At 60.0% G+C, this 229,974-nt stretch carries 199 protein-coding genes, 1 tRNA gene and 2 pseudogenes (2 of these 202 only partly in view); 96 read left to right on the forward strand and 106 right to left on the reverse strand.

All coding sequences use genetic code 11. The features are described 5' to 3' along the window. The 7 genes from AC3ITA_RS11330 to AC3ITA_RS11360 all read left to right on the forward strand — a co-directional run. On the forward strand, window positions 1–1,492 hold the 3' portion of the coding sequence (locus AC3ITA_RS11330) for a DUF1302 domain-containing protein (protein WP_489280311.1). Its footprint begins 341 nt before the window's first position; 1,492 of the gene's 1,833 nt are visible here — the last part of the coding sequence; its start codon lies beyond the left edge, outside the window; it ends in the stop codon at window positions 1,490–1,492. Window positions 1,493–1,518: 26 nt separating this feature from the next. Continuing rightward, window positions 1,519–2,886 carry a DUF1329 domain-containing protein gene (locus AC3ITA_RS11335; protein ID WP_489280312.1) on the forward strand — a complete coding sequence of 456 codons (1,368 nt, stop codon included), beginning with the start codon at window positions 1,519–1,521 and terminating at the stop codon, window positions 2,884–2,886. A 138-nt stretch (window positions 2,887–3,024) separates the two neighbouring features. Beyond that, window positions 3,025–5,235, forward strand: coding sequence for a helix-turn-helix transcriptional regulator (locus tag AC3ITA_RS11340; protein ID WP_489280313.1), 2,211 nt, complete (start codon window positions 3,025–3,027; stop codon window positions 5,233–5,235). Between the two features lie 53 nt (window positions 5,236–5,288). Further along, on the forward strand, window positions 5,289–6,719 hold the full coding sequence (locus tag AC3ITA_RS11345) for a coniferyl aldehyde dehydrogenase (protein ID WP_256588917.1): 1,431 nt from the start codon (window positions 5,289–5,291) through the stop codon (window positions 6,717–6,719). Between the two features lie 28 nt (window positions 6,720–6,747). After that, window positions 6,748–7,830, forward strand: a complete 1,083-nt coding sequence (locus tag AC3ITA_RS11350) for a Zn-dependent alcohol dehydrogenase (RefSeq protein WP_046040422.1) — start codon at window positions 6,748–6,750, stop codon at window positions 7,828–7,830. Between the two features lie 56 nt (window positions 7,831–7,886). After that, on the forward strand, window positions 7,887–9,080 hold the full coding sequence (locus AC3ITA_RS11355) for an acyl-CoA dehydrogenase family protein (protein WP_095941732.1): 1,194 nt from the start codon (window positions 7,887–7,889) through the stop codon (window positions 9,078–9,080). A 12-nt stretch (window positions 9,081–9,092) separates the two neighbouring features. Beyond that, a complete protein-coding gene (locus tag AC3ITA_RS11360) occupies window positions 9,093–10,235 on the forward strand; it encodes an acyl-CoA dehydrogenase family protein (protein ID WP_489280315.1) in 1,143 nt (380 codons plus the stop codon). A 27-nt stretch (window positions 10,236–10,262) separates the two neighbouring features. On the opposite strand, the gene AC3ITA_RS11365 is transcribed toward AC3ITA_RS11360, so the two are convergent. Further along, complete coding sequence (locus AC3ITA_RS11365; RefSeq protein WP_489280316.1) at window positions 10,263–10,889, reverse strand: dihydrofolate reductase family protein; 627 nt, start codon at window positions 10,887–10,889, stop codon at window positions 10,263–10,265. 273 nt (window positions 10,890–11,162) lie between these two features. Here AC3ITA_RS11365 and AC3ITA_RS11370 point away from each other — a divergent pair, with 273 nt between their 5' ends. The 5 genes from AC3ITA_RS11370 (at window position 11,163) to AC3ITA_RS11390 (ending at window position 16,030) form a co-directional block, all read left to right on the forward strand. Then, window positions 11,163–11,735 (forward strand): DUF2214 family protein, encoded by a 573-nt coding sequence (locus tag AC3ITA_RS11370; protein WP_150673830.1) that lies wholly within the window; start codon window positions 11,163–11,165, stop codon window positions 11,733–11,735. A 305-nt stretch (window positions 11,736–12,040) separates the two neighbouring features. Further along, a complete protein-coding gene (locus AC3ITA_RS11375; RefSeq protein WP_489280318.1) occupies window positions 12,041–12,598 on the forward strand; it encodes a hypothetical protein in 558 nt (185 codons plus the stop codon). A 129-nt stretch (window positions 12,599–12,727) separates the two neighbouring features. After that, window positions 12,728–13,570 (forward strand): DUF6502 family protein, encoded by an 843-nt coding sequence (locus tag AC3ITA_RS11380; protein ID WP_150673829.1) that lies wholly within the window; start codon window positions 12,728–12,730, stop codon window positions 13,568–13,570. Next, the gene (locus AC3ITA_RS11385) at window positions 13,567–15,177 is read left to right on the forward strand and encodes a DUF5666 domain-containing protein (RefSeq protein WP_489280319.1); all 1,611 of its coding nucleotides are present in this window, start codon (window positions 13,567–13,569) and stop codon (window positions 15,175–15,177) included. Before AC3ITA_RS11380 ends, AC3ITA_RS11385 begins: the two co-directional genes overlap by 4 nt. Before the next feature lie 103 nt (window positions 15,178–15,280). Further along, entirely contained in the window at window positions 15,281–16,030 is a 750-nt protein-coding gene (locus tag AC3ITA_RS11390; RefSeq protein ID WP_095941920.1) for a hypothetical protein, read from the forward strand. A gap of 93 nt (window positions 16,031–16,123) precedes the next feature. On the opposite strand, the gene AC3ITA_RS11395 is transcribed toward AC3ITA_RS11390, so the two are convergent. The 3 genes from AC3ITA_RS11395 to AC3ITA_RS11405 all read right to left on the reverse strand — a co-directional run bounded on the left by AC3ITA_RS11395 (window position 16,124) and on the right by AC3ITA_RS11405 (window position 18,639). Next, window positions 16,124–16,927, reverse strand: a complete 804-nt coding sequence (locus tag AC3ITA_RS11395; protein WP_095941738.1) for a 2OG-Fe(II) oxygenase — start codon at window positions 16,925–16,927, stop codon at window positions 16,124–16,126. Between the two features lie 83 nt (window positions 16,928–17,010). Further along, window positions 17,011–17,820 (reverse strand): glycosyltransferase, encoded by an 810-nt coding sequence (locus AC3ITA_RS11400; RefSeq protein ID WP_095941739.1) that lies wholly within the window; start codon window positions 17,818–17,820, stop codon window positions 17,011–17,013. Between the two features lie 333 nt (window positions 17,821–18,153). Then, the gene (locus AC3ITA_RS11405) at window positions 18,154–18,639 is read right to left on the reverse strand and encodes an adenosine-specific kinase (protein ID WP_095941740.1); all 486 of its coding nucleotides are present in this window, start codon (window positions 18,637–18,639) and stop codon (window positions 18,154–18,156) included. A 359-nt stretch (window positions 18,640–18,998) separates the two neighbouring features. Between AC3ITA_RS11405 and AC3ITA_RS11410 the strand changes: the two genes are divergently transcribed. After that, window positions 18,999–20,204: a hypothetical protein gene (locus AC3ITA_RS11410; protein WP_489280321.1), complete on the forward strand. Its 1,206-nt coding sequence runs from the start codon at window positions 18,999–19,001 to the stop codon at window positions 20,202–20,204. A 221-nt stretch (window positions 20,205–20,425) separates the two neighbouring features. Here the strand turns inward: AC3ITA_RS11410 and AC3ITA_RS11415 are convergent, their stop codons facing one another. From AC3ITA_RS11415 to AC3ITA_RS11485, 15 genes are all read right to left on the reverse strand, one after another. Continuing rightward, window positions 20,426–20,776: a copper-binding protein gene (locus tag AC3ITA_RS11415; protein WP_095941742.1), complete on the reverse strand. Its 351-nt coding sequence runs from the start codon at window positions 20,774–20,776 to the stop codon at window positions 20,426–20,428. After that, a complete protein-coding gene (locus AC3ITA_RS11420) occupies window positions 20,773–23,931 on the reverse strand; it encodes an efflux RND transporter permease subunit (RefSeq protein ID WP_489280323.1) in 3,159 nt (1,052 codons plus the stop codon). The genes AC3ITA_RS11415 and AC3ITA_RS11420 overlap by 4 nt, the downstream gene beginning before the upstream one ends. Then, window positions 23,928–25,412 carry an efflux RND transporter periplasmic adaptor subunit gene (locus AC3ITA_RS11425; protein WP_489280324.1) on the reverse strand — a complete coding sequence of 495 codons (1,485 nt, stop codon included), beginning with the start codon at window positions 25,410–25,412 and terminating at the stop codon, window positions 23,928–23,930. The genes AC3ITA_RS11420 and AC3ITA_RS11425 overlap by 4 nt, the downstream gene beginning before the upstream one ends. After that, window positions 25,409–26,665 carry a TolC family protein gene (locus AC3ITA_RS11430; RefSeq protein WP_489280326.1) on the reverse strand — a complete coding sequence of 419 codons (1,257 nt, stop codon included), beginning with the start codon at window positions 26,663–26,665 and terminating at the stop codon, window positions 25,409–25,411. Before AC3ITA_RS11430 ends, AC3ITA_RS11425 begins: the two co-directional genes overlap by 4 nt. Window positions 26,666–26,765: 100 nt before the next feature. Further along, window positions 26,766–27,107, reverse strand: a complete 342-nt coding sequence (locus AC3ITA_RS11435; protein ID WP_095941746.1) for a hypothetical protein — start codon at window positions 27,105–27,107, stop codon at window positions 26,766–26,768. A 220-nt stretch (window positions 27,108–27,327) separates the two neighbouring features. Continuing rightward, window positions 27,328–28,236: a MurR/RpiR family transcriptional regulator gene (locus AC3ITA_RS11440; RefSeq protein ID WP_095941747.1), complete on the reverse strand. Its 909-nt coding sequence runs from the start codon at window positions 28,234–28,236 to the stop codon at window positions 27,328–27,330. A gap of 119 nt (window positions 28,237–28,355) precedes the next feature. Further along, complete coding sequence (locus AC3ITA_RS11445) at window positions 28,356–29,120, reverse strand: ABC transporter ATP-binding protein (protein WP_095941748.1); 765 nt, start codon at window positions 29,118–29,120, stop codon at window positions 28,356–28,358. Between the two features lie 18 nt (window positions 29,121–29,138). Further along, entirely contained in the window at window positions 29,139–30,251 is a 1,113-nt protein-coding gene (locus AC3ITA_RS11450) for a succinylglutamate desuccinylase/aspartoacylase family protein (protein ID WP_095941749.1), read from the reverse strand. Between the two features lie 9 nt (window positions 30,252–30,260). After that, window positions 30,261–30,959, reverse strand: a complete 699-nt coding sequence (locus AC3ITA_RS11455; protein WP_095941750.1) for an ABC transporter permease — start codon at window positions 30,957–30,959, stop codon at window positions 30,261–30,263. 13 nt (window positions 30,960–30,972) lie between these two features. Then, a complete protein-coding gene (locus AC3ITA_RS11460) occupies window positions 30,973–31,662 on the reverse strand; it encodes an ABC transporter permease (protein WP_095941751.1) in 690 nt (229 codons plus the stop codon). A 105-nt stretch (window positions 31,663–31,767) separates the two neighbouring features. After that, window positions 31,768–32,544, reverse strand: a complete 777-nt coding sequence (locus AC3ITA_RS11465; protein ID WP_095941752.1) for an ABC transporter substrate-binding protein — start codon at window positions 32,542–32,544, stop codon at window positions 31,768–31,770. A 449-nt stretch (window positions 32,545–32,993) separates the two neighbouring features. Further along, the gene (arsH, locus tag AC3ITA_RS11470; RefSeq protein WP_489280329.1) at window positions 32,994–33,689 is read right to left on the reverse strand and encodes an arsenical resistance protein ArsH; all 696 of its coding nucleotides are present in this window, start codon (window positions 33,687–33,689) and stop codon (window positions 32,994–32,996) included. Window positions 33,690–33,700: 11 nt separating this feature from the next. Next, a complete protein-coding gene (locus AC3ITA_RS11475; RefSeq protein ID WP_095941754.1) occupies window positions 33,701–34,171 on the reverse strand; it encodes an arsenate reductase ArsC in 471 nt (156 codons plus the stop codon). Window positions 34,172–34,200: 29 nt separating this feature from the next. Next, the gene (locus tag AC3ITA_RS11480) at window positions 34,201–35,484 is read right to left on the reverse strand and encodes an arsenic transporter (RefSeq protein ID WP_095941755.1); all 1,284 of its coding nucleotides are present in this window, start codon (window positions 35,482–35,484) and stop codon (window positions 34,201–34,203) included. Between the two features lie 23 nt (window positions 35,485–35,507). After that, window positions 35,508–35,855 carry a metalloregulator ArsR/SmtB family transcription factor gene (locus tag AC3ITA_RS11485; protein WP_095941756.1) on the reverse strand — a complete coding sequence of 116 codons (348 nt, stop codon included), beginning with the start codon at window positions 35,853–35,855 and terminating at the stop codon, window positions 35,508–35,510. Window positions 35,856–36,009: 154 nt separating this feature from the next. Here AC3ITA_RS11485 and AC3ITA_RS11490 point away from each other — a divergent pair, with 154 nt between their 5' ends. Beyond that, on the forward strand, window positions 36,010–36,513 hold the full coding sequence (locus AC3ITA_RS11490; protein WP_095941757.1) for a GNAT family N-acetyltransferase: 504 nt from the start codon (window positions 36,010–36,012) through the stop codon (window positions 36,511–36,513). Between the two features lie 42 nt (window positions 36,514–36,555). Here AC3ITA_RS11490 and AC3ITA_RS11495 read toward each other — a convergent pair whose 3' ends face one another. The 5 genes from AC3ITA_RS11495 to AC3ITA_RS11515 form a co-directional block, all read right to left on the reverse strand. Continuing rightward, window positions 36,556–37,389 (reverse strand): DUF2950 domain-containing protein, encoded by an 834-nt coding sequence (locus AC3ITA_RS11495; protein WP_095941758.1) that lies wholly within the window; start codon window positions 37,387–37,389, stop codon window positions 36,556–36,558. A gap of 80 nt (window positions 37,390–37,469) precedes the next feature. Continuing rightward, window positions 37,470–39,011: a DUF3300 domain-containing protein gene (locus AC3ITA_RS11500; protein WP_489280332.1), complete on the reverse strand. Its 1,542-nt coding sequence runs from the start codon at window positions 39,009–39,011 to the stop codon at window positions 37,470–37,472. A gap of 156 nt (window positions 39,012–39,167) precedes the next feature. Continuing rightward, on the reverse strand, window positions 39,168–40,445 hold the full coding sequence (locus tag AC3ITA_RS11505) for a peptidase MATCAP family protein (RefSeq protein ID WP_414927674.1): 1,278 nt from the start codon (window positions 40,443–40,445) through the stop codon (window positions 39,168–39,170). An 88-nt stretch (window positions 40,446–40,533) separates the two neighbouring features. Beyond that, the gene (locus tag AC3ITA_RS11510; protein ID WP_489280334.1) at window positions 40,534–42,660 is read right to left on the reverse strand and encodes a TonB-dependent receptor family protein; all 2,127 of its coding nucleotides are present in this window, start codon (window positions 42,658–42,660) and stop codon (window positions 40,534–40,536) included. A 109-nt stretch (window positions 42,661–42,769) separates the two neighbouring features. Next, window positions 42,770–43,510: a Mut7-C RNAse domain-containing protein gene (locus tag AC3ITA_RS11515; RefSeq protein WP_414927672.1), complete on the reverse strand. Its 741-nt coding sequence runs from the start codon at window positions 43,508–43,510 to the stop codon at window positions 42,770–42,772. Window positions 43,511–43,664: 154 nt separating this feature from the next. Here AC3ITA_RS11515 and AC3ITA_RS11520 point away from each other — a divergent pair, with 154 nt between their 5' ends. Further along, the gene (locus AC3ITA_RS11520; protein WP_489280336.1) at window positions 43,665–44,171 is read left to right on the forward strand and encodes a GNAT family N-acetyltransferase; all 507 of its coding nucleotides are present in this window, start codon (window positions 43,665–43,667) and stop codon (window positions 44,169–44,171) included. A gap of 492 nt (window positions 44,172–44,663) precedes the next feature. Here the strand turns inward: AC3ITA_RS11520 and AC3ITA_RS11525 are convergent, their stop codons facing one another. After that, entirely contained in the window at window positions 44,664–45,797 is a 1,134-nt protein-coding gene (locus AC3ITA_RS11525; protein ID WP_095941764.1) for an ATP-binding response regulator, read from the reverse strand. A gap of 49 nt (window positions 45,798–45,846) precedes the next feature. Beyond that, on the reverse strand, window positions 45,847–50,709 hold the full coding sequence (locus AC3ITA_RS11530; RefSeq protein WP_150673821.1) for a HAMP domain-containing protein: 4,863 nt from the start codon (window positions 50,707–50,709) through the stop codon (window positions 45,847–45,849). Window positions 50,710–51,007: 298 nt separating this feature from the next. On the opposite strand from AC3ITA_RS11530, the gene AC3ITA_RS11535 reads away from it, so the two are divergent. The 3 genes from AC3ITA_RS11535 (at window position 51,008) to AC3ITA_RS11545 (ending at window position 52,784) form a co-directional block, all read left to right on the forward strand. Further along, on the forward strand, window positions 51,008–51,649 hold the full coding sequence (locus AC3ITA_RS11535) for a response regulator (protein ID WP_150673820.1): 642 nt from the start codon (window positions 51,008–51,010) through the stop codon (window positions 51,647–51,649). A gap of 270 nt (window positions 51,650–51,919) precedes the next feature. Continuing rightward, window positions 51,920–52,375, forward strand: a complete 456-nt coding sequence (locus AC3ITA_RS11540; protein ID WP_150673819.1) for a response regulator — start codon at window positions 51,920–51,922, stop codon at window positions 52,373–52,375. 109 nt (window positions 52,376–52,484) lie between these two features. Beyond that, window positions 52,485–52,784 carry a hypothetical protein gene (locus tag AC3ITA_RS11545; RefSeq protein ID WP_150673818.1) on the forward strand — a complete coding sequence of 100 codons (300 nt, stop codon included), beginning with the start codon at window positions 52,485–52,487 and terminating at the stop codon, window positions 52,782–52,784. A gap of 185 nt (window positions 52,785–52,969) precedes the next feature. On the opposite strand, the gene AC3ITA_RS11550 is transcribed toward AC3ITA_RS11545, so the two are convergent. From AC3ITA_RS11550 to AC3ITA_RS11560, 3 genes are all read right to left on the reverse strand, one after another. After that, window positions 52,970–53,176 (reverse strand): co-regulatory protein PtrA N-terminal domain-containing protein, encoded by a 207-nt coding sequence (locus AC3ITA_RS11550; protein ID WP_489280337.1) that lies wholly within the window; start codon window positions 53,174–53,176, stop codon window positions 52,970–52,972. An 84-nt stretch (window positions 53,177–53,260) separates the two neighbouring features. Beyond that, complete coding sequence (locus AC3ITA_RS11555; protein WP_150673890.1) at window positions 53,261–53,914, reverse strand: hypothetical protein; 654 nt, start codon at window positions 53,912–53,914, stop codon at window positions 53,261–53,263. A gap of 275 nt (window positions 53,915–54,189) precedes the next feature. After that, window positions 54,190–54,468, reverse strand: a complete 279-nt coding sequence (locus tag AC3ITA_RS11560; protein WP_057715339.1) for a DUF2790 domain-containing protein — start codon at window positions 54,466–54,468, stop codon at window positions 54,190–54,192. 369 nt (window positions 54,469–54,837) lie between these two features. On the opposite strand from AC3ITA_RS11560, the gene AC3ITA_RS11565 reads away from it, so the two are divergent. Beyond that, window positions 54,838–55,812 carry a quinone oxidoreductase family protein gene (locus AC3ITA_RS11565; RefSeq protein ID WP_489280772.1) on the forward strand — a complete coding sequence of 325 codons (975 nt, stop codon included), beginning with the start codon at window positions 54,838–54,840 and terminating at the stop codon, window positions 55,810–55,812. Continuing rightward, entirely contained in the window at window positions 55,809–56,735 is a 927-nt protein-coding gene (locus tag AC3ITA_RS11570; protein ID WP_095941770.1) for a LysR family transcriptional regulator, read from the forward strand. Before AC3ITA_RS11565 ends, AC3ITA_RS11570 begins: the two co-directional genes overlap by 4 nt. 289 nt (window positions 56,736–57,024) lie before the next feature. On the opposite strand, the gene AC3ITA_RS11575 is transcribed toward AC3ITA_RS11570, so the two are convergent. After that, a complete protein-coding gene (locus tag AC3ITA_RS11575) occupies window positions 57,025–57,180 on the reverse strand; it encodes a hypothetical protein (RefSeq protein ID WP_172435283.1) in 156 nt (51 codons plus the stop codon). Between the two features lie 543 nt (window positions 57,181–57,723). Further along, window positions 57,724–58,062 carry a hypothetical protein gene (locus AC3ITA_RS11580; RefSeq protein ID WP_095941771.1) on the reverse strand — a complete coding sequence of 113 codons (339 nt, stop codon included), beginning with the start codon at window positions 58,060–58,062 and terminating at the stop codon, window positions 57,724–57,726. A 315-nt stretch (window positions 58,063–58,377) separates the two neighbouring features. Between AC3ITA_RS11580 and AC3ITA_RS11585 the strand changes: the two genes are divergently transcribed. Genes AC3ITA_RS11585 through AC3ITA_RS11605 form a run of 5 tightly spaced genes read left to right on the forward strand, consistent with a single transcriptional unit; the run spans window position 58,378 to window position 63,411 of the window. Beyond that, window positions 58,378–59,850 carry a c-type cytochrome gene (locus tag AC3ITA_RS11585; protein WP_489280338.1) on the forward strand — a complete coding sequence of 491 codons (1,473 nt, stop codon included), beginning with the start codon at window positions 58,378–58,380 and terminating at the stop codon, window positions 59,848–59,850. 49 nt (window positions 59,851–59,899) lie between these two features. Further along, window positions 59,900–61,672: a cytochrome c oxidase subunit I gene (gene ctaD / locus AC3ITA_RS11590; RefSeq protein WP_150673888.1), complete on the forward strand. Its 1,773-nt coding sequence runs from the start codon at window positions 59,900–59,902 to the stop codon at window positions 61,670–61,672. Further along, a complete protein-coding gene (locus AC3ITA_RS11595; protein WP_489280340.1) occupies window positions 61,669–62,361 on the forward strand; it encodes a cytochrome c oxidase subunit 3 in 693 nt (230 codons plus the stop codon). Before ctaD ends, AC3ITA_RS11595 begins: the two co-directional genes overlap by 4 nt. Window positions 62,362–62,366: 5 nt before the next feature. After that, the gene (locus AC3ITA_RS11600) at window positions 62,367–63,080 is read left to right on the forward strand and encodes a heme-copper oxidase subunit III family protein (protein ID WP_095941775.1); all 714 of its coding nucleotides are present in this window, start codon (window positions 62,367–62,369) and stop codon (window positions 63,078–63,080) included. A gap of 13 nt (window positions 63,081–63,093) precedes the next feature. After that, entirely contained in the window at window positions 63,094–63,411 is a 318-nt protein-coding gene (locus AC3ITA_RS11605) for a cytochrome C oxidase subunit IV family protein (RefSeq protein WP_008053359.1), read from the forward strand. 30 nt (window positions 63,412–63,441) lie between these two features. On the opposite strand, the gene AC3ITA_RS11610 is transcribed toward AC3ITA_RS11605, so the two are convergent. Both AC3ITA_RS11610 and AC3ITA_RS11615 read right to left on the reverse strand, forming a co-directional pair. After that, a complete protein-coding gene (locus tag AC3ITA_RS11610; protein ID WP_095941776.1) occupies window positions 63,442–64,002 on the reverse strand; it encodes a hypothetical protein in 561 nt (186 codons plus the stop codon). Window positions 64,003–64,134: 132 nt separating this feature from the next. Beyond that, entirely contained in the window at window positions 64,135–64,425 is a 291-nt protein-coding gene (locus tag AC3ITA_RS11615) for a hypothetical protein (RefSeq protein ID WP_095941777.1), read from the reverse strand. A gap of 298 nt (window positions 64,426–64,723) precedes the next feature. Between AC3ITA_RS11615 and AC3ITA_RS11620 the strand changes: the two genes are divergently transcribed. Beyond that, window positions 64,724–65,263: a hypothetical protein gene (locus AC3ITA_RS11620; protein WP_095941778.1), complete on the forward strand. Its 540-nt coding sequence runs from the start codon at window positions 64,724–64,726 to the stop codon at window positions 65,261–65,263. A gap of 300 nt (window positions 65,264–65,563) precedes the next feature. On the opposite strand, the gene AC3ITA_RS11625 is transcribed toward AC3ITA_RS11620, so the two are convergent. Continuing rightward, a complete protein-coding gene (locus tag AC3ITA_RS11625; RefSeq protein WP_414927666.1) occupies window positions 65,564–66,109 on the reverse strand; it encodes a carboxymuconolactone decarboxylase family protein in 546 nt (181 codons plus the stop codon). Between the two features lie 34 nt (window positions 66,110–66,143). Further along, window positions 66,144–66,761, reverse strand: coding sequence for a nitroreductase family protein (locus AC3ITA_RS11630; protein WP_095941780.1), 618 nt, complete (start codon window positions 66,759–66,761; stop codon window positions 66,144–66,146). Window positions 66,762–66,874: 113 nt separating this feature from the next. On the opposite strand from AC3ITA_RS11630, the gene pdxR reads away from it, so the two are divergent. Then, a complete protein-coding gene (gene pdxR / locus AC3ITA_RS11635; protein ID WP_489280342.1) occupies window positions 66,875–68,305 on the forward strand; it encodes a MocR-like pyridoxine biosynthesis transcription factor PdxR in 1,431 nt (476 codons plus the stop codon). 141 nt (window positions 68,306–68,446) lie between these two features. On the opposite strand, the gene msrA is transcribed toward pdxR, so the two are convergent. The 5 genes from msrA to phnA all read right to left on the reverse strand — a co-directional run bounded on the left by msrA (window position 68,447) and on the right by phnA (window position 75,074). Further along, on the reverse strand, window positions 68,447–68,953 hold the full coding sequence (gene msrA / locus AC3ITA_RS11640) for a peptide-methionine (S)-S-oxide reductase MsrA (protein ID WP_095941782.1): 507 nt from the start codon (window positions 68,951–68,953) through the stop codon (window positions 68,447–68,449). Between the two features lie 313 nt (window positions 68,954–69,266). Then, the gene (locus AC3ITA_RS11645) at window positions 69,267–70,703 is read right to left on the reverse strand and encodes an IS1182 family transposase (protein WP_489277636.1); all 1,437 of its coding nucleotides are present in this window, start codon (window positions 70,701–70,703) and stop codon (window positions 69,267–69,269) included. A gap of 246 nt (window positions 70,704–70,949) precedes the next feature. Further along, on the reverse strand, window positions 70,950–72,053 hold the full coding sequence (locus tag AC3ITA_RS11650; protein WP_095941783.1) for a polyamine ABC transporter substrate-binding protein: 1,104 nt from the start codon (window positions 72,051–72,053) through the stop codon (window positions 70,950–70,952). A gap of 414 nt (window positions 72,054–72,467) precedes the next feature. Further along, window positions 72,468–73,754, reverse strand: coding sequence for an MFS transporter (locus tag AC3ITA_RS11655; protein ID WP_489280344.1), 1,287 nt, complete (start codon window positions 73,752–73,754; stop codon window positions 72,468–72,470). 96 nt (window positions 73,755–73,850) lie between these two features. Further along, window positions 73,851–75,074, reverse strand: coding sequence for a phosphonoacetate hydrolase (gene phnA, locus AC3ITA_RS11660; protein WP_489280346.1), 1,224 nt, complete (start codon window positions 75,072–75,074; stop codon window positions 73,851–73,853). Between the two features lie 140 nt (window positions 75,075–75,214). Between phnA and AC3ITA_RS11665 the strand changes: the two genes are divergently transcribed. After that, window positions 75,215–76,114, forward strand: coding sequence for a LysR substrate-binding domain-containing protein (locus AC3ITA_RS11665; protein WP_489280347.1), 900 nt, complete (start codon window positions 75,215–75,217; stop codon window positions 76,112–76,114). Window positions 76,115–76,537: 423 nt separating this feature from the next. On the opposite strand, the gene mhpT is transcribed toward AC3ITA_RS11665, so the two are convergent. Then, window positions 76,538–77,755, reverse strand: coding sequence for a 3-(3-hydroxy-phenyl)propionate transporter MhpT (gene mhpT, locus AC3ITA_RS11670; protein ID WP_489280349.1), 1,218 nt, complete (start codon window positions 77,753–77,755; stop codon window positions 76,538–76,540). Between the two features lie 331 nt (window positions 77,756–78,086). On the opposite strand from mhpT, the gene AC3ITA_RS11675 reads away from it, so the two are divergent. Next, a complete protein-coding gene (locus AC3ITA_RS11675) occupies window positions 78,087–79,409 on the forward strand; it encodes an OprD family porin (RefSeq protein WP_489280351.1) in 1,323 nt (440 codons plus the stop codon). A 61-nt stretch (window positions 79,410–79,470) separates the two neighbouring features. Here the strand turns inward: AC3ITA_RS11675 and AC3ITA_RS11680 are convergent, their stop codons facing one another. Next, complete coding sequence (locus AC3ITA_RS11680) at window positions 79,471–79,959, reverse strand: MarR family winged helix-turn-helix transcriptional regulator (RefSeq protein WP_150673326.1); 489 nt, start codon at window positions 79,957–79,959, stop codon at window positions 79,471–79,473. Between the two features lie 213 nt (window positions 79,960–80,172). On the opposite strand from AC3ITA_RS11680, the gene AC3ITA_RS11685 reads away from it, so the two are divergent. The 8 genes from AC3ITA_RS11685 to AC3ITA_RS11720 all read left to right on the forward strand — a co-directional run bounded on the left by AC3ITA_RS11685 (window position 80,173) and on the right by AC3ITA_RS11720 (window position 89,682). Beyond that, complete coding sequence (locus tag AC3ITA_RS11685; protein ID WP_046038330.1) at window positions 80,173–81,003, forward strand: p-hydroxycinnamoyl CoA hydratase/lyase; 831 nt, start codon at window positions 80,173–80,175, stop codon at window positions 81,001–81,003. 83 nt (window positions 81,004–81,086) lie between these two features. After that, window positions 81,087–82,535 carry an aldehyde dehydrogenase gene (locus tag AC3ITA_RS11690; protein ID WP_095941790.1) on the forward strand — a complete coding sequence of 483 codons (1,449 nt, stop codon included), beginning with the start codon at window positions 81,087–81,089 and terminating at the stop codon, window positions 82,533–82,535. Between the two features lie 89 nt (window positions 82,536–82,624). After that, the gene (locus AC3ITA_RS11695) at window positions 82,625–84,508 is read left to right on the forward strand and encodes a feruloyl-CoA synthase (RefSeq protein WP_095941791.1); all 1,884 of its coding nucleotides are present in this window, start codon (window positions 82,625–82,627) and stop codon (window positions 84,506–84,508) included. Further along, window positions 84,505–85,746, forward strand: a complete 1,242-nt coding sequence (locus tag AC3ITA_RS11700) for a thiolase family protein (RefSeq protein WP_095941792.1) — start codon at window positions 84,505–84,507, stop codon at window positions 85,744–85,746. Before AC3ITA_RS11695 ends, AC3ITA_RS11700 begins: the two co-directional genes overlap by 4 nt. Before the next feature lie 122 nt (window positions 85,747–85,868). After that, window positions 85,869–86,321, forward strand: a complete 453-nt coding sequence (locus AC3ITA_RS11705; protein ID WP_095941793.1) for a VOC family protein — start codon at window positions 85,869–85,871, stop codon at window positions 86,319–86,321. A 265-nt stretch (window positions 86,322–86,586) separates the two neighbouring features. Further along, window positions 86,587–87,408, forward strand: a complete 822-nt coding sequence (locus AC3ITA_RS11710) for a transporter substrate-binding domain-containing protein (protein ID WP_095941794.1) — start codon at window positions 86,587–86,589, stop codon at window positions 87,406–87,408. Beyond that, on the forward strand, window positions 87,405–88,250 hold the full coding sequence (locus tag AC3ITA_RS11715; RefSeq protein ID WP_095941795.1) for an amino acid ABC transporter permease: 846 nt from the start codon (window positions 87,405–87,407) through the stop codon (window positions 88,248–88,250). Before AC3ITA_RS11710 ends, AC3ITA_RS11715 begins: the two co-directional genes overlap by 4 nt. Before the next feature lie 34 nt (window positions 88,251–88,284). Beyond that, on the forward strand, window positions 88,285–89,682 hold the full coding sequence (locus AC3ITA_RS11720; RefSeq protein ID WP_489280352.1) for an LLM class flavin-dependent oxidoreductase: 1,398 nt from the start codon (window positions 88,285–88,287) through the stop codon (window positions 89,680–89,682). Window positions 89,683–89,895: 213 nt separating this feature from the next. Here the strand turns inward: AC3ITA_RS11720 and AC3ITA_RS11725 are convergent, their stop codons facing one another. The 7 genes from AC3ITA_RS11725 to AC3ITA_RS11755 form a co-directional block, all read right to left on the reverse strand. Continuing rightward, on the reverse strand, window positions 89,896–91,068 hold the full coding sequence (locus AC3ITA_RS11725; RefSeq protein WP_489280354.1) for an acetyltransferase domain-containing protein: 1,173 nt from the start codon (window positions 91,066–91,068) through the stop codon (window positions 89,896–89,898). 238 nt (window positions 91,069–91,306) lie between these two features. After that, the gene (locus tag AC3ITA_RS11730; RefSeq protein WP_150673333.1) at window positions 91,307–91,705 is read right to left on the reverse strand and encodes a hypothetical protein; all 399 of its coding nucleotides are present in this window, start codon (window positions 91,703–91,705) and stop codon (window positions 91,307–91,309) included. 411 nt (window positions 91,706–92,116) lie between these two features. Further along, window positions 92,117–93,553 (reverse strand): IS1182 family transposase, encoded by a 1,437-nt coding sequence (locus AC3ITA_RS11735; RefSeq protein WP_489277636.1) that lies wholly within the window; start codon window positions 93,551–93,553, stop codon window positions 92,117–92,119. Between the two features lie 468 nt (window positions 93,554–94,021). Beyond that, on the reverse strand, window positions 94,022–94,387 hold the full coding sequence (locus tag AC3ITA_RS11740; protein WP_489280357.1) for a hypothetical protein: 366 nt from the start codon (window positions 94,385–94,387) through the stop codon (window positions 94,022–94,024). Beyond that, complete coding sequence (locus AC3ITA_RS11745; protein WP_489280358.1) at window positions 94,384–95,361, reverse strand: hypothetical protein; 978 nt, start codon at window positions 95,359–95,361, stop codon at window positions 94,384–94,386. The genes AC3ITA_RS11740 and AC3ITA_RS11745 overlap by 4 nt, the downstream gene beginning before the upstream one ends. 9 nt (window positions 95,362–95,370) lie before the next feature. Then, window positions 95,371–95,859 (reverse strand): Hcp family type VI secretion system effector, encoded by a 489-nt coding sequence (locus tag AC3ITA_RS11750; RefSeq protein WP_095941800.1) that lies wholly within the window; start codon window positions 95,857–95,859, stop codon window positions 95,371–95,373. Between the two features lie 542 nt (window positions 95,860–96,401). After that, a complete protein-coding gene (locus AC3ITA_RS11755) occupies window positions 96,402–97,067 on the reverse strand; it encodes a LuxR C-terminal-related transcriptional regulator (protein ID WP_095941801.1) in 666 nt (221 codons plus the stop codon). Window positions 97,068–97,270: 203 nt separating this feature from the next. On the opposite strand from AC3ITA_RS11755, the gene AC3ITA_RS11760 reads away from it, so the two are divergent. From AC3ITA_RS11760 to AC3ITA_RS11770, 3 genes are all read left to right on the forward strand, one after another. Continuing rightward, window positions 97,271–97,558 (forward strand): PilZ domain-containing protein, encoded by a 288-nt coding sequence (locus AC3ITA_RS11760; RefSeq protein ID WP_489280360.1) that lies wholly within the window; start codon window positions 97,271–97,273, stop codon window positions 97,556–97,558. Window positions 97,559–97,646: 88 nt separating this feature from the next. Beyond that, window positions 97,647–103,256, forward strand: coding sequence for a beta strand repeat-containing protein (locus AC3ITA_RS11765; RefSeq protein ID WP_489280362.1), 5,610 nt, complete (start codon window positions 97,647–97,649; stop codon window positions 103,254–103,256). Window positions 103,257–103,478: 222 nt separating this feature from the next. Continuing rightward, window positions 103,479–104,243 carry a tetratricopeptide repeat protein gene (locus AC3ITA_RS11770; protein ID WP_095941804.1) on the forward strand — a complete coding sequence of 255 codons (765 nt, stop codon included), beginning with the start codon at window positions 103,479–103,481 and terminating at the stop codon, window positions 104,241–104,243. Between the two features lie 305 nt (window positions 104,244–104,548). Here the strand turns inward: AC3ITA_RS11770 and AC3ITA_RS11775 are convergent, their stop codons facing one another. Further along, on the reverse strand, window positions 104,549–104,773 hold the full coding sequence (locus AC3ITA_RS11775) for a GDCCVxC domain-containing (seleno)protein (protein ID WP_095941805.1): 225 nt from the start codon (window positions 104,771–104,773) through the stop codon (window positions 104,549–104,551). A gap of 201 nt (window positions 104,774–104,974) precedes the next feature. Between AC3ITA_RS11775 and merR the strand changes: the two genes are divergently transcribed. Then, the gene (merR, locus tag AC3ITA_RS11780; RefSeq protein ID WP_095941806.1) at window positions 104,975–105,373 is read left to right on the forward strand and encodes a mercury resistance transcriptional regulator MerR; all 399 of its coding nucleotides are present in this window, start codon (window positions 104,975–104,977) and stop codon (window positions 105,371–105,373) included. Between the two features lie 142 nt (window positions 105,374–105,515). Here merR and AC3ITA_RS11785 read toward each other — a convergent pair whose 3' ends face one another. The 4 genes and pseudogenes from AC3ITA_RS11785 to AC3ITA_RS11800 all read right to left on the reverse strand — a co-directional run bounded on the left by AC3ITA_RS11785 (window position 105,516) and on the right by AC3ITA_RS11800 (window position 109,315). Continuing rightward, window positions 105,516–106,418, reverse strand: a complete 903-nt coding sequence (locus AC3ITA_RS11785; protein WP_489280365.1) for a universal stress protein — start codon at window positions 106,416–106,418, stop codon at window positions 105,516–105,518. Between the two features lie 252 nt (window positions 106,419–106,670). Further along, window positions 106,671–107,249, reverse strand: a complete 579-nt coding sequence (gfa, locus tag AC3ITA_RS11790) for an S-(hydroxymethyl)glutathione synthase (RefSeq protein ID WP_095941808.1) — start codon at window positions 107,247–107,249, stop codon at window positions 106,671–106,673. A gap of 300 nt (window positions 107,250–107,549) precedes the next feature. Then, a pseudogene (locus AC3ITA_RS11795) lies at window positions 107,550–108,443 on the reverse strand (polysaccharide deacetylase family protein). Then, window positions 108,443–109,315: a GNAT family N-acetyltransferase gene (locus tag AC3ITA_RS11800; RefSeq protein ID WP_150673340.1), complete on the reverse strand. Its 873-nt coding sequence runs from the start codon at window positions 109,313–109,315 to the stop codon at window positions 108,443–108,445. The pseudogene AC3ITA_RS11795 and the gene AC3ITA_RS11800 overlap by 1 nt, the downstream one beginning before the upstream one ends. A 460-nt stretch (window positions 109,316–109,775) precedes the next feature. On the opposite strand from AC3ITA_RS11800, the gene AC3ITA_RS11805 reads away from it, so the two are divergent. Beyond that, window positions 109,776–111,107, forward strand: a complete 1,332-nt coding sequence (locus AC3ITA_RS11805; RefSeq protein ID WP_414927758.1) for an MFS transporter — start codon at window positions 109,776–109,778, stop codon at window positions 111,105–111,107. A gap of 84 nt (window positions 111,108–111,191) precedes the next feature. Here AC3ITA_RS11805 and AC3ITA_RS11810 read toward each other — a convergent pair whose 3' ends face one another. Then, a complete protein-coding gene (locus AC3ITA_RS11810; protein ID WP_095941811.1) occupies window positions 111,192–112,226 on the reverse strand; it encodes an AraC family transcriptional regulator in 1,035 nt (344 codons plus the stop codon). Window positions 112,227–112,671: 445 nt separating this feature from the next. Further along, entirely contained in the window at window positions 112,672–113,709 is a 1,038-nt protein-coding gene (locus AC3ITA_RS11815) for an AraC family transcriptional regulator (protein ID WP_414927759.1), read from the reverse strand. Window positions 113,710–113,820: 111 nt separating this feature from the next. On the opposite strand from AC3ITA_RS11815, the gene AC3ITA_RS11820 reads away from it, so the two are divergent. Then, window positions 113,821–114,864 carry an alpha/beta fold hydrolase gene (locus AC3ITA_RS11820; protein WP_414927760.1) on the forward strand — a complete coding sequence of 348 codons (1,044 nt, stop codon included), beginning with the start codon at window positions 113,821–113,823 and terminating at the stop codon, window positions 114,862–114,864. A gap of 60 nt (window positions 114,865–114,924) precedes the next feature. Here the strand turns inward: AC3ITA_RS11820 and AC3ITA_RS11825 are convergent, their stop codons facing one another. The 3 genes from AC3ITA_RS11825 to AC3ITA_RS11835 all read right to left on the reverse strand — a co-directional run bounded on the left by AC3ITA_RS11825 (window position 114,925) and on the right by AC3ITA_RS11835 (window position 118,208). Next, the gene (locus AC3ITA_RS11825) at window positions 114,925–116,574 is read right to left on the reverse strand and encodes a 3-(methylthio)propionyl-CoA ligase (protein ID WP_489280367.1); all 1,650 of its coding nucleotides are present in this window, start codon (window positions 116,572–116,574) and stop codon (window positions 114,925–114,927) included. 173 nt (window positions 116,575–116,747) lie between these two features. Next, complete coding sequence (locus AC3ITA_RS11830) at window positions 116,748–117,227, reverse strand: 2,4'-dihydroxyacetophenone dioxygenase family protein (RefSeq protein ID WP_095941814.1); 480 nt, start codon at window positions 117,225–117,227, stop codon at window positions 116,748–116,750. 108 nt (window positions 117,228–117,335) lie between these two features. Continuing rightward, complete coding sequence (locus AC3ITA_RS11835) at window positions 117,336–118,208, reverse strand: TauD/TfdA dioxygenase family protein (RefSeq protein ID WP_218194539.1); 873 nt, start codon at window positions 118,206–118,208, stop codon at window positions 117,336–117,338. Between the two features lie 773 nt (window positions 118,209–118,981). On the opposite strand from AC3ITA_RS11835, the gene AC3ITA_RS11840 reads away from it, so the two are divergent. From AC3ITA_RS11840 to AC3ITA_RS11860, 5 genes are all read left to right on the forward strand, one after another. Beyond that, window positions 118,982–120,232 carry an OprD family outer membrane porin gene (locus tag AC3ITA_RS11840; RefSeq protein WP_095941816.1) on the forward strand — a complete coding sequence of 417 codons (1,251 nt, stop codon included), beginning with the start codon at window positions 118,982–118,984 and terminating at the stop codon, window positions 120,230–120,232. A 159-nt stretch (window positions 120,233–120,391) separates the two neighbouring features. Next, window positions 120,392–121,753 (forward strand): spinster family MFS transporter, encoded by a 1,362-nt coding sequence (locus AC3ITA_RS11845; protein ID WP_414927762.1) that lies wholly within the window; start codon window positions 120,392–120,394, stop codon window positions 121,751–121,753. 84 nt (window positions 121,754–121,837) lie between these two features. Beyond that, entirely contained in the window at window positions 121,838–122,812 is a 975-nt protein-coding gene (locus tag AC3ITA_RS11850) for an AraC family transcriptional regulator (protein WP_414927763.1), read from the forward strand. Between the two features lie 95 nt (window positions 122,813–122,907). Then, entirely contained in the window at window positions 122,908–124,014 is a 1,107-nt protein-coding gene (locus AC3ITA_RS11855; protein ID WP_489280369.1) for an NAD/NADP octopine/nopaline dehydrogenase family protein, read from the forward strand. Beyond that, a complete protein-coding gene (locus tag AC3ITA_RS11860) occupies window positions 124,014–125,012 on the forward strand; it encodes a 3-hydroxybutyryl-CoA dehydrogenase (protein WP_150673343.1) in 999 nt (332 codons plus the stop codon). The genes AC3ITA_RS11855 and AC3ITA_RS11860 overlap by 1 nt, the downstream gene beginning before the upstream one ends. Before the next feature lie 57 nt (window positions 125,013–125,069). On the opposite strand, the gene AC3ITA_RS11865 is transcribed toward AC3ITA_RS11860, so the two are convergent. From AC3ITA_RS11865 to AC3ITA_RS11875, 3 genes are all read right to left on the reverse strand, one after another. Next, on the reverse strand, window positions 125,070–125,771 hold the full coding sequence (locus AC3ITA_RS11865) for an EthD domain-containing protein (RefSeq protein WP_489280371.1): 702 nt from the start codon (window positions 125,769–125,771) through the stop codon (window positions 125,070–125,072). A 315-nt stretch (window positions 125,772–126,086) separates the two neighbouring features. Then, the gene (locus AC3ITA_RS11870; RefSeq protein WP_150673345.1) at window positions 126,087–126,722 is read right to left on the reverse strand and encodes a response regulator transcription factor; all 636 of its coding nucleotides are present in this window, start codon (window positions 126,720–126,722) and stop codon (window positions 126,087–126,089) included. Between the two features lie 10 nt (window positions 126,723–126,732). Further along, on the reverse strand, window positions 126,733–129,003 hold the full coding sequence (locus AC3ITA_RS11875; protein ID WP_489280373.1) for a PAS domain-containing sensor histidine kinase: 2,271 nt from the start codon (window positions 129,001–129,003) through the stop codon (window positions 126,733–126,735). 219 nt (window positions 129,004–129,222) lie between these two features. On the opposite strand from AC3ITA_RS11875, the gene AC3ITA_RS11880 reads away from it, so the two are divergent. From AC3ITA_RS11880 to AC3ITA_RS11890, 3 genes are all read left to right on the forward strand, one after another. Next, the gene (locus AC3ITA_RS11880; RefSeq protein ID WP_150673347.1) at window positions 129,223–130,845 is read left to right on the forward strand and encodes an acyl-CoA synthetase; all 1,623 of its coding nucleotides are present in this window, start codon (window positions 129,223–129,225) and stop codon (window positions 130,843–130,845) included. A 118-nt stretch (window positions 130,846–130,963) separates the two neighbouring features. Continuing rightward, entirely contained in the window at window positions 130,964–132,736 is a 1,773-nt protein-coding gene (locus tag AC3ITA_RS11885; RefSeq protein ID WP_150673348.1) for an acyl-CoA dehydrogenase C-terminal domain-containing protein, read from the forward strand. Window positions 132,737–132,821: 85 nt separating this feature from the next. Next, a complete protein-coding gene (locus AC3ITA_RS11890; RefSeq protein WP_150673349.1) occupies window positions 132,822–133,778 on the forward strand; it encodes a LysR family transcriptional regulator in 957 nt (318 codons plus the stop codon). Here the strand turns inward: AC3ITA_RS11890 and AC3ITA_RS11895 are convergent. The 10 genes from AC3ITA_RS11895 to AC3ITA_RS11940 form a co-directional block, all read right to left on the reverse strand. After that, window positions 133,760–134,410 (reverse strand): TetR/AcrR family transcriptional regulator, encoded by a 651-nt coding sequence (locus tag AC3ITA_RS11895; protein ID WP_414927766.1) that lies wholly within the window; start codon window positions 134,408–134,410, stop codon window positions 133,760–133,762. The genes AC3ITA_RS11890 and AC3ITA_RS11895 overlap by 19 nt on opposite strands. Next, window positions 134,407–136,035, reverse strand: a complete 1,629-nt coding sequence (locus AC3ITA_RS11900) for a methyl-accepting chemotaxis protein (RefSeq protein WP_150673351.1) — start codon at window positions 136,033–136,035, stop codon at window positions 134,407–134,409. The genes AC3ITA_RS11895 and AC3ITA_RS11900 overlap by 4 nt, the downstream gene beginning before the upstream one ends. A gap of 66 nt (window positions 136,036–136,101) precedes the next feature. Continuing rightward, on the reverse strand, window positions 136,102–137,253 hold the full coding sequence (locus AC3ITA_RS11905; protein ID WP_414927767.1) for an acyl-CoA dehydrogenase family protein: 1,152 nt from the start codon (window positions 137,251–137,253) through the stop codon (window positions 136,102–136,104). An 18-nt stretch (window positions 137,254–137,271) separates the two neighbouring features. Further along, window positions 137,272–138,360 carry an enoyl-CoA hydratase/isomerase family protein gene (locus AC3ITA_RS11910; protein ID WP_414927768.1) on the reverse strand — a complete coding sequence of 363 codons (1,089 nt, stop codon included), beginning with the start codon at window positions 138,358–138,360 and terminating at the stop codon, window positions 137,272–137,274. Window positions 138,361–138,362: 2 nt separating this feature from the next. Next, a complete protein-coding gene (mmsB, locus tag AC3ITA_RS11915) occupies window positions 138,363–139,253 on the reverse strand; it encodes a 3-hydroxyisobutyrate dehydrogenase (RefSeq protein ID WP_489280377.1) in 891 nt (296 codons plus the stop codon). 89 nt (window positions 139,254–139,342) lie between these two features. Next, window positions 139,343–140,851: a CoA-acylating methylmalonate-semialdehyde dehydrogenase gene (locus AC3ITA_RS11920; RefSeq protein ID WP_489280378.1), complete on the reverse strand. Its 1,509-nt coding sequence runs from the start codon at window positions 140,849–140,851 to the stop codon at window positions 139,343–139,345. A gap of 103 nt (window positions 140,852–140,954) precedes the next feature. Further along, a complete protein-coding gene (locus AC3ITA_RS11925; RefSeq protein ID WP_150673356.1) occupies window positions 140,955–142,658 on the reverse strand; it encodes an AMP-binding protein in 1,704 nt (567 codons plus the stop codon). A gap of 288 nt (window positions 142,659–142,946) precedes the next feature. Beyond that, on the reverse strand, window positions 142,947–144,197 hold the full coding sequence (locus AC3ITA_RS11930) for an OprD family porin (protein ID WP_414927769.1): 1,251 nt from the start codon (window positions 144,195–144,197) through the stop codon (window positions 142,947–142,949). Window positions 144,198–144,370: 173 nt separating this feature from the next. Then, the gene (locus AC3ITA_RS11935; protein WP_489280380.1) at window positions 144,371–146,020 is read right to left on the reverse strand and encodes a cation acetate symporter; all 1,650 of its coding nucleotides are present in this window, start codon (window positions 146,018–146,020) and stop codon (window positions 144,371–144,373) included. Beyond that, window positions 146,017–146,346, reverse strand: coding sequence for a DUF485 domain-containing protein (locus AC3ITA_RS11940; protein WP_150673359.1), 330 nt, complete (start codon window positions 146,344–146,346; stop codon window positions 146,017–146,019). The genes AC3ITA_RS11935 and AC3ITA_RS11940 overlap by 4 nt, the downstream gene beginning before the upstream one ends. A 387-nt stretch (window positions 146,347–146,733) precedes the next feature. Here AC3ITA_RS11940 and AC3ITA_RS11945 point away from each other — a divergent pair, with 387 nt between their 5' ends. Beyond that, window positions 146,734–147,684, forward strand: coding sequence for a LysR family transcriptional regulator (locus AC3ITA_RS11945; RefSeq protein ID WP_191628406.1), 951 nt, complete (start codon window positions 146,734–146,736; stop codon window positions 147,682–147,684). 135 nt (window positions 147,685–147,819) lie between these two features. On the opposite strand, the gene AC3ITA_RS11950 is transcribed toward AC3ITA_RS11945, so the two are convergent. Further along, window positions 147,820–148,305: a DUF6130 family protein gene (locus tag AC3ITA_RS11950; RefSeq protein WP_489280381.1), complete on the reverse strand. Its 486-nt coding sequence runs from the start codon at window positions 148,303–148,305 to the stop codon at window positions 147,820–147,822. A gap of 123 nt (window positions 148,306–148,428) precedes the next feature. Continuing rightward, window positions 148,429–148,521, reverse strand: a pseudogene (locus tag AC3ITA_RS11955) (LysR family transcriptional regulator); the annotation flags it as partial. A 352-nt stretch (window positions 148,522–148,873) separates the two neighbouring features. Here AC3ITA_RS11955 and AC3ITA_RS11960 point away from each other — a divergent pair. After that, a complete protein-coding gene (locus tag AC3ITA_RS11960) occupies window positions 148,874–149,218 on the forward strand; it encodes a DUF6124 family protein (protein ID WP_414927771.1) in 345 nt (114 codons plus the stop codon). A 160-nt stretch (window positions 149,219–149,378) separates the two neighbouring features. Here AC3ITA_RS11960 and AC3ITA_RS11965 read toward each other — a convergent pair whose 3' ends face one another. From AC3ITA_RS11965 to AC3ITA_RS11980, 4 genes are all read right to left on the reverse strand, one after another. Beyond that, window positions 149,379–151,118 carry a dipeptidase gene (locus AC3ITA_RS11965; RefSeq protein WP_489280383.1) on the reverse strand — a complete coding sequence of 580 codons (1,740 nt, stop codon included), beginning with the start codon at window positions 151,116–151,118 and terminating at the stop codon, window positions 149,379–149,381. Window positions 151,119–151,278: 160 nt separating this feature from the next. Next, window positions 151,279–151,578 (reverse strand): hypothetical protein, encoded by a 300-nt coding sequence (locus AC3ITA_RS11970; protein WP_489280384.1) that lies wholly within the window; start codon window positions 151,576–151,578, stop codon window positions 151,279–151,281. Between the two features lie 167 nt (window positions 151,579–151,745). Then, a complete protein-coding gene (gltS, locus tag AC3ITA_RS11975; protein WP_489280386.1) occupies window positions 151,746–152,960 on the reverse strand; it encodes a sodium/glutamate symporter in 1,215 nt (404 codons plus the stop codon). 225 nt (window positions 152,961–153,185) lie between these two features. Further along, complete coding sequence (locus AC3ITA_RS11980; protein WP_095941827.1) at window positions 153,186–153,746, reverse strand: lipid-binding SYLF domain-containing protein; 561 nt, start codon at window positions 153,744–153,746, stop codon at window positions 153,186–153,188. 935 nt (window positions 153,747–154,681) lie between these two features. On the opposite strand from AC3ITA_RS11980, the gene nirB reads away from it, so the two are divergent. The 3 genes from nirB to AC3ITA_RS11995 all read left to right on the forward strand — a co-directional run bounded on the left by nirB (window position 154,682) and on the right by AC3ITA_RS11995 (window position 158,163). Beyond that, window positions 154,682–157,243: a nitrite reductase large subunit NirB gene (gene nirB, locus AC3ITA_RS11985; RefSeq protein ID WP_489280387.1), complete on the forward strand. Its 2,562-nt coding sequence runs from the start codon at window positions 154,682–154,684 to the stop codon at window positions 157,241–157,243. Then, entirely contained in the window at window positions 157,243–157,629 is a 387-nt protein-coding gene (gene nirD, locus AC3ITA_RS11990) for a nitrite reductase small subunit NirD (RefSeq protein ID WP_095941829.1), read from the forward strand. Before nirB ends, nirD begins: the two co-directional genes overlap by 1 nt. A 93-nt stretch (window positions 157,630–157,722) precedes the next feature. Beyond that, entirely contained in the window at window positions 157,723–158,163 is a 441-nt protein-coding gene (locus tag AC3ITA_RS11995; protein WP_414874855.1) for a CBS domain-containing protein, read from the forward strand. A gap of 26 nt (window positions 158,164–158,189) precedes the next feature. On the opposite strand, the gene AC3ITA_RS12000 is transcribed toward AC3ITA_RS11995, so the two are convergent. From AC3ITA_RS12000 to AC3ITA_RS12010, 3 genes are all read right to left on the reverse strand, one after another. Next, a complete protein-coding gene (locus tag AC3ITA_RS12000; RefSeq protein ID WP_172435280.1) occupies window positions 158,190–158,339 on the reverse strand; it encodes a hypothetical protein in 150 nt (49 codons plus the stop codon). 92 nt (window positions 158,340–158,431) lie between these two features. Beyond that, window positions 158,432–159,403, reverse strand: coding sequence for an alpha/beta fold hydrolase (locus tag AC3ITA_RS12005; protein WP_095941831.1), 972 nt, complete (start codon window positions 159,401–159,403; stop codon window positions 158,432–158,434). A gap of 16 nt (window positions 159,404–159,419) precedes the next feature. Next, complete coding sequence (locus AC3ITA_RS12010) at window positions 159,420–160,832, reverse strand: FAD/NAD(P)-binding protein (protein ID WP_095941832.1); 1,413 nt, start codon at window positions 160,830–160,832, stop codon at window positions 159,420–159,422. Between the two features lie 307 nt (window positions 160,833–161,139). On the opposite strand from AC3ITA_RS12010, the gene AC3ITA_RS12015 reads away from it, so the two are divergent. Continuing rightward, window positions 161,140–162,594 carry a TrkH family potassium uptake protein gene (locus tag AC3ITA_RS12015; protein WP_489280390.1) on the forward strand — a complete coding sequence of 485 codons (1,455 nt, stop codon included), beginning with the start codon at window positions 161,140–161,142 and terminating at the stop codon, window positions 162,592–162,594. Between the two features lie 227 nt (window positions 162,595–162,821). Here AC3ITA_RS12015 and AC3ITA_RS12020 read toward each other — a convergent pair whose 3' ends face one another. The 3 genes from AC3ITA_RS12020 to AC3ITA_RS12030 form a co-directional block, all read right to left on the reverse strand. Next, window positions 162,822–163,628: a lytic transglycosylase domain-containing protein gene (locus AC3ITA_RS12020; protein WP_489280392.1), complete on the reverse strand. Its 807-nt coding sequence runs from the start codon at window positions 163,626–163,628 to the stop codon at window positions 162,822–162,824. Window positions 163,629–163,974: 346 nt separating this feature from the next. Continuing rightward, window positions 163,975–164,556, reverse strand: coding sequence for a TetR/AcrR family transcriptional regulator (locus AC3ITA_RS12025; protein WP_414927847.1), 582 nt, complete (start codon window positions 164,554–164,556; stop codon window positions 163,975–163,977). Window positions 164,557–164,558: 2 nt separating this feature from the next. Further along, window positions 164,559–164,855, reverse strand: a complete 297-nt coding sequence (locus AC3ITA_RS12030; protein WP_414927777.1) for a hypothetical protein — start codon at window positions 164,853–164,855, stop codon at window positions 164,559–164,561. 148 nt (window positions 164,856–165,003) lie between these two features. Between AC3ITA_RS12030 and AC3ITA_RS12035 the strand changes: the two genes are divergently transcribed. The 14 genes from AC3ITA_RS12035 to AC3ITA_RS12100 all read left to right on the forward strand — a co-directional run bounded on the left by AC3ITA_RS12035 (window position 165,004) and on the right by AC3ITA_RS12100 (window position 182,748). Beyond that, the gene (locus AC3ITA_RS12035) at window positions 165,004–166,428 is read left to right on the forward strand and encodes a DUF1329 domain-containing protein (RefSeq protein ID WP_414927778.1); all 1,425 of its coding nucleotides are present in this window, start codon (window positions 165,004–165,006) and stop codon (window positions 166,426–166,428) included. A 23-nt stretch (window positions 166,429–166,451) separates the two neighbouring features. Further along, on the forward strand, window positions 166,452–168,098 hold the full coding sequence (locus AC3ITA_RS12040; RefSeq protein ID WP_489280394.1) for a DUF1302 domain-containing protein: 1,647 nt from the start codon (window positions 166,452–166,454) through the stop codon (window positions 168,096–168,098). 8 nt (window positions 168,099–168,106) lie between these two features. Beyond that, on the forward strand, window positions 168,107–170,521 hold the full coding sequence (locus AC3ITA_RS12045; protein ID WP_489280396.1) for an efflux RND transporter permease subunit: 2,415 nt from the start codon (window positions 168,107–168,109) through the stop codon (window positions 170,519–170,521). Between the two features lie 13 nt (window positions 170,522–170,534). Beyond that, on the forward strand, window positions 170,535–171,500 hold the full coding sequence (locus AC3ITA_RS12050) for a WD40/YVTN/BNR-like repeat-containing protein (protein ID WP_489280398.1): 966 nt from the start codon (window positions 170,535–170,537) through the stop codon (window positions 171,498–171,500). A 165-nt stretch (window positions 171,501–171,665) separates the two neighbouring features. Beyond that, window positions 171,666–172,649 carry a methyl-accepting chemotaxis protein gene (locus tag AC3ITA_RS12055; RefSeq protein WP_489280400.1) on the forward strand — a complete coding sequence of 328 codons (984 nt, stop codon included), beginning with the start codon at window positions 171,666–171,668 and terminating at the stop codon, window positions 172,647–172,649. Between the two features lie 308 nt (window positions 172,650–172,957). After that, window positions 172,958–173,116, forward strand: a complete 159-nt coding sequence (locus AC3ITA_RS12060; protein ID WP_489280402.1) for a hypothetical protein — start codon at window positions 172,958–172,960, stop codon at window positions 173,114–173,116. Then, window positions 173,116–174,399: an acyl-CoA dehydrogenase family protein gene (locus tag AC3ITA_RS12065; RefSeq protein WP_489280404.1), complete on the forward strand. Its 1,284-nt coding sequence runs from the start codon at window positions 173,116–173,118 to the stop codon at window positions 174,397–174,399. The genes AC3ITA_RS12060 and AC3ITA_RS12065 overlap by 1 nt, the downstream gene beginning before the upstream one ends. A 53-nt stretch (window positions 174,400–174,452) precedes the next feature. After that, entirely contained in the window at window positions 174,453–175,586 is a 1,134-nt protein-coding gene (locus AC3ITA_RS12070; protein WP_218429064.1) for a saccharopine dehydrogenase family protein, read from the forward strand. Window positions 175,587–175,596: 10 nt separating this feature from the next. Continuing rightward, entirely contained in the window at window positions 175,597–177,156 is a 1,560-nt protein-coding gene (locus AC3ITA_RS12075) for an AMP-binding protein (RefSeq protein WP_489280405.1), read from the forward strand. Window positions 177,157–177,173: 17 nt separating this feature from the next. Continuing rightward, on the forward strand, window positions 177,174–178,412 hold the full coding sequence (locus AC3ITA_RS12080) for a thiolase family protein (RefSeq protein ID WP_489280407.1): 1,239 nt from the start codon (window positions 177,174–177,176) through the stop codon (window positions 178,410–178,412). A gap of 11 nt (window positions 178,413–178,423) precedes the next feature. After that, window positions 178,424–179,791, forward strand: a complete 1,368-nt coding sequence (locus AC3ITA_RS12085; protein ID WP_489280409.1) for an NAD(P)/FAD-dependent oxidoreductase — start codon at window positions 178,424–178,426, stop codon at window positions 179,789–179,791. Window positions 179,792–179,905: 114 nt separating this feature from the next. Then, a complete protein-coding gene (locus AC3ITA_RS12090; protein WP_489280411.1) occupies window positions 179,906–181,384 on the forward strand; it encodes a flavin monoamine oxidase family protein in 1,479 nt (492 codons plus the stop codon). A gap of 9 nt (window positions 181,385–181,393) precedes the next feature. Next, window positions 181,394–182,050, forward strand: a complete 657-nt coding sequence (locus AC3ITA_RS12095) for a c-type cytochrome (RefSeq protein ID WP_414927789.1) — start codon at window positions 181,394–181,396, stop codon at window positions 182,048–182,050. A gap of 35 nt (window positions 182,051–182,085) precedes the next feature. After that, complete coding sequence (locus AC3ITA_RS12100; RefSeq protein ID WP_489280414.1) at window positions 182,086–182,748, forward strand: hypothetical protein; 663 nt, start codon at window positions 182,086–182,088, stop codon at window positions 182,746–182,748. Window positions 182,749–182,896: 148 nt separating this feature from the next. Here the strand turns inward: AC3ITA_RS12100 and AC3ITA_RS12105 are convergent, their stop codons facing one another. The 7 genes from AC3ITA_RS12105 to AC3ITA_RS12135 form a co-directional block, all read right to left on the reverse strand. Then, a complete protein-coding gene (locus tag AC3ITA_RS12105) occupies window positions 182,897–183,574 on the reverse strand; it encodes a c-type cytochrome (RefSeq protein ID WP_414927791.1) in 678 nt (225 codons plus the stop codon). After that, complete coding sequence (locus tag AC3ITA_RS12110; protein WP_489280416.1) at window positions 183,574–185,061, reverse strand: flavin monoamine oxidase family protein; 1,488 nt, start codon at window positions 185,059–185,061, stop codon at window positions 183,574–183,576. Before AC3ITA_RS12110 ends, AC3ITA_RS12105 begins: the two co-directional genes overlap by 1 nt. Before the next feature lie 315 nt (window positions 185,062–185,376). Next, window positions 185,377–186,084 (reverse strand): TetR/AcrR family transcriptional regulator, encoded by a 708-nt coding sequence (locus AC3ITA_RS12115; RefSeq protein ID WP_414927793.1) that lies wholly within the window; start codon window positions 186,082–186,084, stop codon window positions 185,377–185,379. 179 nt (window positions 186,085–186,263) lie between these two features. Beyond that, window positions 186,264–186,560 carry an EthD family reductase gene (locus tag AC3ITA_RS12120; RefSeq protein ID WP_223531333.1) on the reverse strand — a complete coding sequence of 99 codons (297 nt, stop codon included), beginning with the start codon at window positions 186,558–186,560 and terminating at the stop codon, window positions 186,264–186,266. An 83-nt stretch (window positions 186,561–186,643) separates the two neighbouring features. Further along, window positions 186,644–187,060 carry a RidA family protein gene (locus tag AC3ITA_RS12125; RefSeq protein WP_414927795.1) on the reverse strand — a complete coding sequence of 139 codons (417 nt, stop codon included), beginning with the start codon at window positions 187,058–187,060 and terminating at the stop codon, window positions 186,644–186,646. A 14-nt stretch (window positions 187,061–187,074) separates the two neighbouring features. Continuing rightward, a complete protein-coding gene (locus AC3ITA_RS12130; RefSeq protein WP_414927796.1) occupies window positions 187,075–187,908 on the reverse strand; it encodes a phytanoyl-CoA dioxygenase family protein in 834 nt (277 codons plus the stop codon). 360 nt (window positions 187,909–188,268) lie between these two features. Next, window positions 188,269–188,356 (reverse strand) — tRNA-Ser (locus AC3ITA_RS12135). Window positions 188,357–188,479: 123 nt separating this feature from the next. On the opposite strand from AC3ITA_RS12135, the gene AC3ITA_RS12140 reads away from it, so the two are divergent. Beyond that, entirely contained in the window at window positions 188,480–189,151 is a 672-nt protein-coding gene (locus tag AC3ITA_RS12140) for a Bax inhibitor-1/YccA family protein (RefSeq protein ID WP_056724337.1), read from the forward strand. A gap of 59 nt (window positions 189,152–189,210) precedes the next feature. Here the strand turns inward: AC3ITA_RS12140 and AC3ITA_RS12145 are convergent, their stop codons facing one another. Both AC3ITA_RS12145 and AC3ITA_RS12150 read right to left on the reverse strand, forming a co-directional pair. Then, entirely contained in the window at window positions 189,211–189,540 is a 330-nt protein-coding gene (locus AC3ITA_RS12145; RefSeq protein ID WP_095941835.1) for a YceK/YidQ family lipoprotein, read from the reverse strand. Window positions 189,541–189,596: 56 nt separating this feature from the next. Then, window positions 189,597–190,034, reverse strand: a complete 438-nt coding sequence (locus AC3ITA_RS12150) for an Lrp/AsnC family transcriptional regulator (RefSeq protein WP_007987480.1) — start codon at window positions 190,032–190,034, stop codon at window positions 189,597–189,599. 136 nt (window positions 190,035–190,170) lie between these two features. Here AC3ITA_RS12150 and AC3ITA_RS12155 point away from each other — a divergent pair, with 136 nt between their 5' ends. Continuing rightward, window positions 190,171–191,064: a DMT family transporter gene (locus AC3ITA_RS12155; protein WP_489280420.1), complete on the forward strand. Its 894-nt coding sequence runs from the start codon at window positions 190,171–190,173 to the stop codon at window positions 191,062–191,064. Window positions 191,065–191,132: 68 nt separating this feature from the next. On the opposite strand, the gene AC3ITA_RS12160 is transcribed toward AC3ITA_RS12155, so the two are convergent. Continuing rightward, window positions 191,133–192,758 (reverse strand): NADP-dependent glyceraldehyde-3-phosphate dehydrogenase, encoded by a 1,626-nt coding sequence (locus AC3ITA_RS12160; protein WP_489280422.1) that lies wholly within the window; start codon window positions 192,756–192,758, stop codon window positions 191,133–191,135. Window positions 192,759–193,022: 264 nt separating this feature from the next. Here AC3ITA_RS12160 and AC3ITA_RS12165 point away from each other — a divergent pair, with 264 nt between their 5' ends. The 3 genes from AC3ITA_RS12165 (at window position 193,023) to AC3ITA_RS12175 (ending at window position 196,109) form a co-directional block, all read left to right on the forward strand. After that, window positions 193,023–193,409, forward strand: a complete 387-nt coding sequence (locus AC3ITA_RS12165) for a c-type cytochrome (protein WP_095941838.1) — start codon at window positions 193,023–193,025, stop codon at window positions 193,407–193,409. Between the two features lie 22 nt (window positions 193,410–193,431). After that, window positions 193,432–194,826: a D-arabinono-1,4-lactone oxidase gene (locus AC3ITA_RS12170; RefSeq protein WP_489280424.1), complete on the forward strand. Its 1,395-nt coding sequence runs from the start codon at window positions 193,432–193,434 to the stop codon at window positions 194,824–194,826. 74 nt (window positions 194,827–194,900) lie between these two features. After that, window positions 194,901–196,109, forward strand: coding sequence for a DSD1 family PLP-dependent enzyme (locus AC3ITA_RS12175; protein WP_489280774.1), 1,209 nt, complete (start codon window positions 194,901–194,903; stop codon window positions 196,107–196,109). Between the two features lie 105 nt (window positions 196,110–196,214). Here the strand turns inward: AC3ITA_RS12175 and AC3ITA_RS12180 are convergent, their stop codons facing one another. Then, window positions 196,215–197,132, reverse strand: a complete 918-nt coding sequence (locus AC3ITA_RS12180) for a SphA family protein (RefSeq protein WP_371918206.1) — start codon at window positions 197,130–197,132, stop codon at window positions 196,215–196,217. A gap of 238 nt (window positions 197,133–197,370) precedes the next feature. Here AC3ITA_RS12180 and AC3ITA_RS12185 point away from each other — a divergent pair, with 238 nt between their 5' ends. The 17 genes from AC3ITA_RS12185 to AC3ITA_RS12265 all read left to right on the forward strand — a co-directional run bounded on the left by AC3ITA_RS12185 (window position 197,371) and on the right by AC3ITA_RS12265 (window position 215,102). Continuing rightward, on the forward strand, window positions 197,371–198,411 hold the full coding sequence (locus tag AC3ITA_RS12185; protein WP_489280426.1) for an AraC family transcriptional regulator: 1,041 nt from the start codon (window positions 197,371–197,373) through the stop codon (window positions 198,409–198,411). A 90-nt stretch (window positions 198,412–198,501) separates the two neighbouring features. Continuing rightward, window positions 198,502–199,389, forward strand: coding sequence for a Dyp-type peroxidase (locus AC3ITA_RS12190; protein WP_095941843.1), 888 nt, complete (start codon window positions 198,502–198,504; stop codon window positions 199,387–199,389). A 16-nt stretch (window positions 199,390–199,405) separates the two neighbouring features. Beyond that, entirely contained in the window at window positions 199,406–200,374 is a 969-nt protein-coding gene (locus AC3ITA_RS12195) for a Gfo/Idh/MocA family protein (RefSeq protein WP_095941844.1), read from the forward strand. Between the two features lie 220 nt (window positions 200,375–200,594). After that, window positions 200,595–201,347, forward strand: coding sequence for a GntR family transcriptional regulator (locus tag AC3ITA_RS12200; RefSeq protein WP_095941845.1), 753 nt, complete (start codon window positions 200,595–200,597; stop codon window positions 201,345–201,347). Further along, the gene (locus tag AC3ITA_RS12205; RefSeq protein ID WP_095941846.1) at window positions 201,344–203,074 is read left to right on the forward strand and encodes a fumarate reductase/succinate dehydrogenase flavoprotein subunit; all 1,731 of its coding nucleotides are present in this window, start codon (window positions 201,344–201,346) and stop codon (window positions 203,072–203,074) included. Before AC3ITA_RS12200 ends, AC3ITA_RS12205 begins: the two co-directional genes overlap by 4 nt. Before the next feature lie 26 nt (window positions 203,075–203,100). After that, window positions 203,101–203,346, forward strand: a complete 246-nt coding sequence (locus AC3ITA_RS12210) for a 4Fe-4S dicluster domain-containing protein (protein WP_008050632.1) — start codon at window positions 203,101–203,103, stop codon at window positions 203,344–203,346. 241 nt (window positions 203,347–203,587) lie between these two features. Beyond that, complete coding sequence (locus AC3ITA_RS12215) at window positions 203,588–204,994, forward strand: ABC transporter substrate-binding protein (protein WP_489280430.1); 1,407 nt, start codon at window positions 203,588–203,590, stop codon at window positions 204,992–204,994. Between the two features lie 101 nt (window positions 204,995–205,095). Next, a complete protein-coding gene (locus AC3ITA_RS12220; RefSeq protein WP_008047186.1) occupies window positions 205,096–205,401 on the forward strand; it encodes an IS3 family transposase in 306 nt (101 codons plus the stop codon). Next, entirely contained in the window at window positions 205,398–206,234 is an 837-nt protein-coding gene (locus AC3ITA_RS12225) for an IS3 family transposase (protein ID WP_489277972.1), read from the forward strand. Before AC3ITA_RS12220 ends, AC3ITA_RS12225 begins: the two co-directional genes overlap by 4 nt. Before the next feature lie 151 nt (window positions 206,235–206,385). Beyond that, entirely contained in the window at window positions 206,386–207,168 is a 783-nt protein-coding gene (locus tag AC3ITA_RS12230; protein ID WP_126045567.1) for an ABC transporter permease, read from the forward strand. Beyond that, window positions 207,168–208,016, forward strand: coding sequence for an ABC transporter ATP-binding protein (locus tag AC3ITA_RS12235; RefSeq protein ID WP_150673364.1), 849 nt, complete (start codon window positions 207,168–207,170; stop codon window positions 208,014–208,016). Before AC3ITA_RS12230 ends, AC3ITA_RS12235 begins: the two co-directional genes overlap by 1 nt. Continuing rightward, on the forward strand, window positions 208,013–208,975 hold the full coding sequence (locus AC3ITA_RS12240) for a HEAT repeat domain-containing protein (protein WP_489280432.1): 963 nt from the start codon (window positions 208,013–208,015) through the stop codon (window positions 208,973–208,975). Before AC3ITA_RS12235 ends, AC3ITA_RS12240 begins: the two co-directional genes overlap by 4 nt. Further along, window positions 208,972–209,280 carry a DUF971 domain-containing protein gene (locus AC3ITA_RS12245; RefSeq protein WP_489280434.1) on the forward strand — a complete coding sequence of 103 codons (309 nt, stop codon included), beginning with the start codon at window positions 208,972–208,974 and terminating at the stop codon, window positions 209,278–209,280. The genes AC3ITA_RS12240 and AC3ITA_RS12245 overlap by 4 nt, the downstream gene beginning before the upstream one ends. Window positions 209,281–209,370: 90 nt before the next feature. Further along, a complete protein-coding gene (gene lexA / locus AC3ITA_RS12250) occupies window positions 209,371–209,988 on the forward strand; it encodes a transcriptional repressor LexA (protein ID WP_489280436.1) in 618 nt (205 codons plus the stop codon). After that, entirely contained in the window at window positions 209,988–210,605 is a 618-nt protein-coding gene (imuA, locus tag AC3ITA_RS12255) for a translesion DNA synthesis-associated protein ImuA (RefSeq protein ID WP_489280438.1), read from the forward strand. Before lexA ends, imuA begins: the two co-directional genes overlap by 1 nt. Window positions 210,606–210,612: 7 nt before the next feature. Beyond that, window positions 210,613–212,028: a Y-family DNA polymerase gene (locus AC3ITA_RS12260; RefSeq protein ID WP_489280440.1), complete on the forward strand. Its 1,416-nt coding sequence runs from the start codon at window positions 210,613–210,615 to the stop codon at window positions 212,026–212,028. Further along, a complete protein-coding gene (locus AC3ITA_RS12265) occupies window positions 212,004–215,102 on the forward strand; it encodes an error-prone DNA polymerase (protein WP_489280442.1) in 3,099 nt (1,032 codons plus the stop codon). Before AC3ITA_RS12260 ends, AC3ITA_RS12265 begins: the two co-directional genes overlap by 25 nt. Before the next feature lies 1 nt (window position 215,103). Here the strand turns inward: AC3ITA_RS12265 and AC3ITA_RS12270 are convergent, their stop codons facing one another. From AC3ITA_RS12270 to AC3ITA_RS12305, 8 genes are all read right to left on the reverse strand, one after another. After that, window positions 215,104–216,090, reverse strand: a complete 987-nt coding sequence (locus AC3ITA_RS12270) for an alpha/beta fold hydrolase (protein ID WP_489280443.1) — start codon at window positions 216,088–216,090, stop codon at window positions 215,104–215,106. Window positions 216,091–216,434: 344 nt separating this feature from the next. Continuing rightward, window positions 216,435–217,097, reverse strand: a complete 663-nt coding sequence (locus AC3ITA_RS12275) for a flavin reductase family protein (protein WP_489280444.1) — start codon at window positions 217,095–217,097, stop codon at window positions 216,435–216,437. A gap of 12 nt (window positions 217,098–217,109) precedes the next feature. Beyond that, window positions 217,110–218,597 carry an amidohydrolase family protein gene (locus tag AC3ITA_RS12280; RefSeq protein WP_489280446.1) on the reverse strand — a complete coding sequence of 496 codons (1,488 nt, stop codon included), beginning with the start codon at window positions 218,595–218,597 and terminating at the stop codon, window positions 217,110–217,112. Continuing rightward, window positions 218,594–219,790, reverse strand: coding sequence for an amidohydrolase family protein (locus tag AC3ITA_RS12285; RefSeq protein WP_489280447.1), 1,197 nt, complete (start codon window positions 219,788–219,790; stop codon window positions 218,594–218,596). The genes AC3ITA_RS12280 and AC3ITA_RS12285 overlap by 4 nt, the downstream gene beginning before the upstream one ends. A gap of 140 nt (window positions 219,791–219,930) precedes the next feature. Next, window positions 219,931–220,983, reverse strand: a complete 1,053-nt coding sequence (locus AC3ITA_RS12290; RefSeq protein WP_150673378.1) for an extracellular solute-binding protein — start codon at window positions 220,981–220,983, stop codon at window positions 219,931–219,933. Between the two features lie 14 nt (window positions 220,984–220,997). Further along, entirely contained in the window at window positions 220,998–221,786 is a 789-nt protein-coding gene (locus tag AC3ITA_RS12295; protein WP_008050662.1) for an ABC transporter permease, read from the reverse strand. Continuing rightward, window positions 221,783–222,700, reverse strand: a complete 918-nt coding sequence (locus AC3ITA_RS12300; protein ID WP_095941868.1) for an ABC transporter permease — start codon at window positions 222,698–222,700, stop codon at window positions 221,783–221,785. Before AC3ITA_RS12300 ends, AC3ITA_RS12295 begins: the two co-directional genes overlap by 4 nt. Before the next feature lies 1 nt (window position 222,701). Continuing rightward, window positions 222,702–223,787: an ABC transporter ATP-binding protein gene (locus AC3ITA_RS12305; protein ID WP_095941869.1), complete on the reverse strand. Its 1,086-nt coding sequence runs from the start codon at window positions 223,785–223,787 to the stop codon at window positions 222,702–222,704. Between the two features lie 140 nt (window positions 223,788–223,927). On the opposite strand from AC3ITA_RS12305, the gene AC3ITA_RS12310 reads away from it, so the two are divergent. The 3 genes from AC3ITA_RS12310 to AC3ITA_RS12320 all read left to right on the forward strand — a co-directional run bounded on the left by AC3ITA_RS12310 (window position 223,928) and on the right by AC3ITA_RS12320 (window position 227,340). Continuing rightward, window positions 223,928–224,617: a GntR family transcriptional regulator gene (locus tag AC3ITA_RS12310; RefSeq protein ID WP_007973313.1), complete on the forward strand. Its 690-nt coding sequence runs from the start codon at window positions 223,928–223,930 to the stop codon at window positions 224,615–224,617. Window positions 224,618–224,830: 213 nt separating this feature from the next. Beyond that, entirely contained in the window at window positions 224,831–226,942 is a 2,112-nt protein-coding gene (locus AC3ITA_RS12315; protein WP_489280448.1) for a hybrid sensor histidine kinase/response regulator, read from the forward strand. Between the two features lie 164 nt (window positions 226,943–227,106). Next, the gene (locus AC3ITA_RS12320; RefSeq protein ID WP_095941871.1) at window positions 227,107–227,340 is read left to right on the forward strand and encodes a DUF465 domain-containing protein; all 234 of its coding nucleotides are present in this window, start codon (window positions 227,107–227,109) and stop codon (window positions 227,338–227,340) included. A 271-nt stretch (window positions 227,341–227,611) separates the two neighbouring features. Here AC3ITA_RS12320 and AC3ITA_RS12325 read toward each other — a convergent pair whose 3' ends face one another. The 3 genes from AC3ITA_RS12325 to AC3ITA_RS12335 all read right to left on the reverse strand — a co-directional run. Then, window positions 227,612–228,691, reverse strand: a complete 1,080-nt coding sequence (locus AC3ITA_RS12325; protein ID WP_489280450.1) for an SMP-30/gluconolactonase/LRE family protein — start codon at window positions 228,689–228,691, stop codon at window positions 227,612–227,614. Beyond that, window positions 228,688–229,833, reverse strand: a complete 1,146-nt coding sequence (locus tag AC3ITA_RS12330; RefSeq protein ID WP_489280452.1) for a sterol desaturase/SRPBCC family protein — start codon at window positions 229,831–229,833, stop codon at window positions 228,688–228,690. Before AC3ITA_RS12330 ends, AC3ITA_RS12325 begins: the two co-directional genes overlap by 4 nt. 106 nt (window positions 229,834–229,939) lie before the next feature. Continuing rightward, on the reverse strand, window positions 229,940–229,974 hold the 3' portion of the coding sequence (locus AC3ITA_RS12335; RefSeq protein WP_151213699.1) for a LysR family transcriptional regulator. It continues 829 nt past the right edge of the window; the window shows 35 of its 864 coding nt (coding positions 830–864); its start codon lies beyond the right edge, outside the window; it ends in the stop codon at window positions 229,940–229,942.

A 229,974-nucleotide genomic window follows, 5' to 3' on the forward strand; every position in this document is an offset into this window, starting at 1 on the left:
CGTGCGCGGCAAGTACTGGTACGACTTCGAGCTGATGGACGAGAGCCGTCCGTTCTATGACATCGATGACTCGGGACGTGACCGTGCGGCCAAGTCGTCCGGCGCAATGTTCCTCGACAGCTTCGTCTACCACAACTATTCGATTGGCGATCAGGTCGGCAACGTGCGCCTGGGTAAGCAAGTGGTGAGCTGGGGCGAGAGCACTTTCATCGGTAACTCGATCAACAGCATCAACCCGATCGACGTCGCCGCCTTGCGTCGCCCGGGTGCGGAAGTGAAGGAGGGCCTGATCCCGGTCAACCTGCTCTATGTGTCCCAGGGCCTGGCCGACAACATCACCGCCGAAGGGTTTTACCAGCTGCAATGGGACAAGTCGGTGGTCGATAACTGTGGCACGTTCTTCGGCAATGACGGCGTGCCACAAGGCTGTGACGACCGCCTGGTGATCGCCGGTCTCGACCTGCCACCGGGTGTCGCGAAGAACACCGGCGGTCTGGCTGCCATTGCTGCCGGCACCGACGACGCGTTCATCCCGCGCCTGAAGGACAATGATGCCCGCGACGGTGGCCAGTATGGCCTGGCGCTGCGCTGGTATGTGCCGGAAGCCAACGACACCGAGTTCGGCGCCTATGCGATGAACTACCACAGCCGCAACCCGCTCCTGAGCATCAATCAGATGAGCAACCCGGCCGGTGGCGTGGCCTCGGCGCGCAGTGCGCGTTACTTCATCGATTATCCGGAAGACATTCGTCTGTATGGCTTGAGCTTCCAGACCAATGTCGCCGGCGTATCGCTCGGTGGCGAACTCAGCTACCGGCCAAACATGCCGCTGCAACTGAACACCGCCGACCTGTTGTCCGCCGCGACCTTCGGCGCCACATCGCCGCTGATCACCACCGGTTTCGCCGGACGTACCTTGGGGGCCGAGGTCAACGGCTACAAGCGCATGCCGGTGACCCAGGCGCAGGTGACCGCCACGCAGTTCTTCGATCAAGTCTTCGGCGCCAGTCGCCTGACCCTGGTGGGCGAGGTGGGTTACAACAAGATCAACGGCCTGGGCAAGGCGGACGGTACGGATCTGCGCTTCGGTCGCAGCCCGGCCTTCGGTTCCGGCGAACTGCCGGGCGCAGCGGGGGCGGCTACTTGCCGTGGGACCGCAGCGGGCCTGCCCAACGCCAGCAACCCGGCGCAGGAGTGCAACAACGATGGCTTCTACACTAGCAGCAGCTGGGGTTATCGCCTGCGCGGCAAGCTCGATTACCCGAACGTGGTCGCCGGTATCAACCTGTCGCCGAACATCGCCTGGTCCCACGACGTGCAGGGTTACGGCCCGAACTTCGATGAAGGCTCCAAGGCCGTGAGCCTCGGTGTCGACGCCGACTACCAGAACACCTACACCGCCAGCCTGAGTTACACCAACTACTTCGGTGGCGATTTCAATACCAACGTCGACCGCGACTACGCCGCGCTGAGCTTCGGCGTGAATTTCTGATGCAACCCTGCCAGAGGAAACTGAACATGAACGCACGTTTAATTCTGCGCGCTGGCGCACTGAGTCTGTCGTTGCTGGCCAGCGGTGTGATGGCCGCGGTCTCCCCGCAGGAGGCGGCGCAACTGGGGACTACGCTGACGCCGTTGGGGGCGCAGAAAGAGGGCAATGCCAACGGCAGCATTCCGGCCTGGGCCGGTGGCCTCAAACCCGGTGCGGCGGCACTCGACAATGGTTTTCTCGGCGACCCGTTTGCCGGTGAAAAACCGCTGTTCGTGATCACGGCAGCCAACGTCGACCAGTACAAGGACAAGCTGACCCCGGGCCAGCTGGCGATGTTCAAGCGCTATCCGGACAGCTACAAGATCCCGGTGTACAAGACCCAGCGCACCGCGGCGTCACCGCAGAACGTCTATGACATCGCGAAAAAGAGTGCGGTGACCACCGAGCTGACGCCCGATGGCAACGGCTTGGTGAACTTCACCCAGACTCGCTACTACCCGTTCCCGATTCCAAAGAACGGCGTGGAAGTCTACTGGAACCACACCAACCGTTATCGCGGCGGCAACATGGAACGTATAGCGGCCCAGGCGGCTCCGCAAACCAACGGTTCCTATTCCATCGTCGAATACGAAGACAAACTGGCCTTCCCGCAATTGATGGAGGGCGTCGATGCCGGGCAGGCCGATAACGTCCTGTACTACTACAAACAGGAAATCACCGCGCCGTCGCGCATGGCCGGCAGCGTGATCCTGATCCACGAGACCATCGACCAGGTCAAGGAACCGCGCCTGGCGTGGGTCTACAACGCCGGCCAGCGCCGCGTACGGCGTGCACCGCAAGTGGCTTACGACGGCCCGGGCAACGGCTCCGACGGCATGCGCACCGCCGACAACACCGACATGATGAATGGTGCTCCGGATCGTTATGACTGGAAGTTGGTGGGCAAACAGGAGCTGTACATTCCGTACAACAACTACAAGTTGCAGTCGCCGAAGGTCAAGTACGACGACATCATCAAGCCGGGGCATATCAACCAGGACCTGACGCGCTACGAATTGCACCGCGTCTGGCACGTGCAGGCCACGCTCAAGCCCGGTCAGCGTCACGTGTATGCCAAACGTGACATGTACTTTGACGAGGACACCTGGCAACTGGCCGAGGTCGATCACTACGACGGTCGTGGCCAGCTGTGGCGGGTGGCGGAAGGTTATGCGATCAACGATTACGAGCGTGGCGCGCCGAACTTCGCGATGCTCGGCATCTACGACCTGATCGCCGGCCGCTACAACGTGCTGGCCATGACCAACCAGTCCAGGCATGCCACCACCTATGGCTTGACCGCGAAGATGACCGACTTCACCCCGGCTGCGCTGCGCAACGACGGCATTCGCTGACCGTTCGCCGCTGCCTCAAGCAACGCCCTGTTCGCAGGGCGTTGTACATTGCGGGCCTTGCACCCACCTGATGCGGGTGGCGCGCAAACCGGTGTCCGGCTCAATGATGGAGTCCACTTCCCATCAGCGAGGTCCGCCATGTTTGTGCCACGGCTGCATCTGATCGATGCACTTGAGGGCAAGCAGTGCCGCTTGCAACTGCTTTGCGCGCCTGCCGGATATGGCAAGACGTCATTGTTGCAGCAGTATTTGCAGGGCGTTGCGCCGCCGGGGCAAGTGGTCTGGATGTCTTTGGGCGCACGGCCGCGGACGCTGGAGCACTTCATTTCAGGATTGGCGGGTGAATTGGGGTTGGCGGCTGATACTGCGCCGGATGCGGTATTGGCGTTTTTCGATTCAAGAGCTGTGGTGCCTGAGCTATTGCTATCGCGAGCAGGCTCGCTCCTACAGGGGAACGCGGTTAACTGTAGGAGCGAGTGTGCTCGCGATGAGGCTCTTGAGGTAGCCCCAATCCACCTGGTATTCGACGATCTTCCCGTCGATATGCCCGCAGACCTGAACCACTGGTTCGACCAACTCCTGTCCCTCAAAACCCCACGACTGCAAGTGTTGGTCACCTGCCGCCAGCGCCCAGACTGGAATCTGCCGCGCTTGATGCTGACCGGGCAGTTGCAGGAGCTGGGCACCGGGCAGCTGGCCCTGCACCCCGATGAGTTCGAATCGCTGATCGATGCCCTAGCGCCGCACACCGATGCAGCGGCCAGAGAAAAACTCTGGCATGAGACAGGCGGGTGGTGCGCCGGTATTCGCCTGTCGCTTTCTCTGGAACAGGCACAGTCCTCACCCTTGCTCGGCCAATACCTTGAGCGCGAACTGTTGTCGCGGCTGAGCCAGGAACAGCGCGAGGTCCTGTGTGGGCTCGCGCATTTGTCCCGATTCAGCGCGGACTTCTGCGAGCAGTTATGGGAAGGCCAGCAGGGTGGTCGGGTATTTCACAGCCTGCTGGACTGCCGGGCATTTCTGTTCCCGGTCGAGCAACAGCCCGGTTGGTATCGCCTGCTGCCCGCCGTGGCACAGTCCCTGCAAAACCAGTTGAACGCAGCACCGTTGAATCGGCTGCGCCTGCGGGCCTGTCAGTTGCTCAGCGTGCTGGGGCATGTCGATGAGGCGGTGGAGCAGGCGTTGTGCGCTGATCAGCCGGAGGTGGCTGCCAATTACATGGAGCGCTTGTGGCTGAGCTGGATCCTCGGCGAACGTCATCTGAGCAAGCTGATGGACTGGCGTGAGCGTATCGAACCGCAGTTGCTGCACAGCAGCCCGCGCCTGATCTATCTGTGCGCCAAGGCCTTGCTGTTCAGCGGGCGACTGGACGAAGCCGCCGAGTGCCTGGCGCGGCTCGGGCATTTTCTGCCGTTGCCTGATGCCCGGCGCAATAAGCGTCTGCTGGTGAACTGGCAGGCGCTGTACGGCACCTTGCAGGCATTGCGCGGCCATGCCGATTCGGCGCGCCTGCATTGTCGGGCGGCCCTTGACGAGCTGACGGCGGAGGATTGGCTGTCGGTGTTGTTGTGTCATTGCATCCTGGCGCGGATCGCGATGGAGGGCGGCGACCTTGTCAAGGCCCAGTCGCTGCTGGATCACTCACTGGAACTGGCCCGGCGCCAGGGCAGTCATGAGTCGGAAGTGTTGGTCAACGTCGACCGGGCGCGCCTGCTGATGCTTCAGGGGCAATGGGGGCAGGCGCAATCGCTGGTGCGAAGCGAGCTCAACCGACTGACCGTGAAGGGCGCGCAACCTTACCCGTTGCTCGGGCGGCTGCTGTTCACGCAAGGCGAGTTGCTGTTGCAACAGGGCCACACCCACGAAGCCGAAGTGGTGGTGCAGGCAGGGCTGTTGCAGGTCCGCGACTGCTGCGCCCCCTTTGTGCTCAACGCCTACCTGCTGTTGTCGGAAATCGCTTCGCGCAGCCGTGACCCGGAAAAGGCCCGCTGGCATTTGCACGAAGCCGAGCGGCGCATGCATTGGGGCAAGATCCACGCGGCGTGTTACCAAGGGCCGATCGCACGGCAGAACGCCCGGATCGCTGCCCACGAGCAACCGGCCAACGACGACAAGGTTTCACCGGTTCGCCTGACCGGCGTGGCGGATTACCAGGATGACCTGACGCCCCGCGAGGTGTCGGTACTCAAGTTGCTGGCCGAGGGGATGTCGGTGCGGGAGGTGGGCAGCCGCTTGTTCATCTCGGAAAACACCGTGAAAACCCACGCCAAGAACATCAACGTCAAGCTTGGCGCGTGCCGTCGCACTCAGGCCATCAACAGCGCCAAGGCCATGGGCATCCTCGCTTGAATCCATCGACGTGACGCCACCCACCTGATCCGGGTGGCGGCGTCGCGCCGGCGATGATCAACCATGCAGCCAGACCCTGTGCATTGCAGCCCGACCGTGGCCGCGTCCTGAAAAAAACAAGAGAGGTAGTGATGAGTGCCATCGAGAGTTCGACGAGCTGTGACATCCGCACGATCCTGGAAAAACAACGCGCGGCCTTTCAGGCCCGCGAACCCTATACCCTTGAAGAGCGCTGCGAGTTGCTCGACCGGGCGATCGGTTTGCTGGTCAATCATGAGCAGGAAATCATCGAGGCCCTGAGCGCCGATTTCGGCCATCGCAGCCCCGGTTTCTCCAAGGGCAGTGAAGTGCTGTCGCCACTGGCGACGCTCAAGCAGACCAAAGCCGAACTGGCGCAATGGATGCGCCCGGAACAGCGCCAGGCCCGGGCCGGTGAAGCCTGGGTGCAATTCCAGCCCCTGGGGGTCGTGGGCATCGTCACGGCCTGGAACGTGCCTGGCTACATGGTGTTCAGCGGGCTTGCCGGCGCGTTGGCAGCGGGCAACCGGGTGATGATCAAACCGTCGGAATTCAATCCGCATACCTCTGAGTTGATCGCTCGGTTGATCCGCTCTGTGTACGCAGAAGATGAGGTAGCGGTGGTTCTGGGCGGTGCGCAGGTCGGCCAGGCGTTCTGTGGCCAGCCGTTCGACCATCTGCTGTTCACCGGCGCCACCAGCATCGGCAAACATGTGTTGCGGGCGGCGGCGGAGAACCTGGTGCCGGTGACCCTGGAGCTGGGCGGCAAGTCGCCGACGATCATCTCGCGCTCGGCGGACTTCAACGACGCGGTGGCCAAGGTCGTGATCGGCAAGCTGCTCAACGCCGGCCAGTTGTGCGTGGCACCGGACTACGTGTTTGTCCCGCAAGAGTCGGTGGACGCCTTCATCGGCGTGGCGAAAGCCGTAGTGGCGAAGTTCTTCCCGACGCTCAGGGACAACCCCGACTACACCTCGATCATCAACGCCCGGCATTTCGAGCGCTTGCAGGATTACCTGAGCGAGGCCCGCGCCGCCGGTGTCGAGCTGATCGAACTGAATGCCGGTGCTGAAGATTTCAGCCAATCGACACTGAACAAGATCGTGCCGACGTTGCTGCGCAACCCCGGTGACGATTTGCAGGTCATGCAGGACGAAATCTTCGGCCCGCTGCTGCCGATCAAACCTTACGAAACCATCAGCGAGGTCATCGCCCAGATCAACGCGCGGCCGCATCCGCTGGCCTTGTACTACTTCGGCAACGATGCCGTCGAAGAGGCCCAGGTACTCAGCCGCACCTGCTCCGGTGGCGTGACCCTCAACGGTGTGATGAGCCACGCCAGCACCGAAGGCTTGCCGTTCGGCGGCGTCGGCCAGAGCGGCATGGGGGCCTACCACGGCATCGACGGTTTCCGCACTTTCAGTCATGCCAAGGCCGTTTTGCGTACAGCGGCCAACCCGGCCTGAACCCCACATCATTGTTGAGAGAACTGCCATGAAAGCTGCCGTATTCCATCAGGTTGGAGCCCCGCTGGTCATCGAAGAGGTGGGCATCAGCAAACCGGGTCCGCGCGAAGTGTTGATCCGCACTAAAGCGGTGGGTGTGTGCCACTCGGACCTGCACGTCATCGACGGCTCGTTTCCCTATCCCGGCCCGATGGTGTTGGGTCATGAAGCCGCCGGTGTGGTCGAGCAGGTCGGCTCCGAAGTGCGTTCGGTCAAGCCCGGCGATCATGTGGTCACCTGCCTGACGGTGTTCTGTGGCCACTGCGATCACTGCGTGACCGGCCATCTGGCGCGCTGCGTGTCGCCGGAAACCAAACGTGGTAAGGACGAAGAGCCGCGCCTGACCTACGTGCACAAACCGATGCCGCAATTCGTCAACCTGTCCGGGTTCGCCGAGCAGATGCTGGTGCACGAAAACGCCTGCGTGGCGATCCGCCGCGACATGCCGCTGGACCGCGCCGCCTTGCTCGGTTGCGCGGTCACCACCGGCACCGGCGCGGTGTTCAACACCGCCAAGGTGCGGCCGGGCGAGACCGTGGCCGTGATCGGTTGCGGCGGTATCGGCCTGGCCGCGATCAACGGCGCGGCGCTGGCCGGAGCAGGGCGGATCATCGCCATCGACATGCTCGACTCGAAGCTGGAGCTGGCCAGGCAGTTCGGCGCCACCGATGTGATCAACGGCCGCGACGGTGATGCCGCCAAGCAGGTGATGGAGCTGACCCGTGGCGGTGTGCACCACGCGTTCGAATGCATCGGCCTCAAGCAAACCGCCGAGCAGGCGTTCGCCATGTTGGCCCGTGGCGGTACCGCCACGGTGATCGGCATGCTCAAGCCGGGCCTGAAGATCGAACTCGACCCGCTGCAATTGCTCCACGAACGGCGCATTCAGGGTTCGCTGATGGGCTCCAACCGCTTCCCGGTCGACATGCCGCGCCTGGTGGATTTCTACATGTCCGGCAAGCTCAAGCTCGACGAGATGATTTCCCAGCGCATCCGCCTGGACCAGATCAACGAGGCATTCGATGAACTGCGTCGCGGTGAGCTGGCGCGCTCGGTGATCGTTTTCGAATAAACACCGCAGTTCCCCTGTGGGAGCGGGTAAGCCCCAATGCTTTTTGGAGTGGATGGATGGACATTGAATTTTCCCCACAGGAACAGGCCTTTCGCCAGGAAGTCCGGGCCTTCTTGCGCGACAATTTGCCTGGCGAACTGTCCGAGCGGATTTCGTTGGGCAAACGCCTGAGCAAAACGCATCAGGTGCAATGGATGCAGATCCTCGACCGGCAAGGCTGGCTCGCGCCGGGGTGGCCGGTCGAGTTCGGCGGTACCGGCTGGAGTGCCGTGCAAAAGCATATTTTCGACGAGGAATGCTTTGCCGCGGGCGCACCGAAGGTGGTGTCGTTCGGCCTGAAAATGGTCGCGCCAGTGATCATCAAGTTCGGCACCGCCGAGCAGAAAGCACACTTCCTTCCCCGAATTCTTTCCAGTGAGGACTGGTGGTGCCAGGGCTACTCCGAGCCGGGTGCCGGTTCTGATTTGTCGTCGTTGAAAACCCGCGCAGTGCGCGAGGGCGATCACTACGTGGTCAACGGCCAGAAAACCTGGACCACCTTGGCGCACTTTGCCGACTGGATGTTCTGCCTGGTGCGCACCGACCCCGAGGCCCGTCAGCAACGCGGCATTTCGTTCCTGCTGATCGATATGAAAACCCCGGGCATCACGGTGCGGCCGATCATCACCCTCGACGGCGAGCATGAAGTCAACGAGGTGTTCTTCGACAACGTGCGGGTGCCGGTGGCGAATCTGGTGGGGCAAGAGAATGAGGGCTGGACCTGCGCCAAGTACTTGCTGACCCACGAGCGCACCAGCATCGGCGGGATCGCGCAGAACAAGGCATTGCTCACCCGGCTCAAGCGCATTGCCAGCCAGGAAGTCCGTGACGGTCGAACGCTGATCGAAGATCCGTTGTTCCGCGCGCAGATCGCCGAAGTCGACATGCAATTGATGGCGGCCGAAATGAGCAACCTGCGCACGTTGGCGGCGACACAAAACGGCGATGTACCCGGTGCCGAAAGCTCGTTCCTGAAGATCAGGGGCACCGAGATTCGGCAGGCCATTACCTACCTGATCAGTAAGGCCGTGGGGCCGTACGCGTTGCCGTTCATTGAAGATGAACTGGGTTATGGCAGCGAACCGTTGCTCTACACCGACTACAGCAGCGCGGCCACCTACCAGTACCTGGATGCGCGCAAGGCCTCGATCTATGGCGGCGCCAATGAAATCCAGAAGAACATCATCGCGAAAATGATCCTCGAACTCTAAGGCGCCACGACCATGGATTTCAAACTGACAGAAGAGCAGCTGATGCTGCAGGAAACCGCCGCGCGCCTGGTGCGTGACGTTTACGGTTTTGAGCATCGCGAGCAATACCGCCGGAGCAGGCAGGGTTTCAGTGGCCCGTTCATGCAGCAACTGGGTGAACTCGGACTGTGCGCCGTGCCCTTTGCCGAAGCCTATGGCGGCTATGGTGGCAGCGGTGTGGAGAACATGCTGATCATGACCGAACTGGGCCGGGAGCTGTGCCTGGAGCCTTACCTGCACTCGGTGATTTTCGCTGGCGGCCTGGTTGAGCAGTTGGGCTGCGCAGCCCAGAAAGACACGCTGTTGCCGCAAGTCGGCAGCGCCAGCCTGCAACTGGCTGTGGCCCTCGATGAGCCGCAGAGTCACTACCAGTTGCACGACGTTCAGACCATCGCCGAGCCAGTCAGCGGCGGCTGGAAACTTAGTGGCCGCAAGTCGGTGATTATCGGTGGCCAGAGCGCCGGGCTGATTCTGGTGTCGGCGCGCACCAGCGGCAGTGTTCGGGACGAAAAGGGCATCACTCTGTTCCTGGTCGACCCGCAAGACAACGGCGTCAGTCGACGCTCCTTCGATACCCAGGACGGGCGAATGGCCTGCGAGCTGTACCTTGAGGACGTGTTCGTCAAAAGCACTGCGGTACTCGGTGAAGTGGGGCAGGCCTTGCCAGCGCTGCGTTATCAGCAAGGCCGCTGCATCGCCGCGCAATGCGCTGAGGCTGTCGGCAGCATGGAAGCGGCGTGCGCGTTGACCCTCGATTACCTGAAAACGCGGCAGCAGTTCGGTCAGCCCATCGGCAAGTTCCAGGTGCTGCAACACCGCATGGTGGATATGCGCATCGAGCTGGACCAGGCCACTTCGATGACCCTGCTCGCCGCCTGCGTGGCGGATCAGGCCGACAGTGACGAGCGCAGCCGCGTCCTGGCAGCGGCCAAGTTCATCGTCAGCCGCGCCAGCCGCTTTGTCGCGGACCAAAGCATCCAGTTGCACGGCGGTATCGGCCTGACCTGGGAATACATGCTGTCGCACCATGCCAAGCATCTGCTGATGGTGGCGCGCCAGTTCGGCGATGACGATCACCACTTGCAGGTTTACGCGAAGTTGATGCCGGTGGCGTGAGGCGCGGGGCGGTGGCGCCGGCTATCGCTACCTCACGCCTTCGAACGAACCTGTGCGCACCTCGCCGCTGCGGGTGTAGCGGGTGATCAGCACACCCCCGGGTGAGCTGATCGAATTCACCAGGGTGAAGGCCGACGCTTGTGCGTTGTCGTCGAACAGGCGCTTGCCGCGTCCCAGCAGGATGGGATGAATCATCAGCCGCAACTCGTCCACCAGGCCGGCGGCTAGTAGTTGCCGCACCAGATCACCGCTGCCTTGGGTCAGTAGCCGGGGACCGTCCTGGCGTTTAAGCGCGTTGATCGCGTCGACCAGATTGCCCTCCAGCGCATGACTGTTGTGCCAGGCCAGCGAGTCGGCGCAATGGGTGGCCACATGCTTGGGGACGGCGTTGAACAGGTCGGCGATGGTGTGGTGAGTTGAGTCGGCCTGAATGTTCGGCCAATAGGCGGCGAAGATGTCGTAGGTACGACGCCCCAGCAGCAGCTCGAATGGCTGTGAGAACAGGTCCATGACGGCCTGGCCGGTGGTTTTGTCAGCGTAGGGCACGATCCAGCCACCGAAGCGGAATCCGCCACTGCAATCCTCTTCAGGCCCGCCGGGCGCCTGCATGACGCCGTCCAGACTTACGAACGCGGCAACAGTCAGTGTGCGCATGGTCTTCTCCTGGTTGATCCTGGTTGATCCTGGTTGATCCTGGTTGATCCTGGTTGATCCTGGTTTAAGCGTTTAGACAGGGAAGTCTGCGATCTCTTGAGACCGTTCCTTGAAAGATAGTCGCTTGCATGCTCGACGAAAGTCGTATGGCGGTCTGTTCCGTTGAGTGTTAGTGAGTATTTGTCTTGAAAGTGCAATTGCTAATTTGTATCATTCGTTTTCAATTCAGCGAAGCAGGGAACGCAGCGCCAAAACAATAAAAAGGTCAAGGCAATGCTCAAGATGCTTCTCGTGTACGGTCATCTGCTCGCTACGTGTATTGCCCTGGGGAGGGTGTTGCAGGCAGATCACAAGCTTTGGAGTTGGCGCAAGGAAATACTGGACCAGGCGAGGCTTGAGTACCTCGATGAGACCCAGAAGATTGTCAGCCTCGCGCTGCTGGCCCTTTGGGCAAGTGGGCTGTTGCTGGTGCTTCAGGGTTATCTCGATGAAGGTGACGCGTATCTGCTCAATCAGAAGCTCTGGGCCAAGGTGACGGTCGTCGCGCTGCTAAGCCTCAACGGCGCACTTTTGCATCGAATCGGCTTCCCGCTGCTGCAAAAGGCTCCCTTCGTCGCACTGCGCAGTGCAGGCCGCTCACGGCTCGCCTTGTTGGGTGCGCTTTCCATGAGCGGTTGGCTGTTCGCCGCTTTCCTGGGGGTGGCTCGAGCCTGGAATCACGTGTTGCCTTATCTGCATGTGATGGGCGCATTCGCTGCATTCTCGTTGCTGGCCTGTTGCGTGGCACTGGCAGTCGCCGGCAGGGCGGGCAGTGTCGGTGCGCAAAAATCCTCGGTTCCGGGGTAGCGATCAACAGACCGTGTTTCGTACCTGTAAACCTCCGGTTTAAAACGTAAAGTACCACCGCCCATACGTCTCCCGCATGGGCAACCCCCTCCCATCCCCATCTGTGTTCCCAGTCCGTCGGTCGGCTTTCTCCTGCGCCAGTTGACCCTGAGCCAGAAAGGGCTAACTTCTGTACGTGGGAAAAATTCCCACACGAAAGAATTCAGAAGAAGCTGTAGATTTGACAGTCTGCTCCCATGCCGCTCCCGGATTGCAACGCGTATGGCGTTGACACTGCTCGCGGTAAATCACCAGGAGAATGCACGATGAACAATTACCTGCTTTTCAAGAGAGGATTGCTGGCGCTGGCAATTGGCGGTGTCCTTTCGGCTTCCATCGTTCTGGTACCAGATTCCATCTCCCATGACTCCAGTGCCTATGCCAAGGATGGTGGTGGTGGTGGTGGTGGTGGTGGTGGAAGCGGCGGTGGCGGCAATGGCGGTAGCGGTGGCGGTCACGGCGGCAACAGTGGGAGCGGTGGCCATGGTGGCAATAGCGGAAGCGGCGGCAACAGTGGCCATGGTGGCAACAGTGGTCACAGCGGCAGCGACCATGGGAATTCAGGCCATGCCGGTTCTGGAGGCGCGAACTCCGGTCGCGGTGGTACCCATGCTGAAGCGGGGGATGATCACGGCAATCATGTCGGCGGCGAGCCGGGTGATGACCACGGCGTCCACGTCGGCGGCGAGCCAGGTGATGACCACGGTGTCCACGTTGGCGGCGAGCCGGGTGATGACCACGGTGTCCACGTTGGCGGTGAGCCAGGTGATGACCGCGGTGTCCATGTCGGCGGCGAACCCGGCGACGACAACAGCCGGATCTGAGGCGTTTTGTGATTCATGCAAAACCCCGGGGACCGGTTTTGCATGAGTCGTGGCAAAAATACGTGCGTGGTTTCATGGGATTATTTCCCACATGGCTATACTGGGGTTATCTATCCAGGAATTCGCTGAATGCAATCGTCCACGCTGCCCACCTCGCTCCTCAAAGCCTTGCGGCATGTCATGCAGCCGCTGGTGCGCCTGATGCTGCGCAAAGGCGTCACCTACCTGGTGTTTGCCGACCTGCTCAAGGAGGTTTTCGTCGAAGTGGCGGACCGTGAGTTCCGCCTGGGCGAGAAGGCACCAACCGACAGCCGCATCAGCCTGCTCACCGGCGTGCACCGCAAGGATGTACGGCGCTTGCGCAATACCGGCGACCCGGCTGCCTCCACGCTTCCGGAAAACATCACGTTCGGTGCGCAATTGGTCAACGCCTGGGCCAAGGCGCCCTTTTGCAACGACGCCGGCCAGCCACTGCCGTTGCCTCGATTGGCCAGTGTCGGCGGCGATCGTTCCTTCGACGCCTTGGTGGCGAAGGTCAGTACCGATATCAGGGCGCGGGTGGTGTTGGACGAGTGGCTGCGTCTGGGGGTCGTGCGCCTTGACGAGCAAGAACGCGTGCATCTCGAAGCGCAGGCCTTCGTGCCACAAAAGGGCTTCGATGAGAAAACCGCTTACCTGGGGCATAACCTGCACGATCATGCCTGCGCTGCAGTTCACAACCTGAGCAGCGACGCCCCGGCCTTTTTTGAACGCAGCGTCCACTATGACGCACTGACCCCGATGAGCGTCGAGGCGTTGCGCCAGGCCGTGGCCAGCGAAGGAATGCAGGCCCTGTTGAGCTTCAACCGACTCGCCGCCGAACTGGAGTTCCGGGACCTGCCCAGCCTTGAACCACGCCAACGCATCACGGTCGGCTTGTACTTCTACACTGAAGCTACCGATACCCATTCGCCAAAAGCCCCTGAACCATGACCGTCAAATTGCGCCTGATTCGTGCAGTCGCCCTCGTTCTGGGCCTCGCGCTTCCGATTGTGTTGCAAGCCGCTCCGGCCTGTGTCAGCCAGAATGACGCGGGCACCAGCGAAGTGCCGGTCATCCAGGCACCGGGAGGCACCGGCGGCACGGGCGTAGCGCCTGGCGGCATGGGCGGTACCGGCATCGATACCGACAACGGTGGAGTCGGTGGTACCGGCGCGCCACTGAAAAAACGCCCGGGCGGTATTGGCGGCACCGGGGCCGTTGCAGGCGGCGTGGGTGGTACGGGTATCAGCAACGATAACGGTGGGATCGGAGGTACCGGCATTGTCGGCACCATCACCGGGTTCGCCTCGATCTGCGTCAATGGCGTGGAAGTGCACTTCAACCAAAACGTTCCTGTCAGCGAGAACGGCATTGCCACCTCCAGTACCCGCCTGGCGATAGGCCAGGTGGTTGCCGTGGAAGCGTTCAACTCCCAGCGCGGTCTGGAAGCCGGACGCATTTCTATCCTGCACGCCTACGAAGGTCCTTTGACAGCCCTGCCGCGCGATTCCATGCCCATGCGCGTCATGGGACAACCGGTACGCCTGGCCAAGGGTGCCCAAGTCGCTGCCGACCTGCGCCCGGGCGATCCCGTGCGGGTCAGTGGGTTGCGCGATGCTCGAGGCGAAGTGGTGGCCAGCCGCATCGACCGGGCACTCGGCCTCAAGGAGGCCAGTGCCATCGGCCCGGTGGATCGCAGCGGCTATCTCCACGGGCTCAAACTCAGCAACCACTCGGGCCCGGCGCAGGAAATGCTGGTGCGCGGCCACTGGTCCGGTCGCGAGCTGGACGTGAGCCAAAGCCGTCCCGACCCGAGCCTGCCTTTCATTGGTCGGGCACACAATGCAGTGATCGAGGGCCTGGTACAGGTCCGGCAGGAGCGCCATTTGGTGGTGGGCGGCTTTAATGTGAAGCTGGCGCGCGACACCGTGTTTGTCGGTGTGCAGGCTTCTCAGCTGACGCTGGATCGACGTGTGCGGATCAATGGCGTGTTCACCGGCGCGCGGGAGGTGCAGGCAACGCGTATCGAATTGCCCCGCGAGGGCTCCGATTCCCCAGCCAACAACCGACACGGACGACTCGGCAGCAATGAGCAAGACACCGACGATTCAAGCGGCTCAGGCAATTCGAGCGGCTCCGGCAACTCTGGCAACTCTGGCAGTTCGGGGAACTCCGGGAGCTCCGGGAGCTCGGGCAGTGACAGGAGCGGCCGCTCCGAGAGCGCAGGCAGTGTCATCGACGATACTCGCCACGGGGGCAGTGACAGTCATGGCGGTGGCGACAATATAGAACGCGTGGACGTGAACGTGGACAAGTCTGGCAAATCAGAGCGAGTCGAAAGGGTCGAGCAATCCGGCAAAGGCGAGAATGTGGAAAGGGTAGAGCGGGTAGAGAAAGTAGAGAAGGTAGAACGTACGGAGAAAGTCGATCGACCTGAAAAGATCGAAAAAATTGATCGGCCGGAAAAAGTCGAGAAGGTTGAAAAGGTTGATCGGCCAGAAAAAGTCGAGAAGGTTGAACCAGTTGAAAAAATCGATCACTCCGGCAGGTCGGGTTAAAACAGTGCAGCCATGATGCACTTTCGTCATAAGTAACTAGGCTGGGTAAGTCACGCAACAAAACATGCGTGTGAACTTCGATGACGCCAGACACGAGGTGAACATGGACCCCAAGCGCATCCTGCTCGTCGGTTGGCTTGCCAGCCTGTCCTTGCCGGCCTTGGCCGATACCTTCACGACCTCGATCGGAACCGACTACTCTCGGGGCGACTATGGCACCGGTACCATGTCCGAAACCTGGTACGTCCCGCTGGTGGGCAGATACGAAACCGGTCCCATGACCTACAAGCTCACCGTGCCCTGGCTACGCATCACCAATCCTTCGGTCGGCCCTGACGGCGAGCCGCTGCCCGGCGGTTGCGGCAAGGTGGAAAGCGGTCTGGGCGACACCGTTGCCGGTGCCGACTATGCGGTGCTGGACGGCAGCGTTGGCGGGCTGTTCGTGGACCTGATCGGCAAGGTCAAATTGCCCACCGCCGACGAAGACGAGTGTCTGGGCACCGGCAAAACCGACTATTCCGCCCAGGTCGATGTCGCCAAAGCCTTCGGTCGTGTGACCGGGTTCGCGACCCTGGGCTGGAAAAAGTTCGGCGACCCGTCGGGCTCCGACTTCGACAACCCGATATTCGCCGGCCTGGGCTTTGCCATGCCCGTGTTTGCGCGCACCACAGCGGGCGTGTCTTACGACTGGCGGCAGAAGGTCGTTTCCACCGGCGACGAGATCGAGGAGCTCACGCTCTTTCTCACGCACAAGCTCAATCAGGAGTGGAAGTTTCAGTTGTACGCCGTCAAGGGCTTTTCCGACGCCAGCCCGGACGGCGAGGCCGGACTGTTGCTCAGCCACGCTTTCTGATTCCTGGCCGTTGCCTGTCTGGTTGCCTCCAGCATTGATGGGCTTCACCGCATCGACTCAGGCCCTTTGCCTTGCTCCCGGGCGTTTTGCAGGTCAGTTTTTCTTCTTGATCAGCTTATTAATGTAGTACTTCAGGCTTAAACGATCCTTGGGCCTTGGTTTGTAGTGGGTTTTGTTTCGTTGTGCCGGATCGATCGCCATGGTTCCCGCAGTGTAGTAATAAAGCGCGATAGACCTGCGGGTGATGTGTTCCGGAGTCGTTAAAGGCTCCGGGTGCCCATGATTGCTGTCCTTGTCTGTGTTGAAAATGACACAGCGATTGTAAATGGGCAGGACTTTTTTAAGGCAGGTCTTCATGCCGACGTCCCAAAGCTCCAGGTTGCCGCCGTATTCCTCTTGCCAGTCTTCATTTAGATAAATGATGATGTTCAGTCTGCGCTCAACATTAAGTTTTTTGTTGAGCCTGAAGTCCGAGTGCACCCCCAGGAAACCACCGCTTTTCGTTTCATGCAGGCCGCCGCCGCTAAAGTAGGGGTCGGGTATCAATCCTTCGATGCCAGTGAGCTTTTCAAGAAACTGCAACATGGGGGCCGAGTTAAAGGCGTTGAAAACGGTCTTCAAATAGGGGTCGCATTCGTTGGGGCTGATTTGACGTTTGCGTTGACCTTTATAGCCGCGCTCGTAGAGCATTTCATTGTTGGTTGGCTCGACCGGGAAGTGCGAACAGATGCTCGCAATCAGGTCTTCGTGCAAGAAGTTGTCGAGGACTATGTGCGGAAATGGCGTAGCCTGAACATAGCTGCCGGTCAACGAAGCACCAAAGGCGCTGGCGGCATTCTGGTCGAAATCAAGCTCCGGGGACAGGGTGATAGGTAGTGCTTGAGTGATGGGTGCCATTACCGCTCCAATGACCTGATATAAAAATGTATGGGTGACTTCACGCAGGGTTGAATGCCCTGCTCGTTGCGTCTATTTGCCGTTCACTTGGTCCTGTCGTCCTTGTTCAGACGCTTGAGGATGTTGTTGTACATTTTGGTTCGCCTATGGGTTTCACCATAGCCGCCAACCGCTGCAACAGTGCCGGACTGAATGTGATCCAGATAGCTGAAGATTTTACGTGGTGATAACATTTCAATGACATAACCAAGTTCGGTCATGCGGTCCTGAAGCGTATAGCCAGGCACGCGATCATCCATCGAAAAGTGCATGTTGTGCTGTTTGACAAGTTTGCAGTTCCACAAGGTGCAGAAACTTTTCAAATAGACTTCTTTGTACGGTTTTGGCTCTCTGGAACGCAAACCCATGGAGATTTTCAGGCGTCTGAAGTGGTGTTTGAATAGTCGTGAGCTAAAGCGCCAGGCGGATCTCATGGTGCCGCGGTTAATTTGCTCGACACAACCGACGGCCGCGACCTTCGGGTTTTTCAAGCATTTATTCAACATCATCGAAAAAACATTCTTGTCGAAAACAAATGTATCGGTGTGCATCAGGAATAAATAATCGGTGTCAATTCGCTCCAGAACCAGGTCAAGTGCCTTGCCATGGGCAATATGGCCCGCTTCAGGTTCGGAAATAGAGCGCTCGATCAAATTGATCCAGTCAAGCGTTCGTAAGTACTCAGTGCTCTCGTCGGCGGAATAGTTGTCAACCACCCATACCGGAACGCTGTTACTGCCAAAATGCTGGTGCAATAAGTCCAGGCATATCTTGGTGATTTCTGGTGTTTTGTAATTTACTATAACTATGCTGAAGGCTTTGGAGCTTTCGGCCTGTAAATCAGGGTTGTTCATCGTTCAGGTGCTCAATGTTATTTTAATTAATTGTATGAATGAACTTGTATACAATTTTTGCTTGTTCGCCGCGCAAAATCTTGCATGGCCAGAGAGCACAATTTGTTAATTCGCTTTGTCATGCATAATAACCACGGATTGCTCAGGCCCGATGGAGAGCAGTAGAAGCGGACTTCATCGTATAAGGATATGCCCTGCAGGTAAACATTTTGACTTGATTCGTTACATCAGGAGGCTGATCAGGTCACCACCTGCAGTACCGCCCCAAACAGGGCGTCACGCGCCGCGTATCATGCACCGGTTGAGCGTGTTTGGGAGGGAACGCCCTGCAACTCACAGCTTGTAGCCAATCTGCCGCAACAAGTTCTTGCGCCACAGAATGTCTTCATCGCCTTCGATGTCATGGGCACAAAAGCCATCCACTACGCCCAGGATCGCTCGCCCTTGCTGCGTCTCGGCGAGAATCACTTCGGTCGGATTGGCTGTTGCACAAAAGATACGGCATACCTCTGGAACCGTTTTGATGGTGTTCAACACGTTCAGCGGATAGAAACCTTCGCCCAGGAAAATGATGAAGCTATGGCCTGCTGCGATGGCTTTCGCATTTTTCTGTGCAAGTTCAATCATTGAGCTATCGGTGCCAGACCATCGCACCAGGCATTTGCCGGAGGCTTCACAAAAGGCCACGCCAAACTGGATGCCTGGCACGGTATTGACCAGCGCTTCGTGGATGTCCTCGACGGACTTGATGAAATGCGTCTGACCCAGAATGAAGTTCGTCTCATCCGGTTTTTCGATTTTCAACGTGATGAGTTGCATCTCAAACGCCTCCTTTCACGATGTTGCCAAGAGAGCCAGGCAACAAACCAAGCATAGCTACTCATTTGCCATTGCTGCGTCTTCTGTCTGCTGTTGGCCGATTGCTCAACGCGTGCCGCGGACCTGATATCCGGTCGTTGACACTTGTGCTGACAGTACTAATCTAAGTGGTGTGGGAATATTTCCCACGCTAAGATGCCAGCTGGCTCTGAAGGATCGTACGGATACCGCAGTGGCTCGTTGCTGCTGCCTATTCATGGCCGTGCCGGTTGGGTGGCCGCTCCAGTGGGCGGCCGGGAACTCACTGGACATTGCGTTCGATACGGAGGTGACAACGCAACTCCAAGCGGAGGTGCATCATGCTGCTCAAGAAATGTTTGTTGGCTCTGGCAATAGGCGGGGTCCTGTCGGCATCGACTGTTCTGGTGCCCGATTACATCAGTAGTTTCTCCAGCGTGTATGCCAAAGATGGTGGCAGCGGCGGTGGTGGTGGTAGCGGCGGAGGCGGTGGCGGTCACGGCGGTGGCGGCGGTTCCGGAGGCGGTGGTCACGGTGGTGGCGGCGGTTCCGGGGGCGGTGGTAACGGCGGTGGCGGCGGCTCCGGAGGCGGCGGTCACGGTGGTGACGGCGGTGGCGGAGGCGGCCACGGTGGCGGCAGCGGCGGCGGTGGTCACGGTGGCGGTGGTGGCTCCGGCAGTGGAGGCTCCGGAGGCGGTGGTCATGGTGGTGACGGCGGTGGCGGTCATGGTGCAACAGGCCATGGCGGTGACGGTCGCGGCGATGCTGACCATGGTGGTATGGCCGGGAACAGAGGCCCGGGCAATGCGCGTGACAACGACGATGACAATGGTGCCATGGCCGGGAATAGAGGCCCAAATAGAGGCCCAGGCAAAGCGCAAGACAACGATGATGACAACGACGCGGATAACGCCGCCGATGCAGCCAGGGAAGCCGCAGAAGATGCCGGTGACGCTGCAAGGGAAGCGGCAGAAGACGCCGATGACGCTGCAAGGGAAGCCGCGGAAAACGTTGGTGACGTCGCAAGGGAAGCCGCGGAAGACGTTGGTGACGCTGCAAGGGAAGCTGCAGAAGACGCTGCTGACGCTGCCCGTGAAGCCGCGGAAGACAGAGGCGTTGCCAGAAATGACGCTGATGTAGCCAGAGACGCAGCCAAGGCTGATGCAGACGCAGCCCGGGATGCGGCAAAAGCCGCTGCTGATGCAGCCCGGGACGCCGCCAGAGCTGAGGCGGATGCAGCACGGGATGCCGCAAGAGCTGCTGGCGTACCGCGCGCAGAGGCCGATGCAGCCAGAGACGCTGCCCGGGCCGCCGCGGATGCAGCCAGAGACGCCGCCAAGGCCGACGCAGATGCTGCCAGGGATGCAGCCAAGGCTGATGCGGATGCTGCCAGGGACGCAGCCAAAGCCAAGGCGAACGTAGCCAGAGAGGCTGACAAAGCCAAGGCGCGGGCGGCCAGAGAGGATGTGGCTGACGCCCCGGATGCACCAGATGCCCCAGACGCACCTGACGCACCGGATTTCGATACGGTTGAGATAGAGAACTAGGCCCGCACGTTCGGCAATGAACACGGCAGGCTCTACCCGTCGATGACGTCCCGGGGGTTTGAAGGACGTATCGGCAATGAGTCGCAAGCCCTGAAGAATCGCGGGGCTTGCGACTTTTTTTCGACATCTGTCGCAGGTCTGAAACACTGACGTGAATGACGCAAGGGGAGACGGAACTGGACGGCACGAAAAAATGTGCCGGACACTTCCAACACCGGAATTTACTTCTTAATGGACACAATCGAGGCGCTGTTACCCTCTAGCCGGAAGGAAAACGATACCCGGTCTCCGGGCGCCAACCCCGACAACTGATCTTGCGTCACGGAAAAGGCCATCGTCATCGGCGGCCATTGCAGGGCGGGAACGGCGCCGTGGGAGATCGTCACCGTGCCCTTCGAAATATCGATAGCCTTGATCGTACCTTCGGCATTCGAGACCGGAGCCTGTTTAGTTTCCTGCTTCATCTGCATACCTTCCATGCCGTCCATTTTCATGCCCGGCATGTCCTGCGCGCGGGCAGAAAGTGATAGCGCGAATACGGTGCTTGCGACTGCAATCAGGGTCAGTTTCATACGACTTTTCCTTGAGGGGTGTTGGTTTTAACTTGGAGGTGCCGGCGACGCATCAGGCGATACGCTGCCGGAATGACAAACAGGGACAGCAAGGGTGCAGTGACCATACCGCCGACCATGGGCGCGGCGATGCGGCTCATCACTTCGCTGCCGGTGCCGCTGCCCAACAGGATGGGTAACAGACCGGCAATGATCACGGCCACGGTCATGGCCTTGGGCCGAACGCGCTGCACAGCGCCTTCACGAATCGCCGCCACCAGACCGCGCTCAGTGCTGTCGCTGAGGTCTTCACGTTCGGCCCACGCGTTTTTCAGGTAGAGCAGCATGATCACACCAAATTCGGCGGAAACCCCGGCCAAGGCTATGAAACCGACCCCGGTGGCAACCGACAGGTTGAACCCCAACAGATAGAGAAACCATGCCCCCCCAGTCAGTGCGAACGGCAGAGTGGCCATGATCAGCAAGGCCTCATCGAAGCGGGCAAAAGTCAGGTAGAGCAACACGAAGATGATCAACAGCGTGGCCGGCACCACCAGCTTGAGTCGAGCGTTGGCTCTTTCAAGAAATTCGAACTGCCCTGAGTAGCTCAGGCTCATACCGGGCTGCAACTTGACCAGCTCGTTGACGACCCGGCGTAGATCGGCGACCACCGAGGCAATGTCCCGGCCCCGCACGTCGATGTATACCCAACCAGAGGGCCGTGCGTTCTCGCTTTTGAGCATCGGCGGGCCATCGCTGACCTTGACCTTCGCCACCGTGCCAAGGGTGATCTGACTACCCAGCGGGGTATAGATCGGCAGTTGCTCCAGAGCGCCGAGCGAGTCACGCCATTCCCTTGGGTAACGCACGTTAATCGGGAAACGTGCGAGACCTTCAATGGTCTCGCCGACGTTTTCACCGCCGATAGCACCGGCCACGATGGACTGCACATCGGCGATGTTCAGCCCATAGCGGGCGGCGGCCTTGCGGTCGATATCGACATCGATATAGCGGCCGCCAGTCAGCCGCTCGGCCAGAGCCGAACTGACACCGGGCACGTCCTTGGCTACTCGCTCGACCACTTGGGTGACCGCATCGATTTCCGCCAGATGGGTGCCAGCAACCTTCACACCGATCGGGCTCTTTATACCCGTCGCCAGCATGTCAATACGGTTGCGAATCGGCGGTATCCAGATGTTGGTCAAACCGGGTACGCGCACCACGCGATCCAGTTCCTCTACCAACTTTTCCTGAGTCATGCCTGGACGCCATTGCTCGTGTGGCTTGAACTGGATGGTGGTTTCGAACATTTCCAGCGGTGCGGGGTCGGTGGCGGTTTCGGCACGACCGGCTTTACCGAAGACATGTTCGACCTCTGGCACGGTCTTGATCAGGCGGTCAGTCTGTTGCAGCAGTTGCGCCGCCTTCTGCGCAGACAATCCCGGCAGAGCTGAAGGCATATAGAGCAGGTCGCCCTCGTCCAACGGCGGGAGAAACTCGCCACCCAAACGCGACATTGGCCACAACGCACTGACAAAAACCAACAGCGCGACCACCAGCGTGATCTTCGGACGACGCAAGACCGCGTCCAGGGCCGGCTGATAGATCCGGATCAACCACCGGTTCAACGGGTTCTGTTGCTCACTGGGGATTCGTCCTCGAATCCAGTAGCCCATCAGCACCGGCACCAGGGTCACTGACAATCCCGCCGCTGCGGCCATGGCGTAGGTCTTGGTGAAAGCCAAAGGACCGAACAGCCGTCCCTCCTGAGCCTCCAGGGTGAACACCGGAATAAACGACAGGGTGATGATCAGCAAACAGAAGAACAGCGCCGGGCCTACCTCTGCCGCCGCTTTGGTCATGACATGCCAATGACGCTCGCCCTTTAGTTCCTCCCCTGGATTGGCTACGTGCCAGGCCTCAATCTTCTTGTGGGCGTTCTCGATCATCACCACGGCGGCATCGACCATGGCGCCGATGGCGATGGCGATTCCGCCCAAGGACATGATGTTGGCGTTGATGCCTTGGTAGCGCATGACGATGAAGGCAATCAGCACCCCCACCGGCAGTGAAATGATCGCCACCAGCGATGAGCGCAAGTGCCAGAGAAAGATCCCGCAGACCAACGCGACGACGATGAACTCTTCGATGAGCTTGTGGCTGAGGTTTTCCACCGCGCGGTCGATCAGCTTGCTGCGATCGTAGGTGGTGACGATTTCCACGCCGGCCGGCAGGCTGCTTTTCAGTTCGTCGAGTTTGGTCTTGACCGCCGCAATGGTCTCGCGAGCGTTCTTGCCGCTGCGCAAAATCACCACGCCACCGACGGTCTCGCCCTCGCCGTCGAGTTCAGTGATGCCACGGCGCATTTCCGGGCCCAACTGAATCGTGGCGACATCGCCAAGGGTCACCGGCACGCCGCCCGCACCCAACTTGAGTGGGATCGAGCGGAAGTCATTGAGCGTCTTCAGGTAGCCGGACGCGCGCACGATGAACTCGGTCTCTGCCATCTCCAGCACGGCGCCACCTGTTTCCTGATTGGCCTTGCCGATCGCCTCGGTCACCTCGGCCTGAGTGATACCGAGGCTGGCGAGTTTCAGCGGATCCAGTTGCACCTGGTACTGCTTGACCATCCCGCCGACTGTCGCCACCTCTGCGACGTTGGGCAGCGTCTTGAGCTCAAACTTGAGAAACCAGTCCTGAAGTGCGCGCAGTTGCGCCAAATCGTGTCCACCGCTGCGATCCACCAGTGCGTACTGATAGATCCAACCCACCCCCGTCGCATCCGGCCCCAACGCTGGCTTGGCGCTGGCCGGCAACCGACTCTGTACTTGGCTCAGGTACTCCAACACCCGCGAGCGAGCCCAATACAAGTCAGTGCCGTCTTCAAACAGCACGTAGACAAAGCTGTCACCGAAGAAGGAATAACCACGCACGGTCTTGGCGCCAGGCACCGAGAGCATGGTGGTGGCCAACGGATAGGTCACCTGATTCTCGACAATCTGCGGCGCTTGTCCTGCATAAGGGGTGCGGATAATCACCTGCACATCGGAAAGGTCTGGCAGCGCATCAATGGGCGTGCTCTGCACCGACCAGATACCCCAAGCCGTGACGAACAACGTCGCCAGTAGCACCAGGAATCGGTTGGCCACCGACCAACGAATCAGGGTAGCAATCATGGCTGCCCCCCCGATTTATCCAGGCGCTCGACACGCAAGCCATCGTCGGTCTGGCTCACCGCGACCCGAACCTTGTCACCAGCCTTGAGGCCCTGCATCAGCGCCGGACTGGCGAGTGGGAACGTCATCGTCATGCCAGGCATGCCCAGCGTCTTGAAGGGACCGTGGGCGAGCGTGACGTCTTTATCGTTGATCTCAACGATCTGCCCATCCGCTTCATGAAAACTGGCGGCGGCCGCACTGGGTGGTGACACTTCCTCCGAGCTTGCAACGATGCCCTTGAGACTGGCCTCCGAGTCGAGCAGGAACTGACCAGACGTAACCACCTTCTGACCTTCGCCCAGACCTTTCAAAATCGCCGTCTTGCCATCGCTTTCCTGCCCGAGTTGCACCTCCACTGGGCGGTAGCGGCCCGCATCTTCGGCGAGCATCACCAAGGCACGTCGGCCAGTGCGAATCACCGCTTCGCTCGGCACCCACAATACACTGTGCTCAACTGTACGATTCAGGCGGACCTGTGCCGTCAAACCGGGTCTCAGGCGCCCGTCCGGATTGGGCAGTTCCACCCGCACGCGAAGGGTGCGACTGTCCGGATTGGTTTCAGGCAAAATCGCGCTGACCTTGCCACTGAGCGTTGCCTCTGGAAAGGCTGGCAATCGCGCTTCGACTGACTGCCCCACGGTGATAGCTCCGGCATCCGATTCCGGTACGGCCACGGCGAGCCAGACACTGCTCAAGCCATTGACGCGTGCCAGGGTATCGCCAGTCGCCACGGTCATACCCGCACGTACGTTCAACTCTTGCAGCACGCCGCTGATGGGGCTGGTGAGGGTCAGGTTCGGTTGGACTTTGCTACTGCGCTCTAGCTGAGTGATTAACGCAACCGGCATCCCTGTGAGCCTCAGTCGCTGGCGGGCCGCAGCCAACAGATCGGTATCACCGTTGCGCTTGAGGGCAAGAAACTCTGTCTGGGCGGCCGCCCACTCCGGCACCAGGATATCCGCCAATGCCGCGTTGGCCTTGAGCACATCACCGGGTGCATGGGCATAGACCCGCTCCACAAAGCCAGGGGTGCGTGCCTGAATCACAGCGACATCACGTTCGTTGAACGCCAAGACACCGGTTACTTCGAGGCTGGACTCAAAGACGCCACGAGTGACAGTCGCAAAACGCAGACCAAGATTCTGGGTCAGGCTCGGATCGATACTGACGGCCGCACGATCCCCGACGCCGCTGGCGTACTGGGGGACCAGTTGCATGTCCATAAAGGGGGACTTACCCGGGTTATCGAACTTTTGCTGCGGGTACATGGGGTCATACCAGTACAGAGCCTTGCGTTCATCCAGTGAATTGAGGCTCTGCTCCGGGGCGGTACTTGGTACTCCGCTCATGCGCTGGGGAGCGAACCAGTAGCCACCGGCGACACCCAATGCCAGCGAGATGCCAACCAGCAACGCCCCGTTCCATTTTTTATGGTTCATTGGCTGGACTCCCCATAAGCAAAAAACAGACGCGCGCTGGTCAGTGCTCGCTGTTCTTCCACGTCGATCTGTTTGAGTCGGGCTTCGATGAGTTCACGTCGGGCGGCCACAACGGCGTTTAAATCGCCTTTGCCGGCACGGTAGCTGGCCATGCTGAGTTCGACCTTTTCCCTGGCCAGCGGCAACAGGCTTTCCTGGTTGCGGCTTACCGCACGATTCAGACGCTCATAGTCGGCCAGTTCGTTTTCCAGTTGCTGTGTGTGCTCGCGTGACAGGGCTTCGCGCTCAGCCTCAAGCTGGCTGAGTTCAGCCTGTTTGGCTGCGATTTTGGGGTTTTGCCGGGAGTCAGGAAACAGCGGCAAGTCCCAGGACAATTGCACGCTGACCATGTCGCCGAACTGGCGATCGCGATGTTGATAGTCAAGCTCCCAGCTCCAGTCTGACTTTTTCTCCGACTCGGCTTCACGAACCTTGGCTTGCGCTTCGCGGGTCATCGGCGCAAACGCTGCCAACTCGGGGTGGTGTTGCAGTTTATGGGCGTAGCTTGAGGAATCGACAGGCCACTGCGGCAAGGTGCCCACAGGCTTGTCGTTGGCGGCGGAGCCAATCCAGCGTTTGAGGGCCGCTCGGGCCTGCGTTCTCTGGAGCACAAGATCGTCCTGTTGCTGCGCCAGTTGAGCCGCTTCTTGCTTGGGTGTCACCGCATCGGCGGGCTGAGCGCGGCCACCGGCAATCTGGGCCCGGACGGTATCGGTCAGCAGGCGGTTTTCTTTGTAGAAGTCCTGGAACAGCGCATCTTTTCGCTCGACCGAGTAGCTACTGATCCAGGCCAGTGCCGTGGATTGGCGTACCTTCAAACGTTCGACCCGACGCTCTGCCGCAGCGCGATCAACGGCCGCATCGGCGACCTCAATGCGTGCTTTGCGCTTGTCGCTGTTGGGCATCTCTTGTCTGACCCCGACCATTTGCATGGTCATGAAGTCGTCGTTGATGCTCCAGCGATCCGGGCCGCCGATGGGGTAGTTCTGCACACCTGCCAGCAACTTGGGGTCAGGTAATTCACCCGCTGGAATAGCCGCACTGCTGGCAGCCTGAATCTTTGCATCTTGTGCAGTCAGCGACGGCGCATTGTTTTCGGCCAGCCGCAGCGCTTCATCAAGAGTCAGTGCGGCAGCGACGCCCGGCAATGCCAGTACGCTTGCCGCCAGACCGGCCACGAGGGACCAGCCTGTGCAATAGCACTTGGAGTTCATGTTTTGGATTCCTGTGATCATCCACTGCACGCGTCAAAAAGACAGGCGCGCAGCCAGTCCATCCCGCTAGTGCGGAATGAGGCTCAATGTTGGACAGGAATCAAACGCGAGGCGGTCGCCATACCCCGGACGGGGTTTGTACGGGCAGGGAATCACTGAAGAAGGAAACCACTACGGGGCTGAACACGGTGACAGGAGGCTTGAGGATCGAGACTTGCAGCATACCGCCTGTCTTGCACTCCTGGCCCGGCTTGCAGGGCTTGCCATGCTCCGTCGGGCTTTTCATGTCATTGCAGCAGTCCATTGCCATGTCATCCATCATCGCCATGCCCATCGTCTTCGTCGGGCAAGGTTCTGTGGGCGCCTGAACACCCGCCATCCCGCTGAGGGGAAGCACCAGGCTAATCACGAAAATGAGGCAAAACCGCAGGTAGCGTTTCATGGGCTGGAGTGTAGTGGTTGAAATGGGCTCTTACAATTGGAGGACTGTTCTCACCGCGTGCCGAAGGCGTTGATTCAGGCGATATCACCGTATCTGAATTAAGCCAGCATTATCGCTGACAGAGGATTTGCTCACCTTCGGGACCTTCGAGTACGGGTTCTCGACCACCATGATCGGCGCGACTGTCGGCTTCGTCATCCTGGCGGTGTATTTCCATCACTCACTTTTTTGCCGGTTTACCGCTGGCAGGGATGTGCAGGTACGACATCACGCTTTCCGTCAGTTCGGTTGCCAGTTTGACCGCTTCTTTATTGCGCGCCATCACGCCGGCGACCAAGCCTTCGATCAAGGCCAGTACGGCGATGTTGGAGCTGGTCAGCACGGGGTGATCGCAAGGCGCAAACAGCGTGTGCCGGGCTATGCCGGTGAGTGGCGAGGCGGGTGAGTCGGTAATGGCGAGCACCGATGCGCCGCGTTCATTGGCGAAGCGTGCCAGTTGCAGGGTGTCGAGGGAGTAGCGCGGCAGGGTGATCGCCAGCAGCACGTCCTGATCGGTGATCGCAGCCAGACGGTAAGCGGCGTTTTCGTTTCCGCCCTCCATGCTGATGGCCGTGGCGTCCGCACAGAAGGGCATCAGGGTCGAGGCGGCGAGACCGGCGAAGTAGACACTGTTGCCAAAGCCCAGGATGTAGATCTTGCGCGCTTTGGTCAGGCGAGTGACGAATGCTTCAAAGGTGTCGGCGTGGTTGTTGCTCGCCGCGGTGGCCAGGTTGCTACTGGCGCTCTGGAGTTGCTCATGCAGGCCGAACGCGCCGCCGGGTCGATGGGCAAGTTCGTTGCGCAGTTTGTCGACCGGCGACACCATCTGCTGCAACGTTGCGACCAGCTCGGCCTTCATGCCGCTGTAGCCACCGAGGTCCAGTGCTTTGGCCAGGCGGTTGACGGCGGCGGGTGAGGTCAATGTTTCGTGAGCCATCTCCTCGATGGTCAGTGTCGCGGCCTTGAGCGGGTGACGCAGGATAAAGTCCGCGACCTTGCGCAGTGACGGCGGCAGATCGGAAACGATTTCCGTGAGTTTGCGCATGACCGGCGCGGCATAGACGGTGGTGTCTTTCGATGGGGTTGGCATATCCAGCTCAACATTTCCTGAGGGTGAGAGAAGGGCTGTGCCTGATGCCCTGACAAGGTTGGCTGGAGTGTATCCGAAGCCAACCTTGTCGGGCAGCGCCGTGCAATGGATGGAGGCGCTTACTTCAGGCTTCCGGCCAGAAACTGCTGGAGGCGTTCGGACTGTGGGTTGACCAGCACTTGACGCGGGTCGCCGCGTTCCTCGACAACGCCCTTGTGCAGGAACACCAGTTGGTTCGAAACCTCACGGGCAAAGCCCATTTCGTGAGTCACCACCACCATGGTGCGGCCTTCCTGCGCCAGATCCTGCATGACTTTAAGCACTTCGCCGACCAGTTCGGGGTCGAGCGCCGACGTCGGCTCATCGAACAGCATCACTTGCGGCTCCATCGCCAGTGCGCGGGCAATGGCCACGCGCTGCTGCTCGCCACCGGACATATGCGCCGGCCAGGCGTTCATGCGGTGCGCCACACCGACTTTGTTCAGGTAGTGCTCGGCCTTCTCCCGTGCCTCTTTCTTGCCCAGGCCCAGCACATGCACCGGGGCTTCCATGACGTTTTCCAGAGCGCTCATGTGGGACCAGAGGTTGAAGTGTTGAAACACCATCGATAGCTGCGAACGCATGCGTTGCAACTGTTTGGGTTCGGCCGCCTTCATCCCGTCGGAATTGTTGGCCACCAGCTTGAGCGGTTCGCCATTGAGCACGATATTGCCCGCATTGGGTTGCTCCAGCAGGTTGATGCAGCGCAGGAACGTACTTTTGCCAGAGCCGCTGGAGCCGATGAGGCTGATCACGTCACCGGCCTTTGCCTGCAGGGACACGCCCTTGAGCACCTGGTGCGCTCCGTAGCTTTTATGCAGGTCTCGAACTTCAAGTTTGTACATGGTTTGAACTCTCTGGAATCAGTCGCTGAGCAAGCGACCCTGGCGAATGGGGGTGACGCCTGCCACTTTGGCCAACCACAATCCCGGCTGGGCAAAGCGCAGCCGTTCGCGGGCATAGAGAATGCCGTCGGTGCTGGCACTTACCACGCTATGGCGGTCGGTTAGCGGGTCGATGACTTCGAATAGCGGATCGCCGACCTTGACCTGGGCACCCAACGGTTGCAGAAAACTCACCACACCCGGGTGGGGTGCACAGGCGTACTGCGCGCCGGCGAATGGCATGGCCTGGCAATGGCTCGGTGGTGCCGCTGGCCAGTCACCGCTGATCAGGCCTTGCTCGGCGAGATACCCGAGAATGGCCTGTGCACTGTCGAGGCATTGCTCGCGTTCGGTGTCTGCCATGCCACGCAATTCGATGGTGGTGGCCGCGCACGCCAGGGGAATATTGGCTTCGGGAAACCGCTCGGCCAGGTGTAGCCATGCAATGGCGCAGGCTTCGTCGAAGGCACTGCCGCCCGCATCTTCGGCCAGTAACGTGACCCCGGCGCCAAGGCGTGCGGCCAGTGACTGCAGGCGCGGCCAGATTTGCGGCATCGCATACATCAACATGATCGATTCGAAATCGCAGTGCAGGTCCAGCACCACATCGGCGTCACAGGCATGCTGCAGCAACAGGCGGCGCAGACCGTCGAGCTCCGAGGTCGGTGCCGGCATGGCGGCCAGGGCCTCACCCATGGCGCGGCGGATGAGTGCGATGTTGGCGTCGGCATCGTCGCCCAATCGGCCTTCCAGCAGCGGTGCAATGGCATCGACCAACTCGGGGAAGTCGCGATTGAAGTTCTTGCCGCTGGAGAACTCGAAGCGCCCCTGATGGGTGGCCTGGAACATCTGGGCGATCCCGATCGGGTTGGCCATGGGCACCAACTCGATCACCCCGGTCAGGCGGCCTTGTGTTTCCAGCTCCAGAAGACGGCGCTTGAGCTCGACGGCGACGCGCATCCCCGGCAATTCGTCGGCATGCAGTGACGCCTGGATGTAGGCCTTGCGTGGTCCGCGGCCAAAACGAAACAGCGACAGCGTTCGTTCGGTGCCCGAGGCACTCCACGGCAACCGGTATTGAATGTGCTCCATAGCAGCTCCTTAGTGCTTGCGCGGTGCCAGATACGCCAGCCAGCGGCGCTCGGCCAGCTTGAACAGGCGCACCAGAATGAAGGTCAGGGCGAGGTAGATGAGGCCGGCGGTGATAAACGCCTCGAATGGCAGATAGAAGCGTGAGCTCACCGTACGTGCGGCCCCGGTGATGTCGACGAGGGTGACGATGGAGGCCAGGCTGGTGGTTTGCAGCATCATCAGCACTTCGTTGCTGTATTGCGGCAGTGCCCGGCGCAAGGCCGACGGCATGAGAATGCGGCGATACAGGGTCAGGCGTGACATGCCCATGGCCCTGGCGGCTTCGATCTCGCCAGGGTGGGTGGATTTCAGACTGCCGGCCAGCAGCTCTGCGCTATAGGCACTGGTGTTGATCGCGAAGGCCAGGCAGGCGCAAAAGGTGGCGCTGGAGAGGTAAGGCCAGAGCACGCTTTGGCGCACCGCTTCGAACTGCGCCAGGCCGTAATAGATCAGGAACAATTGCACCAGCATCGGCGTACCGCGAATCACGTAGGTATAGAGCCAGGCCGGGAAGTTGATCAGCGGCGATCGCGACACCCGCATCAGTGCCAGTGGAATCGCCAATACCAGACCCAGGGCCAGGGAAATGAGCAGGACTTTGAGGGTCAACAGGGCGCCATTGAAGTACAGCGGCAGGTTTTCCCAGATCAGGTTGTAGTCGAGAATCATGGGCGGCTCCCCCTCACAATTCGGCGGCTTTGATGCCGACCGAGTAGTGTTTTTCCAGATAGCGCAGCACCAGCAAGGACAGGCTGGTGAGCATCAGGTACAGCGCTGCCACTGCGAGGAAAAACGTGAATGGCTCGTGTGTGGCATCCGCTGCGTTCTTGGCTTTGAACATCATGTCCTGCAAGCCGATCACCGAGATCAGCGCGGTGGATTTGGTCAGCACCAGCCAGTTGTTGGTGAACCCGGGGATGGCGAAACGAATCATCTGCGGGACCAGGATTCGCCAGAACACCTGAGTACCGCCCATGCCATAAGCCACACCGGCCTCGGCCTGACCCTTGGGGATCGCCATGAAGGCGCCGCGAAAGGTTTCCGAGAGGTAGGCGCCAAAAATGAAGCCCATGGTGCAGACGCCGGCGATAAAGGGGTTGATGTCGAGATAGCGGGTGTAACCGAGCGCCAGGGCGATGCGGTTTACCAGATCCTGGCCGCCGTAGAAGATCAGCAGGATCAGCACCAGGTCTGGAATACCGCGAATCAGGGTGGTGTAGCTTTCCCCGAGCATGGCCAGCCATTTGAGCGGTGACAGGCGAAAGGCCGCGCCGACCAGGCCCAGGGCAATCGCTAGGGACATGGATGTCAGGGCCAGGTTTATGGTCAGCCAGGCGCCATCGAGAATGCTCGATCCGTAGCCGTGAAGCATGATGAAGTTCCTCAAGCGAGCGCCGCGAGGCGCGCATGACAAGTCCCGACAGACGCCTGCAACGGGCCGTCGCCGGGTCTTGGATCGGGGGGGCAGGAGTAAGGCTTACTCGCCGTAGATATCGAACGCGAAGTACCTGGCCATCACTTGCTGGTACTTGCCATTGGCGCGAATGGCGTCAATCGCGGCACTCAGGCGCGCAACGTTGGCACTGTCGCCTTTGCGCACGGCGATCCCGGCGCCCCGGCCGAAATATTTCGGGTCGTTGATGTCGGGGCCTGTGAGCGCGAAGCCTTGGCCGGCGGGTGTCTTGATGAAGCTCTCATCGGTGTTGACGATGTCGGCGAGGGTGGCGTCCAGGCGACCCGAGGCGAGATCGAGGAAGGCTTCATTCTGCGAGCCGTAGCGCACCACGGCGACGCCGGCTTTTTCCAGTTGCTCGGTGGCAAAACGATCGTAAGTCGAGGAGCGTTGCACGCCGAGTTTCTTGCCCTTGAGGTCCACCAACGGGTCATTGATCACGTTGCCGGCCTTCATCGCGAACTTGCCCGGCGTGTGGTAGTACTTTTTGCTGAAGTCCACGGACTTCATCCGGTCTTCGGTAATCGACATCGACGACAGCACGGCATCGATCTTGCGCACTTTGAGCGACGGGATCATGCCGTCGAACTCCTGAATGACCCACTCGCACTTGACCTGCATTTCTTCGCACAAGGCGTTGCCGATGTCGTAGTCGAACCCGCTGACGTTGCCTTCGGGTGTCTTGAAGGAGAAGGGCGGGTAGGCGGCTTCGATACCGATACGCAGGCTGTCTTCGTCGGCATGTGCCAGGAAGCTGAAAGCGCACAGCGCCAGAGCACCTAGAAGTTCTGTCTTGTTCATATTGTTGACTCCCTGGAGGGCATTGGGGGGAAGCGGGTGTCCGCCATCCGGGTTGGCGTGGTGGATCAGTCCTGTGATCGGCGAGCTATAAATGACACAATAAAATTCCATATGCAAGATGTCTGAAAATAAACATATCAGCCTGGGGCGAAACGATGCTCCGGGACGCGGCCAGAGAGACTGCGGATGCAGCCCGTGACGCCGCCAAAGTTGAGGCGAAGGACGCCAGAGAGGATGTGGCGGACGCCCCGGATGCTCCGGACGAACCGGATTTCGACGCAGTTGAGGTAGAGAACTAAGCCTGCACGTTCGGCAATGAATACGGCAGGCATGCCGTAGAAAACGTCCCGGGAGCTTGAGGGACGTATCGGCAAAGAGTCGCAAGCCCTGAAGCGTTGTGGGGTTTGCGACTTTTTTCGGCTATCGAGCCTGGGGGAGCATTTCTACAGTCAAATCGACCGCTGATTTACGCGCTGACTCAGTTCCTCTGCGGATTCTTTTCGCTCCGAGTAGCGATCAACCAGATCGGGGCGATCCCGTAGCAGCAGGGTGAATTTCACCAGCTCCTCCATGACGTCCACCACCCTGTCGTACAGCGACGAGGGTTTCATGCGATTGGCCTCGTCAAATTCCAGAAAAGCCTTTGGCACGGAAGATTGATTGGGGATGGTGAACATGCGCATCCAGCGCCCCAGCACACGAAGCTGATTCACCACATTGAAAGACTGGGAGCCGCCGCAGACCTGCATGACCGCGAGGGTTTTCCCCTGGGTCGGACGAACGGCCCCCAACGCCAACGGCACCCAGTCGATTTGCGCCTTGAACACCGCGGACATGGAACCGTGGCGCTCTGGCGAACACCAGACCTGGCCTTCGGACCACTGCATCAGCTCGAGCAGTTCCTGGACTTTCGGGTGATCGGAGGGCGCGTCGTCCGGTAGCGGCAGGCCTGATGGGTTGAAGATCCGGGTCTCGGCGCCGAAGTGTTCGAGCAACCGGGCTGCTTCCTCGACCAGCAGGCGACTGAACGAGCGCGCACGAGTCGAGCCGTATAGCAACAGGATGCGCGGCTTGTGCTGGTCGTCGCGTCCGCTGGCGATGGGCTGGGTCAGTGAGGTGTCGAGATTGGGCAGGGGATGGGTCATGGGGGCTCCGGTCAAAGCGTGCCGATGCGGTCGAGTTCCCGCTTCAGCGCATCGCGGTCAAGTTGTGCAAAAGGCAGGTCGAGCAATGCCCGGCAGCGTGTTTCGATGCGCGCCAGGGTTGAGTGGAACGCAGCCGATACCATCGCTTCATCTCCCTGTATGTCCGATGGGTCTTCCAGGCCCCAATGAGCTTTCAGTGCCGGCCCGAAATACACGGGGCACGCCTCACCGGCGGCCTTGTCGCAGACCGTAATGACGATGTCCGGCGGGTTGGCTTCGAAAGCCTCATTGCCTTTGCTGCTCAAGCCGTCGATGGCGATACCGGCTTCTTGCAACGTGCTCAGGCTGCGGGGCAGCACCTGGCCCTTGGGGAAGCTGCCGGCACTGATCGCCTCGAAACCTTCGGGGGCGAGATGGTTGAACATGGCTTCGGACAGGATGCTGCGACAGCTATTGGCGGTACACATAAACAGAACGCGCATGGTGACTCCTCTTTGCAGTCGCACAGGGGCTAAACGCTCAGGCGCAGGGCCAGGGCAGACAGGGTGATGAACAGAATCGGCAGCGTCAGGACCACGCCGACCTTGAAGTAGTAACCCCAGGTAATGCGGATGCCCTTGCGCTCCAGGACATGCAGCCAGAGCAGGGTGGCCAGGCTGCCGATGGGGGTGATCTTGGGGCCCAGGTCAGAGCCGATGACATTGGCGTAGATCATGGCTTCACGCACCACACCGGTGGCGTCGCTGGCCTGGATCGACAGGGCACCCACCAGCACCGTCGGCATGTTGTTCATGCCCGATGACAGCAAGGCCGTGAGCAGCCCAGTGCCCAGCGCGGCGCCCCAGATGCCGAATTCGGCCGTGCGGTTCAGGGCCATGGTCATGTAGGTGGTCAGTCCGGCGTTTTTCAGCCCGTACACCACCAGGTACATGCCCAGCGAAAAGATCACGACCTGCCAGGGCGCCTCACGCAGCACCCGTCGCGTTGAAATCACATGCCCACGCGCCGCCACGGCGAACAGCATCGCGGCACAGACCGCTGAGATGGCGCTGATGGGAATGCCCAAGGGTTCCAGGGCAAACAGCCCGATCAGCAGCAGAGCCAGGACCATCCAGCCGACGCGGAAGGTCAGGGGATCACGCACGGCGCGTCGCGGATCCATCACGTCATCGAGAGCGTAGTGCCTGGGAATGTCGCGCCGGAAAAACCAATACAGCACCACGAGGGTGGTCGCCACGGCAACGAAGTTGACCGGCACCATGATGGCGGCGTACTCGCTGAAGCCCAGGTCGAAGTAGTCGGCCGAAACGATATTGACGAGGTTGGACACCACCAGGGGCAGGCTCGCCGTGTCGGCAATGAAACCGGCCGCCATGACGAACGCCAGGGTAGAGGCTGGCGAAAAACGCAGTGCGAGCAGAATTGAAACGACGATGGGGGTCAGGATCAGGGCTGCACCGTCGTTGGCAAACAGGGCGGATACACCGGCCCCCAGCAGTATCGTGAATACGAACAGGCGCCGCCCGTCACCCTTGGCCCAGCGTGCCACATGCAATGCGGCCCACTGGAAAAACCCGGCCTCGTCGAGCAGCAGACTGATGATGATCAGCGAGATGAAGGTCGCGGTGGCGTTCCAGACAATGGCCCACACCAGCGGAATATCGTGCAGTGTAACGACGCCTGCCAGCAGGGCCAGGATGGCGCCCAGGGAAGCGCTCCAGCCGACGCCCAGGCCCTTGGGTTGCCAGATGACCAATACCATGGTCAGCAGGAAAATGGTAAATGCAGTAAACATGAACAGTCTCGATGAATGAAAGGTCAGCAGCAGGCGGAAGTGTTCAGCGGACGGTCGCCCATCGCGGCAAGGCGAGTGCTGTCGTTCGCAAGCCAGTCGGCGTTTGCCAGCAAGGTCGTTTCGAGAACGTCGCGAACCCACGCGGGCAGATCGGGGTTGAGCCGGTAATACACCCACTGTCCCTGACGGCGGTCGAGAAGCAGGCCGCAGCCGCGTAGCTGTGCAAGATGGCGGGAAATTTTAGGCTGACTGTCGTCAAGGGCGCAGACCAGTTCACACACGCATAACTCGCCTTCACGAGTGATGAGCAAAGTGGCCCGGGCGCGGGTTTCGTCGGACAGGCATTTGAATACGGCGGCAGGATTGAGCATTGGCGCGGCTCTGTACATATGGTTATTCGAATATACGTTTTTCCATATGTACTGTGCAAGCCGCTCGCGTTCGAGAGGAGGAAGGCCCGGCCAGGTTGTTCAGGTATGAGATAGACTCGAGCCAATTCGGCGCAAGACACAGCAGAGGTGATGAATGGAATCATTTAGCGTTCGCGAGCTGAAAAAGACTGACGCTCAAGCGTTGCTGGCGTTCGAAATCGAGAACCGTGAATGGTTCGAATCCCATATCGATGCGCGCGACCCTTCTTTTTACTCGTTGCAGGGTGTCGCCGATCATATCGAAAGCTATTTGTCCGATTTCGCCATCGGTGCCTGGCACCCCTTTGTCATTGAGGATTCCAGTCAGAGAATCGTCGGTCGAGCCAATTTGAAAAGCATCGACTCATCGACCCGTTCCGCTGAAGTCGGCTATCGGATTGCCGAGTGCGCATGCGGCCAGGGGCTGGCGACACTGGCGCTGAGGCATTTGATCCAGGAATCGCGGATGCGCTGGGGGCTTGCGCAACTGGTTGCCTATGCCTTCAAGGAAAACCTGGGCTCGCGAAAAGTACTTGAACGGTGCGGATTCAAGCTTGAGCAACCCTCCTGCAACGACAGCACGGGGGGCGAAGACCGATTTGTCCTGTCGATCAGATAACGGCTTTCAACCGTTCTGAAGGCTGGTAGCAGGTCACGCCTGCTACTCCTGATCTTCAGGCACCTCTTTCCAGCTGTCATCCGGATCGAAGCGCTTCATCGCCAGCGCCAGTTTTTCACTCTCGGGCCCCAGGTCTTTCTCGAACACCTGGCCTTCATGACTGATCATGAAACTCATCACGCCAGTGTCGTTGTACTTCGCCGGCCAGGCGATCAGCGCAAAGCCGCGGCTCATCTTGTCACCGATGAGGTAGCTGTAGGCACCACCCGGTGCCGAAGGACCCTGGCCATGAAGGATGCGGAAGCGGTAGCCATGCCATTCTTCGTCGGCAATGGCTTTGCCGAACGAAGGCCCCAGCGGGCTGATCTGGCCGCTGTCGTCTTCGGCCCAATAGAGTCCGTCGTGTTTGCCGGGGGTGCTGAAGATTTTCTGCGCATACTCGAGTGCGCCATCATCGTCACGATCCACCGACGCATAGTCCATCTGGGCATCGTGATAGGCCAGCACCGATTGCACCGCGGCAAGTTCATCGCGGCCGATTTGACGTGCACGGATCTCGGCACTGCCGGCCTTCATGTCGAAGCGCCAACCGTTCTCGTTTTTTGTCAGGGGGATAGGCAGTGTCCAGTTCTCACTGCCGACCGCCAGGACAGCCTGACGGTCACTGGTGTTTTCAAAGTGGTGTTGCTCGCGATATTGCTGCAAGAACGCATCCACATCTTTGCGCTGCACGCCTTCACGGGGGATGTAAATGTGCCAGTCATTGCCCAGCAGTTCGGTCAGGCGTGCCTGGTCGGCGTGCTCCGTGCCCAGTGCTTCGACAAAGGCTTCTGCAGCCTTTTCCGGGGTTGGAAAGGCCTGCTGGGCCGTCGCCATGCACGACCACGACAAGCCGGCGGCTATAACCAGTACATGAAGGAGCAAGCCCGTGAGTCCCTTCAATCGAGGATGGTTTTTCAACGACGGCTCCCCCTTTGACGCGCTGGTGGATTGGACGGCCGGCTGACCTGGTGACCGCCCGATCGCGAAGCACTGGGGCGTTGGGCGGATGCCTGGCTGGCCCGGCCACGATTGGCCTGGAGGTTGGCCTGGGACGGTGAGCGTGCGCCGGCGAACGCATTGTTGCGGGCACTGCCGGCACTGGCGGCGGGCCGTTTGTTCGTCGTTTGCCGCGTCTGCGCGGAGCCTTCTCTGCGCTGATCCAACTGGGCGCTCTGGTTCCTGGCCTGCTGGGTCTCCCTCCTGGGCTGCTGATTCTCTCGGGTGTTTCTGGCCGTGTCCTGGCTTCTGTCCGCCGCCCTCGGCCTGTCCGCACCGGCCTGCAGCCGATCGCCGCCTGCGCTTGCGGACTGGAGTTTGCGCGTTTGATCACGGGCTTCGAGATTGCTGGTGGCGGGTCGTTCGATACCGTGCTTGTCCATTGAGCTGCGGGCATTTTCACGGGCCTGGGCGCGCTGGGCATTCTCTCCGCGATAGGCTTGACGCTGATTGGCGCCGTTCAGTTGCCGGCCGTACTGTGCGCGGCTCGCATTGTCTCGATAGGGCACGCCATTGCGATGCACCGGATTGTGCTGCCATTTGTTGTTGGTGATCCGGTTGTTGGCGTTGATGTTGTTGTAGCGATTGACGTCGATGTCGACGTCGTTATTGCCCCAGTCGCATTCACCCCACAACGATCCAATGATCGCCACACCGGCACCGAACGCGAGTCCGGCCATCAGGGCCTGACCAGGGTAATAGGCCGGTGGCGGCGGATAGTACGCGGGCGGCGATGCCGGGTAGGGCCAGGTGCCGTAGGTGGTTGTGGGGTTATAGGTGGGGACGTACACCACCTGCGGATCGGCAGGCTGGATGATGATGGTCGAGTTGCCGGCCGGGGCCGGTTCAGGGGTTGGAGCCGGTGCCGCAGTCGTGGTTGCCGGTGCCGGCGCCGCGACATTCTGGATCGTCACGTTCTGATACTGGTTGCTCTGCAGATTGCCGGCTGCCTGGGCCTGGCGCCGCAAGCGTTGCGCGCTTTCCATGAGATCGTCGGGCTGCGCCAGGAAGGCATCACCCAGGCGCTGAACCCAGACGGGGTCCTGTCCCAGCATTGCCAGCACCTGCGGGAAGGCGACCAGTGCCTGCACGCTCGGATCCCAAGGCTGATTCGCCACCTGTTTGACCGCATCGTCACCCTTGGCGTCCGGGTGAGCTTTGGACCAGCTGACTGCCTCGCCGACTTCTCCGGGGTAGGTGGTGGCCATCAGCACCTGTGCAAACAGTGGGTCCGGGTAAAGCGCAATGGGCGCCAGCATCTGATCCAGCTGTTCCTGGCTAAACACCGGATCCTTGGTCACCGGCGCGGCGGGCGCTGTCGTGGCTGCGCTTGCCGGTGTAGCGGCGGCGGCGGGTGCCGGGGCCGGTGCTGTAGCGGTTCCATCCGTACCCAGTGCCAGGCAGGGCGATCCGCTCAAGAGCAGTACAGCCGACAACGCGTAAAGCAATGGATTGTGCATTGCAACCCCCATGGGGTCAGGCAGGCTTGAAATGAGTGGATCAATCCCTGGCGGTGAAAGCCGTTTTTGAAAGCCACAGAGCCCGGCCTTGGCACCGCTTCCTAATGGTAGCAGTTGATTCGAAGAGTCAAGGCCGGCTGAAAAACTCGGCGCCGATCACAGCGCACTGGCATCGCTTTCGTGTTCTTCGGCGAATGCCATGAACACATCAAGGTCCAGCACATCCAGCTTGATCCGGGCGATGAACGCCGAAAAGGCCAGGTTGGCGGCCAGCAGGCGCAGGTCGCTGGCCCAGGCGGGAAGATAGACCGGCCCCTTCAGCCAGCCGGACTCGAACAGGGGCGCCAGGCGCACGGTGTCGGCCAGGCTGAGTCGCCCGGCAAACAAATGCCCCACCAGATCCGGTCGGTTATCGCGGATCGCAATGCGCAGCAGGGTGTGGACGCCGAGCAACCCGGTCAGGTAAGCGGCGTCCTTGGTGAATGCCGAACCGCCCCGCAGGTCGGCGCCGCGGAATACCCGTTGAGTCGAGCGGAAGGATTCCTCTTCTGTCTGCCCGGCCGTCAGAAAACCTTCGAACACCTGGATGAAGTCGGCACCCTCCAGCGCCTGCTGGACGGCGAGCACGCGCAGGGCCAGGCGACGCAGGCGGTTGATGTCCATGCTGCCGGTGAACAGTTCGGCCAGGGTGGCAATGCCTTCCTGGGTCTGGGTCGTGCGGGGCGCTCCCAGGCCCAGGCTTGTGAGGTTGGGCTGGCGCGCGCCGTTCTGTGCGGTGGCGACATGCACGAAGGCCTCGTGTTGCAACAGCTGATGCTTGTCCAGCTCGGAGAACAGCGCGCTGGCCCGCAGGCGAATGCGGCTCGATCCGGCGATGGCCTTGGCGGCCAGGTTCGGATCGAGCACGACCGTGATCTGTCCGGCGCCAAAGAAGCGGTCCAGTTCCGGTTGAATCCAGGCGGCGAACGCCTTGGCCGGGATCTCGGCCGGGCAGGGTGGAATCCGCGCACCGCCCAGCAGGGCGTCGGTGGTCTTGAGAAAGAAACGGGCCGCGTCGAGCATGCTCAGTTGCAAGCGCGTGTAGTAGAAGTCCGGACGGCGGTACAGCGCTGACGAATATTGGGTAAAGGCGGGAGTGCCGATGGCCCCCAGCATGTGTCCGGCCGTGGCATAGCTACGGGCGGTCATGGCAAGGAAATTTCCGGCCGGATGCCCCACATCGCAATGGCTGATAAAGCTTTCCAGGGCGGCGATGTCGGCGCTGTGGTCGCGAGGCTGCAACTCGACCCTGGGTAACTCGACCCGCCCGCCGCGCCATTTGGCCAGGAAGTCTTCCTCGACGCCGTCCGGCCAGGACAGGGCATCCAGCACGCGGATCTTGCGGGTCAGGTCGGGCAGGGCGGCATCGAGTTCGGATAGGGCGGCGGCACTCATGGATATCTCCTTGAGGGACGAGGTGGCGTTACAAAAGCTTAGTCGTCGCGGCGCGGTTGCGTGCGTTTGCGAAGTCGGGCCAGTGACCTCAGAGCAGGCTCCACGACACCCCGACGTACATCGCCATGCCTTCGCCGGGGGTGGAGCGTGCCGCGTCCAGCCCCTTGTCGTCGTAGCCCGGCGTGACCGTGGCGGCATAGTGCTTGTCGGTCAGGTTGCGCATGTCCAGCCAGGTCTGCCAGTCGCCCTTGGGCGCGTTGTAGCCCAGTGTGGCGCCGAATAGGGCGTAGGGATCGGCGTAGTAACTGTTGGCGTAATCGACCGCCACTTTGGACACCCATTGCGTGTTGACCGCGGCGAAAAAGCCTTGTGGCCAGTCGTAGCGCAGTTCGCCCTGGTAATAGTGCATCGGCAGGCCCGGCAAGCGGTTGTCGCCGAAGCGCTCATCGTCGCGGTAGTGGAAGTCACTGAAGGTATAGCTCTGGCGCAGGCTCAATTGGCCGCCATCCTCCGGCGACCAGAGGGGGCTCAGCAGGCTGGCTTCCACGCCCTGGTGCACGGTGGGGCTGGCGTTGAGCTCGTAGGGCGTGGTGGCGTTGGCGTCCGGCAACACCGACAGCAGTTCGTGGCGCACCTGGGCGTAGTACCAGGCCAGGCTCCATTGCCCCAGCGTGCTGTCACCGCGACCGCCGATTTCCAGGGTGGTGGCGGTCTGGTTTTGCAGTGTGACCGGTTCGCGCTGGGCGCCCGTGGCAACGCCGCTGCCCTTGGGAAAGCGGATGTTCGAGCTATAGATCAGCGACCACGGGTGCGGCGCCTCGACCGAGCGGCTGAGATTGCCGAACAGTTGCAGGTCCGGTGTCAGTTGGTAGCGCAGGCCCACGCGCGGGGCGTAGTCCCAGTCGTGCAGGCTGGTCTTGCCACCTTCCTGCGGGTAGGTGACATCGCTTTCCCGGCGGGTGTAGATCGCGGCGAGGCCGGTGGTCAGCCACAGGTCGTCGGCGATCTCCAGGTCATTGCCGGCATGCAGGACCGTGTCCGAGCCCTGGTAGGTGAAGTTGCGAATCAGTGTGCCCGGTGCGTAACCGGCGGTGTTGCCGGTGGGGATGCGCACGAACTCGCTGGCACCGGCATTGGGCAGGTGTCTGGTCATTCGCAGGCCCAGGGTACTTTGGCTTTGCAGACCCCAGAGCGTGTCGCGCCGCTTGTAGTCGAACGTGCCGCTGACATCGGTGTACGCGACCTTCAAGCGGTTGGGGCCCTCGCTCAGGTCCATGGGGTAGTCGTGGTAGACAAGGCCGGTCTGGATGCTCGAATCGTCATCGATGTACCAGGTGGTCTTGTTGCCGATAAAGGTGCTGCCCGGTTCGTCGCGGCTGTCGTCCCGCGCCACGTAGGCCGGGTTGGCCGCCCGTGGGTCATGCTCTATGGAGTGCTTGGTCACCCGTCCCGCGAGGTCGTTGTCGGTCTGGCGGTGGCGCAGGTAGAAGCGTGTTTCCAGGTTGGCGTTGAAGCGATAACCGAAGTTGGCGATGACTCCCTGGCTCTCGCTGGCCGTGTGGTCCTGATAGCCGTCGGCGTTGGCATCGGTCATGGCCACGTAGTAATCGAAAGCGCCGAGCACTTGCCCTGAACTGATCTGGCGCTGCTGATAGCCGTGACTGCCCGTTGCGTAGCGTACCGTCAACTTCGGCGCGTCGTAGCCGGTATGGCTGACGTAATCGATGGCCCCGCCCAGGGCCAGAGCGCCCCGGTCGAACCCGTTGGCGCCGCGCAGCACCTCCACATGGTCGAGCCACAGTGGTTCCAGCAATTCATAGGGCGTGCCGCCGGGGCCGGTCAGCGGCAGGCCGTCGAGCAGGGTGTACAGCCCCGAGGCATGGGCGCCCGGTGCGCGGTTGATGCCCGATCCGCGGATCGAGATCTTCACCCCTTCGTTGCCCGCCGACTGGGCATAGATCCCCGGCTGGTAAGCGAGCACATCCTGATTGCTGGCCACGCGGCCCTGCAACGGACGGCGCATGTCGACCACGTTGGTGCCGCCGGGCACCTGGGCCAGCCGGGCCCTGGCGTCCTCGATCCCCTGGTCTTCGTCGCTCTGGTCCTCGGCGCCAATCAGCACTTGTCCCAGCTCCAGGCCCTGAGCCTCGGTCATGGCCGGACAAACAAGGGCCAGGCCCAGCAGCGCAGCGGGCAAGGAATGAAGCGAGGGCATTGGGGAAACTCCAGACAGACACGAACGGGCAATGAACAGTGCGACGCAAGAAGGAACGAAGGGAGCACATGGCAATTTTGTTATTTTTTTGCCCGCCAAGGGCTGGCGGCTATCGGTTCAGCAGCGGTGCCAGCAATGCACACATGCCGCGCCAGTGCGAACCCTCCCAGTAAACCCGTTGGCAGGCGTCGCAACGCAGGAAGCGTGAATAGAGGACGCCAATGCGTGGCGGCACCTGCGTCCGGGCCAGTTCCAGGCTGATTTCGTGCAGCGGCAGGTTGCAATGAAGGCACAGGCTGAATGGCCGCGCACTACGCGCCAGGTCGAGGCGCTCGTACAATTCGCGCAGCTGCAGCGACGGTTTCAGGGCATGCACATAACAGCCGTGGCTGATGATTCGGCGCTTGAGCAGTTCGCGGTCGCGGGTCAGCACGATGCGGCCTTGCTGTGCAGCGATCTCGGCGATCTCGCCATCCTCGAAGCCATTGTCGTAGAGGGTGTCGAAGCCGCTCATGCGCAGCAGGCTGGCCAGCCCGCCAAGGTGCGCATCCGCGACGAAACGCAGCACCCGTAAAGGTTGCGCGCGAACCTTCAGCAGCGGGCTGATGTCCAGCGCTTCGAACTTGGGATACACCGCCAGCCGGTCGCTGTCGAGGATCACCCGCTCCAGCCCCACCGACTCGCCGTTGAGCAGCACCAGTTCGACCTCGGTGTGCGGCACCCCGAGCGCCTCGATCATGTGCTTGACCGTCGCCCCTTGCGCGCACTGGCAGGTGAAAGGTTGCCGCCGCCGTTCGGCCGGCAGGAAATCGTTGAGCTCATCAAAGAAGCGGAAAGTTGCACGGGTCATGTTGAACAGTATGGCAGGGCTGCAGGGGGAGCGAGTCTGATCCGGCTTTGACTATGCGTTCAACCTCACCTATGGCAGCCAGTACACAAAAACGACTGACCTGTTCAACGCGCTACGGGGCCTGATCGATCAAGACACTAGAGAAAAACTCAATATGAATTTGAATATCCGCAATGAGCTACCTGAAGACATCAAACGCATATCCACACTGACTGCGGCGGCATTTGAGCAGGAACAACATTCCAGCCACACCGAGCATTTCATTGTCGATGCACTACGCCAAGCCGGACAATTAACAGTTTCGCTGGTTGCAGTGGAGAATGATGAAATCATTGGGCACGTCGCCATTTCTCCAGTCACCGTGTCTTCCGGCGCTGCGGGTTGGTATGGACTCGGGCCAATATCCGTGTTGCCTGACTGCCAAGGCCAAGGTATTGGTTCATCTCTGATGAAAGCCGCTCTTGCCAAGCTACAAAACAAAGGGGCAGATGGATGCGTCGTATTGGGCGATCCTGGTTACTACGGTCGCTTTGGCTTCAAACCTCACGCTGGCCTGGAGTTGCCAGGGGTTCCCCAAGAGCACTTCCAAGTTCTGTCTTTTGGCGGCGATCTACCAACAGGCACTGTGCAATATCATGAGTCTTTTGACGCGATGGAGTAAATCTTGAGGGCTGCCACTTACCATTCTTGAAACACTCGGCTTACCTCACCGGATTTTTCTGCAGCATCCCAATTCTTGAGTGAATTTCAGTCATTCGTGGCAGGTCGGTCAGGGGCAATCTGAACTCCGCTTTTGGCCGACGAGCCTTTTGCGAAGAGCAGCTTCGGGGGTTGTAAGCAGCCGAATTCTGAGCTGCCTTGTATTTCCATCAGGAATGCAATGTATAAAATTAATGAGTTTTTATTATCGCTGTTGATGACCTGAGTTGATTCAAGGACATGGAGAATTGCCTTGAAATCATGACCATTCAACTCAGCTGAAAAGTTTGATAACACACGGGCCAATGAATACGGACGACAGAGCAACCGTTACCGATGTGAAGGTGACCATGACCCATGACCCATGACCCACGACACACTGAACAAGATCGTGTTGAAAGAGACTTCGTTGAAAGACGCACAGGCCTTGGGTGATATCAAGGTGCTATTCGGATCAGTCGAGTGGCAGCGATATCGTTAATCTCGTTCCTTTGTCCGGTGCGCTGTCAATCGTGAATTCCCCGCCCAGCATGCTGATGCGTTCCTTCATTCCCACCAGCCCGAACGAGTTCAGTTTTTTGCGATCCGTCATGCCTACGCCGTTGTCCTTGATCTGCAGATAAAGCCGGCGACCCTCTCTGCAGAGTTCGATATGCACCTGTGTCGCTTGCGCGTGCCGGGCAATGTTCGACAGCGATTCCTGCACGATGCGAAACAGAGTCGTGGCGGATTTTTCATTCAGGTCGCGACGGAAATTTTCGTCTTTGGCCGACATCGTGCAATCGATCGCGCTGCGCTGCCGGAACTCTTCAAGTTGCCACTCGATCGCTGCCTGTAGTCCCAGATCGAGTACGGGTGGCCGAAGATCATTGATGATACTGCGGACACTGCGGATGGCTGTATCGAGGTGATTCAGCGCATCGCTGGCCTTTTCGTTGAGCCTGGGGTGCCGGGTACTGGTGCGCGCCTGCAACATGGAGACATCGATTCGCAACGCCAGCAGGCTCTGTCCCAGCTCGTCATGGATGTCCCGTGCGATCCGCTTTCGCTCTTCTTCCTTGATGTGCTCCTGATAGGAGGCCAGTTCACGCAGTTGCCGTTTCGATTGCCGCAATTCTTCGGCCTGCATCGTCAGTTTGCGCTGCAAGTAGAACAGGTCGACAAACACCTGGATCTTGGCGCGAAGAACCTCGGCCACAATCGGCGAGAAGATGTAATCCACAGCGCCGGCCGTATACCCGCGGAAACGCTCGGAATCCGTGTCGGCCTCCGCTGTGACGAAGATAATGGGCGTGTGGGCCGACTTCGGGCGGCCGTGAATGAGTGCAGCGGTTTCAAAACCGTCCATCACCGGCATTTTCACGTCGAGCAGAATGACGGCGAAGTCGCGTTGCAATAGCAGGCGCAGCGCCTCGCGTCCGGAAGTCGCCGTGGCAACATCGAGGCCCATGTCGGCAATCACCGCGGCGAGCGCCGTAAGCTTGGCGGGATTGTCATCCACCAGCAACACGGATGCTGGCACGCCATCGGGCGGGAGCGGGTGCCGCACCTGGGCTCTGTCATTGAATATCGGAGGTTCCTGTTGCATATCTATGCCACTTCGGTTCGCGCTAGTGCGCAATGAGCGCGGTACAGCGTCATCGATAGAGCCATTTGCGCATCAGTGACAGCAACTGGTCGGTATCCACCGGTTTGCTGACATAGTCCGAGGCGCCGGCCTCGATGCACTTTTCACGGTCGCCCATCATCGCCTTGGCCGTCAGCGCAATCATGGGCAGGGCTTCGAATCTCTTGAATGTACGGATCTGGCGCATGGTTTCAAAGCCATCCATCTCGGGCATCATGATGTCCATCAGCACGATGTCGGTATCGGGCTGTTGCTGCAGCAGTTCTATGGCGGTTCGACCGTTTTCCGCCGTGGCCACCAGCATCTTGTTGCATTCAAGCACGCTGGTCAGGGCAAAGATGTTGCGCACGTCATCGTCGACCACCAGGGCCTTTTTACCCTCCAGACTGTCCGAGCCCTCATAGAGTTTTTCCAGCATTCTGCGCTGGGTCTGCGGCAGTCTGGCGACGACACGGTGTAGAAACAGCGCGGTTTCGTCGAGTATGCGCTCGGGGGACTGAACTGACTTGATCACGCCCTTGCCGAGCAGTGTCCTGAAACGCTCGTGTTCCGGCTTGGTCAGTGTCTGTGCACCATAGACGACGATCGGCAATTCCCGCATGGCGTGGTCTTGCTGCAAGGCCTCGAGAAAGCTGATGCCGGATGCGTCGGGCAGTTCGAGATTGATGGCCATGCAGTCGTAGCGTTTCTTTGCCAGTTTCTTCAAGGCCTGCGCGCCGCTGGCGGTCGTTTCGATCTTGACGTCGGTGTTGCCGAGTAGATCGAGGATGCGGGCGCGGCTCTCATCGTTGCCGTCGATGAGCAGCAGGTTCCTGGTCTTGCGCCGAGCGAATGCCACGATACCGACCAGTGCATTTTGAATCTCCTCGGCTGTGACCGGCTTGAGCAGATGGTCGAAAGCGCCATAGCGCAGCCCGCGTGTGTGGTCGTCAGCGTTCGAGATGATCTGGACCGGAATGTGACGCGTGGCGAAATTGCGCTTCAACTGCTCGAGCAGCGACCAGCCATCGATGTCCGTCAGGCCTGGGTCCAGCGTGATCGCGGCGGGTTTGAAGCGTTCGACAAGCTCCAGCGCATCCGCGCCACGGGTCGAGACGATAGCCCTGAAGCCCGTCTGGTGCGCGGCTTCGAGCAGAATGCTGGCGAATCGGGCGTCGCCCTCGAGCATCAGCAGCACTTGGTCCCCGGGTTGGACCGACTCGCGGTCGTCGGGTATCTGTGCAGACGGGCTTGGCATGAGGTCGCGCTTGACCTGGTCAGGTACGGCCTCTGTCGTTGATTCGTCTAGCGTCTGACGCTGGGCATCCTGAGTACGCAAGGGCACGTACAGCGCGAAAGTACTGCCCTTGCCGATCTCACCGGGGATCAGCCGCAGCTCACCGCCCAGCCGGTGTGCGAGCTCGCGGCTGATCGACAGGCCGAGGCCGGTGCCGCCGTATTTGCGTGAGGTTCCGGTATCTGCTTGCTGGAACGCTTCGAAGATGAGCTTCTGCTTGCCGACGGATACGCCAATGCCGGTGTCGGTGACCACGAAGGCGACCACCGCATCGGCACGATTGAGTTCGTCGTTATCCACGCTCCACCCGGACACCGCGGGTTCGATGCTGATCTTGACGCTGCCTTGTTCAGTGAACTTGAAGGCGTTGGACAGCAGGTTCTTGACCACCTGCAGCAGGCGCTTTTCGTCGGTCCAGATGACGGCGGGCAGGGCAGGCGCCAGTTCAATCGTGAAGTCGAGGCCCCGGTTTTCGGCGACCGGCCGGAAGGTGCGTTCGATCTGGTCGTGCAGATCGGCGAACAGCGTTTCATTCAGATCCAGCGTGACCGTGCCCGACTCGATCTTCGACAGATAGAGAATCTCGTCGATCAGCTCCAGCAGGTCTTTGCCCGCGCTACGGATGGTCTTGGCATATTCGACCTGCCTGGGCGTGAGATTGTGTTCTGCGTTGTCGCTGAGCTGCCGGGCCAGGATCAGCAGGCTGTTCAATGGCGTTCTGAGCTCATGGGACATACTGGAGAGGAATTCGGACTTGTACTTCGAGGTCAGCATCAGTTGTTCCGCCTTCTCCTCCAGCGACAGCTTGGTGATTTCGACCTCGCGGTTCTTGCGCTCGACTTCGGCTTTCTGCTCCGCCAGCAGTCCCGCCTTGTCCTCCAGTTCCTCGTTGGTCTGCCTCAATTCTTCTTGTTGCCTTTGCAGCTCGTGCGCCAGCGATTGCGACTGCTTGAGCAGTTCTTCGGTACGCATATTGGCTTCGATCGTGTTGAGTACGATACCAATCGATTCAGCAAGCTGATCAAGGAAGGTTTGATGAATGATGCTGTAGCGCGTGAACGAAGCCATTTCGACGACGGCCTTGACCTTGTTCTCGAACAGGATCGGCAACACGATGATATTCAGCGGGGCGGCCGCACCCAGTCCCGATGAAATCGCGACGTAGTTGGCGGGTACATCGGTCAGCAGGATGCGCCGCTTCTCGTAGGCGCATTGCCCGACCAGGCCCTCGCCGAGCCGCCACTCATCGTTCACATTGATGTTGCTCTTGTACGCATAAGCGGACAGCAGTTTGAGCTTCGCAGGATCGGGCGGGCTCTCGTTCATCATGTAGAACACACCGTGCTGGGCGTTGATCAGTGGAGCCAGTTCAGACAGCACCATCTTGGAGACTGCCGCCAGATCGCGCTGGCCCTGCAGCAGACGGTTGAATTTTGCGAGATTGCTCTTGAGCCAATCCTGCTCTGCGTTTTGTCGGGTGGTTTCCCGCAGGTTGCGGATCATCTCGTTGACGTTGTCCTTCAATTCCGCCACTTCACCCTTTGCTTCCACCTCCACGTAACGCGTCAGATCGCCCTTGGTCACGGCAGTCGCCACGTCGGCAATCGCGCGCACCTGGTTGGTCAGATTGGCCGCCAGACCGTTCACGTTGTCGGTCAGATCGCGCCAGGTGCCGGCTGCACCCGGCACGTTGGCCTGGCCCCCCAGCTTGCCCTCGACGCCCACTTCACGCGCCACCGAGGTCACCTGATCGGAGAACAGCGCCAGGGTATCGGTCATACCGTTGATGGTGTCGGCCAGTTCGGCGATCTCGCCCTTGGCTTCCAGTGTCAGTTTCTTCTTCATGTCGCCGTTGGCTACGGCGGTCACCACTTTTGCGATGCCTCGCACCTGGCTGGTCAAGTTGGCCGCCATGAAGTTCACGTTTTCGGTCAAGTCCCTCCAGGTGCCGGATACGCCTTGCACCTGTGCCTGCCCCCCGAGTTTTCCTTCGGTGCCGACTTCGCGCGCCACCCGCGTCACTTCGGCGGCAAAGCTGTTGAGCTGGTCCACCATGGTGTTGATGGTGTTTTTCAGCTCCATGATTTCGCCCTTGGCTTCCACGGTAATCTTGCGCCCCAGGTCGCCTTTGGCCACCGCCGTCGTTACGTCGGCGATGTTGCGCACCTGATTGGTCAGGTTGGCCGCCATGCTGTTGACCGAGTCGGTCAAGTCTTTCCAGGTTCCACCGACGCCCGTCACTTTTGCCTGGCCACCGAGCTTGCCGTCAGTTCCCACTTCACGAGCCATGCGCGTCACTTCGTCGGCAAAGGTCGAGAGCTGGTCCACCATGGTGTTGATGGTTTCCTTGAGTTGGAGAATTTCACCTTTCGCTTCGGCGGTGATCTTGCGCGACAGGTCGCCGTTGGCCACCGCCGTCGTCACGTCGGCAATGTTGCGCACCTGGGTGGTCAGGTTGGCCGCCATGCCGTTGACCGAATTGGTCAAGTCCTTCCAGGTACCGGACACGCCGGTCACTTCGGCCTGTCCGCCCAGTTTGCCTTCGGTACCGACTTCCAGCGCGACGCGGGTCACCTCCGAGGCGAAGCTGGAGAGCTGGTCGACCATCGTGTTGATCGTGTTTTTCAGTTCGAGAATTTCGCCCTTGGCTTCAACGGTGATTTTCTTGCCCAGGTCGCCGCGCGCCACCGCCGTCGTCACCTGTGCGAGGTTGCGCACCTGGGTGGTCAGGTTGGCCGCCATGCCGTTGACCGATTCGGTCAGGTCGCGCCAGGTGCCTGATACGCCACGCACTTCCGCCTGACCGCCCAGCTTGCCTTCGGTACCGACTTCCAGCGCGACACGGGTCACCTCCGCAGCGAAGCTGGAAAGCTGGCCGACCATCGTGTTGATGGTGTTTTTCAGCTCGAGAATTTCACCCCTGACTTCGACGGTAATCGTCTTGCCCAGATCGCCTTTGGCCACCGCGGTCGTCACGTAAGCGATGTTGCGCATCTGGGTGGTCAGGTTGGCGGCCATGTCGTTGACGGAATCGGTCAGGTCTTTCCAGGTGCCGGACACCCCTTTGACATTGGCCTGCCCACCGAGAATCCCTTCAGTGCCGACTTCGCGGGCCACGCGGGTGACCTCGGAAGCGAAGGAGCCCAGTCGCGTCACCATGGTGTTCACGATCCTGGCGGATTTGAGGAACTGGCCCCGCAGTCTCAGGCCGTCAAGTACCGGTGGTACCTGCTGGCTCAGATTACCCTCGGCAACCGACCCGATAACGCGAATCATCTCGCTCATCGGGCTGATGAGGTCGCTGGTCAGCGCATTGCTCGAGTTGACGATCTTTTGCCATGAGCCTTTCATCATCGGCAATTGGATACGCTCATCGACCTTGCCCTGCTTGCCGATCAGTCGCGCCACGCGTTCGAATTCGGTGGCGGTGTCGGCCGCCATATCGATGATCTCGTTGAGCGTGTCGGCGATCTTGCCCGGCATGCCGGTCCAGTCTTGCGGCATGCGCGTGGTGAAGTCACCATTGCGCAACGCTTTCAGCGCTGCCAGCAACGTCTTCATGTCGAAAACTTCGATCGGTGTCGTCACTGTGGCCATGTCTATGTCCAGTCAAAGTGGATGCCACGCGCAAGGCGTCATGCAGGAACCGGCATTGCAGTATTGACCATGCTGAAAGCTGAGCGTTGGCTTGTGAAATATTAGCAAGGTTGGCGCAATGCCCCGGATTCTGGGGAAATTGGTCGGGAACAGGCCGTTCCAACCGATTGCACCCGCTGCACGGAGTAGTGAGCACCAACGGCTGAGGCAAAAAGTGCAAGTGTGCTCTGTGCCTGCTAACGTCAAACGCTGCAGCAGATTCCATGGCTTGCTGGCCACTGGTGAATGGGAAATACAGATGGTTGACCACAAAATCAGAGTCTTGCTGGTGGATGATCACAGCATCGTGCGTAATGGCGTGCGACGCATGTTGGAGACTGCCGGCGAGATCGACGTAACGGGCGAAGCAGCGACGGCACAAGACGCAATGCTCCTGGTCCGGGAGCAGGATTTCGACGTGGCGCTGGTAGATATTCAGCTGCCCGACAAGACCGGCCTGCAACTCCTCAAGCTCATGCGTGCAGAGAAACCCAGGCTCGCCGTTCTGATGTTGAGCATGCATTCGGTCGAGGCCTATGCGTTACGCGCAATCAAGCATGGCGCAGCGGGATACCTCACCAAGGATATTTCCGCAGCCACCCTGGTTGCGGCGGTTCGCAAGGTGGCCTCAGGCGGCAAGCACGTCAGTCCCGAGCTGGCAGAAAAACTGGTCAACGCTATTGGCAGGGGCGACGGGGCACCCCACGAAGCGCTATCCGACCGGGAGCTTGAAGTCCTCAAGCTCCTCGCTTCAGGCGAGAGGATTGTCCGCATCGCTCAGATATTGCACTTGAGTCCGAGTACCGTCACGACGTACCGGGCACGTATCCTGGAAAAAACAGGGATGGACAGCAACGCGAAACTGGCCCGCTATGCCCTCGAAAATGGCCTGTTGACTTAGAACGCCCTGCCATCCGACGCAGCCGGGCCATGGCATTCTCGACATTCAGCGGTAAATGCCCGGTCATCATTGAATCGTCCTGATCCAGCCTTCGTGTAGTGGAATCACTACAAGCGCTTGGCCGATATCTCCACAAAGAAGTCCTGCTAACGTCGATAGTGGGGGCCGTTCCGATCAAGCATATTTGCCTCTCGGAAAATTTTCGTCCGCTCAATGGCGTTGTCTTCGTCAACGTCCTGTACTGCCATGTCAAAAAAGTGAGGTGAAATCATGCAGGTCACCAACACAGAACCATTGACTGCATTGATGCCAGCCAGATATTCAGGCCCTTTGCGCCTGTTTGTCGTTGAGGATTTGAACGTCGTGCGAGCGCTGCGGCGCACGGTGTCGCCGCAGATCGCGGGCCTGTCACTTGCCGGGGCGTTCCATCGCGCATCGACCGCCATCGGCGCCATCCGGCATGAACCACCCGATGTCGTCTTGCTGGACATCAACCTCAGCGACGGTAATGCCATGGAAGTGTTGCGTGTGGTCGCAGCCGAGTATCCGTTGACCAAAGTCATAGTGGTCAGCAATTGCGCGGATCCGACACATTGGAAGTACTTTACAAAAGCGGGAGCCTACGCCTTCTACGACAAGAACCACGAACTTGCCATTATGCGCCGCATGTTGGAGCGTTTAGCCAAGTCCCTATTACCAACAGATTTTTACTGTTGGCATGCATGAGTGCAGATTTCACGAGTCAGTAAAGACTCCGCGATTGATATTCGTAAGTTGAGCAAGGAGTGCAGGCTGCTGCATTCATGTTGAATCAATGTTCCAACTGGAGGACGTCATGATGATAGGTTATTGGTTGTGTGCGTTGTTGTGGGGTGTGGTGCTGCTGGAGGAGATCCAGCAGATGCCCCTTCAAGAATGGAAAGACGAGGGCTTGAAACGAGTTCTGTTGTTGCGCCGGACCAGAACCCGGACTGGCTACTTTATTGCGTTGATCGCGGGCGCCATGTGCCTTTATAGCGAAATCCTGGTGGCACCGGTCGATCAGAACATTTTCAATCCGGAGCTGATACTTGCACTCTGTGGTGTTCTTTGGGGGGCTTATCTTTCCGTAGTCTGTATGAAGGGCAAGCGATAGACGCCTGTCTCCATGACTACTGCGGGTCGTCGGCCCGATTCCGGGCTGCTTGAGGCGGATTCAACACACTGGATTGGGTGTAGGCGGGATCTTGGTTAAAACCGGCGCTAGCAGTACCTTGGGTGCTGCTAGCGAGGCTTGAGGCTGGGCATTTGTGGTCAGCCGGTGGACAGAGGCTACACCGATCAGCTGTTGCTGTGATCGGTCGCCTTGGCCTGGCTTTCAGCGACAGCGGCTTCAGCCTTCTGTTTCTGTGCTACCTGGAAGGCTTCCATCGAGACTTTCCGGATCGACTCCATGCGTGCGAAGGTCTTGTCACCGCCACCTGTGGCCATCGCCAGAGAAGAAACGGTCAGAGCGGCGACGACGAAGAGAACTTTCATGGATTTCATTTGGGTATCCTCCAAGTGGGATTTTGTAAACGGTTAACAGCGCAATCTATTGGCTAAAGCTGAACTTCCGTGTTCAACCTGGCTTCACCAGCCAGCCAGGGCGGCATTTCCTGCTGGCCGGGTGCTTTGCTCGATACGCGCTTCGGTGTCTTTGTCTTTTGCCCAGACGGTGAGCAGTACCATCGCCCCGAATCCACCGACGATGAGAACCGGATAGGCGGCCAGCAACTCCAGCAGCGAGTACTTCCAGGCCAGCGGACGACCCACACCGAGCATGGCGGCATAGAACCACGACACAGCAGAGAAGGCACCCGAGAACAGCGCCAGCATGCGCAGGCTGAAGGAGAGTTTGAGTAACGAACCGGCTTTTTTCAGTGCCGGCAATACAGCGCTATGCAACACGATGCCGTTAATGGTCAACAGCACGACTATGCCAATTTTGGCTTGTATTTTTGGATTGAGAAAATACTCCATCCCCTTGCCGGCATAATCGATCCCGACAATGCCGATACCCGTAATCCAAAGCACTACAAGTGCAAGCATTACGGTTTTTTGAAGGCTATCCATGTGCGCGTCATCGTAATGACCTGACGCATCCCCCTTCAGGAGTTGCTTGACCATTGCAATGTCACTGGTCAATACCAGTCCGATTGCAACACAGCAGGCGATAAGATGAAAATATACAACGCCCAAACGCACATATTCCACGGTGGACGAAGAGAACATACTAAGTTCCATGGTTACCTCTGGCTTCAATAGTGAATCAACTTGGCTTTTGGTACGGTATAATTTTGATTTACCGTTGCTGACCGCCATTTAGATTCAATAATTGTTATCAATTAATCTTGCGACATTCCGCCGTCAAGATAATAGTGAGTTTCTCGAATGAACTTTTAGTCATTCGATCATGTCCATTTTCAGGTAACTAAAAACCTTATCGCACTGAGTGCACAGAAGGTTTAACTTCCACTTCTGGGAGGCCGGTCAGGCCTGGAACCCGATCGACGAGCGGATCAGGCAATGCTGGTTGGGTCGGCGGGGCTTCCACCCCATTCGAGGAAACGGATCTTGTGAACCTCGCCCTCGCTGTCTTCGTAGACCAGGGTCACCGGTACCACGCCGGTCTTGTCGGATGTATCGGTGCGCTGCAGCACCCGTTTCACATCGATGTCCATTCCGTAGTGGTATTCGACGGCCGAGACATGCGCGCCTGGTTCTTGCAGGCTGCTCTGGTCGAAGACACTGGGTGCGAGACTGGAAATCACGGCACTGACAATTGTGGCCATGCTCATAAGGCTGTACCTCTTCTGACGTTTGCTTGACAAGGACCTAATGTGACACGTCGAGAAGGTGAAGTTCACTTCACCGCGACGAACGTGCCCGCCTGAAAAGCCTGTAGTGGCTGCAAACTCCCGGCAATTCCCCGCGCTTGACGCCTCTCGACCATTCGTCCTTTAACCCCCGTATTTATTGGTCAAAGTCCATTTTTTAGGGAAGTCATGACATGTCATGACGGATTTCGAGCAAGGTGAGTCAGTCATTACATTGCTGCAAAAAATGCATTAAAGTCCTGCAATAAACTAGCCTTGTTCATCCGTAGATCAGTTATCACACTGAGGCCACTTATTTGATAACGGCTTCTGACGGAAGGAGAAATGACCATGGTATCTGCGATCCGGTTGAACCGGTTCGGCACCCCTGAAGTGCTGAACCTGGAGACACTGAGCGAACAAACGCCAGGCCAGGGCGAGGTCTGGCTCGAGCAAGAGGCTGTAGGTGTGAACTTTCTCGACGTTACCCAGCGTAGGGGAGCGGTGCCCGTTTCTTTGCCATCCGGGCTTGGGCTGGAGGGCGCTGGGCGTATCGCCGCGGTGGGGGCGGGTGTCAGCAACGTGCGAGCAGGGGATCGCGTGGCCTATGCCACCGGCCCTTTGGGTTCCTATGCTTCGGCCCGGCTTTATCCGGCAGAGCGGCTGGTGAAAATTCCGGATTCGCTGTCGTTCGATGATGCCGCAGCCGTCATGTTCAAGGGCATCACGGCGCAGTACCTGTTGAAAGCCACCTATCCCGTCGGCCCCGGCACAACCATTCTGCTCTACGGTGTGGCTGGAGGGCTGGGGGAAATCATGGTGCCGTGGGCCAAGCACTTGGGTGCCACCGTGATCGGCGTGGTTTCAAAGCAGGCCAGTGTCGAGAAAGCTCATGCGTCGGGATGCGATGAAGTCCTGGTGTTCGATGCTGACAGCCTGGCTGGCGAGGTGGCTCGTATCACCCAGGGCAAAATGGTCGACGTCGTCTATGACCCGATAGGGCGTGTTTCTTTCCAGGCATCCCTGGATAGCTTGCGACCGCGAGGGCTGATGGTATCGTTTGGCGCCTCATCAGGTGCACCGTCAGCCGTGGAGCTATCAACGCTGAATACCAAAGGCTCGCTGTTCCTGACACGTCCTTCGTTGGCAGCCCATACGGCGAGCGCCTGCGAGTACCAGGAACGCGCGCAGGATGTGTTGGTCGCCATAGGTGCGGATATTATCAAACCTTCGGTCCGGGCAAGCTACTCTCTGGCGGACGCAGCATTGGCGCATGCCGACCTGGAGTCGGGGCGTTCATCGGGGGCGATCATTCTAAAACCATGAATCCTGATGTTCTGAACAACCAGCACAGTGACGAAATCGCTGCGTTTCTGGCCGTGGCCTCGCAAGGCTCGTTTGTCGGGGCTGGCCGGCTATTGCAGCGACACCCGACAATCGTCTCGAAACGCCTCGCCGCCATGGAGAAACGCCTCGGCGTTCGGCTCGTGGAACGCTCCACCCGCCAGGTTCGAATGACTGAAACCGGTGCCAGGCTGGAGCAGCGCCTGCGCTCGGCCATCGAGTCGATGAATGAAGCGCAGCAACAAGCGTCCGAGGGCGCCAGCGAAATTCGCGGTACTTTGCGCCTTGCATTGCCGGCCGCCATGGGCAGGCGTTGGCTTGGCCCGATGCTGCCGGAGTTTCTCAAGGCTCATCCGCATGTCTCGATCCTCGCTGACTACAGCGAGCGTCTGGTCGACATCATCGATGAAGGTTTTGACGCGGCGATCCGGATCGGAGAGTTGGAAGATAGCCGGTTGATCGCCAAAAAACTGAGTGACCATCGCCGGATACTGTGTGCCTCGCCTGCCTACATCAGACAGCACGGTATGCCCGAAACGCCACAGGACCTGATCAGGCACAATTGCCTTCGCTTCAGCGGCCTTGCGTCTTTTCCCCTGTGGAGACTCCATCGCGGCAATGAGTTGCAGACGGTTTCTCCCAAAGGAAACCTGACGGCCAATGACAGCGAGTCCTTACTGGCAGCGGCCCGCGCCGATGCGGGAATACTGGGGGCCGGTGACTGGTTGATGAGTCGTGATATTGCTGCCGGGAGGCTGTTGCATGTCCTTCCTGACTGGCAATTGGACACCGCCGGTGGGGTCTATCTGGTCAGGCCATCGGCCAGGTTTCCGGGCGCGGTGGTCGTCGCGTTCAAACAATGGATCGAGTCAAAGTTCATCCCCGCGCCCCCATGGGCCGTTTGACTGGCGTACCTTCGGCTCCCATCTGACCGACCCATGGCTGCTGGTCATGTGTGTTCATAAAACCAGGTGGTGACTCACTTTTTCCATTGGATCAAAGCCAATACAGGATAGCAGTGGACCACAACCAGCCGATGCAGAGGGTGATAGTAAGGTAGATCGCCACAATCATCAGAGGCTGATTCCACATGACACACCTCCCATAACCGCTTTTGTTGCATGGGTGCCTGGTAAAACGGGCGCTCGTATGAGTACCGCAATCATCAAGCCATTTGAGTGAAAGACGTATTCGTCAGAACACTCCAAGGGTGAACTCCATCGCCAGCACCGCGGACAACGCCAGCGTCATCAGCAACGCGATAAACATCAGACCCAACTCAGCGAGCTGCTTATAAAGGGCCAGAGGCCGTTTCGTGATTCGAGCAATCGATTTATTGGTGGAAGCCATCACTCATCCTCACTGTTGCGTGGAGCACGCACCACAGGCTTGACCTGGGCAACACGGCGATGGAGTTGCATGGTGGTGTTGCGCGTTTCATTTTTCACCCCTCGCGTCATGTCGAATCCGGCGAGCCCCGCCGTCACCATGATGTCCGGGACGACAGCTGTTGCGGGTACCAGGGGTGGTGCAACTAATGAGCCATTTCAATAGTGATAAGAAAAAACTCAAATGAATTAACAAACTGTTTCGGGGGGATTCAAGCGAGAGGAAGGGTGAGGGGGGAATATTCCTCAAATTTGGTGGCAAACGCCTGGTCGGGTGGGTGTAGTCCCCCATTTATGGAGAGAGTAGCGGCCCTGTTTCACCGATCGCTTTTGGCAGGGGCTTGCCCCAGAGGCGAGGTGGATTTAGCCGGGCGGGAAGGGCCGCTTCTGTCTGGGGTTTAAACCGGTCGAAGCAATACACTGAATTCTGTTTAAAAGCCCCGTGAGTTTCCGGCACCGCACATTACCCCGCGGGGAAACACCGATGCCGGGAATCACGTAACCGCTACTCGAGCAGTTGATCAATCAACACCGCGTTGGTGTAGATCAAACTGCCGTCGCTCGCTCGGTGCCCAACCAGATGGAACTGTCCGCGGTCGTGGTGCAGATAGACACGCATCTGGCAGTCGGACAAGGGGGCGTATCCCTCGGGCATGATCAACTCCATCGAATCCATATCGACATCGACCATGGCTTCCCGATCGTGGGTCTTCTGCAAGCGCTCTTCAGCTTCCTCCAGACGCAGATGCAGAGATCCATCGACGTTGAAATGGACTTCCCCCATCGGGGTGGACTTTTGGGCGTTGCCGGTTTTGCACCAGCCTTCGATCGTCAGGGCACTCATGACGAAACCTCCAGTTGGATTGCTGGACTCTGTGGCTGTCGTCCCTGCTCAATGCCATCACTCATGTTTGATGACTACTCAATGGCAGAGTTCGTCTTTTGGCACTGCTTCCGACCGATCTCTGCTGTTCGTCATCAGACATTCAGTATAGCCGGTCGCCGGACCTCGCTGGCCAAGCCCACGGTACAACCCGATGGGCTCTATACTTCTTACGGACTTTGCCGCCCGGACGGGTGGTATTTGTCTGCCTTGCTTGGATGTCAGTGGCGATGCTTTTGCATAACCAATGAACAACAGGAATAGGATGAAGAGGAAATGGCAATAGCAATTATCCTGATACTCATCGTTATTGCATCAGTGCTATTCCACATACTGGCGCCCTGGCACGCGACGCCGGCGGCTTCCAACTGGGGGTCCATAGACACCACCCTGTTCATCACCCTGATCATCAGCGGAATATTCTTCATTGCCATCACGGTATTCATGGCAGTCGCGGTGATGCGATATCGTCACAAGGAGGGTGCCAGGGCGGCCTACCAGCCGGAAAACAAAAAGCTGGAACTGTGGTTGATTATCGTGACCTCACTAGGTATTGCCGGGATGTTGGCGCCAGACCTGGTTGTCTACAACGACTTCATCCGGGTGCCGAAAGAGGCCTACGAACTTGAAGTAATTGCCCAGCAGTGGCAGTGGGCCTTTCGTTTTCCCGGCCAGGACGGGAAGTTGGGCAAGTCGGATATCAGGTTTGTCGATTCGGCCAATCCCCTCGGCGTTGATCCCAAGGATCCTGCCGGGCAGGACGATGTGCTTGTCATGAATAATGAGGTTCGCCTGCCGCTCGATCGGCCGGTGAAAGTCTTGCTGCGGGCCAAAGATGTCCTGCACGATTTCTATGTACCGCAAATTCGCAGCAAGATGGATATGGTGCCTGGGATGGTGTCGTACTTTTGGTTTACGCCGACTAAAACCGGAAAATACGAAGTCCTTTGCGCTGAGTTCTGTGGCGTAGGTCATTACAACATGCGCGGCCATATGATCGTGGAAGAGCAGGGCGTCTTCGATCAATGGCTCAAAGGCCAACCGACTTTTGCGCAGACATTGACGACAGCGGCCAAACCCGGTCGAGACAGCGTGGTGGAAAAAGGCCGCCAGTTGGTCGAACAACTCGGCTGCAAGGCCTGCCATAGCCAGGATGGCGGTGCCAGTCTCGGCCCGGGATGGAAAGGGTTGTACGGCCGCACTGAACAGCTTGCCGATGGCACCCGTGTGCAGGTCGACGAGGCCTACCTGAAGGAGTCGATTCTCGATCCGAAGGCCCGACTGGTGCAGGGCTACCCGCCGGTCATGGTGGCCTATACTCTCAAGGACGATGAACTGGGTGCTGTCATCGCCCTGATCAAATCACTGGGTGCCGCGGGGCAAGACGATGAACCTTCGACCGGCGAAGCTTCGAGCCCGGGTGAAGACTTGGTGGCGCAGGGGCAGCGGCTGGCCGGGTCGCTCGGCTGTCTGGCTTGCCACAGTGTCGATGGCAACAAGGGCGTCGGCCCCAGCTGGCAGGGCCTGTATGGCAAGACGGAAACCTTTGCCGACGATACGAGCGTAAAGGTCGATGAGGGCTATCTCAAGGATTCGGTTCTTCATCCCAACGCCAAAATCGTCAAGGGCTATGCCGCCGTCATGCCGGCTCTGGCTCCAAGTGACGAGGAGCTGAATGCACTGATCGCTTTCATCAAGTCCAAAGCGAATGCTGACACTGATGCGAACAACGCGGAGCCAGGGAAGTAGCCGTAAAGCAGCCAGGAAAACACTGAAACTTCGGCAGGAGGGTGACGTGATGGCCTATGCGGAGCAAGCCGAAACAGAAGCGCTGCACGAGCCAAAAAGTTTCCTGACCAAATACATCTGGAGTCAGGACCACAAGGTCATAGCCATTCAATATTCGTTGACGGCCATCTTCGTGGGACTTATCGCGTTGGTGTTGTCCGGCTTGATGCGCATGCAGATAGGCTTTCCCGGCAGTTTGGCGTTCATGGACGCCAGTACTTACTATCAGGCGATGACCATGCACGGCATGATCATGGTCATTTATTTGCTCACGGCCTTGTTTCTGGGTGGCTTCGGCAACTATCTGATCCCGCTGATGGTGGGCGCCCGCGACATGGTCTTCCCCTATGTCAACATGCTCAGTTACTGGTTTTACCTGGTGGCGGTACTGGTGTTGCTCAGCAGTTTTTTTGTCCCGGGCGGCCCCACAGGTTCCGGCTGGACGCTCTATCCGCCACAGTCGATCACCCAGGGGACACCGGGGGTCGAGTGGGGCATTGTCCTGATGCTCGTCTCACTGGCGATTTTCATTGTCGCGGCCACCATGGGCGGGTTGAACTACGTCACCACGGTGTTGCAGGCGCGCACGCACGGCATGACCCTGTTTCGCATGCCGCTCTCGGTATGGGGCATCTTCATGGCCTCGATCATGGCCTTGCTGGCGTTCCCGGCATTGTTTGTCAGTGCGGTGATGATGCTGTTCGACAAGCTGTTGGGCACCAGCTTCTTCATGCCGGCGATGATCTCGCTGGGGCAGCAGCTCGATCACCAGGGTGGCAGCCCGATATTGTTCCAGCACCTGTTCTGGTTCTTCGGCCACCCGGAGGTCTACATCGTTGCACTCCCTGCGTTTGGCCTGGTTTCCGACTTGATCAGTACCCATGCGCGTAAAAATATCTTCGGTTATCGAATGATGGTGTGGGCCATTATTGCGATTGGCGTACTCAGTTTCGTGGTCTGGGCACACCATATGTATGTCAGCGGAATGAACCCGTACTTTGGCTTTTTCTTCGCCGTCACCACCTTGATCATCGCGGTGCCGACCGCGCTGAAAGTCTATAACTGGGTATTGACCCTGTGGCGGGGCGACATCCACCTGACCGTGCCAATGCTGTTTGCCCTGGCCTTTATCGTCACCTTCCTGGTCGGTGGTCTGACCGGGTTGTTTCTCGGCAATGTGATCGTGGACATACCGCTCTCGGACACCTATTTCGTCGTGGCCCACTTTCATATGGTCATGGGGGTCGCTCCGGTACTGGTGGTGTTCGGCGGCATTTATCACTGGTACCCGAAAGTCACTGGGCGCATGTGGAACGACACCCTGGGCAAGCTGCATTTCTGGATTACCTTTCTGGGCACCTACGCCATCTTCTTCCCCATGCACTACCTGGGTTTCCAGGGCATGCCCCGTCGTTACTACGCCTATGAAAACTACGCGTTCATCCCGCAGTCCGCGCAAGACTTGAATGCCTTCATTACGGTGGTCGCATTGACTGTCGGCGTTTCCCAGTTGCTGTTCCTGTTCAACCTGACCTGGAGTGCATTCAAGGGCAAGCCGGCAGGCGGTAATCCCTGGGGCGCGGCCAGCCTGGAATGGCAAACGCCGGACACTCCGCCGAAACACGGTAACTGGGGAGAGAAATTGCCGGTCGTGCATCGCTGGGCGTATGACTACAGTGTGCCGGGGATCGAGCAGGATTTCGTGCCGCAAACGGTCTCCTCCGAGGAACTGGAGCAGATGCGGCAACTCAGTGCCGGAACCAGGGCGGACATCAAGACATGAACAGGCTGCTATTGAGAAACGCCGACGGCGCTGATCCCGGCGGCAGCTGGAGTCGCGACCCTGAGGGTATTCAGGCCGCCGAGGATGCCAATAGAAGGCAAACCGCAAGGGTAGGGCTGCGCTTGTTTCTGGTGGTGGTGAGTTCGTTGTTCTTCCTCTTCCTGATCGCCTTCATTGCCCGTTCACAAATGGCCGACTGGCTCCCCCTGACAGAGCCTTTGGCGCCGTTAGGCAATCTGCGGCCGCTCTGGTTGAATTCGGCATTTCTGGTATTGAGTTGCATCGCACTGCAAGGGTCGCGCATGGCCGCGCGAAAGGCTCGGCCGGGCGCAACTGTCGTTGGTTTTGCATTGGGGGGTGTCTTTGCCATTGCCTTTCTGGCGGGGCAACTCTGGGTCTGGCAGCAGTTTGTCGCCTGGGGCTACTTTGTCGCCGGCAATCCGGCCAACAGTTTCTTCTACCTGTTGACCGACCTGCATGGGCTCCACCTGCTGGGCGGGCTGATCGCCTGGTGCTGGATCGTCGCCAGATTCCTGCGTCATGTGCCACTGGCGCAACTTGGCGCCGGCGTCGAGCTCTGTGCCATCTATTGGCATTACTTGCTGGGCCTTTGGTTCGTGCTTTTCGCGCTGCTGGCCAGCACGCCGCAAACCTATGAAGCCATCGCCAGATTCTGCGGCCTGAGGTAACAGCCATGGCATTGCACTCACAAGCCCAAGTCGAGCCCCGTTCATCCAATCCACCAGGTTCGCCGCCTGCACCGGGATGGCAGGGCATCGCCAGCGATTGGTCCTCGGATAAAGAGGCCTTCAAACAGGTGCCCTGGGGCAAGGCGATGATGTGGATATTCCTGCTCAGCGATACGTTTATATTCACCTGTTTTCTGACCGGCTACATGTCGGTACGCATGACCATCACCAGCGCCTGGCCGAACCCCAGTGAAGTGTTCGCATTGACGATCGGCGGCAGGGAAATCCCGCTTATTCTGATCGCCATCATGACTTTTGTGCTGATCAGCAGCAGCGGCACCATGGCCATGGCCGTCAATTTCGCCTATCGCCGTAATCGCGCGAAAACCACGGCGCTGATGCTGGCCACGGCTGCCCTGGGGGTGACTTTCGTCAGCATGCAGGCATTCGAATGGAGCAAGCTCATCGCAGAAGGGGTCCGTCCCTGGGGGAACCCCATGGGAGCCGCGCAATTTGGTGCCAGCTTTTTCATGATTACCGGATTTCACGGACTGCACGTGTCAATCGGCGCCCTCTATCTCAGCATTGTGGCGCTGAAAGTATGGCGCGGAGACTATGAGCGCTCCGGAAACTATCAGAACGTCGAGATAGCCGGGCTCTATTGGCACTTCGTGGATTTGGTGTGGGTATTTATTTTTGCATTCTTCTATTTATGGTAGAGGAGCACGAGTGATGGCACATGCTCAGGGTCAGCAACATCCAATCAGTTTGTACCTTAAGATCTGGGGGCTGTTATTTGTCCTCAGCACGCTGTCGTACCTTGTCGATTATTTCCACTTCCATGGTTATCTTCGGTGGTCTCTGATTATCACTTTCATGTTGTTGAAGGCAGGTTTGATTGTCTCCATCTTCATGCATATGGCATGGGAGCGCCTGGCGATGGTCTACGCCATATTGGTGCCACCTTTGTGTTTACTGGTGCTCATCGGGCTGATGGCCACCGAGGCAGACTATGTCTTCCTCAGCCGGGTCATTTTCTTTGGTCAGTAAGCAGCGTTCGGATGGCCTCGAGTCTCCGGGCTAACCGGATATCACTCGCTTGAACTGATGCCATTTGTGCTGCCAGGCCACCGTCCAGTGGGGGGCTGCCGCTCCCGTGCCGGCGATCTTCAGCTTCGGATGCTGTTTGATGACCTGATCCAGTACCGATTCCTGATTCGGTTCAACATCCACGAAGAAGATATGTTTGCCTTCTTTTACTGCCTGTTTGAAATTGCGGAAGTGAGTGTTCGGCACCTGGAAGCCAAAAAAACCGCCTTCCCAGATGCAGAAGCCCAATACAACAATGGCAAGGAATATAAAGGGCATCCAGCCTGCGGCGGATTCGGTCCAGCCCATCCAATAGGCGCCAACCAGTACCAATGCCGCGAGTGGCACACCGATCACCGCACCAATCTCACCAGAGTGAACAGCATCCTGTTCCATTAACGAGCTGATCTCGTGGAGGTGATGTTCTTCTACATCAGCAACTTTTTCACTGAGTACATGAATCTGTTCGGAATTGATGCCGCTGGCTTCCAATTCATATTCAACGTTTTCAAGATCGTTGAGATTGTCACTGATGTAATAGTGCCGGTTCATGCAACACCTCCCATCTCGGGTTGCTGCAGACCTCCTCTGTCCGGCAGCAGTCGGTAGCTGTACTGTGGGGAACGTTGCACACCCCGTGCAATCTGAAAAAAGTATAGCACTCACTATCCTGCGGATCGGTCGCTAGCTGATCTGCACAATGACCGGGCCTTCCGTTACGATCGGCGGTTTCGCGTGGATATTCGAGGCATTTTTCTGAATCCATTCACGCGCGACTTTCAGGCTCGCATCGCTGCCGGCCTTGTCCGTGCAAACAGTCACCGCCGTGCCACCGTCACCCGTATTCAACAGTGTGTAGCTAACGAGGCCAGGCACTGTCCGCAGGGTCGCTTCGACGTCGGCATTGCGCTCTTCCAACAGCTCGAAAAGCTGCTTTGCTCCAGTACCCAGGTAGGTTCTTATCACCGCATACATAGTCGTCTCCCTTGGGAGTGCCGCCTTTATGCCAATCCGGATCCGTTGATGGCCGCTATCACTTAAGGTTTCGGTTCGTCCTGATTTACTAAGCTTAGCCAAACGCCGGCGACAGTCGTAATGCGACGACCACCGGCCGTGTTTGGTCGATTGCTGTCTGGTGGCAGATTAGTGGCTATGCTTGGTCAGGTACCTGTACGTGTTGGGGGGAACACCGTTCAGCAGGCTCGTGAAAACGTGATCACCTCGCTTCAGGCGTCATCACAAATTGCCCTTGTGCCACGGAGTCGTCACTAACATGAACAAAAAAGAAGCTAAAGCCAAAGTAAAAGACCTGATCTCGTCCGGAGTACCGAAATCGGAAGTATTCACTCGGCTTTCAGGCCAAGGGGTCAAGGACCGTCTGCTTGCCAGGTTGATCGCTTCAACTGCTGATCCCTACCTCTGCGATATACATGACCGCAAGGTTAATGCCGTTATTACACTCATGTTTATCCAGGCTGCACTCGTTCTTCTAGTCGGATTTATTGCAGGTTCGACTATTGGGCCTAACGCCAGATGGGTCGTTGGTGGTTTGGGCGCACTTATCCCGCTCTTGTTTGCCTGGGGGTTCTACAATCATCTGGCAGGCGCTTACAATGCATATATTATTCTGTCCATGGGCTCGGTAGCGAGGCAGGTGGACGGGTTGGCTTCAGGGTCCATTACAATGTTTATCGGCTCGGCCATAGCGCTCGGAATGTTTGCTTATATATTCTACGTTCGCCAGAAGTTATTTCCGGATTTGGCTTTTTTTTCACCGAGAAAAGTCAAAGGACAGTATGTGTTTTCCAGTTGAAGAAACTGCTAAAGATAAGTCAATTTAATGGTGCGAAGTAAATGAGGTTCTTGAGTGAGGGCGCGAGGGCAGATCTGTTTTTCACGTTAACCTGAACAGCAAGACTCGTGTTCGCTTATTTATGTATGTCTTATTCTTTGCATGTGCTCATCTGATACTCATGTGGAAAAGCTGGACGCTCAGGAACGGCCGTTGATTCGTCAATGGGACTTTTTCGGGACGGTAGCGACGGTCCGGGCCTGACCGTCGCGAATGTGAGTACCGTTTGCCTATACGCGGTATTTGCGGGGCGGATCGAACTCAGATCGAGCCAGCCAGCGTAACGGCAGGGAAGTCCTTTTCGGGATCGAACACGTTATTGAAAAAGTTCGTCAGGGAGTACATGGCCACCAACGCGACAATCTCCATGATATTCGCATCGGTGTAGCCCGCATCACGGACAGCTTTCAGATCAGCGTCACTGACCTTGCCGCGAGTCTCGATGACTTTGTGGGAGAACTGGAGGGCAGCGTCGCGCTTCGGGTCGGGGGCATGGCCCTTGCGAGCGAGAATGATTTCATCGGCCGACAGCTTGGCCATATGCTCGGCCGTAAAGCTGTGAACCGTCAGGCAGTAGTTGCAGCCATTCGCTTCGGAGACGGCGAGGCCGATACTGTCACGCGTCTTCAGATCGAGCGCTTTGCTCAAGGAGCCGAGCAGAGTAGCCCATGAGTTGAACGCGATTGGACTCTGCGCGAAGGTCATCATCATGTTTGGAGTGAACCCGATGTTCCTGGTGAACGCATCGAGAGTCGGTTTCGAATCGGCCGGCACTTGTTCCGGCTTTAGAACTGCACTTCTAGGCATTGTAGTCTCCGTCAATTACCTGGTTTATTAACAGTTAAACGAGATCCAACACATCAGACAGCGGACGGCGCGGCTTCTGAGCCCAGTTCCCCGGACGTTCCGCGCCTATGGACAACAACATGACCGGCACTTCGTTTTCAGCCAGTCCGAATTCGCGGGCCACCGCTTCGGCATCGAAACCGATCATCGGCGTCGAACCCAGGCCTAGCGAGCGGGCGGCATAGATGATCGCCGACGCACCGAAGGTGGCGGTGCGTACTGCCTCGTCACGCTGGCGCTGTGGGTGCTCTGAATACAAATCGCGCGCGGGGAGTTCCCAATCCGGCACCATCGTTGCGGGCATGACGCCCGCTTCCACCAGCGGCGCAAGGCGTTCGGGTATGACGCTGGAATCGGCCAGTTGGCCGCAGATGATGAAGGTAACGGCGGCTTCAGTGATCGGGGGCTGATTCCAGGCGATAGGACTCAACCGGGCTTTGGCTCCAGGCGTACGTACCGCGATGAAGCGCCAGTTCTGTATATGGAAGGACGTTGGTGCCGTGGTGCCGATTCGCACCAACTCACGGATTTGGTCGTCGCTCAAAGTGGCGGCAGGGTCGTAGTACTTGGCGGCACTGCGACTCACGATACATTCGATGACGGCGTTGGTCATGATGGTTCCTATGGATGAGGGGGTAGGTTTCTCCGGCTTGGTCTTTAAATCTTGTACCGTCGATGGTACGAATAAAAGAACCAAGATCACCCACCTTTGTGTGTACCAAGAATATGAATTCAGACCTGCAAATCCAGCTCGACCGAACAGCAAAGCTGTCCCTGTCAGAGCAGATTCGTTTGAGTATCAGCAGGGCAATAGAGTCAGGCCTGCTCACACCAGGTACTCGATTGCCTTCGTGGCAGGATCTCGCCGCGCACCTTGGTGTGGCGCGCGGGACCGTTCAAACGGCGTATGAACGATTAGCCGACGCCCAAATGATCGAAACATTCGGAGCAAAGGGCACACGCGTGGCGCCACGCCCCCGTGCCGCGACGGCTCAACCGGCACCACCGGGACCTGGAGCTTTTATGAGCGCCTATGAGCGGGTGAACACTGGACCTGCAATCTTTCAGCTCGGTATTCCAGCGTTTGATGGCCTGGAAAAGCTTTTCGCACGCGCGCGCTCGTCCAATCTGTTGAAAGCAGGATCTTTCTCGTCACTGATCTATCCCGATCCTCGCGGGGAATATGAGATGCGTCGAGAGATTGCAGGCTATCTCTCCATCTCCAGAAACCTGCACTGCCTCCCTGAGCAGGTGTTCATCACGTCGGGATACAGCTCCGGCTTAGGGCTTGCACTGCGGGTGTTAGGTCTGGACGGTAAGAAGGTCTGGATGGAGGAGCCCGGATTCTTTCTTACCCGCAAGGGGTTGGAGCTCGCTCGCTTGAATGTCATTCCGATTCCGGTGGACGCCGAAGGCCTCAACGTAGACTACGGAATCGAGAAGGCCGCGGACGCTGCATTAGCCGTCCTGACCCCCGGTCAACAAGCGCCTTTGGGCTCGACTCTGTCATTGAGGCGACGGCTTCAACTGCTCGAATGGGCCGTTTCCAACGACGCCTGGATCATCGAAGATGACTACCTCAGCGAGCTGCAACTGGAAGGCCGGGCGGCCCCTGCCTTGGCGTCTTTGGATGAGGGTAAACGGGTTATCCACATAGGTTCTTTCAGCAAGACTGTGAGCCCGGGGCTGCGACTTGGATTTGTTGTAGCGCCAACCGAACTTATTACTGCGTTCTCCGAGGTGGCGACGACGCTTGCCCCCGCGCCTTCACCCGTCATTCAACTCGCCACGGCTCAATTTATGCGTGATGGCCACTACATTCGGCGTGTCCGTCGGCTCAAGCGACTGTATGTTGCCCAGCGTGACGCGTTATGCGAGCAGCTGCGAATGCACGATGCAGAGTGGGTCAAGGCAGGCCTGGCCGTGCTTCTCAGACTCCCCGACGGGGCACCCGACGTGCAAATCGTTCGGGAAGCGATGACCTTTGGCATGGCCCCATCGCCTTTGTCAGCGTGGTTCGCGACGCCGTCCGGGAGCTCCTCCGGCCTGTTGCTCGGAGTTGCCACAGCGTCTGAACCTTACCTTGCGACATCGTGCCATCGATTGTTCGAGATCATCGGGCGATATTGCGAGCCCGGTGTTCGAGGCGTCACATAAGAGGAGGAGGAAACCTTCAGTGCCGGGGATGCTGGCAAGTATTGTTGGTGAGTCCACCTCGCGCTCCTGGCTGGTTGCTGCCTGTCGTAAGGGCGGAAAACGGTCGGAAGCGGTCACCTCTGCGCCTCACAAACTCGACTTTCAGGCGCGCTTGGGGAGCTTCCAGTTCGGGCGGATGAAGTGGCATGTGTAGCCGTTCGGAATACGTTCGAGGTAATCCTGGTGTTCTGGTTCCGCCTCCCAAAAAGGCCCCGCTGGTTCGATTTCGGTGACTACTCGGCCTGGCCACAGGTGTGAAGCATCGACATCGGCAGCGGTGTCCTCGGCAATGTCGCGTTGCTGTTCGTTGAGGTAGTAGATCGCCGAACGATAGCTGGGGCCCAGGTCGTTACCCTGACGGTTGGGCGTGCTGGGGTCGTGTATCTGGAAGAAGAACTCAAGGATCTGCCGGTAGCTGATTACGGCAGGGTCGAAGACGATCTCGATGGCTTCGGCGTGGTTGCCATGGTTGCGATAGGTGGCATTCGGCACATCGCCGCCGGTATAACCGACCCGCGTGTGCAGCACACCGGGATAGCGCCGCAGCAGATCCTGCATGCCCCAGAAGCAGCCGCCGGCGAGAATGGCAGTTTCGGTGTGTCTGGTCATGGTCTGTCCTTCCTCTCGGGAGCGTTGTGTATAGCCACTGTTATGAGGGCGTGTTGGCCAATTCCAAGGTTTCGCGCAAACAGAATTGGAATGACCGCTCCTGGCCGATTTCTGCCTGTCGTAAGGGCAGCAGTCGACCCAGGCTGTGTGAAAACGCGCTAAATACGTCGGAAACTGAGAGTCGCGAGGGTTGCCTTTGGAATCAGCCGGCGGAAGCGCGAATTACCTTAGTCAGCTACATAGATGTTCGTAATGCCGTTTGTGCCGCGTCAGCGGCCCAAACGGCCACTAACGGGCGAGCAAACGGTTGGATTCACGCCCTGATCGCCTCAAGCAGTCCTGCGATGCCGAAGATGCTCATCATTCGCTTGAGGTTGTAGGCGAGCACATGAAGACTCATCTCAGTGCTCACCCTCGGCAGGGTCTTGGTCAGGAAGTGGGTACTTCCCATCCAGTACTTGAGCGTTCCAAACGGATGTTCAACGGTCTGTCGCCGAACCCTCATCATCGCCGGATCATGTTCTAGCCGAGCCTGCATCGCGTCGACTACAGCTTCATGTTCCCAGCGTTTCACACGGCGTTCCTTGCCCGTAGTGCACTGCTTGTGCATTGCGCAGGACTGGCAGCCCGAGAAGTAATAACAATGCAATAACATGCCGTCTTCCATCGACGAATGCCGCCTGGTCAGTAACTGCCCCGCAGGGCATCGATACTCGTCCGATGCAGCAACGTAGATGAAGTCCTGCTTACCAAATCGGCCTTCGGCTTTGCTGCCAGATGTCAGGGGTTTCGGTACGAAGGTGGTGATGTCCGCCTGTTCGCAGGCAAGGATTTCCAGCCCTTTGTAATAGCCTCGGTCGGCGACCACCGTCAGCGACTCAGCGCCGATCTCTTCACGCGCCTGGTTCGCCATATTGCTGAGTTGACCACGATCATTACCAACGTTGGTCACCTCATGGGCAATGATCAAATGGTGCTTGTCGTCGACGGCTGTTTGTACGTTGTAGCCAACCGTTCCGGTGCCTCGTCCGCTCGTGGCCATTGAGCGTGCATCTGGATCGGTAAGGGAGATCTGCTGGTCTGGGCTTTCGTGAAGCTGCGCCTCGATGTCCTTGAGTTTTTGCATCTGCTTTTTCAGCGTTTCTATCTTTTCTTTCAGCCGTTCTGCTTTGGCCTCGGCCACTTCGGGCGTTGCCCGATCCGCCGAATCCATTGCCGCCAGATATCGATCGATGCTCTGCTCGATCTGCTGCATGCGTGCCTTCACTTTTCCCTGAGTGAAGTTACGGTCGCGGTTGTTCACAGCTTTGAATTTGCTGCCGTCGATGGCGATGATCGACTGGGAGAAGAGATTGAGGTTGCGGCAAAGCACTACGAATTGTCGGCAGACGCTGCGAATGGCTTTGCCGTTGTCTTTGCGAAAGTCGGCGATGGTTTTGAAATCTGGAGCCAGTCGACCCGTCAGCCACATCAACTCGACGTTGCGCTCGGCCTCACGCTCCAGCCGGCGGCTGGACTGAATCCGATTGAGATAGCCGTAGATATAGATCTTCAGCAAGATCGCTGGATGGTAGGCCGGACGCCCCGTTGCAGCAGGATCGACGCCCTCAAAACCAAGTGCACCCAGGTCGAGTTCATCAACGAAAACGTCGACCACTCGCACTGGATTTTCTTCGGCAACGTAATCGTCCAGGCACTCCGGCAGCAACGTGACTTGCGTCCGAGCCTCACCTTCAATGAAACGCTTCATGATCGTCCCCGCCACGATCTAGACGATCAGAAGATTAGACAATCGCAGGCGTTTTCACACAGCCTGGACCCATAGCTGCCGGTGGTGACTGGCAGAAAATGACCGATCTCTGCTCGTCGTGAATGGCGGTTTCCGCCCAGGCCAACTGGCCCGACGCAAGGCGTAGAGCAAGGTGGCGGCATCTAGCCCCGGCAGCGTGCCGATTGCCCTTCAGTCGCGACCAGAAACAACATCGCTGATATCGGCTCAGTTGCCGTTCTTGATATTGCTCCAGAAGCGCGTACGGACACGATCCACCGCATGGGACTGCGGTTGCAGGGTGAACAGTGTGGCTATCACTTGCGCAGTGGGGTAGATGTTCGGGTTGTCGTTCACTTCAGCCGAGACCAGCGCCGTCGCGTCTTTGTTGGCGTTGGCGGTGAGCGCCAGATCGGTAGCAGGCGCAATCACTTCCGGGCGCAGCATGTAGTTGATGAAGGTCAGCCCATGCTCCGGGTGGCTGCCGTCTTTCACCAGTACCAGGTTATCGGACCACAGCGGTGCACCTTCGACGGGGATGCTGTATTCGATTTTCACTCCTTTTCCGGCTTCGTTGGCGGCTTGCTTCGCACCGAATACCGCGCCGGACCAGGTCAGGGCCACGCAGATATCGCCGTTGGCCAAGTCGCTGCCGATCTTCGACGAATTGAAATAGGTGATGTACGGGCGCAACTTCAGCATCAGCGCTTCGGCTTTTTTATAATCATCGGGGTTGCTGCTGTTGGGAGGGAGGCCAAGGTAGTGCAGGGCGATCGGCATGATCTCGGCGGGCGCGTCCAGAATTCCCACCCCACATTGACTGAGTTTGGCCAGGTTCTCTTCTTTGAACAGCAGGTCCCATGAGTTCACCGGTGCCTGGTCACCCAGGATGGCGCGGACCTTTTCAACGTTGTAGCCAATCCCATCGGTGCCCCATAGGTAAGGTATGGCGTATTGGTTGTCAGGGTCGTTCGCGCGAAGCTTTTCCAAAATTATCGGGTCGATGTGTTTCAGATTGGGCAGTTGGCTGCGGTCGAGCTTTTGCAAGGCACCCGCCTTGATCAGGGCGGGCAGGATGAAGTTACTGGCCACCACCACGTCATAACCGCTATGGCCGGTCATCAGCTTGGCCTCCAGTACTTCGCCGCTGTCGAAGGTGTCATACACAGGTTCAATACCCGTTTCGCGCTTGAAATCCTGGAGGGTGGTCGGACCGATGTAGTCGTACCAGTTGTACACGTGCACGGTGGGCGTATCAGCTGTTGCAGTCGTTATCCAGGCCGACAGACAGGTGCTGATTCCGAGGTTCAAAGACGAGCGGTAACGACACAATGTGACACTCCTGGCCTGCTTCAGGACCATGATGTTCGGGAGAGGACAGGTTAATGATGCAGGCTGTTGCGGCCTATTACCAAGGTGGGTTACTCGAAAGGGGTAGTGATTGGAAGCCTTGTCGCCAAGCGCTTTCTACAAAGCGCTGCAAGCGTTGAATACTTTGACGCCTTAAGTCGCAATGGGTCGTTTTCTACCCGTAGCGACAGACTGCTCCTGGCCGATTTCTGCCTGTTGCGAAGGACATCCACAACCCAGTATAGATAGTCCGTCCCGCCTTCACCGATACTGGTAACGGTTGCCATTGATACGCACTGCAACGACAACCCTGAGCGAGTCAGTATCGCTATCATAAATCGCTCGGGGCACGCGAATCGTGGCGCTTGTGGCGCTACGATCCGCGCATTAAGGTTGTCAGCGTTTGATCAATAACGACAACATTGCACTCGCCCCACAGAGTCCCGCTACTATCGGAAAAATGATCGACGTACTACCGGTTGAATCGATCATGTGGCCGATGACTGGCTCACTAATGCCTGCAAATGCATAGGACATGGTATTGAGTACGCCGGTTGCGGTGCCTGCAACGTGACGTCCAAAGATGTCCGGACACAGAGCCCAGAACGACGACGCCGGGCCGAAGACGAAAAACCCGCAAAGAAACAGCAAGCCAATCGCGACCATGCTTGCGTGCGGCACGAACATCATGATCATCGCGGTGGTTGAAGCGAGCACCATATACGAGACGATCGCCAGATAGCGTCTTCCCTGAAATACCACGTCGGAAATCCAGCTGTTCGACAGGGCACCCAACGCCATCCCTACCGGCAGTGCGATAGTGATCCACTTCGGGTCAATAATCGCTGACGATGTCTTCCAGTCCAGCCCGAGAAAATGCACCGGTACCCAGACCACTAATGCGTAGCGCGCAGCGTTCTGGAAACCGATGGCGAATCCGGTGATATAAAGTCGCCAGTTCCGCAGCACGGTCACATAGCGCTGTGCACTGGTTGAATTATCCTCCGCTGCCGGCAGCGAGGTGTCGTCCGCCTGTTCAAGGGGGGCCGATTTATTGTCTTCGGGACGCTCGGAGACAAAAAACCACAGGACAACTGCGCCAAGTAGCATCGACAGTGGTGCCAGCCGGAAAATCCAGATCCAGTCCAGTTGCATCGCGCCCAGAATGACCAGCGGCAGAATAAACGCGAGCACAGAGGAGAAACCGGAAAATCCGACATAAACACCGTACACAAAGCCGCGATGTTTATGGCTCCACCAGTTCGACAGCAGGCGACTGCCGGGCGCAAAACCCATGGACTGGAAGTAACCGTTCGCCCCCCAGGCGAGCAGGAAAAACCAGAACGAGTGGCCGAAGCTAAAGACCCAGTTGGCCCCCAGCGAGAGAATCGCGCCGGCGATCATCATTCGCTTGCCGCCGAACTTGTCGCCCAGATTGCCGTTGATGAACTGACCGCCCGCGTAGCACCACAACATCATGGCGCTGATCCAGCCAATCTCGTATTTCGATAAACCGTAATCATGCTGGATGCCGGGGATCGCGAAGCCCAGGGTCTGGCGCCCGGTGTAATAGAAGAGATAGCAGAACGTAACGCCGATCAGTGCGCGCCATTTATATTGGTCGAAGGTGGATACTCGCGAGTTCGCCTTGTATTGCAGGGTATCAGCGGTTTTTGTAGGCATGCCTGTCTCCGTGTGGCGCGCAGTCTTTCGCTGCGCTAACCAGTTTTTGGATTAAGCGGGAGCGCGCAGTCTTCGCTGCGCTGCCGGGTTTGCGAATCAAGCGAGATGGTTGAGCGCGAGATCGATGATGTCGAAATTGCGCAGTCGGCCGGGGCTGTCGAGACCGACCAGCTTGCGGTTGAAGATCAGTGGCACTTTCTGCTCGGACACCCCACCGTGGGAACGCAAGGGCACCGTCAATCCGGACAGGTCGTGTTTGTCGGCAGCACTGCCAAGCACCGTCAGCCGTTCACCGAGTACCACCAGGTCGCCAATCCGGTCTTCGGGCAGTTCGAACCGCTGGCAGGCCTGCGAACGCGTCAAGACTGCCTCGACACCGGCGATGCCTGCGAGAAAGTCGATGGCATCGCGCTGCGGTACCGCATCGCGCAAGTACACGGTCGCGTAAGAGCCCAGCGCACCGTGATGCACTACGTAAGGGTCGGTGATCGGCAGTAATACCCGTGTGCGCTGCGCGCCATATTGGGTATCGAGAAGGTCTTGCAAAAACAGGATGTTGGGGCGACCTATCGCATCGGTCTTGGCATTCATGCCGTGATCCGCCGTAATCGCCACGATCGCGCCTTGCTCGTGATAACGCTTGAAGTAGCTGTCCATCATTGCGTAGAACGCATTGGCTTCGGGCGTGCCTGGCGCATGTTTGTGTTGTACATAATCGGTAGTGGACAGGTACATGAAGTCGGGGCGTTCGTTGGTCAACAACGAGAGGCCGGCGGCAAACACGAACTCGGAAAGATCCGCGCTGTACACCGAAGGCACGGGCATGCCGACTCTTGCCAGGATGTTCTCGACACCGTGTTCCTCCAGGTTCACCTGGTCGGCTTTTTCAGCGGAAAAACAGATCCCTTTCAGTTGGTGCCCCAGCAAGTTGCGCAACTTGTCCTTTGCCGTCACTACGGCGACGAGCTGGCCCGCTTTGGCCATCTCGGCAAGAATGGTCGGTGCGCGAAGGTACTTCGCGTCATTCATCAACACCTCCTCTTGCGTCTCCTGGTCAAAAAAGAAGTTGCCGCAAATACCGTGAACGGATGGCGGGGCCCCGGTGACGATCGACAGATTGTTCGGGTTGGTGAACGAAGGCACCACGCAATCGCCAGTCAACACTGTGCCGAAGCCGGTAAGTTCGGCAAGAAACGGCGCCTGTCCGGCTTGAATGGCTTGATTGATGTATTCCTGCTCGCATCCGTCGACGCAGATAACAATCGTCGGTGCCGACGACAGGCGATAGGAGCGCGAGTTCACGCTGATAAGTTGTGTCATGGATAAGCCTTCCCTTCGATGAGTGAGCGCACGGCGCCGTGAGTGACCTGCACTGTTTGAAACCGGCGATTCACCGTATTCTGAGCATCTTTCTCACACAATCGAATTAAACTGGCGATACCTGTGCATGAGGCTCACACATGAGGCAAAAACTTCCGCCGCTTCACGCGCTGCGCATTTTTGAAGTGGCCGCCCGGGCAGGCAGTTACTCGGCTGCGGCCCGGGAACTGAACCTGACTCACGGCGCGGTCAGTCGGCAGATTGCGGCCCTTGAGGAGTGGCTCGGTCAACCGCTGTTTGTGCGTGATGGGCAGAGCATGGTGGCGTCGCCCCATGCCCGGGCGCTCGCCCGGGAAATCAGCGCCGCGTTCGATCACATCGCGGACGCTGCCGAGCGCTATGGCAAGAAGCAGCAGCTGAAAATCATCCGTGTCAGCGCCCCGGCCACCGTCGCGATGCGCTGGCTGATCCCCCGATTGCCTTTATTTACCGAGACACACCCCGGGGTGGACGTGCGCGTTTCGACCGTGCTTTCGACGCAACCGGCGTTCACGGGAAGTTTCGACGTTGCCATACGACGGGGCGTACCAAACGGTGGTCAATTTCAGGCAATACCCTTGTACCGGGAGTCGAATACGGTGATTGCGAGCCCGTCTTTGCTCGCCAGGACAGGCATCGAGGCAGTTGAGCAACTGGCCGCCGAAACCTGGTTGACCACCGAAACCCGTCCAGGTGACTGGGAAGCCTGGTTGGAAAGTGCAAATCAACCGATGCTTCGAGCGAGCCGAACCTTGCGCTTCGATCATTTCTTCGTGACGTTGCAGGCCGTCGTCGATGGGCTTGGTTTCGGAATAGGTCCCTTTCCAACGCTTGAGGCCGAATGTGCCGCCGGACGGTTGCAGAGACCCTTTCCGGCTTTGCGCTCACTCGGCCCGACTTACTATGCGCTGGTTCCGCTTGACGCCGACAAGCCCGTCCATTTGCGGGCCTTTGTTGATTGGCTGCAATCAGTGAGTGTGACAGGTGAGGAATCGCAGTGATGGTAGTCGTAGATATTGGTGCCGGTATTTAAGGCTCCCTGGCTTTCGTCCCTTCAGTGATGTCAGCGAACCGGATCGACAGTTTTACCGGTTCGAAGTGGATGGGCAATAAGACGCTTAACGGTCCCCCTTGTACTGATTAGTCAATGATGTGCATCGATTTGAGGCTGATTCGGTGGTCATGAAAAATGCCCGGCAAATTGCCGTAATGCTGTTCAGTTAAGGAAATTGTAGGAGCGAGCTTGCTCCGGGCGGCGTTCCGACGATGGACTCAAGAGCGCCGCGTTTAGCCAGTAAATACGCGTTATCGTTAACGACCATCGCGAGCAGGCTCGCTCCTACAGAGGACCACATTCGCTTAAGTGAACAGCATTTCGGCAAATTGCCGGGCATTTTCATTCCTCAAACCCAGGGTGGCGTGGCTCAGCTTGCAGCTTGCGGATGAGACTCGGTGGTCGTGCCGTTGCGGGCGATCACGGTCAGGATCGACAGCGCGGCGATCACCAGCCCCGGTGACGTTGCCAGCAGCACGCCAGTGGTGCCGGCACCGGCGGCGAGGATCTGGCCGGCGGCCAGGGGACCTGCCACCGAACCGAGCCGGCCGATGGCCACGGCCGCGCCGACTCCGGTGGCGCGCACCGAAGTCGGGTAGGAAGGAGGCGCCAGTGCATACAGCACCAGCTGTGCGGCCATGACGAACAACCCGACGGCAAACCCGGCGATGGCCATCGGCACGATACCCACTGACAGGCCGACCCCGGCCAGCGCCGCCAACACCCCGGCGTACACGAACAGGACCACTTTCAGGCCGTTGCAGCGGTCCAGCATCACCCCGCCGAGCAGCGAACCCATGGCGCCGCCGATGTTGAACAGCATCTGCACCATGCCTGCCTGGGGCTTGGTGAAACCCTGTTCCAGCAACAGCGAGGGCAGCCAGTTGAGCAGCATGTACATCACGGTCAGGGTGAAGAAGTAGCTCAACCACAAGGCCAGCGTGCAGCGTGCGCGTCCTTCGCCGAACAGCGCCTGGGCGGTGGACGACCGTGGGCTGGCGGTCGTGACGTGTTGCTGGCGAAACGCCGTGGATTCGGGCAGCAGCAGGGCCATCAGCGGCACCACCAGCAAGGGCGTCAGACCGCCGATGATAAAGGTGGTTTGCCAGTGTTCACTGGAAAACATCGCCACCACCGCCGCCAGCGCGCCGCCCAGGGGTACGCCGCAGTACATGACGCTGATGGCGGTGCCGCGATGGCGCTCGCTCACGGCCTCGGCACACAGGGCAATCAGGTTGGGCAGGGCGGCACCCAGGCCCAGGCCGGTCATGAAGCGCACCAGCAGCAGGCTGGAATAGCTCTCGACATAGGCGGTGCAAAGCGAGAAGACGCCGAACAGCAGCACGGCGCCGACGAGGATTTTCTTGCGGCCGATACGATCGGCCACCCAGCCGCCAAAAAACGCACCTGGCAGCAGGCCGATGATCCCGGTGCTGAACACCCAGCCCATCATCTTCGGGTCCAGGGCAAAGCTCTGGCGCAATCCCGCGGCAGCGGTGCCGGCAGCCTGCAGATCGAACCCCTCGATCAGCGCAACGATAAAGCACAAAGCGATTGTCAGCGTCGAGCGACGCGATGGACTGTCCATGGGTGTACCTCATTGTTGTTTTTGTTGTGGAGTCGAGCCATCCCGTTGCACTCCGGCACGCTGGATGTAATGGCTGGCGATTAAGATAACAAATATAACTAAAAAATGAACGATCTCTTAAAAGGCACGGTCCTCTGAATTAAAGCCTTTAAAAACAATCGATTAATTGATTTATGATGATCTTGTTGAAAAATAGATAACAATATTAATGTTCGATTATCGGCTATCTGCGATTGACGATCACCCTCGGCTGTTTCCATTCTCTGTCCACGAAGCCGATTGCCCTGTGGTCGTCAGGCATCCAGCACAACAATAAAAATGGATATCGAACATGCCAAAACACCCCGTCAACGCCGATGCAGCGGCGTCAGTTTCCTGTGTGTCCCGTGTTAATCCAGGATTGCTCCTGGCGCTTCTCGGCTTCAGCGTCCTGCCCTCAACATCGCGAGCAGAGGGGTTTATCGAGGACAGCCACGGCAACTTGACCCTGCGCAATTACTACATGGACCGTGACTACAAGGACGGCGGCGCCAAGACGGCTGCACGGGAGTGGGCCCAGGGTTTCATCCTGGGCATGGAGTCGGGGTTTACCGAAGGCGTTGTGGGTTTCGGTCTGGACGTTCGCGGGTTGCTGGGGGTCAAGCTCGACTCTGCGCCGCATCGCAGTGGCACCGAGTTGTTGCCGGTGTCTGCCAACGACAAGCGCGCGGCGGATGAATATTCACGGCTCGCCCCGACGGCCAAACTAAGATTTGCCCAATCCACGGTGAAGAGCGGCGATGTCTCGATTTTCCTGCCGTTCGCTTTCGCCAGCCCATCGCGACTGTTGCCACAGACCTTTCGCGGCACCACGCTCAGTTCCAGGGATTTCGATGGCCTGACCCTGAACACCGGTTACATCGACCGCATCAACAAGCGCGATTCCACGGACTATCAGGCCATGAGCATCGCCTCGCCAAACCGGCGATTCAACGGCGCCGCCACCACCTCGCATCTGGCGTACGTGGGGGGCGATTATCAGGTCAACAAAGAACTCAGTCTGCGCGCCTACCATGCCGAGGTGACTGACCTGTACCAACAGGACACCCTGGCATTGCTGCATAACCTGCCGCTCGGCGAAGGTGTGTTCACCAGCGACTTGCGCAGCTTTTTCAGCCGCGAGGATGGCAGCGCCAAGGCGGGCAGGGTGGACAATCGCAACCTCTCGGCGTTGTTCGGCTACCGCCTCGGCGGGCACCGTGTGAGCCTCGGCTACATGCATTCCAGCGGCGACACGGCGACGCCCTACATCTCCGGCACGGAGTTGATGGGCATGAGCGAACAGACCATGGCTTCGGATTTTCTCAACGCCAAGGAGCGCACCTGGCAAGCGATCTATGACTACGACTTCGTGGCGTCCGGGGTGCCCGGTTTAAAGGGAAGGTTGCGTTACGTACGCGGCGACAATATCGAGTTGGCCGCCTACAACGCCGAGGACCGCAAGGAGCGCGAATTCCAGATGGAACTGGGTTATGTGATTCAGAGCGGCCCGCTGAAAAACGTCGGGCTGTTGGCGCGCAAGGCGATCTATCGCAATGACTTCCCGAGCGGTACGGCGTTTCGTGATGAAAACCAGACCCGCTTCCAGGTGCTCTATACCTTGCCGATCTGGTAAGCCCGGGTTCTTCGATGTTCCCCGCCGGCCGCACCTTCTGGAGCGTGCCGGCAGCCTGCGTTCAGTCCTGGTAGACCTTTCTCAGCAAGCGCAGCAGTTCCTCGCGCTCCCCGCCGCTCAGCGATGAAGTGGAGTCGAAATCGCTTTGCGCGGCGATCTGCTTAAGCTCCTTGAGCAAGGTTTCGCCGGTCTTGCTCAGGAAGATTCCGTAGGAGCGTTTGTCCGGCTTGCAACGCACCCGCACCGCCAGCGCGCGGCTTTCCAGTTTATTGAGCAGCGGCACCACCTGCGGCGGCTCGATGGCCAGGGCCCGGGCCAGGTCGGCCTGCATCAGCCCTGGATTCTGATCGATGATTGCCAAGGCCGAGAACTGCGCAGGGCGCAGGTCGTGGGCCGACAGGCGACCGATCAGGTTCTGGAACAGTTTGAGTTGGGCGCGCCGCATCGCGTAGCCGATCAGGTCATCCAGTGCCGAATCCAGCGGTGCCTGCAGCTCGGCGGTGGCGGACGGGGACTCGCTCTGGTCGGCGAGGGGGGAAGGCTTGGCCATTGCGGGTGAATCCTGAAGAAGTGGAGGTTAACAAGTGTATCCAGTTTGCCGGGGTTGGCCGCTGATAGCTACGCCCGCCGTTCAGGGCGATGGGTTCGGAGGATATTTGCGGGCGAATAAAAAATGGTTAATTCGATTAATAGTTAATTGACATAACTATATGAGTCCTTTAATTTCCAGTCATCTTCAAGCCAAGAACAAGAGAGCAATGCCATGAGCAACTACGAAGGTCGCTGGACAACCGTCAAGGTCGAGATCGAAGAAGGCATCGCCTGGGTCATTCTCAATCGTCCGGAAAAACGCAACGCCATGAGCCCGACACTCAACCGGGAAATGATCGATGTGCTGGAAACCCTGGAGCAGGATCCGGCGGCCGGCGTGCTGGTGCTGACCGGTGCCGGCGAAGCCTGGACCGCGGGTATGGACCTCAAGGAATACTTCCGCGAAGTGGACGCGGGCCCGGAGATCCTCCAGGAAAAGATCCGCCGCGAAGCCTCGCAATGGCAATGGAAACTGCTGCGCATGTACACCAAGCCGACCATCGCCATGGTCAACGGTTGGTGTTTCGGTGGCGGCTTCAGCCCGTTGGTGGCCTGTGACCTGGCGATCTGCGCCGACGAAGCGACCTTCGGCCTCTCGGAAATCAACTGGGGCATCCCGCCGGGCAACCTGGTGAGCAAGGCCATGGCCGACACCGTGGGCCATCGTCAGTCGCTGTACTACATCATGACCGGCAAGACCTTCGGTGGGCAGAAAGCCGCCGAGATGGGCCTGGTCAACGAAAGCGTACCCCTGGCGCAATTGCGTGAAGTCACCGTGGATCTGGCGCGCAACCTGCTGGAGAAAAACCCGGTGGTGCTGCGTGCGGCCAAGCATGGCTTCAAGCGCTGCCGCGAGCTGACCTGGGAGCAGAACGAGGACTACCTGTACGCCAAGCTCGACCAGTCGCGCCTGCTCGACACCGAAGGTGGCCGCGAGCAGGGCATGAAGCAGTTCCTCGACGACAAGAGCATCAAGCCCGGTCTGCAGGCCTACAAGCGCTGAGACTGATCGCCGGGTGCCTGTCCGCCCCGGCGCTCTGCATCGCTCGAATGAATTCCCGATAAAGACAATAAAGAGGAATCACCATGCTGGACGTGCCCCTGCTGATTGGCGGCCAGTCGCTGCCTGCCCGCGACGGTCGGACCTTCGAACGTCGCAATCCGGTGACCGGTGAACTGGTATCGCGGGTAGCCGCCGCCACCCTGGAAGATGCCGACGCCGCAGTGGCTGCCGCCCAGGCCGCGTTTCCCGCCTGGGCCGCCCTGGCGCCCAATGAACGTCGCACCCGTTTGCTTAAAGCGGCCGAGCAGTTACAGGCGCGCAGCGACGAATTCATCGCGGCGGCCGGCGAAACCGGGGCCATGGCCAACTGGTACGGATTCAACGTGCGGCTGGCGGCCAACATGCTGCGTGAAGCGGCGTCGATGACCACCCAGATCAATGGCGAAGTCATCCCCTCGGATGTGCCGGGCAGTTTTGCCATGGCCCTGCGCCAACCCTGCGGCGTGGTGCTGGGGATCGCCCCGTGGAACGCCCCGGTGATTCTCGCCACCCGCGCCATCGCCATGCCGCTGGCGTGCGGCAATACCGTGGTGCTCAAGGCTTCGGAGCTGAGCCCGGCGGTACACCGCCTGATCGGCCAGGTCTTGCAGGATGCCGGACTGGGCGATGGCGTGGTCAACGTTATCAGCAATGCTCCGGCCGATGCGGCGGCGATTGTCGAACGGCTGATCGCCAACCCGGCGGTGCGGCGGGTCAACTTCACAGGTTCAACCCATGTCGGGCGTATCGTTGGCGAACTCTCGGCGCGCCACCTCAAACCAGCGCTGTTGGAGTTGGGCGGCAAGGCGCCGTTGCTGGTGCTCGATGATGCCGACCTGGATGCAGCGGTGGCGGCAGCTGCCTTCGGCGCGTACTTCAATCAGGGTCAGATCTGCATGTCCACCGAACGGTTGATCGTCGATGCCAAGGTCGCCGACGCCTTTGTCGAAAAGCTGGCGGCCAAGGTCGAGACCCTGCGGGCGGGTGATCCTGCGTTGGCGGATTCGGTGCTCGGTTCGCTGGTGGATGCCAGTGCCGGAACGCGCATCAAGGGGTTGATCGACGATGCCCTGGCCAAGGGCGCGCGTTTGGTGGTCGGCGGGCAACTGGACGGCAGCATTTTGCAGCCGACCCTGCTTGATGGCGTCAACGAGAGCATGCGTCTGTATCGCGAAGAGTCCTTCGGCCCGGTGGCGGTATTGCTGCGCGGGGAGGGCGATGAAGCGTTGCTGCGCCTGGCCAACGATTCCGAGTTCGGGTTATCGGCGGCGATCTTCAGTCGCGATACCGGGCGCGCCCTGGCGCTGGCCCAACGGGTCGAGTCGGGCATCTGCCATATCAATGGCCCGACCGTGCACGACGAAGCGCAAATGCCTTTCGGCGGGGTCAAGTCCAGCGGCTACGGCAGCTTTGGCGGCAAGGCGTCCATCGAGCATTTCACCCAGTTGCGCTGGGTCACCTTGCAACATGGACCGCGGCATTACCCGATCTGAACCGCAGAAATAACAATAAAAAGGCGGCAGCCACCACCATGCCCATTCGTGCGGCCTGGTGGTAGCGTGCCTTGATGGAGAACAAGCACGTGAGTTCCGAATTCAGATCGCAACCCCACACCGAGGCTAGTGCGCCGCGCTACCGTCACGTGTCCATCGGTCGCGCAGCGGTCGAGGTGAAAGAACAGCAGGGCGCGTTGCACATGCGTTCCCTGGAGCCATTGGCCGACTATCCGCCGCGACTGCTCGACCGTCTGGTGCATTGGGCCCGGGTGCGTCCCGAGCAGACTTTCATCGCCGCCCGACAGGCCGACGGTGAGTGGCGTCGGGTCAGTTACGCGCAGATGCTCGACAGTGTCCGGGCCATCGCCCAAAGCCTGTTGAGCTACGGCCTGTCGGCAGACAAACCGCTGGTGCTGCTCTCGGGCAATGACATCGAACATTTGCAACTCGCGTTCGGCGCGCTGTATGCGGGCATTCCCTACTGCCCGGTGTCGCCGGCCTATTCGCTGCTGTCCCAGGATTTCGCCAAGCTGCGTCACGTCTGCGACCTGCTGCAACCCGGCCTGGTGTTTGTCAGTGATGCCGCAGCCTACCAGCGTGCCATCGATGCCGTGCTGCCGGTTGAAACGCCCATGATTACCGTCCGGGGCGAAGTCGCAGGACGCCACCAGGTCAGCTTTGCCAGCCTGCTTGAGCAGCCGGGCGCTGCCGAGGCCGAAGCCGCGTTTGCCAGCACGGGGCCAGACAGCATCGCCAAGTTCCTGTTTACCTCCGGCTCGACCAAACTCCCCAAAGCGGTGATCACCACCCAACGCATGCTGTGCTCAAACCAACAGATGCTGTTGCAGACGTTTCCGGTGTTCGGCGAAGAACCGCCGGTGCTGGTGGACTGGCTGCCGTGGAACCACACCTTCGGCGGCAGCCATAACGTCGGCATCGTGCTCTACAACGGTGGCAGTTTTTACCTGGACGACGGCAAGCCCACGGCGCAGGGTTTCGCGCAGACCCTGCGTAATCTCAAGGAAGTGTCGCCCACCGCCTATCTGACCGTGCCCAAGGGCTGGGAAGAGCTGGCCTCGGCACTGGAGCAGGACGCGGAACTGCGGGAGATCTTTTTCAAACGCATCAGCCTGTTCTTCTTTGCTGCGGCCGGCCTGTCGCAAAGTGTCTGGGACCGTCTCGACCGCGTCAGCGAACAGCACTGCGGTGAGCGTATCCGCATGATGGCCGGGCTCGGCATGACCGAGGCTTCGCCGTCCTGCACCTTCACCACCGGGCCGTTGTCCATGGCCGGTTATGTCGGCCTGCCGGCGCCCGGTTGCGAGGTGCGCCTGGTGCCGGTGGACGGCAAACTGGAAGGGCGTTTTCGTGGGCCACACATCATGCCCGGCTACTGGCGGTCAGCGCAGCAGACCCTCGAAGCGTTTGACCCCCAGGGCTTCTACTGTTCCGGCGATGCACTCAAACTCGCCGACCCGAGGGATCCGCAATTGGGGCTGATGTTCGACGGGCGCATCGCCGAAGATTTCAAGTTGTCATCCGGGGTGTTCGTCAGCGTCGGGCCGTTGCGCAGCCGCGCGGTGCTCGAAGGTTCGCCCTATGTCCAGGACCTGGTGGTGACCGCGCCGGATCGTGAATGCCTGGGCGCGCTGGTCTTTGCGCGGATGTTTGAATGTCGACGGCTGTCAGGGCTGGCGGCCAGTGCCAGTGACGCCGAAGTGTTGGCCAGCGCGCAGGTACGGGAGTGGTTCGCCGGCTGGTTGCAGCGACTCAATCGCGAGGCCACGGGCAATGCCAGTCGGCTGGAATGGATCGCCTTGCTCGATGAGCCGGCGTCCATCGACCGGGGGGAAATCACCGACAAGGGTTCGATCAATCAGCGTGCGGTATTGCAGTGGCGCGCGGAACAGGTCGAGGCGCTGTATCGCGGGCTCGATCCGGCCATCCTGCGCGCCGGGGCGAAGTCGTGAACACAGACGGGCAGTACTCGGCCTTTGCCGATGCGGCGATTTTCGATGCGGTGCGAACGCCCTGGGTGGACCTCGGCGGGGCACTGGCCGAGGTGTCGCCGATCGACCTTGGCATCAAGGTCGGGCGCGAAGTACTGGCGCGCGCGAAAGTCGACCCGCTGGCGGTAGACAGTGTGCTGGCGGGCTCCATGGCCCAGGCCAGCTTCGATGTCTACCTGCTGCCTCGGCACATCGGCCTCTACAGCGGCGTGGCGCAATCGGTTCCGGCACTGGGGGTGCAGCGCATCTGCGCCACCGGTTTCGAACTGCTGCGCCAGGCCGCCAGGCAACTGGATGACGGCGTGCAATTGGCCCTGTGCGTGGCCACCGAATCGATGTCGCGCAATCCGATTGCGGCCTATACCCATCGAGGCGGTTTCCGCCTTGGTGCGCAAGTGCAGTTCAGGGATTTTCTCTGGGAAGCGCTGTACGACCCGGCTCCCGGGGTGGACATGATCACCACCGCCGACAACCTTGCGCGGCGTTATGGGCTGAGTCGCGAAGCGGTGGACGCCTACGCCTGTGCCAGTCATCAGCGAGCGTTTGCGGCACAACAAGCGGGCTGGCTGGCACCCGAGATCGTTGCCGTGGGGCCTCAGGCATTTGAGTTGCAAGGCTATCAGCCACGGGGCATCCGCCTGTCACGCGGTGTCGTGACGGTGAGTGAAGACAGCCACCCGCGGCCTGGTGAGATCGCAGCGTTGGCCCGGTTGCGCAGCGTGCACGAAGGCGGGGTGCAAACCGCCGGCAACAGTTGTGCGGTGGTCGATGGCGCGGCGGCTGCTTTGGTCGGGCGCGCTTCGGCCTGCCGGGATACACCGTTGACCTTGCTGCGGGCCAGCGCGGTGGTCGGGGTGGCGCCAGAGTTCATGGGCATCGGTCCGGCACCGGCTATTCGCCTGCTGCTGCAGCGCAGCGGCTTGAGCCTGGAGCAGATCGACCGCTTTGAAATCAACGAAGCCCAGGCCGCCCAGGTGCTGGCGGTGGCTCAGGAACTGGAGCTGGATTGTTCGCGTCTGAACGTCCAGGGTGGTTCGTTGGCACTCGGCCACCCCTTGGCCGCCAGTGGCTTGCGTCTGGTGCTGACCCTGGCCCGACAACTGCGTGAGCACAATCTGCGTTACGGCGTCGCCGCAGCCTGTGTTGGCGGCGGGCAGGGCATGGCGCTATTGATCGAGAATGCGGCCTGGCGTGCCTGATGCCTCATCGGTTGAGCGGGGGGGATCCGCTGGTCAGTTCATTTTGTCGTCTTGCCCGGCAATGCCAAGCTAGGTGTTCGACTACTACGTTGAACGGCTACGTTGGGCAGCAAGGAGACATCATGACGGTCAAGCGAATGGACAACATCGGCATCGTGGTAGAAGACCTCGACACCGCCATCGAGTTCTTCACCGAACTCGGCCTCGAGTTCGAAGGGCGCGCGCCCATCGAAGGCGACTGGGCAGATGGCGTCACCGGATTACGTGACATGCGCGTCGAGATTGCCATGATGCGTACGCCGGACGGTCACAGCCGGCTCGAGTTATCCCGATTCCTCGCACCCCCTGTGGTCGCCGATCACCGCAACGCCCCGGTGAACGCCCTCGGTTACCTGCGTATCATGTTCACCGTGGAAGACATCGACGACACGCTCGCCAGGCTCCACAAACTCGGCGCGCAGCTCGTCGGCAAAGTGGCCCGGTACGAAGATGTGTATCGACTCTGCTACATACGGGGGCCCGAAGGCATTCTCATCGGGCTTGCCCAGGAGCTCGGGCAGCACGCTTCTCGATGAGCTCATCGCTGGATGCTCGCCTCAGTGCCTGAAACATCAGCGGCAGACGCCTACCCCAGCGACACCACGCTATTGAGCAAGGTCTTGACCAGTTGTGCCTGGCGCGTGGGTGTTGCTTGTCACCAGAAGTCAGCGCTGCAAGCACCTGACGCGCTCGATCCAATATAGCTTGAACGCAGTCTTATATTCCATAAAGGAAGTACAAACTATTTTTATAGTGCGTTTTAATCTATTCAGTATTTTGAATCGATTGGAGCACTTGTCTGTGAACACTAAGGCGCTTTTACCTTTTGGCTTGGCATTACTCGCTACCTGCTCGACGGCTTTGGCGGGTGCCACGCTGGATCGCGTAACCAGCAGCGGGGAGCTGACCGGCGTTCTGATGGAAAGTTATCCGCCATTCTCCTTTCTCAATGAACAGAACCAACTGGACGGGTTTGACGTGGATGTCGCCAAGGCCGTTGCGCAACGGCTAGGGGTGAAGCTGAAGCTGCAAACACCGTCCTGGGATGTCATCGCTGCCGGACACTGGAACGGTCGGTATGACATCTGCGTGTGCTCGATGACCCCGAGCAAGGCACGGGCCGAAGTGTTCGACTTCCCGGTGGAGTATTACCAGTCACCGGCCGTGATCGTGGTGAATGCCAACGACAAGAACATTGTCACGGGCAAGGATCTGTCAGGTAAAAAAGTCGGTGTGATCAGTGCGTCGACCTATGAAGCCTATCTGAACAAGGATCTGCTGATCGAGGGCGCCGAGGACAAGCCGTTGAGCTATCCATTCGAAAGCGTCCAGATCGCGCCATACGACAACGAAACGGTAGCCTTCCAGGATCTGGCCCTGGGCACGGGCGTGCGTCTGGATGCCATGGTCACCAACCTCATCACTGCTCGCGAACGCATCGCCCAGGATCCTCGCTTCAAAATTGCTGGCGACACGCTGTATGCGGAGCCCAACGTGGTCGCGATCGAAAAGGGCGATCGGCAATGGAATGCCAAGGTCACTGAGGTCGTCACCCAGCTCAAGGCCGATGGCACCTTGAGCAGGATTTCACAGAAGTGGATCGGTGCCGATATCAGCCAATGACAGCCCTCAATCCACACCCGGCCAAGGCGGTTATCGCCCCCGAAACCCAGACGCGTCGTTTCAGCCAGCTATTTGGTTTTCGCACTCGCCTGTATTTGACCTGGGCAATGCTGTTCGGCCTGTGCGTCATGTTTTTCATGAGCTTCGATCTGAAGTTCTCGATCATTGTGCAGAAGTTGCCCAACCTGGTCGGCCTGCATCCGGGGCCTGACGGTTTCTTGCAGGGCGCCGCGCTGACGCTGTTCCTGTGCTTCTGCTCGATCTGGCTGTCGTTGCTCCTTGGCTTCGTGACGGCACTGGCGCGCCTGTCTCGCAGTGCAGTGGCTTTGGGCATTGCCAGTTTTTATGCGTCCTTTTTTCGCGGTACGCCGCTGCTGATCCAGATCCTGCTGATCTATCTGGGGCTGCCGCAGTTGGGTGTGGTTCCGGGCGCGATCAGCGCGGGGATCATTGCGCTGTCTCTCAATTACGGTGCCTACCTCAGCGAGATTTTTCGTGCCGGCATCATGGCTGTAGCACCCGGGCAGCGCGAAGCGGCGATGGCCTTGGGTCTGAGGCCTGCGGCAACGTTTCTGCACATCATCCTGCCGCAAGCCATGCGCACGATCATTCCACCGACAACCAGCCAGTTCATTTCAATGCTCAAGGACTCATCGTTGATATCGGTGATGGGGGTCTGGGAAGTGATGTTCCTCGCGCAGTCCTATGGTCGCTCGTCCTACCGCTACATCGAAATGCTCACCACCGCAGCCGTTATCTACTGGCTCCTGTCCATTGGACTGGAGCTGATACAGAACCGACTTGAACGCCACTACGGCAAAGGTTTCAAGCCTCAGCGCTGACCCATCCGCTCAATGACTTTTTACAGGTACTACGATGTCCGATCCAAAACCTCTGTTGTTTGCGTTATACGAGCAAGCCAGTGTTGGCTGTGGCGGCGCGCCGAGCCTCTGGACGCACCCGGCTGACGAACGACTGGCCATCAACTCGCTGGGCTACTGGTCGAACCTGGCGCGCATCGCCGACCAGGCTCATCTCGACATGCTGTTTTTTGGTGATGTGCTGGGTTTCTACGATGTGTTTGGCGGTAATGCCGACGCGGCCATGAAGTGGGCGGTGGAAGCACCGGCCAACGATCCATTGATGATCATTCCGGCATTGGCCGCCGTGACGGAAAACCTGGCCTTCGGCGTCACCGTGACCACCAGTTACGAGCATCCTTTCACCCATGCCCGGCGTTTCAGCACGCTGGATCACCTGACCAATGGCCGGGTCGGCTGGAACATCGTCACGTCCTACCTGACCAGCGCTGCCCGTAACTTCGGCCTGGAACAGATGATCAAGCACGATGATCGCTATGAACGCGCCGATGAATTTCTCGATGTGGTTTACAAGCTCTGGGAAGGCAGTTGGGCAAACGATGCCGTGGTCGCCGACAAGTCTCGCCAGGTCTATGCCAAGGGCGATCGCGTGCGACCGATCAATCATGTCGGCGAGCATTACCGGGTGACCGGGCCGCATTTGACGTCTCCGTCACCGCAACGCACACCCTTGCTGATCCAGGCCGGTTGGTCAGGCCGTGGTCGTGAGTTTGCGGCCAAGCACGCCGAGCTGATTTTCATCGCCAAGTCCAACCCGCTGGAGATTCGCCAGGGGCTGGAAGATATATGGACGCAGGCCCGGGCACGGGGGCGTCACGCCGGGGATGTCAAATCACTGACCGTACTGCGCATCGTCACGGCCAGGACCGAGATCGAAGCCCAACGCAAATATGACGAGCTGCAAAGCAACTATCACTTGCAGGCACAACTGGTGAGCTATGCCGGTGATACCGGTATCGACATCAGCCGCTATGCGGACAGCGAAGCGTTGTCCACTCATACCGAAGGCATGACCTCCTATGTGATGCGGCCTGATGGCAGCGGCAAGCCCTTGACCGCCGGCGATGTCAAACAGCGCTTTGCCAACGTCACCCGGGGCAGTGATCTGATTCTGGTGGGAACGCCGCAACAGGTGGCTGACCGGATCGAAGAGCACGCCCGTATTTCCGGCACCAGCGGCTACATGCTCAACCCGCTGATCAGCCCGGGTAGCCTTGAGGACTTCGTAGAGTTGGTCATTCCTGAATTGCAAAAACGTGGCTTGTATCGCACCCGGCCGCAGAGCGGTACTTTCCGTTCGCGGTTACGGGACGATGGCGCTAGCCATTTACCGGATTCGGCTTACGGCGCCTCATTCCGCTTTGATAAAGGTTTTCAGGACGGGACAGTCTAGAAAAAAGGGGCTCTCCAAGGGCTAATGCCAATCAGTTAAACGTTTGAACACCGCAAACCTTGTGGGAGCGAGCTTGCTCGCGATGGCGGTTGAACAGTCACATAAGGGGTGCCTGACAGTCCGCTATCGCGAGCAAGCTCGCTCCCACAATGTCCGGGGCTTAACTGGCAGGCACTACTCTCCAGGCGCCCTTTTTGTGAGCGCATGTCCTGATCAGAAATATTTGAGCCATCCGATATCGCGACGGCGTGCCTTCAATGCCGCGAACCAGCGCACGGGTAAATACAGGGATAAAGCCAAGAGCACCGCCGTCAGCCACACCGCCCAAATGCTGTCGAAACCGAAAAAAACTCCCTGGTTCAATCCGAACAACGCCGCGCCGACCAGATACAGCGTCTTGAGTACGTAAAGGTGGAGCAAGTAGAAGAACATCGGCGCCGCGCCAAAGACTGCCAACGCATTGACCCACTTGCGTTGTCGGGCCCGTTCCAGGGCTCGAAGCAGTAACAGGCCCGTGCCCAGCGTCAGCGAAAGGAACAGCAGGGAAGGTGGGTATTTTGTAATGTTGAAGAAGCTCATGAGGGTTTGCGTGATGCCTTCATGGGCGACCCAAGGCGCCTCGCCATAACCATTGACGGCTCGCAGTGCGACAAATCCGATCAATGTCCCGACCCCTGCAAGCAGCAGAGCACGTTGACGATCCGCGGCCAAGACCTGGCCGGCAAACCAGGGGCCGATGCTGTACCCAAGAGCAATCACACCAATCCACGGCAGTACAGGATACGAGGTGCGCAGACGCAAGCTGTCGGAGAAATCGATCCAGCCGCGATCATGCAGAATCGCCCAAGGTATATGCATGGGCGAGCTTGCCGCGAAGTGCAGATTATCCAGCAGGTTGTGCCCGGCCACGATCACCAGACCCAGACAGCACAGAATGGACCTGGGTAACCAAACCAGTCCGGCCAAGGCAATCATGCAGATGCCAATGGCCCAGATCACCTGCATGTAAATGGCCGTAGGCGGGAACTGAAAGGTCCAGGCGAAATTCACCAGGGTGAACTCCAGCAGTACCAGGAACAGACCGCGCTTGAATAAAAAGGCTGACACATCGCCCTTGCCCTGGTGCTTTTGGCCGTACAGGCAAGCGGACAGTCCGGTGAGCAGTATGAAAACCGGCGCACACAAATGGGCAAGTGTGCGGCTGAAAAATAACGCCGGCTCAGTGGATTCGATGTCCATCGGGTCTACTACCTGACGGTGCAAAAAGAACGTTTCGCGCACGTGATCCAACAGCATAAGGAGGATGACTAATCCCCTCAGGGCGTCAATGGACAACAGGCGTTGGTTCAAGCTTGTGATGGGGGGGAGGTGATTAGGCGTTGTCATCGAATGCCGCAAGCAGGGAGTGGATGGCTCTGTCAGTAACGACTGACAGTTTATGTTGGTATAGGATATAACATAACCTTTGAATCTGCTTCATGGGCATTCACATGGGGTGGCTGATTTCGGTGTCATCGGCAATTGGAGGAGGGCGGCGTTTGCATATTGCCTTCAACGCCGACGAGGAGGGCGAAAGCGGGGCGCCCGTATCCCGTCGACGTTTTTAACCCTGCGGGGCGTCGCACTAGCGTCGATAGTAGCGGCGATCGTCCTCGTAGCGGTACCGCATGGCCCGATCCTGGTGGCGCTCCCAGTAACGATGGCGTTCTGCTTCACGGCGGGCTTGCTCTCTGCGCCAGTTATCCCTACGCCAGTCATCCCGGCGCCAATCGTCTCGACGAGAGTGCCAACGGCCGTCATGCCAGTATCGGTCGTCATGGGCAAGCAACGGTCCTGGCTGCTTGCCGGCCATACTGGCCAAGGTCGGCCAAGGGTTGACCGCAGCCTGGACCGGCACCTGAACGACCGCGACTTCAGGTGCCAAAACAGGGGTTGAGGTCTTCATCTGTGTGGCTGATGCCGAGCCCACTGCCGCGAACGCGAACAGGCCGAAGAGCACCATCCGTGGGTCATGGAATTTCATGAGCGAAGACAACCTCTGATTGATTTCTGGACGTGTGGCCATCCGGCTTCGGGGGAGCCTGCGGGTCCGCGCTTGGCGAATGGATGTGCCTATCCACATAGACCGATAAATAGGAAAAAGTTCTAGGGGGCGTTGCTTAAATAGCTAACGGCGTCAGAGTGCGGGGCTTTTGGGGTTTGCTGGTTTGATGTCCGTTCCTGGTCGGTTTTTGCCTGTCGCGAGAGGCAGAAAACGACCCAGGCTGTGTGAAAACGCGCTAAATACGTCGGAAACTGAGAGTCGCGAGGGTTGCCTTTGGAATCAGCCGGCGGAAGCGCGAATTACCTTAGTCAGCTACATAGATGTTCGTAATGCCGTTTGTGCCGCGTCAGCGGCCCAAACGGCCACTAACGGGCGAGCAAACGGTTGGATTCACGCCCTGATCGCCTCAAGCAGTCCTGCGATGCCGAAGATGCTCATCATTCGCTTGAGGTTGTAGGCGAGCACATGAAGACTCATCTCAGTGCTCACCCTCGGCAGGGTCTTGGTCAGGAAGTGGGTACTTCCCATCCAGTACTTGAGCGTTCCAAACGGATGTTCAACGGTCTGTCGCCGAACCCTCATCATCGCCGGATCATGTTCTAGCCGAGCCTGCATCGCGTCGACTACAGCTTCATGTTCCCAGCGTTTCACACGGCGTTCCTTGCCCGTAGTGCACTGCTTGTGCATTGCGCAGGACTGGCAGCCCGAGAAGTAATAACAATGCAATAACATGCCGTCTTCCATCGACGAATGCCGCCTGGTCAGTAACTGCCCCGCAGGGCATCGATACTCGTCCGATGCAGCAACGTAGATGAAGTCCTGCTTACCAAATCGGCCTTCGGCTTTGCTGCCAGATGTCAGGGGTTTCGGTACGAAGGTGGTGATGTCCGCCTGTTCGCAGGCAAGGATTTCCAGCCCTTTGTAATAGCCTCGGTCGGCGACCACCGTCAGCGACTCAGCGCCGATCTCTTCACGCGCCTGGTTCGCCATATTGCTGAGTTGACCACGATCATTACCAACGTTGGTCACCTCATGGGCAATGATCAAATGGTGCTTGTCGTCGACGGCTGTTTGTACGTTGTAGCCAACCGTTCCGGTGCCTCGTCCGCTCGTGGCCATTGAGCGTGCATCTGGATCGGTAAGGGAGATCTGCTGGTCTGGGCTTTCGTGAAGCTGCGCCTCGATGTCCTTGAGTTTTTGCATCTGCTTTTTCAGCGTTTCTATCTTTTCTTTCAGCCGTTCTGCTTTGGCCTCGGCCACTTCGGGCGTTGCCCGATCCGCCGAATCCATTGCCGCCAGATATCGATCGATGCTCTGCTCGATCTGCTGCATGCGTGCCTTCACTTTTCCCTGAGTGAAGTTACGGTCGCGGTTGTTCACAGCTTTGAATTTGCTGCCGTCGATGGCGATGATCGACTGGGAGAAGAGATTGAGGTTGCGGCAAAGCACTACGAATTGTCGGCAGACGCTGCGAATGGCTTTGCCGTTGTCTTTGCGAAAGTCGGCGATGGTTTTGAAATCTGGAGCCAGTCGACCCGTCAGCCACATCAACTCGACGTTGCGCTCGGCCTCACGCTCCAGCCGGCGGCTGGACTGAATCCGATTGAGATAGCCGTAGATATAGATCTTCAGCAAGATCGCTGGATGGTAGGCCGGACGCCCCGTTGCAGCAGGATCGACGCCCTCAAAACCAAGTGCACCCAGGTCGAGTTCATCAACGAAAACGTCGACCACTCGCACTGGATTTTCTTCGGCAACGTAATCGTCCAGGCACTCCGGCAGCAACGTGACTTGCGTCCGAGCCTCACCTTCAATGAAACGCTTCATGATCGTCCCCGCCACGATCTAGACGATCAGAAGATTAGACAATCGCAGGCGTTTTCACACAGCCTGGACCCTTAGCGGTCTCTCACATCAAGTAGCTATCGGTCGTAATCTAACTTCGACCTCTGTATCTGACTGGTTAAATGACGGCGGCGCTTCAAACGCCGCCGTCTATTCTAAAGGTTTGCTGCCAGTCACGTTCCCGCTATTAAAAAAGGGTCCGTTAAGGCGTGTTTTGCAGTCCCAGGGGATCGAAAATGAACGATCTGTTGCTAGGTTCTACTTAGAAGTTGACGGTGTCTGAGAATTTGACGGGGCGCGGGTTACCTTGGCTCAGGTAGTCGCCTTTGGCCGAGGCCCAGTAGTTCTGTCCGTGATTTTCTCCACGTTGACAAGAGCTGGTCCGGTGACCGTGCCAATACCATCTAGCTGGCCACCGACCGGGTAAAGCCAATGCTAGCCGGCTAAGTTTCAACGCTGTGCATAATTGAAAATGGCCAGCGCGGTGAGCAACACGATGTGGATGCCTAACAGGCTCACCAGCAGTCGTCTCATACGGGGCGGGAATCGTTTGACTTCATCGATGTCAATCAAACCCCTGCGCACAAAGATCTTCGGTACAGCCAGCACCATAGAGATCAACCCCGTGCGCATAACCTTGCCCAGAAGGCCTGCATGTTGAAATGTTTTTTTATTGCCGGTCACGAAAATACAATTCGTAAGAAACGACTCAAAGCGCTCAGTGTATTTATGAGCAATGCAACACTGTACGATCATTGCCAGTATCATGGGTGCAATGATCAGTAACGCGATCAGTCCAGGGTGAACTTCATTCACTCCGATACCTCACTATACAAAAAGTCACCCAGCATCTCGCCTCCCTTGCTCCCGAAATCACCGAAAATCTTACCGCCCGCTGCTCCACCGATGACAGCACAAGCTAGTGCTCCGGGGCCGCCTGTACTGATCCCCAGAACGACGGCACAAACACCAGTCCCTATCATACCGCCCACATACCCCCCCGCGCTGCCGCCCGCCAGGCTACCCATCAAGGTCGAACTTTCAACATATTTGGCGCGTCGACATTGGTCCTCCCGCCCCGTCGTGCAGGCTTTATGAATCGCCAGGCCGGTGGATGCCACATCCAGCGCGGTACCAATATACGTGCCTTTTTTGACCAGATTTGATGCTCTGGCAACCCCAGACACCTTGTCGGCATAGCCCGCGATTTCACCATGATTCAAATAGCTTCGCGTCGAAATACCCAATGCCTGTTTGATCTTCCCTTGATTACGTAAGCCTGAGCCGTATGCGGCAACGCTCGCCAACTGCTTTTCGAGCTTCATGAACAACAGGGTGCGCTTTGCGTAGAACGCGTCGCGCGCACTTAAGGTGCCAGAACCAAGGTAATCGCGGTGCAGCTTCTCGATCTCTTCAAGGGTGACCTTGATATTACTCAGATGCTTGCTCCACCCCTCACTGGCCGCACCTGCCCCCATTGAGGCGTTTGCCAGCACACTTTGCAGTAAATCGAAATGCTCTAGAAAGAAATCGTCCGCCTCGACCCCGCTGGTCAGCAGGCCAGTGTGCACTTGCGCAGCCTTGGCCATCAGGAATGCTTCGTGACTGGTGCAAGAGGGTGTATCGGAGTCGCCCACAATCACCAGCTCCCCTGCCATGACTACGCTGTTGGTAATGTGGGCATTGAGGACATCGAATTTGCCCCGGGCGTGCCCCGAAACCGGTGTGCTGGCTCTCAAAGACTGGTATGACTGAGTTCTGGGGTTGATGAAGCTCCTTGCTTCAGACATCGTCTTACCTCACGCATACGTCTTGTTGTTGATCCGGTCCCAGCCCCCCGTCACATTCCCGCCAGCGCTACCATCGGATCGTTTCTGTCGCGTGTAAGTGGTCTTGATGCGCCCGTAGTTCAACTGAACGACCTCGATGGGAACGCCCGAGCTGGCGTTCTGCGAGTAGTCGGCAATGATCACCTCTTCCAGGACTATTTCGTAGTACTTAAGCTTGTCTGTGCCTGCCCGGCAAAGCGCAAGCTTCACTTCTTTCAGATGCCGACCCGCACAGCTTGCTTCCAGCAGCTTGCAACTGGCGCTATCGAGAAACTTGGTGAAGGTGAAATTGGTCAGGGTCGTACGGCCTGATGTCGCACCGCCAGAAGAGCTTGCGGTAGCAGACGTGCTTTGATTGACGGCGAAGCCGTAGCTGGTGATCTCGATCCAGTTGTTGTATTGCTCATCCAGCGCTTCGCCAGCAATATCTTCGATTTGGATGTAGGCGTCGAAAGCCATAGTTACCTATCCTTGGTAGTGATTGGGGTGACTCCTGATGGAAAGGTGTGACACTTGCATCAGCAAAATGTTCCATGGTCCGTTAGCGTTCGGCTAACCGTCTATCGCGATTAGACGTAAGCCTTGCCCAACTTACCCTTGAGTGAGTCAGGCCCGCATACGCGCGCGCGGTAGCGGTTGCCCGATTTCAATGGTCCGCTGCGCTGGCAGCCAGGTCAGTACATCTTTGAGATAGACATACTATCGTGCCTATTCATGCGTGCCGCCTGGATCAAACCCAAGCCATTTCTACCTATACATGGAATTGTGTTCAGTTTGCTGGACGTATTTGAGCGGCGGCTCCTGGCCGATTACCGCCTGCCAAAATACAGTTAACCCCAATTGGCACGTAGTGCCTGTCGCCCGCAATCCGTTTCCCGGCGTACGGTTTGCAATCACCTATTGAGAGAGCCTGGTCACCACCGATTGGAATGAAGTGGTGCCTCCCACTGTGGCCCAATGCAGGAGAAGGGTGGGGTAGATCGGTCGTGTTGCCGCGGCCCTCAGTCGCCTGTGGAAAGCCCATGCTTGTGTGCGTAGGCGTAAAGATCTACACGGTTCGTCAGGCCCAGCTTGCTGTAGATCGATGTCAAATGGTTGCGCAGCGTGTGCTCGCTGATGTGCAGCTTCTCGGCCACCAACTTGCCAGGGGCAGAGGGGTCGCTGGCCAGCGATGCAATGGTTTGCTGTTCGCGGCGCGTCAGCTTGGCGATTTTGTGTTGCTCCGGGTCAATATCGCGCTCGACTTTCTTGCGCGCCAGTTCAAGGAAGATACGGCTGGTCGCATTGCGGTCGATCCAGAGTTCGCCTTCATGCACTTTTTCTATGGCTTTGAGCAATGTTGATGCCGATGCCGACTCCCGCTTATCCACCACGCCACGTGCGCCCGCCAGCACCGCACTGTCATGCAGTGCCAAGTCACTCGACCCTGTCACTACCAGAATCTTGGCCTTGGTCCGGCTGTGCAGCTCGGCCAGCGACTCGATACAGTCCTCGCTGTCCAGGTCCAATACCACCACATCTGGTGTGTATTGGTGCAACGAAAGCAGGTATTGCGCCACCGACGCCGTCGAACCCGCCAGCTTCAACCTCGGTTGAGCGCTTTCCACCAGACGCTCAAGGCCCCAGGCCACGAGCGGTAGAGCGACTAACAGGACTTGAATTGGCATGCGGCTCGCTGCCTCTTTAGGCGGGTTGTGTTAGCTGACCATGATAGCAATCGTTGCAGCCCCTGGCTTTTTTCTATAGCGCTTCAGACATCCCCTCCCATGACATTTGTCCCGTAAAACACTGTTTTCATGGGTGATTGACTCCCAGAAAAAAGGGATAGCGCGCTCATGTAAAAAACAGAGGCCGTTTTTAGACTGCTGCCATGAAAGACACACACCGAATTGAGCCCCGTGAACAAGTCACCCTGTCGCTGCAACTGATCGGCGGGGGTAGCGGTGTCATCCGTGACATCAGCGCCTCCGGTTTGTATTTCGAAACCGATAGCGAGCAGCAGGTGGGTAGCTTGATTGACTTCGAGATCGAACTCGACACTCCCGGCGGCCCCATGAAGTTCAAGGCGCAAGGACAAATCGTGCGCATTGAACCGCTGGGCGGCAGGGCCGGGGTGGGCGTGAGGCTGCTGGCCAGTCGGCTGGTACCGGTGGAGTGATGGGTTCGTGGGTGGGGGAAGAATCGGCTTGTGGCTGTTAGCGGCCCACAGCGGTTTTTTGCTCAGGGTGACTTCTAGGGAGAAAGACATGGCTAGCACTACAACTACCAGCGGCGGAACCATTACCTCGTTTTCCAACACGCCGCAGGCGAAGGATGACGTCTTTACCACCACTGAAAATCTGTTGGGGGTCGTGTATTGGGACGTCATGTCCAATGACCTCGGCGGTAACGCGAAGACACTCTGGTCACTCGACAATGCGGTGAGCGATCCTACTGCCACCAAGGTTTATGCTCCGGCCGACCTCCTGACCCAGGATACGGCGAGGGCTGAGGCGACGAGTTCTGACACCAGTATGAATGGTGCAAAGATCTGGATCACCTCGGACGGTAAGGTCGGCTACGACGCCGCTACATTCACCACTGCTTTCAAGGCACAACTCCAGGCGCTGGCTACTGGCGAGTTCCTGACGGACAGCTTTACCTATGCGATGCGTCTGGGCAACGGAACGCTCAGCTGGGCCACCGCGACAGTGCAGTTTTCGGGCGAGAATGATGGCGTGACGATCAGCCTCGGCGCGCAGGCCGGCATGGTGACCGAAGACGCCGACACCACTGCGAGCGCGACCGACGCGCTGACGGCCAGCGGCACGATTACCTTCAACGACGTCGACCTGAGTGACACGCACATGGCGACGTTCGCGCCAGCGGGGGGCAACGCTACTTATCTTGGTACGTTCGCGCTCTCGCCGGTAAGCGAAGCAGCGAACGCGGCCGACGGTTCGGTGCAATGGACGTACAACCTGAGCAATGCGGCGGCACAGTACCTGGCACAGGGACAGACAGTCACCGAAACTTACCTGGTCACCATCAGCGATGGCCATGGTTCGTCGGTATCGCAGAATGTGACCATCACTATCACCGGCACCAACGACGGGCCGACGGTGTCGGCGGCAGAAATTGAAAGCGGTGCGGTGACCGAAGACGGCACCACGGTAGCCAGTGGCAGTTTCGCCTTCGGCGACGTGGACCTGGCCGATGACGCCCATGTGGCCAGCGTGAGCGCGCCATCCGGTGCGCTGGGTTCGCTGGTGGCCAATGTCAGCGACGAGAGCACTGGCGACGCGGCGGGCAGCGTGGGCTGGACCTATACGCTGAACAACAGTGCGGCGCAGTACCTGGCTGAAGGTCAGACCAAGACCGAAGTGTTCACGGTGACGCTGACTGACGACTTCGGGGCGACAGTGACCAAGGACGTGACGATCACTCTGACCGGTACCAACGACCGGCCGACGCTGACCATCGACGACACGGCCGGGGCGATGGACGAAGGCAACGGCGCGGCCACCTTGAGCGACAGCGGAGCGCTGAGCTTCGCCGATCTGGACAGCAATGACGGGGTGACGGTCAGCCAGAGCGCCAACCACGATATCGCCTGGAGCGGCGGCACCCTCGGTGCGGCGCAGGCCGCGGCGCTGGTCGCCGGTTTCTCGGTCAATCAGGCCGGCTGGACCTACAGCAGCAGCGAGAACCTGGACTTCCTGAGCGCCGGTGAAACCATCAGCTTCTCCTACACCGTGGTGGCCACTGATGACAGCGGTACGGGCACCGCGACCTCGGCAGCGCAAACGGTGACGATCACCCTGACCGGCACCAATGACCAGCCGACGCTGACCATCGACGACACGGCCGGGGCGATGAACGAAGGCAACGGCGCGGCCACCTTGAGCGACAGCGGTACGCTGAGTTTCGCCGATCTGGACAGTAATGACGGGGTGACGGTCAGCCAGAGCGCCAACCACGATATCGCCTGGAGCGGCGGCACCCTCGGTGCGGCACAGGCCGCGGCGCTGGTCGCCGGTTTCTCGGTCAATCAGGCCGGCTGGACCTACAGCAGCAGCGAGAACCTGGACTTCCTGAGCGCCAGTGAAACCATCAGCTTCTCCTACACCGTGGTGGCCACTGATGACAGCGGCACGGGCACCGCGGTCTCGGTGCCGCAGACCGTTACCATCACCATCACCGGCAGCAACGACGCACCCGTGCTCAGCTTCGCGACGGGCAACGAGGCCGGCGCGGTGCAGGAAGACGGCACGCTCAGCGTGAATGGCCAGTTCAGCTCGGCCGACATCGATCACGATGCCACGGCGACCTGGACCATCAATGGCCCGGCAACAGGCACCTACGGCTCGATCGCCGTCGACACCACCGGCCAATGGACCTACACGCTGGCCAACGGCAGCGATGGCGTTGCCAGTGCAGTGCAGTCGCTGAAGGCGGGCGAGAGTCACAATGACGTGTTTACGGTGCAGGTCAGCGACGGCCTCGGCGGTGTCGACACCCAACTGGTGACTATCACCGTCACCGGCAGCAACGACGCCGCCGTGCTGTCTTCGGCCAGCGTTACGCTGAGCGAAACCAATGCTCCGCTGACCACCGGCGGCAGTCTGATCATTAGCGATATCGACAGCCCGGAAAGCTTCCAGGCGCAAACCAACACCGCCGGCAGCTACGGCCAGTTCTCCATCGGCACCGGCGGTGCCTGGACCTACGTCGCCAACTCCGCCCACAACGAGTTCGCCGCCGGTACCACCTACACCGACACCTTCGCGGTGAGCAGTGCCGACGGCACCCTCACTTCGGTCACCGTGCATATCCTCGGCACCAACGATGCCGCCGTGCTGTCCGCCGACATCGCCAACCTCACCGAGACCAATGCCGCCGTCGACATTTCCACCGCCGGCACCCTGACCATCAGCGACGTCGACAGCGCCGCCACCTTCGTCGCGCAAACCAACACCACCGGCAGCTACGGCCAGTTCTCCATCGGTACCGGCGGTGCCTGGACCTACGTCGCCAACTCCGCCCACAACGAGTTCGCCGCCGGTACCACCTACACCGACACCTTCGCGGTGAGCAGTGCCGACGGCACTCTCTCTTCGGTCACCGTGCATATCCTCGGCACCAACGATGCCGCCGTGCTGTCCGCCGACATCGCCAACCTCACCGAGACCAATGCCGCCGTCGACATTTCCACCGCCGGCACCCTGACCATCAGCGACGTCGACAGCGCCGCCACCTTCGTCGCGCAAACCAACACCGCCGGCAGCTACGGCCAGTTCTCCATCGGTACCGGCGGTGCCTGGAGCTACGTCGCCAACTCCGCCCACAACGAGTTCGCCGCCGGTACCACCTACACCGACACCTTCGCGGTGAGCAGTGCGGACGGCACTCTCTCTTCGGTCACCGTGCATATCGCCGGCAGCAACGACTCACCGACGATCACCTCCAACGGTGGTGGTGCGACGGCTTCGGTCAATGTGGCGGAGAACACCACGGCGGTTACGACGGTGGTGGCGACCGATGCCGATCTGCCGGCGCAGACGCTGAACTACTCGCTCCTGAATACGGCCGGGACGGACTTCAGCAAGTTCTCGATCAGTTCGAGCGGGGTGCTGACGTTCAACTCAGCACCCGATTACGAGAATGCCCAGGATGTCGGTGGTACTGACGGCGACAACGCCTACGTTGTGGACGTTCAGGTGTCCGACGGCAATGGCGGAATCGACACGCAGACGATTACGGTGAACGTGCAGAACGTCATTGAGACGCCAGTTGATACCGTGGCGCCAACGGTGATAGTGACAGGGACTGCCTTAGAGAATTCGATGGGTGCAACGTCGACGGTCACATTCCAGTTCAGTGAGACGGTGAGCGGTTTCAACCTGTCTGATGTCGCAGTGACGACAACGAGCGCAACGCCACGCGCAACTTTCAGTAACTTTACCCAGGTTGACGGCGATACCTACACGGCAACGCTGACCAGAACGCTGCTCGGTAGCATAAAAGTCGACGTTGCCGCGAACAGCTACACCGACCTGGCGGGTAATCCGGGTGCGGCCGGGAGCAGTGCAAACCTTCCGGCAGGCGTTGCCGGCGAACCCGTCAATCTGGCCCTCAACGTTCCACTGGCCGATATTAGCGGCCCTGTGACGGTGACTATCAGCGGTGTTCCTTCGGGGTGGGTGTTCAATGCAGGAACCGACAATGGCGATGGCACCTGGACCGTGCAGACCAGCGATCCCGGCGCATTGACTGTGACAACGCCATGCGAATTCGCCGGTGCGTTGGTGCTCGATGTCAACATGTACTGGAGCAACGACGACGGCAGCACCGCAAGCGCCTACGTGTTCAACAACATCGAAATCTATGCCCCAGGCGCACCGATCTTCGCCTTGTCCACCGACGACAACCTGACCGGCTCGTCCGGTGCCGACACCTTCGTGTTCGCCCGGCCGATCGGCAACAACGTCATTTACAGCTTCGATGCGGCGGCGGACAAGATCGATTTGATCGGCTTCACGGGTGTCAACGATTTTGCGGATGTGACTATCGCCAACGATACGAACGGCAACGCCGTGCTCAGCATCAGCGCCGACCAGACGATCACGGTCAAGGGCGTGGATGCGGCGGCGTTGGGCGCGGGCAACTTGCTGTTCGATGTGGACCCGGTCACGACCAATACGGGCACCATCACCATTGCCGACGGCGCGATCATGCCGTTTGGTGGCAGCATCGACAACAGCGGCACCATAGCGCTCGGCTCCAGCGGCAGCGGGACTGATCTCGAGATTCTGTTCCGTGGCGCGACATTGAGCGGTGGCGGGCAAGTGGTGTTGTCCGACAGCGCGCAGAACGTGATCTTTGGTGGTAGCGCGGACACGGTGCTCACCAATGCCGACAACACCCTCTCGGGTGCCGGCCAGTTGGGAGCGGGGCAGATGATGCTGGTCAACTCGGGCCTGATCCTTGCCAGCGGTGTCAATGCGCTGGTGATCGATACCGGCAGCAGCGCCGTCACCAACACGGGTGTGCTGCAAGCCAGCGGCAGCGGCGGATTGGTGATTGAAAGTGCGCTCCTCAACAGCGGCAGCCTGTGGGCGAATGATGGCAACATCACCGTCCACGCAGAGGCCAGTGGCGCGGGTAGCGCGACTATCAGCGGTTCGGCGATACTGGAGTTCGATGCAGCCTCCGATCAGCATGTGACGTTCGACAGCGGCGCGGCAGGCACGCTCAAGCTCGATGAGTCGACGGCGTTCAGTGGCAGCGTCAGCGGTTTTGCCGAAGGTGACAAGCTGGACTTTGGCGATGTTGCGTTCGGCGCCAATACGCAGATCACCTATGCAGCGAATGACACAGGCACCGGCGGCATGCTGAGCGTGAGCGACGGTGCGCATGTGGCGCAGATCGTGATGAATGGCCAATACGCGGCGGCGGGTTTGCAGGCGAACGCCGAGGGTAGCGGCAGTGAGCTGGCCTACGACGCAGCGGCGGCAAACCACACGATGCTGGGCGGCCAGGCCAACGACACTCTGGTCGGCGGTGCGGGTGACGATCTGTTCTTCGGCGGGCTGGGCAACGACACGCTCAACGGCGGCTTCGGCAACGATACCTTCATGTTTTCCGCGGCAGGCTTCGGCAACGACTCGATCCAGGGCTTCGATATCAATCCGGCCGGAGGGCAGGACTTGCTCAATATCGCGGGGCTGGGGATCAGTAGCGAGACGTTCGCTGCCAACGTGAGCATTGCGGGTGACGGCGCGGACTCAGTGATCGGGATCGGAGTGGACACTATTCGCCTTGTCGGTGTTAACAGTGCAGGTATCGATCAGACGGACTTTATCCTGACGACATGATGTTTTTGCCGCTGACCGCACGTTGCCATGCGGTTGCAGACCCCATCGCGAACAAATTCGCGATGGGGTTGTTGGCGGTAAAGTTCTGGCTGCGGTGGCCTTTGCAGCGGGAACTTCAGGGTACTGCCCGGGTCAATGGGGGCCCTGTATCGCAGATGCCGAGCAGCGCTTTGGCCTGTTTTACTTCAGTGCCGTCCGAGATCAGCCGAGTTCGCCCCCCTGATGCCAACCAAGAGTTTTCTGTCGGGACTCATCCTGGCGTACTGCGCCGTCGCGTCGCTTTGTTCGGTTGCTGCCGAGCGAAGAGCACCCGCGCAAAGCAACAGCGCATCAACCACCCTGATCGAAACCGCCTCGCGGCAGTATGAAAATGGCCAACTGGACCAGGCCGCTGCCACGCTGGAGCGTGCCCTGCATATTCAGCCGAACAATCCCGCGACGCTGCATTACCTCGGTGTGTTGCGTCTTCAGCAGGGGCAGTACCAGCAGGCTGAAACCCTGGCGGCGCGCTCGAACTTGCGGGTCGGTCGCAACGTCGCGTTACGCAACCGCAACTTCCAACTGATCCAGGCGGCGCAGCAGGCCCAGGCTTCGGGTACCCCACCCAATGCAAAAGAGGATCTGGTCGCAGTACAGAAGGGGCTGGAAGAGGAGACCCAAAGGCGCCGCGATGCGGAAATGGCGGTTGTTGAGCAATCCACTCCGGACACTGGGCGCGACGCTGGCAACTTCGCTGGCGCAGAGACAGGTGGGGTTTCGGATGCGCCAGCGGCTGGCAGGGCCGGGCCCGAAGGAAAATTACAAATGGCTAATGTCGAGTCTGAGCGGGCGTACGCTGAGGTTGAGATTCCCCGCGGCCATATGCCGCCTCCGGGTAAATGCCGAATCTGGTTTCCTGATCGTCCGCCGGGGCAGCAGCCTGCACCCGGCAAATGCAAGAAGCTGCGATATCGGGTTCCCTCAGGAGCCTACCTGGTGCGCGGTTGAGGTGCTGAGCGTCCCTTCTGGCTGGGGCTGATCGTCGCGAATGGCTGCACAACCCATTGCAGCCATTGCCCACCGACGCTGATCGGGACAAAGCTACCTGCCGAAAACGGTACCCAATGCGCACTGACCGATCGTCACCTATCGGATCAAAGCCAATACAGGAGCGCAATGGTATACAGCCAGCCGATGCCGAGGGTGATAGTCAGGTAAATCACCACGAGCACCAGAGAGTGATTCCACATGACACTGACCTCCCATAACCACGGTTTGAGGCGCGTCAGGGGCGTCCGATAAACCGAATAAACCTAGATCAAGCCCGTACCACAGCATCCGCGCTGCTCCTGAATCGGCGGGCACTTCACCGTGCCAAACGAACAGAACACACAGCAGTCACCGGGGTTCGGGCGTAGCAGGGCTTTGCAACTGCCACATTCGTAGAAAAACTGACAGGCATCTGTGGGCATGGCTTCCTGCTTGGCAAAACCGCAATGCGGGCAGGTCAATACGGATTCGAAGATGACGATGCTCATGGTTGCCTCACGTGTGAACGGTAGAAGGACAACTGCTCCAGTGAACTCTTGATCGCGATCGGACAGACCGGACAGGTCATGTTCCGAGCGTCGAGCCTGACGGTTTGCACTGGAGCCTGAGCCATCGTTTTCTCCATCGAACTGATCTAACCTAGGGTCACTTTACACTCCGTACCCGGGTACAGAATCAAGGGGCGTGTGATGGTGACAGGGCTGAGTATCGGCAAGTTGGCGGAAACTGCCGGGGTGAACATCGAGACTATTCGCTATTACCAGCGACGCGGCTTGCTGGATGAGCCGCCAAAGCCGCTCAGCGGTTATCGATGCTATCTACCGGAGCAGGTCAAACGGCTGCGCTTCATCAAGAGGGCGCAGGCGCTGGGATTCACGCTGGATGAGGTGGGCACACTGCTGACACTTGATGCGGCTTGCACTTGTCGCGAGACTCGGGCACTGGCCGTGCACAAGCTGGCCCTGATCGATCAAAAGATGGCCGACCTTGCCGCGCTGCGGCAGGTACTGGGCGCACTGGTGCAGGAGTGCGATGCAGGCGACGGCGGGGCCGCTTGCCCTATCATCAATGTGCTGAACAGGGAGTGATGCCTGGTTGCAGCCGCTCCCGACTGGCAGAAATCAACCAAAGGCAGACGGCCAGCCGTGTCCGCCCAGTCAACACTCTTGGTAAAACAAGGCCGTGATTGTCAGCTGCTGCCGTATCGAAGTGCGGACCTGAAGAGTATTCCTACTGATCAACTTGCCCCTTTATCGCCAAAACATTGCAGGGCACCTGATACAGGACGTGCTCTGTAGTACTGCCAATCAGCTTGTGCAGCCCTTTTCGATGTGTACTTCCCATTACGATCACATCGGTTCGGCTATAGGCTGCGAAGTCGGACATCGCTTTGGTTGGCGACCCTTCAATGAAGTGTTGTCGTTCAGAGGGTATGTGGTAACTGTCAGCCAACGTAATGAATGACTTATGCAGTGACCGACGTACGTCGTTGCTGAAGCCTGGCATCGTCACTGCTCCGGTCCCCGCGTCAGAGATATGTGTTTGCGATGGATCGAAGGCGTGCAGCAGGTGCAACTCTGCATTGCACTGCATTGCCATCTGCTGTGCAGCCAGGATGATGCGATCGTTGATGTCAGTGATCTGGTGCTCTGGATGCGATAAATCCACTGCTGCCACAATCACCCGTGGAAGTGGACACCTGACTTCGCTGACCAGATGAACAGCAACCGGGAGATCGCGCACCAGATGCCAATCCAGAGGCGTGACGAATACGCGTTTGATTGCTGATTCGTAGTGTACGTCCTTGATAACCAGGTCCGGTTGCAAGTCCGTCACATGCTGAAGGATTTCTTGAAGTACGTCCCGAGCCAATACAACTTCGGTGGTGACCGTAATCCCATTGCCTCGAATCAGTTGGGCTTCATCTTGCAACCACTTCTGGTTCTCTTGCTGACAGATCTCGCGAAATTGCTCATTCCCGCTCATCAACCCCAAGATGTCGACATCTTCGATAAACACCGTGATATGCAGTACTGCGCCAGTGGCTTTGGCAAGTGCGACTGCGCGCTCTAGCGCCGGCGTGTGACGCATGGCTGGACCGACAATCAGAAAGAGGCGTTGATATTGGCTCATGTCGCACCTCCAGCATTCAGGGGTATTCGTCAGTTTCCGCCGGCACTCTCGTTCGCCACACTATTGGCGACCACCTACCGCCTCAGCTACCCGGATCGACAATATCAATATACGCCCACATTCAATGAACGCGTACGGGACGAGTCGCTCTGCCTGCGCACATATCTACCCCACAGTTAATTATGTGGGGCGCACAACATCAAAGGTGAATCGGAGCCGCGGTCCGGAAAAGAAACCGCGGCGACCGATCAATCAGGCGGCGGGGAGCAAGCCTTTCTGTTTGGCGACATGGGTCGCCAGTGCGTCCATTAAATCCGGGGACAGGCAGTCATAGGGTTCCAGGCCGATCGAGCGCAGACGCTCGCGGATAGCCTTCATTTGCTCTGGCGGTGTGCCGGTTTCGATGATGGAGGACACGAACGCCGCGAATCCCGGCGCAGCCCATCCGCTCTGTGGCGAAAGCTCGGTGTGGACGAAGTCCAGGCCATAAAACGCATGGTCCTTGTTCTCGATACGCCCAAAGAGATGGGCGTGACACTGTTTGCAGGCGTGGCGCTGGATGGTGGCGGATTCGTCGACAATCGCCAGTTTTTCGCCGTGGGCAATGACACTGACCTTGTCTCGAGGCACCACGGCGATGACGGCGAATGTCGCGTTTTGTGGTTTCCAGCATTTGCTGCAGCCACACGCGTGGTTATGCAGAGTTTGTGCGTCGATCCTGACCTCGACCTTGTCGGTCGCACACAGGCATTGCAGGGTCCCGCCTGTGAAATTCGCGGCGGCGGGCTGGATACCATTGTCCAGTGCAGGGTGAAGTTGCAAGGTGCTCATGCTGGCGTCTCCGTTTCAGGGTGTCAGACAAAAGTGCCTGGGGCGTGCCCCAGCCCGGTAGTTCATCGGAACTCCATGACCGCGCGGATCGATTTGCCATCATGCATCCGATCGAACCGCGGCGGATTTCGAAAAGGACACAGTGCATAAACGAGTGACCTCCTTCGGTGCGACCGATCGGTTACCCAGATCAAGAATAGTCTGCGATGACGCCTCGAGCGCGGCCAGGGCCAGCGCTCGGGCGAGTGTGCCGAATTCAGAACGCCAGCGGGGCTCAGGCCATACCGAACCACTTGCCACTCAGGCGGGGAATCGGGCGATCCAGTGCCTGGCAATCTCTTCGCGCCGGCAGATCCACACCGCGTCGTGGCCTTGCACGTAATCGAGAAAGCGCGCCAGCGCCATCGCACGACCAGGATGACCGCTGATCCGCCCATGCAGGCCGACGCTCATCATCTTCGGGTGTTGCGCGCCCTCCTGCTACAGCAGGTCGAAAGCATCCTTGAGCAGCTGGAAGAAGTCTTCACCGCAGGCGAAGCCATTGGGCAGCAGATAGCGGGCGTCGTTGTTGACCAGTGTGTAAGGGATCACCAGGTGGGCGGGAGAGCCAGGGAGCCAATAGGGCAGGTCATCGTTGTAGGCGTCCGAGCTATAGAGCAACCCGCCTTCCTCACGCAACAGGCGGCGGGTGTTCTGGCTGACCCTTCCCGTGTACCAACCTGTAGGGCGTTTACCGCAGATCTGCTCGATCACGTCGAGGGTGAGGCGGATATGGCGCCGCTCCTGGTCTTCAGGCATGTCGCGATAGTCCAGCCAACGGTAGCCATGCCCGGCAATCTCATGCCCGGCAGCGCAGAGCGCATGGCCGATCGCTAGGGTGAGTTCCAGCGCCCGGCCGACGGCGAAGGCGGTCAGCGGCAGGCCTCGGGCGCTGAACAGCTCCAGAATGCGCCACACACCTGCGCGCGATCCGTATTCATACATGCCCTCGACGCTCAAGTCCGGTTCCCCTACACGCGGCGGGCGGCCCGGTAGCTCGTGAAGCCAGGCCTGCGACTGTGCATCGCCATTGAGGATGCATGACTCGGCGCCTTCTTCGATGTTGAGGACGAACTGGACCGCGACGCGCGCCTCACCGGGCCATCGCGGATGGGGTGGGCAGCCGCCGTAACCGATGAGGTCGCGAGCGGACATCAGCCCAGCTCGAAGGTCGTGACGCCGAACACACGTTCGTGCGCGATCGCCGGAGGAGGGCCGAGGTACATGTGTGCGCAGCCGAACACCTCGATCATGCCCTGTTGGTGCACGAGCGCCATCGCGGCGGGGTTATTCTCCGGGGCATCGAGAAACAGCGGGCCACCCTCGGCAAATGCCGCCAGGCGGGCGTAGAGGGCATTGGCTGCCAGGGCGTCGTCGGCGAACAAGGGGCCGATCTTGTAGCCTTCCCGGCAGCGCCTGACTACGCCATAGCCGCTTAGTCTGCCTTCGCGTCGGCAACCCACGGCGAGTGCATCGGCCTGGGCTGTCCACCCGCTCAGGAAGTTTGCGCGCGGGGCGGGGAAGCAGGTGCGGTCGTAATCGACAACCTGACTGAACGGGAAGGAGGCCAACGGGACGATGTCCTGGTCGCCGACCTGCGAGGTCGTCGGACGGGTGGTGAGGTTGGCACGAAAACGCAGGTTGCGATGGGAGAAGACGAAACCGCCCTTGGCGTAGTAGTCCTGCATCGCAAAGACGCCGTCCATACCGATGCTCGCGCCTGGGCGCAGGCGGGCGAGAAGTCGCTCGCGGCGTGCGTGCCAGAGGGTATCGCCCAGACCTTGACCGCGATATTCAGGCCGGACGATGAAAAAGCCCATGAAACCGAATTCGCCATCATAGGAGGTGATGGCCCCGCCGCCGATCAATTCGCCGCCCTGGTACGCCGCGATGAAGGCGGCAGAGTCCGTAGCCCAGAACAGCTCGGCATCGTGAAGGCCGGGATTCCAACCCTCACGGGCAGCCCACTCGACGAGCTCGTCCAGTTCGGGACGGGTCATGTTGCGTATGACCAGCTGATTCGACACCGCGAAGTTCTCCTCAGTCGCTATTGACGGTAAGCCCGACCAGGGTAAAAAAGAGGGTAGCAGGGCACCACCTGTTTGCCATTGACCTGTCTACCGACCACTTTGACCCAGAGCATCGGAGGGTTCTTCGCGGATAAACAGCGCGAGCATGCCCAAACTGAACGGTCTTTTGTCCCAGTATCACAATATTGTGTCCTGAAAAGCTGAGTGCAAGGCGCCCTCTGAGGGCTACCTTCAAGCCGACTACTGAAAATAGATGGAGGTAGAAAGTGGATGCACTCACTGCAATGCGCATTGGTCAATCCTGACCGCCGACCCCCTGCTCAAGAACGTTCCGCCGGGCAACAACATGACCCTGGCCATGTAGATGCACTCCCGTGCGGGCTTTGAAGAGACTATCGCTCGCCGTCCGGCTACACGCTTGATAACAACAATAAAATAAAGACTTCGAGGAGGCTGCATGGCCTTTCATCCAATCGCCGCCGACGATGACGACGCTGGTTGCGTCAGCGTTTCGCGCCAATATGCCTGGATCGTTTTTGCACTGACGTTCGGCCTGTTGATTTCCGATTACATGTCGCGTCAGGTACTGAACGCGGTGTTCCCGTTGCTCAAGACCGAGTGGGCGTTGAGCGACGGACAGCTCGGCCTGCTCAGTGGCATCGTTGCCCTGATGGTGGGCCTGCTGACGTTTCCCCTGTCGTTGCTGGCCGACCGTTTCGGCCGGGTCAAGAGCTTGGCGCTGATGGCATTGCTGTGGAGCGTAGCGACCCTGGGTTGCGCGTTGGCTCAGGACTACCAGCAGATGTTCATTGCGCGATTCATGGTCGGTGTCGGTGAGGCGGCCTATGGCAGCGTCGGCATCGCCGTGGTGATCTCGGTATTCCCCAAACACATGCGCGCCACTCTGACCAGTGCCTTCATGGCCGGCGGTTTGTTCGGCGCTGTATTAGGGATGGCCCTGGGCGGCGCCATAGCGGCCAAGCTGGGCTGGCGCTGGTCGTTCGCCGGCATGTCGCTGTTTGGCCTGGTGCTGGCGATGCTTTATCCGCTCATCGTCAAGGAAGCACGCATTGCGCCGCCACGTGCCGCGCAAATGGCGAACAAGGCAACGGTGGCGGTCAAGCGTCCGCTGCGCACGCTCTGGTCCAGCCGTTCGGTGGTCTCGACCTACATCGCCAGCGGCTTGCAGTTGTTCGTCGGCGGTACGGTGATGGTGTGGATTCCCAGCTACCTCAACCGCTACTACGACTTGCCTACTGACAAGGCCGGTGGCATGGCGGCGGGCATCGTGCTGTGCAGCGGTGTGGGGATGATTGTGTGCGGCATGCTCAGCGATCGCCTGTGTCGGCACTCCCCGGAGCGCAAGGTCAGCCTGGCCATTGGTTTCTGCCTGGGCAGTTGCCTGTTGCTGTCTTCAGCCTTTGCCTTGCAAGCAGGGCCGGTGCAACTGGCGCTGATCTGCCTGGGCATGGCGATTGCCACCGGCACCACCGGCCCCGCCGGCGCGATGGTTGCCAACCTGACCCATTACTCCGTCCACGGTACGGCGTTCGCCACGCTGACCCTGTCCAACAACCTGCTGGGGCTGGCGCCGGGGCCGTTCATCACCGGCCGGGTGTCGGACCTCATCGGTCTGCATGCCGCGTTTCAACTGGTGCCATTGATCAGCCTCGTCGCGGCGGCGGTGTTCTTTTATGCCAAGTGTCATTACCACAAAGACATTGCCCGCCTTCAGGGGCAGAGTGTTCCTGAGTCCATGAGCGAATTCGGGCTGGAGGTGAAACTGTGAGTCGTCGTTAACATCCCGACATGTGCCACAAACACCGTTTTTTGCGGCGACTGTACCAGCAGTCGCCGTTTTTTTGCCGTGTGTTCAGAATGACTTGGAGGCGGCAGCGTCCGAACCGGACTGTTTCTGCGCGCTGCGCCACACCGCCGGCGGCATGCCGAACTGGTTGATGAACCAGCGGGTGAAGGAGCTCGCCATGGAGAAACCGAACATGTCGGCAATGTGGCTCAGCGAGTGGTTCGGGTTTTCCATATAACGCAGTACCAGGGCGCGGCGCACATCGTTGATCAGGTCGCTGAAGGCACAGCCGTGGTCCTTGAGGCGACGTTGCAGGGTGCGCACGTTCATCCCCTGGTGCTGGGCGATCTGCTCAATGGTGGCGCGGCCCATGGGCAACAGCAGGTAGATGGCCTTGCGCACTTCGAACAGCGTCGAGGTGGTCTCGGGGCCTTGCAGCGAGTCAAGGTAGCTTTGGGCATGACGGGCCATGGTCGGGTCGGCATTGAGATTGATCATGTCGAGACTGACGGCAGGGCAAACGATGCCATTGAACTCGCTGCCGAATTCCAGATTGCAGCCGAACACGCGCCGATGCAGGTACAGGTTGTCCGGTGGCTGGTGCATGAAGTTGACGCTGCAAGGGCGCCAGTGCGAGCCGAGCAGGGCCGAGCACAGACCGAACGTCACGCCGATGGCCAGTTCCGTGGCCTGGCGACTGGGCATCGGCGATTCGGTGACCATCTCTTCACGAATGATCACCATCTTGCCGCACTCTTCAACGAAGATGGCCAGCGAGTCGTTCATCAGATGACGGTAGCGCACCATCACCTGCAGCGCTTCGCGCAGGGTGCGTTGATGGCTGAGCAGCAGGCTGACCACGCCGAAGTCCGAAAACTGGCGCGACTCGGCCATGCTCAGGCCGAAGGTCTGGCAACCGCTGGCGATGGCCGAATCTTCCAGCAGACGCACGGCGGCATCGATGGGAATGCGCGATTCCGGGGCTTGCAGCTGAGCCTTGTTCAGGCCTGCGACTGCCATGACGTCGAGCGGGTTGAATCCCAGGTCCTGGCTAACTTCCAGGTATTTGGTCAAAACGGCGGCGCGAACAAGCGTGGGCATGCGTAGGACTTCCCTCGGCCGATGGTGACGTTTCATTTCCATTGAAGATGTGTTGCGCGATCAGGCGCTGTTCTGATGACGTTTGCGTGGCTTGCGCGTCGATCCCGGTGGAGGACTGCAAGTGGCGCGATCAGATCCAGGATCGTATTTTTGCATCACCATCGAATGGGTTGCTGGACCCGAATTCACGAACCGCTGGAGCCATCAAGGACCCAGGATCCTGGGCGGTCTACGTGTATCCGGTAGGTGTTGTGGCCCCCATCAACGGAGCAGGGATCACTGACCCATAGTAGGTTGCGCGAGCGTCATGAAATAAGCATTGCGGGACATAATCTTCGCGTATTGGGACGCTTGCGCAGGGATGGCGGGGTCAGATACGTCGGGTGTGCTTGGCTCAGGCAATGTGGCTGGCCAGCAGGCTTGAGTCGGCCATTAACCTGCTTTCTTATTCAGGCGACAGGGGCCCGGATGCCATCTTGCTCGCTCGGTAGGAGACGGCCCAAGCCGAGGGTGTCTTGCCAAAACGGCTGCGGAACCAGCGTGAAAAGTCACCGGCAGAGGAAAAGCCGAGGAGTTCGGCGACTTCATACAATCGGCGCTTGCTGTTGGCCAGATACTCTTCGGCGAGTTCGGCGCGAACGGCATTGATGATCGTCGTGACACTCTCTCCCTCTGCCGCCAGGTGTCGGTTGAGGGTGCGTCGGTGCATACCCAGATGCTGGGCCACGCCATCGACAGAGCACAGTCCGCTTGGCAGCAGCATCTTGACGATCTGGCGTACCCGCTGCGCCGGTTCGTCGCGCAGATTGGCCAACTGCATGTCCAGCGATCGCTTCACCTCGCGATGCAACGCGGGGTCGGCCGTGGGAATAGGCAGGTCCAGATCATGCCGACGGCATACGATGGCATTGAATTCCTGGGAAAACTCGATATTGGTGCCCAACACGCGCTGGTGCACTTCAAGGCTGGAAGGTCGCTCGTGAGTGAAACTGACCCTTACCGGCCGGAAGGCATGGCCGCTCAGGATGCTCAACGTGCGAAGCATAATACCGGTTGCCTGTTCAATCGCCTGGCGCCAGACGCCACGATGGCCCTGCATGTTTACACCCACATGCAGCAGGGTCAGGTCGCCTGCATCCTCGAGCCACATTTGCACACCGGCGTTATGCAAGCGCGTATAGCGGAAGCACGATTGCAACGCTGCACGAAGTGTTGGCTCTTCGCGGATGAGCAGCGCGAGCATGCCAAAGTTGGAGAGGTGCCGGGTTTCCGCAAGCAGCAGCCCGAAGGCCTCCTGACCGGACAGGCGGGCTGACTCCTCCAGCAGCCAGCCTACCGAATCGCTGCTGATCATGATGTTCGGATCGTCGAGGACAGTGGCCGGTAGCCGGGTCATGCGCAGCATGCGAAATGGATCGAGCCCCACTGAACGGGCCACCTGCTCAAAGTCGGTAAGGCTGGCGCTTCGCGTCAAGGTATACATGCTTGGCCTCGTGTCCCAGTTTCACCAGATTGTGTCCCGGGAAGCTTAGTGCAGGACGCCAGCCCAAGGCTACCTTCACGCCGACAACGACAACAAAGATGGAGGTAGATAATGGGCACGCACACCGCTACAGGTATCGGCCAACCGCTCGCGGCAAGGGCGCAGGTGGACGCCGACGACCCTGATGCATTCAACCACTGCTTTGCCGAACTCAACGGCATTCGCATGCATTACATCGACGAGGGACAAGGGCCTCTCGTCATCCTGCTGCACGGTTTTCCTTACCTTTGGTACATGTGGCGGCGCCAGATCGCGGTGTTGGCCGAGGCCGGTTATCGAGTCGTGGTCCCTGATCAACGGGGTTTTGGCCAAACCGATCGACCCGATGCCATTGAAGCCTATGACATGAGTCAGGCCGTCGGCGACATGGTCGGCTTGATGGCGACGCTGGGCGAAACATCGGCTGTGATCATCGGGCACGACCTGGGCGCCTGGGTGGCCCAGGCGGCGGCCATGCTGCGGCCGGATCTGTTCCGTGGCCTGGTGATGCTCAATACGCCGGTGCCACCTCGGGGCAAGGTCAAGCCGACCATAGGCTTGCAGGCAATGGCAAAGGGCAGGGTGTACCACCACCTGTATTTCCAGCAGCTCCACAAGCCGGACCGTGAGTTGGCCAGCGATCCGCGCAAGACCTTGCGCAGCGTGTTTTACTCGATCTCCGGCAGCGCTGTCGGGGCTGAACGCTGGCGCCTGTTCGTCGAACCTGGTGAACCCATTCTCAACGCGTTCACTGAGCCGAAGGGCGAGTTCCCGTCATGGCTTAGCGCGCGGGCGCTCGACTACTACGTCGCTGAATACACGCGCACAGGGTTTACCGGTGCCTTGAACTACTACCGCTGTCGCGACCGGAACTGGGAGATCACCGCGTTTCTTGACGGTGCGGTGGTACGCCAGCCGAGCCTGTTCATCGGCGGTGCCGCCGACCCTTCGCTGGAGCCGGTCGAAATCCGCGGGCTCTACGAACAGCTCGACACTTATCTGCCCGGGCTGCAGAAGAAGGTCTTGCTACCCGGCGTGGGCCACAGCGCCGCGGAAGAAAGCGTCGATCAAGTCAATGAATTACTCCTGACCTTTCTCGAGCAACTGGAGCGCTAGAAACAAGTGCACTGTGTGTGGTCGCGATCACTCGCGGCCACGCACAGTGCTTGCACTCCTTCAGCCGGCAGCCTTGACCAGCAGATGGCCACCGAACTGCTCGCGCAGACGGTTCTTCTGGATCTTGCCCGTAGCACCCAACGCAATCGTGTCGACAAAGATCACATCATCCGGCGTCCACCATTTCGCGATCTTGCCTTCATAAAAGTCGAGCAGTTCTTCGCGCGTCAGTGTTGCTTGCGGCTTCCTGACAACGATCAGCAACGGGCGTTCGTCCCACTTGGCGTGTCTGGCGGCAATGCAGGCCGCCTGGGAGACTGCCGGATGGGCCATCGCAATGGTCTCCAGTTCGATCGAGCCTATCCATTCGCCACCGGACTTGATCACATCCTTGCTGCGATCGGTGATCTGCATGAAGCCATCGACATCGATGGTCGCTACATCGCCGGTTGGGAACCACCCTTGGCCCGCGTGCTCGAGCAGCGGTGAATTGTTTGCTTCGTTCCTGAAATAATCGCGCACTACCCATGGCCCACGCACCAACAACTCACCCGAGGTTGCGCCGTCCCAGGGCAATTCCATGCCATCGACGTCAACGATCTTCATGTCGACGCCAAACACCGCCCGGCCTTGCTTGGATTGCACGGCATGACGCTCTGCCGGGGACATTTCGAGATGCCTGGCCTTTAGGGCGCCGACGGTTCCGATAGGGCTCAGTTCCGTCATCCCCCAGACGTGCAATACCGCTACGCCGTAGGTTTGCTCAAAGGTGTGCAGCATGGACGGGGGGCAGGTCGCGCCACCAATGATGCTGCGTTTCATGCTGGAGAATTGCCGGCCGGTTTTTTCCAGATGACCAAGCAGGCCTTGCCACACGGTCGGGACACCCGCGGACAGTGTCACGTGCTCGGCTTCGAGCAGTTCGAACAGCGATGCTCCATCCAGGGCCGGTCCGGGAAATACAAGTTTTGCCCCGACCATGCACGCGATGTAGGGAAGTCCCCAGGCGTTGATATGGAACATCGGCACAACGGGCAGGATCACGTCGTGCGCCGAACAATTCAGGGCGTCCGGCAGCGCGGCGGCATAGGTGTGCAGCACCGAGGAGCGATGACTGTACAAAACCCCTTTCGGGTTGCCCGTCGTGCCGGAGGTGTAGCAGAGCGTGCTGGCGGCATCCTCGTCGAATATCGGCCAGGCGTAGCCGGAGGATCCCTGCTCAAGCAGATCTTCATAGCACAGCAGGTTGTCGATGCCGGTGTCTTTGGGCATACGCGCCTGATCGGTCATGGCGATGAACGCCTTGACCCCATTGCAGCGCCCGGCGATGGCCTTGATCAGTGGCAGGAAGGTCAAGTCAAAGAAGATGTACTGGTCTTCGGCGTGATTGGCGATGTAGGCGACCTGGTCTTCATGCAGACGAGGGTTGATGGTATGGACAATGGCACCCATGCCGGCAACGCCGTAGTACAACTCCAGGTGCCGATAGCCATTCCATGCCAATGTGCCGATCCGTTCGGAAGGCTTGACACCCAGTCGGGTCAGCGCGCTGGCCAGTTGGCGCGCGCGGCGGTGGCAGTCGCGGAAGGTGTAGCGATGGATATCGCCCTCCACCCGACGGGATACGATCTGCGTATCGCCGTGATGGCGGTCGGCATGTTCAATGAGTGAGGAAATCAAAAGCTGCTTTTGCATCATCAGGCCTTTCATGGCATCGCTCCGTTCGCTTGTCTGTGATTGGGGAGCGAGCAGGCGGCCTGGCCCGGGTCAGATGTCGCGTCAAGACCGCGACCCGACACAGCCTGTTTCCCTCCCCTTAATGATTGCTAACCGGCAACTGGCCCGGTCGCCCCGAGGCGCCGGGTTTTCCCGTGAAATCCGGGTCAGTTGAATGCCGTCAGGTCTTTCGGCGCGATGTCATGCTGCTCGCAATAAGCAAGATAACGTTGCAACCCGGTCTTCCAGTTTTCCAGCGCGACGATGTTGTCGTTGCCGTCCAGGAACGCGAGATCGCCATTAACCTGAACCAGCGTGAGCACATACCCGTCTGTGCTTGCCGTGCTGACGACTTCCGGCGTGTGAGTCGATCCGGCCGTCTCATAGACGATGCTGCCGGGGCCGGCGATCCAGTCATGCTCCTTGTATTTCCATTGGCCTTCGATCGTGTAGACCATCACCGTACCCGTGTGGTGATGCTTGGGCAGTTGCATGTCGATCGGCGACTTCATCATGACGATCCATTCACCACGGATGGGGTCAAGCTTGAAGTACTTGAGCAGGACGTTTTCGGCATAGGGCGTAAAGGGAATCCACGGCAGTGATTGGCCATCGATGACGGCGGTGTCGACGTGTTCATAGAGCATGTCATTTCTCCAATAATGCGGTTCAGATCGAATATTTGTCGGCAGTCAGGACCGTCCGACGATTTCTGCTGGTCGGGTGCCCCGGTTGCTCTGGGGAGACTGTCCGGATCAGTTGAGCGGGGTACCCGCGAGGGTCGCGCGCAGCATCTTTCTGGGTGCATTGCCGTAATCAGCCACCGCGTAGTGCTGGACTTGCAGGTTGTCCCACATCGCAATCGTGTTGGTTCGCCACTTCAGGCGAACCTGGTACTCCGGAATGGCGGCCTGAGACATCAGGTAGTTCATCAGGTGATGAGCCTCTGGCATGAAGTCCTGGCCGTAGCGGATATCCTCGAAGTTGAAGAAATTCGAGAAGTGGGTCGTGAACGCGGAGTTGACGAACAAGACCTTTTCGCCGGTCTCCGGATGGGTAAGCACCACCGGGTGTTCAGCGGCGGGGTTCTTCGCAGCCATTGCATGACGATCTTCGCGTGGCAACTGGGCGCCGAAAGTCTGCTCGGCGCCATGCTTTGCATACAGCCCGTCGATTCGTTGCTTGATGGCCTGCGGCAGGTTTTCGTAAGCCATCACCATGTTGGAAAACAGGGTATCGCCGCCGGCCTCCGGCCCCATCTCGCAGCGCAATACCGCTCCGCGGGGCGGCGCCGGCTTGTAGGTGACATCGGCATGCCAGAGGTTTTCGCGGCTGGCCTTTTCGACATAGCTCTTGGGTTTACCCGGATCGAGATTGCGATACAGCATCAGCAGCTTGTCCGCCTCCGGATGGCTCGGTGCCAGGGGGTGGGCTTCCAGTTCGCCGAATTGCGCGGCGAAGTGCTGTTGCTCCAGGGGGGTGATGTCCTGGTCGCGGAAGAACAGCACTTTGTGCTTCAGCCACAGCGCCCTGATTTCTGCGATCAGTTCAGGATCCTGGGCGGCGTCGGCCAGGTTGACGTTGCTGAGCTCGGCACCGATGGCGGGGGAGCAAATCTGCACCTTGATCGAATGCTGGCGCACTGACGACCGGATAATGGCGGGTGCCGAGGTGGGAAGAGGTGAAGGAGCGTCTTGGGTTGCGGCGACTGTTGTCATTGTTGTCTCCAATCCGTGCTTGTGCACATCCGGTATAGGTAGCGGGTCCCTGCCAGTGGGGCAGGGATGCCGGTCCAATAATAGGTGTCGAAGTCGCGATGTCATGGGCATTGCAGGACAGCTTCTTCGCATATTGGGACGCTTGAGGGGAGGGGAGCGATCAAAGTCGCTCGCAGGCCGCAGTACCCAGGCGGTCTGCATCAGGCTGCGCAATTGGAGAATCGCCTGCGCAATCGGGGAGGTTGGCGGGCAGTGCAATCGCTAGCTTAGGGCTCATCCAACAACAAGACCTCGCTAAAGGAAGGCTTATGCAATTCAGGCTTGCCATCTCCCACTGTGTGCCCCGCGCTTTTGAGTCGACTAAGGGAAACCTTTAGCCGGGTTGAAGTTTTCCCCCCAACGGATGCTGTTCATCTCGATATCGGCGCGGCGCCTGCTGGCTTACCTTGGGTAGGCAAGAGGCGTGTCGTCGTGGCGGACTGTTCCATCGAGCCCGCCTGGCGTTTTACCCCATAACAACAATAGGCCTGTCAATGCTCGAACCCACCGTTCTTTATATCCCTGATGCAATCCGCCTTCCTGCGCAAGAAGGCTCGGTGTTCGGCTGCCGGCATTTTTAGTTTTTAGTTCGAATCTGCTCCTATAAATACAGTGCCCAGCACATACAAGTGTGGAGAAGTTAGATGTATCAGGTAAAACAATCTTGCCGTGGGCTCGGTATTGCCGGCGTGTTGGGAATTATCTGTTCGCCATTGGCAGCCTATGCCGATGTCGTTGATGACAGTCACTTGAAAGTGGATACACGCAACTTCTACTTGCACCGTAACTACACCAATAACAATGCGCCGGTTTCTGAAGTGCATAGTTGGTCTCAAGGTTTCGATGCGCAGTTTACGTCCGGGTACACCGACACGGCCCTGGCGATCGGCCTTGATGTGGATGCGCAGTACGCCGTACGCCTGGATTCATCGGGCAACGACGGTTCGCTGCCCTACAGCGTCCGTGACCAGCAGACGGCCGCTGACTACAGTCGCGCCGGTGCAACCTTCAAGATGCGCTACAGCAAGACCGAGTTAAAGGTCGGTGACCTTCGCCCACAATTGCCGGTGGCGTACGATGACACCAGCCGGCAACTGGATACGATCTATCAAGGGGCGGTGGTCGAGTCCAGGGAAGTCGATGGATTGACGATGACCGGTGGCCGGTTCTGGTCTGCCGTGACACGGGAATCTTCCAACCACGAGAAACTGTACAAGTTTGGCTCCACCGATAATCTCGACAGTGATGGCCTGGACTTCGGCGGCGCAACTTACGACATTACCAGGAACCTGCAAGCCAGTTATTTCTACGGCGTGTTGCACGATATTTATCAGCAGCACTATTTCGGCCTGATGCATATGGCTGACTTGGGTCATGGCTACAAACTCAAGACCGACTTGCGCTACTTCAATAACAATGAAGATGGCAATGCCTTGAACGGTGAGATCGACAACCGTTCTTACGGTGGCTTGTTCACCTTGCTCAAAGGCGCCCACATGTTTGGCCTCAGTTACCAGCGCATGCTCGGTGACAGCGTGTTCCCGACGATGAACGGTTTTATCCCGCAACCTTACCTGGTGCACTGGTCGTCCCTGGGGTTTGTTCGCCCGGATGAAAAGTCCTGGGGAGCGCGCTACAGCTATGACTTTGCCGGGATGGGCATGCCGGGGCTGAAGCTCTACACCCGCTATATCAAGGGTACCCACTGGGACCGTGGCAACAACCTGAGCGACAACCAGGAAAGCGAACGCTTCCTGGGGCTCAGCTACGTGGTCCAGAGCGGGGCGCTGCAAGGCCTGGGGCTGGACCTGCGCAACATCGACGTGAAACAGAAGTACGGCTACGACTACAACGAATTCCGTGTCGCCACGACCTACACCTGGAAATTCTGGTAAGCCCGTCCATCCAGGGATTGACCCCATAACAATAAGAGGCCTGACCATGTTCGAACCCTTTGTCCTTTGCATCTGCCCCGCAACTTCCCAATCGGTGTGCTGTGCACCGTTACCCGGCGCGCTGCGCCCATGAGCGGATTCCAAGAGGAGCAAACACTAGTGAATATCCAGGTCGATAACGCGGTCCTGCAACAGCAGAAGAAGAAAACCTACATTTACGAGTGGTACGTGGTCGGCCTGTGCATGATCGCCTACATCTTTTCATTTGTGGATCGGCAGATCCTGGCGCTGATGATCGAGCCGATCAAAGCCGACCTGCAGATCAGCGACACCCAGTTCAGCTTGCTGCACGGGCTTGCCTTTTCGTTGTTCTATGCGTTCATGGGCATGCCCATCGCTTATCTGGCCGACCGTTTCTCCCGGCCGAAGATCATTGCCGTCGGCGTGGTGTTCTGGAGCCTGGCGACGGCTGCCTGTGGCATGAGCAAGAACTTCCTGCACATGTTCCTCGCCCGCATTGGCGTCGGCGTCGGTGAAGCGGCCCTGTCGCCCTCGGCCTACTCGATGTTCAGCGACATGTTCCCCAAGGAAAAACTCGGTCGCGCAGTGGGTATTTATTCGATCGGCTCGTTCGTCGGTGGGGGCCTGGCCTTCCTGGTGGGCGGCTATGTGATCGCGATGCTCAAGGACATGAACACCATAGAGGTCGCCTTCCTCGGTGCGATGAAGGCCTGGCAACTGGCGTTCTTCATTGTCGGCCTGCCCGGTATCGTGGTCGGCCTGTTGATCTGGCTCACCGTGCGCGATCCGGCGCGCAAAGGCCTGCAGGTCGATGCGCAGGGGCGGGCCAAGAAGGTCGCGATGAGCGATGGCTTGCGCTTCCTCGGCCGCCACCGTGCCACCTTCACCTGCCATTACCTGGGCTTTTCGTTCTACGCCATGGCCCTGTTCTGCATGATGAGCTGGAGCCCGGCGCTGTACATCCGCAAGTTCGGCCTGTCGCCGATGGAGGCCGGCTACATGCTCGGCACCGTGCTGTTGGTGGCCAATACCGCAGGCGTGCTGTTCGGTGGATGGCTCACCGACTATCTGGCGAAGAAAGGTCATCAGGACGCCGCCATGCGCACCGGCGTCATCGGTGCCCTGGGCATGGCGGTACCGGCCGTGCTGTTCCCGCAAGCCGATCAACTGTGGCTGTCGGTGACCCTGTTGGTGCCGGCGATGTTCTTCGCTTCGTTCCCGATGCCGGCGTCCACGGCGGCGATGCAGATCCTCGCGCCGAATCAGGTGCGCGCACAGGTCTCGGCGGTGTTCCTGCTGATCAGCAATCTGCTGGGCCTGGGCCTGGGCACCACGCTGGTGGCGCTGTTGACCGACCGCTACTTCGGGTCGCCCGCGGCGGTGGGTTCGTCGATGTCGCTGGTAATCGCCGGTGCGTCGGCACTGACCGTGTTGCTGCTCTGGCGTGGTTGCCGTCGTTTTCGCGAAAGCTATGCCCGGGAGTATCCGACCCGGGCTTGATTGGTCATAGTCCACGATCGGCGCCTCGGCCTCGCTCCCTTGAAGGGCGCGGGGTCGAGGCGCTCCAGGTCAGGAGAACCCTTGATGTTGAATGACGTACACCTGCTGGAACGGCACAGCTTGCTCAGCTCGGCCGATTACCGCGAGATCAAGGACAAGGTCAGCCAATACCTGTGCCCGCACAGCTTCAACGTGCTGCGTGACGAGCCGATCCATACCCGGCTCAACGGCGTATTCTTCGGCGATTCGGCGCTGCTCGACCTGCGCTATGGCGCGCCAGTGGAGATCACCATCGGCGACATTGCCGATCAGTACCTGTTTCGCATCACTTTGCAGGGGCATTGCGAAGTGGCCCACGGGCGGCGCAGCGCGGCGATGCAGTCGGGCTACCTGAGCGTTTCCTCGCCGTTCGCGCAAAGCCGCATCGTCACCGATGGCGAGTGCCGCAACCTGATCCTGCGCGTCGACCGTGATGCCCTGGAGACGCAACTGCAACGTCTGCTAGACCGCAGTCTGCGCCAATCGGTGATCTTTGATATCAGCGTCGACCACCTGGGCGCCGGCGTCGTCAGCCTCTATCACACCCTGGACTACATCTGCCGGCTGTACGGCAGCGGCGTGGACGGTTCGCGCCTCGCCAGCGGCCTGTCCGAATACCTGATGCAACTGCTGCTCACACAGCTGCCCCACAACTACTCGGCGGATCTGTTGATCGATTCGCGCGCGCCGCTGCCACACCACGTGAAAAAGGCCCGTGACTACATCGAGGAACACCTCGACGAACCGATCAGCCTGACGACCCTGAGCGAACTGTGTGGCGTCTCGGTGCGCACCTTGCAAAACGGCTTCAACCAGTTCCTTCAGCAGGCGCCGGTCGAGTACATCCGTGACCGTCGCCTGGCGGTGATCCACGAATCGCTCAAACAGGGCAATGCCTACGAAACCGTCACCGATATCCTGTTGCGTCACGGCATCAACAGTTTCGGGCATTTCTCCAGCGCTTATCGGCAACGCTATGGCTGTCTACCGTCGGACACCCTGCGACGGCGCAAGCATTGAGACTCCTGCGCAATCCGTCATTCGGCTGCGCAATCGGATGAGTCCGGGGCGGTGCGGCTCGATAGGATCGAGTCTCTAACAAAAGGAGTATCTGCATGAATATTACCGTGCTGGGTGGTGGTCACGGCTGTTACGCCGCTGCTGTCGAAATGGCTGAAAAGGGGCACCAGACCCGTCTGTGGCGTCGAGACTGCGCCGCACTCAAGGAGCTGCTGGCCATCGGCAGCCTGACCATCAAGGACTACAAGGGCACTCGCAAACTGTCCGTCGGCCAGCAGGGCGACAAGCTCTCGTTCACTGACGACCTGGCCGAAGCCCTGGGCGATGCGCAACTGGTGATCATCCCGCTGCCGTCGACCTCCCACGAAGACCTGGCCAAACATGTTGCGCCGCACCTGCACGACGGTCAGGTGGTGTTCCTGCCGCCGGGCACCTTCGGCAGCTTCGTGTTCGCCAAGGCCATGGCCGATGCGGGCAACCGGAGCAAGGTCGCCTTCGCTGAAACCGGTACGTTGCCGTACCTGGTGCGCAAGCATGGCGCCAGCGACCTGGTGATCAGCGGCTACGCCACCCGCCTGCCGACCGGCGTATTCCCCAGCAACCTGTCCGAGCATGCTTTCGCGGTACTGCGCGAAGCCTACCCGAGCGTCGAGCCGATTGAAGACGCCCTGAGCGGTGCGCTGATGAACGCAGGCCCCATCATCCATCCGCCGCTGATCATGATGAACGCAGGTCCACTGGAGCATTTCGAGGCCTGGGACATCCACAACGAAGGCACCCAGCCGTCGATTCGTCGCGTGACCAATCAGCTCGATGCCGAGCGCATGGCGGTGCGCGAAGCACTGACCTACGGTGCTCCGCACTTCCCCCTGGCCGACCACTACAACACCACCGAAGGCGACGAGTGGATGTACGGTCGCGGTGCCCATGGCAAGCTGACCGACAGCGGTGACTGGCGCGAAGAGATCGACCTGCAGAAACACCGCTACATGCTCGAAGACACCCGCCTGGGCCTGTCCTTCCTGGTGTCCGTCGGCCGCTGGGCCGGCGTGCCGACCCCGGTTGCGCAGGGCCTGCTGAGCATTGCCTCGGTCGTCGCTGCACGGGATCTCTACGCCGAAGGCCGCACCCTGGAAAACCTCGGCCTGGCCAAGCTGAGTCGGGCGCAGATGACCGAGCTTCTGACCAAGGGCTACAACTGATGAACGCCGCGCTGCCCCAAGTCAGCGTGGTCGGCGCCGGCAGGATGGGCGAGGGCATAGCCCTGGCGTTCATCCATGCCGGTCTGCCGGTGACCCTCATCGACATCAAGGATCGCGCCGAGGATGAGCGGCACGGTTACTTCGAGCGTGTGTGCAACAACATCCGCAGCGAACTGCAGAGGCTGGTACGCCTTGGTGTGCTCGAGGGGGATCAGGCGGACATCGCGATAGCCCGGTTGACGCTGCAATCGAAATCCCAGGCCGCAGCAACACTGACTCAGTGCGACCTGGTGTTCGAAGCGGTGCCGGAAGTCATCGCGGTCAAGCAGGAGACCTTCGCCTGGGTCAGCGAGCATGTCCCGGCGTCGGCCATCATCGCGTCCACCACCTCGACTTTCCTGGTCACCGAGCTGAGCGAAATGGTCAGTACGCCTGCGCGCTTCGTGAACGCGCACTGGCTCAATCCGGCGTACCTGATGCCTCTGGTGGAAGTCAGCCGCAGCGAAGCCACCTGCCCGCAGGTGGTCGAGCGGCTGCTGCAACTGCTCAAGCGCATCGGCAAGGTGCCCGTGGTGTGCAATCCGGTGGCCGGCTACATCGTGCCGCGCATTCAGGCACTGGTGATGAACGAAGCGGCACGAATGGTGGAAGAGGGCGTGGCCAGCGCAGAAGATATCGACACGGCGGTGCGCGTCGGCTTTGGTTTGCGCTTCTCGGTGCTGGGCCTGCTTGAGTTCATCGACTGGGGCGGCGGCGACATTTTGTACTACGCCTCGCGGTACCTGAGTGGAGCCCTGTCACCGCGTTTCGAGTCGCCGCAAGTGATCGCCGACAACATGCAAAACGGTCGCAATGGCTTGCGCGATGGCCAGGGTTTCTACGATTACCGAGACATGGACGTGGACGCCTACAAGCAGCAGCGCCTTGGCGACTTTGTGCGCAAGCTGGAGTTGTCGGGGCTGACGCCCGCGTTCGATGGCGCCCTGGGGAAGACCTGAGCATCAGGGCCCGGATGCCGGGCCCTGACACGTTTCACGCTTGACGATTTCCCGGCCCTACAGGCGGTACTGACTGGTGGGCAGCACGTCGATCTTGTCGAAATCGATGAAGCGGCTGCAACTGTCCATCATCGCGGCCAGGTTGCGCTGGAATTTCGCATCGTCGCCCGCCGCATCGAAAAAGGCCATGGGGTCGGTCATGGCCGCTGGCGGAAAACATTCTTCGACGATGGCATCGATCCGTGGGGCGCCGTGGGTCAGTGCCGACACCACCAGGTTTTGCACGTACTGGAAGTTGGCTTGCGTGTCCACGGCCACCGCCGTGTGATGGTTGCGCCAGATGTCCAGCCAGGCCTCCGGGGTCAGGTGTGGAGGGCGGGTCAGCAGGGCCAGTTGGGCAAACCCGTGGGTACGCTCACCGGGGGTTGAAGGGAAGCGGGTATTGGCGATGGCGACCGATTCGCAGACCAGGTAGGCGGCCATGCGCGCCGTTGCCGTGCTGATCAACTGGTCGAACGGGCGACGAGCCGGCCCGTTGGCACTGTCCAGCCACAGCGACAGGCTGCCATCGGGCAATGGCCGGTTGTTCTCCTGACGCAGACCGGCGGCTGGCTGCACATCGGCATCGCACAGGTTCAATTGCACACCATGGGCACCGAGTGCCTGCAATTGCCCGGCAACCTCACTACGCAGGCGATGGGCGAAGGTATCAGGACTGACTTGAGTATCACGCCACAGCAGATAGATGACTTTTTCCATAGCTATCAAGCTCCTCGTTGCGGTTGATGGATGGGGCAGCGGTCGTGCTGTCTGGTCCATCCGGATGACCGAAAATCCCTGGCGTCATAGTCAATCAAGGTCCGCGCCGGGTAATACCTCAAACAGACTATTGACCAACAATATGAGGGCGATGGCTGCGCCGCTCGACGCCGGGCAGCCCTGGAGAACCGCAGCCAGGCTTTCTTGCGCTGGGGCGGCAGAGGAAGTGTTGCCTCGGGATGGTCCATGTCTGGCAAGCGGAGCGCTTCGATTTCGGTCAGGCGCTGGAGTTGCTTGAAAACCTGTCCTGAGGGATCAACGCAACTTCAGCGGATCGACCATCCGCGCGGCGATGGCCATGCCCACCAGGTCCGGCAGCGTGTTGGCCTGCATGCGTTTCATAACGCGCGCGCGGTACAGATCAACGGTTTTTGCACTCACGCCCAGTTGCTCCGCGATTTCGCGGGTGGTGTAACCCTGCACCAGTGGCAACAGGATATCGCGCTCGCGCGGGGTCAAGGTCAGCAAGCGCGCCTGCAAGGCTTCGTGGCCCTGGTTGCCCGAACGGTTGGCGGCACAGTTGCTGAGCGCCTGTTGCACGCTGTCCAGCAACAGTTGTTCGTTGTAGGGCTTCTCGATAAAGTCATGGGCGCCGGCCTTGAACGCGCGCACCACGATCGGCACATCCGCATGCCCGCTGACGAAGATGATCGGCAGGTTCAGTTGGCGCACACGCATTTCTTCCTGCACGTTCAACCCGCCCATACCGGGCATGCGAACGTCCAGCAGCACACAGGCATCGAGGCTTGCATCGCAGGCTTCGAGGAACGCGACGCCACTGGTAAACGGCAAGGCCTTGATCCCGACCGACTCCAATAACCAGACCGTCGATTCGAGCATGCCCTGGTCATCATCGACCACGTACACAACGTGCTCCGTCACACCTGCCATTACCTGATTCCTATTGTTGTTTTGTTGGGCCGGCCAGCGGCAAGCGGCAACACATGAGCAGCCCGACAGGCTGGCGTCGGGCATTCAGTTCGCCACCGAAACCTTCGATGATGCTGCGACTCATGGACAGACCGAGCCCCAGGCCATCGGCCTTGCTGGTGTAGAACGGGGTGAATATCTGCTCCAGTTCCGGCTCGCTGACGCCCGGCCCCTGGTCTCGCACACTGATTTCCACGCAGGCGCCACTGCCATGCTCCACGGCCATCACGATCACAGAGGGTTGCCCGGGATGTTGCTCACGGTTGGCGTCGATGGCATTGCGCAACAAGTTGAGCAGCACCTGTTCCAGCAACACGCGGTCGGCATAAACGGGTGGCGGATTATCCGGCAGTCGATCCTCGATTGTCACTTGGCAATTACTCGCCTCCCAGGCACACAAGCGCACGGCTTCGCGGGCGACGTCGGTCAGGTTCAGCGCCTGCATGCGACGCTGTCCCTTGCGCAAAAAGGCGCGTAAACGTCGGATTACTTCGGAGGCGTGGGTCGCGTGATGGGTAATGCGTTCCAGGCCCTGGGTCACTCTGGCAGCGGCCTGGGGATTGGAATCCAGCGTTTGTAGATAGCGCTGGCTTGCATTCGCATAATTGACCACGGCAGCCAGCGGCTGGTTGATTTCGTGGGCGATCCCCGAGGCCAGTTCACCGAGCGTGACCAACCGCGCGGTGTGTGCCAGTTCGTCCTGATGACGGCGCTGTTGCACTTCCCGCAACTCGCGCTCGGTCATGTCGCGCGCGACCAATGAGTAATAACGTTCGCCGCCGGCGGAACGGTGCGCCAACAGTACCAGCGACACCGGCACCGATGTGCCGCCACTCGGTGGTTGCAACCGCGCATCGGTGCTCCAGACACCGTCGCGCTCGGCGCTGCGCCAGCCATCGCGCTGCAGGCGCGCAAGGTCGCCGCTGGCGAACAACTCGGCCAGGGCCGGCATGGGTTGTTGCTCATCAATCCCGAGGATCCGTCGCGCGGCCGGATTGAGGTAAGTGACCTGGCCCTCGGGGGCGATGAACAACACCGGGTCGATGTTGGCCTCGACCACTTCGGCCAGGCGTCGCTTGTTTTCCTCGGCCTGCACCCGGGCGGTGATGTCCCGGGATACGCTGACGATTTCGACCACCGCCCCGGTGTAGGTTTCCCGGATTGCCCGGCTGGCGGTTTCGAACCACAGGTAATGGCCGTCGCGATGGCGGATGCGATAGGTCATGGTGTGATAGCCATCCTGCTCCAGCGCATCACGCGCGCGCTGCACCAGGTCGGCCAGATCCTGGCCATGAAACAGACCCTGGGCCATTTGCCCGCGCAACTCTTCGGGCCAGTAACCGAGCAAGGTCCAGGATGCCGGTGACGCATCGATAACGCGCCCATCCGGCGTGTGGCGGGAAATCAGGTCGGTGGTGTTTTCGATGATCAGCCGGTACAGCCGTCGTGCGGTGGCCGCTTCACGCTCCGCCAGCACTTGAGCCGTGGCGTCGCGGCAACGGGCGAGCACTCGGTTGTCCTGGGGGTCGGGGATGAACGTCCAGATCAGGATCTGCGCTTCAAACTGCGCCTCGACGCCTTCGATGGCGCGTTGCTGGTCCAGGCAGGCACGCACCAGCACCCGATGATTGACCGGTAAAAAACCCAACACATCGGTCAGCGACTTCTCGGCGAGCAGTGCCATCAGTGCCGCGTTGAACTCCAGCGGTCGACCTTGTGCATCGAGCAACAGGCTCGGTTGTGGATCGTGGCCCAGCAGCGGCGAACCACGCAACATGCCGTTGATGCTGCTCAGCAGCGTCGTCAGCAAATCCTGCACCCAGCCCAGCCAATCGAGACTCACGCCCTCGCACACCTGCACCAGCAACAACCCCGGCTGCCCCGGCTGCAAGGCCAGATCAAATACCTGGCCATGGCTGATCGCGGCCCGGCGCAAGCGGCCGGACAACCAGCAATCGAGTTGACGGACTTGAGCCAGGCCCAGGCGGCCTGCCTCGACCAGATGTTCGAAGAGCAACTGGTCGCTGGCCAGCGCCGGGTCGCCAAGTCCCGGCGGTAAATGCTGGGCGGCGCCCTCATGGCTGTAGATCCGCGCATTGGGTTGCCAGCTCAGGTAAACCGCCCTCTGTACCTCAGGGCATTCCTGCAGCGCCCGACACAATGCATCGGCCCGGGCAGCCAGAGACACACCCTCGCGCTGCAGGCGCAACCAACTGTGCAATCGAACGGGCGTCAGGGTCATTGCGGGTCCACTTTCTCAGGGAAACCAAGCATATACCAGCCTTGGAGGGCTGGCGGCGGTGATTTGGAGTCAAAAGGATCATATATAGTATATATACTATACGATGTAGGTTGTACTTCCATATTCATGGCTGGATGTTATATAAAGCAATCCGGACTTTGAAGGTGACCTCGACGAGGTCAACCATAGAGCTAACAATCAGCCATCGAGTACCCGCACATGTCTATCTATGACCAAGGCCTAGGCCCTTCGGCTGTCAACCACATTGCCTTGTCGCCGCTGAGTTTCATCGAGCGCACAGCCAGTACATATCCCGATCACCTCGCCGTCATCCACGGTTCGATTCGCCGCACCTGGGCGCAGACCTACACCCGTTGCCGACGCCTGGCCTCGGCGCTGGCCGGTCGCGGTATCGGCAAGGACGACACGGTGGCAGTGATGCTGCCCAACATTCCCGAGATGCTTGAAGTGCATTTCGGTGTGCCGATGATCGGCGCCGTGCTCAACCCGCTCAACGTGCGCCTCGATGCCGAGGCGATCGCCTTCATGCTGCAGCATGGCGAAGCCAAGGTGTTGATTACCGACCGCGAGTTCCATGAGGTGATCCAGGCGGCGCTTGGCATGCTCGATCACCCGCCTCTGGTGATCGACGTGAATGACCCGGAATACGGTGAAGGTCAGGCCGCGAGCGACCTGGACTACGAAGCGCTGCTGGCCGAAGGCGACCCGGCATTCGACTGGCAATGGCCGGTCGACGAGTGGCAGGCCATTTCGCTGAATTACACGTCGGGCACCACCGGCAACCCCAAGGGCGTGGTCTACCACCATCGCGGTGCTTACCTGAGCGCATTGGGCAACCAGATGACCTGGGCCATAGGCAACCATCCGGTGTACCTCTGGACCCTGCCGATGTTCCATTGCAATGGCTGGTGCTACCCATGGACCATCACCGCCCTGGCGGGCGTGCACGTTTTCCTGCGCCGGGTCGATCCACAGAAAATCCTCACGCTGATCCGCGAGCATCAGGTCACTCACCTGTGCGGTGCGCCGATCGTGCTCAATGCACTGGTGAACATGCCCGAATCAGCGAAAGCGGCCATCGATCACCCGGTCAATGCCCTGGTCGCGGGTGCTGCGCCACCGGCCAAAGTCATCGGTGCCGTGGAAGAGATGGGCATCAAGGTCACTCATGTGTTTGGCCTGACCGAAACCTATGGCCCGGTGACGGTCTGCGCCTGGCACGCCGAATGGGATGAGTTTTCCCTGGAGGAGAGGGCGCAGATCAAGTCGCGACAGGGCGTGCGCTACCCGACGCTGGAAGGCGTGATGGTCGGCGATAGCACAACGCTGGAGCCAACCCCGCGTGACGGCCAGACGATCGGTGAGATCTTCCTGCGCGGCAACACCGTCATGAAGGGCTACCTGAAGAACCCGACCGCCACTGCCGAAGCGTTCGAGGGCGGCTGGTTCCACACGGGTGACCTGGCCGTCTGGCATCCAGACGGTTACGTCGAGATCAAGGACCGGCTCAAGGACATCATCATCTCCGGCGGCGAGAACATTTCCACCATCGAACTCGAAGGCGTGCTCTATCGCCACCCGGGTGTGATGGAAGCAGCCGTGGTTGCCCGTCCCGATGAAAAATGGGGCGAAACACCCTGTGCGTTCGTGACCTTGAAGGCTGATCACCAGAACGTTCGCGAGGCTGACATCATCAGTTTCTGCCGTGAGCACCTGGCCGGATTCAAAGTACCGCGCACAGTGATCTTTACCCTCTTGCCAAAGACTTCTACCGGCAAGGTCCAGAAGTATGTCTTGCGCGACCGGGCCAAGGCGCTCTAACCCGATCTGACATTGCATCTATCGAGCAGCAGGTGTTTGACCTGCTGCCGCGGGTTCGTGCAGGCCGAATTCGGCTGTGCCCTGCCCATGACAAAACCGTTCCAACGAGGTTTCCGTTATGCCTGAATTCAAAGCCCCGCTGCGCGACATGCGCTTCGTGCTGCACGAAGTGTTCGATGCCCCGGCCATGTGGGCGCGCCTGCCGGCCTTGGCCGACAGCATCGACACCGATACGGCGGACGCCATTCTCGAGGAGGCGGCAAAAGTCACCTCGCACCTGATTGCGCCCCTCAATCGCAGCGGCGACGAGGAGGGCGCGCAGTGGCATGACGGCCGGGTTACCACCCCCGTCGGTTTCAAACAGGCTTACGCGACCTACATCGAAGGCGGTTGGGTGGGACTGTCCGGCAACCCCGGGTTCGGTGGCATGGGCATGCCGAAAATGCTGGCCGTGCAGTTCGAAGAGATGCTCTACGGCGCCAACTCAAGTTTTGCACTGTATAGCGCATTGAGTTCCGGGGCCTGCCTGGCGCTGGACGCCCACGCCAGCGAAGCCCTGAAGAACCTCTATCTGCCACCGATGTATGAAGGCCGCTGGGCCGGCTCCATGTGCCTGACCGAGGCCCATGCCGGTACCGACCTGGGGCTGATCCGCACCCGCGCCGAACCTGAGACTGACGGCAGCTACAAGATCACCGGCAGCAAGATTTTCATCACCGGGGGCGATCAGGACCTGACCGAGAACATCGTGCATCTGGTACTGGCCAAACTGCCGAACGCGCCTGCTGGTCCGAAAGGCATTTCGCTGTTTATCGTGCCTAAAGTGTTGGTCAATGCCGACGGCTCCCTTGGCGCGGTCAACGCCGTGAGTTGCGGATCGATCGAACACAAGATGGGCATCAAGGCCTCGGCCACCTGCGTGATGAACTTCGACGGCGCCAGTGGCTGGCTGGTCGGTGAAGAGAACAAAGGCCTGGCGGCGATGTTCACCATGATGAATTACGAACGCCTGTCGATTGGCATTCAGGGCATTGGCTGCGCCGAGGCGTCCTACCAGAGCGCCGTCGCCTATGCCCGCGAGCGCATTCAAGGTCGGGCTCCCACCGGTGCCTTGGCCCCGGACAAACCGGCCGACCCGATCATCGCTCACCCGGATGTGCGACGTATGCTGCTGGGCATGAAAGCCATGACCGAAGGCGGTCGCGCGTTCGCCAGCTATGTCGGGCAACAACTGGATCTGTCGAAGTTTTCCGACGATGCCAGCGAGCGCGATAACGCACAGATCCTGGTTGCGCTGCTGACGCCAGTGACCAAGGCGTTTTTTACCGACACCGGCCTGGAAAGCTGCATCAACGGCCAGCAGGTGTTCGGCGGCCATGGCTACATCCGCGAATGGGGCCAGGAACAATTGGTCCGTGATGTGCGCATTGCACAGATCTACGAAGGCACCAATGGCATCCAGGCATTGGACCTGCTCGCACGTAAAGTGCTGGCCAACGATGGCGTCGCATTGCGCCTGTTCGCTCGGGAAGTCCGCCATTTCGCCCTGCACCACGAAAGCGCCTATGGCCGCGAACTGCTGCAGTCCCTGGAGCGCCTGGAGAGTCTCAGCAACTGGTTGCTGGAGCGGGCCAAAGCCGACGCCAACGAAGTCGGCGCAGCCTCCGTGGAGTACCTGCACCTGTTCGGCTATGTCGCCTACGCCTACATGTGGTCGCGCATGGCCGCCGTGGCCCGCTCCAGACTCGACCGGGACCCGCCGTTCTACGCTGCCAAACTGGCCACCGCCGACTTCTACTTCGCCCGCCTGCTGCCGCGGACGCTGAGTCTGGAAGCCAGCATCCGTGCCGGCAGTGCGCCCCTGTACGGCCTTGCTGACGAACAGTTCTGACGATTGAGCGTTGCGCGGCGCCTTCCCACGCCCTGGCCCGCGCTTTTTATTCACTGGCCCTCTCAAAGTACGGCAGGAAAGCCTGATGAATATGCTAGCAAGTACAACGCAAGGTCACTTGAACTGGGACGACATGCGTTTCTTCCTCGAGGTCGCCCGTGCCCGCACCGCCAGCGGGGCAGCCCGCCGCCTGGGGGTGGACTACACCACGGTAGCGCGACGCATCCGCGCCCTGGAGCAGAGCCTGGGTGCCATGTTGTTCGAGAAATCGCGAACCGCAGGCTTCGTCCTGACCGTGGAGGGGCAGCGCCTGGTCTGCCACGCCGAAACCCTGGAAAGTACGCTGCTGGTAGCCTGCGAGCAGGTTTTCGGCACCACCGGGGGGCTCGCCGGGCACCTGCGCATCGGCTGTACCGAAGCCTTCGGCTCCTGTTTCATCGCCGCACAGATGAGCCATTTCCTCGAGCACTACCCGCATATCTCGGCGGACATTTTGCCGGTCCCGCACTTCGTCAACCTGTCACGGCGCGAGGCAGACATCGCCATCACCCTGGAACGGCCCGAGCGCGGTCCGTACGTGTGCTCGCGGTTGTGCGATTACCGCCTGCGTGTGTATGCGACACCGGAGTACCTGGCCAGTCATCCGCCGATCGGCTGTCGCGAGGACCTGGCCGGTCACCCGTTCGTGACCTACGTCGATGATCTGGCCTTCAGCTTCAAGCTGCTCTACCTGAACGACCTGATGCTCGGCGCGCGCAGCCGCCTGCGCAGCACCAGCGTGGTCGCCCAGTACCATGCGGCACTGGAAGGGCGCGCGCTGGCGATCCTGCCTTGCTTCCTCGCCGGTCCCGACCCGCGCTTGTGCGAGGTGCTGCCGGATCAGGTGGAGGTCACCCGCCAGTTCTGGATGTACTACTGTGAGGACCTGCGCAACCTCAAGAGGATTACCCTGGTGGCCGACTACCTGCGCACCTGCGCGCAACTCAATCGTCCGCTGCTGATGGGCGAGTCACGCCAGATGGCCTATCTGCCGTCGCCCTGAGTTGCCCGCAATGCACCCAGCAGAGTACCCATCACCATCTCATGCAGCAGCTTGCGGCGTGCTCCAATGCCGGCCCGGGGCTCCCCGACCCAGGCCGGTAGCTGATTGAGCAGGGAAACGATACCGCTCATGGTCGCGCGCAGAGTGGCGCCAGCCGGTTGACCGGTGAGTTGCTCCATGGCCTCCAGCAGATGCTCTTCGTAGCGTCGGCGCAGGGTCAGAATCGTGGCTTGCTGTTCGCCGCTCAAACAATGAAGGTCGTACTCAGCCAGGCGGAAATGCGCGGCCATACGCTCGTGGAGCCGCAGGTGCGCCTCAAGCAGGGCGTGCAGTCGTACAGTGGGGGCGGATTTGCGCCGGATTACCAGGCGGGCGCAATCGAGCAATGCTTCGTAGAGCGCCTCGATCAGCTCAAACAGCAGTGCCTCCTTGTTTTCGATGTGGTTGTAGAGGGAGCCGGCGGTGATCCCCAGACATGTGGCCAGGTCACGCATGCTGACCCGGCTGAAACCATGCCGGGCGAACAGCTCGACCGCCTTGTGCCGCGTTTCCAGGTAGCGCGTGTTGCGCTCTTCGTCGACAGACACCGCAAAAAGGGTTTTGGAGGGCTGCATGTTGCTCATCCACCTCATACGCGAAACTGTCCCAATAGCCGATTGAGCTGTCCCGCAAGCTGGCCCAGTTCCTGGCTCGCCTCGTTGGACCGGTCCGCGGCCCGGGCACTTTCGTTGGCCAGAGAGGCGGCGCGGGTCACGTTCTGGTTGATGTCTTCGACCACGTGCGACTGCTCCAGGGTGGCGCTGGCGATCGAGGCGTTCAGTTCAGTGACATTGCGCAGCGCGCCGAGTACCTGGCGCAGGCTTTCAGCTGTTTGGTGGGCTTGTTCCACGGTTTGTCGAGCGGCCAGGCTGCTGGCATCGATGACATTCACCGCGGCTTCCGAGTTGCCGTGCAAGCGCTCGATCATGTCCTGGATTTGCGCGGTCGACTGCTGGGTGCGCTGGGCCAGCAAGCGCACTTCGTCTGCTACCACAGCGAAGCCGCGACCCTGCTCGCCTGCTCGCGCCGCCTCGATGGCGGCGTTCAGCGCGAGCAGGTTGGTCTGCTCGGCGATGGCGCGGATCACTTCCAGCACGCTGCCGATCTGGGTGCTTTCCCGGGCCAGACTCTGGATCACCTCGACGGCCTGGCCGATGGTATCGGACAACTGGTCGATCTGGAGCAGGCTGCTGTCGATGTTGTGCTGGCCCCGACGTGCCTGTTCTTCGGCCTGGCGAACTTCGTTGGCAGCGTGCTCGGCGTTCCTGGCCACTTCTTGCACGGCGTAGGAGACCTCGTGGATGGCGGCGGCCACCAGTTCCATCTGCTGCGATTGCTGCTGGCTGTGGTTATGGCTGTCGGCGGCGATTTCGCTGAGGGACTTCGAAGCCTGGTCGAGGCTGTCGGCGGACTGTATGGACTGGCCGATCACGCCACGCAACTTGTTGGTGAACACGTTGAAATGGCCGCTCAGGTCTGTCAGTTCATCGCGCCAACGGTTATCCAGATGGCGGGTCAGGTCGGCTTCGCCGCTGGCGATGTTCTCCATAGCATCGACCACCCGCGCCAGTGGCGAGGCGATGCTGCGGGCAATCAGCAGGATCAGCGCACTGAGCAGCAGGGTGATCGTCAGCAATATGACGAAGGCTTGAATCAACTGGCGACGGAACTCGACTTGCACGTCGTCGATGTAGATGCCCGAGCCGACAATCCAGCCCCAGGGCTTGAACAATTCAACGTAGGAAACTTTTTCCACCGGCGCGTCGGAACCTGGCTTGGGCCAGCGGTAGTGCACCAGGCCTGCGCCATCGCGGTTGGCCGTGGTAACCATTTCATCGAACAGCGCCTTGCCGTCCGGATCGAGTGTGCCGGACATGCGCTTGCCCTCGAGTTTGGCATTGGGGTGCATGACCATTCGCGTGTCGAGGTCTTCGAGCCAGAAGTAATCCTCACGGTCGTAGCGCAAGTCGCGCATGACCGCGATGGCCTGCTGCTGCGCCTGCTCACGACTCAGACCCTGGCCTTCCAGGCTTTGGAAGTGGCGCAGGATGCCGCTGGCGGTCTCGACCACGTGGCGGGTTTTCAGCGCCTTGGCCGTATAAAGGTCGTCATGGCTCTGCTTGAGCATCAGGCCGGCGAGAATCAGCAGCATCAGGATGGATGTCAGCAAAATCAGCCACAGACGGCAGCTAATGGAAATATTGCGCAAGCCGAACATGGGCAAACTCCGCGTTTGGGAAGGCAGGTGAAGGCCGGACGCGGCAGTCGCGTCCGGCTGAAGGGGTCAGAGCGCGTAGTGGCTCAGTTCGCGGGCGATCAGCAGGCGCTGGACCTCGCTGGTGCCTTCGTAGATCTGGGTGATGCGCGCATCGCGGTAGTAGCGCTCCACCGGGTAATCTTCCAGGTAACCGTAGCCGCCATGGATCTGCAGGGCGCTGGAGCACACGCGCTCGGCCATTTCCGAGGCGAACAGCTTGGCCTGGGAGGCTTCGGACAGGCACGCTTGACCGGCGCTTTTCAGGCGCGCCGCATGCAGGATCAGCAGGCGGCTGGCGTTGAGCCGGGTGTGCATGTCGGCGAGCAGGTTGGACACGCTCTGGTGCTCGATGATCGGCTTGCCGAACTGGACGCGTTCGCGGGCATAGCCCAGGGCGGCCTCGAAGGCGGCGCGGGCGATTCCCAGGGCCTGGGCGGCGATGCCGATGCGACCGCCTTCAAGGTTCGACAAGGCAATGGCCAGGCCCTTGCCACGTTCACCCAGCAGGTTGGCCTCGGGGATGGTGCAGTCGTTCAGGGTCACCGCGCAGGTATCGGAGGCTTTGATGCCCATCTTGTGTTCACTGCGGTCGACCACGAACCCGGGATTGTCAGTCGGTACCAGGAAGGCAGAGAGCCCCTTTTTGCCCAGTTGCGCATCGGTGACAGCGAAGACAATGGCCAGCCTGGCGCGCTTGCCGTTGCTGACGAACTGCTTGGCGCCATTGAGTACCCATTGGCCGTCGCGCAGTTCGGCACGGGTACGCAGGTTGTGCGCCTCGGAGCCGGCCTGTGGCTCGGTCAGGCAGAAGCAGCCGATCGCTTGACCACTGACCAGCAGCGGCAGCCAGCTGTCCTGCTGCGCGGGGGTACCGTATTTCAGCAGGGGGCCGCAGCCCACCGAGTTGTGGATGCTCATCAGCGCGCCGAGGGCACCGTCGCCGGCCGAGATTTCTTCCACGGCCAGGGCGTAGGCCACATAGTCGGTGTAGCTGCCGCCCCAGGTGTCCGGCACGATCATGCCCAGCAGCCCCAGCTCGCCCATCTGCGCGACCACGGCGTCATCGATCCAGCCGGCCTTCTCCCAGGCCTGGGCATGTGGCGCGACCTCGCTGCGGGCGAAGTCGCGCGCCATGTCGCGGATCATGCGTTGTTCTTCGGTCAATTCGATATCGTGCATTGCAATGTCTCCTGCCGATCAGGCGGTGCGTACGGGCTTGCCAGAGGCGCGTTCAAAGTCGTTGAAGAAGGCCTGCACCCGGGCAGGTACCAGCTCTGCCAGGGTTGGCGGGTTCCAGCGTGGGCACTTGTCCTTGTCGATGATCAGGGCGCGCACACCCTCCATCAGGTCGCCCTTGGCGAACCACTGGTAGTCCAGGTGCAACTCAAGGGCGAAGCACTCGGCCAGGCTCAGGTAACGACCACGGCGCAACAACTCAAGCGTCGCGGCCATCGCCAGCGGCGAGCGGCTGTCGAGCAATTTCACCGTCTGCTCGGCCCAGTCTTGCAATTCGGGGCGCTGTTCGCGCTGCAGCGCGGCGCGAATGGCCGGGACATCGGACAAGGCGAAATATTCGTCGATTGCCTGGCGACAGGCCTTGAGCTCGGACCCGGCAAGACGCTCGGTGGCCATTTCGGCGAGCAGGTCCTGCAAGTCTTCGTCCGGCGCAGCGGTCCAGTTCAGGTGGTCGAGACAGGCATCCAGTTCGGCCAGTCGTTCGCTGGGCAGGTAGTAGTCGGCAAGGTTGGCGTAGAGGGCATCGGCGGCACGCACCTGGCAGCCGGTGAGACCCAGATAGGTTCCCAGTTCACCCGGCAGGCGCGGCAGGAAATAGCTGCCACCGACATCGGGGAAAAAGCCGATGCCGACTTCCGGCATGCCCATCCGCGTGCGCTCGGTGATCACCCGCATCGAGGCGGCCTGGGCCAGGCCCATGCCACCGCCCAGGACGAAGCCATCGAGCAGCGCCAGCACTGGCTTGGTGTAGCCATGCAGGTACTCGTCCAGGGCGTACTCTTCCTCGAGGAACAGCTCATGCTGGTTGTCGCCGGCCTTGTAGCTGTCGTACAGCATGCGAATGTCGCCGCCGGCGCAGAAGGCCTTTTCACCGGCTCCGCGAATGGTCACGGCGACGATCTCCGGGTCCTGCTCCCACGCCCACAGGTGCCGGCAGAGCAGGCGCACCATGGGCAGGTCCAGGGTGTTCAACGCGCTTGGCCGATTCAGTGTCAGGTGGCCCACGCGGTTGCGTACGCTGGCCAGCACCGGGGCTTGCTGCTCGCTCATGTTCAGGCTTCCCCGCGGAACAGGTTGATGATGGCGGAGAAGTCCAGGCCGCCGTTACCTTGCAAGCTGAAGGTCTGGTACAGCTGCTGGGCGACAGCACCGAGGGCGACCGGTTGACGCGCGTGCCTGGCCGCTTCGGTGGCCAGGCCCAGGTCCTTGAGCATCAGGTCGCTGCCAAAGCCGCCGCTGTAGCCACGTGAGGCCGGCGCGTTTTCCAGTACGCCCGGGAACGGGTTGTTGACCTCCGAGCTCCAGCAGCGACCGCTTGAGGTATTGATGATCCCGGCCAGCACCTTGGCGTCCATCCCGAGGGATACACCCAGGGCCATGGCTTCGGCGACGCCGACCATGGAGATGCCAAGCAGCATGTTGTTGGCGATCTTGGCCACCTGGCCGTTGCCTGCTGCGCCGCAGTGGACGATGTTCTTGCCCATGGCCGAGAGGATCGGCAGGGCCTGGTCGAATACGCTGTCCGGGCCGCCGACCATAAAGGTCAGGGTGCCTGCCGCCGCACCACCGGTGCCGCCGGATACCGGCGCGTCGAGCATCGGGTTGCCTTGGGCAAGGGCATATTTGGCCACCTCGCGGGTGCTCAGCGGGTCGATGGTCGAACTGTCGATCAGCAATATGCCTGGGCCGATGTTGGCCAGCAGGCCGTCCTTGCCGCGATAGACCTGCTTCACGTGTTCGGCGGTCGGCAGCATGGTGATGATCACCTCAACCCTGGCCTTGGCCACGGCGGCGGGCGAGTCGGCGGCGCTGGCGCCGGCCTCCACCAGAGCGGCGACCGCCTGGGGGAAGGGATCGAAGACAGTCAGGCTGTGACCGGCCTTGAGCAGGTTGCGGGCCATTGGGCCGCCCATGTTGCCGAGGCCGAGAAATCCGATATGCATGTTGGCTACCTTTACGATAGGGGGGCAGTGGCGCAGGAAATCCAGCGCGCGCTTGTCGTCGGCCGACGCTGGGCGCCGGCCGGCAAGGGTCATTTCAGGGTGATGGTGGTGTTCACCGCGCCACCGGTGTCATCCTCGTCGAACCAGCGCTGGGTGATCGTCTTGGTCTGGGTGTAGAAGGTCACCACTTGCTTGCCGTACGGACCCAGGTCGCCCAGCTTGGAGGCGCGCGAGCCGGAGAAGGAGAACAGCGGGACCGGTACCGGGATCGGCACGTTGATGCCCACCTGACCGACGTCGATCTCTTCCTGGAAGTGACGCGCGGCAGCACCGGAGCGGGTGAACAGGGCGGTGCCGTTGCCGTTCGGGTTGGCGTTGATGATCTCGATCGCTTCGTCCAGGTTGGCGGCGTGCATCACGCACAGCACCGGGCCGAAGATCTCTTCGCGGTACACCGACATTTGCGCGGTGACGCCGGAGAAAATGGTCGGGCCGACGAAGTTGCCGTCCTGGTAGCCCGGCACGCTCGGGTTGCGTCCATCCAGTTCAAGTTTTGCGCCTTCTTCGATGCCGCTGGCGATCAGGCCGTTGACGCGCTCCAGGGCGGCGCAGGAAATCACCGGGCCGATGTCGGTGCCCGGCTCGGTGCCGCCATTGATCTTGAGGGTTTTGGTCCGTTCGATCAGGTCCGGCAGCCAGGTTTGCGCTTCACCCACGAGGATCACCACCGGCAGCGCCATGCAGCGCTGGCCGGCGGCGCCGAAGGAGGCGCCCAGCAGGTTGTTCAGGGTCTGCTGCCGGTTGGCATCGGGCAGGACGATGGCATGGTTCTTCGCGCCCATCATGCATTGCGCGCGCTTGCCGTTCTGGGTGGCGCGGTTATAAACGTGGGTACCGACCTTGGTCGAGCCGACAAAGGACACGGCCTTGATGTCCGGGTGATCGCAGATCAGGTTCACCGCGTCGACGCCGCCGTGGATGACGTTGAGCACGCCCTTGGGTAACCCGGCCTCCAGCGCCAGTTCCACCAGGCGCATGGTCACCAGCGGATCCTGCTCGGACGGCTTGAGGACGAAGGTGTTGCCGGTGGCAATGGCCATCGGGAACATCCACAGCGGGATCATCGCCGGGAAGTTGAACGGGGTAATGCCGGCGCACACGCCCAGCGGCTGCAGCAAGGTGTAGGTGTCGACGCCGTTGGCCACGTTATTGGCCAGTTCGCCCATCTGCAGGTTACCGATGCTGGCGGCGTGCTCGACCACTTCCAGGCCGCGGAACACGTCACCTTCGGCATCCGGCAGGGTCTTGCCTTGCTCGGCGGTCAGCAGGGCGGCCAGTTCCTTGATGTTCTCGCGGATCAATTGCTGGTACTTGAGAAAGACCCGGGAGCGGGCACCGATCGGAGTCTTGCGCCAGGTCTTGAAGGCTTGTTTGGCGCTGGCAACGGCGGCGTTCATTTCTTCGGCGGTGGCGAAGGGGACGCGGGCCAGGACTTCCTGGGTGGCCGGGTTGACCACGTCGCGCCACTGGGTGCTGCGCGATTCGACGAATTCGCCGTTGATGAGAAGCTTGACGCTGGGAATGATGGAAGAGGTCATTTACGGGTCCTGCCTGCTTTCTTTAGGTCGAATGAGGCCCCTCGGCGTGGTTGGCCGAGCGGTCGGGTTTGGATTTGGGAGGGCCGGCGAGCCGGCCCGGGGTTCAGCCTTTGAGTTGCGGGAAGTCTTCTTCGAAGTATTCCTGCGGGCCACGAGCGTCGCCCTGGCGACGCTGCGTTTCCATTTGCCGCAGTTCCACCCGGCGGATCTTTCCGGAGATGGTCTTGGGCAGCTCGCTGACAAACTCGATGCGCCGTACCCGCTTGTAGGGCGCCAGGTGCTCGCGGGCGAAGGCGAAGATGCTGCCGGCCAGTTCGTGGCTGCCCTGGGCTTCATGGGCCAGGATCAGATAGGCCTTGGGCACTGCCAGGCGCACCGGGTCGGGGCTTGGCACCACGGCCACTTCCATCACCGCCGGGTGCTCGATCAGCGCGCTTTCCAGCTCGAAGGGGCTGATGCGGTAGTCGGAGGCCTTGAACACGTCATCGGCACGGCCGACGAAAGTGATGTAGCCCTCTTCGTCGATCTGCGCGGTGTCGCCGGTGCGGTAGTAGCCGTCGCGCATCACTTCGGCGGTCTTTTCCGGGCTGTCCTCGTAGCACAGCATCAGGCCCAGCGGACGCACGTCCAGCGGCAGGGCTACTTCGCCTTCGTTACCCGGCAGGCCATCGGGGTCGAGCATGGTCACCCGGTAGCCTGGCAGTGGACGGCCCATGGAGCCCGGCTTGAGCCGCTGGCCGGGCGTGTTGCCGACCAGGGCGGTGGTTTCCGACTGGCCGAAGCCGTCGCGCAGCAACAGGCCCCAGGCGTGCAGGATCTGCTCGATGATCTCCGGGTTGAGCGGCTCACCGGCGCCCACCAGTTCGCGCAGGCGCAGGCGAGTCTTGTAGCTGGCCAGGTCTTCCTGGATCAGCATTCGCCATACGGTAGGCGGCGCGCACAGGCTGGTGACGCCGTAGCGTTCCAGCACGCCGAGCAGGGCTGGCGCGCTGAAGCGTGCGGTGTTGTGGATAAAGATGCAGGCACCGGCATTCCACGGTGCGAAGAGGCAACTCCAGGCGTGCTTGGCCCAGCCCGGGGACGAAATGTTCAGGTGCAGGTCGCCCGGCTGCAGGCCGATCCAGTACATGGTCGAAAGGTGGCCGACCGGGTAACTCTGGTGACTGTGCAGCACCATCTTCGGCTTGGAGGTGGTGCCGGAGGTGAAGTACAGCAGCATCGGGTCGGTGGCCAGTGTGCGGCCCTCGGTTTCGAACTGCTCGGAATATTCGCCAGCGGCGCTGTGCGGGGTCCAGCCGGCGGGGGACGGGCCAACGCAGATGCGGGTGCAGTCTTCACCCAGCCCGACGAACTTGTCGACATGGGCGCTACCGACCACCAGGTGGGAAACATGGCCACGCTCGATGCGGTCGCGCAGGTCATCGGGGGTCAGCAGGGCGGTGGCGGGGATGACGACGGCGCCGAGTTTGAAGGCGGCCAGCATGGTTTCCCACAGGGCAACGTCGTTACCGAGCATCAGCAGGATGCGTTCGCCGCGGCGCACGCCCAGGGCACGCAGGTGATTGGCCACCTGGTTGGAGCGCGCGGCCAGTTGCTGGAAGCTGTAGCGTTGTTCGCTGCCGTCCTCTTCGACGATCCACAGGGCATTGGCCTGGTTGCCCTCGGCCATGGCATCGAAGTAATCCAGCGCCCAGTTGAATTCGCTCAGCTGCGGCCAGCGGAAGTCACGCACGGCGGTGGCGTAGTCGGTGCGGTGGGCCAGCAGGAAGTCACGAGCGGCCAGGAAGGGTTGGCAGTGGTTGTTCATTGGAGTCTCCCGAGGTGCGCGCGGGTGCCTGAAAGTGGGGAGACGACGGCAAACAAGAATGGCTTCACGATGGGTGCCCTGTTTATTTTTATTGGGACTGACCTGGTTCATGACCAGGCGGTTGAATCGAGTATAGGCAGGCATAAATCAAATAAGAATGCTCAAAAAGTCCCGTGCGTTGTGCAAAAAAACACAGGCTTGCGGCATCCCTGATGCACCGTAAATGCACAAGGCGGGCGCTGCCCGCACCGTCAAGCGATGTGAGCTGCGCCCGCCTTGTGCGGGTGCTTACCAGAGCGCCAGGGTATAGCTGAGGATCAGGCGGTTCTCGTTGAGATCGTTACCGAAGTGAGCGGTGCGCACCGTAGCGTTGCGCCACTTCATACCGATGTTTTTCAGCGGGCCGCTCTGCACCACGTAGCCGATGTCGGTGTCGCGCTCCCATTCGCGGCCGTCGGGCTTGCCGGCGCCCAGATCGATGCTGTCGCCGGACAGGTAGCGGGTCATGAAGGTCAGGCCGGGAATGCCCAGCGCCGCGAAGTTGTAGTCGTAGCGCGCCTGCCAGGAACGCTCGTCCTTGTTGGCGAAGTCGTTGATCTGCACGAAGTTGACCAGGTAGGCGTCGCTGCCATTGACGTAGGCAAAACCGGTGTCGCCGCTCATGCGTTGGTAGCCGAGACCGAAGGCATGGCCGCCCAGGGCATAGGTGAACATGGCGCCGAAGGCGTTGTTGTCGATGTTGCTGTTGCCATCGTCGGTGGAGCGGGCGTAGCGCAGGTCGCTCTTGAACGTCTGGCCTGGGCCCAGCGGCAGCACGTGGACCAGACTGAACTGGTGCTGGTGGTAGAAGTCGTCCAGGCCGCCGTAGTTGTAGCCTGTGTTCAGTCGGTCGTTCCATTGGTAGGCAAGGCCGGCGAAATTGAACGCGTCGCTGCGGGCCTGGCCACTGACAATGCCCTTGGCGCCGGTGGTGGTGATCGCCATTTTCTCGTAGTCCGAGGAGTCGCGCTGGTTGACCCGATCCACGCGCCCGGCATCGAAACTCAGGCCTTTGATCTCCTGGACGTTCAACTGGCCACCGCGAAATGTTTGCGGCAACAGGCGCGAGTCATTGGCCAGCAGTACCGGCAACTTCGGGGTCAGGGTGCCGAGCTTGAGCACGCTATTGGATGCTTTGAACTTGGCCGTCAGGCCCAGTTCGCCGTACTCGTCCTTGGCGCGCTTGGGTGGCTCGTTATCGCGTTTGAGCAGGCCGGAGCCGGCGCGATCGGGACTGGAGTCGAGCTTGATGCCGAGCTGGCCGAGGGCATCGATACCGACGCCGATCATGCCGTCGGTATAACCGGATTCGTAGCGCAGCAGGAAGCCCTGGGCCCATTCTTCCTGCTTGGACTGGGCGGCATTTGCCTGGCGGAAGTCGCGGTTGAAATAGAAATTGCGCGTTTCCAGTCTGGCCGTGCTGTCTGCCAGGAAGTCGGCGTGAGCCTGTGCGGCGAGCCCGCTACCGGCCAGGAACAGGGTGAGGGTGGTGGGTTTCATTGGATGCCTTTTGTTGTTTTTGTTGTCGACGAGCCGCTCCCGCGCCGCTTGGCGTTGGCGAGGGAAGGGCGCTTTTGGGGTGTCCTGCGCCGAGCGGCGCAGGTCGGGCGTAAAAAAGCGCGAAGCAAAGGAGCGGACTCGCGCTCGGGGTGTCAGCCCCGGAAAAAGCAGCGTCAGTGACTGCTGGCCACGGCAGCTCCAAGGCCGGTCTGGGCACGGACGAACTGGTCGGCATAGGCGGCGCGTTCGCGGTCGGCGCGTTCGCTGCGGTCAAGCCTGGAAGCCACCACTATGACCAGGAAGGCCAGTGGCATGGAGAACAGCGCCGGTTGGTCGTAAGGGAAAAGCGCCTGGGCGTGCCCCAGTACACCGACCCACACCGACGGCGAACCGATCACCAGGGCCAGTGCGCTGATCAGGCCGGTCAGGCCGCCATAGAGGGCGCCGCGGGTGGTCAGGCCGCCCCAGTACATGGCCATGATCAATACCGGGAAATTCGCCGAGGCGGCGATGCCGAACGTCAGGCCGACCAGGAAGGCGATGTTCTGGCCCTCGAACAGAATGCCGAGGGCAATCGCAACGACGCCCAGGCAGATGGTGGCGATGCGCGACACGCGCATTTCCTTTTTCTCGTCGGCGCAGCCCTTCTTCAATACCGAAGCATAAAGGTCATGGGAGATGGCCGAGGCACCGGCCAGGGCCAGGCCGGCCACCACCGCGAGAATGGTGGCGAAAGCCACGGCAGAGAGGAAACCGAGAAACAGGTTGCCGCCCACCGCCTTCGCCAGGTGCATGGCCACCATATTGCCGCCGCCAATCATGGCCCCGCCGAGTTTGCCATCGACGTAGTACTGAGGATCCGTGCCGACGATGACGATGGCGGTATAGCCCAGGACGCAGACCACCAGGAAGAAGAAGCCGATGAACACGGTGGCGAACAGTACGGATTTACGCGCTTCCTTGGCATTGGGCACAGTGAAGAAGCGCATCAGGATGTGCGGCAGGCCGGCAATGCCGAAGACCAGTCCGAGGGATAAGGACACCGCGTTGATCGGGTCGGCCAGCAAAGTGCCGGGGCCCATGATCTGCACGCCGCTGGCATGCACGGCCACCGCCTGGGCGGCCAGTGTCTCGAAGCTGAAGTCGAAGCGACTCAGGGCCATCAGCACCAGGGTGGTGCCGCCCGCCAGGAGCAGGACCGCCTTGGTGATCTGTACCCAGGTGGTGGCGAGCATGCCGCCGAAGATCACGTAGACCAGCATCAACAATCCGACCACCACCACCGCCGTGCGGTAGTCGAGGCCGAACAGCAGTTTGATCAGTTGACCGGCACCGACCATCTGCACCACCAGATAGCAGCACACCACGGTCAGCGATCCAAGGGCGGCGAAGCTGCGCACGCGGGTTTGATCGAGGCGGTAGGAGACGATGTCGGCGAAGGTGTAGCGCCCCAGGTTGCGCAAGCGCTCAGCCATCAGGAAGGTGACGATGGGCCAGCCGACGAAGAAGCCGATGATATAGACGAAGCCGTCGTAGCCCTTGGCGAAGACCATGCTCGACAGGCCCAGCAGAGTGGCCGCCGACATGTAGTCACCGGCGATGGCCAAGCCATTCTGGAAGCCGGTGATTCCACCACCGGCGCTGTAGAAATCGGCGGCGGAGCGGGTGCGTCGTGCCGCCCACCAGGTGATCAGCAGGGTGGCGAGGACGAAGACGAAAAACATGCCGATGGCGTGCAGGTTGAGCGGTTGCTTCTGCGCAACGATGGGCTCGGCATGGGCCAGCACAGGGCTGAGGGCGAGTAGGGCGGACAGGCGTTTCATGCGCGGGACTCCTGCAGGATCTGCGAACTGAGCACGTCGAAGCGGGTGTTGGCGCGGTGCACGTACCAGGCGGTGAGTAGCCAGGACAACAGGATGATCGTGACGCCGATTGGCATGCCGAGGCTGAGGTGGCTGCCGTCGTGCAGCGGCAGGTGCAGCCAGGCAGGGGCGAAAGCCACCACCATGATGAAGCTGTAGTAGATAGCCAGGACCGCGCCGCTCAGCGTCCAGGCCAGCAGTGCACGCTGACGCGCGAGGCGCTGGAACTTGGGGTTGGCCCTGACCCGTGCACAGGTCTGGACGTGGTTCGGATGGTCGGTCGTCATGGTGAGGCTCCGCATTTCTAGTTGTTTTTGTTGTTCGGCCTTTTGAGGGGCGTACGGGTACCCGGGCAGCGACCCGATGCGGGACGCCACCTGAATGCTGATGTGCTGGAGTTATTGCCGCCTGGATGACCTTGCGGTGCAGAGAGGGCGGTGCAGGAGGGCGGACCAACGGCAGACGAGGATCGTGGCCGCGATTGCGCTGTTGCGCAGCTGCTTGTGTCCGGCGTGCAAGCCGGTGTTTATCCATGCGCTCATGCTGTCAGCCCTCGATATTTATTATTTGGGAGGGTGCCTTCCCGGCCTGAAAACGACGCTGGCCAAGCTGGGTGAGATGCGAGTATATAAGTGCATATTTCCCATATGTATTGGCAGAAAAGCCCGATGGATATGCAAAAAAGCACAACGCAGAATCCGCTGAACTGGGACGACTTGCGTTTCTTCCTCGAAGTTGCCCGTGCTCGCACCGCCAGCGGTGCGGCCCGCCGCCTGGGAGTGGACTACACCACGGTGTCACGGCGCATCCGCGCCCTGGAGCAGTGCCTGGGCGCTCTGCTGTTCGAGAAGTCGCGAACCGCAGGTTTTGTCCTGACCGTGGAGGGGCAGCGTCTGGTCGGCCACGCCGAATCCCTGGAAAGTACGCTGCTGGTAGCCTGCGAGCAGGTTTTCGGCACCACCGGGGGACTCTCCGGGCACCTGCGCATCGGCTGTACCGAAGCCTTCGGCACCTGTTTCATCACGGCGCAGATGAGCCACTTCCTCGAGCACTACCCGAACATTTCGGCGGACATTTTGCCGGTCCCGCACTTCATCAACCTGTCACGGCGCGAGGCGGACATCGCCATCACCCTGGAACGGCCCGAGCGCGGTCCCTATGTGTGCTCGCGATTGTGCGACTACCGCCTGCGCCTGTATGCGACGCCTGCGTACCTGGCCAATCATCCGCCGATCGGCTGTCGCGAGGACCTGGCCGGCCACCCGTTCGTGACCTACGTCGAAGACCTGGCCTTCAGCTTCAAGCTGCTCTACCTGAACGACCTGATGCCCGGCGCCAACAGCCGCCTGCGCAGCACCAGCGTGGTCGCCCATTACCACGCAGCCCTGGAAGGGCGGGCGCTGGCCATCCTGCCCTGCTTCCTCGCCGGCCCCGATCCCCGCCTGTGCGAAGTGCTGCCGGGTGAAGTGGAGGTCACGCGGCAGTTCTGGATGTATTACAGCGAGGACCTGCGCAAGCTGAAGCGGATTACCCTGGTGGCCGAGTACCTGCGTGCCAGCGCGGAACTGAATCGCCCGCTGCTGATGGGCGAGTCACGAGTGATGGGCTATCTGCCGTCACCCTGAGGGGGGCGTTGTGCAGCCAGAAGTAAAACGCAGTGCAGGTTGGCGAAAAGACTTGAAAACAGCGTAGTCAGTTAGATGTGTTTTCGAAATCAGAGGCTACTCACACCACCGCAGTCAGCTATGAACACTCAATCGTCATGGTTTTACTGCGTGATCATTGTCAATGTGGGGAACGTCCGCCGGTTTCTTCTGCGGAACGATAAAGCTCACTGTCGTACTGGTGAGGATCTTGTGAGTCGGGTCGGCCACTTCAAGAAGAACCTTGTGAGTGCCGGGCGTCAGTCCGACCAGGATGATCGGGTCTTCGCTGGTGTGCGCCCATGTGCCTTTCCAGTCGTCGACGGTCACGTGGAGGTGGCCGAGACGTGGTGATACTTCAACAGCCGTTTTGCCAAATACCGGCATGATCCTGGCGTGTTCCGTTCGATACTGGATAATGACAACACCGCGGGCGAGTGGCTCGGCAAGCGGGGGGTAGGCAATGAGTGTTGGCGCAGTCTCGGATTCCAACGGAAGTATTGCCGGAGGGGAATCGGTGTCCGCTACCCCTTGTCCGTACACGGCTGTGCAAAAGAAGACACCCAAAGCCAGGGCCAATAGATTTCCGGGAGCGAGGGACATGGTTTTTTCCCGCGTGATTTCATTCAAGCCTAGATCAAACCGAGTATTTCCCGGTGTTTATTTGAAATCGGAATCACTCACGTATTTCATCCGTGCCATCCAGGCATCTTGACCATGGATGACTCAGCGCTTGTAACGCAGAGCGTCCACCACTACGCCGAACGCTGAAGAATGCTCACGGCGATTGGGGTAGTAGAGGTGGTAACCGGCAAAAGGCGCCGGAGGGCGCTTGTTTAAAGGTGTTTAAGGTTACTTCATGCAAGCTACAAGACCTTGCGCCGTTGCCTACGGTTACGCCAGAATCCGCCGGCTTGTGCGCCTCGCAGGCCGTCGGTAACTTGATTCGTGTCACTGCTCATCAGTGATCGGGTTTAGTCGCCTGGTGGTAATTGAAGTCGCTCAAGTGTCCGTCAGACAGGTATTTACACCTGTATTTGATGGTGGCTGTGCGCAGGGCACCTTCGGGTGCGCCGGCTTCTTCAATTCCCCGGTCGACTAACCTGCGTACAGCTGCCACCCCTTCGTTTAGTCGCGAAGTGGTGACCGCATCACTCAGGAATTGAAGATCATGTTCAAGGTAACGCCAAACCCACCGGAGGCCGATCCGGTCTCCCCACATGAACCCGACTCAACCAGGCTCAACGAAGCCGCCCCCGATTTTCACATCCCCTCGATTGCCGATATCAAAGCCACACCGCGCACCCCCGGCACCTTGTTCACCGTGGACCCGCAGGCGAGTCCCGAAACCTTGATGGTTTATCTGGTCGAAACTCTCGCGTCGGTCGATGTGATGGTCCACCAGTTGGTGGATCACCTGGACGGTGGGTCGCGCAATGCGCTGCTGGGCATTTCCAACAGTGTGATGCTGGCGGAGATCACGGCGAACCGGGTGCTGGATCAAATCGACCCGTAGGAGCGAGCTTGCTCGCGATGGAGGGTAACGATGACGCGGGAAACCAGACGGCCCGTGGCGCCCTTGGGTTTTTCGCGAGCAGGCTCGCTCCTACAGGGGGCGGCATGTGGTTTGGAAGTGAAAGGAATGGACCCGCCAGGGCGGCGGGTCCGAAGGGGGATCAAAGCTTCGGCAATTGCCCGATGCGGCCCATCATTTCGGTCACGATCTGCAAGTCCAGCAGGAACTGCTCGGTGGTCTTGAACTCGTTGTCGTTGTGACCGGTGTATTTGACATTCGGCATCGCCAGGCCGAATTGCACGCCGTTGGGCAGTTCATGCACGGAGGTGGCGCCGGCGGAGGTGCCGAACTTGTGTTCCATGCCGAGGTTTTCGCTGGCCACCGCGAGCAGGGCCTTGACCCATTCACCCTCGGGATTGCGGTACATCGGTTCGGCAATCGACAGGTCAAAGGTTGGTGTGATGCTGGTTTGCTTGCTCCAGGCGTCCAGCTTTGCGGCGATTTCGGACTTGAGCACTTGCGGGGATTTGCCCTTCGGCACGCGCAGGTTGACCGCGAGCTTGAAGGCTTTGTCGTCCATCCCGACATAGGTCAGGGAGGTGGTCAGCGGGCCCATGAATTCATCGGCAAAACCGATCCCCAACTTGCCACCCAGGTAGTCCAGCCCCCAGTTGTCGGCGGCGTAGCGGGCGGCGTCCGTAATCTGGTTGTGCTTGAGCGCAACCTTGCCGTCGAGGCCATTGATGAAGTCGAGCATCCTGGCCACCGGGTTGACGCCGGACTCGGGCTCGGAGGAGTGGGCGGACACACCGGTGACCGTCAGTTTGACGTCCTTGCCGTCGACCTTGGCGGTGACCTCGAAATTGCCGCCGTTGCGCTTGGCATAGTCGGTACCGGCCTTTTGCAGGCTGGCGGCCAGCTCGGCGGGCTTGTCGGTCACCAGGGTCGCGACCGATGTCGACGGAATCTGGTTGGTGGCCAGGCCGCCGGTCATCGAGGTGATTTGCGCGCCCTTGCCTTGTGCGGTGCGCTTGGTGAAGCTGGCCATGACCGTGCCGTAGCCTTTCTCGGCGATTACCACCGGGTAGCCGCCATCCAGCGCCAGGTTGTAGTTGGGCGTCGGGTTGCGTTCGAAGTAGTAGGGGATGGCGTCACCCGTGGTCTCTTCGGTGGTGTCGACCAGCAGCTTGAAATTGCGGGCCAGCGGCAGTTTCTCTTCCTTGATGATCTTCATGGCGTACAGCGCCACCACGATGCCGTTCTTGTCATCCTCGGTGCCGCGGCCATACATGCGATCGCCGATCAGGGTGACCTTGAACGGGTCGAGGCGGGTGCCGTCCTGCAGCACCCAATTTTCCGGCGTCACCGGCACCACATCGGCATGGGCGTGAATGCCCACGACTTCATCGCCGCTGCCTTCCAGGGAGATCTCGTAGACGCGGTTGTCGATGTTGCGAAAGTTCAGGTTGAACGCCTGTGCCAGCCCCTTGATCTTCTCGGCAATCTTGAGGAATTCGGGGTTGTCGTGCTGGGCCACCCCGTCCACGTTCACGGTCGGAATGGCCACCAGCTCCTTCAGGGTTTCGGTGGCCGCGCTGCCGTATTTCACCCGGGCATAGAGGCCAAGCAAACGATGGATTTCGTTTTGCTGTTCAGCGCTAAGCGTCTTGTTGTCGAGGAAGGCACGGATGGCCGCGCCGAGGTCGTCGGTCTTGGCGATATCGCTCTTGGCCAGGCTTGCCAGGAACTGCCGGAAATCCTTGACCGATGCATCACTGAAGGTCTTGAGGATGATCGCGCTCTGTTGCGGGGTGATGTTGGCGTGGGCAGCGGTGGTGAACGACGAAAGGCTGGCGAGCATCAGGGTGGTCGCAGCCAGGTGCTTGAGGGAAAAATCCATTGCTGGGGGCATTCCTTTGCAGGCGGTTTGTAAGAAATATCTGATTGGTCGATCAGAAACCTTTCAAAACTAACACCGCGAGCGTGTGAAACGGGAGCCCCTGAAGTGGGATCTGTCGCACAGAAATGCAAAAGCGACGCAGAAATGAAAAACCGCTCTATCAATGCTTACATTCCGCCATCACCACTTTGCAGGTGCTTGGCGTGCCGCCGGATCGGCCGGAATAACGTATGCAATTACTCAGGGATTTCTGGCGAGCGATGTCCAGGGTGTCGCCCCAGGCGAGGCCACCTTCGCCGATAGTGGGGAGGGCTTTTGCATAGCAGGCCGAGCCGGTGCCGGGGGCTGAATATCGAGCCGTACTGGCTTTGCCCGAACAGCCGGCTATCAGCGCCAGATCGACGGCGAGCAGGGATAGCAGGAGCCATGACGACCATGGGCGCGTAGTGTGTCCCGTCATCCCGGTTCCCCTGTAGCAAGAGGCGCATTTGAGATCGTGCCTGGCCGGATCAGGGCTGGGGCACACTCTATCTCTGAGCCTATCCTTGCGGCATTGATCCTGCTGCGCCTTTCGTCCGCTTTCCCACGTTCGGTGTGTCTGGTCGTCCGAGAGCCGGGCTGAGGTCGCTACAGACCACTGAACAGGCTGATGATCACGGCATTGACCAGGTCAATGAAAAAGCCGCACACCAGCGGCACGATCAGGAAGGCCTGGTGCGCCGCACCGTACTTTTGCGTCACGGTCGACATGTTGACGATGGCCGTCGCCGTGGAGCCGAGGGCAATCCCGCCGAATCCGGAAGCGATCACGCTGGCTTCGTAATTGCGCCCCATAAAGCGGAAGACCACAAAGTACGTATAGGCGACCGTCAGCAGGATTTGCAGGGTCATTGCGCACAGAATGAACATCAACGCGCCGTTGAGTTGCCATAGCTGAAGCCCCATCAGGGCCATGGTCAAGAACATGCCCAGACAGATGTCGGAGATCAGCGACAGGCCCAGGCTGGCACCGCTCCAGGTTTTCAGTCGCTGATCACCGACAAAGGCCAGAACGAGGTGGTGAATGACGATGCCTGCAAACAGGCAGCTGACAAACCTGGGCAGGGTGATGCCGGCATCGACCAGCACCAGGTTGAGTCCATAGCCGAGCATCAGGGTCAGGTTGAGCCACATCCAGGCCCAGAGCACGTCGTAGTAGTCCAGCGCTTTGCCCGGTTGTTGCTCGAGAATGCCGACTTCCAGCTCCGCATCCCTGGACGGCGTCAGTTGATAACGGCGAATCAGCTGGTTGGCGATCGGGCCACCGATGACGCAAGCGGCAATCAGGCCGACGGTGTTGCTGGCGATGCCCAGTTCGTGGGCGTTACCGATGCCCAGTTTTTCGACGAAGAGCGGTGCCCAGGCCAGGGTGGTGCCCACCCCACCGGTGAGGGAAATGGAGCCCACCATCAAGCCCGCCTTGGGATCAAGCCCAAACGCCTGGGCCACGCCCATGCCCAGCGAATTCTGCAACAGGATGAACACGGCGGCGAGCAACAGCAGGATCAGCAGCGGACGCCCACCCTTGAGCAGTTGGCGCATGTCCGACTTCAAGCCAATGCCGGCAAAGAAATAGAGCAGCAGGGTGTCGCGAACTTGCAGATCGAATTCGATCTGGATATTCAGGCCGAAGTACAGCAAGGACGTCACCGCCGCACAGACAAAGCCGCCGACCACGGATTCGGGGATGCAGTATTGACGGAGAAAGGCGTTGTGCTGGACGAGGGTCTTGCCGAGGAAAAGCAGGAGGATGGCAAGGGTAAAACTCACGAGGCCGTGAACCTGGAAGAGCTGTGAAGTCATTTAAGGCCTACCTGAAAACCGGAAAGTCATTATCAGGATTCGTTCGTCCAATGTTTAGACCTGTATCAATGAACGGTCGAAACAGCCTTGCTCGTCCAGATAGCTTCCCAATCATCAGGTGCGTCTGTGCGCCAGGGGTGAGGACAGCCTAGCCTAAACGGGAAAACCCATCCCGGTTGGCACAGGCTGCCATCACGCTTGCGATGGGCAGTCAGACACCTGACTTCAGCGCTTGATCAGCGAAATCTTCGTTCCTTCGATACTGACCCCCGCCATCAATCCTTGCTGGTCGAAGATGAATGCGTAGGCGTCGTCTTTGAGCGTTGAGCTGGACAGGTTCTTCGCAACCCCTTCATCCACAAACACAACTGTTGGCCCTACACCGATTTCCCAGCCCTTGGTTTTGGCGACATAGTCCACGGCTTTGTCGGTCATCAGGAAAACCACATAGCCATACGACTGGGCGCCGGCCTGAAGCCCCCATGAACCGCTGACGGAGTTGTAGTAGTTCTCGACTTTCGTGCCCTTCATTAGAACGCCTTCGCCATAGCTGCCGCCGAACACGAGACCCGCCTTGATGATGTTCGGGAAAACCAGCACAGCCTTGGCTTGATGCGAGATGGTTTCGGAGAATGGGTTGGTCTTGTAGAGCGCCTGCAAGGCTTGTCGAGCGTCGGTATTCAGATCCTCGGCGGTGGCCGCTGCGGCATTGTTCAGGAAACCGGCCGATGCCAAGGTTGCAATCGCGAGGAAGAACGAGAGGAAGAAGCGCATTGATTGAGTCATTTGCGTACTCCGCCGAGGGAGCAGGGGATGAGAGCAGCGGCAAGTACCTGCATCAGGCAGGAACCGAACCCACTGAGGTTATCCGGCGCACCCTGAAAGGTGTGAATTGCAGGCATCGCTCGTGAATGAAGTTGGCCTGAGGCCACTGAACATTTGCGTTGCCATCAGCTGTTGTGACCACGGCGTAATGGCCGGGTTCGCTGTCAGTTCAGGTTCTGGCCGTCAGTTTCACCTTGCGAAGGATTGAATCGGTTCGTCATGCGATCAATGCAGGCAGCAAAAGGCCCGCGCAATGGCGGGCCTTCTGTTTGGGGTCAAATCCTTTTGTGCTTCCAATCTGCGCCCCATCTTGTGAGCGTTTCGTGAAAAGCATGTCGTAGCAATGAAAAAAGCCCGGCGTCGGTCGGACTCTCTGTAGATGGGCCAAATCCTTTTGGCTGATCCCATTGTGATGGGTAGATGTGACGACGACATGACAGCGCTGACCGGAAAAGCTGATCGCTGCCAACAACAGGCTTGAGTTCCAACGAGCTGTGGAATCGAACGGTCCATGCACTTTTATAAAGCGCCATGGGCAACAACGTGCACCAGTCGGAAGCGCCGCAAAACGTGTTCGCCTGCGGTAGTTCCAGCGTCGTGACAATCCTCCCGGGCTCAAGAGTCAGTGTTTCCAGACAGTTGAAGTCTCTCTGTCGCAGGCTGGCACAAAGGCTGCAAGGCTGACATCAGGTCCACCTGGAACGCATTCGTGTGGACAGCCCCCTCGGTCAACGACGATCGATTGGCCGAACAGGTCGTGGGCAGCATCGGTGGACCGGGCATAGATGCCTGATTTCAACACCGCAAAAGAACAGGCAAAGACGCCTGGAACCGCAAGGTTTCAGGCGTTTTTTTTTGCTTTTAAAACCGTGATTGGCTCGGGCTGGGTGCTTTCTATGAATTCCAATGTTGCCACGTTGAACAAGATGCAAACGTTGATCGTGATCGGTAATGGCATGGTCGGACATCATTGTGTCGAACAGCTGATCGAGCGGGGAGCGCTGGAGCATTACCGGCTGCACGTCTTCAGTGAGGAGCCGATGCGGGCCTATGACCGTGTGCATCTTTCCGAGTACTTCGCAGGTCGTGATGCCGAGTCGCTGGCGCTGTCCGATGCGTCGCTTTACCAGACGCCCGGCGTTACGCTGCATCTGGGTGTGCCGGTATTGGAAATCGACCGCGTCCGTCGTCAGGTGGTCACCTCGCAAGGTTGCGTCACGTATGACAAATTGGTTCTGGCCACCGGGTCTTATCCGTTTGTTCCGCCAATCGAAGGCGCCGAAGGTCAATCGCGCCTGGTCTATCGCACCCTGGAAGACCTCGATGCCATTCGGGCGGCGGCGGCCAATGCCCGGCGTGGCGTGGTGGTCGGCGGGGGCTTGCTGGGTCTGGAAGCCGCGAACGCATTGAAGAGCCTGGGCCTTGAAGCCCACGTGGTGGAATTCGCGCCGCGCTTGATGCCGGTACAACTCGATGACCTCGGTGGCCAGGCACTCAAGGCGCAGATCGAACGATTGGGCGTCGGTGTCCACCTGTCCCGCGCCACTCAATCGATCAGTGCGGGCGAGCAGTACCGCTATCGCATGAATTTCGCCAATGACGAGTTCCTCGAAACCGACCTGATCGTGTTTTCCGCCGGTATCCGCGCTCAAGACGCGCTGGCTCGTCAATGCGCGCTGCAGATCGGTCCGCGCGGTGGCGTGGTGATCGACGACACGTGCCTCAGTTGCGACCCGAACATCTACGCCATCGGTGAATGCGCTTCATGGAACGGCAGCCTGTTCGGCCTGGTCGCGCCGGGCTACCAGATGGCGCGCAGCGTCGCGGCCCGTCTGTGCAACGAAGTCGCCGAGCCGTTCATCGGTGCCGACATGTCGACCAAGCTCAAGCTGCTGGGGGTGGATGTCGGCTCCATCGGCGACGCCCACGGCAACACCCCGGGCGCACGCAGCTATCAATTCATCGACGAAACCAGCGCCAGCTATCGCCGCCTGGTGGTGGATGCCAGTGGCAAACACGTCCTCGGTGCAGTGCTGGTCGGTGACAACAGCTACTACGACACCTTGCTGCAATACATGCAGAACGGCATCGCCTTGCCGTCGGAACCCGCCAGCCTGATTCTGCCGTCCTCCGAAGGCGCACCGACCCTGGGCCCGGGTGCGCTGCCCGAGTCGGCCACGGTGTGCTCCTGTCATAACGTCACCAAGGGCTCCATCTGTTCGGCCATCGACGGCGGCTGCACCGACCTGGGCCAGCTCAAGGCGCAGACCAAGGCCTGTACCGGCTGTGGCGGTTGCGCCGGGTTGCTCAAGCAAGTGTTCGAGCATGAGCTGATTGCCCGTGGCGTCAGTGTCGACAAGAGCCTGTGCGAACACTTCGCCTACACCCGCCAGGAGCTTTATGCGCTGGTCCGGGTAGAGGGCGTGATCACCTTCGACGAACTGTTGGCCAAACATGGCCGGGGCCACACCGGCTGCGACGTCTGCAAACCGGCGGTGGGCTCGATCCTCGCCTCGTGCTGGAACCAGCCGATCATGGACACGTCGCTGGTGCCGTTGCAGGACACCAACGACACCTTCATGGCCAACATGCAGAAAAACGGCACCTATTCGGTGGTGCCGCGCATCGCCGGGGGCGAGATCACCGCCGACAAACTGATCGCGATTGGCGTGGTGGCGAAGAAATACGACCTCTACACCAAGATCACCGGCGGCCAGCGCATCGACCTGTTCGGCGCTCAGTTGCATCAGTTACCGGACATCTGGGCCGAGTTGATCGAGGCCGGTTTCGAAACCGGGCACGCCTATGGCAAATCGACCCGCACGGTGAAGTCCTGCGTCGGCAGCACCTGGTGCCGTTACGGCGTGCAGGACAGCGTGCAAATGGCCCTGACCCTCGAGGATCGCTACAAGGGCCTGCGCTCGCCGCACAAGCTCAAGTTCGCAGTCTCCGGCTGCACCCGTGAGTGCGCCGAGGCGCAGAGCAAGGACGTGGGCGTGATCGCCACCGAGAAAGGCTGGAACCTCTACGTGGCCGGTAACGGCGGCATGCGCCCGCGCCACGCCGAACTGTTCGCCACCGACCTCGATGACGCCACCCTGATCCGTTACATCGACCGCTTCCTGATGTTCTACATCCGCACCGCCGACAAATTGCAGCGCACCTCGGTCTGGCGCGAGAGCCTGGAGGGCGGCCTGGATTACCTCAAGGACGTGATCATCAACGACAGCCTGGGGCTTGGCCTTGAGCTCGAATCGCAGATGCAGCTGGTGGTCAACCGCTACGAATGCGAATGGGCCAACGCCCTGAAAGACCCGGAAAAACTCAAGCGCTTTCGCACCTTCGTCAACGATCAACGCCCGGACCCGGACATCCATTTTGTCCAGGAACGCGGTCAGCGCCGGCCGATCATGGCCTCTGAACTCCACCTTATCCCTGTCATCGAGGAGATTGCCTGATGAGCCAGTCCGATACCCAGCGCGCTTATTCCAGTTTCTCCCTGGTCAATCCCGATGCCTGGCAAGCGGTGTGCAGCCAGGAGGATCTGGTGAGTAACTCCGGCGTCGTCGTTTGGCTCGACGGTGCACAAGTGGCGCTGTTCTACCTGCCGGCTGCCGAGGGCAAGACCCTCTATGCCGTCGATAATCATGACCCGCAATCCGGGGCGAATGTCATCGGTCGCGGGCTGATCGGCAGCATCAAGGGCGATCTGGTGATTGCCTCGCCACTCTACAAACAGCATTTCCGCCTTGAGGACGGCAGTTGCCTGGAGTATCCGCAGCAGCGCCTGCGGGTCTGGCCGGTGCGCCTGAACGCAGGCCGGGTGGAGGTCGCGGTAGCCTGACCACCTGCGGGGGCTGAACGCTCATTCAATCAATGATTCATGCCAGGCTCCGGCGGAGTCGATGATCAATGACAAACAGTATCGGAGGCTTGTATGAAAACAGCTGCGCAACTGCTGAAGCTCAAGGCCGTGCAGAACCGGCGGGTGCATAGCATCGCGCCAGACCAGACGGTGCTTGAAGCGCTGAGAATGATGGCGGAAAAAAATGTCGGTGCTCTACCCGTCATGGAGGAGGGACAGGTGGTCGGCGTGATCAGCGAACGCGACTATGCGCGCAAGGTCGTTCTGCAGGGGCGCTCTTCGGTCGGTACGCCGGTCCGGGCCATCATGAGCGCGCCAGTCGTGACAGCAGACAGTCAGCAAAGCATCGAGCGTTGCATGGCGGTCATGACCGACAGTCATCTGCGCCATCTACCGGTGGTGGAGGGCGACCAACTGATCGGCCTGTTGTCGATTGGTGATCTGGTCAAGGAAGCCATCGTCGAGCAGACCGAGCTGATCCGGCAACTGGAACACTACATTCGCGGCCATTAAAACGACCGGGGGCAGGGTGGATCACCTCACAGAAATTCAGCGATGCCAGCCTTGATAGTCCGGGCTATGAGATAGGCCGGAACAAACGCAAATCCTGCGAGCAGCAAGCAGGCGTAAACCCTGACCATGAGGCGAACGGCTTCAGGTGGCTCGTCGGTGGCGATGAGATTGCTCATGGTTCCCTCCAGTCTTGAATCCTTATAGCCAACACCGGCCCGGTATTGGCGCCGCCTGCATGTTCTATGGCATTTCAATTATGGATAAAAATTCAACCTTCTGATGAGAGCTTCTTCAGGAAGTCGAGTAGCAGCTCATTGACCTCTGTCGCGCGCTCTTGCTGTATCCAGTGACCGGCACCTTCGAGAATATGACACCCGCGCAGTTCCGGCAGTGTCTGCGCGAAGGCTTCGATCTGCCGCGGGGAGCTCGGAAACTTCAGCACGCCGTCGCGGCTCCCGGCAATGAACATCGACGGCTGCCGGATAACGCAACCGCGCCAAGGTGCCAGCAGTGCCCATGAGCGCGTCATGTTGCGGTACCAGTTCAAGCCGCCGCGAAATCCGCTGCGGTTGAATTCGCCGGTGTAGTAGGCAATATCCTCGAGGCTTAGCCAGTCTGGCAGGGTTTCGGGCTCGATCATCGCGCCCAGGAAACCCTGGCCCGGCTGCAGCCGGCCGAACACCGGCCAATCGGGGCCGTCACCCGAGCCACTGAAGTAGATGCGCCGGATCGACGACTCGACGTCCCTTTCCAGCTCGGCCTCGGCCACGCCCGGCGTCTGGAAATACTGGATGTAGAAGTCGCTGATACCCCGCGAGGCCAGCGCGCTGAGGAGATCAACGCGCGCCGGTGGCGAGAAGGGAACGCTCATGCCGACCACTGCGCGGAACAGATCGGGTCGCATCATTGCCGCGCTCCAGGCCACCTGCGCGCCCCAGTCATGGCCGACGATCACGGCTTGCTGTTCGCCGAGTGCGTTGACCAACTCGACCATGTCGCCGACCAGGTGGAGCGTGGTGTAGGCGTCGGGCTCGGCTGGCGCATCCGTGCCGCCATAGCCGCGCATGTCGGGCGCTACCGCTCTGTAGCCGGCGGCCGCCAGCGCAGCAAGCTGGTTGCGCCACGAGTACCACAGCTCCGGAAAACCGTGGCATAGCAAGACCAGCGGGCCGCCACCTTGCGTTGCTATCTGCATGCGGATGCCATTGATGTCGAGCAGTTCGAGGTGTGGCTCGTTCATATGCGCTTCCTGAGATTCAAGCGATGGACCCCAGCAACCGTGGCAAACTCGCCTGAGCCTGCTGCCTGCTGACAGAGAGCCGATGCAGCTGTGCCAGTTTCTCGGTGTCGGTTTCTTGCAAGCCCCTGACCACCGCCGTCATAAAGTACAAACGCGACTGCTTGATCCAGCGGGTCAAACCTTCATGTCTTCCCCAGCGTAGTTGGTTACCCAGGTAGACCGCCCAGATTCTGATCCAGTCCGTGGGGACGTGAGGCGGGGGGACCATCATGCACAGCGAGTTCATTTGTGCCGGGTCGACCATGTGGCTTTCCACATAGGCGATCAAGGCCGCGCTGAACACGGGCTGGCAGCTGCTTACCATCAACAGGTTGATCTTGCCGCCGTCGAACACCTTCATGTCAGGGAGTGTCGGGATGGCACTGGCGCTGCAATCAATGTGCAGAGCATTTGGGCTCGTGGCGATGCTGCCTTGCTCGAGCACGATGCGCATTGGCTCGATAACGCGCACTCTCCCCAGGCGCACAATGTTGTCGATGCGTCGCAGCTCGCGTAATTCCGCTTGAGTGACGGTGGCGCAGCGGTAAGCAGTGGGTTCGACGGACGTATCCATGCGCAAGAGCTGACCCGCTGCCTCAAGCCTGGAGAACAGGTCCGGGATCGAGTCTGCGGCTGCGATGGCCTCGAACTGTGCCGTGAGGCCGCCGATTGTTCGTTCGAAGCTGTCGAGGCCGGGTTGCATGTTGGCCCGGTCGATCAGCCACGGATCGTTTGGCATGATCCAGCAGATTGTTGCAGGCGCAACACCGTTTTGCAGCAACCACAGGCAGGCGTCGATCCCGGTCTTGCCCGATCCCACCACTACGTAACTGGAGTAGGGGTGCCGGATTTCCGGCAAGTCGTTCAGTGGCACGCATTGCACGCCGGGCTCCACCCTGTACCTGGGCGGGTGGGTCGAGGGCACGGCTGTCTGGGCATGGGTGGCGTCCACCACCTTTTTGTACACCCGGACCTGATGGTTTTCGCCGCTGACGAGCGAGGTAAACCGGTGGTCGTCAATGCGGTCGCCGGTGTAGTTGCACATGGGGAAGTAACGGACTCGACCTGATGGCAGAAACTGCTGATTCATCACCTGGTCGAAATAGCTCACCACCTCGGCGCCGGAGGCCAGCTCATACAAGCCCTCGTTCAGTTCCGTCGTGTCTTTCGTGCCGCTGCCCAGTTCCCGTGAGTTGACGCCATAGAAGGCCGAGGGCTGGTGCAATCGGACAAAGGGGTAGGCATCATTCCAGTGCCCGCCAGGTCGACCGTGTCGATCCACCATCACGATGTGTGCATTCGTTTCCTTGAGTAGCGTATCGACGAAGGCCATGGCCGTCGCGCCAGCCCCGATGATCAGGTAGTCGGTTTCGATCGGATTTGCGTCCATATGGTTGCACCCTCCTGACGATGGCCCCCCCTCAACCTCCGTAGATTAGCCACCCATGCCGCGCGCCATAGAACGAATGCTCCTCACCCACATAACCAATGGAATTAATGGCAGCAGCCTGAATGTCCATACTCAAGCCGGCGTGCGCGAAGAAACATCCAACTGCGCGGCCCGGATTTCAGTTAAACGGTAGTCAATGACCGCGAGGTAGAAAATCAGGCTGCCAGTAGAAATTTTTACGTAAAATTTACGGGGCCTTGTGGTTGAGTATCCAATACTGCCCGGTGCTAATCTGGAAGGCTCTGTTATGTCCCTCGCCGCAATTCGACTTATCGGCTTCATCCTGGGCATTTTTCTGATCACGCTGGCCATAAGCATGGCTATTCCCATGATCACACTGGTGGCCTATGAGCGTAGCGACGATCTGTCGGCCTTTCTCTGGTCGAGTTTGATTACCTTCATCTGTGGCTTGTTGTTGATTGTGCGGGGGCGCCCGGATGCTGCCCAGCTTCGCCCCAGGGATATGTACCTGCTGACGACTGGCAGTTGGGTGGTTGTGTGCACCTTCGCAGCGTTGCCAATGGTGTTCATCAGCCATATCAGCTACACCGACGCATTTTTTGAAACGATGTCTGGCATCACAACCACGGGCTCGACCGTACTCACCGGTCTGGATAGCGCATCTCCCGGCTTGTTGATATGGCGCTCCATGCTGCATTGGTTGGGAGGTATCGGTTTTATCGGCATGGCTGTGGCGATCCTTCCACTGTTGCGAGTAGGCGGCATGCGTCTGTTCCAGACAGAGTCCTCAGACTGGTCGGAGAAAGTGACGCCACGTTCCCATGTGGCCGCCAAGTACATTCTTTTGCTCTATCTGGGGCTTACCGGCATCGGCGCCCTGGTGCTCTGGCTCGCTGGGATGACGCCATTTGAGGCAGTCAACCATGCAATGTCGTTGATCTCTACCGGTGGGTTCTCAACATCGGACGCCTCACTTGGGCATTGGACGCAACCCGCGATTCACTGGGTGGCAGTGGCCATCATGATTCTGGGCAGCCTGCCGTTCACCTTGTACGTCGCGACATTGCGGGGCAATCGGCGTGCGCTGATCAAGGATCACCAGGTACGTGGATTCATTGGATTCTTGCTCGTCACATCGCTGGCCGTGGGTACCTGGCTGTGCTTTCACAGCGATTACGGATGGTGGGATGCGTTTCGTATCGTGGCGGTCAATGTGACCTCGGTCGTCACGACCACCGGAATTGCGGTGGGTGACTACACCTTGTGGGGCAGCTTCGCTGTCTTGCTGTTTTTCTATTTGACCTTCGTGGGTGGATGTTCCGGCTCCACTGCAGGCGGTCTGAAAATCTTCCGTTTTCAGGTGGCTGCCGCTCTACTGGTCAGTAGTTTGAAGCAATTGATCCATCCTCGAGCCGTCATTCAGAAGAAGTACAACGGTCATCCCATTGACGAGGATATCGTGCGCTCGCTTTTGACCTTTTCGTTTTTCTTCACCATCACCATCGCGGCCATCGCCTTGGGCCTGGCTCTCATTGGGCTTGACTGGACAACAGCGTTGAGCGGTGCCGCTACTGCGGTGTGTAACGTCGGGCCGGGGCTTGGCACGATCATTGGGCCGGCCGGTAATTTCTCATCATTACCGGATGCTGCCAAATGGCTACTGACCGTTGGAATGCTTCTGGGAAGGCTGGAAATCCTGACAGTGTTGGTGCTCGTCACTCCCGTTTTCTGGAGATATTGATCCACTTTGTCAGGCTCTGAGTCTAAAAGGCGCATGCCGCTGGTTTACGTCATCTCGCCAGCGACAATGTTGTGTTTTAGAGACGCGGCGAAGACAGCGTCACGATTGACCGCTATTGGCCTCACGGAGGGTCGCTAGGGGTCGATAGCGACCGGTGAGCGTGGAAGTTCGGTTGAGCCATTCCCCGCCCGGCGTATTACCTGTTCCAGGTTATGCGTCCTACGGTACTAGCGATGGTTGCGATAGCGTTCGGTCAAGGACTGCACGAGGGTGACGTAGGATTGCGTCTCGGCGTAGGGAGGCACCCCGTTGTACTCGACCACGGACGCTTCGCCCGCGTTGTAGCCTGCCAACGCCAGTACCTGGTTGCCGTTGAAGCGCTTGAGCAGCCAGGCCAGGTAACGCACGCCACCACGAATGTTCTGTCGTGCGTCGAACGGATCGTCCACGGCGAAGCGCTCGGCGGTGGCGGGCATCAACTGCATCAGCCCCTGGGCGCCGGCTTCGGAAATGGCGTTGGGGCGAAACGCCGATTCGGCATGTATCACTGCGCGGACCAGCGCCCTGTCGACACCATAATGACCTGAAGCGGCTTCGATCTCCTGTCGATAGGCATGGGTGTCCAGGCGCAGTGAGGCGACCTTGAAATCCTTCGGTGCCATGCACAGATAGCAGCCCTTGATGTAATAGAGCTCAAGGACATCGATCCGTGCGGAGATCCCGACGGGGCGTCGGCTCACAAATTGACGAATACCCTTGTGGATGAAGGTGAACACCCGAATCCGCACTGCGCCTGAGTCGTTGTCCCGTACAACCCGTGGCGTGGCCGTTGCCTTGGCGCCTCTACCTGCGCCCGTCATGCCATTCAGGCGAGTGCAGCGGGCGCTGGCGATGGCTTGGCTGGTGTAGCTGATGGCTCCGTCCCGGGCCTGGCACTTGAACGTGGCGCTGGCGCACAGTGGAGCGACCAGCAAGGCCAGCTCGATGCAGCCAAGAAGGCTCTTGCGAGCCCATCGCCATGCTCTGGATCTCATCACATCGCTCCGCGCCGCAGGCGCCGATCAGGCCTGGGGCGCCTGGCCCGGGCGCTACCTTTGGAGGGCCTGTTCTGGGTGCCCCGCCTTTTGTTCTGATAGTTATACCCCTTGTAACCGGCCTTGGAACTTGCGTTGACGTACGGGCTGCCGGCGTTTCCAGGCGAGGCGCATGGTGCCTTCGAGGGGGTGGCACATCTCGTCGTCGCACTCGCCTCTGTGGGCGAAAGGACAAGCGATCTTATGTCTCGAAGAATCGGTCGGGACGACACGAGTCAAGATGCTGGCGACCAACCTCCACCGGGGTACAGGTTGATGATCGTCAGGTAGATGCGGATCGAAATGTTCAGCGACTGGCCACTAATAGCGCTACCGCTTCGCAGGCCGTTTCAGTTTCTGCCTCCAGCCGTGCCAAGTCACCATGAGCGGACCAGGCGATGATCAGACCATCTACAAGGTGAACCAACAGTCGACTTGTGGCCTTCAAGAAGGTCTTGTCGAATTGTGCACCGATAGCTTTTTCCATGGCCTGTTCCGTTGCTTCTATTGCTACCGCGTAGATCCTGCTCGCCATTTCGGGATTGTTGCGCATGGCCCAGAAGAAAAGCTCGGTTTGTGCCTTGGCTATGTCGGGGTGGGTGCAGAACCACGTGACTAATTGGCGAAGCATTTCCGCTGTCGTTTCGGCTGCGGTAGTCCCCGCAGGCACGTTCGTCAGGGCCTGGTGTGGCAAGTTGAAAAGAGACTCATAGACGGCATAGAGGAGGTCGTCTTTTGTATGAAACACGTAGTGCAGCGACGCGAGAGGACAGCCTGCGGCAGCGGCGATACGTCGAGTCGTTGCATTGGCAACCCCATGTTCAGCAATCACTTTGACAGTGGCTTCCACGAAGTCCTGTCTACGCAATTCAGCGCCCACTCTGGCCATAGTCAAGCAATCTCCTTTGTTACTGCAGTAGCGCCTGCCTGGGGGGCGGCGTCAACGCCGGCGGATGCTACAGCATGACGGGTCTGCGAGTCATGAGCCGGCGTGGAGCGGCGCATGGGTTTTGTTGCCAATGGCACACGTGAATAGCTCATTCCAATGCGGTGATAATACGTAACAACTGTTTCGTAAATTCCCAGATTGGTGCGGCCTGCTGAAACAAGCTGGTGCGTCGGTGAGTGAGCAGTGTTGCCTGGCCGATTGATCAAATTTCTAACACATTGATAACTAAGCAAATTCATTTTACCTCCATGGTTTGGCATGTGGTTTGCTTTGTGGTCAATTGACTTGGTCAAGTGATCAAGTCAATTGATTATAGAGTGTGGCACAGCCCGAGTCTTCCCTCCAGGAAGGTCGCGCCGCCGGTTCCAGCCCCATGAGGATCTTCCAATGAATGAAGTTATTGAGCGGCCCTGCGCCGGCATCTCCACCAGAAGTGGAGTCAGGCATCTGATCGTGGCATTGGCAGCAATGGCTGCTATCGGCACTGTTCAAGCTGCACAGAAGGATCCTGCGCTGCTCGGTACGAAGCTAACGCCGCTGGGAGGGGAGGTCGCGGCAAGTGCTGATGGGGTCATCCCGGCCTGGACATCACCCGGTCCGCAGGGCAGTGGCTGGTCTTATGGCCAGGTGCGTGGTCAATCCTGGAAATTCAAGAACGACAAGCCGCTTTTCAGTATCGACTCCAACAATGTCTCGCAATATGCGGAAAAGCTTTCACCCGGTCAGGTGGAACTGTTCAAGAAAATCCCGGGCTATCGCATGGATGTGTATCCGACCCGTCGTAGCTGCGGTGTGCCCGACTTCGTCGCTGATAACACCAGGAAGAACGTCGGATTCGCCACATTGGATGCCGATGGTCTGGCCCTGAAAGAAGCTCACGTACCCGGTATTCCATTCCCTATGCCGAGCACCGGTGCCGAGGTGATGTGGAACATGAAAATGCGCTACCGCGGCGTTGGTTTCGATATGTCCAAGACCGTTTCCGGGATATCGCCGCGCAAGGGGGGGAGCGACTGGCTGCGTACTTCGACGGACTGGTTCATGTATACCCCATGGGGAGAAAAGGGCAGTGCGTTGTTCTCTTCCTTCGATCGCCTGGAAGTCGCCACTTATTTCTCCTATCTGGATCCTGCTGCCCTTGCCGGACAGGCCGGTGTGGTGACTACCAAGGCTGGCGAACAGGCGACCACGTTCTATTACTTCCCCGGTCAGCGTCGTGTGCGTCGCATGCCCGCCTACTCCTACGACTCTCCGCAAATTGGTCTCGACAATCAGTACACCATTGATGAGTCGAACGTGTTCTTCGGGCCGATGGACCGCTTCGACTGGAAGCTGGTCGGCAAGCAGGAGTTGTTGGTGCCCTACAACGCCTTCGGGGCCTATGACGCCTCTGCCAACATTGAGAATGTGGCCAAGCGTGATTACATCGCGCCCGAATCACGCCGCTATGAATTGCATCGTGTCTGGGTCGTCGAGGCCACAGTTCGCCAGGGCATGCGCCACCAGGCTCCGAAGCGACTCTTCTACATCGATGAGGATAGCTGGAACGCGCTGATGGCTGTCGACTACGACAAGCAAGGGCAAATCTGGAAGGTTCGCGAAGGCTATACGATCCCGGTCTACGAGACAGGCACCTGCGATATGGAGGCACAGGCGCAGTACAACCTGGTTGACGGTCGCTACCTGTACGACATGACGTCTGTCGGAGTGGGCAAGAACGATCACCGCTGGCTCACCGAGAGTACCGGCAACCCCCGCCTGAAGCGTGACTTCTACACCTCCGACAACTTGCGTGCCATCAGTGAACGCTAAAAAGCGATCGATCGAGAGCCATCATGAAAAAAATAATCACAAAAGCATCAGGCCTTGTCATCGTGTGTGCAACCCCTTTGGCAATGGCATTCACGTTTGAAACCGAGAACATCCGTGGTTCATTCGATTCCACCATCGCCTTGGGCATGGGCCTGCGCACCGATTCGCAATCCTGCAATCTGGTCAATACCGGCGCTACCGGACACAACCCGCCCAGTGGTTGCCTGGCACAAACTTCTGGCATTGGTGATCAGGGCAACTTGAACTACGACAAGGGTGACCTGTTCACCAACTACATCAAAGGCTCCCATGAGTTGCTGCTGAAGTTACCGGAGGACTTCACCTTCATGGCGCGTGGCAGCTGGATTCGTGACTTCGCCGCCACCGATACCACCGGCGCCCTGTCTTTCAACACACCAGCGGACGTTGGCGGCGACGGTCTTACCAATGATGCGCGTGACGACCTCGAATTCAAGGCTCGCCTGCTCGACCTGTGGGTGAGCAAGAGCTTCGATGTCGGCGATCAGCGCGTACGGGCTCGCTTGGGCAACCAGGTGATCAACTGGGGCGAAAGCCTGTTCGTGGTGGGTGGCATCAACAACACCAACGCTTACGATTACCAGGCCCTCGCGCGTCCTGGTGTCCAACTCAAGGAAGCCGTGCTGCCGGTCCCGATGCTCAGCCTCGCTTCGGGTCTGGGTTCGGGTCTGAACATTGAGGCCTACTATCAGTTCGGCTGGAACAAGAGCGAGTTGCCGCCCGTTGGCAGTTACTGGTCGACCACTCACGGGCTCGGTGAGGGCATGCAATCCTACGGGTTCGACGATAAGGGCGCTCGGGATAGCGGACAGTGGGGCATCTCGCTGCGTTGGCAACCGGATGACACCGATCTCAATCTCGGCCTTTACGTGATGCGCTATCACGAAAAGCTGCCGTCGCTGACGGTGCAGGTGCTCGATCCGGAGACCTTCGCCCTTTCGCAAAAGTGGGTATATCCGGAAGATCGTATGCTCTATGGCATCAGCGCCAACATGCCGATTGGCGACTGGGCTGTCGGCACGGAGTTGTCCTACCGTCCCAAGGATGCAGTGCCACTCAACCCTGTTCTTGATCTCTGTGCAAACAATGGCGGCAAATGCTGGGACGACCAGAAAAAATTCCAGTGGCACCTGACCGGCCTATACAGCCTGACACCCTCAAACTCCCCAGGGCTGCTTGACTTCACTGGCGCCAGCACGGGCACCTTGCTGTCTGAATTGGTGGTCGTGAAGTATCCCGATCTGCATGACAGTGTCGACGGTGAGCTGATTTCCGCGGGTTTGAACACCTGGCAGCTGGATCCATCGACCCCGCCGACGGCCAAGGGCGACAAAACCTCATCGGGCGTCAATGTGGATTTCAGCCTCACCTATGACGGGACGTTGCTTCCGGGTTGGCAGGTTACGCCTGGGATCTTCTATTCGCGCTCCCTGGGCGGACGGACACCCAATCTGTCTGCAACCTTCACCGAGGGTGCCAGCAGCATGAACCTGTATTTGAACCTCGTGCGTAACCCCGCAAGTTGGCAGGTCTCTTTCAACTACGCGAAGTTCATGGGAGGCGATACCCCCTACGATCAATTGTTGGGTGATCGCGACTATGTCGGTTTCGTGATTTCGCGCACTCTGTGAGGCATGTCTTGAATATTTCCGTAAAAGTGCCCGTCAAACGGGGGCGTGGTGTGCTGCCTTGCATCGAAAGTTGGCTTTTCGGGCATCGCCGGTTAGTACTGGCGAGTCTGGTCATCTTCACTCTGATCATGGCCTGGTTTGCTGTTCAGTTGCGTATGGATGCCGGCTTTGAAAAGCAGCTACCCATCGGCCATGAATATGTAGAAACGTTCGAGGCATACCGCAATGACCTGTTGGGGGCGAATCGCCTGACCATCGTGGTCAAGGCTCGCGCAGGCAAGATCTGGAGCGAGACGGCTCTCAAGCGTCTGTATGACGTCACTCAGGCAGTCACCTTTCTGCCCAATGTTTCGCGTAGCAGCGTGCGTTCGTTGTGGACGCCGAACGCTTTCGTCAACGAGATAACCGAGGAGGGCTTCCGTGCAGATCCACTTGTACCGGGTACGGTAACCCCCGAACGCCTCGATGATGAAACCATTGCCAGGATCGCCGATTCGACGGCTCAGGGGGGCTTTATCGGCACGCTGGTCTCGCGGGATCAGAGCAGCGCGATGATCACCGTCGAACTCAACGAGTTTGATGCCACTGGCGCGCGTCTGGACTATGTGGCCTACAACCAGGTCCTGGAAAAGCAAATTCGTCAGCAGTTCGAGGACGGTGATTTCGACATTCAGATCATCGGCTTTGCGAAGCAGATCGGCGATATTGCCGATGGCGCGTCTGCAGTATTGGAGTTTTGCCTGCTGGCATTGCTGCTGACGGCCGTTGCGGTGTACTGGTACTGCCACTCCGTACGTTTCACTCTGCTGGCAGTGGGGTGTTCATTGGCGTCGCTGGTCTGGCAGTTTGGCAGTCTAAGGTTGCTTGGCTATGGCCTCGACCCGCTTGCCGTGTTGGTGCCCTTTCTGGTGTTCGCCATCGGCGTGTCCCATGGCGTGCAGCAGATAAATTTCATCGTGCGGGAAATCGCCCATGGCAAGTGCGTCGAGGAGGCGGCGCGTTCCAGCTTCAGCGGTTTGCTGATCCCCGGCACGCTGGCACTGGTGACCGCTTTTGTTTCCTTTGTAACGTTGGTGCTGATCCCGATTCCGATGGTACGCGAGTTGGCCATCACCGCGTCGCTCGGTGTGTCCTTCAAGATCATCACCAATCTGGTGATGTTGCCGTTGGTGGCGTCGATGCTGCGGGTCGACGGTGACTACGCCGCGACCGAGGAGACCTCCCGTCAACGCCGTGCCCGTTGGTTGCATGGACTGGTCAGGCTCACCGAATGGCGTAATGCCAAATGGGTGCTTTGTGTTGCTTTGCTCGTCTTTCTCGCGGCGGTCTGGCAAAGCCATGACCGAGTCGTTGGTTCCCTGCAGGCAGGAGCACCGGAATTGCGTGAGGATTCTCGCTTCAACCGAGATGCAGTAGCCATCGCCAGCAGCTACGACATTGGCCTGGATTGGCTAAGCGTCGTCTTCGAGGTCAATCCGGGCAAGTCTGGTGACGGCGCTTCAGTCGCCTGCGAAGAGGTCGCCCTGGGTCAGTACCAGGATCGCTTTGTGTGGGCAATGGAAGGCGTACCCGGAGTGGTATCGGTTGCCGCATTTTCCACCAGCATGCGCCAGTTCAACGAGGGTTATAACGAGGGCAATCCGAAAATGAATGCGGTGCCCATCGATCCGGCGAACTACTCCTCGTTGGCTACCGAAGTGGCTCGTATTCCGGGAATCATGCGCTCTGATTGCAGCATGGCCGCCGTACACCTGTACCTGGCGGACCACAAGGCAACGACTATCAACAAGGTGATCGAAGCCGCCAAGGCCTTTCGTCGCGAATTCCCGATGCCAGGGGTGACGGTGCGACTGGCCTCGGGTAATGCAGGGGTGATCGCAGCCATCAACGAGGAAGTTGAAAAAAGTGAGACACCCATGATGCTGTATGTCTATGCCGCAATCGCGCTGCTGGTATTTGTCGTTTATCGGGATCTGCGCGCTGTGCTGGTGTGTTGCCTTCCTCTGACCATTGGTACCTTTATCGGCTATTGGTTCATGAAGGAACTACAGATCGGTCTGACCATCGCGACGCTGCCGGTGATGGTATTGGCGGTTGGCATCGGTGTTGACTACGCCTTCTACATCTACAACCGCATGCAACTGCATCAATCTCTAGGCCTGCCGATCGCCAAGGCTGTCGAGCACGCCTTGCTCGAAGTCGGTGTGGCAACCATCTTTACCGCGATTACTCTGGCAGTCGGCGTCGCCACCTGGGCGTTCTCCGACCTCAAGTTCCAGGCCGATATGGGCAAGCTGCTCGCCTTCATGTTCATGGTCAACATGGTCATGGCCATGACCGTGTTACCGGCTTTCGCCGTCTGGCTCGAGCGGGTGTTCCCGCGTAAGCGCGCTGTGCGCATGGTCGGCGCACTGGCGCACTGAGGAGAAAAGCAACATGCGATACATGATTTCATTCATGGGGGCTTTACTCGCTGCAGTGCTGCCACTGGTCACACTTCAGGCATCTGCATTGGAAGCTGTGCCGGCAGTCCCTTCGAGCAACGCCACGCAGGCCACCTTTCTGGATGCTGCATGGGCAAAGGATCGTGTAGTCGCCGTTGGCGATCATGGCATGGTGTTGCTTTCCGATGATCAAGGGAAAAGCTTCCATCAGGCAAGCTCGGTACCGTTGTCCACGCCACTGACCGGTGTTTCATTCGTCGATTCCAGGCAAGGTTGGGTGGTGGGTCACTGGGGGGCGGTTCTGGCCAGCAACGACGGTGGTGACTCCTGGCAGATTCAACGACTGTCCAGCAATGAGGATCGGCCACTGTTCGCGGTGCATTTTTTCAACGCCGAACAAGGTGTCGCCGTCGGCCTTTGGTCACTGGTGTTGACGACCGATGACGGCGGAAAAACCTGGGATGAGCAGAAGCTTAAAGCCCCACCAGGATCTAGCCGTGCCGATCTGAACTTGATGGGGCTTTTCGTCGACGCTCACGGCAGCGTGTATGCCGCTGCCGAACGAGGCCAGGTGTTGCGTTCCAATGACTATGGGAAAAGCTGGAGCTATCTGGATACCGGCTATGAGGGCACGCTTTGGTCGGGAGCCGTGTTGGCCGATGGCACCCTGCTGGTCGGTGGCCAACGCGGCACACTGCTGCATGGCACCGCGGACGGACAGGTTTGGCAACGCGTGCCTCTGGAGAGCAAGAGTTCAATCACGGCCATCGCGGTGTCGGGAAAGCAGGTAGTCGTGGTCGGTCTGGATGGGCTGATGGTACGCAGCAGCGATGGAGGAGGGAGTTTCCAGGAGCAGAAGACGCCCGATGGCGTTTCGCTGACGGCTGCATTACTCAGCGGCAATGACTATCCCGTTCTGTTTTCTCGACGTGGTGTGGTGCCGGTAAAAATCAAGTAAAGGCATCTCTCGAGACGTCGCTGGAACGGCGAGTTGTTGACTCTGTTCTTTGACCCCATAGCTGATTTTGATTCCTCCCTTTGAGGGACCTCGTCGGATCCGACGTCCGGTCCCTTTTTTTTGAAATCAGCCAATCATGAATTCGACTGTTTTTAAGGAGGACCCATGTTTTCCGGAAGAAAGCTCAAGCGTCTGGCTGAAGAGGTCAGCTCGCGAATATCGTCGCTGTTGAGTGGTCAGCCAGCCCCCGATTTCCAAGACGATTTGATCAGCAAATATCCATGGTTGGCTGACAGCTTCGATGGGCTGGCGCGGCGGCTCAACCATCAGGAGCATATCAGTGCTGGTCAGAGATCAGATGACTCTGAAAGTGCTCTGGTCAGGGATTTGAAAAATTCTCTGCAAGCCGCTCGGGATGAATTGCACCAGCTTCAATGTGAAATCAAGGAGAGCAACCTGAAGCTGTCCGATCTGAATGAGCAGTTGGTTTCATGCAGGGAAAAGGAACAGGTCTGGGAAGTGACCAAGAATGCGCTCACAGAGGTTTGCTGGGAGCTGTTTATTGTTGACGGAAATCCGGATCACCCTGAAAACCAGCTTCGCTGGTCGAAGCAGTTCCGCGAACTCGTGGGCTATTCGGAACAGGATTTCAAGGATGACTGGGAGGGGTATTTTTCAATCGTCAATCCGGATGATCTGAAGCATGTCATGAAGGTGGTGACGCAATACCTCAATGCCGCGGACCCTTACTCAGGCTATACGGTCGAGTACCGAATGCGGCACAAATTCAAAGGCGAGATCTGGTACCGCGAAAGGGGCCAGGGCGTGATGGATCGCAGTGGCAGGCTGCGCCGCATCATCGGGGCTGTACGTGATATCTCGGACGAAAAGCTTGCGCAAACGCTCCGTGCGCGCGAGTTGGCTGGCATACAGGCGACTTACGAACAGATTTCGCAGGTCGTGAACGTGATCAAGAGCATCACTGACCAGATCAACATGCTCGCCCTCAATGCAGCAATCGAAGCGGCACGAGCCGGTGATGCGGGGCGCGGATTTTCCGTAGTGGCAGATGAAGTGAAGAAGCTCGCGGGCAGAACTCGAGAAGCCACTCAGACGATTCAGGACATGCTCTCTTCAAAGGCGCTTTAGTCATCGGAGAGAGCGTCCTTTCGGGGCACCCTGCATAGCGGATTTATCTGCGCGCAAGTGTCCGTTGCTCCCACAGCCTGCATGCCAGGAACCCGCTGGATGAGCAGGACACCTCGTACTTTTTGGCCTGTTGTCAGGCGGTGCCTGCGCAGGGTCTTCCATCTCCCGGTTGAACGACTGGCGAACCATAAGGGCTCGCTTTCAGGGAAAGTCTTGTGCCCGATTATTATTAACATAACAGTCGTTGCGTAAAATAAAACTCCTTGTTAAAGTCGACAAAACAACAAAAGGCCCCCAGGAGGTCGAACATGAAAGATTCCAAGGCTGGTTCCTGTCCGAACAACGGCTTGGCCGTTGCCAGAGGCTTTCTGGGCGAAACGCCAAAGGCCCCATCCACTATTGAACTCAACTGCCTGGGCGGTCGCCAGCCAATGACTTGCGGGCCGGTTCCGGCGAGGGTGCTCTGATGATTACGCTCAAATCCACCATGACGTTGCCGGCTGCCGGGTTGTCCGGTTTCGAATCCCCCCTGAGCGAAGAAGAAGCAGCGATCCAGGCCTCGGTACACCGTTTCTCCAAAGAGGTGCTACGGCCGCTGGGTCGTGAACTGGACCGGATGAAAGCCGAGGAGGTCGTCGCTCCTGGCTCGCCTTATTACTCACTCTTCAGTGAGTTCGCCAAGCTGGGACTGGATCCCGCGCTGCTGGCGGAGCTGCCGCCGGAAATGGCGGTGCGGATCGAATCCCTGATCGGTGAAGAGCTTGGCTGGGGTGATGCAGGTCTGGCGGTTTCTCTCGGCTGTGCCGGTTTCCCGCTACAGATGGCGGCCGCTGCCGGCAATGCTGAACTGGTGGAGCTTTGTCAGGGCCGAATCGGTTGCTGGATGGCCACCCAGCCTGATCGAGGGAGCGACAATCAACTCTTCGATATAGCGCGCGATTGGCCCGCGGGGCAGCAGGCTAACATCGGCAACCTGACCGCAAAGGTCGTCGGCGACGAGATCATCATCAATGGACAGAGCTCGGCCTGGGTGTCCAATGGCGCAGTAGCGCAGGTCGCCTTTGGCCTGATGTGCGCCGACTACGGTGACGGCTTTTTCGATAGCAACGGACTGCCCCATGGCATCGCCGTGGTCATCCCGCTGGACCTCAAGGGGGTTTCCAAGGGCAAGCCGCTGGACAAGATCGGGCAGCGTTCCTTGCCTCAGGGTGAGATCTATTTTGACAGTGTGCGGGTACCTCGGCGCTTTGCCATCGCCGAGCGAGATGCCTACTACGGCGCCGTCAGCTCGTCCTGGTCCTATGCCGGTACTCACATGAGCCAAGTCTTCACTGGCGTCGCTCGGGCAGCCTTCGAGTATGCGCTGCAATACTGCCACGAGCGTCGCCAGGGCGGTCGGATGTTGATTGACCATCAGATGACGCGCCTGCGTCTGGGCGAAATGTTGCGCCGCGTAGAGATCGCCCGCGCCGTGGCTCGTCGTTCGCTGAGCTTTGCTCGTCTGTCGCCGCAAACCCACCCTTACGCCACTGCCTCCGCCAAGGTCACGGTGACTGAAGAGGCGTTGGCCGTTGTCGAGGAAGCCTTCCGCCTGTTCGGGGGTAACGGGACGACGCGCGAATACCCGATCGAAAAGCTGTTGCGAGACACACAGGCCGCTTTGATCGAGGACGGTGAAAACCGTGTCCTGACCATGCGCCTGGGGTTGCTGGCCCAGCAGCTCTATGCCGAAGGTTGGGCCCAGGGCTGAGCCGACCAAAACACCCAACAAAAATCATCCAATAAGAAAGCGAGGAACACGAGATGGCCAAATATCCTGTCGTTGTCTATGGCGCCAGTGGTTACACCGGCATGCTGACCATGGACTGGCTGATCGACCAGAACATTCCTTTCACTGCTGTGGCGCGCAACGCCGGTCGTGCCCAGGAAATGATGGCGCAACGCGTCGTCGGCCTGGAGTCGGCCAAATATGAAATCATCGAGTGCCCGCACGAGGTCGAAGCGCTTGTAAAGGTGTTCAAGGGCGCGCGCGTGGTCTGCAACACCGTCGGCCCGTTCGTCAATTTCGGCAAGGTGACGGTCGAGGCCGCGCTCAAGGCGGGCTGTCACTACCTGGACCCTGCCGGTGAGCAGGAGCACATTCGTGCATTGCGTGATGAGTTCGGCGAGTTGTTCCGCCAGGCTGGCCTGCTGCTGTCGCCGTCGCTCGCCTACATGTACACCTTCGCCGAGATCGCTGCCGAGCTGGCCCTGGAAACCCCCGGCGTGGACTCTCTGGAAACCGCGACCCTGACCCGTGGGCCGCGTGTCGGTGCCGCCGGTGTGACCGTGGGCTCCACCGCCACCATCTTCGAAGGATTTCGCCATCAGGGCTCCTATCTGTGGGACAAGGCGCTGGTTCCCTATGCGCCCAACGCCAGCTTCAACATCGTTTGCCCCAATCTGATGGAGTCGGTGTTCTGCCTGCCCTGGGGCGGAACCTCGCTGCCAGTGTATTTCGAGCAGGATGCGCGCGTGCGCAGCTGCATGTCCTGCGTCGGCTTCTACGACAACCCTGTGATGAAGAGTGTCCACGCGCTGGGGCAGAAGTGGGAAGCCGAATACAAGCACCTGCCGAAAGAACAGCAGGATGAGGTGATCCAGAGTCTTGTGGATTCGACCACGCCGAGCATGCCGCCCCGTGAGCGCAGCACCCTGCAGCGCACAGTGGACTTCGCGATCGGCCGCGGTCAACTGACGGCAGTCCGTGCGACCGTGCACGGCATCACCCCCTACATCGCCACCGGCGCCCTGCAAGCGGCGGCAGTGGCCAAGCTGCTGGACAACGACGTCGCCAAGGTGGGTTTCGCCTCGTCCTCGAAGGCCTTCGGTCACCGCTACATGCTCGGCTTCCTCGAGCAGCGCGGCCTGGCACGCGCCACCATTACCCAACTGTGAAGTGACGAAGATGGCGATTATTGATTTTTTCGATCGTGGCTGGCGGATCAATCCGCATGGCGCGGCATACATCCAGGACGGCAAGGTCACGACCTTTACTGAAGCGGGGGAACTGTCCTGCCGCATCGCCAACGCGCTCCTCACGCAGGGGTTCGCGTCCGGAGTCAAGGGCGCGGTCTGGGCGGCCAACGATGTGACGGCCTGGCTCTGTGCGCTAGGCCTCTGGCGCGCCAATCTGTGCTGGATTCCGGTGGGCGCGCGCAATGCGCCCGAGGAAAACCGATACGTGCTGGACGCCTTCGATTGCGAGATCCTGTTCTTTCAGCGCGAGTTTACCGAGGTGATTGCTGCCTTGCGGCCGCAATTGCCCGGGATCCGCCGGTGGATCTGCATCGACGGCGAGGTGGAAGGTGCCGAGTCGCTTCAGCACTTCGTCGCGCAGCAGCCGGCAACCAACCCGCAAGTGGACATTGATCAGGAAGACGTAATCTGGGTGGGTCCCACGGGCGGTACGACGGGCTTGCCCAAGGGCGTCATGAACACGCATCGCAGCGTGCAGACCAGCTTTGCGCACTTCATGATCAATACCCCTTATCCGGCCAACGCCAGGCCTGTGAATCTGGCGGCGGCGCCGATGACCCACACCGCCGGCATGCTGTCCATGCCCTGCACGGCCAGGGGCGGGACGGTTGTCGTGATCACTAAGCCGGAACCGCAACTGCTGCTCGCGGCAATCGCGCAGTACAAGGTGACTGAGTTCTTCCTGCCGCCGACTGTCATCTATCGGCTGCTCGACATTCCCGATCTGAACAAGAAGGTCGACTTCTCGTCATTACGCTACTTCCTCTACGGTGCGGCGCCGATGTCGGTCGAGAAGCTGCGCCAGGCGATCGAGGTCTTCGGGCCAGTCATGATGGAAGGCTACGGACAGACCGAAGCACCAGGCGCCATCGCGCATCTGACGCCGGGTGAGCACTTTATAGATGGACATGTTGCGGGTGATGAGCGGCTGTCCTCCGTCGGTCGCCCCAATCCCCTGGTTCGCGTCGAGATCATGAACGACGACAACGTGATTCTGCCACAGGGAGAAACCGGTGAGATCTGCGTACGCGGCGATCTCATCATGAAGGGTTATTACAAGGACCCGCAGAAGACCGCCGAAGCCATCATCGATGGCTGGCTGCATACCGGCGATATCGGTCATCTCGACGCCGATGGCTATCTGCATATCACCGACCGCAAGAAGGACATGATCATTTCGGGTGGCTTCAACGTTTATCCGAGCGAGGTCGAGCAGGTGATCTGGGGGCATCCCGCTGTGCGCGACTGTGCGGTGATCGGTGTGCCGGACGAGACGTGGGGCGAGGCGGTCAAGGCCGTCATCGAGTTGAACGAAGGTCAAACCGTCGACGCGCAAGCGCTGATTGCCCTGTGCAAGGAACAGTTGGGCTCGGTGAAGGCACCCAAGACGGTGGACATAGTGCTGTCCCTCCCGCGCAGCCCGGTCGGCAAGGTGCTGAAGAAAGACCTGCGTGCCCGTTATTGGCAAGACGCTAAACGGCAAATCTGAAGTCCAGGAGTCCTCTGATGGAATCAATCTATATTGCCGGCATCGCCATGACCGAGTTCGGGCGCCATCCGGATCGCAGCCTCCAGGACATGGCCCTGGAGGCACTCAATGGTGCCCTGGCGGATGCCCGCGCCCAGCGCTCCGATATCGGTGCCGTCTTCTATGCCGGCATTACCAACGGCCAATTGCAGGGGCAGCTGTCGATTCCCGGGCAGGTGGTGTGCAGCAAGATCGGCATTGAAGGGGTGCCGATCTACAACGTCGAAAATGCTTGCGCCTCGGGCAGTACCGCCGTTCATCTGGCAGTGCAGAGCCTGCGCGCCGGCGCCACCGACGTGGCGCTGGCCCTGGGCGCCGAGAAGATGGTCGTACCCGACAAGATGAAAACCCTTTCCCTGTTCGAGGCTGGCTGGGACGTCTCCACCGCCGAGGAGAACTACGCGACGCTAGTGAGGATGGGGGAGGGCATCGTCCTTCCGGCGGGCTCCGAGTCTGATCGACCGTACAGCAAGTTCATGGCCATCTACGCGGCCATGTGCCGTTGGCACATGAAGACCTACGGCACCACCCAGCGCCAGATCGCCGCGGTGTGCGCCAAGAATCACAATCACTCGGTGCACAACCCCTATTCGCAGTTTCGCAAGCCATTCACCATCGAAGAAGTGCTGGCCGCGCCGCCGATCACCTATCCGATCACCCTGCCGATGTGCGCACCGATGACCGACGGCGCTGCAGCCGCGATCATCTGCACCGAGGCGGGCCTGAAGCGCATAGGTGCCGACCCCAAACGTTGCGTGCGGATCGCCGCCAGCGTGATTCGCAGTTTCACCCTGCGCGACCTGGCCGAACCCGAGAAGCATGTCAGCCACCTGGCCGCGCTTCAGGCCTACGAGATCGCCGGGCTAGGCCCGCAGGACATGCAGGTCGCCGAGGTCCATGACGCCTCCGCGATGGGCGAGATCATTCAATCGGAAAATCTCGGCCTGGCGCCCCTGGGGCAAGGCGGGATCTGTGCCGAGCGCGGTGATTTCACCGTGGGCGGTCGGATACCGATCAATCCCTCTGGCGGCCTGGAATCCAAAGGTCACCCGCTCGGCGCAACGGGCATTGGTCAGTTGTTCGAGCTGACCACCCAACTGCGGGGCGAGGCAGGGGCTCGCCAGGTCCAGGGCGCACGCCATGCGATCCAGGAAAACGGAGGGGGACTCATCGGCATCGAGGAAGGCGCCGTGGCTGTCCATATTCTGACTCGCTAGGAGAACCCGCCATGTCTACCCACCATCGCAACGAAAACCTCATAACCCTCACCGATCCGGGGCAGTTTCGACGCTTCGGTGGGTGGATGGATAAGCCGGCGGACGATCTGCAACCGGAACTACAGGACGATGTCAGCGCCGACGTGATAGTGGTCGGTGCCGGCTTCGCTGGATTGTCCACCGCATTGGAGCTGACGGCTCGCGGGGCCAAAGTCATCGTCCTCGAGCAAGAATTTGCCGGCTTTGGCGCCAGTGGGCGCAATGCGGGCTACCTTGCCGGCAGCATGGGGCTTGAGTTCGAATTGTTCGTCAGTCGAGTGGGGCGCGAGCAGGCGAAGCAGATCGTCCGTTTCTACGATGCAGGCGTCCCCTATGTGGAAAAGCGGTTGATCGAGCTGGGCATCGACTGCGACTACAACCCTTCCGGGCTCATCCGCGCCGCCGTTCATCCCTCGCAGGAAAAGCGACTGCGCAAGAGCATGGAAGTCGGGCTCGATCTGGGTTCGATCACGCGCTTCGTGGATCAGGCCGAGATGCGTACACGCGGGATTCCGCCAGCCTTCCTGTTCGGTTGCACACAGCACGGCGGCACGCTGGATCCGGGCAAATACGTACTGGGACTGCGCCGTGCAGCGATTCAGGCGGGCGTGAAGCTGTACGAGCAAACTCCGCTGCTGTCCTATAGCGAGGGGCGAACCATCACCTGCAAGACCTCGCACGGTAGCGCGAGTGCGCCAATCATGGTGCTGGCCACCAATGCCTTTACCCCACAACTGGGCCTGCTGCGCAATAAGGTCGCGCCGTTCCGGGTTTCTGCGATCGAAACCCGGCCGCTGTCCGCGACGCAGTTGTCATCGCTCGGCTGGCGAGGGCGCGAAGGCATTGTGACGCCGCATATCACCATGGAGAGTCACCGCCTGACTGCACGTAACACGCTGGTGCTGACCACCAAGCAGCTCAGTTACGTCTATGGCGCGAAGACACCCAACGTGCCGGACGACAGCGCCTATCGCGCATTGGCGCTGGCGCTGCACGAGCGCTTTCCGACCCTGCGTGGCCTTGGCATCCAATCCTGCTGGAGCGGTTACGTCAGCATGGCGTACGACGCTCTGCCGGTGGTGGGCGCAACCGGGGCACAGCAAAACATCCTCTACACGGCTGGGTGTGCGGGGCACGGTGTTGCTACCCAATCGCTCATGGGGCTGCTACTCGCCGAGCGAATCAGTGGTGTCGAGAATCCGCTATTGGAGGCGTTGCACCACAAGACACCTTCAATGCTTCCCGAACCCCTGCAGTGGTGCGCCATGAATGTTGGCCTCGTGGCGGCCAAAGCGCTTGATGAGTGGACGAACTGGAGGGCCCTGCAGCGGCGTAGCTGATCATCGTTGTTCCGATGTTTCCCATGCCACTGATCATGTTCGCTTCGCCAATGTTGCGCAGCGAAATACCTGTTGGTCAGTGATCTCGATTAACCGCTGCGTGAGGCATTAGCCATGGCCAAGAGGCCTGACTCCGATACCGGACTCGATTCAAAACGTAGACAATTTCTGAAACTCGCCGGTGCCTCCGTGGCCGTAGGAGGTTTCGGCCTGAAAGTGGGGCTGGCGCATGCCGGTGCAGCCACTGGCGAGGCGGGCGATGTTCTGGATGTCGCCATCATAGGCGCTGGCCTGGCTGGATTGACTGCCGCCCGGGACCTGCAGTTGGCCGGCAGCCAGTCCTTCGTGGTCCTCGAGGCACGGGACCGCGTGGGAGGTCGAACCCTCAATTTCGACATGGGCAACGGCCATGTTTCCGAGGTCGGTGGCCAGTGGATCGGGCCGGGTCAGACCGCTGTCGAGGATCTCGCACGGCAGCTGGGGGTGGGAACCTTCCCGAGCTTCTACGAAGGCAGCACGGTCATTCTCGGCGGCGACGGCCGCCTTGAGGTCGATCTCAAGGGAACCTTCGGCACTGATATGACCGTCGCGGGAAAGCTCAGCGAGCTTTCGCGCGATGTGCCCTCGGGGGCGCCCTGGAATTCGCCGAAGGCAGCGGAGCTGGACAAGCTTTCGGTTGGCGATTGGCTGGCCCGGCAAAACATCAAACCCGAGGATCAGCCAGGTTGGGATGCCAGCATGACGCTGAGCGGTGGTGTAACGCCGGCCAAAATGGGGCTCTTGCATTTCCTGTCCATGATCAACTCAGCTAGCTGTGATTACGAAAAGCTCGACTCGATCAAGGACAGCGCCCAGGGTACTCGGTTTGTCGGCGGCTCGCAGATTCTCAGCACCAGAATGGCTGGGCAACTGGGGGACAAGGTGCGCTTGCAGTGCCCGGTCCGCAGGATTGCCGACTGGGATCGCGAGGTCGTCACACTACACACGGACCAGGGGCTGGTGCGTGCGCGCAAGGTTATCGTGGCCATCCATCCTGCCCTCTGCAACCAGGTGCAGTTCGATCCGCCCCTGCCGCCAGCGCGTGCCGCTCTGCAGCGTGCCTGGCCAGCGCACTCCCCGGCGCGCAAGACAGCCATGGTGTATTCCCGGCCGTTCTGGCGCGACAAGGGCCTGAACGGGCACATCATCATGCTCAACGGTCCCATTATCTGGGCCTGGGATAACTCGCCACCCAATGGGGACGTGGGCGTCATCAATGCCTTCATCTCCAACGCCAATCTGCCCTCGGACCCTGCAACGGCGAAGCGCATCCTGACGGAACTCTACGCGCGCGCCTGGGGGGACAAAGCGCTGCAGCCCGTGGCCTATCACGATCAGGATTGGGGGCGTGACGATCCTTGGTCGATCACCTGCATTTCGGCCATACCTCCGGGATTCTGGAGCACCCATGGCGAGGCGCTGCGGCCGGCCTGCGGCAATCTGATCTGGTCCGGTACCGAGACCGCCGATATCTGGGCCGGTTACATGGATGGCGCCGTGCGCTCGGGCCACCAGAGTGCCCTGCAGGCCCTTAACGCCTTGCGTGGGGCATAGGAGGTGAATATGAAGAAGTGGATTTTGCTGGGATTTGTTACGGTCGTTGCCGGCCTGCTGGCTGTTTACGGCCGGGACCTGCTCGATCTTTATCGCCTGCTGACTCACATCAGCACGTCCAGCGAGGCGCGGCAGGCTGATGGTGGGGCGTGGCCCCGCCTGACCGATGCATGTGTCGGTTGTCATGGCGCCCGGGGCAACTCGCTGCATCAGGGTTACCCCAGCCTCGCGGGCCAGCCGGCTCCCTACCTGGCGGCTCAGTTGCGCCACTTCGCCAGCGGCGAGCGAGCCAACCCGAACATGGGCCCGCTGGCGTTGAGCCTGAGTGAGGCTGACATTCAGCTCCTGTCGGAGTACTTCGCCAAGCACCCTGCTGCTCAAAACGGGTCGTTCAGGCCTGATCCCGCTCTGCAGGAGAAGGGCAAGAAGCTGGTGGCGAGCGGGGGCTGCGCCGCTTGTCATGGTGAAGGTCTGATGGGGCACGACCAATTCCCGCGGTTGGCCGGGCAGGGGCATGACTACCTGCTGGCGCAGCTGAATGCTTTTGCGCTGGGTCGCCGCAAGGATCCGTCAGGCGCGATGACCGCCATTGTCACGACGTTGTCCGCGGATGATCGCAAAGCACTTGCCCATTATCTCGCGGCACTCGCTCCTGTGGCGAAGTGATGTATTGAGTTCAGTATTTGATAGAGGCTATTACTATGGAAATCAGGGATACCTTTGCGTTGCTTGCTTGCGCTCTGTTGATTCTTTGCGGAGTGACTTACGGGATCAAGTTTCTTAAAAAACAGAATTATCTGCTCGGTTTCGAGTGGCTGATCGTTGCCTTCTCCGGGTCGAATCTTCTGATATACCTCCTCACTGAGTGGAAGTTTAACTACAGCATCTCATTCTTTCTCGATGCCTTTTCCCGCGGGTTCGGTATACCGATTGTTGCCACTCTTGGCCTGATGGCGGTCACCCATAATTACAAACCATCGGTTTCCAAGGATGTCGTGATATTCGCGGCTTCATTCGCTGCCACCTTCGTGCTTGTCCTGGCTGACTTCGTTCGCGAACCGCTCCTGTACTTCTATGTGATCATGTGGTCGGGCTACACAATTTATCTCGCGTATTTCACCTGGCAACTGGTTTGTGCCCGAGAGAACCTGCACGCCCTGGCCACGGCGGTGGGTGCTGCGGTCGCCCTGGTCGTGGCTCTCGTCTATGACTTCTTCCCGATCCCGGGTGACGACACCAAAATGGTGTTCATGACCTTTGCCTTGACCACTTGGTCTTACACCATGGTCCAACTGTATTACGCCTATGGCGCGCTGGCGCGCGCGATGGGAGGTTCGTCTCGATCGCTTGTGCAGGCCCGCTGACCGATTTGCGAGTTGCATGGAATGAGCCGCCATTTTCTGGCGGCTCATTCCTTGACTCCGGCCTCTCTGTAGATCCGGGGGGAGTTCTGTCTTTCGAATGGGAATGCGCGGCAGGTGAGCGTCCATTCCCACCTTCACGAACAACGGATTATTTGGCTCCCGGGGGCGAAGTTGGTGTCTGGTTGGCCAGGAAGTGGGCCGTGGCCCTGATCTCCTCCTCCGAGAGTGTACTGGTCATAGCGTTCATGACCTGGCTGGGGTCCTTGCGTTGCCCCTGCTTGAAGGCGGTGAGCTGGTCTATCAAGTAGCGTTCGCCCTGGCCCGCAATGCGGGGAGCGAGCGGGCTACCCGACAGACCCTCGCCATGACAGGCGGCGCATCCCCTGGTCGCGATTGTGGCTTGTCCGCGTTGTTCCAGCGCTTCATCGCGGCTCGGGGACTCTGTCCTTTCCGGCTGCTGACGCGCGAAATAGCCCGCCAGGGACTTGATTTGATCTGTAGTCAGATGTGCCGCGAGCGGGCTCATTTGCGGGCTGTGTCGATGCCCTTCGGCGAAGGCGTGCAACTGGGCTTCGATGTATGGCGCGGGTAGACCGGCCAGGGAAGCGTACTGCGCGTCCCGGGGCTGGCCATTGGCGCCGTGGCAAAGTGCGCAGGAATCCTGAATCTGTGGCCAGGCGCCGCCATTGGCCTCGTAGTTGGCATAATGCTGGTCGAGGGCGTCCATGAAGCGATAGCCCGCCACCATCTCCGGGCCATATATCACGCTCGATACTGCCAGGGCCGCCACAGTTACGACCGCCCCAATCACAAATGCTCGCTTCATCACACGTTCCTCCGACGTTTAACCAACGCCTGGAGCGCCTCGAGTGCTGCGCGGTGGCCGGCACGGATAGCACCATCCATCGAACTGGCCCAGAGATCGGCCGTTTCAGTGCCCGACCAGATCAGGCAGCCGACCGACGGTTTCAGGTACTGGCCCCATTTGGTCAGGAAACCGGGTGGTATCGACGCGACGCAGGTAAGGGTCCAGGGATCGACCTTGCCCCAGTCGTGGTCGTGGAACTGGATGGGGTGCAACGCTTCGTCGCCCATTGCTTGCGCATAGATGGCTGACAGGGCGCTTTGGGCGGCGTTGGCATCATGGGGCAGTTGGCCGCTTCTGACAAAGGCGCTGAGGACACCGACGCCGCCATCCGGAGGCGAGTTGTCATAGGACAGGATCAGCGGTCCGTCGGCTTGCGTGATCTGGCCGTTCAGGCCCTTGTCCCGCCAGAACGGACGCTCGTAGACATGCACGGTCTTGCGCATGGGGGCATGGGACGGCCAGAGGCGCTGTAACTGCGCGCGTCCGCTGGGGAGAGGAGGATCGAAGCTGATCTGGTTGCACAAGGCCGGGTGCAGTGCAGCAATGACCTGTCGGGCGCGAATGACGCCCTGGTCGGTATGCAGTTCGACCACATCTTGGTCCCAGCCGACGATCTTGCGCACCGGGCAGGACAATCTGACCTTGTCACCCAGTGCCTCTGCCATCTTGATACTGAGGATCTGTGAGCCGCCGACGAAGCGAGTTTCCTGGGCGCCGCCCTTGAACCCCTCGAGTTTTTCCATGCGGCAATCGGCGGAGTTGATGAGGGACAGGTAGTGCAATAGCGCCAGGACTGAGGGAGGGGTACCCGTTGTCAGGCCGATGGAGGTGTCGAAGCCGAGCTTGCTCTCATTGCTGACTCCCTGCTGTGCAAGCCACTCGCCGACCGACAGTTTGTCCAGGGCGGTCGCATCCGTCGCGGTCCATGGCTCCTTGCTGGGCACTCCCCGCGCGAGTTCATTCAGCTTCTCGACTATCGAGGCGTTGGAGCTCTGGCCTTTGGTCAGGTCCTGCTCGAATTTAGCGTCACCCACCAGGTAGATGTTTTTGCCCTGGTACCAGGTCGGAAAGGTGTCGATCTCGAGTTCGCGGGCCAGGTCGAAAATGGCCGTCTGGCCGGGGCCGATCCACTCGCCACCGGCTTCCGACACAACGCCCTTGCCCAGGTCGTGGTTGTAGGTGCGCCCACCGACACGGTCCCGGGCCTCGAGTACGACGAAAGACTCGCAGCCGGCGCGGCGCAGGTCCCGCGCCGAAGTCAGGCCGGCGAGTCCTGCCCCGATGATGGCGACGTCAAGGACGTCGTCCTGGCCAGCATGTGGCACCTGAGCCGTGGCCCGCCCGCTCAGAGCAACCCCTCCGATCAAGGTGACGCTTCCAATCGCCTGAAGCAGCAAGCGTCGCTGGCGCGCCGGCAGCGACAATTCATCGTTATCTGAATCCATCTTCGCCTCTGTCATATCTATTGTATGTTTTACATAACAGTTGTTGTGTAAAAATACAGCACATTTGAAACCGTGCAAAGCAGAATAGAAGGGCGTTTGGTATTGAGTGGGGTGGGGGCGATGCAGGCGTTGGCACCGGTGGAGTGCGCCGCGGCATGATAAGGGCAGGTGTCCTGCTGGATAGGGCGGTCAGAACAAGGCAGCCAGTGCCATTTAATGGTCTTGGCAAGAAAGCGCGGTGCGCAGCCCCGACCTGATGATCCTGGAGAGGCGCGCTGCTCGTGAAGGCCAACTCAGCTGCGCGCGTTAACTGCTTTACTTGGCGACTGCCTTTCTCTTGGAAGATGGTTTTTGCGGTTGGGGTGGAGTGATCAAGGTCATGAGGGCATCGAGAAGGGATTGACCTCGGCTCGAACCGAACCGTTCAGGTTCGATCGGCAACATCATCATCCATCCATCGCTGATCGCGCTGAGCTGATCGGCGAGCAGCTCGGCGGGGATGTCGTCGCGGATTATGCCTTGGCTTTGCCCTCTCTCCAGTACCGATGTAAACACCTGGCGGAACCTTGCATATCGTTGCTTGATGACGCCGGCGAAAGCCGGTTCGTGCCTTGCGTAGCCAAGCAATTGGAGCCATGCGAGCCATGCGTCCGGCTCGTCGGTGTTCGTCCAGTCGAGCCATTGTTCGATGAGAGCCTTGATATCGATCCGCTCCTGGTTGTTCTCCAGCAAAGTATCGATCTGGTCGAACAGGCTCTGTGCGACAGCGGTGATCATCTCCTCCTTGTTTGCGAAGTAGTAGGTTACCGCTCCCGTCGTGCACCCGGCGTGTTGCGCCACTTTGCGCATCGAAGCTCCGGCATAGCCCTCGCGTGCGATCACCGCGATCGCCGCTGCCAGCAACTCGGCCCGTTTCGCCTTGTGGTCGCCTACGGGCCGACCCCGGCGGGAGACCGGTTCGGATTCGCGATCACTCGCTTGAGCGCTGTTGTTCATGGGAGGCTGGGGTCGTGAATCAGGCATAGGAAATGGGTAATTTTCGCTGGCTCAATTGATCGGAGTAACAGTTGCAGTGAAAAAGCTGCAACTTGCTATTTGCGGCTCAGCATATGGAATTTATTTAAAGAAAGCACCCATGCAAGACTTGATACCGGGGCTCTCCCGAAGGGCGCATCAGCGGCCTTCGGGCAGCCTGCGATGCATCAGTCGTCCGCGCGGAAGATCACTGGAGCGATATTGGTGAAATTCGCCACGTCGCCGAGAACCTCAGCCGTCCTGGGGGAGGTGAGCGCGGCATCTATTCCGGTCTGATTGTTGAAGCGCAGAATCACCAGGCCTGCCAAGGGCTGCGGACCGACGGCCGGAAACAGGATCTCGGCCGATTGCAGTCCAAACTCACCCCATGCGGAGCGCGCAAGCGGGATGTGGGTGGAAAGGTAGTACTCCCGGTCGAATTTCGCATCTTCGGTTAAGGGGTAGCTCACGATAAGGGTAGCCATGGGTAGTCCTTGCTCTTGTTGTGATGGGGTAGAGAGGGCATGACGCGCGCCTCGGCAACCTGAGGCGTGATGTTTTTGTGAAATCAGCTTTCGCCGCAACCCACGACCGCAACGGCGCGAATTTCTACGCGAAGCCCGGGAAGGGCCAGTTGCGAGATGCCGATGGCGGTCCATGACGGATACCGGTCGGGGAAGTACTGGTGCTTGACCTGGATGAATGCGTGCGTGTCAGTTTGAAGCTCAGTATGAAATGTCATCAGCTCGACAACATCCGCCAGGGTCGCGCCCGCCGCCTCAAGGGCGATTTTCAAGCCTTGGAAGGCTAGGTGCGCCTGCTCTTCGATACCATTGCCCGGTGTCATTGTGGCGTCGATTCCGACCTGGCCGGAAACCCAGATCATGTCCCCGACACGCGTCGCTTGCGGAAAGTGATAGTTATCGTAGAACACTTGGGATTGGGGAGGGGTGATGGTTTGCCGTTTCAGGTTCTGGGTACTCATTGCTTGATCTCCGATCATACGAGCTGGCGGAAGGTGGGGTGACGGAAGGGTTCTCCCGGCTTCAAGGTCATCAATTCTTCGGTGAAGAGAACGCCTTCCTTCGGATAACCCGCATCACTGTGGTCCGGCAGGGGGTTGAAGGTTGCATCGTCACCAAAGAAGCGGAAAACAAAGGTGTGGCGATCCGGGAAGGCTTCGTCGACCGGCGCGCCGCCATGTAGCGAGCCGGGATGGAGCACAACCACATCTCCGGGCTCCGTTGCCCACGACAGAATTTCGTATGCATCGGGCGCCTGCTCGCGCTCAGCCTCGATATCGGGAAGGCGAGGCAGCATGCCGCCTCCATGCAAGGGTTGGGTTGGGTCGTTCGGGTCGAGGAAGGTGGTGCCATCAAAACGCGTTCCGCGGTGTGAGCCCCGAATGATCTCCAGTGCATTCTGCTTGGGAACGGATTCGAAGCTGATCCATGCATTGCCCCAATGCATGCCGGCCCAGGGCAAATAAGAGGTGTCCTGATGCCAGAGTGTGCGCGAACCGCGTCCGCCGGCCTTGAGGAACACTTCCTCGGCGAAATACCAGACGTTTTCGGAACCCCAGAGGTGTGCGAACAACTGGCCAAAGGGGAGGGAAGACACCAACGCCTCCAGGCGCTCTTTGGCGAGCGGATTGGCGTTGTCGACGTGCGACTGTTGCAAGGTCCCATCGAACATTCGAAACGCGTTGGGGCCGTGGTTCTCGACTGCCCAGTCATAGGCAGTCCGACACTGAGCTAGTTGCTCCTCGTTCAGAAGCCCTTTGATCAGGACTGCCCCATCTTCCAGAAATGCCTTGCGCAGAGAGTCTTGCATGGCGGCTTTCTCCCACGAAATTTTACTAAGGTGAGATTGATCCTAGCAGTCATATTTATTTAACGCAACAGTCGTTATTCTAATTATGACTGGCACCGAATGTGCCAATTTCCTGGATGTGATGGCGTCGGCTATGGGCAGCTTTTCCCCTCGAACAGGTTGCCGGTCCGCTGTCGTATCAATTAGGCCGCTTGAACAATCGGCGAGGAAAGGCAGGGTTCCCCGTCGACGCACTTGGCCCGTATCAAGGCGCTCCACGTACAGCGATGGAAAGCCAAGAGCCAAGGTATGGGCTGGCAGGTTTTTCCAAACCCCGGAAACGACAAAGCCCTGAGTAATCAGGGCTTTGTCGTATAAAGATGGCGGAGGCGATGGGATTCGAACTCATGGACCTGTTACAGTCGACGGTTTTCAAGACCGTTGCCTTAAACCACTCGGCCACACCTCCGTTTGCGTTGCGGGCGCCATAATACCTGAATGAAACACACTGTCAAACTCTCTGCATAGCTTGTTACAGGGCGTCTGTTATGATCTTTGCGACTGAACGTTTCAAACCAACAGGAGTGTCGCCATGCGCGAACAGGATTACGCAGTTAATAACAGCGTGCAGGCTGAGCAGCTAGAGGTTAGCCGCGTCCTGCGCAACACATACGGCTTGCTCGCCCTGACCCTGGCTTTCAGCGGTGTGACAGCCTACGTTGCCCAGCAGATGCATGTTGGCTACCCGAACATTTTCGTGGTGCTGATCGGCTTCTATGGTCTTTTCTTCCTCACCAACAAACTCCGCGATTCGGCCTGGGGCCTGGTGTCGGCATTTGCCCTGACCGGTTTCATGGGGTTCCTGCTTGGCCCGATCCTCAACCGTTACCTGGGAATGCAGGGCGGCGCTGAAGTGGTCAGCTCGGCGTTCGCGATGACGGCGCTGGTGTTCGGCGGTCTGTCGGCGTATGTGCTGATTACCCGCAAGGACATGAGCTTCCTCGGCGGTTTCATCACGGCAGGTTTCTTCGTGCTGCTGGGTGCAACGCTGGCGAGCCTGTTCTTCCAGATCAGCGGCCTGCAACTGGCGATCAGCGCAGGTTTCGTGCTGTTCTCCTCGGTCTGCATCCTGTTCCAGACCAGCGCCATCATTCATGGCGGCGAGCGTAACTACATCATGGCGACCATCAGCCTGTATGTATCGATCTACAACCTGTTCGTCAGCCTGTTGCAGCTGTTCGGCATCATGGGCCGCGACGATTAATCGTTGGCCTTGAAGTAAAAAACCCGCTCAGGCGGGTTTTTTTTACCTGAAATTCAGGCTCACTCTGCAATGACAATGCTGCCGTCGGCTTGCTGGCGGTAGATGGTGTAGGGCAGCAGCAAGGTATCCATCGCCCCGGACACGACCACGTCGAGCAGCACGATAGCGGGGGCGGGGCCATGTACCTGCGCATCCCGACCGTCTTCGAGGGCCGCGTTCAGGTAGCAGAAATCGTAGGTCACGCCGCTGTAGATTCGTGGTACCGCGCCGCAATAACTCTTGTGGTCCTTGAGGCTTTTTGCGGCCGCTTCGTCACTGCGTACGACCGTCTGAATCGTGCCGCAACCCGCTAGCATCATTGCCACGAGTAGCATTGCCTGAGTTTTCATGCCGTCAATCCTTCGCCGGAAACCATCAATCTACTTCAGTCTGAAACAAATATCACTCACGCCATGGGCGGCAACCGGCGCTTGACCGGGGTTTTCTTGACGATTGCCGTATTGGTTTCAGCGTGGGTGTTGAGGCGGTCGAGCAGAGTGTCCAGTTGTTCCATCGAGCGCACATGCAGGCGCGCAATGAAACAGTCGTCGCCGGTCACCTTGTCGCACTCGGTGAATTCGGGAATGGCCATGATTTGCCGTTCCACTTCCTGCAATTGCCCCGGCAACGGGCGAATGCGCACGATGGCCTGGAGTTGATAACCAAAGCATTTCGGGTCGATTTCTACGGTGTAGCCCTTGAGCACGCCGCGTTCTTCCAGACGGCGCAGACGCTCGGCAACACTGGGGGAGGACAGGCCGCTGATCTGCGCCAGGGCCTTGAGCGAACGTCGCGAGTCTTCCATCAGCGCCGTGATCAGCACTTGGTCGATGTCATCGGTCATGGCGAAATCCTCTGTTAGGCGTTTTTCCGAAACAGCCTTGATAAAAAAGGTAGATTCCGAGTTTAGCCTGCTTTTTGCTCTGGAGTAGCGCCAGGGTGCATTGGCATACTTTGGCCACAAACACAGGAGTCTGATGATGGACAAAACCCTACGCCGCGGTTCGTTCGAAATGACGGCCGCCATGTTGATTTCCGGCACCATCGGCTGGTTCGTGCTGGTGTCCGGACAACCAGTGCTGGATGTGGTGTTCTGGCGCTGCCTGTTCGGTGCCGGCACCTTGCTGCTGATTTGCGCGGCCTTTGGCTTTCTGCGCCCCGGCATTCTGACCCGCACCACGTTCCTGCTGGCTGTGCTCAGCGGTGTGGCGATTGTCGGCAACTGGGTGCTGTTGTTCGCGTCCTATTCCCGGGCATCGATTGCCATCGGCACCGCCGTCTATAACGTCCAGCCGTTCATGCTGGTCGGGCTGGCGGCGCTGTTCCTCAACGAAAAGATCACCACGCAGAAACTGACCTGGCTGGGCGTGTCGTTTCTCGGGATGCTGGCGATTGTCAGCGCCCATGGCAGCCAGGGCGAGAGTGGCAGCGATTACCTGGTGGGCATTGCCCTGGCCTTGGGCGCGGCGTTTCTCTACGCGATTGCCGCGTTGATCATCAAGCGCCTGACGGGAACCCCGCCGCATTTGATCGCGCTGATCCAGGTCGGCACGGGCGTGTTGTTGCTCGCGCCATTTGCGAATCTTTCGGTATTGCCGCAGGCACCGAGTGCGTGGGCCAGCCTGGTGACGCTGGGCATGGTGCACACCGGTGTTATGTACGTGTTGCTGTACGGCGCGATTCAAAAACTGCCGACTGCGCTGACGGGGGCGCTGTCCTTCATCTACCCGATTGCGGCGATTTTCGTCGACTGGTTTGCTTTCGGCCATCGCCTGGAGCCGCTGCAATGGATTGGCGTCGCGGCGATTTTGCTGGCGGCTGCCGGCATGCAACAAGGCTGGTCAATGAGGTTTCGGCGCACGGTGACGCCCTGAGCGTCACCCAGGGGCGTCAGATGTTCCGGCGATGTTCGTCGGCGGTAATGGCCTGACCGTCCAATGACTCAGAAGATGTAGTCGGTGGTCAGGAAGCTCGAACTGCGGCCGCTGATGATCTCGCTGATCAGGTCCTTGTTGGTCTCCTGGAATTTGGTGGCCACCAATGTGCGGATCGAAAACACCCGCAGTGCGTCATGGACCGACAAGGTGCCTTCGGCCGAGTTCTTGCGACCATTGAAGGGATAGGTGTCCGGGCCGCGCTGGCACTGGGCATTGAGGTTGATGCGCCCGACCTGATTGGCGAAGGTGTCCACCAGCCGGCCGACCGCCACCGGGTTGGTGCCGAAGATGCTCAATTGCTGGCCGAAGTCCGACTCCAGCACGTAGTCGATCACGGTATCCAGATGACGGTACGGCACGATGGGGATGACCGGGCCGAACTGTTCTTCCTGATAAACGCGCATCTGCGGCGTGACCGGGTACAGCACCGCCGGGTAGAAGAACGACGCACGAGCCTCGCCACCGTTGGGATTGACCACTTTGGCGCCTTTGCTTTCAGCATCCGCCACCAGAGAATGCAGATAGTCGACCTTGCTCGATTCGGGCAGTGGTGTCAGGGCTACGCCGTTTTCCCAGGGCATGCCGGGTTTGAGGTTGGCGAGCCTGGCGTTGAATTTGTCGATGAAGGACTCGACCACGTCTTCGTGGACAAACAGGATCTTCAGCGCGGTGCAGCGCTGGCCATTGAACGACAGCGAACCGGTCACCGCTTCACTGACCGCATTGTCCAGATCCACTTCCGGCAGGACTATCCCAGGGTTTTTCGCATCCAGGCCCAGCGCCGCGCGCAAGCGGTGGGGTCTCGGATGGAGTTTTTTCAGGTCACTGGCGGCCTTGTTGGTGCCAATGAAGGCAAAGATGTCGATCTTGCCGCTGGCCATCAACGCACTGACCGTCTCGCGGCCGCTGCCGTAGATGACGTTGATCACTCCGGTCGGAAAGCTGTCGCGGAAGGCTTCCAGCAGCGGGCGAATCAGCAGCACGCCGAGCTTGGCCGGTTTGAACACCACGGTATTGCCCATGATCAGCGCCGGGATCAGCGTGGTGAAGGTTTCGTTCAACGGATAGTTGTATGGCCCCATGCACAGGGCCACGCCCATCGGCACGCGACGGATCTGGCCGAGGGTGTCCTGTTCCAGTTCGAAACGGCTGGAGCGGCGGTCGAGTTCCTTCAGCGCGTTGATGGTGTCGACGATGTAGTCGCAGGTACGGTCGAATTCCTTTTCCGAGTCCTTGAGGTTCTTGCCGATTTCCCACATCAGCAACTTGACCACGGCGTCGCGCTGCTCGCGCATGCGCCCCAGGAAGGTTTCGACGTGCTGGATGCGTTCGGCCACGCGCATGGTCGGCCACAGGCCCTGGCCGCGGTCGTAGGCACGGACCGCGGCGTCGAGGGCGGTCAAGGCGGTGTCGGCATCCAGCAGCGGCGTGCTGCCGAGGATCACCTGCTCATCGCCATTCGGGCCTGCCACGTACACCGGGCTGCGGACCTGGGCCAGCGGCCCGTTCCAGGTTCTGAGTTCGCCATCGACCAGGTACTCGCGCTGCTCGGTCTGGCCGCCGAGGCGGTACTTTTCCGGGATCTCGGCGGGGCTTGGGAACAGGTTCTGGAGAATATTGGCTGTGGTCATGTCGCTACCCCTCTGGATTGGGTGATGCACTGATGAATCGTTTTAGCAGACCTCGGCAACGCTTGTCATGACTCATCTCAGCGTTTTTCCGCACAGCGTGGTGTTCGGGGATTTATCGGGCCTTGCGTCATGGCCTCAGAAGCTCCCCTTGTTGGCCCCCAATGCCCTCAACCCGCCCGCGCGGGGTGCCTTAATGTTGACTCTCCTTGATCACAACAAAAAAGGCTGTGCCCGACTGGCCGGGCAGCCAATGAGAGAACAGCCATGCGGGCATGCCGATTAACTGAAAAGCCTAGCCTTTGTTTGGCCTTGGTGGGGTGCGTCTTTGCGGCGTTGCTGGCGGGGTGCGGCGAAGCGCCGGACAACCCGCCGACCCGCAGCGAAGCAGGCACCGCGAGGCCCGCCGACGCCGAGCTGGCGCAGGTCTACGACAACAGCTGCAAGCTTTGCCATGCCAACCCGGCGGCCGGGGCGCCGCTGACCGGCGACATCAAGGCCTGGCAACCACGGGTATTGCAGGGCGCCGACACGCTGCTCGACCACGCGATCAACGGTTACAACGGCATGCCGCCGATGGGCATGTGCATGCAGTGTTCGCAAGAACAGTTCCTGGCGCTGATTGCCTTTATGTCCGGCCAGCCCATCCAATGACAAGAACGGCAAGGTGCGATTCATGACGATGGACCTGACACGGCGTCAGTTGTTGCAACGGGCGAGCGTCATCGGCGCCTTTACCGCGCTCGGCTCAACACCGGCACTGGCCGAGCTGCTGCGCGCACCGCGCCTGATTCCCTGGCGCAATTGGTCGGGCGGCCAGAGTTGCCTGCCGGCGGCGCGGCTGGCGCCCAAGAACCTGGATGAGTTGACACACGTGGTGCGCCAAGCCCCCGGCAAGATTCGGCCGGTGGGCTCGGCGCATTCCTTCAGTGCGCTGGTGCCCACCGACGGTACCTTGCTGTCGCTGAGCTATTTCACAGGTTTGCTCGATCACGATGCGCAAACCCTGCAGGCCGAATTCGCCGCCGGCACGCCGATGTCGCGCATGGGCACGCCGCTCAAGGACATCGGCCAGGCCCTGCAGAACATGGCCGACATCGATTACCAGACCCTGGCGGGCGCGATCTCGACCTCGACCCACGGTACCGGCAAGCACTTTCAATCCTGTTCGGCGCATGTCTGCGGCATGCAGTTGGTGACCGCCAACGGCGAGGTAGTGGACTGCGACAGCACGCGTCATCCTGAAGTGTTCAACGCCGCCCGTGTATCGCTCGGCGCGCTCGGGGTGGCCACGAAAATTCGTCTGCAAAATCGCCCGGCCTATCGCCTGCGGGAGCGGCAATGGATCGCTAAAACCGAAGAGCTGCTGGAAGACCTGGACAAGAACACCCGGGAAAACCAGCACTGGGAAATGCTCGTGGTGACCCATTCCGACTACGCCTTGTCGATCGCCCTGAACGAAACCACCGACCCGGCCACACCGCCGGTGCCGGCGGATGAGGAGGGCGGCAACGAATTCGTTACGCTGATCGAGAAAATCGACAAATACGCCAGCGACTTCCCGGACCTGCGCCGCACCCTGCTCAACAGCCTGCGCCACCTGGCCAGTTTCGATGATCGGGTGGGTGACTCGTTCGACATCTACGCCAACGTGCGCACGGTGCGTTTCAACGAAATGGAATATTCCGTGCCGGCCGAATACGGCCCGGCCTGTTTGCGCGAGATCCTCAAACTGATCCAGGACAAGGACCTGCGCACCTGGTTTCCTATTGAATACCGGTACGTCAAGGCCGACGACATCCCCCTGAGCATGTTCGAAGGCCGCGACAGCTGTTCGATTTCGGTGCACCAGCATTACCAGATGGATCATCACAACTTTTTTGCCGCCATCGAGCCGATTTTCTGGAAGTACAACGGCCGGCCCCACTGGGGCAAGTTGCACACGCTGAACGCGAAAAACCTGCGGCCGCTGTACCCGCGCTGGCAGGAATTCAGCCAGGTGCGGCAGGCGCTCGACCCCAGCGGCAAATTTCTCAACGCGCATCTGTCTTCCATTCTGGGGGTGAGCTGATGGCCGTCAATCGCCGCAATTTCTTGCTTGGCAGCGCCGGTGTCGGCGCCTTGTTGGTGGGGGTCGGGGCGTGGCTGCGGCCGGGTGATCGAGGCGCGCCGTACAGCGATTACTTCCGTACGCTGAACCGCGAACTCAAGGACCACGGGCCGATGCGACCGGTGATGCTGATCGACCTTGATCGGCTGGATCACAACATCGATGTGGTGATGCAATCGGTCAAGCGCGCCGGCAAGCACCTGCGCCTGGTGGAAAAATCACTGCCGGCACCGGGACTGCTGGCCTACATCGCCCAACGCGCCGGCACCCGACGGCTGATGTCGTTTCACCAACCCTTTCTCAATCATGACGCCGTGCAGTTTGCCGAGGCCGACATTCTGTTGGGCAAGCCGCTGCCGGTGCGTTCGGCCGAGTTGTTCTATCAGTCGCACAAGGGGTCTTTCGACCCTTCCAGACAACTGCAATGGTTGCTTGATACGCCCCAACGCTTGCAGCAATACCTTGCCCTGGCGCAGGGGCTGGGCACGCGAATACGGGTGAACATCGAACTGGATGTCGGGCTGCATCGCGGTGGCGTCAGCGACCTTGGCGTACTCGGGCAGATGCTGGCGCTGATCAGCCAGCACCCGCAGCACCTGGAATTCGCCGGGTTCATGGGCTACGACCCGTTCGTGGGCATGGGTGTGCCGGGGATTCTGGGCTCGCCCGAGGAACTGTTCGCCAAGGTGATGGTGATTTATCACCGCTGCGTCGATTTCACCCGTCAGCAATACCCCGGTTTGTGGCGCGAAGGGTTGACCCTTAACACGGCCGGGAGCCCGAGCTATCGCATGCATGAGCATGAACAACTGAGCAGCGAAGTGTCGGTGGGGACGGCGATGCTCAAGCCCACTCACTATGATTTGCCGTCTCTGGCGGAGCATGTGCCGGCCGCTTATATCGCCACGCCGGTGTTGAAAAGCACCGGGGAGGTGAATATTCCGGCGCTGGATGAAAAGTCCAGGCTGTTTTCCTGGTGGGACACCAATCAGCGCGAGACGTATTTCATTTATGGCGGTAACTGGATGGCGGAGTTCGAATCGCCAGCGGGGTTGCAGAGCAATGGCGTGTATGGCCGCAGCTCGAACCAGGAAATGGTCAATGGTTCGGCGGCGGTGGGGCTGACGGTAGAGGACCAGGTGTTCTTGCGGCCAACCCAGACCGAGTCGGTGTTGTTGCAGTTCGGGGATTTGCTGGCGGTTCGGAGTGGGAAGATTGTGGAGAGCTGGCCTGTGTATTCCTGAAGAAGATTCTGAGTCTGTTAAACCGCTATCGCGAGCAGGCTCACTCCCACATTAGGAATGCATTCCAATGTAGGAGTGAGCCTGCTCGCGATAGCGTCAGCTCAGTCAAAACGCATAGGGAATACTGACCTTCGCCCAAAGCATTTCCCCTTCAGGCCGGTTTTCCACGTCGAACTCCTTGGCCCAGCGAATCTCCGCGCTGGCGTATTCGAGAAAGGTCCAGTGCAGCGCCGGGCCAATGGCAAACACCTGGCCGCGCACCCCGTCGTTCACGTCCTGGCCATTGAACTGCACGGTGTGGCCGAATTGTTTGTCGTCGGTGGTTTGCTTGAGGTAGTAGCCGTTCAAACCGAGCATCAGGTTGTCGGTGATCTTGAAACTGGCCGAGTAATCGAAGTGGAAAATTTGCCCCGACTTGTAATCGGTGTCCTTGTTTTTCCCGTTGAAACTGTAGGTGGTCTTCATCGACACCTCGGTTCTGTCCGTCGGCAGCCAGGTGAAGGAGAACAAGGGTTTGTAGGTGTAGAAGTTGTTGCTGGTGTTGGCCAGGCGATCAACGCTGTATTCGCCGGTCGGCACGGTGACTTCAATGGCGGCGCCGAGGGTCAGGTCTGGGCCCATGTCCCAGAGAATGATCGGCGCAAACGTTGTGTCGCCCATGCCTTCACGGGTGTCCTGCGGCAAGCCGAACACCGAGACCTCCTGCTTGAGCCAGGGCTGCGCGATATAGCCCGCCAGCCGGCCGCCAAACACTCGCACCGGGCTGAGGTAGTCCAGGCGCGGAATGACCGCCGTGGACTCGATCTCGACGTTCGGCACCTTGCCGCCGAGGGAGCTGATGTTGAGCTTCGTGGCTTTGTAGTGGTTGTAGTAGAGGTTGAACGCAACCATGTTCTCCGGAAGGCTGTCGGGCGAAAGCGGCAACATGAAAAAGCCGTCGGTGCCGGTGCCGATGTTGTCCACGCCAGCCTCGGTGGCCAGCGCCGGTTGCAGGGCACAGACGCCGGCCAGGCCAATGACCATCAGGGGAAGTGTCGTGCGGGTCGGGATCATGGGTGTACTCATTATTATTGTTAGCGGGCTGTCCGGCATCCATACGAGGGCCGCAACATAGAAATAAGCTGTCTGCGCCCTGCAAGGCAGGGTATTGGCGGCCATTTAGGGGGACTTCTGCGGACAGCCGTTGAACCCTGTGCTAACTTACTTCGACATAACCGGTTACAAAAATAAGAATGCAGCTCGACCCGGAATGTATGGCCCCATGCAAATGAAAGTGACCGATCCCACCTTTGAACTGGCGCTGGTGTCGCCGTTTCTCCTGCAGACCCTGGCCGAAGTCGCCGAGCAAAAAGGCATCCACCCACAGAGCCTGTGCCGAGGGTTGGGGTTTACCTTTGAAGACCTGCAGGACCCGGCGCAGCGTATTTCCTATCGCCAGGCCGTGGCGATGATTCAGCGCGCGCTCAAGGCTTTGCCCAATCAGGGGCTGGGCTTGTGGGTCGGCGCGCAGAATGTGCTCGGTACGCTGGGGTTGTTGGGGCATGTGTTGTCGCTGTGCAAGACCCTGCGCGATGCGTTCGAGCTGGGCATTCGCCATCAACACACCTCTGGCGGCATTGTCGTATCGAGTGTGGAGGAGGCGGGGGATCGGGTGTTTGTCGACGTTGAATGCCGCTTGCCGTTCGCCGACGTGCAGTTGTTCGCGGTCGAGGAGTTTTTCGCCAGCCTGCTGGTGTACGGCCGGGCGCTGGTCGGGGTGGATTTCAAGCCGATGGCCGTGGAGTTCATGCATGCCGCGCCGGACTATCTCGGCGAATATTCGCGCCTGCTGGGGGCGGACGTGCGTTTCGGTTGCCTGCAAAACCGCATGGTGATCGAGGCGCATTGGCTGAGCGTTCACCTGCCCAATCACCACTCCCTGGCCCTGCGTCAGGCCGTGAAACTGCTCGAACTGGAAGCCGCGCAGGTGCACCAGAAAATGGATCTGATCCAGGCCGTGGAGCGGGCGATTGCCCGGGACCTGACCGAGGGCAGCCACATCGAGAAAATCGCCGGCGACCTGAACATGAGCAGCCGCACCTTGCGCCGCCGCCTCACCGAACACGCGCTGACCTTCGAAACGCTGCTGGAGCAAGTGCGTCAGGCCCGCACCATGAGCCTGTTGGCCAACCCGGACATGTCCATCGAACGTATCACCGAAGAGGTCGGCTACAGCGACGTGCGCAGCTTCCGCCGGGCGTTCAAGCGCTGGACCGGCATGAGCCCGAGTGCGTTCCGCAACGAAAGCCCCAGCGCGGTTTGATCTTTTGTGGCGAGCGGCTTCTGTGGTCTCTGACGGCACACAAACCCTCGTACTCCGGTTAAACTCTATGCTCTTTTTCAAGGAGTTCATATGAGCCATTACCAGCCGGGCATTCTCGCCACCCCCGTTCCGCCTCAAGCCCGCCATATGTTCTTCGCCCTCGAATCCGCCGAAGCATTGCCGGCTGCACTCGACAACTTGATGCAACGGGTGGACGGGAAATCGGCGGTCGTCGGCTTCGGCGAATCCCTGGTCAAGGCACTGGAGGGGCAGATCGAAGGCCTGCGCACTTTCCCGGCACTGACTGGTGTCGGCGTCGACAACCCGTCTACCCAGCACGCGCTCTGGTGCTGGTTGCACGGTGAAGACCGTGGTGAGTTGCTCAACCGCAGCAACGCCATCACCGCGGCACTGGCCCCGGCGTTACGCCTGGTACAGATGAACGAAACCTTCCGCCACATGAGCGGCCATGACCTGACCGGCTACGAAGACGGCACCGAGAACCCCCACGACGCAGCCGCCGTGGCCGCCGCCCTGGTGGGTGAGGGCGCGGACGGTCTGGTCGGGGGCAGCTTCGCCGCGATCCAGCAGTGGCAGCATGACTTGAAAGGATTCCATGGGCTGTCGGCGGATGAAAAAGACAACATCATGGGCCGCCGCTTGAGCGATAACGAAGAGATTGACGACGCGCCGGTTTCCGCCCACGTCAAACGCACCGCCCAGGAAAGCTTTGCGCCCGAGGCCTTCGTGGTGCGCCGTTCGATGCCGTGGATCGAAGGCGACCGCGCCGGCCTGATGTTCCTGGCCTTCGGTTTTTCCCTCGATGCCTTTGAAGCCCAACTGCGCCGCATGAGTGGCCTGGAAGACGGCATCACCGACGGTCTGTACCGCATCAGCCGTCCGATCACCGGTGGTTACTACTGGTGCCCGCCGCTCAAGGACGGTCGACTGGACCTGCGCGCATTGCGTGTCGGCTAAGCAGCAAGGAAAACCTATGAATGTGGTGCGCTGGGGCATGATCGGTTGTGGCAGCGTCGCTGAACGCAAAAGCGCGCCGGCCTTCTACAAGACGCCCGGATCGGCGTTGGTGGCGGTGATGGGCCGGCGCCTTGAAGCCGTCACCGACTACGCCGAGCGCCACGGCATCGTGCGGGTCTACACCGATGCGCAGGCGCTGATCAACGATCCCGAAGTCGACGCGGTGTACATCGCCACGCCGCCCGACAGCCATCACGCCTATGCCTTGCAGGTGGCCGCCGCCGGCAAGCATTGCTGCGTGGAAAAACCGATGGCGCTGAATGCCGGGCAAAGCCGTGAAATGCAGCAGGTGTTTGCCGATGCCGGGCTGCATCTGTTCGTGTCCTATTACCGACGTTCGCTGCCACGCTTCCGGCAAGTGCGGCAGTGGCTGGAGGACGGGCGGATCGGCGAGGTCCGGCACTTGAGCTGGACCCTCACCAAAGCCCCGTCGGCAGCGGATCAAAACGGCAGCGATAACTGGCGCACCGACCCGGCGATTGCCGGTGGTGGCTACTTCGCCGATCTGGCTAGCCATGGCCTGGACCTGTTTCAGTACCTGTTCGGCGATATCGTCGAAGTCGCCGGGTTCACCGCGCGGCAGGCCGGTTTGTACGCGGCCGAAGATGCCGTCAGCGCCACTTGGCGGTTTGCCAGCGGGGCACTGGGCATGGGCTGCTGGAACTTCGTTGCTGACCGTCGCGAAGACCGGGTCGAAGTGATTGGCAGCAAAGGCCGGATCAGCTTTTCAGTGTTCGATGAACACCCGATCGAGCTGCACGCCGATGAGCACCTCAGCCTGAACATCGAGCATCACGCCCACATTCAGTGGCACCACGTATTGGGCATGAATGCGCATATTCGTGGCGAAGCGCAGCACCCGGCCGTGGCCGAGCAGGCGCTGAAGACCGATTGGGTGATGGACCGGATACTCAAGCGGCACTGAATCTTCAGATCACACAAATCCCCTGTAGGAGCGAGCCTGCTCGCGATAGCGGTTTCACATTCAACATTGAAATCGACTGACCCGCCGCCATCGCGAGCAGGCTCGCTCCTACAGTTTTGGATTGCGTTGCACTTCTAACCTTATGCGCATTCGGTATTTCTCAAGTCTGTCATGACTTCTCTAAGATCACGTCATAACTCGTTATAACAAGTGATCTGCCATGACCGATAACGTTCTATCCCTGAGCAGCGTCCCGTTGCACACCCAGCTGCGTGACGTGCTGCGCGCCCGCATCCTCGACGGCGAATACCCGCAAGACAGCCAGATGCCTTCCGAAAGCGAGCTTGGCACGTTGTTCAAGGTCAGCCGCATCACCGTGCGCCAGGCCTTGGGTGACCTGCAAAAGGAAGGGCTGATCTTCAAGATCCACGGCAAGGGCACTTTTGTCGCCAAGCCGAAAACCTTCCAGAACGTCAGCACCCTGCAAGGCCTGGCCGAGTCCATGACCGGTCGCGGCTATGAGGTGATCAACCGCCTGCGCAGCTTCAAATTCATTGCCGCTGACAAACTCGTCGCCGAGCGTTTGCAGGTGGCTGAAGGCGAGGTCGTGGCGCAGATCAAACGAGTGCGCCTGATCAATCGCGAGCCGATTTCCCTGGAGATCACTTACCTGCCCAAGGCCATTGGTGAACGCCTTGAAAAAGCCGACCTGGTCACCCGCGACATTTTCCAGATCCTGGAAAACGACTGCGGCCTGACCCTGGGGCATGCCGACCTGGCCATCGATGCGGTACTGGCCGACAGCGACCTGACTCGGGCGCTGAGCGTCGAACCCGGCTCGCCGATCATGCGTATCGAACGCCTGACCCACGATGTCGACGGTTGGCCACTGGACTTCGAACACCTTTACTACCGTGGCGATGCCTTCCAGTACCGCCTGCGGATCGACCGGCAAAAAGGGGAGCAGGCATGACGCGCAGCACGCTGGAGCAGGAATACGACATCGTTGTCATTGGCGGCGGCACCGCCGGCCCCATGGCGGCGATCAAGGCCAAGGAACGCAACCGCGACCTGCGGGTGTTGTTGATCGACAAGGCCAATGTCAAGCGCAGCGGCGCGATCAGCATGGGCATGGACGGCCTGAACAACGCGATCATTCCCGGCCATTCGACGCCGGAGCAGTACACCAAGGAAATCACCATCGCCAATGACGGCATCGTCAACCAGGCCGCGGTGTACGCCTATGCCACCCACAGCTTCGAGACGATCGAGCAACTGGACCGCTGGGGCGTGAAATTCGAGAAGGACGAAACCGGCGACTACGCAGTGAAGAAGGTCCACCACATGGGCGCCTACGTGTTGCCGATGCCGGAAGGGCACGACATCAAGAAAGTCCTCTATCGGCAGTTGAAACGTGCGCGGGTGAGCATCACCAATCGCCTGGTCTGCACCCGATTGCTGACGGACGAAGAGGGCGCGGTCAACGGCGTGATGGGCTTCGACTGCCGCACCGCTGACTTCCATGTGATCAAGGCCAAGGCGGTGATCCTCGCCTGCGGTGCCGCCGGACGCCTAGGGTTGCCGTCCTCGGGCTACCTGATGGGCACTTACGAAAACCCGACCAATGCCGGCGACGGCTACTCGATGGCCTACCACGCCGGGGCCGAGCTGGCGAACCTGGAATGCTTCCAGATCAACCCGCTGATCAAGGATTACAACGGTCCGGCCTGCGCCTACGTCACCGGCCCCTTGGGTGGCTACACCGCCAACAACAAGGGCGAGCGCTTCATCGAGTGCGACTACTGGAGCGGGCAGATGATGTGGGAGTTCCATCAGGAACTGGAAAGCGGCAATGGTCCGGTGTTCCTCAAGCTCGATCACCTGGCCGAGGAAACCATCCAGAACATCGAAGAGATTCTGCACAGCAACGAGCGTCCGAGTCGCGGCCAGTTCCACGCCAATCGCGGCACCGACTACCGCACGCAGATGGTCGAGATGCACATCTCGGAAATCGGTTTTTGCAGCGGGCATTCGGCGTCGGGGGTGTGGGTCAACGAGAAGGCCGAGACCTCGGTCAAGGGCTTGTACTCGGCGGGGGACATGGCTGCCGTGCCGCACAACTACATGCTCGGTGCGTTCACCTATGGATGGTTCGCCGGCCACAACGCGGCGGATTTTGTCGCCGGGCGCGAGTTTTCAGCGCTGGATGCCACGCAGGTCGAAACCGAAAAGCAACGGGTCTATGCACCGCTGGATCGCGAGCATGGCCTGCCGCCGGCCCAGGTCGAATACAAGCTGCGGCGCTTCGTCAACGACTACCTGCAACCGCCGAAAGTGACGAAAAAGATGCAGATCGGCCTGCAACGCTTCAGCGACATCCAGCGCGACCTCGACCAGATCAAGGCCCACAACGCCCATGAACTGATGCGCGCCATGGAAGTCAGCATGATCCGCGACTGCGCCGAAATGGCCGCCCGCGCTTCATTGTTCCGCGCCGAAAGCCGCTGGGGGCTTTACCACCACCGCGTCGATCACCCACAACGCAACGACCGCGACTGGTTCTGCCATTGCCACCTGAAGAAAGACGAAAACGGTTTGATGAGCAGTTTCAAGAAAGCCGTCGAGCCTTACATCATCCCGCTGGATGCCGACGAGATGCAGGCCTACGACCGGCTGCGGGTCGGTGCGGATGCCGCCTGAGCATCACCCAAGAGAGAGACCGTGAAATGGCCTATCAAGCCCAGGAAATCTTCTTCCGCTCCAACGCCCCTGTCACTGTCGATGAAGACAAATGCATCGCCCACAAAGGCTGCACCGTGTGCGTCGACGTTTGCCCGATGGACCTGCTGGCCATCAACCCGGCCACGCAAAAGGCCTACATGGCGTTCGACGAATGCTGGTACTGCATGCCCTGTGAAAAGGACTGCCCGACTGGCGCGGTGAAAGTCGAAATCCCGTACCTGCTGCGCTGAACACAAATCAATGTAGGAGCGAGCCTGCTCGCGATGAAGCCAGCACTGGCGACATCTCCATTGACTGAAAGGACGCCATCGCGAGCAGGCTCACTCCTACAGTGGATCGTGGGCTGCTCAAATAATATTCAAAGCCATCCGGCCACCACCGGACGCCTGATTCACAACACCCCTCGTTTCCCACCACGCCCTGATCGTGGCGGAGACGAACATCCAATAAATGATTCGAGGGGAAACACTCATGATGTTGCGTGCAGCTTTGGCCGGTCTGGTACTGGCTTCATTCACCCTGTCGGCCTCGGCCGAAACCATCCGCATTGCCATCGGCACCCAGGACACCACCATCAACTGCGCCGCCGGCGGATTGTTGATTCGCGAACTCGGGCTGCTGGACAAGTACCTGCCCCACGATGGCCCCTACAAAGACGCCCAGTACGAGGTGCAGTGGAAAAACTTCACCAGTGGCGCCCCCCTGACCAACGAGATGGTGGCCGGCAAACTCGACTTCGGCGCCATGGCTGACTTCCCCGGCGCGTTCAACGGCGTGGCGTTCGAAACGGCGGGCAAGCACAGCCTGTTCATCAGCGTGCTGTCGGGCAGCATCAAGGGCAGCGGCAACGGCATCGTGGTGCCAAGCGCATCGGGCGTGCAGTCGCTGGCAGAGCTCAAGGGCAAGACCATTTCCGTGCCGTTCGCTTCCACCGCCCATGGCATGCTGCTGCGCGCCGTCGCGGCCCAGGGCTGGGACCCGCTCAAGGACGTAAACATCATCGCCCAGCCGCCGGAAGTCGCCGGCTCCGCGTTGCAGGCCGGCAAGATCGATGCTCACGCTGACTTCGTGCCCTTCGCCGAGCTGTTTCCGAGCCGGGGTTTCGCCCGCAAGATTTATGACGGTGCCCAGGCCAACGCGCCGACCTTCCACGGTGCACTGGTCGATCAGGCCTATGCGAAAAAGTACCCGGAGATCGTCGTCGCTTACCTGCGGGCGAGTATCGAAGCCAACCAGCTGCTGACGGCTGAGCCGGAGAAATATAGCGAGTTGATCGCCAAGGTCACCGGGGTCGATGCCGAGGTCAATTACCTGTTCCATGGCCCTCTCGGTGTGCAGACCCGCGACCTGAGCTGGAAGCCGGAATACCGTCAGGCCGTGGGCACCGCCATCGATACCCTCAAGTTGTTGAAAAAGGCTGATCGCGGTCTGGATCTCAACACCTTCATCGACGACCAATACATCCGCGCCGCCTTCAAGGCCTCGAACCTGGACTACAGCGCGCAACTGTCCAGTTACGGGCAGGCGCCGCTCAAGGCCGTTGATGCCGCCAGCGGCCAAGCCATCACCGACTTCAGCCACGTGGCGGAAATCTGGGTGCGCGGCGAGCCGAAAGTCCGCCAGTACGCCTCGGCGGAGTCGGCATTTACCGCGCTGACAGCGCTGAAACAGGAAGGCAAGAACATCCGCGCGGTGTACGCCCAGGCCAGCGACAGCGGGATCAAGTTGCTGGCGGATCAGGCGTGGTTTGCCACCGATGGGAAAGGGCAACTGAGCGCGTTCCTGCTCAAAGGCCAGGCCCAACAATTTGCCACGGCGCAGGGCGGCAAGGTCTTTGATTTCACTGATGCCACCGGGCAGGCCGTGGCAGTGCGCTAAACGACAAAACACTACAGTCCCCTGTAGGAGCGAGCCTGAACTGGCCTAATAATTCCGGACACCTCTTAAGGGCGATATGATTTCGCCAACTTGGAGGTTCCATGAACGAAAGAAAGGTCTATACCCGCGAATTCAAGCTGCATGCTGCCAGCATGGTGCTTGATGATAACTGCCCGGTTCCAGACGTGTGTGCATCGCTGGACATCGGGCCCACCGCTTTACGGCGCTGGGTCGATCAGGTTCGCAAGGAACGCGAGGGACAGCCCGTCAAGGGCACCAAGGCGATTACCGAAGATCAACGGCAGATCCAGGAACTAAAGGCCAAGATCAAGCGCATGGAGATGGAAGCCGAGATCTTAAAAAAGGCTACCGCTCTCTTGATGTCGGATCCCGATCGTTTTCGATGATTGCGGAACTAAGAGAGTCATTCCCGACTGCCATTGTGTGTCGTGTTTTCGAGGTGAAGCGCAGCAGCTTTTATGAGTGGCTTCAGCGGCGAGCCAAACCGCGGATCAGACGCGAAGAGCTCAAGCTGAAAGTGGTTGAACTGCACAGCGAAAGCCGGGAAGCCATGGGTTCCAGAATGATCAGCAAGAACCTGAAGTCCCAAAACATCGCGATCGGAAGAGGCCTTGTCAGAGTGCTGATGAGGGAGGCCAACATTGTCAGTAAACAACGTCAGCCTCACCCATTCAGATCCAAAGGCGTTGAAGCATTTGTCGCGCCCAATCGGCTCAAGCGCAATTTCAAGCCGGCTGCAGTCGATCAGGTTTGGTGTGGCGACGTTACCAGCTTGATGGTGGGCAAACGCTGGGTTCATCTGGCCATCGTGATCGACTTGTTTGCTCGCCGCGTCATTGGCTGGGCGTTTTCGCTGGTCAATGACGCCCACTTGGTCAGCAAGGCGCTACGCATGGCAGCAGAGGTTCGAACGTGTCCTCCGGGACTGATGTTCCATTCGGATCAGGGCTGTCAGTACACCAGCCGCAAGTTTCAAGAAGAACTGAAGCGTCGTGACATATTGCAAAGCATGAGTCATCGCGGGCAGTGCTGGGACAACGCTCCAACAGAGCGGTTTTTCGGCACGCTGAAATCAGAATGGGTGCCTCGCAGTGGTTACAGCAAGATCGAGGAAGCAAAAACCGATATGGTGCGCTTCTTCATGTACTACAACCGCACCAGGCTCCACAGCTACAACAACTATCTGTCGCCAATAGCCATGGAGCAAAAAGCGGCATAAACACCGTAACCGGTGTCCGGGATTACTTGACCAGTTCAGCCTGCTCGCGAAAAACGTCCGGATAACGCGATCCTTCAGACAGCGCGCGTCATTGTTGGCGTTCTTCGCGAGCAAGCTCGCTCCTACAGGAGGCGGGTTGAGAGGAATAATTGTGTACCGATCCTATTCACGCTGGATTCCCAGGGCCGCATCCTTGCTGCTCTGCCTGCTGTTCTGGCAACTCGCCGCCAGCCACCACTGGAACCTCGGCCTGGTGACCTTCGCCAACGTTCCGACACCTTTGGCGGTCATTGAAGCCGCCCTCGGCCTCGGCGACTCCGGCAAGCTCGCGCAGCACCTGGGCAGTAGCCTCGGCCGGGTGTTCGCCGGCTACCTCGCGGCACTGATCATCGGCGTGGCGCTGGGTCTGGCCATCGGCCGCTCGAAATGGGCCGAGGATCTGTTGCTGCCGCCCCTGGAAGTGCTGCGCCCGATCCCGGCCGTGGCGTGGATTCCCCTGGCGATCCTGATGTTTCCCTCCTCGGAACTGTCGATGGTGTTCATCACCTTCACCGGCGCACTGTTCCCGATCCTGCTCAACACCGTGCACGGCGTCGAAGGCGTTGACCCGCGGCTGATCGCCTCGGCGAAAAGCCTCGGGGCAGGGCGCCGGGCCATCCTGCTGGAGGTCGTTCTTCCGGGCGCTGCGCCCAGCATCATCACCGGCCTGGCCATCGGCATGGGCACCTCGTGGTTTTGCCTGGTGACGGCGGAAATGATCTCCGGCCAATTCGGCATCGGCTATTACACCTGGGAGTCCTACACCATCCAGAATTACGCCGACATCGTGGTCGGCATGTTGCTGATCGGCGTGCTCGGGATGGGCAGCAGCCTGTTGATCAAGCGTCTGGGCGGGCTGTTCACGCCCTGGCATCGACCGCGAGGAAAAGCCTGATGAGCGTTTTTCAACACCTGGAAGGGCGTATCGATATTCGCGGGCTGTCGATCAGCCTGGGCGAGGGCGACACTGCCTTCGAAGCGGTGCAGGGCCTCGATTGCCAGATCGAACCGGGTCAGTTTGTGTGCATTCTCGGGCCGTCCGGTTGCGGTAAATCCACCTTGCTCGGCGCGCTGGCCGGTCACTTGCAACCGCGCACCGGCACCTTGAACGTGGATGGCGCGCCGGTATCGGGGCCATCGCCGCAACGCGGCATGGTGTTCCAGCAGCACACACTGTTTCCGTGGCGCACGGTGCGTGACAACGTGGCGTTCGGCTTGAAAATGCAAGGTATCGGCAAGGCCGAACGGCACAAGGCTGCGGATGAAATCCTCGCCCTAGTGGGCCTCGAAGGTTTTGCCGAGCGTTGGCCCGATCAGCTCTCCGGCGGCATGCAGCAACGGGTGGAAATCGCTCGGGTGCTGGTCAACCGTCCGCGCCTGTTGCTGATGGACGAACCCTTCGGCGCCCTCGATGCCCTGACCCGATTGAACATGCAGGAACTGCTGCTGGACATCTGGACGCGCATCCGCACCACCGTGGTGTTTGTCACCCATGACATCGACGAAGCGCTGTTCCTCGCCGACCGCTTGCTGGTCATGAGCTCGCGCCCCGGGCGAATCATCGAAGACCTGCACCTGGACTTCCCCCGGCCGCGCAGCACGGAACTGATGACCCGCCCTGAATTCTCGCACCTCAAACGCCATTGCCTCGAACTCCTGCGGCATGAAGACGGCCGGCAACTGCCGCGTCTGAACCCGCTCGGACTTCCCCCTGAAACCAAACTGCCGCGATTTGCCCTATGACCTCACTATTCGATGTAACCGATAACGACGACATCCTTGCCCTGCAACCGCGCCTGACCGATGACGACCCTGGTGTGCGCCGGATCGCGCTGATCGAACTGGCCGATCTCGAGGAGCCGGACGGCCTGCTGTGGTTGACCGATCGACTGGCCGCAGACCCGATTGCAGAGGTTCGCGCCGAAGCCGCGCGGTTGCTGGAAGCCTGGGAGGACGAGCCAGTGGTCGAGGCGTTGTGCCAGGCCCTGACGGATCCATCCCCGGCTGTGCAGGTGGCCGCCGCGCAAAGCCTCAGCCTGCTCAAGAGTGAAGCGGCGGGCCGGGTCATCCTGCCGTGGACCGGGCACGCCGACAGCGGCGTACGCATCGCCGCCTTCAGGGCGTTGCGCGAGTTGCGTTGCCCCGATACCGCCGATGCGGCTGCCCGGGCACTGATTGATGAAAGCGCCAGCGTGCGCCGCGAGGCGGTGGGCGTGCTCGGCTGGCTCAAGCAACTCGATGCCTTGCCGGCACTGGCGCGCTTGGCCAGTGACGACCCGGACACCGACGTGCGGCGTGCCGCCACCGGGGCCCTGGGCCTGGCGTCTGACGCACAGGTGCTGCCGGCCCTGCGCCAGGCCTTGCGCGACGATGCCTGGCAAGTCCGCGAGGAAGCCGCCACCACCCTGGGCAAGGTCGGCCACCTCGACGCCGGCCCGGCCCTGATCGACGCCCTGAACGACGATTACTGGCAGGTGCGCCTGCGCGCCACCCGCAGCCTCGGTCGCTTGCGTTTTGTGCCGGCGCTCGAAGCGCTGATCGACACCCTCGGCCATCCCATCAGCAACCTGCGCAAGGAAGCCGCGTTGGCCCTCGGCGAATTGAACGATCCACGGGCCATTGCGCCATTGCAGGCCGCGCAGGACGACGGCGACCCTGAAGTGCGCAAGGCCGTGCGCATTGCCTTGAGCCAACTGCAATGAACCCGCTGGCGATTGGCAACTCCCGCAGTAAACAGCAGTTGCGCCTGAACTGGCCGGATGGCCGCGAACAGCTATTGGATCATGCGCAATTGCGCCGGCAGTGCCCGTGCTCGCAGTGCCGGGCATTTCGGTTGCGGGGGATGGTGCCGTTGGTGGATGCGCGGGTTCAGGTGATCGAACTGAATCCGCAAGGGTATGGCCTGCAACTGGTGTTCAGCGATGGGCATGAGCGGGGGATTTATCCGTGGGCGTATCTGGCGCAACTCACCCCTGTCGGAGCGAGCCTGCTCGCGATAGCGGACTGACATTCAATATCGATGTTGACTGTGCTGGCCTTATCGCGAGCAGGCTCGCTCCTACACGGCCCTTGCCAGGAAAAAGCCAAAAGAGTACAAATGTACTCCATGACGACTCTGACTCCCCGCCGTACCGCCATCCTGACCTTTATCCGCGATCGCATCGCCGAGCACGGTCAGCCTCCGAGCCTCGCTGAAATCAGCGAGGCGTTCGGTTTCGCCTCCCGCAGCGTGGCGCGCAAGCATGTGCTGGCGCTGACCGAAGCCGGGTTTATCGAGGTCAACCCGCATCAGGCCCGGGGCATTCGCCTGCTTGGGCAGCCGCCGCGTCCCGAGTTGCTGGACATCCCGGTGCTCGGCCGGGTGGCGGCCGGTGCGCCGATCGGGGCCGATGCCGAGGTGCACAGCCGCTTGCTGCTCGATCCGTCGATCTTCTCGCGGGTGCCGGACTACATGTTGCGGGTGCGGGGTGATTCGATGATCGAGGACGGCATTCTCGACGGCGATCTGGTGGGCGTGCACCGCAGCCCCGAGGCCGTTAATGGCCAGATCGTCGTGGCGCGGCTCGACGGCGAAGTCACCATCAAGCGTTTCGAGCGGGTCGGCGATGGGGTTCGCCTGCTGCCACGCAACCCGGCCTACCAGCCGATCATTGTGAACGCCGATCAGGACCTGGCCATCGAAGGCGTGTTTTGTGGCCTGGTGAGGCAAGGCTGATGGGCGCCGTCATTGCGCTGGATACGCTGTTCAATGGCGGCCAGGTCTGGAGAGGCCGGCCCGCGCCACCTGCCGCCAGCCCGCAACCCACCGGGCATGCGGCGCTGGACGCCGCGTTGCCCAGCGGTGGCTGGCCGGAGGCGGCGCTGACGGAAATCCTGTTGGCCGGACAGGGCGTGGGCGAGTTGCAACTGGTGTGGCCGACGCTGGCACGGCTGTCGGCGGCGGGCGAGCGCATTGTGCTGGTGGCGCCGCCTTATGTGCCGTATCCCCAGGCGTGGCAGGGCGCCGGGGTCGATCTGCGTCAGTTGTCGATCATCCAGGCCAGCGAGCGCGATGCGCTGTGGGCCGCCGAACAATGCCTGCGTTCGGGCAGTTGCGGCGCGGTGCTGTGCTGGCCGCACAAGGCCGATGACCGCGCCTTGCGCCGCTTGCAGGTGGCGGCGGAAACCGGCCAGACCCTGGCCTTCGCCTATCGCCCCCTCGGTGAAGCGATCAACCCTTCGCCGGCGGCCTTGCGCATTGCCATCGATGCCCGACCGGCACAACTGCGCGTGCTCAAGTGCCGCGGCGGCCTGGCCCGTTCGGCGCCGATTGCCTTCGCCGTGGGGCATTGAGGTTGCCATGCGCTGGGTTTGCATTGTTTTCCCGCAATTGGCGCTGGACGCGGTACTGCGTCAGCGCGCCGATCCCGATGAACCCCTGGCGTTGCTGACCGGCCCGGCCCAGCGCCGGGTGCTGCAGGCCGTCAACGGTGCGGCGCGGGCGCTGGGTTTGCGTCCCGGCCAGTCCATGAGCGCGGCACAGGCCTTGAGCAAAGGCTTTGTCACGGCCGAATACGACGCCGCCGAAATCGAACACTGGCAGCAGTTTCTCGCCGCCTGGGCCTATCGATTCAGTTCCCAGGTCAGCGTGCATTACCCCCGGGCCCTGGTGTTCGAGATCGAATCCAGCCTCGGCCTGTTCGGCGCCTGGCCGCAATTCGAAGCGCTTTTGCGCCGTGAACTCGGCGAACTGGGATTTCGGCACCGCATCGTGGCCGCGCCCAACCCGGTGGCGGCACGGGTGCTGGCCAACGCCTATGACGGTCTGGTGGTCCCGGACGATCAGGCCTTGCAGCATCACCTGGGGCAAATGCCCGTCGACCGGATCGGCCTCGAAGCCTCGGTCGCCACGGCCTTGTCGCGCATGGGCCTGCGCACCTTGAGCCAGGTGCAGGCGCTGCCCCGGCATAGCCTGGCCCGGCGTTTCGAGGCCCAGGTGCTCAAGCATCTGGATGCCCTGTTCGGTTTGCGGCGGCTGGCGCTGGCGTTTTACCTGCCGCCGGACCGCTTCGATGTGCGTATCGAACTCAATTTCGATGTGCAGTCCCATCAAGCCTTGCTGTTCCCGTTACGCCGGTTGACCGGCGACCTGTCGGCGTTCCTCTGCGGTCGCGACAGCGGCGTACAGCGTTTCGACCTGCATCTGGAACACGCCGGGTTGCCGGATACGCTCATCAAGGTCGGCCTGCTCAGCGCCGAGCGCGATCCGGCGATGCTCTTCGAACTGGCCCGGGGGCGGCTGGAGCAAGTCCAGGTCGAGGCGCCGGTGCGCGGCTTTCGTCTGCGCGCCGAGGATTTGCCGAGCTTCGTGCCTCAGCATCAGGAACTGTTCGACGAACGCCCGCAGCAGTCCTTGCCCTGGGAGCAACTGCGCGAACGCCTGCGTGCGCGGCTGGGGGATGACGCGGTGCATGGCCTGCGCTTCCAGGCCGATCACCGCCCCGAGTGTGCGTGGCAGGCCTGTGCCGACAGCCAGCCCTGCGCGGTGCCAGCGGCGATGAAACGGCCGGGCTGGTTGCTGACTGAGCCGCTGGCCGTGCATCAGGGCTCGGCGCGCATCCTCATGGGGCCGGAGCGTATCGAGTCCGGCTGGTGGGACGGCGACGACGTACGCCGTGACTATTACCTGATCGAAACCCGTGCCGGCCAACAGGGCTGGGCCTACCGGGCGGTCGGTGAGGACGGCCCGCTGTGGTTGCAGGGCTGGTTCGCATGAGCAGCGACTATGCCGAACTGCACTGCCTGTCGAACTTCAGCTTCCAGCGCGGTGCCTCCAGTGCCCTCGAGCTGTTCCAGCGCGCGAAAAAGCAGGGTTATCAAGCGCTGGCGATCACTGACGAATGCACCCTGGCGGGCATCGTTCGCGCCTGGCAGGCGGCGAAGTCCGTGGAGTTGCCGCTGATCATCGGCAGTGAAATACGCATCGAGAACGGTCCGAAACTGGTGCTGCTGGTGGAGAGCCTCGAGGGGTATCAGGTGCTGTGTCGATTGATCACCCGCGCCCGGCGCCGCATGCAGAAAGGCCAGTACCAGGTGCTGCGTGAGGACTTCAGTGAACCCTTGCCGGGGCTGTTGGCGTTGTGGGTGCCGGACGCTGTCGATGCCTTTGAACAGGGCCACTGGCTCAAGCAGGTCTTCGCCGAGCGCCTGTGGCTGGCGGTGCAGTTGCACCGCGGCCAGGACGATGCCCGGTGCCTGAACGATTTGCTGAGCCTGGCCAGGGAGTTGCGCATTGCGGCCGTGGCCAGTGGCGATGTGCACATGCACGCGCGCGGCCGGCGCGCCTTGCAGGACACCATGACCGCGATCCGTCATCACCTGCCGGTGGCCGATGCCGGGTTGCGCCTGCATCCCAACGGCGAACGCCATCTGCGCAGCCTCGACGTGTTGCAGGCGCTTTACCCACCGGCCTTGCTGGCGGAAACACTGAATATCGCCCGGCGTTGCACCTTTGATCTTGGCCAGTTGCGTTATCAGTACCCCCGCGAACTGGTGCCGCAAGGGCACTCGGCTACCTCATGGCTGCGTCATTTGACCGAAGAAGGCATCGCGTGGCGTTGGCCAAAAGGGCCGAAAAGCGAAGTGCTGGAGCAGATCGACAAGGAGCTGCAACTGATCGCGGAGCTGGGCTATGAAAGCTATTTCCTGACGGTCCACGACATCGTCCGCTTTGCCCGTCAGCAACAGATTCTTTGTCAGGGGCGTGGTTCTGCCGCCAACTCGGCGGTGTGTTTTGCCCTGGGCATCACCGAAATCGATCCGGATCGCACCACGCTGTTGTTCGAGCGCTTTCTGTCCAAAGAGCGCAACGAGCCGCCGGACATCGATGTTGATTTCGAACATGAACGCCGCGAGGAAGTCTTGCAGTACGTGTTCCAGCGCTATGGTCGGGCCCGCGCCGCGCTGACGGCGGTAGTCAGCACTTACCATGCGGCCGGTGCGGTGCGCGATGTGGCCAAGGCCTTGGGCTTGCCGCCGGACCAGATCAACGCCCTGGCCGATTGCTGCGGTCACTGGAGCGATGAGACACCACCCGTGGAGCGTCTGCGCGAGGGCGGGTTCGACCCCGAGAGCCCGACGCTGCACCGGGTGCTCCGCCTGACAGGGCAACTGATCGGCTTCCCCCGGCATTTGTCCCAGCACCCCGGCGGTTTCGTGATTTCCGAGCAGCCGCTGGACAGTCTGGTGCCGGTGGAAAATGCCGCCATGGCCGAGCGCACCATTATCCAGTGGGACAAGGATGACCTCGATGCGGTCGGTTTGCTCAAGGTCGATATCCTGGCGCTGGGCATGCTCAGTGCGATTCGCCGATGTTTCGATCTGCTGCGCCAGCATCGGGGCCTGGACCTGAGCCTGGCGACCATCCCGTCCGAAGACGCGGCTACCTACGAAATGATCGGTCGGGCCGACACCATCGGCGTGTTCCAGATCGAGTCCCGGGCGCAGATGTCGATGCTGCCCAGGCTCAGGCCGAAGACGTTTTACGATCTGGTGATCGAGGTCGCCATCGTTCGGCCGGGGCCGATCCAGGGCGGCATGGTGCACCCGTACCTGCGGCGACGGAACAAGGAAGAACCGGAGGCCTATCCATCGCCGGAACTGGAAGTGGTGCTCAAGCGCACCCTTGGCGTGCCGCTGTTTCAGGAACAGGTCATGCAGATCGCCATCGTCGCCGCCGACTACAGCCCCGGCGAGGCCGACCAGCTACGTCGCTCCATGGCCGCGTGGAAACGCCACGGCGGGCTAGAACCGCACAAGGATCGACTGGCCGCCGGCATGAAGAAAAACGGCTACACGCCGGAATTCGCCGCGCAGATTTTCGAGCAGATCAAGGGCTTTGGCAGCTACGGTTTCCCCGAGTCCCACGCGGCCAGTTTCGCCTTGCTGACCTACGCCAGTTGCTGGTTGAAATGCCACGAGCCGGCGGCCTTCGCCTGTGCGCTGATCAACAGTTGGCCCATGGGGTTCTACAGCCCGGACCAGATTCTGCAGGACGTTCGCCGGCATCATTTGCAGGTTCGCCCGGTGGACGTGCGCGCCAGTGACTGGGATTGCAGCCTGGAGCCGATCGCCGGTGCGCAACCGGCGATTCGCTTGGGGCTACGCATGATCAAGGGCTTTCGCGAGGACGATGCCCGACGCATCGAGGCGGCACGCTCCAAAGGCGCGTTTGCCGACATCGCCGACCTCGGCGAGCGGGCGCGACTCGATGCCCGCGCCCAGGAGCAACTGGCCGATGCCGGTGCGTTGCGCGGCCTGGCCGGTGATCGGCATCGGGCGCGCTGGGAAGTGGCCGGGGTACAAAAACAGTTGGGTCTGTTCGCCGGCCTGCCGAGCCAGGAGGAGGGCGCGGTGTCGTTGCCAAAGCCCACCGTGGGCGAGGACCTGCAAGCCGATTACGCCAGTGTCGGCACCACCCTCGGACCGCATCCGTTGGCCCTGTTGCGCGGTGAGTTGAAGGCGCGGCGCTGCCGCAGTTCGAAGGAGTTGCTGGAAGTCGAGCACGGTCGGCCGGTCAGCGTCGCCGGGCTGGTCACCGGCCGACAACGCCCGGCCACCGCCAGCGGCGTGACCTTCGTCACCCTGGAAGACGAGTTCGGCAACGTCAACGTGGTGGTGTGGCGCGACCTGGCCGAGCGCCAGCGCCAGGTGTTGGTCGGCTCGCAGTTGCTCAAGGTCGATGGGCGTTGGGAGAAGGAGGGCGAGGTCCGGCATCTGATTGCCGGGCGGTTGAGTGACCTGAGCCCGTTGCTCGATGGCATCACTGTGCGGAGCCGGGACTTTCATTGAGTCACAGGGCCTCAGGCAACTGGGCACCGGCAGCAAAGTCAGTGAGTAACCGTCCCGTGGCCACAGGGCGTTCGATCATGGGCAAGTGGTTGCAACCTTCCAGGGTGACAACCTGTCCGATCCGGTCATCGGGCAGACCGTTTTGCAGTGTCTCCAGGGCGGAGATATCGATCACCTTATCCTCGCGGCAGCCGATGCCAAGTACCGGCATGGTGAGCTGTGCCAGCCGATGGTCCAGCGCGAGCCATTGGGACGGTGGACGGATCTCTGCCAGGGTGGACTCGATAAAGCTGCGTTGGCGGCGATTGTTCGCAATCGTATTTCCCACGTCCTGGTCGGACATCAGGGGAGGATTGAGATAGACAAGTCGGGCAGTGCGTTCTACGCCGGCACGGTCATCGTAGATAAACGGGTTGCCACCAGTATTCAATGACCGGACGAAATCGTTTTCGACAAAGCTCAACCCCAACGGGTTGACCAGCGCAAGGCGTGCAATACGCTCCGGCCTTTGGGCGGCAAGCACGCCGGCAATGGCGCCCCCCATGGAGTGGCCGACCAGATTGATTTCACGCAGATCGAGCGCAAGCAGAAAATCATTGAGCCGTGCGGCTTGTGCATCAATGTCATAACTTTCTCCTGCAAGGCGCGTCGAATCCCCCCAGCCGGGAAGGTCGGGAATGATCACGTGAAAACGTGCGCCGAGGTCCTGGCCGACGTTGCGCCAGACATCCTTGTTTGAAGAAAAGCCATGTACAAGCACCAGGACAGGACCGTTCATCTCACCCTCGTAATAAGACCAGATACTGTCGCCTGCCTGGATTGACCTGGTCTGCAGGGAGGACTTTGCTGTCGGGTTGATATCCGAGGGGGTTGAGTGTGCGGTGCCTGAAAACGGGAGTGTTGCAAGGGTGAGTATCGCAGTGAACAGAAGGATGTGCCTTCTGCTTCGAATCGTATGGAAAAGGGAAAATCGCTGACGGATATCCATGTCATTAACGTCCTGATTGCGTTGATCGGTTTTTTGTCTTGCCAAGGAATGGATCGATGAGCTGTGCTGCAAGAAAGGTTGATTTGATGTTGAAGATGGCGCGGCAACAATACTGGCAACCGGGAAATGTACGACCTCAGGTTTCAGATTAAGTAATGGAGATGTCGGCTCGCAGTTGCTCAAGGTCGATGGGCGTTGGGAGAAGGAGGGTGAGGTGCATTCCCCCTGTAGGAGCGAGCCTGCTCGCGATGGTGGATAACGATAACGCGGGCTTTCAGAATGAACGCGGCGCTCTCAAGTCCATCGCGAGCAGGCTCGCTCCTACAGGGTTGTGTCATTGCGTGCTACTTGGCCAGCGGCCAAAACCGCTCCCCACCCCCCGGCGCATCGGTCCAGGCCTGCAATGACCGTGTCGGCAAATCGAAGTAGTCCCGGGTGCGCGCATAGCCATGCCCGCCCATGCGTCCGATGGCATCCAGCCCCAACTGGTCGATGTACAGGGTTTTCGGGTCGATCAGTTCGTCCCGCACATGGGCCATCAGCACTTCACCAAAGATGATCTCCCGGGATTGGCCGATGGACAGGGCCATCATCCGCCGGCACTCCAGTGCCACCGGGGCTTCGCCGATGCGCGGGGATTTGACCGTGGTGCCGGGGATGGCGGTGAGGCCGGCGGCGGTCAGTTCGTCGAAACCGGGGGCGAAGGGCACGGCGCAGACGTTCATGGCTTCCACCAGGGCATCGCTGACGATGTTCACGGTGAATTCCTGGTTGAGCTGAATGTTGCGGGTGGTGTCCTTGGGGCTTTGGTCGCCGTAGTTTTCCACGCCCAGGGCGAGGATGGGCGGATCGGCCGACAGCGCATTGAAGAAGCTGAACGGCGCCGCGTTGATCCGACCTTCGCCGTCGACGGTGGTGACCAGTGCAATAGGGCGGGGCACCACACTGCCGATCAGAATCTTGTATTTGTCCCGTGGGCTCAGTTGGCTGAAGTCGAAGCTTTGCATAGGCAGAAGTCTCTAAAGGAGAGGGTCAATGACGCACAGTGGCGCCTGTGCGCTGTAGTCGTCGGCGAACGGAATGGCTGGCTGGAACAGGCTTTTCCAGTCCGGTTGGCCAAAGGCCCGGTCGCTGTGGCTGCGCATCAGTTTCTCGAATTGGCGTTGGGCCTGGCGTTGCAGGGCGGGGTAGTCGACGCCTTCGACCTGGCCGTCCCGCATCACGCAGCGGCCGTCGATGTAGCTGGCGATGCAGTCGTCACCGCGGCCGGCCAGTACCAGATTCTTCAGCGGATCGAATAGCGGCCCCAGGTGCATCCCGCGCAGGTTGAATACGGTGATGTCGGCCTTGCACCCCGGTGCCAGCCGGCCGAGATCGTCGCGGCCCAATGCCTTGGCACCGCCGAGGGTCGCGGCGTTGTACAGGTCCAGGGTGCTGGTCAGGTCGTTACCGCCCTCCATCAGTCGAGCGATGTTCAAACCCTGGCGCATGTTGTCCAGCAAGTCCGCCGGCCAGGTGTCGGTACCCAGGGCGAAGTTGATGCCTTTGGCCCGATAGCGGCCAAACGAATTCAGCGCCTCGCCGTCCCGGGCAAACACCACCGGGCAATGCACCAGGCTCGCGCCACCTTCGATCACGCGTTGCAGGTCATCATCGCCTCGGGTGTAGATGCCGTGGGGAAGCAGGCTGCGCGGGTTCAAAAGCCCAAGCTGCTGCAACCAGCCCAGTGGCGAAGTACCGCGAAGTTGCTCGACCATCGTCACTTCACCGAGGCCCTGACAGCAGTGCAAGCGTATCGGCGCGTTCAGTTCCCGGTTCAGTGCGGCGGTGCGTTGCAGCAACGCCGGGGTGCAGGTCTGGATGCGATCGGGCAGCAGCGCGCCGCGAATCAGGTCGTTGTGCGCGCCGTCGAAATCCCGGAAAAACCGTTCGGCGGCATCGAGCCCGGCCATGCCCCGGGCTTCGTCCCAGTGGTGCGCCAGGGTTCCATCGGCCTGCCAGTAGCTCATGCCGCTCATGTAGCAGGGGCCGAGGTAAGTGCGCAGCCCCAGTTCGACCGCCACGCCTGCCACCGCCGCAAATTCGTCGTAGGTCTCGGCCCACTCGCGGTAATACATCGAAGTGATCGGCATGGCCGTGGTGATGCCGTTGCGGATCAGTTGCGTGAAGGCGTAGCGGTATTTGAAGACTTCTTCTTCGGGGCTGTAGCTTTCCCGCGATCCATGCGCCAGATACTGCGCCGACCACATCCGGCCCATGTTGCGCTCGTCGCCGTTGTCCAGGGTCAGCACCGTGGAGTCGAGATCGCCGAGGGCATCCAGATCGATGAAGCCGGGGCCGATCAGCGCATTACCGTAATCAACCCACTGATCCACCGGCCCCGCATAATTGCGCCCGACAAACTCGATGCGAGCGCCCTGGAACACCACTTCGCCGTCGCGCCACAGTACATGCTGCGTGCCGTCGAAGCCGACCACGCAACTGGCCCGCAAGCCGATGCGCTTCACAGACGGCTTTCCAGCAAACGGCCACCCGCAGCAATCAACTGACCCGCACGATAGACCTGACGCAGCGGTCGTGAAACCACCGCCTCACCCAGTGTCTGTACCGGCATCAACAGGAAGTCCGCCGGCTGGCCGATCTCCAGGCGATTAGCTTGGCAACCCAGCGCCTGGGCACCGTTGACGGTCGCCGCTTCGAACGCTGCCGCCAGCTCTTCGTCCTTGCTCAAATCGAAACGGAACGCCAGCAGCATCGCCCGTTCCAGCATGTCGCCGTTGCCCATGGGCGACCAGGCATCACGAATGCCGTCGGAACCCAGGCACACATTCACGCCGGTTTCGCGCAGGGCCAGGAACGGAGGCACCGCACAATCGGCCGGTGCCGAGCTCATCAACGAAATACCCAACGCCGCAAGGCGCTCCGCCACCGGTTTGACCTGGCTCCACGGCAACATCCCCAGGCAATACGCGTGGCTGATCATTACCCGGTTTTGGCGGCCGAAGCGCTCGGTGTAGTCGGCGATCAGGGCAATCTGCCACAGGCCCAGCTCACCCTTGTCATGCAGGTGAATGTCGACGCCCCGGTCGAACTCGTTGGCCAGTTTGAAGACGAAATCGAGTTGAGCGACAGGATCGTTGTCAATGCCGCACGGGTCCAGTCCGCCGACGTTCTCCACACCGTGGGCCATGGCTTCGCGCATCAGTTCGGCGGTGCCGGGGCGGCTGATCAAGCCAGTCTGCGGGAACACCACCAGTTGCAGGTCGATCAGGTCGCGGTAGTTTTCACGCAGTTGTTGCATCGCCTCGACATGCCGCAGGCCGAATTCCGGGTCGATGTCGACGTGGCAACGCATGGTCAGTGAGCCCCGGGCGATGCAGTTTTCCAGCAGGGCGCCGGCCCGTTGCGCGATGGGCGCGGTGACTTCACGCAGGATGCGCCGCTCGTTGGCGATGTAGTCCTTGAGGGTCGGGCCGGCGCTGTTCGGGCGCCAGGGTTGGCCCCAGAGGGTTTTGTCCAGGTGCACGTGGCTTTCCACCAGGGTGGGGGTGAGCAACTGGTTCTGGCCGTCGATGTCGGTGGCGAGCAGCTCGGTGGTCGAGGCTGGGCGGCGTTGGCTGAAGCGGCCGTTTTCGATCAGCAGGTCTTCGGCAGGGGCGCCGTAGGGGCACACGTTGCGTAGCCAGCGGGGGTGAGTCATGTAGAACCTCAAATTCTGTGTTGTTCGGGAGGGCCTCTTCGCGAGCAGGCTCGCTCCTACAGGGATTTTGTGAACGCCGAAGATCCACTGTAGGAGCGAGCCTGCTCGCGATGGCCGCGACTCGGTTTCAAGTCAGGCAATCAGCCCTTGAGCTTGGCCCAGATCCGGTCCTGCAGCTCCCGCGCCTTGTTGCTGCATTCCTTTTCCGGGCGCAGGCGCGAGGCGAATTCGTCGGGCATGTTGATGGCGTCCATCACTCGCCATTTGGTGTCGATCAGCTTGTCGCTCTGAATGCCGTTGTCGTAGGCGATGGCGTTGGACACGGCGGCGGCGTTTTCCGGTTTCATCATCCAGTCGATGAAGATCTTCGCGTTGCCGGGGTGCGGCGCGCTTTTCGGCACGGCGAAGTTGTCCTGGAACATCGCCAGGCCTTCCTTCGGATACACGTACTTGATGGTGCTCTTCTGCAGGGTGGCCCGCGCTGTAGAACCGTTCCAGTTCTGCATCATGATCACTTCACCGGAGGCCATGCGGTCGACGGTGTTGTCCGAGCTGTACATCTTCAGGAAGGGTTTCTGTTTTTGCAGCAGTTCGAGGATGCGCTTGGCGTCCTGGGGGTTTTCGCTGCATTCGTCGACATTCAGGTAGTGACTGGCGGCATTGATCACGCTGCTGGAGGTGTCGAGGGCGGCGAGTTGGCCTTGCAGTTCCTTGCGCGGTTCGAAGAACTCTTTCCACGAGTCATCCAGCTTGCCGCCAGGCACCCGCGCGCTGTCATAGGAGAACCCGGTGGTGCCCCACAGGTACGGTGCCGAAAATTTGCGGCCGGGGTCGAAGCTCGGGTCGCGGAACGCCGGTTTGACGTACTGGAAGTTGGGCAGGGCCGAGGCGTCGATTTCCAGCAGCAGGTCCTGGTTGATCAGGGTGCGCATGATCGATTGCGACGGAACGATCACGTCATAGGCCGCGCCACCGGCCTGCAACTTGGCCAGCAGGGTTTCGTTGCTGTCGTAGCCGTCCATGGTGACCTTGATGCCGGTCTCCTTTTCGAACTTGGCCAGCAGCTCGACCGGGTAGTAGTCAGTCCAGTTGTAGAAGAACAGTTCCTTGGGCTCGGCGGCCTGTGCACTGAAGGTGGTGAAGCAACTCAGGGCCAGACCGGCTACAGCGAAACACATGCTTTTTGTTTTCATGCTTTGCTCCAGGATCATTGGTTTTTGCCGCGCTGTCCCAGCCAGAAGGCCAGCACCACCAGCACGATGGAAATCACCAGCATCAGGGTCGATATCGCATTGATCTCCGGCGTCACGCCGGCCTTGATCGCCGAGAAGATGTACACCGGCAGAGTGGTCGAACCCGGTCCGGCGACGAAGAAAGTCATGATGAAATCGTCGAGGCTGACCACGAACGCCAGCACCGAACCGGACAGCACCGCCGGCCACAGCAGCGGCAAGGTCACCCGGCGAAACACTTGCCAGGGATTGGCGTACAGGTCGTTCGCCGCCTCCAGCAGGCTCTTGTCCAGGTCGTTGAGCCGCGCACGGATCGGCAGGTAGGCGAAGGGAATGCAGAAGCCGATGTGCGCGACGATCACCGTCAGCAGACCGAGCTTGATCCCCAACGCCATGAACAGCAGCAGGGTGGCCACAGCGGTGACAATCTCCGGCAGGATCAGCGGCAGATTGATCCCGCCCTCGACCATTTTCTGTCCGTAGAACGGCCGGTAGGTCGCCAAGGCCGCGAGCAATGCAATCGCCGTGGCGCATACCGTGGCGATGCTGGCGACGATGATCGAGTTGAGCGCCGCGGTCTGGATCGACGGGTTGGCCAGAATTCGCCCGTACCAGTCGAACGAGAACTCGGTCCACACTGTTGCCGAGCGGTTGGCGTTGAAGCTGTAGGCGATCAGCACGAATATCGGCAGGTACAGATAGGCCAGCATCAACAGGCTGACTTCACGGGTCAGGGGCAGTTTCTTCAGGTGCAGGGCGATCATGCTTGGGCTCCTGGGCGCTGGGGCTTGGCGGCATTGCGGCTATAGAGGGCGTAAAGCACCAGGGACAGCAACATGATCCCCAGCAACAGGAACGACAGTGAACTGCCCAGCGGCCAGTTGCGCGCGGTGCCGAACTGCTGCTGGATCAGGTTGCCGATCATCAGGGTCTTGCCGCCGCCGAGGATCGCCGGGGTAATGAAGGCACCCAGACTCGGCACGAACACCAGCAACGCACCGGCGATCACCCCCGGCATCGACAGCGGCAGGATGATCCGCCGTAGCGCGTGCCAGCGGTTGGCACCGAGGTCGTAGGCGGCTTCCACCAGACGCCAGTCGAGTTTTTCCAGGGTCGAATAGATCGGCAGGATCATGAACGGCAGGAAGCTGTAGACCAGGCCGACGCTGACCGCGAAGTCGTTGTAGAGCAGGGTGATGCCACCGGCCTGGGGGAGCAGCGCGTTGAGGCTCTGGGCGACCCAGCCGTGCTCACGCAGGATGATCAGCCAGGCGTAGTTGCGGATCAGCAGGTTGGTCCAGAACGGGATGGTGATCAGCAACACCATCAGGTTGCGCCGACGGGGTGTCAGGCTCGACATCCACAGCGCCACCGGGAAGCCGAACAGGAAACACAGGACCGTGGTGCCACCGGCCTGGAACACCGAACGCAGCAACGCCTGGGCGTAGACCCAGTTCAGTTCCAGTTCGCCATCGAAACCTTCCTGGAAAAACAGTTGCACGTAGCTTTGCAATTGCCAGTCGGCCTGCCAGTCGACGCCGCCATAGACGTTGCGCGGCAACAGGCTGATGTAGCCCATGATGCCCAGCGGGATGGCGATCAGGGCCAGCAGGGTCAGAACCACCGGGCTGAGCAACAGCGCGCGGTTGAGGGCTGGGGAAGTGCTGCTGACGCTCATCTCAGGCCTCCATCAACAGGCAGGCGTGGGGCGGCAGGTTGACCGCGACGCGATCGCCCACCACCCGCCCGTGGTTCAGGCCTTCGTTGTTCTCGCGCAGCATGACCTTGATGTCGTTGTTCAGGCGGCATTGATAGAGCGTGGCCGTGCCGACATACAGCACGGCTTCGATCACACCGCGCAGGTGATGGGGCTGTGTCGGCTCGACCAGTTGCGAACGCTCGGGGCGGAACGCCAGTTGCACCTTGCTGCCGTCAAAGCCCTGGGCCGGGCAGGGGATTTCCACGGGCATGCCGTTGGGCACGAAAAGCTTTTCATTCTGCTGGCCGCGCTTGAGGTGACCGGGGAGGAAGTTGATGTCGCCGATGAATTGCGCAACGAACCGGTGCTGCGGGCGCTCGTAGATTTCATTGGGCGTGCCGATTTGCAGGATCTTGCCGGCGGACATCACGGCAATGCGATCGGACAGGGTCAGGGCTTCTTCCTGATCGTGGGTGACGAAAATGAAGGTGATCCCGGCTTCTTTCTGCACGCGCTTGAGTTCGACCTGCATTTCCTTGCGCAACTTGAGGTCCAGGGCCGACAACGGTTCATCCAGCAACAGCACTTTGGGTTTCGGCGCCAGGGCCCGGGCCAGAGCCACCCGTTGCTGTTGGCCGCCGGACAGTTCGGCCGGTTTGCGCCTGGCCAGGTGCTGCATTTGCACCAGCGCCAGCATCTCATCGACGCGCTGCGGGATCAGTTTGCGATCAAGGCCCTGCATCTCGAGGCCGAAGGCGATATTCTGCGCAACACTCATGTGTGGAAACAGCGCGTAACTCTGGAACACCGTGTTGACCCGACGCTTGAACGGCGGCAAATCGTTGACCGGTTCGCCCGCAAGAAGGATCTCACCGTCGCTGACATGCTCGAAGCCGGCGATGGTGCGCAACAGGGTGGTTTTGCCGCAGCCGGAGGGGCCGAGCAGGGTGAAGAATTCGTTGTCGGCAATGTCCACCGAGACGTTATCGAGGGCTGGCGCCAGTCCTGGATCGTCGGAATATCGCTTTGAGACGTTTCGCACTTCGATTGCTGTTGGATGACCCATTATGGTGCATTCCTCTAATTATTGTATGCAAAATCTGGATGCAATTTAGAAATACCCGGATTAATCTGCCCGTGCAAGCCCCTTTTTCAATGGCTGTTCATTCGCCAGGGGCGGTTGCGCAGGGCGCGAGGAGTTGATGAATGACGGAAAAGAAACTGGAAACCACGGTCGACCGCGTCTACCAAGGGGTTTACGAGGCGATCAGCAAGCGTTCGTTGCGTCCGGGCATGAAGCTCGGCGAAGCCTCTTTGGCCGAACTGTTCAATGTCAGCCGCACGTCTGTCCGGGCCGCGCTCAAGCAATTGGAGGCCGACGGACTGGTCACCACCGAGCCCAATAAAGGTGCATCGGTGTCGCTGCCCAGTGACGAAGAGATCCGTTCGCTATTCGAAACCCGTCGCCTGGTCGAGATCGGTATCGTCAGCGAACTGTGCCGTCGTCGCGATACGGCGGTGACCCAGGACCTGCGCGATCACTTGCTGCTCGAAGATGAAGCGCATCAGAGCGGTGATCACGAACGGCTGATTCACCTGCTCGGCGAGTTCCACATCAAACTGGCCCGCAGCCTGAACAATCCGGTGTTGCTCGACTGGTTCCAGAAGCTGATTTCCCGGGCTTCGCTGTATGCCGCTGCGCTGGATGACGACAGCCACGAAGCCTGCCGCGACGACGAACACCTGCGGCTGATCGAGTACATCGAAGCGGGCAACCAGAGCGCGGCCATCGAGCTGACCTGCATGCATTTGAACGGGATCGAGAAGGCCATTCTGGATGTCGCTGCCACGCTGAAAAGCAGTTACAACCCGCTCAAGCATTTGATTGAGGTCTGACCCCTCTGAACACCAAACTGTAGGAGCGAGCCTGCTCGCGATAACGACGGTACAGTCGACTTGGATGTCGTTCGACGCACCGCTATCGCGAGCAGGCTCGCTCCTACAAGGATTCTGCAAAGGCCCGCGAGAATCAGCTATACCTCTATGAAACGAATAGCGCGCAGGATGCTCGAAACAAACGGGTGCAACTTACCGGGATAGAGCCAAGCCATGCAGTTTCTAGAGGATAGCCACGGATGCTCCGGGTGGAACGGCGAAATGGCCGGGCGCATTCGTGCGTTCGACTGGAGCCTGACCGAACTTGGCCCGCTCGATTCCTGGTCCAGGAGCCTGAGCAGCGCGGTGCAGTTGATGCTCGCGTCTCCGCTGCCCATGGTGATGCTCTGGGGCCAGCCCGGGTACATGATCTATAACGACGCTTATTCGAAGTTTGCCGGTGGGCGTCATCCATATCTGCTCGGCTCCTCTGTAGAACTGGGTTGGCCGGAAGTCGCCGAATTCAATCGCCACGTGGTCGACACCTGCCTGGCGGGCGGCACCTTGTCCTATCGCAACAAAGAACTGGAGCTGCTGCGTGACGGGGTTCCGGAAGATGTCTGGATGGATCTCTATTACAGCCCGGTGGCCGACGATGACGGACGTCCGGCCGGGGTCATGTCCATGGTGGTGGAAACCACGGAGCGGGTGATCTCCGAGCAACGGCGACAAGTGGCTGAAGATGCCTATCGTGCCGACAACGAACGGGTACGCCTGGCGCTGAACGCTGGCGCCTTGCTCGGTTCCTTTGTCTGGGACATCAAGGCCAACGTGCTGTCGGGTGACGAGCGCTACGCCCGCACATTCTCTTATCCGCCCGGGCAAGACCTGCAAAACCTGTCTCGGGAAATCGCAGAAAGCCGGATCCATCCGGATGACCGCAGTTGGGTTCAGGAACGCGTCACACTGTCGGTCGAGACGGGCGAGCCTTACAACGTCGAATACCGGATCCAGCGCCCCGACGGCAGCTACCTCTGGGTACTCGCCAGTGGTTGTTGCGAGTTCAATGAGCAGGGCGAGGCGTTTCGTTTCCCCGGCGTGCTGATCGATATTCACGAACGCAAGAACGCCGAAGAGTCCCTGCTCAAGTTCACCCGCAACCTGGAACAGCGGGTGGCCGATGAGGTCGAGGCGCGGCTGGCGGCGGAAGAACAACTGCGCCAGGCACAGAAGCTGGAAGCCATCGGCAGCCTCACCGGCGGTGTGGCCCATGACTTCAACAACCTGTTGCAAGTGATCGCCGGCAACCTGCACTTGCTGGCGCGCCATGAGCGGGATAACACCAATGTGCAGCGCCGGGTCTCGGCGTCGATCGCCGCCGTCGAGCGCGGTGCCAAGCTGTCTTCGCAGTTGCTTGCATTCGCCCGACGCCAACCGTTGTCGCCCGCGGTCTTCACGTTGCGGCAGATTTTCGATGGCCTGGCGGAGCTGTTGCTGCGTGCCCTGGGTGAAACCCTTCAGGTTCACATGACGGCACCCGAAGACGCCTGGAATGTGTTTGTCGATCGCAATCAACTGGAAAACGCCATTCTCAATCTGGCGATCAATGCCCGTGACGCCCTTCAAGGCGAGGGCAGGATTGACCTGTGCGCGGAAAACATTGTCCTCGACCACAAATTCTGCGCTGCAAAGGGCATTCCCCCCGGGGACTATGTGCGGGTGTCCGTGACGGATACCGGGGTCGGCATGCCGCCGCAGGTGCTGGCCCAGGCATTCGAGCCGTTCTTCACCACCAAGGCTGACGGGCAGGGCACCGGCTTGGGCCTGAGCATGGTGTTTGGCTTCGTCAAGCAGAGTGGCGGTCATATCGAAATCGCCAGCGACGTGGGGCAGGGAACCCGGGTGCAGTTGTACTTCCCTCGCACCTTGCGCGCTGCGCCCAGCGAAACACCGAACCCTGATGTGCCGCAACGGGGTGGTCACGAACGCATCCTGGTGGTCGAGGACAATGAGGCCGTACGGGGGGCGGCGGTGGAGTTGTTGCGCGAAGAGGGCTATCAAGTCCTCACGGCCACCAACGGTGACGTGGCCATGCAAATGTTGCTGGAAGGGCTGGCGGTGGACCTGATATTCACCGATGTGGTCATGCCCGGCCTGATCAAGAGTTCGGACCTTGCGGCCTGGGCGAAAGTGCAGGACCCACCGGTGGCCGTGCTGTTCACCTCGGGGCATACCCGCGACATCATCTCGCGCAATCACCAGCTCAGCCCTGACACCCACTTGCTGAGCAAACCCTACAATCCCGAAGCACTCAGGCAAATGGTGCGCATGGTGCTCAACGGCTGAAACCGCTGGCGCAGGCAAAGGTTTTTATCGCCTGGGGACCGGACGACGAACGGACGCCGCTGGTCTGACAGGTGGTCGACAGAACGGCCAAACCGAGGCCATTCTGATAGTTGGTGAACGCAATTGATCGCGTTTCGCTGCCGATCAACTAACGGAGGTGTTCCATGCCGGTGCCCCATGACCTTTATCAGGATCTGAAACGCTCAAAGGAAGAAATCCAGCAGAAACGCACCAAGGATCCGTTACTGGATTCACTGCTTAACAAGTATTCCCAGGCGGATGCCGAAGTGGTGAAAGCAGAGGAGGCCAAGTCCAACGATGACACCGTAAGGAAGCTCAAGGAGACACGTTTGCTGGTCAAGGACAAGATCGTCAAGCAACTTGGCTCGTCGTCCTGACCCAGCGTGCCTGTCACCGACGGCCGGTGGCTGAACAGTTGAAATGGCACAAAAAAACGGCACCTCGAATACCCGGAGACCGATGTCACGGCTCTCAACGAGGTGCCTCATGACCGGCCCGAATATCCCGAAACTGAACGCTGTCCCTGTAGGAGCGAGCCTGCTCGCGATGGCGGGCCGACAGGCAATGCATGTGTTGACTGGCCCGGCGCCATCGCGAGCAGGCTCGCTCCTACAGTGGTTCTGCGGTGAATTCAGATAAGGGTGCTGCTCATTGCAATGCCTTGCTTAACGGCAACCGTGCCATGTTCTGCGCTTTCAGCGAACCGAAGTACAACCAGTCCCCATACTCGCGCACCGTGGTGATCGGAGAGTAATTGTCGCTGCTGCCGTCCTGCAGGTTGGCGATCACTTTGCCGTCAAGGTCCAGGCCCAGGGCTAATCCGCGCTTTTCCACGGGCTTGGGCAAGACCGTCAAGGCCCGCACGATCATCTTGCGCACGAACGGATGCGACGCCGTGGCGTCGAGCAAGGCATTTCGGGGGGCATACAGGGCCACCCAGAAGCGGTCGCGGCCATTGAACGACAGGTTATCCGGCAGCCCCGGCAGGTTATCGATGAACAGGTCGTGGGTGCCGGCCTTCGGACCGCTGAGCCAATAACGGCTGATGCGGTAGGCACCGGTTTCATTGACCAGTACATAGGCATCGTCCGGTCCCAGGGCCACGCCGTTGGCAAACTCCAGCTTATCCAGCACAACCGACGTCTTGCCGGTCTGGAAGTCGTAGCGCAGCAGGCGACCATCGCCACCGTGTTCGATCACGGCCTCACCGTCGTGGCCATAGCCGAAGCGGCTCGAAGCATCGCTGAAATAAGCGTAGTGACCGGGTTTGTCGATGACCACATCGTCGGTAAAACCGAAGGGAACGCCGCCGGCCTCTGTGGTCAAGGCCACCAGACGCCCCTGGGCATCGAGGGACAACAAGCCTTTGACGGCATCGGCGATCACCAGCAGACCATTGGGATGCCGGGCCAGGCCCAGTGGCCGGCCACCGGTAACGGCCAGAACTTTGGTGGTCTTGCCGTCCAGGCTCGTGCGGATCAGGCGACCGTCGTGCAGGCCGGTGATGAGCGTGTCGTTTTCGAGCAACAAGGCTTCCGGCCCGTCGATGTTGGCGGCACCCACGCGTTCCACGTCCTTGAGCCGCTGATTGTCGGCGTAGATTCCGCTGGTCAGGGACGGTGCAGGTTGTGGCGTCCAGGCGACCGGTCGCACCTTGGTTGGCATCAGCAGCAGGAAGGCGCCGACGGCGACGACGGCCAGCAACAGACATTTGGAAGTTCTGCTCACGCGCCGCCCCCCGTCACCGCCAGATACTTCTGCGCCATGTCGCGCAACGCCAGCATCGACGCAGCCGATTCCCGATCGATGCGCCGCTTGAGCAACAAGCGGTTGGCAAGCCGCATCGCCAGGCCGCTGAATTGATACTCAAGGGTGCGGACAAAGCGTGTGGCCTCGCCCGTGGCCTCGCATTCATAGGTCACCACCAGCGACAGGCCGTGGTCACCCCGGGCATCGGCGCTCCAGCGCCGCCCGGGCAGGTACTCCGCCACCTCCCAGCGCAAGTGCCCGTCGCGCCCGCCGGCACGAATGTCTTCCTCGAAACGTGCACCGGCATGCAACGGACCTTTTGGCCCATCGATGTGCAGCGAAGACGGATGCCATTGCGGCCAAAGGCTCACGGTACTGGCGTAGGCCAGTACGTTTACCGGGTTTCCGGCAATGACAATCTGATGCTGCATGCGGGTCATGGGGGGGCTCGTCGGGTTGAGCGGCTCGGGTTCCGGCTCCCAGTAGAGGGTGCCGAACAGGTAATCCATCAGCGGGAACACGATGTTGAAATTACGCTCCTGCATCAGTTCGCGACGGTGATGCAGCTCGTGCAGCCGGCGCATCTGGCGGATCCACGGCAGCCGTGTGAGCGGGTTGCGCGACGGCAGGTGCTCGCAGGCATGAAACACTTCGTAAGTCAGGTAACCGAGGACAAGAAGGCCGCCGACCAACCCGGCGACGTTGCTATTGATGTGCTTGAGCAGCCACCAGAGGGGCAGGGCGACGGCGAGGGTGTGCAGCACGATCAGCCAGGCCGGAAACAGGATCACCCGCCAGTCGCGGGCGCTGTCGTAGGTCATGTGGCCGGGGGTGAAAAAGCTGTGGTGGTCGACTGCGTGACGGGCATAAAACAGCCGGGCGAAGCTCTTTTTATGATGCCCCAGGTGGCGATGCACCGTGTACACGCCGAGGTTGAACAACAGCAGCGTGACCGGCACTGCCAGCCATTCCGCTGGCCGCACCTGATGTACGTTGCTCCAGAAGACGCTCATCGCCACTGCCCCGAACATCAGGACAAACGCGCCGTGCAGCCAGGGGTTGTAGAGCGGATGAATGTCGGCGCGGTAACGACTGCGGAATCCTTCGGTGGTCTGCCTCACTGCAATCACCTGTCGTTTTTGTTATTTCTCTCAGATTAGCCGATCCCGGTGATTTGACGGACCGAACCTTGAGGACACAACGGCCATGATCCGGTGCAAACCGGTCTCAGGTCAGCGGATCCCAGCGCTGCGACCAGTCTT

The organism is Pseudomonas sp. GL_090 (genome assembly GCF_057837765.1).

What these genes read in the sequence shown, in the direction of transcription:
- AC3ITA_RS11335 (WP_489280312.1), top strand. Translation starts at nt 1,519, where the DNA reads ATGAACGCACGTTTAATTCTGCGCGCTGGCGCACTGAGTCTGTCGTTG.
- AC3ITA_RS11340 (WP_489280313.1), top strand. Translation starts at nt 3,025, where the DNA reads ATGTTTGTGCCACGGCTGCATCTGATCGATGCACTTGAGGGCAAGCAG.
- AC3ITA_RS11345 (WP_256588917.1), top strand. Translation starts at nt 5,289, where the DNA reads ATGATCAACCATGCAGCCAGACCCTGTGCATTGCAGCCCGACCGTGGC.
- AC3ITA_RS11350 (WP_046040422.1), top strand. Translation starts at nt 6,748, where the DNA reads ATGAAAGCTGCCGTATTCCATCAGGTTGGAGCCCCGCTGGTCATCGAA.
- AC3ITA_RS11355 (WP_095941732.1), top strand. Translation starts at nt 7,887, where the DNA reads ATGGACATTGAATTTTCCCCACAGGAACAGGCCTTTCGCCAGGAAGTC.
- AC3ITA_RS11360 (WP_489280315.1), top strand. Translation starts at nt 9,093, where the DNA reads ATGGATTTCAAACTGACAGAAGAGCAGCTGATGCTGCAGGAAACCGCC.
- AC3ITA_RS11365 (WP_489280316.1), bottom strand. Translation starts at nt 10,889, where the DNA reads ATGCGCACACTGACTGTTGCCGCGTTCGTAAGTCTGGACGGCGTCATG.
- AC3ITA_RS11370 (WP_150673830.1), top strand. Translation starts at nt 11,163, where the DNA reads ATGCTCAAGATGCTTCTCGTGTACGGTCATCTGCTCGCTACGTGTATT.
- AC3ITA_RS11375 (WP_489280318.1), top strand. Translation starts at nt 12,041, where the DNA reads ATGAACAATTACCTGCTTTTCAAGAGAGGATTGCTGGCGCTGGCAATT.
- AC3ITA_RS11380 (WP_150673829.1), top strand. Translation starts at nt 12,728, where the DNA reads ATGCAATCGTCCACGCTGCCCACCTCGCTCCTCAAAGCCTTGCGGCAT.
- AC3ITA_RS11385 (WP_489280319.1), top strand. Translation starts at nt 13,567, where the DNA reads ATGACCGTCAAATTGCGCCTGATTCGTGCAGTCGCCCTCGTTCTGGGC.
- AC3ITA_RS11390 (WP_095941920.1), top strand. Translation starts at nt 15,281, where the DNA reads ATGGACCCCAAGCGCATCCTGCTCGTCGGTTGGCTTGCCAGCCTGTCC.
- AC3ITA_RS11395 (WP_095941738.1), bottom strand. Translation starts at nt 16,927, where the DNA reads ATGGCACCCATCACTCAAGCACTACCTATCACCCTGTCCCCGGAGCTT.
- AC3ITA_RS11400 (WP_095941739.1), bottom strand. Translation starts at nt 17,820, where the DNA reads ATGAACAACCCTGATTTACAGGCCGAAAGCTCCAAAGCCTTCAGCATA.
- AC3ITA_RS11405 (WP_095941740.1), bottom strand. Translation starts at nt 18,639, where the DNA reads ATGCAACTCATCACGTTGAAAATCGAAAAACCGGATGAGACGAACTTC.
- AC3ITA_RS11410 (WP_489280321.1), top strand. Translation starts at nt 18,999, where the DNA reads ATGCTGCTCAAGAAATGTTTGTTGGCTCTGGCAATAGGCGGGGTCCTG.
- AC3ITA_RS11415 (WP_095941742.1), bottom strand. Translation starts at nt 20,776, where the DNA reads ATGAAACTGACCCTGATTGCAGTCGCAAGCACCGTATTCGCGCTATCA.
- AC3ITA_RS11420 (WP_489280323.1), bottom strand. Translation starts at nt 23,931, where the DNA reads ATGATTGCTACCCTGATTCGTTGGTCGGTGGCCAACCGATTCCTGGTG.
- AC3ITA_RS11425 (WP_489280324.1), bottom strand. Translation starts at nt 25,412, where the DNA reads ATGAACCATAAAAAATGGAACGGGGCGTTGCTGGTTGGCATCTCGCTG.
- AC3ITA_RS11430 (WP_489280326.1), bottom strand. Translation starts at nt 26,665, where the DNA reads ATGAACTCCAAGTGCTATTGCACAGGCTGGTCCCTCGTGGCCGGTCTG.
- AC3ITA_RS11435 (WP_095941746.1), bottom strand. Translation starts at nt 27,107, where the DNA reads ATGAAACGCTACCTGCGGTTTTGCCTCATTTTCGTGATTAGCCTGGTG.
- AC3ITA_RS11440 (WP_095941747.1), bottom strand. Translation starts at nt 28,236, where the DNA reads ATGCCAACCCCATCGAAAGACACCACCGTCTATGCCGCGCCGGTCATG.
- AC3ITA_RS11445 (WP_095941748.1), bottom strand. Translation starts at nt 29,120, where the DNA reads ATGTACAAACTTGAAGTTCGAGACCTGCATAAAAGCTACGGAGCGCAC.
- AC3ITA_RS11450 (WP_095941749.1), bottom strand. Translation starts at nt 30,251, where the DNA reads ATGGAGCACATTCAATACCGGTTGCCGTGGAGTGCCTCGGGCACCGAA.
- AC3ITA_RS11455 (WP_095941750.1), bottom strand. Translation starts at nt 30,959, where the DNA reads ATGATTCTCGACTACAACCTGATCTGGGAAAACCTGCCGCTGTACTTC.
- AC3ITA_RS11460 (WP_095941751.1), bottom strand. Translation starts at nt 31,662, where the DNA reads ATGCTTCACGGCTACGGATCGAGCATTCTCGATGGCGCCTGGCTGACC.
- AC3ITA_RS11465 (WP_095941752.1), bottom strand. Translation starts at nt 32,544, where the DNA reads ATGAACAAGACAGAACTTCTAGGTGCTCTGGCGCTGTGCGCTTTCAGC.
- arsH (WP_489280329.1), bottom strand. Translation starts at nt 33,689, where the DNA reads ATGACCCATCCCCTGCCCAATCTCGACACCTCACTGACCCAGCCCATC.
- AC3ITA_RS11475 (WP_095941754.1), bottom strand. Translation starts at nt 34,171, where the DNA reads ATGCGCGTTCTGTTTATGTGTACCGCCAATAGCTGTCGCAGCATCCTG.
- AC3ITA_RS11480 (WP_095941755.1), bottom strand. Translation starts at nt 35,484, where the DNA reads ATGTTTACTGCATTTACCATTTTCCTGCTGACCATGGTATTGGTCATC.
- AC3ITA_RS11485 (WP_095941756.1), bottom strand. Translation starts at nt 35,855, where the DNA reads ATGCTCAATCCTGCCGCCGTATTCAAATGCCTGTCCGACGAAACCCGC.
- AC3ITA_RS11490 (WP_095941757.1), top strand. Translation starts at nt 36,010, where the DNA reads ATGGAATCATTTAGCGTTCGCGAGCTGAAAAAGACTGACGCTCAAGCG.
- AC3ITA_RS11495 (WP_095941758.1), bottom strand. Translation starts at nt 37,389, where the DNA reads ATGGCGACGGCCCAGCAGGCCTTTCCAACCCCGGAAAAGGCTGCAGAA.
- AC3ITA_RS11500 (WP_489280332.1), bottom strand. Translation starts at nt 39,011, where the DNA reads ATGCACAATCCATTGCTTTACGCGTTGTCGGCTGTACTGCTCTTGAGC.
- AC3ITA_RS11505 (WP_414927674.1), bottom strand. Translation starts at nt 40,445, where the DNA reads ATGAGTGCCGCCGCCCTATCCGAACTCGATGCCGCCCTGCCCGACCTG.
- AC3ITA_RS11510 (WP_489280334.1), bottom strand. Translation starts at nt 42,660, where the DNA reads ATGCCCTCGCTTCATTCCTTGCCCGCTGCGCTGCTGGGCCTGGCCCTT.
- AC3ITA_RS11515 (WP_414927672.1), bottom strand. Translation starts at nt 43,510, where the DNA reads ATGACCCGTGCAACTTTCCGCTTCTTTGATGAGCTCAACGATTTCCTG.
- AC3ITA_RS11520 (WP_489280336.1), top strand. Translation starts at nt 43,665, where the DNA reads ATGAATTTGAATATCCGCAATGAGCTACCTGAAGACATCAAACGCATA.
- AC3ITA_RS11525 (WP_095941764.1), bottom strand. Translation starts at nt 45,797, where the DNA reads ATGCAACAGGAACCTCCGATATTCAATGACAGAGCCCAGGTGCGGCAC.
- AC3ITA_RS11530 (WP_150673821.1), bottom strand. Translation starts at nt 50,709, where the DNA reads ATGGCCACAGTGACGACACCGATCGAAGTTTTCGACATGAAGACGTTG.
- AC3ITA_RS11535 (WP_150673820.1), top strand. Translation starts at nt 51,008, where the DNA reads ATGGTTGACCACAAAATCAGAGTCTTGCTGGTGGATGATCACAGCATC.
- AC3ITA_RS11540 (WP_150673819.1), top strand. Translation starts at nt 51,920, where the DNA reads ATGCAGGTCACCAACACAGAACCATTGACTGCATTGATGCCAGCCAGA.
- AC3ITA_RS11545 (WP_150673818.1), top strand. Translation starts at nt 52,485, where the DNA reads ATGATGATAGGTTATTGGTTGTGTGCGTTGTTGTGGGGTGTGGTGCTG.
- AC3ITA_RS11550 (WP_489280337.1), bottom strand. Translation starts at nt 53,176, where the DNA reads ATGAAATCCATGAAAGTTCTCTTCGTCGTCGCCGCTCTGACCGTTTCT.
- AC3ITA_RS11555 (WP_150673890.1), bottom strand. Translation starts at nt 53,914, where the DNA reads ATGGAACTTAGTATGTTCTCTTCGTCCACCGTGGAATATGTGCGTTTG.
- AC3ITA_RS11560 (WP_057715339.1), bottom strand. Translation starts at nt 54,468, where the DNA reads ATGAGCATGGCCACAATTGTCAGTGCCGTGATTTCCAGTCTCGCACCC.
- AC3ITA_RS11565 (WP_489280772.1), top strand. Translation starts at nt 54,838, where the DNA reads ATGGTATCTGCGATCCGGTTGAACCGGTTCGGCACCCCTGAAGTGCTG.
- AC3ITA_RS11570 (WP_095941770.1), top strand. Translation starts at nt 55,809, where the DNA reads ATGAATCCTGATGTTCTGAACAACCAGCACAGTGACGAAATCGCTGCG.
- AC3ITA_RS11575 (WP_172435283.1), bottom strand. Translation starts at nt 57,180, where the DNA reads ATGGCTTCCACCAATAAATCGATTGCTCGAATCACGAAACGGCCTCTG.
- AC3ITA_RS11580 (WP_095941771.1), bottom strand. Translation starts at nt 58,062, where the DNA reads ATGAGTGCCCTGACGATCGAAGGCTGGTGCAAAACCGGCAACGCCCAA.
- AC3ITA_RS11585 (WP_489280338.1), top strand. Translation starts at nt 58,378, where the DNA reads ATGGCAATAGCAATTATCCTGATACTCATCGTTATTGCATCAGTGCTA.
- ctaD (WP_150673888.1), top strand. Translation starts at nt 59,900, where the DNA reads ATGGCCTATGCGGAGCAAGCCGAAACAGAAGCGCTGCACGAGCCAAAA.
- AC3ITA_RS11595 (WP_489280340.1), top strand. Translation starts at nt 61,669, where the DNA reads ATGAACAGGCTGCTATTGAGAAACGCCGACGGCGCTGATCCCGGCGGC.
- AC3ITA_RS11600 (WP_095941775.1), top strand. Translation starts at nt 62,367, where the DNA reads ATGGCATTGCACTCACAAGCCCAAGTCGAGCCCCGTTCATCCAATCCA.
- AC3ITA_RS11605 (WP_008053359.1), top strand. Translation starts at nt 63,094, where the DNA reads ATGGCACATGCTCAGGGTCAGCAACATCCAATCAGTTTGTACCTTAAG.
- AC3ITA_RS11610 (WP_095941776.1), bottom strand. Translation starts at nt 64,002, where the DNA reads ATGAACCGGCACTATTACATCAGTGACAATCTCAACGATCTTGAAAAC.
- AC3ITA_RS11615 (WP_095941777.1), bottom strand. Translation starts at nt 64,425, where the DNA reads ATGTATGCGGTGATAAGAACCTACCTGGGTACTGGAGCAAAGCAGCTT.
- AC3ITA_RS11620 (WP_095941778.1), top strand. Translation starts at nt 64,724, where the DNA reads ATGAACAAAAAAGAAGCTAAAGCCAAAGTAAAAGACCTGATCTCGTCC.
- AC3ITA_RS11625 (WP_414927666.1), bottom strand. Translation starts at nt 66,109, where the DNA reads ATGCCTAGAAGTGCAGTTCTAAAGCCGGAACAAGTGCCGGCCGATTCG.
- AC3ITA_RS11630 (WP_095941780.1), bottom strand. Translation starts at nt 66,761, where the DNA reads ATGACCAACGCCGTCATCGAATGTATCGTGAGTCGCAGTGCCGCCAAG.
- pdxR (WP_489280342.1), top strand. Translation starts at nt 66,875, where the DNA reads ATGAATTCAGACCTGCAAATCCAGCTCGACCGAACAGCAAAGCTGTCC.
- msrA (WP_095941782.1), bottom strand. Translation starts at nt 68,953, where the DNA reads ATGACCAGACACACCGAAACTGCCATTCTCGCCGGCGGCTGCTTCTGG.
- AC3ITA_RS11645 (WP_489277636.1), bottom strand. Translation starts at nt 70,703, where the DNA reads ATGAAGCGTTTCATTGAAGGTGAGGCTCGGACGCAAGTCACGTTGCTG.
- AC3ITA_RS11655 (WP_489280344.1), bottom strand. Translation starts at nt 73,754, where the DNA reads ATGCCTACAAAAACCGCTGATACCCTGCAATACAAGGCGAACTCGCGA.
- phnA (WP_489280346.1), bottom strand. Translation starts at nt 75,074, where the DNA reads ATGACACAACTTATCAGCGTGAACTCGCGCTCCTATCGCCTGTCGTCG.
- AC3ITA_RS11665 (WP_489280347.1), top strand. Translation starts at nt 75,215, where the DNA reads ATGAGGCAAAAACTTCCGCCGCTTCACGCGCTGCGCATTTTTGAAGTG.
- mhpT (WP_489280349.1), bottom strand. Translation starts at nt 77,755, where the DNA reads ATGGACAGTCCATCGCGTCGCTCGACGCTGACAATCGCTTTGTGCTTT.
- AC3ITA_RS11675 (WP_489280351.1), top strand. Translation starts at nt 78,087, where the DNA reads ATGCCAAAACACCCCGTCAACGCCGATGCAGCGGCGTCAGTTTCCTGT.
- AC3ITA_RS11680 (WP_150673326.1), bottom strand. Translation starts at nt 79,959, where the DNA reads ATGGCCAAGCCTTCCCCCCTCGCCGACCAGAGCGAGTCCCCGTCCGCC.
- AC3ITA_RS11685 (WP_046038330.1), top strand. Translation starts at nt 80,173, where the DNA reads ATGAGCAACTACGAAGGTCGCTGGACAACCGTCAAGGTCGAGATCGAA.
- AC3ITA_RS11690 (WP_095941790.1), top strand. Translation starts at nt 81,087, where the DNA reads ATGCTGGACGTGCCCCTGCTGATTGGCGGCCAGTCGCTGCCTGCCCGC.
- AC3ITA_RS11705 (WP_095941793.1), top strand. Translation starts at nt 85,869, where the DNA reads ATGACGGTCAAGCGAATGGACAACATCGGCATCGTGGTAGAAGACCTC.
- AC3ITA_RS11715 (WP_095941795.1), top strand. Translation starts at nt 87,405, where the DNA reads ATGACAGCCCTCAATCCACACCCGGCCAAGGCGGTTATCGCCCCCGAA.
- AC3ITA_RS11720 (WP_489280352.1), top strand. Translation starts at nt 88,285, where the DNA reads ATGTCCGATCCAAAACCTCTGTTGTTTGCGTTATACGAGCAAGCCAGT.
- AC3ITA_RS11725 (WP_489280354.1), bottom strand. Translation starts at nt 91,068, where the DNA reads ATGACAACGCCTAATCACCTCCCCCCCATCACAAGCTTGAACCAACGC.
- AC3ITA_RS11730 (WP_150673333.1), bottom strand. Translation starts at nt 91,705, where the DNA reads ATGAAATTCCATGACCCACGGATGGTGCTCTTCGGCCTGTTCGCGTTC.
- AC3ITA_RS11735 (WP_489277636.1), bottom strand. Translation starts at nt 93,553, where the DNA reads ATGAAGCGTTTCATTGAAGGTGAGGCTCGGACGCAAGTCACGTTGCTG.
- AC3ITA_RS11745 (WP_489280358.1), bottom strand. Translation starts at nt 95,361, where the DNA reads ATGTCTGAAGCAAGGAGCTTCATCAACCCCAGAACTCAGTCATACCAG.
- AC3ITA_RS11750 (WP_095941800.1), bottom strand. Translation starts at nt 95,859, where the DNA reads ATGGCTTTCGACGCCTACATCCAAATCGAAGATATTGCTGGCGAAGCG.
- AC3ITA_RS11755 (WP_095941801.1), bottom strand. Translation starts at nt 97,067, where the DNA reads ATGCCAATTCAAGTCCTGTTAGTCGCTCTACCGCTCGTGGCCTGGGGC.
- AC3ITA_RS11760 (WP_489280360.1), top strand. Translation starts at nt 97,271, where the DNA reads ATGAAAGACACACACCGAATTGAGCCCCGTGAACAAGTCACCCTGTCG.
- AC3ITA_RS11765 (WP_489280362.1), top strand. Translation starts at nt 97,647, where the DNA reads ATGGCTAGCACTACAACTACCAGCGGCGGAACCATTACCTCGTTTTCC.
- AC3ITA_RS11770 (WP_095941804.1), top strand. Translation starts at nt 103,479, where the DNA reads ATGCCAACCAAGAGTTTTCTGTCGGGACTCATCCTGGCGTACTGCGCC.
- AC3ITA_RS11775 (WP_095941805.1), bottom strand. Translation starts at nt 104,773, where the DNA reads ATGAGCATCGTCATCTTCGAATCCGTATTGACCTGCCCGCATTGCGGT.
- merR (WP_095941806.1), top strand. Translation starts at nt 104,975, where the DNA reads ATGGTGACAGGGCTGAGTATCGGCAAGTTGGCGGAAACTGCCGGGGTG.
- AC3ITA_RS11785 (WP_489280365.1), bottom strand. Translation starts at nt 106,418, where the DNA reads ATGAGCCAATATCAACGCCTCTTTCTGATTGTCGGTCCAGCCATGCGT.
- gfa (WP_095941808.1), bottom strand. Translation starts at nt 107,249, where the DNA reads ATGAGCACCTTGCAACTTCACCCTGCACTGGACAATGGTATCCAGCCC.
- AC3ITA_RS11805 (WP_414927758.1), top strand. Translation starts at nt 109,776, where the DNA reads ATGGCCTTTCATCCAATCGCCGCCGACGATGACGACGCTGGTTGCGTC.
- AC3ITA_RS11810 (WP_095941811.1), bottom strand. Translation starts at nt 112,226, where the DNA reads ATGCCCACGCTTGTTCGCGCCGCCGTTTTGACCAAATACCTGGAAGTT.
- AC3ITA_RS11815 (WP_414927759.1), bottom strand. Translation starts at nt 113,709, where the DNA reads ATGTATACCTTGACGCGAAGCGCCAGCCTTACCGACTTTGAGCAGGTG.
- AC3ITA_RS11820 (WP_414927760.1), top strand. Translation starts at nt 113,821, where the DNA reads ATGGGCACGCACACCGCTACAGGTATCGGCCAACCGCTCGCGGCAAGG.
- AC3ITA_RS11825 (WP_489280367.1), bottom strand. Translation starts at nt 116,574, where the DNA reads ATGAAAGGCCTGATGATGCAAAAGCAGCTTTTGATTTCCTCACTCATT.
- AC3ITA_RS11830 (WP_095941814.1), bottom strand. Translation starts at nt 117,227, where the DNA reads ATGCTCTATGAACACGTCGACACCGCCGTCATCGATGGCCAATCACTG.
- AC3ITA_RS11840 (WP_095941816.1), top strand. Translation starts at nt 118,982, where the DNA reads ATGTATCAGGTAAAACAATCTTGCCGTGGGCTCGGTATTGCCGGCGTG.
- AC3ITA_RS11850 (WP_414927763.1), top strand. Translation starts at nt 121,838, where the DNA reads ATGTTGAATGACGTACACCTGCTGGAACGGCACAGCTTGCTCAGCTCG.
- AC3ITA_RS11855 (WP_489280369.1), top strand. Translation starts at nt 122,908, where the DNA reads ATGAATATTACCGTGCTGGGTGGTGGTCACGGCTGTTACGCCGCTGCT.
- AC3ITA_RS11860 (WP_150673343.1), top strand. Translation starts at nt 124,014, where the DNA reads ATGAACGCCGCGCTGCCCCAAGTCAGCGTGGTCGGCGCCGGCAGGATG.
- AC3ITA_RS11865 (WP_489280371.1), bottom strand. Translation starts at nt 125,771, where the DNA reads ATGGAAAAAGTCATCTATCTGCTGTGGCGTGATACTCAAGTCAGTCCT.
- AC3ITA_RS11870 (WP_150673345.1), bottom strand. Translation starts at nt 126,722, where the DNA reads ATGGCAGGTGTGACGGAGCACGTTGTGTACGTGGTCGATGATGACCAG.
- AC3ITA_RS11875 (WP_489280373.1), bottom strand. Translation starts at nt 129,003, where the DNA reads ATGACCCTGACGCCCGTTCGATTGCACAGTTGGTTGCGCCTGCAGCGC.
- AC3ITA_RS11880 (WP_150673347.1), top strand. Translation starts at nt 129,223, where the DNA reads ATGTCTATCTATGACCAAGGCCTAGGCCCTTCGGCTGTCAACCACATT.
- AC3ITA_RS11885 (WP_150673348.1), top strand. Translation starts at nt 130,964, where the DNA reads ATGCCTGAATTCAAAGCCCCGCTGCGCGACATGCGCTTCGTGCTGCAC.
- AC3ITA_RS11890 (WP_150673349.1), top strand. Translation starts at nt 132,822, where the DNA reads ATGAATATGCTAGCAAGTACAACGCAAGGTCACTTGAACTGGGACGAC.
- AC3ITA_RS11895 (WP_414927766.1), bottom strand. Translation starts at nt 134,410, where the DNA reads ATGAGGTGGATGAGCAACATGCAGCCCTCCAAAACCCTTTTTGCGGTG.
- AC3ITA_RS11900 (WP_150673351.1), bottom strand. Translation starts at nt 136,035, where the DNA reads ATGTTCGGCTTGCGCAATATTTCCATTAGCTGCCGTCTGTGGCTGATT.
- AC3ITA_RS11905 (WP_414927767.1), bottom strand. Translation starts at nt 137,253, where the DNA reads ATGCACGATATCGAATTGACCGAAGAACAACGCATGATCCGCGACATG.
- AC3ITA_RS11910 (WP_414927768.1), bottom strand. Translation starts at nt 138,360, where the DNA reads ATGAGCGAGCAGCAAGCCCCGGTGCTGGCCAGCGTACGCAACCGCGTG.
- mmsB (WP_489280377.1), bottom strand. Translation starts at nt 139,253, where the DNA reads ATGCATATCGGATTTCTCGGCCTCGGCAACATGGGCGGCCCAATGGCC.
- AC3ITA_RS11920 (WP_489280378.1), bottom strand. Translation starts at nt 140,851, where the DNA reads ATGACCTCTTCCATCATTCCCAGCGTCAAGCTTCTCATCAACGGCGAA.
- AC3ITA_RS11925 (WP_150673356.1), bottom strand. Translation starts at nt 142,658, where the DNA reads ATGAACAACCACTGCCAACCCTTCCTGGCCGCTCGTGACTTCCTGCTG.
- AC3ITA_RS11930 (WP_414927769.1), bottom strand. Translation starts at nt 144,197, where the DNA reads ATGAAACCCACCACCCTCACCCTGTTCCTGGCCGGTAGCGGGCTCGCC.
- AC3ITA_RS11935 (WP_489280380.1), bottom strand. Translation starts at nt 146,020, where the DNA reads ATGAAACGCCTGTCCGCCCTACTCGCCCTCAGCCCTGTGCTGGCCCAT.
- AC3ITA_RS11940 (WP_150673359.1), bottom strand. Translation starts at nt 146,346, where the DNA reads ATGACGACCGACCATCCGAACCACGTCCAGACCTGTGCACGGGTCAGG.
- AC3ITA_RS11945 (WP_191628406.1), top strand. Translation starts at nt 146,734, where the DNA reads ATGCAAAAAAGCACAACGCAGAATCCGCTGAACTGGGACGACTTGCGT.
- AC3ITA_RS11950 (WP_489280381.1), bottom strand. Translation starts at nt 148,305, where the DNA reads ATGTCCCTCGCTCCCGGAAATCTATTGGCCCTGGCTTTGGGTGTCTTC.
- AC3ITA_RS11960 (WP_414927771.1), top strand. Translation starts at nt 148,874, where the DNA reads ATGTTCAAGGTAACGCCAAACCCACCGGAGGCCGATCCGGTCTCCCCA.
- AC3ITA_RS11965 (WP_489280383.1), bottom strand. Translation starts at nt 151,118, where the DNA reads ATGGATTTTTCCCTCAAGCACCTGGCTGCGACCACCCTGATGCTCGCC.
- AC3ITA_RS11970 (WP_489280384.1), bottom strand. Translation starts at nt 151,578, where the DNA reads ATGACGGGACACACTACGCGCCCATGGTCGTCATGGCTCCTGCTATCC.
- gltS (WP_489280386.1), bottom strand. Translation starts at nt 152,960, where the DNA reads ATGACTTCACAGCTCTTCCAGGTTCACGGCCTCGTGAGTTTTACCCTT.
- AC3ITA_RS11980 (WP_095941827.1), bottom strand. Translation starts at nt 153,746, where the DNA reads ATGACTCAATCAATGCGCTTCTTCCTCTCGTTCTTCCTCGCGATTGCA.
- nirB (WP_489280387.1), top strand. Translation starts at nt 154,682, where the DNA reads ATGAATTCCAATGTTGCCACGTTGAACAAGATGCAAACGTTGATCGTG.
- nirD (WP_095941829.1), top strand. Translation starts at nt 157,243, where the DNA reads ATGAGCCAGTCCGATACCCAGCGCGCTTATTCCAGTTTCTCCCTGGTC.
- AC3ITA_RS11995 (WP_414874855.1), top strand. Translation starts at nt 157,723, where the DNA reads ATGAAAACAGCTGCGCAACTGCTGAAGCTCAAGGCCGTGCAGAACCGG.
- AC3ITA_RS12000 (WP_172435280.1), bottom strand. Translation starts at nt 158,339, where the DNA reads ATGAGCAATCTCATCGCCACCGACGAGCCACCTGAAGCCGTTCGCCTC.
- AC3ITA_RS12005 (WP_095941831.1), bottom strand. Translation starts at nt 159,403, where the DNA reads ATGAACGAGCCACACCTCGAACTGCTCGACATCAATGGCATCCGCATG.
- AC3ITA_RS12010 (WP_095941832.1), bottom strand. Translation starts at nt 160,832, where the DNA reads ATGGACGCAAATCCGATCGAAACCGACTACCTGATCATCGGGGCTGGC.
- AC3ITA_RS12015 (WP_489280390.1), top strand. Translation starts at nt 161,140, where the DNA reads ATGTCCCTCGCCGCAATTCGACTTATCGGCTTCATCCTGGGCATTTTT.
- AC3ITA_RS12020 (WP_489280392.1), bottom strand. Translation starts at nt 163,628, where the DNA reads ATGAGATCCAGAGCATGGCGATGGGCTCGCAAGAGCCTTCTTGGCTGC.
- AC3ITA_RS12025 (WP_414927847.1), bottom strand. Translation starts at nt 164,556, where the DNA reads ATGGCCAGAGTGGGCGCTGAATTGCGTAGACAGGACTTCGTGGAAGCC.
- AC3ITA_RS12030 (WP_414927777.1), bottom strand. Translation starts at nt 164,855, where the DNA reads ATGAATTTGCTTAGTTATCAATGTGTTAGAAATTTGATCAATCGGCCA.
- AC3ITA_RS12035 (WP_414927778.1), top strand. Translation starts at nt 165,004, where the DNA reads ATGAATGAAGTTATTGAGCGGCCCTGCGCCGGCATCTCCACCAGAAGT.
- AC3ITA_RS12040 (WP_489280394.1), top strand. Translation starts at nt 166,452, where the DNA reads ATGAAAAAAATAATCACAAAAGCATCAGGCCTTGTCATCGTGTGTGCA.
- AC3ITA_RS12050 (WP_489280398.1), top strand. Translation starts at nt 170,535, where the DNA reads ATGCGATACATGATTTCATTCATGGGGGCTTTACTCGCTGCAGTGCTG.
- AC3ITA_RS12055 (WP_489280400.1), top strand. Translation starts at nt 171,666, where the DNA reads ATGTTTTCCGGAAGAAAGCTCAAGCGTCTGGCTGAAGAGGTCAGCTCG.
- AC3ITA_RS12060 (WP_489280402.1), top strand. Translation starts at nt 172,958, where the DNA reads ATGAAAGATTCCAAGGCTGGTTCCTGTCCGAACAACGGCTTGGCCGTT.
- AC3ITA_RS12065 (WP_489280404.1), top strand. Translation starts at nt 173,116, where the DNA reads ATGATTACGCTCAAATCCACCATGACGTTGCCGGCTGCCGGGTTGTCC.
- AC3ITA_RS12070 (WP_218429064.1), top strand. Translation starts at nt 174,453, where the DNA reads ATGGCCAAATATCCTGTCGTTGTCTATGGCGCCAGTGGTTACACCGGC.
- AC3ITA_RS12075 (WP_489280405.1), top strand. Translation starts at nt 175,597, where the DNA reads ATGGCGATTATTGATTTTTTCGATCGTGGCTGGCGGATCAATCCGCAT.
- AC3ITA_RS12080 (WP_489280407.1), top strand. Translation starts at nt 177,174, where the DNA reads ATGGAATCAATCTATATTGCCGGCATCGCCATGACCGAGTTCGGGCGC.
- AC3ITA_RS12085 (WP_489280409.1), top strand. Translation starts at nt 178,424, where the DNA reads ATGTCTACCCACCATCGCAACGAAAACCTCATAACCCTCACCGATCCG.
- AC3ITA_RS12090 (WP_489280411.1), top strand. Translation starts at nt 179,906, where the DNA reads ATGGCCAAGAGGCCTGACTCCGATACCGGACTCGATTCAAAACGTAGA.
- AC3ITA_RS12095 (WP_414927789.1), top strand. Translation starts at nt 181,394, where the DNA reads ATGAAGAAGTGGATTTTGCTGGGATTTGTTACGGTCGTTGCCGGCCTG.
- AC3ITA_RS12100 (WP_489280414.1), top strand. Translation starts at nt 182,086, where the DNA reads ATGGAAATCAGGGATACCTTTGCGTTGCTTGCTTGCGCTCTGTTGATT.
- AC3ITA_RS12105 (WP_414927791.1), bottom strand. Translation starts at nt 183,574, where the DNA reads ATGAAGCGAGCATTTGTGATTGGGGCGGTCGTAACTGTGGCGGCCCTG.
- AC3ITA_RS12110 (WP_489280416.1), bottom strand. Translation starts at nt 185,061, where the DNA reads ATGGATTCAGATAACGATGAATTGTCGCTGCCGGCGCGCCAGCGACGC.
- AC3ITA_RS12115 (WP_414927793.1), bottom strand. Translation starts at nt 186,084, where the DNA reads ATGCCTGATTCACGACCCCAGCCTCCCATGAACAACAGCGCTCAAGCG.
- AC3ITA_RS12120 (WP_223531333.1), bottom strand. Translation starts at nt 186,560, where the DNA reads ATGGCTACCCTTATCGTGAGCTACCCCTTAACCGAAGATGCGAAATTC.
- AC3ITA_RS12125 (WP_414927795.1), bottom strand. Translation starts at nt 187,060, where the DNA reads ATGAGTACCCAGAACCTGAAACGGCAAACCATCACCCCTCCCCAATCC.
- AC3ITA_RS12130 (WP_414927796.1), bottom strand. Translation starts at nt 187,908, where the DNA reads ATGCAAGACTCTCTGCGCAAGGCATTTCTGGAAGATGGGGCAGTCCTG.
- AC3ITA_RS12140 (WP_056724337.1), top strand. Translation starts at nt 188,480, where the DNA reads ATGCGCGAACAGGATTACGCAGTTAATAACAGCGTGCAGGCTGAGCAG.
- AC3ITA_RS12145 (WP_095941835.1), bottom strand. Translation starts at nt 189,540, where the DNA reads ATGAAAACTCAGGCAATGCTACTCGTGGCAATGATGCTAGCGGGTTGC.
- AC3ITA_RS12150 (WP_007987480.1), bottom strand. Translation starts at nt 190,034, where the DNA reads ATGACCGATGACATCGACCAAGTGCTGATCACGGCGCTGATGGAAGAC.
- AC3ITA_RS12155 (WP_489280420.1), top strand. Translation starts at nt 190,171, where the DNA reads ATGGACAAAACCCTACGCCGCGGTTCGTTCGAAATGACGGCCGCCATG.
- AC3ITA_RS12160 (WP_489280422.1), bottom strand. Translation starts at nt 192,758, where the DNA reads ATGACCACAGCCAATATTCTCCAGAACCTGTTCCCAAGCCCCGCCGAG.
- AC3ITA_RS12165 (WP_095941838.1), top strand. Translation starts at nt 193,023, where the DNA reads ATGCGGGCATGCCGATTAACTGAAAAGCCTAGCCTTTGTTTGGCCTTG.
- AC3ITA_RS12170 (WP_489280424.1), top strand. Translation starts at nt 193,432, where the DNA reads ATGACGATGGACCTGACACGGCGTCAGTTGTTGCAACGGGCGAGCGTC.
- AC3ITA_RS12180 (WP_371918206.1), bottom strand. Translation starts at nt 197,132, where the DNA reads ATGGTCATTGGCCTGGCCGGCGTCTGTGCCCTGCAACCGGCGCTGGCC.
- AC3ITA_RS12185 (WP_489280426.1), top strand. Translation starts at nt 197,371, where the DNA reads ATGCAAATGAAAGTGACCGATCCCACCTTTGAACTGGCGCTGGTGTCG.
- AC3ITA_RS12190 (WP_095941843.1), top strand. Translation starts at nt 198,502, where the DNA reads ATGAGCCATTACCAGCCGGGCATTCTCGCCACCCCCGTTCCGCCTCAA.
- AC3ITA_RS12195 (WP_095941844.1), top strand. Translation starts at nt 199,406, where the DNA reads ATGAATGTGGTGCGCTGGGGCATGATCGGTTGTGGCAGCGTCGCTGAA.
- AC3ITA_RS12200 (WP_095941845.1), top strand. Translation starts at nt 200,595, where the DNA reads ATGACCGATAACGTTCTATCCCTGAGCAGCGTCCCGTTGCACACCCAG.
- AC3ITA_RS12205 (WP_095941846.1), top strand. Translation starts at nt 201,344, where the DNA reads ATGACGCGCAGCACGCTGGAGCAGGAATACGACATCGTTGTCATTGGC.
- AC3ITA_RS12210 (WP_008050632.1), top strand. Translation starts at nt 203,101, where the DNA reads ATGGCCTATCAAGCCCAGGAAATCTTCTTCCGCTCCAACGCCCCTGTC.
- AC3ITA_RS12215 (WP_489280430.1), top strand. Translation starts at nt 203,588, where the DNA reads ATGATGTTGCGTGCAGCTTTGGCCGGTCTGGTACTGGCTTCATTCACC.
- AC3ITA_RS12220 (WP_008047186.1), top strand. Translation starts at nt 205,096, where the DNA reads ATGAACGAAAGAAAGGTCTATACCCGCGAATTCAAGCTGCATGCTGCC.
- AC3ITA_RS12225 (WP_489277972.1), top strand. Translation starts at nt 205,398, where the DNA reads ATGATTGCGGAACTAAGAGAGTCATTCCCGACTGCCATTGTGTGTCGT.
- AC3ITA_RS12235 (WP_150673364.1), top strand. Translation starts at nt 207,168, where the DNA reads ATGAGCGTTTTTCAACACCTGGAAGGGCGTATCGATATTCGCGGGCTG.
- AC3ITA_RS12240 (WP_489280432.1), top strand. Translation starts at nt 208,013, where the DNA reads ATGACCTCACTATTCGATGTAACCGATAACGACGACATCCTTGCCCTG.
- AC3ITA_RS12245 (WP_489280434.1), top strand. Translation starts at nt 208,972, where the DNA reads ATGAACCCGCTGGCGATTGGCAACTCCCGCAGTAAACAGCAGTTGCGC.
- lexA (WP_489280436.1), top strand. Translation starts at nt 209,371, where the DNA reads ATGTACTCCATGACGACTCTGACTCCCCGCCGTACCGCCATCCTGACC.
- imuA (WP_489280438.1), top strand. Translation starts at nt 209,988, where the DNA reads ATGGGCGCCGTCATTGCGCTGGATACGCTGTTCAATGGCGGCCAGGTC.
- AC3ITA_RS12260 (WP_489280440.1), top strand. Translation starts at nt 210,613, where the DNA reads ATGCGCTGGGTTTGCATTGTTTTCCCGCAATTGGCGCTGGACGCGGTA.
- AC3ITA_RS12270 (WP_489280443.1), bottom strand. Translation starts at nt 216,090, where the DNA reads ATGGATATCCGTCAGCGATTTTCCCTTTTCCATACGATTCGAAGCAGA.
- AC3ITA_RS12275 (WP_489280444.1), bottom strand. Translation starts at nt 217,097, where the DNA reads ATGCAAAGCTTCGACTTCAGCCAACTGAGCCCACGGGACAAATACAAG.
- AC3ITA_RS12285 (WP_489280447.1), bottom strand. Translation starts at nt 219,790, where the DNA reads ATGACTCACCCCCGCTGGCTACGCAACGTGTGCCCCTACGGCGCCCCT.
- AC3ITA_RS12290 (WP_150673378.1), bottom strand. Translation starts at nt 220,983, where the DNA reads ATGAAAACAAAAAGCATGTGTTTCGCTGTAGCCGGTCTGGCCCTGAGT.
- AC3ITA_RS12295 (WP_008050662.1), bottom strand. Translation starts at nt 221,786, where the DNA reads ATGATCGCCCTGCACCTGAAGAAACTGCCCCTGACCCGTGAAGTCAGC.
- AC3ITA_RS12300 (WP_095941868.1), bottom strand. Translation starts at nt 222,700, where the DNA reads ATGAGCGTCAGCAGCACTTCCCCAGCCCTCAACCGCGCGCTGTTGCTC.
- AC3ITA_RS12305 (WP_095941869.1), bottom strand. Translation starts at nt 223,787, where the DNA reads ATGGGTCATCCAACAGCAATCGAAGTGCGAAACGTCTCAAAGCGATAT.
- AC3ITA_RS12310 (WP_007973313.1), top strand. Translation starts at nt 223,928, where the DNA reads ATGACGGAAAAGAAACTGGAAACCACGGTCGACCGCGTCTACCAAGGG.
- AC3ITA_RS12315 (WP_489280448.1), top strand. Translation starts at nt 224,831, where the DNA reads ATGCAGTTTCTAGAGGATAGCCACGGATGCTCCGGGTGGAACGGCGAA.
- AC3ITA_RS12320 (WP_095941871.1), top strand. Translation starts at nt 227,107, where the DNA reads ATGCCGGTGCCCCATGACCTTTATCAGGATCTGAAACGCTCAAAGGAA.